This window comes from Pantoea sp. 22096 (genome assembly GCF_052045955.1).
GTDB lineage: Bacteria > Pseudomonadota > Gammaproteobacteria > Enterobacterales > Enterobacteriaceae > Pantoea > Pantoea alfalfae.
This window is the reverse complement of record NZ_JBQEPW010000001.1, coordinates 1482315-1713000: the sequence shown is the minus strand read 5'-3', so window position 1 is coordinate 1713000 and position 230686 is coordinate 1482315. Positions and strand designations below refer to the sequence as shown.

The 230686-nt window shown below is 54.5% G+C and carries 217 protein-coding genes, 6 tRNA genes and 2 pseudogenes (1 of these 225 running past the window's edge); 129 read left to right on the top strand and 96 right to left on the bottom strand.

Annotated features, from left to right (window positions below; translation table 11 throughout):
• Positions 1 to 9: the beginning of a lipoprotein gene (locus ACTJKZ_RS08000; RefSeq protein WP_135909545.1), read on the bottom strand. Its footprint begins 531 nt before the window's first position; the window shows 9 of its 540 coding nt (coding positions 1–9); its start codon is at positions 7 to 9; its stop codon lies beyond the left edge, outside the window.
• 106 nt (positions 10 to 115) lie between these two features.
• Here ACTJKZ_RS08000 and ACTJKZ_RS07995 point away from each other — a divergent pair, with 106 nt between their 5' ends.
• Both ACTJKZ_RS07995 and ACTJKZ_RS07990 read left to right on the top strand, forming a co-directional pair.
• Positions 116 to 436: a heavy metal-binding domain-containing protein gene (locus ACTJKZ_RS07995; protein WP_161734254.1), complete on the top strand. Its 321-nt coding sequence runs from the start codon at positions 116 to 118 to the stop codon at positions 434 to 436.
• A complete protein-coding gene (locus tag ACTJKZ_RS07990) occupies positions 433 to 1257 on the top strand; it encodes an N-acetylmuramoyl-L-alanine amidase (RefSeq protein ID WP_222924277.1) in 825 nt (274 codons plus the stop codon). Before ACTJKZ_RS07995 ends, ACTJKZ_RS07990 begins: the two co-directional genes overlap by 4 nt.
• Positions 1258 to 1261: 4 nt before the next feature.
• Here the strand turns inward: ACTJKZ_RS07990 and ltaE are convergent, their stop codons facing one another.
• The 3 genes from ltaE to ACTJKZ_RS07975 form a co-directional block, all read right to left on the bottom strand.
• On the bottom strand, positions 1262 to 2263 hold the full coding sequence (gene ltaE, locus ACTJKZ_RS07985) for a low-specificity L-threonine aldolase (RefSeq protein ID WP_161734250.1): 1002 nt from the start codon (positions 2261 to 2263) through the stop codon (positions 1262 to 1264).
• Between the two features lie 71 nt (positions 2264 to 2334).
• Entirely contained in the window at positions 2335 to 4056 is a 1722-nt protein-coding gene (gene poxB, locus ACTJKZ_RS07980) for a ubiquinone-dependent pyruvate dehydrogenase (RefSeq protein ID WP_253421452.1), read from the bottom strand.
• A gap of 130 nt (positions 4057 to 4186) precedes the next feature.
• A complete protein-coding gene (locus ACTJKZ_RS07975; protein WP_285085991.1) occupies positions 4187 to 5086 on the bottom strand; it encodes a lysine exporter LysO family protein in 900 nt (299 codons plus the stop codon).
• Positions 5087 to 5211: 125 nt separating this feature from the next.
• Here ACTJKZ_RS07975 and ACTJKZ_RS07970 point away from each other — a divergent pair, with 125 nt between their 5' ends.
• On the top strand, positions 5212 to 6849 hold the full coding sequence (locus ACTJKZ_RS07970; protein WP_440829436.1) for a DUF2813 domain-containing protein: 1638 nt from the start codon (positions 5212 to 5214) through the stop codon (positions 6847 to 6849).
• A gap of 74 nt (positions 6850 to 6923) precedes the next feature.
• Here ACTJKZ_RS07970 and cspD read toward each other — a convergent pair whose 3' ends face one another.
• Positions 6924 to 7145 (bottom strand): cold shock-like protein CspD, encoded by a 222-nt coding sequence (gene cspD / locus ACTJKZ_RS07965; protein WP_098051073.1) that lies wholly within the window; start codon positions 7143 to 7145, stop codon positions 6924 to 6926.
• Between the two features lie 315 nt (positions 7146 to 7460).
• Here cspD and clpS point away from each other — a divergent pair, with 315 nt between their 5' ends.
• Together clpS and clpA are read left to right on the top strand one after the other, a co-directional pair.
• The gene (gene clpS, locus ACTJKZ_RS07960; RefSeq protein WP_003849318.1) at positions 7461 to 7781 is read left to right on the top strand and encodes an ATP-dependent Clp protease adapter ClpS; all 321 of its coding nucleotides are present in this window, start codon (positions 7461 to 7463) and stop codon (positions 7779 to 7781) included.
• A gap of 52 nt (positions 7782 to 7833) precedes the next feature.
• Positions 7834 to 10110, top strand: a complete 2277-nt coding sequence (clpA, locus tag ACTJKZ_RS07955; protein ID WP_161734242.1) for an ATP-dependent Clp protease ATP-binding subunit ClpA — start codon at positions 7834 to 7836, stop codon at positions 10108 to 10110.
• Between the two features lie 86 nt (positions 10111 to 10196).
• Here clpA and infA read toward each other — a convergent pair whose 3' ends face one another.
• The 5 genes from infA to trxB all read right to left on the bottom strand — a co-directional run bounded on the left by infA (position 10197) and on the right by trxB (position 16098).
• Positions 10197 to 10415 (bottom strand): translation initiation factor IF-1, encoded by a 219-nt coding sequence (infA, locus tag ACTJKZ_RS07950; protein ID WP_002211347.1) that lies wholly within the window; start codon positions 10413 to 10415, stop codon positions 10197 to 10199.
• Positions 10416 to 10760: 345 nt separating this feature from the next.
• Positions 10761 to 11453 carry a leucyl/phenylalanyl-tRNA--protein transferase gene (gene aat / locus ACTJKZ_RS07945; RefSeq protein ID WP_161734240.1) on the bottom strand — a complete coding sequence of 231 codons (693 nt, stop codon included), beginning with the start codon at positions 11451 to 11453 and terminating at the stop codon, positions 10761 to 10763.
• Positions 11454 to 11486: 33 nt separating this feature from the next.
• Complete coding sequence (gene cydC, locus ACTJKZ_RS07940; RefSeq protein ID WP_440829435.1) at positions 11487 to 13217, bottom strand: heme ABC transporter ATP-binding protein/permease CydC; 1731 nt, start codon at positions 13215 to 13217, stop codon at positions 11487 to 11489.
• Entirely contained in the window at positions 13217 to 14986 is a 1770-nt protein-coding gene (gene cydD, locus ACTJKZ_RS07935; protein WP_440829434.1) for a heme ABC transporter permease/ATP-binding protein CydD, read from the bottom strand. The genes cydC and cydD overlap by 1 nt, the downstream gene beginning before the upstream one ends.
• 143 nt (positions 14987 to 15129) lie before the next feature.
• Entirely contained in the window at positions 15130 to 16098 is a 969-nt protein-coding gene (gene trxB, locus ACTJKZ_RS07930) for a thioredoxin-disulfide reductase (protein ID WP_013357303.1), read from the bottom strand.
• A 520-nt stretch (positions 16099 to 16618) separates the two neighbouring features.
• Between trxB and lrp the strand changes: the two genes are divergently transcribed.
• The 6 genes from lrp (at position 16619) to ACTJKZ_RS07900 (ending at position 25900) form a co-directional block, all read left to right on the top strand.
• Positions 16619 to 17113, top strand: a complete 495-nt coding sequence (gene lrp / locus ACTJKZ_RS07925) for a leucine-responsive transcriptional regulator Lrp (RefSeq protein WP_006118610.1) — start codon at positions 16619 to 16621, stop codon at positions 17111 to 17113.
• A gap of 118 nt (positions 17114 to 17231) precedes the next feature.
• Positions 17232 to 20903, top strand: coding sequence for a DNA translocase FtsK 4TM domain-containing protein (locus ACTJKZ_RS07920; protein ID WP_440829433.1), 3672 nt, complete (start codon positions 17232 to 17234; stop codon positions 20901 to 20903).
• 177 nt (positions 20904 to 21080) lie between these two features.
• Positions 21081 to 21692: an outer membrane lipoprotein chaperone LolA gene (gene lolA, locus ACTJKZ_RS07915; RefSeq protein ID WP_003849334.1), complete on the top strand. Its 612-nt coding sequence runs from the start codon at positions 21081 to 21083 to the stop codon at positions 21690 to 21692.
• A 7-nt stretch (positions 21693 to 21699) separates the two neighbouring features.
• Complete coding sequence (locus tag ACTJKZ_RS07910; protein WP_440829432.1) at positions 21700 to 23043, top strand: replication-associated recombination protein A; 1344 nt, start codon at positions 21700 to 21702, stop codon at positions 23041 to 23043.
• A gap of 92 nt (positions 23044 to 23135) precedes the next feature.
• Positions 23136 to 24428, top strand: a complete 1293-nt coding sequence (serS, locus tag ACTJKZ_RS07905; protein WP_033732108.1) for a serine--tRNA ligase — start codon at positions 23136 to 23138, stop codon at positions 24426 to 24428.
• A 320-nt stretch (positions 24429 to 24748) separates the two neighbouring features.
• Complete coding sequence (locus ACTJKZ_RS07900; protein WP_260057770.1) at positions 24749 to 25900, top strand: MFS transporter; 1152 nt, start codon at positions 24749 to 24751, stop codon at positions 25898 to 25900.
• A 52-nt stretch (positions 25901 to 25952) separates the two neighbouring features.
• Here the strand turns inward: ACTJKZ_RS07900 and pflA are convergent, their stop codons facing one another.
• The 4 genes from pflA to ycaO form a co-directional block, all read right to left on the bottom strand.
• Positions 25953 to 26693: a pyruvate formate lyase 1-activating protein gene (gene pflA, locus ACTJKZ_RS07895; RefSeq protein ID WP_161734226.1), complete on the bottom strand. Its 741-nt coding sequence runs from the start codon at positions 26691 to 26693 to the stop codon at positions 25953 to 25955.
• A 162-nt stretch (positions 26694 to 26855) separates the two neighbouring features.
• The gene (gene pflB / locus ACTJKZ_RS07890; RefSeq protein WP_285085978.1) at positions 26856 to 29138 is read right to left on the bottom strand and encodes a formate C-acetyltransferase; all 2283 of its coding nucleotides are present in this window, start codon (positions 29136 to 29138) and stop codon (positions 26856 to 26858) included.
• 71 nt (positions 29139 to 29209) lie between these two features.
• A complete protein-coding gene (gene focA, locus ACTJKZ_RS07885) occupies positions 29210 to 30070 on the bottom strand; it encodes a formate transporter FocA (RefSeq protein WP_161734222.1) in 861 nt (286 codons plus the stop codon).
• A gap of 373 nt (positions 30071 to 30443) precedes the next feature.
• Positions 30444 to 32207: a 30S ribosomal protein S12 methylthiotransferase accessory factor YcaO gene (gene ycaO, locus ACTJKZ_RS07880; protein ID WP_161736097.1), complete on the bottom strand. Its 1764-nt coding sequence runs from the start codon at positions 32205 to 32207 to the stop codon at positions 30444 to 30446.
• A gap of 326 nt (positions 32208 to 32533) precedes the next feature.
• Here ycaO and serC point away from each other — a divergent pair, with 326 nt between their 5' ends.
• The 12 genes from serC (at position 32534) to ACTJKZ_RS07820 (ending at position 46542) form a co-directional block, all read left to right on the top strand.
• Positions 32534 to 33619 carry a 3-phosphoserine/phosphohydroxythreonine transaminase gene (serC, locus tag ACTJKZ_RS07875; protein ID WP_161736096.1) on the top strand — a complete coding sequence of 362 codons (1086 nt, stop codon included), beginning with the start codon at positions 32534 to 32536 and terminating at the stop codon, positions 33617 to 33619.
• Between the two features lie 82 nt (positions 33620 to 33701).
• Positions 33702 to 34988: a 3-phosphoshikimate 1-carboxyvinyltransferase gene (gene aroA / locus ACTJKZ_RS07870; protein WP_161736095.1), complete on the top strand. Its 1287-nt coding sequence runs from the start codon at positions 33702 to 33704 to the stop codon at positions 34986 to 34988.
• 199 nt (positions 34989 to 35187) lie between these two features.
• Positions 35188 to 35874 (top strand): (d)CMP kinase, encoded by a 687-nt coding sequence (gene cmk / locus ACTJKZ_RS07865; RefSeq protein WP_440829431.1) that lies wholly within the window; start codon positions 35188 to 35190, stop codon positions 35872 to 35874.
• Positions 35875 to 35982: 108 nt separating this feature from the next.
• Positions 35983 to 37656 carry a 30S ribosomal protein S1 gene (gene rpsA, locus ACTJKZ_RS07860; RefSeq protein WP_003849352.1) on the top strand — a complete coding sequence of 558 codons (1674 nt, stop codon included), beginning with the start codon at positions 35983 to 35985 and terminating at the stop codon, positions 37654 to 37656.
• A gap of 82 nt (positions 37657 to 37738) precedes the next feature.
• Positions 37739 to 38023, top strand: a complete 285-nt coding sequence (ihfB, locus tag ACTJKZ_RS07855) for an integration host factor subunit beta (protein ID WP_003849360.1) — start codon at positions 37739 to 37741, stop codon at positions 38021 to 38023.
• A 204-nt stretch (positions 38024 to 38227) separates the two neighbouring features.
• Positions 38228 to 40483: a DNA internalization-related competence protein ComEC/Rec2 gene (locus tag ACTJKZ_RS07850; protein WP_285085971.1), complete on the top strand. Its 2256-nt coding sequence runs from the start codon at positions 38228 to 38230 to the stop codon at positions 40481 to 40483.
• A gap of 34 nt (positions 40484 to 40517) precedes the next feature.
• Positions 40518 to 42266 (top strand): lipid A ABC transporter ATP-binding protein/permease MsbA, encoded by a 1749-nt coding sequence (gene msbA / locus ACTJKZ_RS07845; RefSeq protein ID WP_285085969.1) that lies wholly within the window; start codon positions 40518 to 40520, stop codon positions 42264 to 42266.
• Complete coding sequence (lpxK, locus tag ACTJKZ_RS07840) at positions 42263 to 43249, top strand: tetraacyldisaccharide 4'-kinase (RefSeq protein ID WP_161736093.1); 987 nt, start codon at positions 42263 to 42265, stop codon at positions 43247 to 43249. Before msbA ends, lpxK begins: the two co-directional genes overlap by 4 nt.
• 39 nt (positions 43250 to 43288) lie before the next feature.
• On the top strand, positions 43289 to 44503 hold the full coding sequence (locus ACTJKZ_RS07835; RefSeq protein ID WP_222924266.1) for a winged helix-turn-helix domain-containing protein: 1215 nt from the start codon (positions 43289 to 43291) through the stop codon (positions 44501 to 44503).
• A gap of 105 nt (positions 44504 to 44608) precedes the next feature.
• Positions 44609 to 44791, top strand: coding sequence for a Trm112 family protein (locus ACTJKZ_RS07830; protein WP_003849374.1), 183 nt, complete (start codon positions 44609 to 44611; stop codon positions 44789 to 44791).
• Positions 44788 to 45537, top strand: coding sequence for a 3-deoxy-manno-octulosonate cytidylyltransferase (gene kdsB, locus ACTJKZ_RS07825; protein ID WP_161736091.1), 750 nt, complete (start codon positions 44788 to 44790; stop codon positions 45535 to 45537). The genes ACTJKZ_RS07830 and kdsB overlap by 4 nt, the downstream gene beginning before the upstream one ends.
• Before the next feature lie 111 nt (positions 45538 to 45648).
• Positions 45649 to 46542 carry a phosphotransferase gene (locus ACTJKZ_RS07820; RefSeq protein ID WP_285085963.1) on the top strand — a complete coding sequence of 298 codons (894 nt, stop codon included), beginning with the start codon at positions 45649 to 45651 and terminating at the stop codon, positions 46540 to 46542.
• Here ACTJKZ_RS07820 and elyC read toward each other — a convergent pair.
• Entirely contained in the window at positions 46522 to 47307 is a 786-nt protein-coding gene (elyC, locus tag ACTJKZ_RS07815; protein ID WP_161736089.1) for an envelope biogenesis factor ElyC, read from the bottom strand. The two genes, ACTJKZ_RS07820 and elyC, sit on opposite strands and share 21 nt — an antisense overlap.
• 125 nt (positions 47308 to 47432) lie before the next feature.
• Here elyC and cmoM point away from each other — a divergent pair, with 125 nt between their 5' ends.
• The 7 genes from cmoM (at position 47433) to ACTJKZ_RS07780 (ending at position 58086) form a co-directional block, all read left to right on the top strand.
• Positions 47433 to 48218, top strand: a complete 786-nt coding sequence (cmoM, locus tag ACTJKZ_RS07810) for a tRNA uridine 5-oxyacetic acid(34) methyltransferase CmoM (RefSeq protein ID WP_013357324.1) — start codon at positions 47433 to 47435, stop codon at positions 48216 to 48218.
• The gene (gene mukF, locus ACTJKZ_RS07805; protein WP_013357325.1) at positions 48215 to 49537 is read left to right on the top strand and encodes a chromosome partition protein MukF; all 1323 of its coding nucleotides are present in this window, start codon (positions 48215 to 48217) and stop codon (positions 49535 to 49537) included. The genes cmoM and mukF overlap by 4 nt, the downstream gene beginning before the upstream one ends.
• Complete coding sequence (mukE, locus tag ACTJKZ_RS07800; protein ID WP_147788446.1) at positions 49518 to 50240, top strand: chromosome partition protein MukE; 723 nt, start codon at positions 49518 to 49520, stop codon at positions 50238 to 50240. Before mukF ends, mukE begins: the two co-directional genes overlap by 20 nt.
• A complete protein-coding gene (gene mukB, locus ACTJKZ_RS07795) occupies positions 50237 to 54724 on the top strand; it encodes a chromosome partition protein MukB (RefSeq protein WP_440829430.1) in 4488 nt (1495 codons plus the stop codon). Before mukE ends, mukB begins: the two co-directional genes overlap by 4 nt.
• A 147-nt stretch (positions 54725 to 54871) precedes the next feature.
• The gene (gene ldtD / locus ACTJKZ_RS07790; protein WP_222924263.1) at positions 54872 to 56683 is read left to right on the top strand and encodes a L,D-transpeptidase; all 1812 of its coding nucleotides are present in this window, start codon (positions 54872 to 54874) and stop codon (positions 56681 to 56683) included.
• A 185-nt stretch (positions 56684 to 56868) separates the two neighbouring features.
• On the top strand, positions 56869 to 57417 hold the full coding sequence (locus ACTJKZ_RS07785) for a YcbK family protein (RefSeq protein ID WP_010254972.1): 549 nt from the start codon (positions 56869 to 56871) through the stop codon (positions 57415 to 57417).
• A gap of 39 nt (positions 57418 to 57456) precedes the next feature.
• Positions 57457 to 58086, top strand: coding sequence for an MBL fold metallo-hydrolase (locus ACTJKZ_RS07780; RefSeq protein WP_440829429.1), 630 nt, complete (start codon positions 57457 to 57459; stop codon positions 58084 to 58086).
• 40 nt (positions 58087 to 58126) lie between these two features.
• Here ACTJKZ_RS07780 and ACTJKZ_RS07775 read toward each other — a convergent pair whose 3' ends face one another.
• The 4 genes from ACTJKZ_RS07775 to pncB form a co-directional block, all read right to left on the bottom strand.
• Complete coding sequence (locus ACTJKZ_RS07775) at positions 58127 to 59317, bottom strand: amino acid aminotransferase (protein WP_161736084.1); 1191 nt, start codon at positions 59315 to 59317, stop codon at positions 58127 to 58129.
• A gap of 232 nt (positions 59318 to 59549) precedes the next feature.
• Entirely contained in the window at positions 59550 to 60653 is a 1104-nt protein-coding gene (gene ompF / locus ACTJKZ_RS07770; RefSeq protein WP_304621843.1) for a porin OmpF, read from the bottom strand.
• Between the two features lie 300 nt (positions 60654 to 60953).
• Positions 60954 to 62354 carry an asparagine--tRNA ligase gene (gene asnS / locus ACTJKZ_RS07765; protein ID WP_222924261.1) on the bottom strand — a complete coding sequence of 467 codons (1401 nt, stop codon included), beginning with the start codon at positions 62352 to 62354 and terminating at the stop codon, positions 60954 to 60956.
• 156 nt (positions 62355 to 62510) lie between these two features.
• A complete protein-coding gene (gene pncB / locus ACTJKZ_RS07760; RefSeq protein WP_222924260.1) occupies positions 62511 to 63716 on the bottom strand; it encodes a nicotinate phosphoribosyltransferase in 1206 nt (401 codons plus the stop codon).
• A 243-nt stretch (positions 63717 to 63959) separates the two neighbouring features.
• On the opposite strand from pncB, the gene pepN reads away from it, so the two are divergent.
• Entirely contained in the window at positions 63960 to 66575 is a 2616-nt protein-coding gene (gene pepN / locus ACTJKZ_RS07755; RefSeq protein ID WP_161735683.1) for an aminopeptidase N, read from the top strand.
• A gap of 35 nt (positions 66576 to 66610) precedes the next feature.
• Here the strand turns inward: pepN and ssuB are convergent, their stop codons facing one another.
• The 5 genes from ssuB to ssuE are packed head-to-tail and all read right to left on the bottom strand — an operon-like array spanning position 66611 to position 70872.
• Positions 66611 to 67399, bottom strand: coding sequence for an aliphatic sulfonates ABC transporter ATP-binding protein (ssuB, locus tag ACTJKZ_RS07750; protein WP_440829428.1), 789 nt, complete (start codon positions 67397 to 67399; stop codon positions 66611 to 66613).
• Positions 67396 to 68187 (bottom strand): aliphatic sulfonate ABC transporter permease SsuC, encoded by a 792-nt coding sequence (gene ssuC / locus ACTJKZ_RS07745; RefSeq protein WP_440829519.1) that lies wholly within the window; start codon positions 68185 to 68187, stop codon positions 67396 to 67398. The genes ssuB and ssuC overlap by 4 nt, the downstream gene beginning before the upstream one ends.
• Before the next feature lie 10 nt (positions 68188 to 68197).
• The gene (gene ssuD, locus ACTJKZ_RS07740; RefSeq protein WP_222924258.1) at positions 68198 to 69346 is read right to left on the bottom strand and encodes an FMNH2-dependent alkanesulfonate monooxygenase; all 1149 of its coding nucleotides are present in this window, start codon (positions 69344 to 69346) and stop codon (positions 68198 to 68200) included.
• 9 nt (positions 69347 to 69355) lie between these two features.
• Positions 69356 to 70309 carry a sulfonate ABC transporter substrate-binding protein gene (locus tag ACTJKZ_RS07735; protein ID WP_161735677.1) on the bottom strand — a complete coding sequence of 318 codons (954 nt, stop codon included), beginning with the start codon at positions 70307 to 70309 and terminating at the stop codon, positions 69356 to 69358.
• A gap of 11 nt (positions 70310 to 70320) precedes the next feature.
• Positions 70321 to 70872 carry an NADPH-dependent FMN reductase gene (ssuE, locus tag ACTJKZ_RS07730; RefSeq protein ID WP_013357340.1) on the bottom strand — a complete coding sequence of 184 codons (552 nt, stop codon included), beginning with the start codon at positions 70870 to 70872 and terminating at the stop codon, positions 70321 to 70323.
• Between the two features lie 748 nt (positions 70873 to 71620).
• On the opposite strand from ssuE, the gene ACTJKZ_RS07725 reads away from it, so the two are divergent.
• The 4 genes from ACTJKZ_RS07725 to ACTJKZ_RS07710 all read left to right on the top strand — a co-directional run bounded on the left by ACTJKZ_RS07725 (position 71621) and on the right by ACTJKZ_RS07710 (position 75842).
• Positions 71621 to 72601, top strand: a complete 981-nt coding sequence (locus ACTJKZ_RS07725; RefSeq protein WP_222924257.1) for a glycosyltransferase family 2 protein — start codon at positions 71621 to 71623, stop codon at positions 72599 to 72601.
• Between the two features lie 101 nt (positions 72602 to 72702).
• On the top strand, positions 72703 to 74004 hold the full coding sequence (locus tag ACTJKZ_RS07720; protein WP_013357342.1) for a flippase: 1302 nt from the start codon (positions 72703 to 72705) through the stop codon (positions 74002 to 74004).
• Positions 74005 to 74138: 134 nt separating this feature from the next.
• The gene (gene pyrD, locus ACTJKZ_RS07715; RefSeq protein ID WP_161735674.1) at positions 74139 to 75149 is read left to right on the top strand and encodes a quinone-dependent dihydroorotate dehydrogenase; all 1011 of its coding nucleotides are present in this window, start codon (positions 74139 to 74141) and stop codon (positions 75147 to 75149) included.
• 153 nt (positions 75150 to 75302) lie between these two features.
• The gene (locus ACTJKZ_RS07710) at positions 75303 to 75842 is read left to right on the top strand and encodes a cell division protein ZapC (RefSeq protein WP_150009867.1); all 540 of its coding nucleotides are present in this window, start codon (positions 75303 to 75305) and stop codon (positions 75840 to 75842) included.
• Here the strand turns inward: ACTJKZ_RS07710 and ACTJKZ_RS07705 are convergent, their stop codons facing one another.
• Positions 75843 to 76952, bottom strand: coding sequence for a YcbX family protein (locus ACTJKZ_RS07705; RefSeq protein WP_440829427.1), 1110 nt, complete (start codon positions 76950 to 76952; stop codon positions 75843 to 75845).
• Positions 76953 to 77062: 110 nt separating this feature from the next.
• Here ACTJKZ_RS07705 and rlmKL point away from each other — a divergent pair, with 110 nt between their 5' ends.
• The 6 genes from rlmKL to rmf all read left to right on the top strand — a co-directional run bounded on the left by rlmKL (position 77063) and on the right by rmf (position 85027).
• On the top strand, positions 77063 to 79177 hold the full coding sequence (gene rlmKL, locus ACTJKZ_RS07700; protein WP_440829426.1) for a bifunctional 23S rRNA (guanine(2069)-N(7))-methyltransferase RlmK/23S rRNA (guanine(2445)-N(2))-methyltransferase RlmL: 2115 nt from the start codon (positions 77063 to 77065) through the stop codon (positions 79175 to 79177).
• 6 nt (positions 79178 to 79183) lie between these two features.
• Positions 79184 to 81100 (top strand): ABC transporter ATP-binding protein, encoded by a 1917-nt coding sequence (locus ACTJKZ_RS07695; protein WP_161735668.1) that lies wholly within the window; start codon positions 79184 to 79186, stop codon positions 81098 to 81100.
• A gap of 14 nt (positions 81101 to 81114) precedes the next feature.
• Positions 81115 to 82383 carry a membrane integrity-associated transporter subunit PqiA gene (pqiA, locus tag ACTJKZ_RS07690; RefSeq protein ID WP_440829425.1) on the top strand — a complete coding sequence of 423 codons (1269 nt, stop codon included), beginning with the start codon at positions 81115 to 81117 and terminating at the stop codon, positions 82381 to 82383.
• On the top strand, positions 82370 to 84013 hold the full coding sequence (gene pqiB, locus ACTJKZ_RS07685; RefSeq protein WP_161735664.1) for an intermembrane transport protein PqiB: 1644 nt from the start codon (positions 82370 to 82372) through the stop codon (positions 84011 to 84013). The genes pqiA and pqiB overlap by 14 nt, the downstream gene beginning before the upstream one ends.
• Positions 84010 to 84579, top strand: coding sequence for a membrane integrity-associated transporter subunit PqiC (gene pqiC, locus ACTJKZ_RS07680; RefSeq protein ID WP_222924253.1), 570 nt, complete (start codon positions 84010 to 84012; stop codon positions 84577 to 84579). The genes pqiB and pqiC overlap by 4 nt, the downstream gene beginning before the upstream one ends.
• A gap of 280 nt (positions 84580 to 84859) precedes the next feature.
• Positions 84860 to 85027 carry a ribosome modulation factor gene (rmf, locus tag ACTJKZ_RS07675; protein ID WP_008925875.1) on the top strand — a complete coding sequence of 56 codons (168 nt, stop codon included), beginning with the start codon at positions 84860 to 84862 and terminating at the stop codon, positions 85025 to 85027.
• A gap of 68 nt (positions 85028 to 85095) precedes the next feature.
• Here the strand turns inward: rmf and fabA are convergent, their stop codons facing one another.
• Both fabA and ACTJKZ_RS07665 read right to left on the bottom strand, forming a co-directional pair.
• The gene (fabA, locus tag ACTJKZ_RS07670) at positions 85096 to 85614 is read right to left on the bottom strand and encodes a bifunctional 3-hydroxydecanoyl-ACP dehydratase/trans-2-decenoyl-ACP isomerase (RefSeq protein WP_008925876.1); all 519 of its coding nucleotides are present in this window, start codon (positions 85612 to 85614) and stop codon (positions 85096 to 85098) included.
• A gap of 68 nt (positions 85615 to 85682) precedes the next feature.
• Positions 85683 to 87551, bottom strand: a complete 1869-nt coding sequence (locus ACTJKZ_RS07665; RefSeq protein WP_161735660.1) for an AAA family ATPase — start codon at positions 87549 to 87551, stop codon at positions 85683 to 85685.
• 53 nt (positions 87552 to 87604) lie between these two features.
• Between ACTJKZ_RS07665 and matP the strand changes: the two genes are divergently transcribed.
• The gene (gene matP, locus ACTJKZ_RS07660) at positions 87605 to 88072 is read left to right on the top strand and encodes a macrodomain Ter protein MatP (RefSeq protein WP_143813132.1); all 468 of its coding nucleotides are present in this window, start codon (positions 87605 to 87607) and stop codon (positions 88070 to 88072) included.
• Between the two features lie 94 nt (positions 88073 to 88166).
• Here matP and ompA read toward each other — a convergent pair whose 3' ends face one another.
• Complete coding sequence (gene ompA, locus ACTJKZ_RS07655) at positions 88167 to 89237, bottom strand: porin OmpA (RefSeq protein WP_010255028.1); 1071 nt, start codon at positions 89235 to 89237, stop codon at positions 88167 to 88169.
• A 350-nt stretch (positions 89238 to 89587) separates the two neighbouring features.
• Complete coding sequence (sulA, locus tag ACTJKZ_RS07650) at positions 89588 to 90079, bottom strand: SOS-induced cell division inhibitor SulA (RefSeq protein ID WP_161735658.1); 492 nt, start codon at positions 90077 to 90079, stop codon at positions 89588 to 89590.
• Between the two features lie 210 nt (positions 90080 to 90289).
• Here sulA and ACTJKZ_RS07645 point away from each other — a divergent pair, with 210 nt between their 5' ends.
• Positions 90290 to 90919: a TfoX/Sxy family DNA transformation protein gene (locus ACTJKZ_RS07645; RefSeq protein ID WP_161735656.1), complete on the top strand. Its 630-nt coding sequence runs from the start codon at positions 90290 to 90292 to the stop codon at positions 90917 to 90919.
• Here the strand turns inward: ACTJKZ_RS07645 and yccS are convergent.
• The gene (yccS, locus tag ACTJKZ_RS07640) at positions 90916 to 93075 is read right to left on the bottom strand and encodes a YccS family putative transporter (protein WP_253422138.1); all 2160 of its coding nucleotides are present in this window, start codon (positions 93073 to 93075) and stop codon (positions 90916 to 90918) included. The two genes, ACTJKZ_RS07645 and yccS, sit on opposite strands and share 4 nt — an antisense overlap.
• Positions 93059 to 93499 carry a YccF domain-containing protein gene (locus ACTJKZ_RS07635; protein WP_161735652.1) on the bottom strand — a complete coding sequence of 147 codons (441 nt, stop codon included), beginning with the start codon at positions 93497 to 93499 and terminating at the stop codon, positions 93059 to 93061. Before ACTJKZ_RS07635 ends, yccS begins: the two co-directional genes overlap by 17 nt.
• Before the next feature lie 123 nt (positions 93500 to 93622).
• On the opposite strand from ACTJKZ_RS07635, the gene helD reads away from it, so the two are divergent.
• Positions 93623 to 95677, top strand: a complete 2055-nt coding sequence (helD, locus tag ACTJKZ_RS07630; RefSeq protein ID WP_440829424.1) for a DNA helicase IV — start codon at positions 93623 to 93625, stop codon at positions 95675 to 95677.
• A 1-nt stretch (position 95678) separates the two neighbouring features.
• On the opposite strand, the gene mgsA is transcribed toward helD, so the two are convergent.
• Both mgsA and ACTJKZ_RS07620 read right to left on the bottom strand, forming a co-directional pair.
• The gene (gene mgsA / locus ACTJKZ_RS07625) at positions 95679 to 96137 is read right to left on the bottom strand and encodes a methylglyoxal synthase (protein ID WP_161736446.1); all 459 of its coding nucleotides are present in this window, start codon (positions 96135 to 96137) and stop codon (positions 95679 to 95681) included.
• A gap of 69 nt (positions 96138 to 96206) precedes the next feature.
• The gene (locus ACTJKZ_RS07620; protein ID WP_440829423.1) at positions 96207 to 96848 is read right to left on the bottom strand and encodes a YccT family protein; all 642 of its coding nucleotides are present in this window, start codon (positions 96846 to 96848) and stop codon (positions 96207 to 96209) included.
• Positions 96849 to 97024: 176 nt separating this feature from the next.
• Here ACTJKZ_RS07620 and ACTJKZ_RS07615 point away from each other — a divergent pair, with 176 nt between their 5' ends.
• Entirely contained in the window at positions 97025 to 97438 is a 414-nt protein-coding gene (locus ACTJKZ_RS07615) for a CoA-binding protein (protein WP_150009839.1), read from the top strand.
• Between the two features lie 35 nt (positions 97439 to 97473).
• Here the strand turns inward: ACTJKZ_RS07615 and hspQ are convergent, their stop codons facing one another.
• On the bottom strand, positions 97474 to 97791 hold the full coding sequence (gene hspQ, locus ACTJKZ_RS07610; protein WP_161736444.1) for a heat shock protein HspQ: 318 nt from the start codon (positions 97789 to 97791) through the stop codon (positions 97474 to 97476).
• Positions 97792 to 97850: 59 nt separating this feature from the next.
• Positions 97851 to 99041, bottom strand: a complete 1191-nt coding sequence (gene rlmI, locus ACTJKZ_RS07605; RefSeq protein ID WP_440829422.1) for a 23S rRNA (cytosine(1962)-C(5))-methyltransferase RlmI — start codon at positions 99039 to 99041, stop codon at positions 97851 to 97853.
• A gap of 85 nt (positions 99042 to 99126) precedes the next feature.
• Here rlmI and yccX point away from each other — a divergent pair, with 85 nt between their 5' ends.
• A complete protein-coding gene (gene yccX, locus ACTJKZ_RS07600) occupies positions 99127 to 99405 on the top strand; it encodes an acylphosphatase (protein ID WP_161736442.1) in 279 nt (92 codons plus the stop codon).
• On the opposite strand, the gene tusE is transcribed toward yccX, so the two are convergent.
• Positions 99406 to 99732, bottom strand: coding sequence for a sulfurtransferase TusE (gene tusE, locus ACTJKZ_RS07595; RefSeq protein WP_161736441.1), 327 nt, complete (start codon positions 99730 to 99732; stop codon positions 99406 to 99408).
• A gap of 105 nt (positions 99733 to 99837) precedes the next feature.
• Positions 99838 to 100491: an FtsH protease modulator YccA gene (gene yccA, locus ACTJKZ_RS07590; protein WP_090962424.1), complete on the bottom strand. Its 654-nt coding sequence runs from the start codon at positions 100489 to 100491 to the stop codon at positions 99838 to 99840.
• Positions 100492 to 100711: 220 nt separating this feature from the next.
• On the opposite strand from yccA, the gene ACTJKZ_RS07585 reads away from it, so the two are divergent.
• The 3 genes from ACTJKZ_RS07585 (at position 100712) to agp (ending at position 102925) form a co-directional block, all read left to right on the top strand.
• A tRNA-Ser gene (locus ACTJKZ_RS07585) sits at positions 100712 to 100799 on the top strand.
• Between the two features lie 67 nt (positions 100800 to 100866).
• A tRNA-Ser gene (locus ACTJKZ_RS07580) sits at positions 100867 to 100954 on the top strand.
• A 270-nt stretch (positions 100955 to 101224) separates the two neighbouring features.
• Positions 101225 to 102925 (top strand): bifunctional glucose-1-phosphatase/inositol phosphatase, encoded by a 1701-nt coding sequence (agp, locus tag ACTJKZ_RS07575; protein WP_440829421.1) that lies wholly within the window; start codon positions 101225 to 101227, stop codon positions 102923 to 102925.
• A gap of 65 nt (positions 102926 to 102990) precedes the next feature.
• Here the strand turns inward: agp and ACTJKZ_RS07570 are convergent, their stop codons facing one another.
• Genes ACTJKZ_RS07570 through wrbA form a run of 3 tightly spaced genes read right to left on the bottom strand, consistent with a single transcriptional unit; the run spans position 102991 to position 105270 of the window.
• On the bottom strand, positions 102991 to 104364 hold the full coding sequence (locus tag ACTJKZ_RS07570) for an NAD-dependent succinate-semialdehyde dehydrogenase (RefSeq protein ID WP_440829420.1): 1374 nt from the start codon (positions 104362 to 104364) through the stop codon (positions 102991 to 102993).
• A 55-nt stretch (positions 104365 to 104419) separates the two neighbouring features.
• The gene (locus ACTJKZ_RS07565) at positions 104420 to 104650 is read right to left on the bottom strand and encodes a YccJ family protein (RefSeq protein WP_003850006.1); all 231 of its coding nucleotides are present in this window, start codon (positions 104648 to 104650) and stop codon (positions 104420 to 104422) included.
• Between the two features lie 20 nt (positions 104651 to 104670).
• Positions 104671 to 105270 carry an NAD(P)H:quinone oxidoreductase gene (gene wrbA, locus ACTJKZ_RS07560; protein ID WP_161736438.1) on the bottom strand — a complete coding sequence of 200 codons (600 nt, stop codon included), beginning with the start codon at positions 105268 to 105270 and terminating at the stop codon, positions 104671 to 104673.
• Between the two features lie 299 nt (positions 105271 to 105569).
• On the opposite strand from wrbA, the gene ACTJKZ_RS07555 reads away from it, so the two are divergent.
• Positions 105570 to 105743, top strand: coding sequence for a general stress protein (locus ACTJKZ_RS07555; protein WP_161736437.1), 174 nt, complete (start codon positions 105570 to 105572; stop codon positions 105741 to 105743).
• A 96-nt stretch (positions 105744 to 105839) separates the two neighbouring features.
• Positions 105840 to 106754: a DMT family transporter gene (locus ACTJKZ_RS07550; RefSeq protein WP_253421539.1), complete on the top strand. Its 915-nt coding sequence runs from the start codon at positions 105840 to 105842 to the stop codon at positions 106752 to 106754.
• Here ACTJKZ_RS07550 and rutG read toward each other — a convergent pair whose 3' ends face one another.
• Genes rutG through rutA form a run of 6 tightly spaced genes read right to left on the bottom strand, consistent with a single transcriptional unit; the run spans position 106755 to position 111694 of the window.
• Positions 106755 to 108083 (bottom strand): pyrimidine utilization transport protein G, encoded by a 1329-nt coding sequence (rutG, locus tag ACTJKZ_RS07545; protein WP_260057831.1) that lies wholly within the window; start codon positions 108081 to 108083, stop codon positions 106755 to 106757.
• A gap of 49 nt (positions 108084 to 108132) precedes the next feature.
• Positions 108133 to 108645 carry an NADH-dependent FMN reductase RutF gene (gene rutF / locus ACTJKZ_RS07540; RefSeq protein ID WP_253421542.1) on the bottom strand — a complete coding sequence of 171 codons (513 nt, stop codon included), beginning with the start codon at positions 108643 to 108645 and terminating at the stop codon, positions 108133 to 108135.
• 19 nt (positions 108646 to 108664) lie between these two features.
• Complete coding sequence (rutD, locus tag ACTJKZ_RS07535; protein ID WP_161736433.1) at positions 108665 to 109474, bottom strand: pyrimidine utilization protein D; 810 nt, start codon at positions 109472 to 109474, stop codon at positions 108665 to 108667.
• Positions 109474 to 109869 (bottom strand): pyrimidine utilization protein C, encoded by a 396-nt coding sequence (rutC, locus tag ACTJKZ_RS07530; RefSeq protein ID WP_161736432.1) that lies wholly within the window; start codon positions 109867 to 109869, stop codon positions 109474 to 109476. Before rutC ends, rutD begins: the two co-directional genes overlap by 1 nt.
• A gap of 20 nt (positions 109870 to 109889) precedes the next feature.
• Positions 109890 to 110603, bottom strand: coding sequence for a pyrimidine utilization protein B (gene rutB, locus ACTJKZ_RS07525; protein ID WP_161736431.1), 714 nt, complete (start codon positions 110601 to 110603; stop codon positions 109890 to 109892).
• Positions 110603 to 111694: a pyrimidine utilization protein A gene (rutA, locus tag ACTJKZ_RS07520; protein WP_161736430.1), complete on the bottom strand. Its 1092-nt coding sequence runs from the start codon at positions 111692 to 111694 to the stop codon at positions 110603 to 110605. Before rutA ends, rutB begins: the two co-directional genes overlap by 1 nt.
• A gap of 306 nt (positions 111695 to 112000) precedes the next feature.
• On the opposite strand from rutA, the gene rutR reads away from it, so the two are divergent.
• Together rutR and ACTJKZ_RS07510 are read left to right on the top strand one after the other, a co-directional pair.
• On the top strand, positions 112001 to 112636 hold the full coding sequence (gene rutR / locus ACTJKZ_RS07515; RefSeq protein WP_033732203.1) for an HTH-type transcriptional regulator RutR: 636 nt from the start codon (positions 112001 to 112003) through the stop codon (positions 112634 to 112636).
• A 38-nt stretch (positions 112637 to 112674) separates the two neighbouring features.
• Positions 112675 to 113649, top strand: a complete 975-nt coding sequence (locus ACTJKZ_RS07510) for a metal-dependent hydrolase (RefSeq protein ID WP_222924211.1) — start codon at positions 112675 to 112677, stop codon at positions 113647 to 113649.
• Between the two features lie 46 nt (positions 113650 to 113695).
• Here the strand turns inward: ACTJKZ_RS07510 and cycA are convergent, their stop codons facing one another.
• Entirely contained in the window at positions 113696 to 115090 is a 1395-nt protein-coding gene (gene cycA / locus ACTJKZ_RS07505) for a D-serine/D-alanine/glycine transporter (protein WP_440829419.1), read from the bottom strand.
• A gap of 286 nt (positions 115091 to 115376) precedes the next feature.
• Here cycA and ACTJKZ_RS07500 point away from each other — a divergent pair, with 286 nt between their 5' ends.
• The 3 genes from ACTJKZ_RS07500 to ACTJKZ_RS07490 all read left to right on the top strand — a co-directional run bounded on the left by ACTJKZ_RS07500 (position 115377) and on the right by ACTJKZ_RS07490 (position 118700).
• Positions 115377 to 116072 (top strand): extensin-like domain-containing protein, encoded by a 696-nt coding sequence (locus ACTJKZ_RS07500; protein ID WP_440829418.1) that lies wholly within the window; start codon positions 115377 to 115379, stop codon positions 116070 to 116072.
• 1171 nt (positions 116073 to 117243) lie between these two features.
• Positions 117244 to 117966, top strand: coding sequence for a transcriptional regulator SdiA (sdiA, locus tag ACTJKZ_RS07495; RefSeq protein WP_222924209.1), 723 nt, complete (start codon positions 117244 to 117246; stop codon positions 117964 to 117966).
• A 122-nt stretch (positions 117967 to 118088) separates the two neighbouring features.
• Positions 118089 to 118700: an acyl-homoserine-lactone synthase gene (locus ACTJKZ_RS07490; RefSeq protein ID WP_161733856.1), complete on the top strand. Its 612-nt coding sequence runs from the start codon at positions 118089 to 118091 to the stop codon at positions 118698 to 118700.
• Positions 118701 to 118733: 33 nt separating this feature from the next.
• Here ACTJKZ_RS07490 and ACTJKZ_RS07485 read toward each other — a convergent pair whose 3' ends face one another.
• Positions 118734 to 118958 carry a DUF2594 family protein gene (locus ACTJKZ_RS07485; protein WP_003849983.1) on the bottom strand — a complete coding sequence of 75 codons (225 nt, stop codon included), beginning with the start codon at positions 118956 to 118958 and terminating at the stop codon, positions 118734 to 118736.
• 431 nt (positions 118959 to 119389) lie between these two features.
• Here ACTJKZ_RS07485 and uvrY point away from each other — a divergent pair, with 431 nt between their 5' ends.
• From uvrY to ACTJKZ_RS07455, 6 genes are all read left to right on the top strand, one after another.
• Positions 119390 to 120049, top strand: a complete 660-nt coding sequence (uvrY, locus tag ACTJKZ_RS07480) for a UvrY/SirA/GacA family response regulator transcription factor (RefSeq protein WP_440829417.1) — start codon at positions 119390 to 119392, stop codon at positions 120047 to 120049.
• Complete coding sequence (gene uvrC / locus ACTJKZ_RS07475; RefSeq protein WP_161733847.1) at positions 120042 to 121874, top strand: excinuclease ABC subunit UvrC; 1833 nt, start codon at positions 120042 to 120044, stop codon at positions 121872 to 121874. Before uvrY ends, uvrC begins: the two co-directional genes overlap by 8 nt.
• A 69-nt stretch (positions 121875 to 121943) precedes the next feature.
• Positions 121944 to 122492 (top strand): CDP-diacylglycerol--glycerol-3-phosphate 3-phosphatidyltransferase, encoded by a 549-nt coding sequence (gene pgsA / locus ACTJKZ_RS07470; RefSeq protein WP_013357385.1) that lies wholly within the window; start codon positions 121944 to 121946, stop codon positions 122490 to 122492.
• Positions 122493 to 122644: 152 nt separating this feature from the next.
• Positions 122645 to 122720, top strand: a tRNA-Gly gene (locus ACTJKZ_RS07465).
• A gap of 40 nt (positions 122721 to 122760) precedes the next feature.
• A tRNA-Cys gene (locus ACTJKZ_RS07460) sits at positions 122761 to 122834 on the top strand.
• Positions 122835 to 122844: 10 nt separating this feature from the next.
• Positions 122845 to 122931, top strand: a tRNA-Leu gene (locus ACTJKZ_RS07455).
• A 133-nt stretch (positions 122932 to 123064) separates the two neighbouring features.
• On the opposite strand, the gene ACTJKZ_RS07450 is transcribed toward ACTJKZ_RS07455, so the two are convergent.
• On the bottom strand, positions 123065 to 123322 hold the full coding sequence (locus ACTJKZ_RS07450) for a hypothetical protein (RefSeq protein WP_033732209.1): 258 nt from the start codon (positions 123320 to 123322) through the stop codon (positions 123065 to 123067).
• Between the two features lie 209 nt (positions 123323 to 123531).
• On the opposite strand from ACTJKZ_RS07450, the gene ACTJKZ_RS07445 reads away from it, so the two are divergent.
• Positions 123532 to 123607: transfer RNA gene (locus ACTJKZ_RS07445), tRNA-Lys, on the top strand.
• Positions 123608 to 123768: 161 nt separating this feature from the next.
• Positions 123769 to 124614: a substrate-binding domain-containing protein gene (locus ACTJKZ_RS07440; protein WP_161733843.1), complete on the top strand. Its 846-nt coding sequence runs from the start codon at positions 123769 to 123771 to the stop codon at positions 124612 to 124614.
• A gap of 31 nt (positions 124615 to 124645) precedes the next feature.
• On the opposite strand, the gene ACTJKZ_RS07435 is transcribed toward ACTJKZ_RS07440, so the two are convergent.
• Positions 124646 to 124813 carry a hypothetical protein gene (locus ACTJKZ_RS07435; protein ID WP_202604934.1) on the bottom strand — a complete coding sequence of 56 codons (168 nt, stop codon included), beginning with the start codon at positions 124811 to 124813 and terminating at the stop codon, positions 124646 to 124648.
• Between the two features lie 193 nt (positions 124814 to 125006).
• On the opposite strand from ACTJKZ_RS07435, the gene ACTJKZ_RS07430 reads away from it, so the two are divergent.
• On the top strand, positions 125007 to 125207 hold the full coding sequence (locus ACTJKZ_RS07430) for a DUF6404 family protein (protein WP_161733841.1): 201 nt from the start codon (positions 125007 to 125009) through the stop codon (positions 125205 to 125207).
• A gap of 35 nt (positions 125208 to 125242) precedes the next feature.
• On the opposite strand, the gene ACTJKZ_RS07425 is transcribed toward ACTJKZ_RS07430, so the two are convergent.
• The 4 genes from ACTJKZ_RS07425 to ACTJKZ_RS07410 form a co-directional block, all read right to left on the bottom strand.
• The gene (locus ACTJKZ_RS07425) at positions 125243 to 126748 is read right to left on the bottom strand and encodes a SulP family inorganic anion transporter (protein ID WP_440829416.1); all 1506 of its coding nucleotides are present in this window, start codon (positions 126746 to 126748) and stop codon (positions 125243 to 125245) included.
• 137 nt (positions 126749 to 126885) lie between these two features.
• Positions 126886 to 127146: a biofilm/acid-resistance regulator YmgB/AriR gene (locus ACTJKZ_RS07420; RefSeq protein WP_161733837.1), complete on the bottom strand. Its 261-nt coding sequence runs from the start codon at positions 127144 to 127146 to the stop codon at positions 126886 to 126888.
• Between the two features lie 394 nt (positions 127147 to 127540).
• Positions 127541 to 127948 (bottom strand): DUF2000 domain-containing protein, encoded by a 408-nt coding sequence (locus ACTJKZ_RS07415; protein WP_161733835.1) that lies wholly within the window; start codon positions 127946 to 127948, stop codon positions 127541 to 127543.
• A gap of 41 nt (positions 127949 to 127989) precedes the next feature.
• Positions 127990 to 128838, bottom strand: a complete 849-nt coding sequence (locus tag ACTJKZ_RS07410; RefSeq protein ID WP_440829415.1) for an AraC family transcriptional regulator — start codon at positions 128836 to 128838, stop codon at positions 127990 to 127992.
• A 145-nt stretch (positions 128839 to 128983) separates the two neighbouring features.
• On the opposite strand from ACTJKZ_RS07410, the gene ACTJKZ_RS07405 reads away from it, so the two are divergent.
• From ACTJKZ_RS07405 to ACTJKZ_RS07380, 6 genes are all read left to right on the top strand, one after another.
• Positions 128984 to 129415, top strand: coding sequence for a MarR family winged helix-turn-helix transcriptional regulator (locus ACTJKZ_RS07405; RefSeq protein WP_013357394.1), 432 nt, complete (start codon positions 128984 to 128986; stop codon positions 129413 to 129415).
• 2 nt (positions 129416 to 129417) lie between these two features.
• Complete coding sequence (locus ACTJKZ_RS07400) at positions 129418 to 131103, top strand: MFS transporter (RefSeq protein WP_161733831.1); 1686 nt, start codon at positions 129418 to 129420, stop codon at positions 131101 to 131103.
• Positions 131100 to 132194 (top strand): HlyD family secretion protein, encoded by a 1095-nt coding sequence (locus ACTJKZ_RS07395; protein ID WP_161733829.1) that lies wholly within the window; start codon positions 131100 to 131102, stop codon positions 132192 to 132194. The genes ACTJKZ_RS07400 and ACTJKZ_RS07395 overlap by 4 nt, the downstream gene beginning before the upstream one ends.
• Positions 132191 to 133576, top strand: coding sequence for an efflux transporter outer membrane subunit (locus tag ACTJKZ_RS07390; protein ID WP_202604933.1), 1386 nt, complete (start codon positions 132191 to 132193; stop codon positions 133574 to 133576). The genes ACTJKZ_RS07395 and ACTJKZ_RS07390 overlap by 4 nt, the downstream gene beginning before the upstream one ends.
• Before the next feature lie 407 nt (positions 133577 to 133983).
• A complete protein-coding gene (locus tag ACTJKZ_RS07385) occupies positions 133984 to 134127 on the top strand; it encodes a hypothetical protein (RefSeq protein WP_010246429.1) in 144 nt (47 codons plus the stop codon).
• 40 nt (positions 134128 to 134167) lie between these two features.
• Positions 134168 to 134341 carry a hypothetical protein gene (locus ACTJKZ_RS07380; protein ID WP_253421566.1) on the top strand — a complete coding sequence of 58 codons (174 nt, stop codon included), beginning with the start codon at positions 134168 to 134170 and terminating at the stop codon, positions 134339 to 134341.
• Here the strand turns inward: ACTJKZ_RS07380 and ACTJKZ_RS07375 are convergent.
• Complete coding sequence (locus ACTJKZ_RS07375; protein WP_253421569.1) at positions 134308 to 135492, bottom strand: beta-glucosidase; 1185 nt, start codon at positions 135490 to 135492, stop codon at positions 134308 to 134310. The genes ACTJKZ_RS07380 and ACTJKZ_RS07375 overlap by 34 nt on opposite strands.
• A gap of 154 nt (positions 135493 to 135646) precedes the next feature.
• On the opposite strand from ACTJKZ_RS07375, the gene ACTJKZ_RS07370 reads away from it, so the two are divergent.
• On the top strand, positions 135647 to 137107 hold the full coding sequence (locus ACTJKZ_RS07370) for a phospholipase D family protein (protein ID WP_161733825.1): 1461 nt from the start codon (positions 135647 to 135649) through the stop codon (positions 137105 to 137107).
• A gap of 191 nt (positions 137108 to 137298) precedes the next feature.
• Here ACTJKZ_RS07370 and mdoC read toward each other — a convergent pair whose 3' ends face one another.
• Positions 137299 to 138423, bottom strand: a complete 1125-nt coding sequence (gene mdoC, locus ACTJKZ_RS07365; RefSeq protein ID WP_161733823.1) for a glucans biosynthesis protein MdoC — start codon at positions 138421 to 138423, stop codon at positions 137299 to 137301.
• A gap of 268 nt (positions 138424 to 138691) precedes the next feature.
• On the opposite strand from mdoC, the gene ACTJKZ_RS07360 reads away from it, so the two are divergent.
• The 3 genes from ACTJKZ_RS07360 (at position 138692) to ACTJKZ_RS07350 (ending at position 143142) form a co-directional block, all read left to right on the top strand.
• The gene (locus ACTJKZ_RS07360; RefSeq protein WP_190285891.1) at positions 138692 to 140227 is read left to right on the top strand and encodes a glucan biosynthesis protein G; all 1536 of its coding nucleotides are present in this window, start codon (positions 138692 to 138694) and stop codon (positions 140225 to 140227) included.
• Positions 140220 to 142772 (top strand): glucans biosynthesis glucosyltransferase MdoH, encoded by a 2553-nt coding sequence (gene mdoH / locus ACTJKZ_RS07355; protein ID WP_161733821.1) that lies wholly within the window; start codon positions 140220 to 140222, stop codon positions 142770 to 142772. Before ACTJKZ_RS07360 ends, mdoH begins: the two co-directional genes overlap by 8 nt.
• 157 nt (positions 142773 to 142929) lie before the next feature.
• Positions 142930 to 143142, top strand: coding sequence for a YceK/YidQ family lipoprotein (locus ACTJKZ_RS07350; RefSeq protein WP_161733850.1), 213 nt, complete (start codon positions 142930 to 142932; stop codon positions 143140 to 143142).
• Here the strand turns inward: ACTJKZ_RS07350 and ACTJKZ_RS07345 are convergent.
• The 3 genes from ACTJKZ_RS07345 to ACTJKZ_RS07335 form a co-directional block, all read right to left on the bottom strand.
• Complete coding sequence (locus ACTJKZ_RS07345) at positions 143133 to 143534, bottom strand: MysB family protein (protein WP_013357421.1); 402 nt, start codon at positions 143532 to 143534, stop codon at positions 143133 to 143135. The two genes, ACTJKZ_RS07350 and ACTJKZ_RS07345, sit on opposite strands and share 10 nt — an antisense overlap.
• Positions 143535 to 143664: 130 nt before the next feature.
• Positions 143665 to 143931: a hypothetical protein gene (locus ACTJKZ_RS07340; RefSeq protein ID WP_440829414.1), complete on the bottom strand. Its 267-nt coding sequence runs from the start codon at positions 143929 to 143931 to the stop codon at positions 143665 to 143667.
• A gap of 540 nt (positions 143932 to 144471) precedes the next feature.
• On the bottom strand, positions 144472 to 145395 hold the full coding sequence (locus ACTJKZ_RS07335) for a Kdo(2)-lipid IV(A) acyltransferase (RefSeq protein WP_150009773.1): 924 nt from the start codon (positions 145393 to 145395) through the stop codon (positions 144472 to 144474).
• Between the two features lie 253 nt (positions 145396 to 145648).
• Between ACTJKZ_RS07335 and trhO the strand changes: the two genes are divergently transcribed.
• Entirely contained in the window at positions 145649 to 146698 is a 1050-nt protein-coding gene (trhO, locus tag ACTJKZ_RS07330) for an oxygen-dependent tRNA uridine(34) hydroxylase TrhO (RefSeq protein WP_150009771.1), read from the top strand.
• A gap of 39 nt (positions 146699 to 146737) precedes the next feature.
• On the opposite strand, the gene ACTJKZ_RS07325 is transcribed toward trhO, so the two are convergent.
• The 9 genes from ACTJKZ_RS07325 to grxB form a co-directional block, all read right to left on the bottom strand.
• Positions 146738 to 147313, bottom strand: coding sequence for a YceI family protein (locus tag ACTJKZ_RS07325; protein ID WP_161733819.1), 576 nt, complete (start codon positions 147311 to 147313; stop codon positions 146738 to 146740).
• 1 nt (position 147314) lies between these two features.
• Positions 147315 to 147890 carry a cytochrome b gene (locus ACTJKZ_RS07320; protein WP_440829413.1) on the bottom strand — a complete coding sequence of 192 codons (576 nt, stop codon included), beginning with the start codon at positions 147888 to 147890 and terminating at the stop codon, positions 147315 to 147317.
• Positions 147891 to 148185: 295 nt separating this feature from the next.
• Positions 148186 to 149298 (bottom strand): N-methyl-L-tryptophan oxidase, encoded by a 1113-nt coding sequence (gene solA, locus ACTJKZ_RS07315; protein ID WP_161733815.1) that lies wholly within the window; start codon positions 149296 to 149298, stop codon positions 148186 to 148188.
• 94 nt (positions 149299 to 149392) lie between these two features.
• A complete protein-coding gene (bssS, locus tag ACTJKZ_RS07310; RefSeq protein WP_013357427.1) occupies positions 149393 to 149647 on the bottom strand; it encodes a biofilm formation regulator BssS in 255 nt (84 codons plus the stop codon).
• 245 nt (positions 149648 to 149892) lie between these two features.
• Positions 149893 to 150165, bottom strand: a complete 273-nt coding sequence (locus ACTJKZ_RS07305; RefSeq protein ID WP_150009763.1) for a hypothetical protein — start codon at positions 150163 to 150165, stop codon at positions 149893 to 149895.
• A gap of 144 nt (positions 150166 to 150309) precedes the next feature.
• Complete coding sequence (gene dinI, locus ACTJKZ_RS07300) at positions 150310 to 150555, bottom strand: DNA damage-inducible protein I (protein ID WP_003849907.1); 246 nt, start codon at positions 150553 to 150555, stop codon at positions 150310 to 150312.
• 62 nt (positions 150556 to 150617) lie between these two features.
• A complete protein-coding gene (gene pyrC, locus ACTJKZ_RS07295) occupies positions 150618 to 151661 on the bottom strand; it encodes a dihydroorotase (RefSeq protein WP_440829412.1) in 1044 nt (347 codons plus the stop codon).
• 133 nt (positions 151662 to 151794) lie between these two features.
• Positions 151795 to 152358 carry a lipoprotein gene (locus ACTJKZ_RS07290; RefSeq protein ID WP_161733811.1) on the bottom strand — a complete coding sequence of 188 codons (564 nt, stop codon included), beginning with the start codon at positions 152356 to 152358 and terminating at the stop codon, positions 151795 to 151797.
• Positions 152359 to 152474: 116 nt separating this feature from the next.
• The gene (grxB, locus tag ACTJKZ_RS07285) at positions 152475 to 153122 is read right to left on the bottom strand and encodes a glutaredoxin 2 (protein WP_161733809.1); all 648 of its coding nucleotides are present in this window, start codon (positions 153120 to 153122) and stop codon (positions 152475 to 152477) included.
• Between the two features lie 288 nt (positions 153123 to 153410).
• Here grxB and rimJ point away from each other — a divergent pair, with 288 nt between their 5' ends.
• The 4 genes from rimJ to murJ all read left to right on the top strand — a co-directional run bounded on the left by rimJ (position 153411) and on the right by murJ (position 157238).
• Complete coding sequence (gene rimJ, locus ACTJKZ_RS07280) at positions 153411 to 154004, top strand: ribosomal protein S5-alanine N-acetyltransferase (protein WP_150009757.1); 594 nt, start codon at positions 153411 to 153413, stop codon at positions 154002 to 154004.
• Between the two features lie 13 nt (positions 154005 to 154017).
• Positions 154018 to 154656, top strand: a complete 639-nt coding sequence (locus ACTJKZ_RS07275) for a DUF480 domain-containing protein (protein WP_222924199.1) — start codon at positions 154018 to 154020, stop codon at positions 154654 to 154656.
• Position 154657: 1 nt separating this feature from the next.
• On the top strand, positions 154658 to 155578 hold the full coding sequence (locus tag ACTJKZ_RS07270; protein WP_222924198.1) for a Gfo/Idh/MocA family protein: 921 nt from the start codon (positions 154658 to 154660) through the stop codon (positions 155576 to 155578).
• Positions 155579 to 155699: 121 nt separating this feature from the next.
• Complete coding sequence (murJ, locus tag ACTJKZ_RS07265) at positions 155700 to 157238, top strand: murein biosynthesis integral membrane protein MurJ (protein WP_161733801.1); 1539 nt, start codon at positions 155700 to 155702, stop codon at positions 157236 to 157238.
• 304 nt (positions 157239 to 157542) lie between these two features.
• Here murJ and flgN read toward each other — a convergent pair whose 3' ends face one another.
• From flgN to flgA, 3 genes are all read right to left on the bottom strand, one after another.
• Positions 157543 to 157974, bottom strand: coding sequence for a flagellar export chaperone FlgN (gene flgN / locus ACTJKZ_RS07260; RefSeq protein ID WP_161733799.1), 432 nt, complete (start codon positions 157972 to 157974; stop codon positions 157543 to 157545).
• Positions 157975 to 157979: 5 nt separating this feature from the next.
• On the bottom strand, positions 157980 to 158285 hold the full coding sequence (flgM, locus tag ACTJKZ_RS07255) for a flagellar biosynthesis anti-sigma factor FlgM (protein WP_161733797.1): 306 nt from the start codon (positions 158283 to 158285) through the stop codon (positions 157980 to 157982).
• A gap of 104 nt (positions 158286 to 158389) precedes the next feature.
• Entirely contained in the window at positions 158390 to 159049 is a 660-nt protein-coding gene (gene flgA, locus ACTJKZ_RS07250; protein ID WP_253421584.1) for a flagellar basal body P-ring formation chaperone FlgA, read from the bottom strand.
• A 154-nt stretch (positions 159050 to 159203) separates the two neighbouring features.
• On the opposite strand from flgA, the gene flgB reads away from it, so the two are divergent.
• The 11 genes from flgB to flgL all read left to right on the top strand — a co-directional run bounded on the left by flgB (position 159204) and on the right by flgL (position 169159).
• Complete coding sequence (gene flgB, locus ACTJKZ_RS07245; RefSeq protein WP_003849889.1) at positions 159204 to 159617, top strand: flagellar basal body rod protein FlgB; 414 nt, start codon at positions 159204 to 159206, stop codon at positions 159615 to 159617.
• Between the two features lie 2 nt (positions 159618 to 159619).
• A complete protein-coding gene (gene flgC / locus ACTJKZ_RS07240) occupies positions 159620 to 160024 on the top strand; it encodes a flagellar basal body rod protein FlgC (RefSeq protein ID WP_013357440.1) in 405 nt (134 codons plus the stop codon).
• Positions 160025 to 160036: 12 nt separating this feature from the next.
• The gene (flgD, locus tag ACTJKZ_RS07235; RefSeq protein WP_013357441.1) at positions 160037 to 160711 is read left to right on the top strand and encodes a flagellar hook assembly protein FlgD; all 675 of its coding nucleotides are present in this window, start codon (positions 160037 to 160039) and stop codon (positions 160709 to 160711) included.
• 26 nt (positions 160712 to 160737) lie between these two features.
• Positions 160738 to 161979 carry a flagellar hook protein FlgE gene (flgE, locus tag ACTJKZ_RS07230; RefSeq protein ID WP_440829411.1) on the top strand — a complete coding sequence of 414 codons (1242 nt, stop codon included), beginning with the start codon at positions 160738 to 160740 and terminating at the stop codon, positions 161977 to 161979.
• Positions 161980 to 161999: 20 nt separating this feature from the next.
• A complete protein-coding gene (locus tag ACTJKZ_RS07225; protein WP_061062163.1) occupies positions 162000 to 162755 on the top strand; it encodes a flagellar basal body rod protein FlgF in 756 nt (251 codons plus the stop codon).
• Positions 162756 to 162772: 17 nt separating this feature from the next.
• Entirely contained in the window at positions 162773 to 163555 is a 783-nt protein-coding gene (flgG, locus tag ACTJKZ_RS07220) for a flagellar basal-body rod protein FlgG (protein WP_003849881.1), read from the top strand.
• A 60-nt stretch (positions 163556 to 163615) separates the two neighbouring features.
• Positions 163616 to 164326, top strand: a complete 711-nt coding sequence (locus tag ACTJKZ_RS07215) for a flagellar basal body L-ring protein FlgH (RefSeq protein ID WP_033732242.1) — start codon at positions 163616 to 163618, stop codon at positions 164324 to 164326.
• 9 nt (positions 164327 to 164335) lie between these two features.
• Positions 164336 to 165445, top strand: a complete 1110-nt coding sequence (locus ACTJKZ_RS07210) for a flagellar basal body P-ring protein FlgI (RefSeq protein WP_161733791.1) — start codon at positions 164336 to 164338, stop codon at positions 165443 to 165445.
• Complete coding sequence (flgJ, locus tag ACTJKZ_RS07205) at positions 165445 to 166407, top strand: flagellar assembly peptidoglycan hydrolase FlgJ (protein ID WP_150009739.1); 963 nt, start codon at positions 165445 to 165447, stop codon at positions 166405 to 166407. Before ACTJKZ_RS07210 ends, flgJ begins: the two co-directional genes overlap by 1 nt.
• A gap of 122 nt (positions 166408 to 166529) precedes the next feature.
• Positions 166530 to 168179, top strand: coding sequence for a flagellar hook-associated protein FlgK (gene flgK / locus ACTJKZ_RS07200; protein ID WP_440829410.1), 1650 nt, complete (start codon positions 166530 to 166532; stop codon positions 168177 to 168179).
• Between the two features lie 14 nt (positions 168180 to 168193).
• Positions 168194 to 169159: a flagellar hook-associated protein FlgL gene (gene flgL, locus ACTJKZ_RS07195; protein WP_161733784.1), complete on the top strand. Its 966-nt coding sequence runs from the start codon at positions 168194 to 168196 to the stop codon at positions 169157 to 169159.
• Positions 169160 to 169508: 349 nt separating this feature from the next.
• Here the strand turns inward: flgL and rne are convergent, their stop codons facing one another.
• Complete coding sequence (gene rne, locus ACTJKZ_RS07190; RefSeq protein ID WP_440829409.1) at positions 169509 to 172937, bottom strand: ribonuclease E; 3429 nt, start codon at positions 172935 to 172937, stop codon at positions 169509 to 169511.
• Positions 172938 to 173510: 573 nt separating this feature from the next.
• Here rne and rluC point away from each other — a divergent pair.
• Positions 173511 to 174467 (top strand): 23S rRNA pseudouridine(955/2504/2580) synthase RluC, encoded by a 957-nt coding sequence (gene rluC / locus ACTJKZ_RS07185; RefSeq protein WP_161733780.1) that lies wholly within the window; start codon positions 173511 to 173513, stop codon positions 174465 to 174467.
• Between the two features lie 13 nt (positions 174468 to 174480).
• Here the strand turns inward: rluC and ACTJKZ_RS07180 are convergent, their stop codons facing one another.
• Positions 174481 to 175068 carry a Maf family protein gene (locus ACTJKZ_RS07180; protein ID WP_161733778.1) on the bottom strand — a complete coding sequence of 196 codons (588 nt, stop codon included), beginning with the start codon at positions 175066 to 175068 and terminating at the stop codon, positions 174481 to 174483.
• Between the two features lie 140 nt (positions 175069 to 175208).
• Between ACTJKZ_RS07180 and yceD the strand changes: the two genes are divergently transcribed.
• The 14 genes from yceD to ptsG all read left to right on the top strand — a co-directional run bounded on the left by yceD (position 175209) and on the right by ptsG (position 187416).
• On the top strand, positions 175209 to 175730 hold the full coding sequence (gene yceD / locus ACTJKZ_RS07175; RefSeq protein ID WP_008925931.1) for a 23S rRNA accumulation protein YceD: 522 nt from the start codon (positions 175209 to 175211) through the stop codon (positions 175728 to 175730).
• 14 nt (positions 175731 to 175744) lie between these two features.
• Positions 175745 to 175915 carry a 50S ribosomal protein L32 gene (gene rpmF / locus ACTJKZ_RS07170; RefSeq protein WP_003849870.1) on the top strand — a complete coding sequence of 57 codons (171 nt, stop codon included), beginning with the start codon at positions 175745 to 175747 and terminating at the stop codon, positions 175913 to 175915.
• A gap of 25 nt (positions 175916 to 175940) precedes the next feature.
• Positions 175941 to 176981, top strand: coding sequence for a phosphate acyltransferase PlsX (gene plsX, locus ACTJKZ_RS07165; protein WP_161733776.1), 1041 nt, complete (start codon positions 175941 to 175943; stop codon positions 176979 to 176981).
• Positions 176982 to 177935: a beta-ketoacyl-ACP synthase III gene (locus ACTJKZ_RS07160; protein ID WP_161733774.1), complete on the top strand. Its 954-nt coding sequence runs from the start codon at positions 176982 to 176984 to the stop codon at positions 177933 to 177935. It begins immediately after the preceding gene.
• 16 nt (positions 177936 to 177951) lie between these two features.
• Positions 177952 to 178884: an ACP S-malonyltransferase gene (gene fabD / locus ACTJKZ_RS07155; RefSeq protein ID WP_161733772.1), complete on the top strand. Its 933-nt coding sequence runs from the start codon at positions 177952 to 177954 to the stop codon at positions 178882 to 178884.
• A 10-nt stretch (positions 178885 to 178894) separates the two neighbouring features.
• Positions 178895 to 179629, top strand: a complete 735-nt coding sequence (fabG, locus tag ACTJKZ_RS07150; RefSeq protein WP_013357455.1) for a 3-oxoacyl-ACP reductase FabG — start codon at positions 178895 to 178897, stop codon at positions 179627 to 179629.
• 154 nt (positions 179630 to 179783) lie between these two features.
• Positions 179784 to 180020: an acyl carrier protein gene (acpP, locus tag ACTJKZ_RS07145; protein ID WP_003849865.1), complete on the top strand. Its 237-nt coding sequence runs from the start codon at positions 179784 to 179786 to the stop codon at positions 180018 to 180020.
• An 84-nt stretch (positions 180021 to 180104) separates the two neighbouring features.
• Positions 180105 to 181346, top strand: a complete 1242-nt coding sequence (fabF, locus tag ACTJKZ_RS07140; protein ID WP_260057894.1) for a beta-ketoacyl-ACP synthase II — start codon at positions 180105 to 180107, stop codon at positions 181344 to 181346.
• A gap of 91 nt (positions 181347 to 181437) precedes the next feature.
• Positions 181438 to 182253, top strand: a complete 816-nt coding sequence (pabC, locus tag ACTJKZ_RS07135) for an aminodeoxychorismate lyase (protein ID WP_161733768.1) — start codon at positions 181438 to 181440, stop codon at positions 182251 to 182253.
• The gene (gene yceG, locus ACTJKZ_RS07130; RefSeq protein ID WP_440829408.1) at positions 182250 to 183269 is read left to right on the top strand and encodes a cell division protein YceG; all 1020 of its coding nucleotides are present in this window, start codon (positions 182250 to 182252) and stop codon (positions 183267 to 183269) included. The genes pabC and yceG overlap by 4 nt, the downstream gene beginning before the upstream one ends.
• Positions 183259 to 183891 (top strand): dTMP kinase, encoded by a 633-nt coding sequence (gene tmk / locus ACTJKZ_RS07125; protein ID WP_161733763.1) that lies wholly within the window; start codon positions 183259 to 183261, stop codon positions 183889 to 183891. The genes yceG and tmk overlap by 11 nt, the downstream gene beginning before the upstream one ends.
• On the top strand, positions 183891 to 184880 hold the full coding sequence (gene holB, locus ACTJKZ_RS07120; RefSeq protein WP_161733761.1) for a DNA polymerase III subunit delta': 990 nt from the start codon (positions 183891 to 183893) through the stop codon (positions 184878 to 184880). The genes tmk and holB overlap by 1 nt, the downstream gene beginning before the upstream one ends.
• A gap of 18 nt (positions 184881 to 184898) precedes the next feature.
• Positions 184899 to 185690, top strand: a complete 792-nt coding sequence (locus ACTJKZ_RS07115; RefSeq protein ID WP_440829407.1) for a metal-dependent hydrolase — start codon at positions 184899 to 184901, stop codon at positions 185688 to 185690.
• Positions 185691 to 185979: 289 nt separating this feature from the next.
• Positions 185980 to 187416, top strand: a complete 1437-nt coding sequence (gene ptsG, locus ACTJKZ_RS07110; protein WP_161733757.1) for a PTS glucose transporter subunit IIBC — start codon at positions 185980 to 185982, stop codon at positions 187414 to 187416.
• A gap of 52 nt (positions 187417 to 187468) precedes the next feature.
• Here ptsG and bglB read toward each other — a convergent pair whose 3' ends face one another.
• Positions 187469 to 188608, bottom strand: a complete 1140-nt coding sequence (gene bglB, locus ACTJKZ_RS07105) for a beta-galactosidase BglB (protein WP_253421593.1) — start codon at positions 188606 to 188608, stop codon at positions 187469 to 187471.
• Between the two features lie 3 nt (positions 188609 to 188611).
• Positions 188612 to 190210 carry an MFS transporter gene (locus ACTJKZ_RS07100; protein WP_161733753.1) on the bottom strand — a complete coding sequence of 533 codons (1599 nt, stop codon included), beginning with the start codon at positions 190208 to 190210 and terminating at the stop codon, positions 188612 to 188614.
• A 364-nt stretch (positions 190211 to 190574) separates the two neighbouring features.
• Between ACTJKZ_RS07100 and hinT the strand changes: the two genes are divergently transcribed.
• The 7 genes from hinT (at position 190575) to ACTJKZ_RS07065 (ending at position 195898) form a co-directional block, all read left to right on the top strand.
• Positions 190575 to 190925 (top strand): purine nucleoside phosphoramidase, encoded by a 351-nt coding sequence (hinT, locus tag ACTJKZ_RS07095; protein ID WP_013357465.1) that lies wholly within the window; start codon positions 190575 to 190577, stop codon positions 190923 to 190925.
• A 20-nt stretch (positions 190926 to 190945) separates the two neighbouring features.
• On the top strand, positions 190946 to 191314 hold the full coding sequence (locus tag ACTJKZ_RS07090; protein ID WP_033732268.1) for a YcfL family protein: 369 nt from the start codon (positions 190946 to 190948) through the stop codon (positions 191312 to 191314).
• 11 nt (positions 191315 to 191325) lie between these two features.
• Positions 191326 to 191919, top strand: a complete 594-nt coding sequence (gene lpoB / locus ACTJKZ_RS07085; RefSeq protein ID WP_161733749.1) for a penicillin-binding protein activator LpoB — start codon at positions 191326 to 191328, stop codon at positions 191917 to 191919.
• Entirely contained in the window at positions 191906 to 192718 is an 813-nt protein-coding gene (gene thiK, locus ACTJKZ_RS07080) for a thiamine kinase (protein ID WP_440829406.1), read from the top strand. The genes lpoB and thiK overlap by 14 nt, the downstream gene beginning before the upstream one ends.
• Positions 192719 to 192757: 39 nt before the next feature.
• Complete coding sequence (gene nagZ, locus ACTJKZ_RS07075) at positions 192758 to 193798, top strand: beta-N-acetylhexosaminidase (RefSeq protein WP_440829405.1); 1041 nt, start codon at positions 192758 to 192760, stop codon at positions 193796 to 193798.
• Positions 193799 to 193838: 40 nt separating this feature from the next.
• Complete coding sequence (gene ycfP / locus ACTJKZ_RS07070) at positions 193839 to 194381, top strand: alpha/beta hydrolase YcfP (protein ID WP_222924188.1); 543 nt, start codon at positions 193839 to 193841, stop codon at positions 194379 to 194381.
• A gap of 212 nt (positions 194382 to 194593) precedes the next feature.
• Complete coding sequence (locus ACTJKZ_RS07065; protein WP_161733741.1) at positions 194594 to 195898, top strand: NAD(P)/FAD-dependent oxidoreductase; 1305 nt, start codon at positions 194594 to 194596, stop codon at positions 195896 to 195898.
• 170 nt (positions 195899 to 196068) lie between these two features.
• Here the strand turns inward: ACTJKZ_RS07065 and ACTJKZ_RS07060 are convergent, their stop codons facing one another.
• Positions 196069 to 196302, bottom strand: a complete 234-nt coding sequence (locus ACTJKZ_RS07060) for a SymE family type I addiction module toxin (protein ID WP_222924187.1) — start codon at positions 196300 to 196302, stop codon at positions 196069 to 196071.
• An 822-nt stretch (positions 196303 to 197124) separates the two neighbouring features.
• Between ACTJKZ_RS07060 and ACTJKZ_RS07055 the strand changes: the two genes are divergently transcribed.
• From ACTJKZ_RS07055 to ACTJKZ_RS07040, 4 genes and pseudogenes are all read left to right on the top strand, one after another.
• On the top strand, positions 197125 to 197688 hold the full coding sequence (locus tag ACTJKZ_RS07055) for an Ail/Lom family outer membrane beta-barrel protein (protein ID WP_440829404.1): 564 nt from the start codon (positions 197125 to 197127) through the stop codon (positions 197686 to 197688).
• 297 nt (positions 197689 to 197985) lie between these two features.
• Positions 197986 to 198396 (top strand): annotated as a pseudogene (locus ACTJKZ_RS07050) (DUF2569 family protein).
• Positions 198397 to 198514: 118 nt separating this feature from the next.
• Positions 198515 to 199054, top strand: coding sequence for a hypothetical protein (locus ACTJKZ_RS07045; RefSeq protein ID WP_253421604.1), 540 nt, complete (start codon positions 198515 to 198517; stop codon positions 199052 to 199054).
• 405 nt (positions 199055 to 199459) lie between these two features.
• Positions 199460 to 200002 (top strand): glycine zipper 2TM domain-containing protein, encoded by a 543-nt coding sequence (locus tag ACTJKZ_RS07040; protein WP_033732285.1) that lies wholly within the window; start codon positions 199460 to 199462, stop codon positions 200000 to 200002.
• A 132-nt stretch (positions 200003 to 200134) separates the two neighbouring features.
• Here the strand turns inward: ACTJKZ_RS07040 and mfd are convergent, their stop codons facing one another.
• Positions 200135 to 203578: a transcription-repair coupling factor gene (mfd, locus tag ACTJKZ_RS07035; RefSeq protein WP_161736343.1), complete on the bottom strand. Its 3444-nt coding sequence runs from the start codon at positions 203576 to 203578 to the stop codon at positions 200135 to 200137.
• Between the two features lie 227 nt (positions 203579 to 203805).
• On the bottom strand, positions 203806 to 204015 hold the full coding sequence (locus ACTJKZ_RS07030; protein WP_013357479.1) for a hypothetical protein: 210 nt from the start codon (positions 204013 to 204015) through the stop codon (positions 203806 to 203808).
• Positions 204016 to 204262: 247 nt separating this feature from the next.
• Here ACTJKZ_RS07030 and lolC point away from each other — a divergent pair, with 247 nt between their 5' ends.
• The 4 genes from lolC to cobB all read left to right on the top strand — a co-directional run bounded on the left by lolC (position 204263) and on the right by cobB (position 208383).
• Positions 204263 to 205462 (top strand): lipoprotein-releasing ABC transporter permease subunit LolC, encoded by a 1200-nt coding sequence (gene lolC, locus ACTJKZ_RS07025; RefSeq protein ID WP_161736344.1) that lies wholly within the window; start codon positions 204263 to 204265, stop codon positions 205460 to 205462.
• Complete coding sequence (gene lolD, locus ACTJKZ_RS07020; protein ID WP_161736345.1) at positions 205455 to 206159, top strand: lipoprotein-releasing ABC transporter ATP-binding protein LolD; 705 nt, start codon at positions 205455 to 205457, stop codon at positions 206157 to 206159. The genes lolC and lolD overlap by 8 nt, the downstream gene beginning before the upstream one ends.
• A complete protein-coding gene (gene lolE / locus ACTJKZ_RS07015) occupies positions 206159 to 207403 on the top strand; it encodes a lipoprotein-releasing ABC transporter permease subunit LolE (RefSeq protein WP_440829403.1) in 1245 nt (414 codons plus the stop codon). Before lolD ends, lolE begins: the two co-directional genes overlap by 1 nt.
• Before the next feature lie 146 nt (positions 207404 to 207549).
• On the top strand, positions 207550 to 208383 hold the full coding sequence (gene cobB, locus ACTJKZ_RS07010; protein WP_161736347.1) for a Sir2 family NAD+-dependent deacetylase: 834 nt from the start codon (positions 207550 to 207552) through the stop codon (positions 208381 to 208383).
• Positions 208384 to 208415: 32 nt separating this feature from the next.
• Here the strand turns inward: cobB and potD are convergent, their stop codons facing one another.
• The 4 genes from potD to potA are packed head-to-tail and all read right to left on the bottom strand — an operon-like array spanning position 208416 to position 212200.
• Positions 208416 to 209459 (bottom strand): spermidine/putrescine ABC transporter substrate-binding protein PotD, encoded by a 1044-nt coding sequence (potD, locus tag ACTJKZ_RS07005; protein ID WP_161736348.1) that lies wholly within the window; start codon positions 209457 to 209459, stop codon positions 208416 to 208418.
• A gap of 11 nt (positions 209460 to 209470) precedes the next feature.
• Positions 209471 to 210244, bottom strand: coding sequence for a spermidine/putrescine ABC transporter permease PotC (potC, locus tag ACTJKZ_RS07000; RefSeq protein ID WP_161736349.1), 774 nt, complete (start codon positions 210242 to 210244; stop codon positions 209471 to 209473).
• Positions 210241 to 211101: a spermidine/putrescine ABC transporter permease PotB gene (gene potB, locus ACTJKZ_RS06995; protein WP_440829402.1), complete on the bottom strand. Its 861-nt coding sequence runs from the start codon at positions 211099 to 211101 to the stop codon at positions 210241 to 210243. The genes potC and potB overlap by 4 nt, the downstream gene beginning before the upstream one ends.
• Positions 211085 to 212200 carry a spermidine/putrescine ABC transporter ATP-binding protein PotA gene (gene potA, locus ACTJKZ_RS06990; RefSeq protein ID WP_161736351.1) on the bottom strand — a complete coding sequence of 372 codons (1116 nt, stop codon included), beginning with the start codon at positions 212198 to 212200 and terminating at the stop codon, positions 211085 to 211087. Before potA ends, potB begins: the two co-directional genes overlap by 17 nt.
• 312 nt (positions 212201 to 212512) lie before the next feature.
• On the opposite strand from potA, the gene pepT reads away from it, so the two are divergent.
• Entirely contained in the window at positions 212513 to 213742 is a 1230-nt protein-coding gene (gene pepT / locus ACTJKZ_RS06985; RefSeq protein WP_440829401.1) for a peptidase T, read from the top strand.
• Positions 213743 to 213815: 73 nt separating this feature from the next.
• On the opposite strand, the gene ACTJKZ_RS06980 is transcribed toward pepT, so the two are convergent.
• The 8 genes from ACTJKZ_RS06980 to rluE form a co-directional block, all read right to left on the bottom strand.
• Positions 213816 to 214940: a ribosomal protein uL16 3-hydroxylase gene (locus ACTJKZ_RS06980; RefSeq protein WP_161736353.1), complete on the bottom strand. Its 1125-nt coding sequence runs from the start codon at positions 214938 to 214940 to the stop codon at positions 213816 to 213818.
• Positions 214941 to 214997: 57 nt separating this feature from the next.
• Positions 214998 to 216458 carry a two-component system sensor histidine kinase PhoQ gene (gene phoQ / locus ACTJKZ_RS06975; RefSeq protein WP_161736354.1) on the bottom strand — a complete coding sequence of 487 codons (1461 nt, stop codon included), beginning with the start codon at positions 216456 to 216458 and terminating at the stop codon, positions 214998 to 215000.
• A gap of 2 nt (positions 216459 to 216460) precedes the next feature.
• Positions 216461 to 217129 (bottom strand): two-component system response regulator PhoP, encoded by a 669-nt coding sequence (gene phoP, locus ACTJKZ_RS06970; protein ID WP_003849836.1) that lies wholly within the window; start codon positions 217127 to 217129, stop codon positions 216461 to 216463.
• 104 nt (positions 217130 to 217233) lie between these two features.
• Positions 217234 to 218604, bottom strand: a complete 1371-nt coding sequence (purB, locus tag ACTJKZ_RS06965) for an adenylosuccinate lyase (RefSeq protein WP_161736355.1) — start codon at positions 218602 to 218604, stop codon at positions 217234 to 217236.
• 44 nt (positions 218605 to 218648) lie between these two features.
• Positions 218649 to 219290, bottom strand: a complete 642-nt coding sequence (gene hflD, locus ACTJKZ_RS06960; protein WP_033732295.1) for a high frequency lysogenization protein HflD — start codon at positions 219288 to 219290, stop codon at positions 218649 to 218651.
• A 42-nt stretch (positions 219291 to 219332) separates the two neighbouring features.
• A complete protein-coding gene (mnmA, locus tag ACTJKZ_RS06955) occupies positions 219333 to 220445 on the bottom strand; it encodes a tRNA 2-thiouridine(34) synthase MnmA (protein WP_150038179.1) in 1113 nt (370 codons plus the stop codon).
• Positions 220446 to 220487: 42 nt separating this feature from the next.
• On the bottom strand, positions 220488 to 220961 hold the full coding sequence (locus ACTJKZ_RS06950; RefSeq protein ID WP_440829400.1) for an NUDIX domain-containing protein: 474 nt from the start codon (positions 220959 to 220961) through the stop codon (positions 220488 to 220490).
• A 44-nt stretch (positions 220962 to 221005) separates the two neighbouring features.
• The gene (gene rluE, locus ACTJKZ_RS06945) at positions 221006 to 221668 is read right to left on the bottom strand and encodes a 23S rRNA pseudouridine(2457) synthase RluE (RefSeq protein WP_440829399.1); all 663 of its coding nucleotides are present in this window, start codon (positions 221666 to 221668) and stop codon (positions 221006 to 221008) included.
• Positions 221669 to 221772: 104 nt separating this feature from the next.
• On the opposite strand from rluE, the gene icd reads away from it, so the two are divergent.
• Positions 221773 to 223023 carry an NADP-dependent isocitrate dehydrogenase gene (gene icd, locus ACTJKZ_RS06940; RefSeq protein WP_013357495.1) on the top strand — a complete coding sequence of 417 codons (1251 nt, stop codon included), beginning with the start codon at positions 221773 to 221775 and terminating at the stop codon, positions 223021 to 223023.
• A 137-nt stretch (positions 223024 to 223160) separates the two neighbouring features.
• Here the strand turns inward: icd and ACTJKZ_RS06935 are convergent, their stop codons facing one another.
• The 3 genes from ACTJKZ_RS06935 to ACTJKZ_RS06925 all read right to left on the bottom strand — a co-directional run bounded on the left by ACTJKZ_RS06935 (position 223161) and on the right by ACTJKZ_RS06925 (position 225339).
• Positions 223161 to 223322, bottom strand: coding sequence for a hypothetical protein (locus ACTJKZ_RS06935; protein ID WP_202605064.1), 162 nt, complete (start codon positions 223320 to 223322; stop codon positions 223161 to 223163).
• Positions 223323 to 223755: 433 nt separating this feature from the next.
• The gene (locus ACTJKZ_RS06930) at positions 223756 to 224235 is read right to left on the bottom strand and encodes an Hcp family type VI secretion system effector (protein WP_285085877.1); all 480 of its coding nucleotides are present in this window, start codon (positions 224233 to 224235) and stop codon (positions 223756 to 223758) included.
• A 414-nt stretch (positions 224236 to 224649) separates the two neighbouring features.
• On the bottom strand, positions 224650 to 225339 hold the full coding sequence (locus tag ACTJKZ_RS06925) for a hypothetical protein (protein WP_161736977.1): 690 nt from the start codon (positions 225337 to 225339) through the stop codon (positions 224650 to 224652).
• Between the two features lie 229 nt (positions 225340 to 225568).
• Here ACTJKZ_RS06925 and ACTJKZ_RS06920 point away from each other — a divergent pair, with 229 nt between their 5' ends.
• From ACTJKZ_RS06920 to ACTJKZ_RS06895, 6 genes and pseudogenes are all read left to right on the top strand, one after another.
• The gene (locus ACTJKZ_RS06920) at positions 225569 to 225793 is read left to right on the top strand and encodes a hypothetical protein (protein WP_161736978.1); all 225 of its coding nucleotides are present in this window, start codon (positions 225569 to 225571) and stop codon (positions 225791 to 225793) included.
• Between the two features lie 69 nt (positions 225794 to 225862).
• A complete protein-coding gene (locus ACTJKZ_RS06915; protein ID WP_253421619.1) occupies positions 225863 to 226060 on the top strand; it encodes a hypothetical protein in 198 nt (65 codons plus the stop codon).
• Positions 226061 to 226276: 216 nt separating this feature from the next.
• A pseudogene (locus tag ACTJKZ_RS06910) lies at positions 226277 to 226444 on the top strand (isocitrate/isopropylmalate family dehydrogenase); the annotation flags it as partial.
• Between the two features lie 344 nt (positions 226445 to 226788).
• Positions 226789 to 226986, top strand: coding sequence for a hypothetical protein (locus ACTJKZ_RS06905; protein WP_161736980.1), 198 nt, complete (start codon positions 226789 to 226791; stop codon positions 226984 to 226986).
• Between the two features lie 163 nt (positions 226987 to 227149).
• Complete coding sequence (locus ACTJKZ_RS06900; RefSeq protein WP_033732300.1) at positions 227150 to 227347, top strand: hypothetical protein; 198 nt, start codon at positions 227150 to 227152, stop codon at positions 227345 to 227347.
• Positions 227348 to 227646: 299 nt separating this feature from the next.
• Positions 227647 to 228657 (top strand): glycosyltransferase family 9 protein, encoded by a 1011-nt coding sequence (locus ACTJKZ_RS06895; RefSeq protein ID WP_285085875.1) that lies wholly within the window; start codon positions 227647 to 227649, stop codon positions 228655 to 228657.
• On the opposite strand, the gene ACTJKZ_RS06890 is transcribed toward ACTJKZ_RS06895, so the two are convergent.
• The 3 genes from ACTJKZ_RS06890 to ACTJKZ_RS06880 all read right to left on the bottom strand — a co-directional run bounded on the left by ACTJKZ_RS06890 (position 228651) and on the right by ACTJKZ_RS06880 (position 230568).
• The gene (locus ACTJKZ_RS06890; RefSeq protein WP_161736982.1) at positions 228651 to 228980 is read right to left on the bottom strand and encodes a DUF1493 family protein; all 330 of its coding nucleotides are present in this window, start codon (positions 228978 to 228980) and stop codon (positions 228651 to 228653) included. The two genes, ACTJKZ_RS06895 and ACTJKZ_RS06890, sit on opposite strands and share 7 nt — an antisense overlap.
• Positions 228980 to 230041 carry a glycosyltransferase family 9 protein gene (locus tag ACTJKZ_RS06885; RefSeq protein ID WP_440829398.1) on the bottom strand — a complete coding sequence of 354 codons (1062 nt, stop codon included), beginning with the start codon at positions 230039 to 230041 and terminating at the stop codon, positions 228980 to 228982. Before ACTJKZ_RS06885 ends, ACTJKZ_RS06890 begins: the two co-directional genes overlap by 1 nt.
• Positions 230042 to 230397: 356 nt before the next feature.
• Complete coding sequence (locus ACTJKZ_RS06880) at positions 230398 to 230568, bottom strand: hypothetical protein (protein WP_013357533.1); 171 nt, start codon at positions 230566 to 230568, stop codon at positions 230398 to 230400.
• Positions 230569 to 230686 lie beyond the last annotated feature (118 nt).

Sequence of the window (230686 nt, the reverse complement as noted above, 5' to 3'; positions counted from 1 at the left end):
GTTTCTCATCTCGATTTCCTTAGGGTTCTCTGGCAAGGTGCCCTTTTTAGCATAGAGTATAGCCGTGCTTTTTAGTCGAAAGAGCCTTAGCCCGGTTTTCAACAAGGAGAATGCGATGAAATTTTCAACAACCCCAACGCTGGAAGGTCACAGCATCAGTGAATATTGCGGTGTGGTTACCGGAGAAGCGATTCTGGGTGCCAACATCTTCCGTGATTTTTTCGCGGGCATCCGTGATGTGGTCGGTGGTCGTTCCGGCGCGTATGAGAAAGAGCTGCGTAAAGCGCGGGAAATCGCGTTTGAAGAGCTGGAAGCGCAGGCAAAAGCGCTGGGTGCCAACGCAGTGGTCGGTATCGACATTGATTACGAAACGGTCGGAAAAGATGGCAGCATGCTGATGGTCAGCGTCAGCGGTACGGCGGTGATCATTCGTTGAAACGCGGGCTGTTAATGCTGCTGGCACTGCTGCTGGCAGGGTGTCACTCTGGCATGGAATCCCGTGACGGCTACTGGGCCGATCTGCGGCATCCGGCGCAGGGTGCGCGGCCGCGGGTGAAGGTGATTGTGGTCCACTACACCGCCGAAGATTTTTCTTCGTCGCTGGCGACCCTCACCGATCGGGAAGTCAGCGCCCACTATCTGATTCCCCGCCAGCCGCCCCAACGTGCCGGTAAAGGCGTTATCTGGCAGCTGGTGCCGGAGCAGCAACTCGCCTGGCATGCAGGGCCCAGCTTCTGGCGTGGAGCCATCCGCATCAATGACACCTCGATTGGTATTGAGCTGGTAAATAAGGGTTATCGCCGGACGCTGACCGGCCTCGAATGGCAGCCCTTTACCGCCGCGCAGATCACCACGCTGGAGGCGCTGGTGCGGGATATTGCACAGCGTTACGGCATCCCACCAGAAAACATTGTTGGTCACAGTGATATCGCGCCGCAGCGCAAGCAGGATCCCGGTCCACTGTTCCCCTGGCAACAGCTGGCACAGCGGGGACTCGGTGCCTGGCCCGATGCCGGACGGGTGCAATTTTATTTAGCGGGGCAGGATCCGCACGCCCTTGTGCCCGTGCAGCCACTCATGGAAAGCCTGCAACGCTACGGTTATGCGGTGACAGCGGGGATGAGTGTGCGTGAGCAGCAGAAGGTGATTGCCGCGTTTCAGATGCATTTCCGGCCTGCGGATTATCGCGGTCAGCCCGATGCCGAAACCGCCGCGATAGCAGCCGCACTACTGGAGAAGTATGGTGCGGCGGAATAGCGGATTACTGCTGCAGAAACGCTTTCCAGTGGGCGACAACCTGCTCCAGCGCCGCACGATCAGCATCCAGATGGGTGACCAGTCGGGTGCGTGTTCCCACGCTGATTAACACGCCGCGCGCCTTCATCCACTCACCTAATGGTTTGACCTGGGCTTCCGGCACGGACACGAACAGCATGTTGGTCTGCTGATCGATGACGCTGACGCCCAGTTCATGCAGCTGCTGTCCCAGCCAGGCGGCATTGTCATGATCTTCCTGCAGTCGCGCCACGTTGTGTTCTAACGCGTACAGACCCGCCGCCGCCAGAATACCGGTCTGGCGCATACCGCCGCCGGTCATTTTACGCCAGCGACGGGCGCGCTCAATCAGCGCCGTATCGCCACACAGCAGCGAACCGACGGGCGTGCCCAGACCTTTAGAGAGACAGAGGGTGAGGGAGTCGCAGTAGCGGGCAATCGCCGCCAGCGTGATCTTCTGTGCGACCACGGCATTGAAAATACGCGCGCCATCAATATGCAGCGCCAGCTTATGCTCGCGGGTAAAGGTCCACGCCTGTTCCAGATACGCCAGCGGCAAAACTTTACCGTGATGGGTGTTCTCCAGACTCAGCAGGCGGGTGCGGGCAAAGTGAATATCATCCGGCTTAATGGCCGCTGCCACCACATCGAGCGGCAGGGTGCCATCATCGGCGGCCAGCACCGGCTGCGGCTGAATGCTGCCCAGCACCGCCGCACCGCCCGCTTCATATTTGTAGTTGTGTGCCTGCTGACCGACGATATATTCATCGCCGCGCTCGCAGTGGCTGAGCAACGCCACCAGGTTGGCCTGGGTGCCGGTCGGGAAAAACAGCGCCGCGGCTTTGCCGCTCAGCCGTGCAGCTTCCGCCTCCAGCGCATTTACGGTGGGATCGTCACGGTAGACGTCATCACCGGTTTCGGCTGACATCATTGCGCTTAACATGGCGGCGCTGGGCCGGGTCACGGTATCACTGCGTAAATCGATCACCTTATGCTCCTGAATGTGGCGGAAGATAAAAAAAAGGCGGGCATCGCGCCCGCCTGGATGGAATCACTGTTTTACCGCAGCCAGTTGGTTTTCGCCAGTTCTACCACCTCATCACCGCGACCGTTCATGATGGCGCGCAGCATGTAGAGGCTGAAGCCTTTGGCCTGCTCCATTTTGATCTGTGGCGGCATAGCCAGCTCCTCTTTGGCCGTAATAACATCCACCAGTACCGGACCATCATGGGCAAATGCCTGCCCCAGCGCGCCATTCAGTTCTGACGCCTTTTCCACCCGGATACCACGGATGCCGCAGGCCTGGGCGATAGCAGCAAAGTCGGGATTTTCCAGCTCCGTGCCGTCGGTGAGATAGCCCCCGGCCTTCATCTCCATCGCCACAAAGCCCAGCACGCTGTTGTTAAAGATCACCAGTTTTACCGGCATTTTCAGCTGCGCCAGCGAGATAAAATCGCCCATCAGCATGCTGAAGCCGCCGTCGCCGCACAGCGCAACGACCTGACGGTTGCGATCGATCGACTGCGCACCCAGCGCCTGTGGCATTGCGTTCGCCATTGAGCCATGGTTAAACGAACCCAGCAGGCGACGTTTGCCGTTCATCTTCAGGTAGCGCGCCGCCCAGACGGTCGGGGTTCCGACATCGCAGGTAAAAATAGCGTCGTCGCTGGCGTAATGGCTGATCTGCTGTGCCAGATATTGCGGATGAATCGGTTGCTTGTCGTTGGGCTGCGCCAGCTCATCCAGACTTTTGCGTGCCTCGACGTAGTGCTTGACTGCACTGTCGAGGTGGCTGCGATCGCTTTTGTGCGTCAGTTGCGGCAGCAATGCCTGCAGCGTGCTTTTCACATCACCGACATAGGCCTGATCAACGTGACAGTGTGATCCGAGACTACCCGGATTGATATCGATCTGGATGATCTTAGCGTTTTCCGGATAGAAGGCGCGATAGGGGAACTGGGTGCCAAGCAACACCAGCGTCCCGGCATTCATCATGGCGTGGAAACCAGATGAGAACCCGATCAGGCCGGTCATGCCGACATCATAAGGGTTGTCATACTCGATGTGTTCTTTGCCTCGCAACGCATGGACAATTGGCGCTTTCAGCGCTTCGGCCAGCGCCACCACTTCCTGATGTGCACCGGCGCAGCCACTGCCGCACAGCAGCGTAATGTCAGTGGCCTCGTTCAGCGTCTGTGCCAGCCGGGCCAGTTCGGCGGGCTGTGGCAGGACCTGCGGCAACTGCGGCGGATACCACTCAGTGCTGGCGCTTTCCGGTGCCAGTTTCAGTGCCACGTCTCCTGGCAGTACCACAACCGAGACGCCACGATTCAGAATCGCTTTACGCATCGCGATGCCCAGCACCTGCGGTAACTGCTCAGGATTCGAGACCAGCTCACAGTAGTGGCTGCATTCGCGGAACAGCTCCTGCGGATGGGTTTCCTGGAAATAGCCGCTGCCGATTTCGCTCGAGGGGATATGCGCCGCAATCGCCAGAACCGGGACGCGATTGCGATGGCAGTCGAACAAACCGTTGATGAGATGTAAATTGCCGGGTCCACAGGAACCGGCGCAGACCGCCAGTTCGCCGCTGATATGGGCTTCTGCGCCCGCCGCAAAGGCGGCGACTTCTTCGTGTCGTGTCGGCATCCACTCGATGGTGCCCATGCGATTAAGGCTATCGCTCAGGCCGTTAAGGGAGTCCCCGGTGACACCCCAGATGCGTTTGACGCCCGCGCTTTCCAGCGTTTTGGCGACCAGCGCCGCCACGGTTTGTTTCATGCTCTTCTCCTTTGTCGGCCCGCCCTGAGGAGTGACGTGACCAGAACCGAAAAAAGAAGCGTAGACGACACGGCAGAAAAGCAGGCGTGAAAAAATGCGCTGGCAGAGCTCAGCGCATATCAGACCGGGTTCAGGCAGAGAAGAGGGCGATCAGAATCGGGGCCAGCAGGCTCATGACAAAACCGTGCACAATGGCGGCAGGGACAATCTCATTGCCGCCCGCCCGCTGCAGCACCGGCAGGGTAAAGTCCATTGAGGTGGCTCCGCACAGACCCAGTGCACTCGAACGATGGCGACCAATCAGTGCCGGGATCAGCATGATGGCGACCAGCTCACGTACCAGGTCGTTGAAGAAGGCGGCACTGCCGATGACCGGGCCAAAGGCTTCGGTCATCAGAATGCCGGAGAGGGAGTACCAGCCAAAGCCGCTGGCTAGCGCCAGACCGGTCTTTAACGGCATGCCCAGCACCAGCGCGGCAATCATGCCCCCGAGCAGCGCGCTGACCAGCACGACAACGGCCACCAGCATGCCACGACGGTTCAGGATGATCTGACGCAGCGTCATGCCACTGCCGCGCAACTGAATACCCACCAGAAACAGCAGGAAAATCAGCGCATATTCGCTGGCGGTTGAGGCGTGATGCAACAGCGGCCACTGGTTCAGGCCAAGCAGAAAACCAAGGACAACGACGCCGCACAGCTTCAGGGAGTCCAGTGCCATATGCAGCCGCGAGGGCAGTTTCTCCTGCCGGTGTGCATGCTGCCAGGGCGCATACTTTTCCAGTCCGCGCAGCGCCAGCAGGTTGCACAGCAGAATGCAGAACGCCGCTACGAGTGCGGTGTGAAATATCGCCAGCAGGTTACTGCCGAGGTTGTCGAGAAAGGCCAGGCTGATGCCCATAAAGAAGAGAATGACGTAAACCATCCAGCCTAACAGCTGGTTTACCCGACGCAGCAGAGTGGTTTTACGGAACGGCAACAGCCAGCCGGCGATCAGCGGCAGCAGAATAATCAAAAGTCCGGAGTACATATCAATGCCATCCATGGGGGAAGAGGCAACACGCTAGCGAAAAAGCGTATCGGAGTAAACCCCATAGCAGCTTGACCGGTTCGCTGGCGGCAACCATGCTGTTTATAACCTGAGGACGGACGCCTATGATTCTGGAACATATCGATATTCGCGGTTTCCGCGGCATCAACAAGCTCTCACTCCCTTTAACCCGGACTAATCTGCTGATTGGTGAGAATGCCTGGGGCAAATCCAGCCTGCTGGATGCCCTGAGCATGTTACTTTCGCCCAATGAACCAGCTTATGTTTTTACCCAGGCTGATTTCCATTTCACCCCAGGTGATGTGGCCGATCCCATGCGCCGTCTGTCAATCGTATTTCATTTTCGCGATGATGGCAGCGACCCGGATGCTGTGCTCTCGACATTCTGGCAGCGCGATGCTCAGGGCCAGCGTCGGCTTTATTACAGCGTCAGCGCGGCCTGGCGTGACAGCGGCATCGAAACCCGACGGCGTTTCGTTGATGTGAACGCGCAGCTGTTGCCAGAGCAGCACTGCGCGGCGGCCATTGATCTGTTGATGAAACGCTATCCGGTGCTGCGGCTGCGCGATGCGCGCTTTAGTAAGCGGACGCGTAACAGTGCGCCTGTGGCTACTCCACATCCTGAGGTGCTGGCGGGCATGGCGTCGCTGGCGCGCGATCTGGAGCACCATCCCCAGCAGCTCAGTGATGAGGTGCTGCGACAGGGGCTGAAGACCATGCAGCAACTGATGCAGCACTACTTTCTGGTGCAGTTGCCCGATGCGGGCAATGAACTCAGGTCACGGGATCCGCAGACACGCGACGGGGAAAAGGGATGGCGGGCGCTGGATCATCTCAATCAGCTGATAGCCGGAACCGACTCCCGCAGCCGTCAGCTGATTCTGCTGCAGATGTTTACCCTGTTGATTGAGGCGCGAGGCGACATTCCGCTGGCCGCTGATGCCCGTCCGCTGCTGCTGATTGAAGATCCGGAAACCCGGCTGCATCCGATTATGCTGTCGGTGGCGTGGAACCTGCTAAGGCTGTTGCCGCTGCAAAAAATCGCCACTACCAATTCTGCTGAGCTTCTGTCTCAGGTGCCGGTAGAGAACGTCTGTCGTCTGGTACGCGGCCCCTCGCGCGTGGCCGCCTGGCGCATCGGGCCAGAAGGGCTGAGTGCCGAAGAGAGCCGGCGCATTGGCTTCCATATTCGTGTCAACCGGCCTGCGGCGCTGTTTGCCCGTTGCTGGCTGCTGGTGGAGGGGGAAACCGAAGTCTGGATTATGAATGAGCTGGCACAGCAGTGCGGTTACAACTTTGCGGCTGAAGGGGTGAAGGTAATTGAGTTTGCTCAGTCGGGCTTAAAGCCGCTGCTGAAGTTTGCCCGTCGCATGGGCATCGCCTGGCATGTGCTGACAGACGGCGATCAGGCGGGTAACAAATATGCCAGCACGGCACGCACGCAGTTACAGCCCGGCGATCCTGAGCTGCGTTTTCTGACGCAGTTACCGGCACTGGATATGGAGAATTTTCTCTATCACCAGGGTTTTCAGGATGTCTATCATCAGATGGCGCACCTGCCGTTAAACGTTCCGATGAGTTCCAGGCGTATTATTACCAAAGCGATTCACCAGAGCTCCAAGCCAGAACTGGCGATCGCTGTGGCGACATCGGCGGCGGAACGCGGGCCGGAAGCCATCCCGCCGTTAATACGGGAGATGTTTGCCCGGGTGATTGGGCTGGCGCAGGGCCAGGCAGATTAAGTCTGCTTCAGACAGGAAAATGCCAGCGGCACTGGCTGGCATTTTTGGGTCACTGTTCAGAGATGGGGTAAGTATCAGGCCACGGCCTGTATCTCAACCGGCACGATGAGGCTGGCGTGATTACCTTTCGGGCCTTCATGCACGTCGAACTGAACCTGCTGGCCTGCCTTTAGCGTGCGGTAGCCTTCCATCTGAATGGTGGAGTAGTGTGCAAAAATATCTTCGCCACCGCCAACCGGACAGATAAAGCCAAAGCCTTTGGAATTATTGAACCATTTAACTGTGCCCGTCTCCATGCTTTTACTTCCCTCGCAAGACATTTTATAAGTAGGTGAGGTCTTACAGGCTGTGAGTCTGATTTGATTAAAACTCAATCAGCCTGTGCAGGTAGAATGTAGAGAAAGCGCCGCCGGCGTCAAGCAAACCACCGGGCCAGGTGGGGTAAAAATCATCAAAATTTGAGGTGGTTAACGCTATTGGAAATTTTGTGATGCAGGTCGCGCAAGGGAATTTCTGAATAAAATTTCAGCAGCGACCAGGAGCTTGACAGGCATGTTAAACTCTCAACATGTAGTCATTAAAAGGCTAAAGCACAATCTCAACGGAACACTATGGCAAACACAAACGACTGGCTTAACTTTGAACATCTGGCCGAAGACAAAGTACGCGAAGGGTTAAAGCCGCCTTCTATGTATAAAGTCATTCTGAATAATGACGATTATACACCTATGGAATTTGTTATTGACGTCGTACAAAAGTTCTTTTCTTATGATGTTGAACGTGCAACGCAGCTGATGTTGAAAGTTCACTATCACGGCAAGGCGATCTGTGGTGTATTTACTGCAGAAGTCGCCGAAACAAAAGCGGCCCAGGTGAACAACTATGCGCGGGAAAATCATCATCCGTTGCTGTGTACGCTGGAAAAAGCCTGAACCCGTCTCCATATAGGAAACTGGTAAGGGCGATAATTGGGGGAGGTGCCTAATGCTCAATCAAGAACTGGAACTCAGTTTAAATATGGCTTTCGCCAGAGCGCGTGAGCACCGTCATGAGTTTATGACCGTCGAGCATCTGTTACTGGCGTTGCTCAGTAACCCGTCGGCCAGAGAGGCATTGGAAGCCTGTACGGTGGATATTGTGGCTCTGCGGCAGGAACTCGAAGCCTTCATCGAACAAACCACACCGGTGCTGCCCGCCAGCGAAGAGGAGCGTGACACTCAACCGACGCTCAGCTTCCAGCGCGTCCTGCAGCGTGCGGTTTTCCATGTCCAGTCATCCGGTCGCAGCGAAGTCACCGGGGCAAATGTGCTGGTCGCCATCTTCAGCGAGCAGGAGTCGCAAGCGGCCTATCTGTTACGCAAACATGAAGTCAGCCGCCTTGATGTGGTGAATTTCATCTCTCACGGTACGCGCAAAGACGAACCGGGCCAGGCGCCAGGCGCTGAAAATCCGGTTAACGAAGAGCAAGCAGGCGGGGAGGATCGTATGGAAAACTTCACCACCAATCTTAATCAGCTTGCTCGCGTCGGTGGTATCGATCCACTGATTGGTCGCGATAAAGAGCTGGAACGTACCATTCAGGTGCTGTGCCGTCGTCGTAAAAACAACCCGCTGCTGGTGGGTGAATCGGGTGTGGGTAAAACCGCTATTGCAGAAGGCCTCGCCTGGCGTATCGAGCAGGGCGATGTACCGGAAGTGATGAAAGACTGCACCATCTACTCGCTGGATATCGGTTCATTGCTGGCGGGCACCAAATACCGTGGTGACTTTGAAAAACGTTTCAAAGCGCTGCTGAAGCAGCTGGAGCAGGACGAACACAGCATTCTGTTTATCGATGAAATCCATACCATCATTGGTGCGGGTGCCGCGTCCGGCGGCCAGGTCGATGCGGCGAACCTGATCAAACCTCTTCTTTCCTCTGGCAAGATTCGGGTGATGGGTTCCACCACCTATCAGGAATTCAGCAACATCTTTGAAAAAGACCGTGCCTTGGCGCGTCGCTTCCAGAAGATCGATATCACGGAGCCTTCACCTGAAGAGACCGTGCAGATCCTGAATGGCCTGAAGACCAAGTACGAAGCGCATCACGATGTGCGCTATACCGCGAAAGCGGTGCGCGCAGCGGTGGAACTGGCGGTGAAATATATCAACGACCGTCATCTGCCTGACAAGGCGATTGATGTGATTGATGAAGCGGGTGCGCGTGCGCGCCTGATGCCAGCCAGTAAGCGCAAGAAAACCATCAACGTCTCTGACATTGAAACTGTGGTGGCCCGTATTGCCCGTATTCCTGAGCAAAGCGTGTCAGCAAGCGACCGCGATACGCTGAAAAATCTGGGCGATCGCCTGAAGATGCTGGTGTTTGGTCAGGACAACGCCATTGAGGCGCTGACGGAAGCGATCAAAATGAGCCGTGCAGGTCTGGGTCAGGATCGTAAGCCGGTCGGTTCCTTCCTGTTTGCCGGGCCTACTGGGGTCGGTAAAACGGAAGTCACCGTGCAGCTGGCGAAAGCGCTGGGTATTGAGCTGCTGCGCTTTGATATGTCCGAGTATATGGAGCGTCACACCGTCAGCCGTTTGATTGGTGCGCCTCCGGGTTATGTCGGCTTTGATCAGGGCGGCCTGCTGACGGATGCCGTGATTAAGCATCCTCATGCGGTGGTGTTACTGGATGAGATTGAGAAAGCACACCCGGATGTCTTCAACCTGCTACTGCAGGTAATGGATAACGGTATGCTGACCGACAACAATGGTCGCAAAGCGGACTTCCGCAACGTGGTGCTGGTCATGACCACCAACGCCGGTGTACGTGAGACTGAACGTAAGTCGATTGGCCTGATTCATCAGGACAACAGCACCGATGCGATGGAGGAGATCAAAAAGATCTTTACGCCAGAGTTTCGTAACCGTCTCGACAACATTATCTGGTTCAGTCACCTGTCCCCAGCGGTGATCCATCAGGTGGTCGACAAGTTTATTGTCGAGTTGCAGGCGCAGCTGGATGCGAAAGGCGTATCGCTGGAAGTCAGTGATGAAGCGCGTGACTGGCTGGCTGAGAAGGGCTATGACAAAGCGATGGGCGCACGTCCGATGGCGCGCACCGTACAGGACAGCCTGAAGAAACCGTTAGCTAATGAACTGCTGTTTGGTTCGCTGGTGGATGGCGGCTCAGTATCAGTCGCGCTGGATCGTGAGAAAGGTGAACTGACCTATCACTTCCTGAGTGCTGAAAAACGCAAAACCGAAGGCACTGTGCATTAATCACCTGCTACAGATGTGAAAAAGGCCGGATTAAAATCCGGCCTTTTTTTTCGCTGCAATATGCAGAGCGATGAGATTACTGCAAATTAGCGACTACGGAAGACAATGCGGCCTTTGCTCAGGTCGTACGGGGTCAACTCAACGGTCACTTTGTCACCCGTCAGGATACGGATGTAGTTTTTGCGCATTTTACCGGAGATATGAGCAGTGACCACGTGTCCGTTTTCAAGTTCTACGCGGAACATGGTGTTAGGTAACGTATCCAGTACGGTACCTTGCATTTCAATATTGTCTTCTTTGGCCATCGAATCCTCTGGGTGTACTACCTTTCAGTTGAACCGGCAAGATAATGCCCAATTCAACGATTTATGTAAAGAACCGTCGGCGATTTTGCCAACGCTTTGCCGGGGTGCACGTAAGTTGCGCGCATCCGGTAAAATTAGGGTGTTTAAGGTGACGTCTGCAGGGGATTAGCGGGCTAAGAATCTGAATCAACCGGTTACATGCGCACGATTGAAAACAGTTCCGAGAGTGCGTTGAGATTCCCAGCCTGGCAATTCCGGCTCGATATTGCGAAGCGCGGACGACATACCAAACCCGACTAATATACCACTTATGCGCCTTTATGTGTGCAAAACATCTCTGCAGGGCTAAAAAAGCGTTTGTGTCTGCCAGCAGCCATCGCTGACCGGCTGGTAAGCAAGGCTTTGCACATATTGCAGATAATCCGCGCGCGGGATCTCCTGCGCACCCAGCGAGGCGGTATGAGGATTAAGTACCTGACAATCCACCAGTCGGCCCTGATGTCGGACGAAATGCTGACAAAAGACCCAAAGTGCTGTTTTTGATGCATTCTGCTGACGGCTGAACATCGATTCACCGCAGAAGATTTGCCCCATCGCCAGCCCGTACATGCCACCCACCAGCTGATGTTCATCCCACACCTCGATCGAGTGCGCGTGGCCCAGTTCATACAGTCGTAACCAGGCTCGCTTCATCTCAAAGGTAATCCAGGTGCCTTCCTCGCGACCGCTTGCGCAGCCCTCAAGGACCTCGGCAAAGGACTCGTTCATTGTTACCCGATAAGGTGAACGACTGTGAAAACGCTTCATGCTACGACTGAGATGAAACTGCTCAGGCAGCAGGACGGCCCGGGGATCGGGCGACCACCAGAGAATGGGATCGCCGGGCGAAAACCACGGAAAGATACCGTGCTGATAAGCGTTAAGTAATCGGGCAGGGGAGAGATCACCGCCCATGGCCAGCAGGCCATTTGGCTCACGCAGCGCCATCTCCGGCGGGGGAAAGATCAGAGATTCCCGTGACAGTTGTACCAGTCTCATCGCGTTATGTTACTCATCGGCATTTCGCTAAGACTATAACGCAATACGCTGCCGGAAACGCCAGTAGCGCCCTGCTTTTGAGATTAATTCCGCATGACTGCCCTGCTCAACAATCGCGCCATTATCCATCACGCAGATGCGATCCATCTGTTCCAGGCCACTCAGCCGGTGAGTGACCATAAGCATGGTTTTTCCGGCAGTCAGCCGTTGCAGCAGGGCAAGAATATGTTGCTCGGTGGTGGCATCCAGCCCTTCGGTGGGCTCATCCAGCAGCCAGAGATCGCCGTCGTGCAGTAACGCACGCGCCAGCGCCAGCCGACGCAGTTCGCCGCCGGAAAGCGGGCGACCCCCTTCGCCCATCCAGGCGTTTAATCCTTCCTGATTCTCAAGCAGGCGTTGCAGGCCAACGTCGTTCAGAACGCGGCATAGCTGCTCATCAGTGGCATCGGGGCAGGCCAGCAGCAGATTAGCGCGCAGGCTCTGGCTGAAGAGGTGAACCCGCTGCGTCACCACGCTGATACGCTGGCGCAACGCGGACTCTGACCAGGCGGTAATCGGCAGATCATTCAGGCTGATGACACCGTGCTGGCTCTCACGAGCGCGGGTCAGCAGCGCCAGTAGCGTCGATTTTCCGCAGCCGGTCGGTCCCAGTAGCGCAATATGTTCACCCGCGGCCACCTGCAGGGTACAGCTGTTGAGTACCTTATCCGGACGGTCGGGGTAGCTAAAGTCGAGCCGATCAATATTGATGCAGAGCGGTCCTGACCGGGCGTCTGACCTTGCCGGGAAGGTGATAGCGGGTGACTGATCGATAATGTCATTAACCCGATGCGCGGCAGTTTTCACCTGCGACATAGGCAGAAAAGCCCCTGCAACCGGTGCCAGCGCCTCAAAGGCGGCAAGAGCGCAGAACACGACCAGCGCAATCAGCGAGCCGGGTAACTGCTGTTCTCTGATTGTCGCAGCACCAAGCCAGAGCAGCAGGGTTACGGTTATGCCGCTGATCAGCAGCAGCAGGCTCTGGGCGGCGGCCTGTAAACGCTGTTGCTGGCTCTGTGCCTGCTGCCAGCGCCGTTCATCTTCGTCAAGTTGCTGACGCCAGCCCTGCGAGGCCCCATATAACGTAAGTTCAGCCTGCGCCGCCAGCCACTGCATCAGCTGCAAGCGCCAGCGGGCGCGTCCGTGGGCAATCGCGATGCCTGCCGGTGAGCCCAGACGATAAAATAGCGACGGCATCAGAATCAGCGTACTCAGCATGATACCGCCCAGCGTCAGTGCCAGCGGAATATTAATAAAACTCATCCCGACGGTGACTACCACTATCACCAAAAATGCGCCAAGCAGCGGCGAAATGACGCGCAGATAGAGATGATCCAGCGTATCAACATCGGCCACAAAACGGTTGAGCAGGTCCGCCTGGCGGAACTGCAACAGCTGCTCTGGCGAAAGCGCCATAAGGCGGCTGAAGGTGTGGACACGCAGATGCTGAAGCACTCTGAATGTCGCATCATGGCTGACCAGACGTTCAGCATAGCGTGCGGCAGTGCGGATGATCGCTGCACCACGGACGCCTGCCGCGGGCAGCATATAATTGAAGGTATAGAGGCCTGCTACGCCTGCCACTGACGATGCGGCAAGAAACCAGCCTGACAGGGTCAGCAGGCTGATGCTGGCCAGCAGGGTAACAATCGCCAGCACAATGCCCAGCGCAAGACGGAAAGGGTGGCGCAGCCAGAGACGAAGAAAAGGACGCAAGGCTGACATCAGCGAATCTCCTGTTGACGATGCTTCAGCATCTCACTGAAGGGACCAGGCTGTTGCGACAGCTGCTGCCAGTTACCCTGTTGCACCAGCTTACCCGCCTCCATCACCCAGAGGGTCTGCCAGCGACTCAGCGTATCAATCTGATGAGTAATCATCAGCGTGGTCTGGCGGGCAGCCGCCTGGTTCAGGGCCACCATGACATGACGTTCGCTGAGTGCATCCAGGCTGGCTGCCGGTTCATCAAGCAGCAATAAATGTGAGGATTTATAGAGCGCGCGTGCGACCGCCACTCGCTGTGCCTGACCCACCGACAGCTGATGACCACCATCGCCGGGCTGGGTTTCAATGCCCCTGGGCAGACGAGGCAGGAACTCATTAATGCCGCACGATTCCAGCAGCGTTGCAAAGCGCTCGCCGTCCCAGGCAGCATTCATTACGATATTGTCGCGCAAGGTGCTTGCCGGTAACTGCGGGTTCTGTCCTACCCAGCTAAGCTGCTGATGCCAGTCACTCCGTCGTATATCACGCAGTTCAACGCCATTCGCCTTCAGCGAGCCCTGATAAGGCAGGAAACCGAGCAGGGCGTTCATCAGGGCCGTTTTACCGGCCCCGCTTTGACCGACCAGCGCAATCTGCTCACCCGCAGCGATGGTAAAGGTGAGCGGGCCGCACAGCACCTGGCCATCGGGCGCGCAGACTCGCAGATCATCGGCGACAAGTGAGATTGCGCGCTCGGCAGTGAAAGGCTGCGGGCCATCCTGCCGGATAACGTCGGGCGTCGCCTGCATAAAGGCTTCAAGTGCATCGGCACCGCCGACCGCCTGGGCTTTGGCATGATAGAACGCGCCGAGATCGCGCAGTGGCTGGAAAAATTCCGGGGCGAGGATCAAAACCAGGAACCCGGCAAACAGCGTCACGCCGTGGCCATAATCACCGAAATGCAATTTGCCCAGATAGGAGAAGCCAAAATAGACGGCTACCACAGCAATGGCTAACGAGGCAAAAAACTCCAGCACGGCGGAGGAGAGAAACGCTAAACGCAGCACATCCATGGTGCGCTGGCGAAAATCGGTGGTGGCGTCGGCAACCGCCTGCTGCTCTGCTTCACCACGATGAAACAGCCGCAGCGTTTCTCTGCCGCGCAGACGGTCGAGAAAGTTACCGCTCAGGCGGGCCAGCACCAGGAAGTTGCGGCGATTGGCCTCGGCCGCACCCATGCCGACCAGCGCCATAAACAGCGGAATCAACGGCGCAGTGGCAAACAGGATTAGACCCGCGGTCCAGTTCAGCGGAAAAACAGTCAGCAGAATGCAGCAGGGGATGAGCACCGCCAGCGTCATCTGCGGCAGATAGCGGGCGTAATACTCCTGCATCTCTTCGATCTGCTCCAGCAGCAGAGTCGCCCAGCTCCCGGCTGGTTTCCCCTGTATCCACGCCGGGCCCAGCGCAGACAACCGGTCTAAGACCTGCTGACGTAACGCCTGACGGATAGCCTGCCCGGCACGATAGCCGGTCAGTTCACGGGCATAGTTAATCAGGGCGCGCAGTACGAAGCAAAGCAGTAACAGCAGGATACTGACCGTCAGTGCTTCACGCGGTTGCTGGTCAACGATCAGCGCCTGCAGCAGCGAGGCCAGTAAACCAGACTGGGCAATGATCAGCAGGGCACTTACCATGCCCAGCAGCGTGTTGAGCCGCAACCAGCGACCGGCGAAACGACGTTGCTGACGAAGCCAGCGGGTAAGATGCTGCTGCCGCGATTTGTCCATGCGAGACCATACTAAATGTCGGTGACAGGGGAAAATGGAAAGACATTTCCATCTCTTCAGGCGCCAGAATCTAGCATGAGAGCTATAAAAAAGGCGACGGAAAAACCGTCGCCTGGAATATTTGAGATCAGAGGGTTAACAACTTACCGATCGTTTTTAACCAGCCCGTCAAGAAAACGCTCAGCATCTAACGCGGCCATGCAGCCGGTGCCCGCAGAGGTAATCGCCTGACGATAGATATGGTCCATCACATCCCCTGCCGCAAAGACGCCAGGAATGCTGGTCTGAGTGGCGTTACCGTGCAGACCCGACTGAACTTTGATGTAACCGTTCTCCAGCGCCAGCTGACCTTCGAAGATAGCCGTATTCGGACTGTGTCCGATAGCAACAAACAGACCCGCGACTTCCAGCGCTTCTGTTTCATCACTGTTCTGGGTAGAACGCAGTGTCAGACCGGTCACACCCATCTGATCGCCTGTGACTTCTTCCAGCGTACGATGGGTGTGCAGCACGATATTACCATTGCGCACTTTTTCCATTAGCCGGTCGATCAGGATCTTCTCTGCGCGGAAACTGTCACGACGGTGGATCAGATGCACTTCAGCCGCGATGTTCGCCAGATAGAGCGCCTCTTCAACGGCCGTGTTACCCCCGCCAATCACTGCGACTTTCTGGTTGCGATAGAAGAAACCGTCACAGGTTGCACAGGCAGAGACACCTTTGCCCTTGAACGCCTCTTCAGACGGCAGACCCAGGTAGCGCGCTGACGCACCGGTGGCGATGATCAGGGCATCTGCTGTGTATACGCCGCTGTCGCCAGTGAGGGTGAACGGGCGGTTCTGCAGATCAACGGTGTGGATGTGATCGAAAATGATCTCAGTATTAAATTTTTCGGCATGCTCGTGCATGCGCTCCATCAGCGATGGACCTGTCAGATCGTGCGGGTCGCCCGGCCAGTTCTCCACTTCAGTGGTGGTGGTCAGCTGTCCGCCCTTTTCCAGACCGGTGATCAGCACCGGATTCAGGTTGGCGCGTGCAGCATAAACGGCTGCGGTATAACCCGCTGGGCCGGAGCCCAGAATGAGTAACTTACTGTGTTTGGCCGTACTCATGCGTTCCTCAGTTTCATTCGGCTGACATAGCCTGCGATTGTAGGGAATATCCGGCGACAATAACAAGACTTAGCCAATTTTGTTAACGATAGCTGCAAGTGGCGTAGACGATGAGCGGCGGTTTTGCCTGGTCAATGCGCCAGAATGGGGCAAAAATCGGCTTTGAGAGGTGCAAAAGTGGAAAAATACTCATTTAAAAACAGATACCCAGCGGTCTGTCTGGCATCTTGTCCTGAATTTGGTGATTTTACTTTGACAATCGCCTGCGCTTTTGCGAAAACATTATCAGAAGCGAATAACATTTATCGGAACAAAACAGGTTTTCGTCGCCTGTTTTGCGTGTAACGCCGAATAAAAGCAGCCTGATATGGATAATGACGCATGATGTGGACAGACAACATGCGTCATATCGATAGGTGTCAGATCACAGGCTCTGTTAGCTCACTTCAGAAATGCCCCGAACATTGAGCGTTTTCAGGGCGTGGCAGGTAAAGGGAAGGAATTAAGAGAGACAATAATAATGGTAGACAATAAGAAACGCCCCGGGAAAGACCTCGACAGAATTGACAGGAACATTCTGAATGAACTTCAGAAAGATGGTCGCATTTCAAACGTAGAGCTTTCCAAACGCGTAGGCTTATCGCCTACGCCATGTCTTGAGCGTGTACGCCGTCTCGAACGCCAGGGATTTATTCTTGGTTACACCGCGCAGTTAAACCCGCACTATCTGGATGCCTCTCTGCTGGTATTCGTTGAGATTACTCTGAATCGTGGTGCGCCGGATGTGTTTGAGCAATTTAACGCCGCTGTGCAAAAACTTGAGGAAACTCAAGAGTGTCACCTCGTTTCTGGCGATTTCGACTACCTGCTGAAAACGCGCGTACCTGATATGTCTGCCTATCGTAAGCTGCTGGGTGAAACCCTGTTGCGCCTGCCGGGCGTAAACGACACGCGAACTTATGTGGTGATGGAAGAGGTCAAACAGAGCAATCGACTGGTGATCAAAACTCGCTGATGCGGGGCAGGTGCAAAACCTGTGAGATTTCGGTACACTCCTGTGCATTCATACAGGATCAGCGTCGGGCTTGCCCGACGCTGTTGCTTCTTACTTTACAGGCACCTGGAGAGTCCTCTTGAGCCAGGAATATACAGAAGATAAAGACGTTTCGTTACAATCGCTGAGCAGTGGACGTCGTCTGCTGGAAGCGTTGCTGATTCTGGTGGCGCTGTTTGCTATCTACCTGATGGTTTCACTGGTCAGTTTTAACCCTTCCGATCCGAGCTGGTCGCAAACGGCCTGGCATGAACCTATCCATAATATCGGCGGCAGCGTCGGTGCCTGGCTGGCTGACACCTTACTCTTCATCTTTGGTGTGATGGCGTACGCCATTCCGCCCGTCATCCTGGGTCTGTGCTGGATTGCTTTCCGTCAGCGCGACAGCCAGGACTACTTTGACTACTTTGCCGTCGGGTTACGCTTAATTGGCGTCCTCGCGCTGGTGGTGACGACCTGTGGTATGGCGGCGCTGAACGCCGATGATATCTGGTACTTTGCCTCGGGCGGCGTGATTGGCAGCCTGGTCAGTAATGCTATTGCCCCCTGGTTCAGTCCGGCTGGCGGCACGCTGATGCTGCTCTGCGTCTGGGCAGCGGGGATAACCCTGTATACCGGCTGGTCATGGCTCACCATTGCAGAAAGAATTGGCGGCGTCGTCATGGGCGTGCTGACGTTTGCCAGCAACCGCTCACGTCACGATGAGCCCTGGCAGGAAGAGGATGACGAGCGGGACGCGCAAGATTATGCGGATGTCCCTGCATTGCATGTCGCCGACCAGGATGATGACGTGCTGCTGTCTGCGCCGCGTGCTGCCGATCAGAAAGATGATGTGCTGCTTTCCGCGCCACGCGCTGCCCCTCAGCCTGTGCCGACACAGCCGGATCCGCTACTGGCGAAAGCGGCAGCCGCAACCAGTGCGGCAGTAGCCGCCACTGCGGAAGCTGCAGAAGTGACCATCGCTCCCGCAGCGCCGGTTAACGCGGCACCTGCTGCAGCGGCCTTTACTGCATCGGCGCCTGCCGCATCAGCAGCAATGCCCGCATCGCCAACGGCACAACCTGCTCCAGCATCTGCACAGAGCACCCCTGCATCCTATGGTACAACGATGGCCCCGTCTCCGGCGCAGAATGCTCCTGCACCCGCGGCCTCACCACCGCTTTACCACTTTGAAATGCCAGACGAAGCCCCGGCTGCGCCGTCGTTCAATGCTTACGACGATGACGAACCTAAAATGGGTAACTGGCGTGACACATCAGCGATCCCTGCGGCCGCTACAGCCGCCACTGCCACTGCCGCTGCCGCAACGGCGGCCACACGTACTGCACCTGTTTTTGACCTGGCACCTGAAACCAATCTGAATCCGCAGGTTAAGCAGGGTATCGGACCGGCGCTGCCGCGTCCTAATCCGGTAAAACTGCCTACACGTCGTGAACTGGCCTCTTATGGCATTAAGTTACCTTCTCAGCGCATGGCTGAAGAGAAAGCCAAAGCGGAAGAGAGCGAAACGGCCCCGGTTACGTCGGTTTCCACTGCATCTGATGCAGAAGAGGCACTGCAGCAGGCTGAACTGCGTCAGGCCTTCCAGTCTGAGCAGCAGCAACGTTACGGCACCAGCTGGCAGCAGGACGAACAAGATGAGCAGGATGCGCAGCAGCAGGATGCACTGGCACGTCAGTTCGCCGAGCAGCAACAGCAGCGCTATGAACCTGAAGTGAGAAAAGAGCCGGTATTAAATATTGATACTGCCTCAGCGTTCGATTTTTCACCGATGAAAGATCTGGTGGATGACGGCCCGTCTGAACCGCTGTTTACGATTGCCGCGACGCCGGAGCCGGAAGCACCTGCGGCTTCACACGAACCGTGGCAGCAGGTGAGTGAGGTCTCAAGCCCTCAGGCACCGGCTCAGGTGCCTGCACCTGCCCGTTTTGCACCGGCAGAACCTGCCTATAGTGCGCCAGCGACGCCTGCGGTACCCGCAGAGCCTGTTTATCATGCACCAGAGGCAGCTCAGGTCCCGGCTTATTCTGCACCTGCTTATGGTACGCCAGCAGAGCCTGAAGCGGATTATGCCGCTCCGTCTGCGCCTGTGTATGCTGCACCAACGGCGCCTCAGGCCCCGGCTTATGGCGCGCCGTCTTATAGCGCGCCGTCTTATAGCGCGCCAGCCGCTGAGCCGGTTCAGCCAGTTGAAGAAGCGAAACCTTCACTGCATGACAGCCTGATCCATCCGTTCCTGATGCGCCATGAGCAGCCGCTGGAGAAACCGTCCACGCCACTGCCTTCGCTGGATCTCCTGACGGCGCCACCTGAAGAGGAAGAGCCGGTTGATATGTTCTCGCTGGAGCAGACTGCCCGTCTGGTGGAGTCACGCTTAGGCGATTACCGCGTCAAAGCCGAAGTAGTTGGCATCTCGCCTGGCCCGGTTATCACCCGTTTCGAGCTTGACCTGGCACCGGGTGTGAAGGCCGCACGTATTTCTAACCTGTCGCGCGACCTGGCACGATCACTCTCGACTGTCGCAGTTCGCGTGGTGGAAGTGATCCCTGGCAAACCTTATGTGGGCCTGGAACTGCCAAACAAACATCGTCAGACCGTCTATCTGCGTGAAGTACTGGATTGCCCTAAATTCCGCGACAATCCGTCGCCACTGGCCGTCGTGTTGGGTAAGGACATTGCCGGTCAGCCGGTCGTGGCCGACCTGGCGAAAATGCCACACTTGCTGGTTGCCGGTACTACCGGTTCCGGTAAGTCTGTGGGCGTGAACGCCATGATCATCAGCATGCTCTACAAGGCGACACCGGAAGAAGTTCGCTTCATTATGATCGACCCGAAAATGCTGGAGTTGTCGGTCTACGAAGGCATTCCGCATCTGCTGACCGAAGTTGTCACCGACATGAAGGATGCCGCGAATGCGCTGCGCTGGAGCGTCGGTGAAATGGAGCGACGTTACAAGCTGATGTCGGCGCTGGGCGTTCGTAACCTGGCGGGTTACAACGAAAAAGTGGAGCAAGCCGAAGCGATGGGCCGTCCGATTCCTGATCCGTTCTGGAAACCGGGCGACAGCATGGATATGACCCCGCCGGTTCTGGAGAAACTGCCTTATATCGTGGTGATGGTCGATGAGTTTGCTGACCTGATCATGGCGGTGGGGAAAAAGGTTGAAGAGCTGATTGCGCGCCTGGCACAAAAAGCCCGTGCTGCGGGTATCCATCTGGTGCTGGCAACACAGCGTCCATCCGTAGATGTCATTACTGGCCTGATCAAAGCGAATATCCCGACACGTATCGCCTTTACCGTTTCAAGCAAGATAGACTCACGTACGATTCTCGATCAGGGCGGCGCGGAGTCACTGCTGGGTATGGGTGACATGCTTTACATGCCGCCAAACTCCTCACTGCCAGTTCGTGTTCACGGTGCCTTTGTGCGTGATCAGGAAGTGCATGCGGTGGTTCAGGACTGGAAAGCACGTGGTCGTCCGCAATATATCGACAGTATTACGGCAGGCGAAGAGAGCGAAAGTGCTGGTGGCATCGATAGCGATGAAGAACTCGATCCACTCTTCGATCAGGCTGTCGGCTTTGTGGTCGATAAGCGCCGAGCCTCGATTTCAGGCGTTCAGCGTCAGTTCCGCATCGGCTATAACCGTGCTGCACGTATTATTGAGCAGATGGAAGCGCAGGGTATCGTCTCTGCACCAGGCCACAATGGTAACCGTGAAGTGCTGTCGCCACCGCCTCACGATATGTAGCGGTTAAATGTTTTGAAACACTACTTAATGAGCCAGTTTCGACTGGCTCATTGTTTTTATACGGTTAACCCCCATATCTGGATCAGCTTTCGGCTTTTTCCTCTGTTCTGATGGCGGAACGGCGACCAGGCTTAATGCAGTTATCGATGGGAACGTTTAAATAAGGAATTGAAGCAGATGAAATTACGCGTAATCGCTCTTGGCCTGTTGGCCACTTTTTCTTCAGCCAGCGTTCTGGCTGATGCTTCCAGTGATCTGCAACAGCGCCTGAACAAGGTCAGCAGCTTCCACGCCAGCTTCACGCAAAAAGTGACCGACAGCAGCGGTGCCAATGTGCAGGATGGTGAAGGCGAATTGTGGGTTAAACGTCCCAGCCTGTTTAACTGGCACATGACCGCGCCGGACGAAAGCATCATTATCTCTGACGGTAAATCGCTGTGGTTCTACAATCCATTTGTTGAGCAGGCGACTGTAAGTCTGCTGCAGAATGCGACCAGCAATACGCCGTTTATGCTGATTGCCCGCAACCAGTCGAACGACTGGAAGCAGTACAACATCAAACAGCAGGGTGACAATTTCGAGCTGACACCGAAAAACAGTGATGGCAACCTGAAACAGTTCACCATTCAGGTGACCTCCAGCGGCACCATTAACCGCTTCAGCGCTATCGAACAGGATGGCCAGCGCAGTGATTACCAGCTGAAAAGCCAGCAGAATGGCGCTATCAGCCCGGATAAATTCACGTTCACACCGCCTAAAGGCGTGACGGTGGACGACCAACGTCAGTGAGGTCACGGTGAGTAACCTGTCTCTGGATTTTTCCACCGAAAATTTCAAACCTCTGGCCGCGCGTATGCGGCCAGAAACATTGAAACAGTACATTGGTCAGCAACATCTGCTGGGTGCGGGCAAACCACTGCCGCGCGCGATTGAAGCAGGGCACCTGCACTCGATGATCCTGTGGGGACCACCCGGGACCGGCAAGACGACACTCGCTGAAATCATTGCGCATTATGGTAACGCCGATGTGGAGCGTATCTCAGCTGTCACTTCGGGTGTGAAAGAGATTCGTGAGGCAATTGAGCGTGCCCGCCAGAATAAACATGCCGGGCGGCGCACCATCCTGTTTGTGGATGAGGTCCATCGGTTCAACAAGAGCCAGCAGGATGCTTTTTTGCCGCATATCGAAGATGGCACGATTACCTTTATTGGCGCGACCACCGAAAACCCCTCTTTTGAACTTAACTCCGCGTTGCTCTCCCGCGCCCGCGTCTATCTGCTGAAATCGCTGACTCTGAAAGATATTGAGCAGGTGCTGGATCAGGCGATGCAGGACAAAACACGCGGGTATGGCGACAGTGATATTGTGCTGCCGGACAACACGCGCAGGATGATTGCTGAGCTGGTTAATGGCGATGCACGCCGGGCGCTGAACACGCTGGAGATGATGGCGGATATGGCCGAAATCACCGCCTCGGGTCAGCGTGAACTGACGCCGCAGTTGCTCAACGAAGTCTCGGGTGAGCGATCCGCGCGTTTTGATAACAAAGGCGACCGCTTTTACGATCTGATTTCGGCTCTGCACAAATCTGTGCGCGGTTCGGCACCCGATGCGGCGCTTTACTGGTATGCACGCATTATTACCGCAGGTGGCGATGCGCTCTATGTGGCACGCCGGTTGCTGGCTATCGCCTCAGAAGATGTCGGCAATGCCGACCCACGCGGTATGCAGGTGGCAATTGCGGCCTGGGATTGCTTTACGCGTGTCGGGCCGGCAGAAGGGGAGCGTGCTATTGCGCAGGCAATTGTCTATCTGGCCTGCGCGCCTAAAAGTAATGCGGTCTATAACGCGTTTAAGGCTGCAATGCGTGATGCGCGCGACCATCCCGATTACGATGTACCTGAGCATCTGCGCAATGCGCCGACTAAGCTGATGAAAGAGATGGGCCTGGGCAAAGAGTATCGTTATGCCCATGACGAAACCAACGCTTATGCCGCCGGTGAAGTCTATTTTCCGCAGGAACTGGCCAGCGCACGCTATTACACTCCAACCCAGCGCGGGCTTGAGGGTAAGATTGGTGAAAAGCTAAGCTGGCTCGCTGAGCAGGATCAAAATAGCCCGACAAAACGCTACCGCTGAAACAGACGTTACGGTAATGTGGGCAATGTTTTCAACGCATTCCGCAGGAATGCGTCCCTTCTTTCAACCAACTTTTTATACACAGGATAAGCATGCTCGATCCCAATCTGCTGCGTAACGAGCCAGACGCAGTCGCAGAAAAACTGGCACGCCGGGGATACAAACTGGATGTGGAAACGCTGCGTTCGCTTGAAGAGCGTCGCAAAGTACTGCAGGTGGAAACTGAAAATCTGCAGGCAGAGCGTAATTCCCGATCCAAATCCATCGGTCAGGCCAAAGCACGTGGGGAAGACATCGAGCCGCTGCGTCAGGAAGTGAACGCGCTGGGCGAACGCCTGGATGCCGCAAAAGCAGAACTGGATGAACTGCAGAATCAAATCCGTGACTTTGCGCTGGCGCTGCCGAACATTCCGGCAGATGAAGTGCCGCTGGGCAAAGATGACAGCGAAAACCAGGAAGTGAGCCGCTGGGGTACACCGCGCGAATTCAGCTTCCAGGTTAAAGATCACGTTGAGCTGGGTGAAGCGGCGAAAGGTCTGGATTTTGCGGCTGCCGTGAAACTGACCGGTTCGCGCTTTGTGGTCATGCAGGGGCAGATTGCCCGCCTGCACCGTGCACTGAGTCAGTTTATGATTGACCTGCACACTGAGCAGCATGGCTACCTTGAAACCTACGTGCCTTACCTCGTTAACCACGAAACGCTTTATGGTACCGGACAGCTGCCTAAGTTTGGCGAAGACCTGTTCCATACCCGTCCGCTGGAAGAGCAGTCAGACAGCAGCAACTATGCGTTGATTCCTACCGCGGAAGTGCCGCTGACCAACCTGATGCGCGACGAGATCGTGGAAGAGGATAGCCTGCCGGTTAAACTGACCGCGCATACGCCATGCTTCCGTTCTGAAGCGGGTTCTTACGGTCGTGACACGCGCGGCCTGATCCGTATGCACCAGTTCGACAAAGTTGAAATGGTGCAGATTGTCACTCCGGAACAGTCCATGGATGCGCTGGAAGAGCTGACTGGTCATGCAGAGAAAGTGCTGCAGCTGCTGAATCTGCCGTATCGTAAGGTTTTACTCTGTACCGGCGATATGGGCTTTGGATCGACCAAAACCTACGATCTGGAAGTCTGGCTGCCAGCGCAGAATACCTATCGTGAGATTTCATCCTGTTCCAACATGGGTGATTTCCAGGCGCGTCGTATGCAGGCGCGTTATCGCAACAAACAGGAAAAGAAACCGCGTCTGGTTCATACCCTGAATGGCTCAGGTCTGGCCGTAGGCCGTACTTTGGTCGCGGTGCTGGAGAACTATCAGCAGGAAGATGGCCGCATCACCGTACCTGAAGTTTTACGCCCCTACATGAATGGCGTTGATATCATCGGCTAAGCGATTCACAATCTCTTAAACCCGGCTATGGCCGGGTTTTTTTATGCCTGATTTTTGAAAAAAAGGATTTATTGAGACGGAATTTATTCACAAATAAACGTTATCGATACCAGGTGCGCCGGAACGCTTAAAAAGCTAATTTTTCATAAAGATAGCGTTCAGCAGCGTGCCGCATAATACAATTGTAACCCACTGAAGATTAGTAAATTAAATTGTCCCGCAGCAAAATGTGCTGCTGTCAAATTCGGCCCATTGACTTTAAAAAAGCCAGTGGCAAACTGCGCGCAATTTCCTTCATTTTGCTCTGGTTTTTATCCCCTATGTCAACCTGGTCACGCCCCGTGATATTGCTGCTTTGCGGCCTGATGTTAATGACTGTCGCCATTGCCGTGCTGAATACGCTTGTTCCGCTGTGGCTGACGCATGACTTACTGACAACCTGGCAGGTGGGTATCGTAAGTTCCTCTTATTACACCGGCAATCTGGCAGGTACATTGCTGGCAGGCTGGTTAATCAGGCATTACGGGTTTAATCGCAGTTATTATCTGGCAACAGGACTCTTTGCCGTGGCAACGATTTGCCTGGTAACGATGGAAGGTTTCTGGGCATGGAGTTCGCTTCGTTTTGTCGCGGGCGTAGGCTGTGCACTGATGTGGGTCGTGGTTGAAAGCGCACTTCTCTGTAGCGGAACCGTCCGCAATCGTGGACAGCTACTGGCTGCCTATATGATCGTTTATTATCTCGGCACTGTAACCGGTCAGTTACTGGTCAGCACACTCTCAACAGAATTACTGAGCGTAGTACCCTGGGTCACTTCGCTGGTGTTCTGCGCGGTACTGCCGCTGGTCTTCACACGGGTATCAGCCACCGGTGAAGCGGCTGAAGCGGCACCGGCTCGCATCTGGCCGATGCTTCGTCGCCGCAGTTCACGTCTCGGCATCAATGGGTGCATTATCTCCGGTATCGTTTTAGGCTCGCTTTATGGCCTGATGCCGCTTTACCTGTCGCATCAGGGAATGAGTGATGCCAATGTCGGCTACTGGATGGCGTTACTGGTTAGCGCAGGAATTGTCGGGCAGTGGCCAGTTGGTCGTCTTGCCGATCGTTTCGGCCGCTTGCTGGTGCTGCGGGTGCAGGTCTTTGTCGTTATCCTGGGGGCGATGGCCATGTTAACCAATGCCGCAATGGCGCCAGCGCTGTTTGTTCTGGGACTGGCAGGCTTCACACTCTATCCGGTGGCGATGTCCTGGGCTTGCGAGACAGTCGCACATCATGAACTGGTTGCGATGAATCAGGCGCTGCTGATGAGTTATACCGTTGGCAGTCTGGCTGGACCCGCAATGACCTCTGTTCTGATGCAGAATTATTCTGACCGGCTGCTGTTTGTGATGATCGCCGCAGTGGCGCTGATCTATCTGCTGATGCTGCTGCGTAAAGTGGATCAGCAGGCGACGCCAGTGGCACATGCCTGATCGCTGAACAGTAAAAAGGGAGCGTTAAGCTCCCTTTTTTATGACCGATTATTCAGTACATCACTTCGTGACCGTAGCTGGCGAGAATGTTTTTAACGCGTTCCATCGTCTCTTTCCCCGGTGGTTTCACCCCATCCAGCTTGTACTCTTCACCCATCGCAATCCATTTATGCTTACCCAGCTCGTGATAGGGCAGTAATTCAATCTTCTCGACGTTCTTCATGTCACGTGTGAATTCACCCAGCCGATGCGCGGTGTCATCATCGTCAGAATAGCCAGGTACCACGACAAATCGGATCCAGGTCCGCTTGCCTTTTTTCTGCAGATAGCGGGCAAAATCCAGCGTACGATGATTGGATACACCCACCAGAATCTGATGCACGTCATCATTCATCTGTTTGAGATCGAGCATCACTAAGTCAGTCACGTCGAGCAGTTCGTCGATCACTGGATCGTAGCGGCGTACGAAACCGTTGGTGTCGAGACAGGTATGGATGCCTTCGGCCTTGCAGGCGCGGAACCAGTCACGCACAAATTCAGCCTGAAGAATCGCTTCACCCCCTGACGCAGTAACACCGCCACCAGACGCATTCATAAAGTGGCGATAGGAGAGCACATCCGCCATCAGCGCCTCGACGCTGATCTCTTTTCCGCCGTGAGTATCCCAGGTGTCACGGTTGTGACAGTAGAGACAGCGCATCAGGCAGCCCTGGAAGAAGGTGATGAAACGGATGCCGGGACCGTCGACGGTCCCGCAGGATTCAAATGAGTGGATACGACCGTTAACTGACATTGCGATGTTTCTCCAGTGAGTCTGCCGGGACAGACGGCGCAATCTCTGTTGCGCTCAGGGCAGGAAATCGATTCTGAGAGGAACCTTGATGAAGATGACCATCAGAACAGACTTTTAAGGAAAAGGCTCCGCGAGGAGCCTTTTTATCGGGTTTAGCCGTGATTACAGTGACTGTGTGAAGGTACGGGTAATCACATCCTGCTGCTGCTCTTTAGTCAATGAGTTAAAGCGTACAGCGTAACCAGAAACGCGAATTGTCAGCTGCGGATACTTCTCCGGATGCTCCATCGCGTCCAGCAGCATTTCACGGTTCATGACGTTGACGTTAAGGTGCTGGCCGCCTTCGATGCTGGCTTCGTGATGGAAGTAACCATCCATCAGACCGGCAAGGTTGGTTTTGCGCACATTATCATCTTTACCCAACGCGTTTGGCACGATTGAGAAGGTATAGGAGATACCATCTTTCGCATAGGCAAACGGCAGTTTAGCGACAGAAGTCAGTGAAGCCACAGCACCTTTCTGGTCACGACCATGCATCGGGTTAGCACCGGGTCCAAACGGTGCGCCAGCGCGACGTCCATCCGGCGTGTTACCGGTTTTCTTACCATACACCACGTTCGAAGTGATAGTCAGGACAGACTGCGTCGGCACGGCATTGCGATAGGTAGTCAGCTGTTGAATTTTCTTCATGAAGCGTTCAACCAGATCGCAGGCCAGGTCATCAACGCGGGCATCGTTGTTACCGAACTGTGGATATTCACCTTCGATATCGAAGTCGATCGCCAGACCATCTTCGTCACGAATTGGTTTCACTTTGGCGTATTTAATTGCTGAAAGTGAATCCGCAGCAACAGAAAGACCGGCGATACCACAGGCCATGGTGCGATAGACATCCCGGTCATGCAGGGCCATCAGTGCCGCTTCATAGCTGTACTTATCATGCATGTAATGGATGATGTTCAGCGAAGTCACATACTGCTTCGCCAGCCAGTCCATGAAGTGATCCATACGCTCCATGACGGTGTCGAAATCCAGCACGTCGTCGCTGATTTTGTCGCCTTTCGGTCCAACCTGCATTTTCAGTTTTTCATCCACGCCGCCGTTGATTGCGTAAAGCAGCGTTTTCGCCAGGTTGGCACGTGCGCCAAAGAACTGCATTTGTTTGCCGACAATCATCGGGCTCACGCAGCAGGCGATGGCATAGTCGTCATTGTTGAAATCAGGACGCATGAGGTCATCGTTCTCATACTGCAAAGATGAGGTATCGATAGAGACTTTAGCGGCGTATTTCTTGAAATTAATGGGCAGTTTTTCTGACCACAGAATGGTCATGTTTGGCTCAGGTGAAGGACCCATGGTGTAAAGGGTATTCAGGAAGCGGAAAGTGCTTTTGGATACCAGTGTACGACCATCAACGCCCATACCTGCCAGTGATTCGGTTGCCCAGATTGGGTCACCAGAGAACAGCTCATCATATTCTGGGGTACGCAGGAAGCGAACCATGCGCAGTTTCATGACCAGATGGTCAATCAGTTCCTGAGCCTGTTCTTCCGTCAGCTTACCGGCTTTAAGATCACGCTCAATGTAAACATCCAGGAAGGTTGAGACGCGGCCAAAGGACATGGCAGCACCGTTTTGTGATTTAACGGCAGCCAGGTAACCATAGTAAGTCCACTGCACAGCTTCCATCGCGTTGGTGGCCGGACCGGAAATGTCATGACCATATTTTGCGGCCATCTCTTTGATCTGGGCCAGCGCATGATGCTGATCGGAGATCTCTTCACGCAGACGAATGGTCGCCTCGAGATTCACACCGTTCTCTAAATCTTCCTGCAGTGATGCGAACTGAGAGAATTTATCCGCCATCAGGAAATCGATGCCGTACAACGCCACACGACGATAGTCACCGATAATACGACCACGACCATAAGCATCAGGAAGACCGGTCAGAATACCTGATTTGCGGCAGCGCAGAATGTCCGGGGTATAAACATCGAAGACACCCTGGTTGTGTGTTTTGCGGTATTCGGTGAAGATTTTTTTCAGAGAAGGGTCGAGTTCACGGCCATACACTTTGCATGAACCTTCGACCATTTTGATGCCGCCATAAGGAATGATGGCGCGTTTTAATGGTGCTTCAGTCTGCAGACCAACAATTTTTTCCAGAGACTTATTAATGTAGCCCGCGTCGTGCGAGGTAATTGTGGAGGCGAGATCGGTGTCGAAGTCGACTGGCGCGTGGGTGCGGTTCTCAATTTTGATGCCTTCCAGCACGCTTTCCCACAGCCTGGTGGTTGCTTCAGTGGCGCCCGCCAGGAATGACTCATCACCTTCATAGGGGGTGTAGTTTTTCTGAATGAAGTCGCGCACATTGACGCTGTTCTGCCATTCGCCTTCAGCAAATCCTTCCCATGCTGAAGCCAGTTTTGCATTAAGTTCGGTCATAATATACCTGCCTTATATGAAGAGACTTTACGGTCGGGCACAGTCAACGTCCTGTGCCGTCAAAAATGCGTTTAATGTACCTGGTCACCTTTGCGGAGATAGATAACCCAGTAAGTCAGCCCAACCAAAACGCCACCGCCGATGATGTTACCGATCGTTACGGGAATCAGATTATGGAGAATAAAGTTACTGACGGTCAGCGAATGAAACTGTGCAGCCGTGGTGCCAGCAGCCTGCCAGAACTCAGGTGTTGCGAAGTCGCGGATAGTAATGGCATAGGGAATGAGAAACATGTTAGCGATGCTGTGTTCGAAACCGCTGGCGACAAACATCCCAACAGGCAGAATCATCACGACCAGCTTATCGGTCAGGCTGCGACCGGAATAGCTCATCCAGACGGCGAGGCAGACCAGCAGATTAGCTAATGTACCCAGACAGACTGCTTCTATAAAGGTGTGATGCATCTTGTGATCGGCGGTTTCCAGGACATTCAACCCCCATGCACCATTCGCAACCATATGCTGTCCGGCAAACCACATCAGGGCGACAAAGAAGAGTGCACCGGCCAGGTTACCGGCGTAGACGTTAATCCAGTTGCGGGCCAGCTGACCCCAGCTGATGCGACCACTGGCTTTAGCCACGACGATTAGTACCGTCGAGGTAAAAAGGTCGGCACCACACACCACGACCAGCATCAAACCGAGAGAGAAGCAGATACCGCCAATCAGTTTGGCTATACCATAAGGCATCGCGCCACTGCCGGTAGTCGCTGTAATATAAAAAACGAATGCGATTGAGATGAATACGCCAGCGTTTATGGCCAGAAAGAAGGTAGTAAAGGGATGTTTGGTTGCTTTATAGATACCGGCGTCTTCGGCCACTTTCGCCATTGCGGCGGGTAATAAAAGATTAAAAGGGTTGTCAGTTTTCACACTAACTTACTCCTGAAGTTGTCTGAAAAAATACTAACAAAGGAGTATAGGTCAGTAATTGATGTGGATCATGTTTGACGAAATGGTAGCCAGGCTATCGTGTTTAAATGGAAAAATAATTGCGTAACTTACTGAAAATAAAGTATTAAATAAATTTTAAAAATACAAATATATTTTAATGACAGGCGATTGCGCGCGTTTTTAATTCAAGCGGTGTTATAAATTAATATCTTATATGTTAAGTAAAATAATGGAATGTGGCGGAAGGTATTTTTATTACAGCTAATGTTTCATTGAGATAGAGGAAAATTATGGCACCAGATAAATCCAGTGCCATGTTGAGCTATCTGTTTCCAGCGTCAGGCGTTATGCCTTACGCTTTTTTCCAGTAATGACGTTTGGCAGCTTGCAGTTTTTCGTATGCAGCAAGCAGGGATTGATGAGCCGGAAATGCCTGCAACTCTTCATCCACAGCCTGAAGCCCATTAAACGGATTCTCACCACTGATAGCGGCGGAAGCCGCTTCCATTGCGTTCTCACCATACATACGCAGGAAGGCGTGATGATATTGCAGCGGATCGCGCTCATCTTCCATTGCCAGTAACAGCAGGGTCTGCAGGCAACGATAGTAATTAGCCCGCTCTGGCGTAAAGATTGAGCTGTTAAACTCCATTGTCCATTCTGTCCAGATCAATGCCTGATCCAGATCGCCGCCCGCCAGCGCCAGCATCGCTTTTAGTTCGCCAATACGCAGCGTGTACCAGCCGTTGTCTTTACCGGTTGCCAGACCCAGCAGCTCGCGAACACGGGTGAAGTCGTCAAAACCTTCATCATCCAGCTGTCCAATCAGATCCAGATACTCTTCCGGATTCCAGTTGCTGTCAGGCAGGGCAAGCAGGGTTGCACGGATGCCAGCACCCATGCTGTTATTCGCCAGGAACAAATCTTCCGCCGGGTAGATATCAGACATGCCAGGTACGATAATGCGGCAGGCATAAACACCCAGGTGCTCGTAGTCAGCGATATAGACTTCCTGATCTTCTGAAGCGAAGATCGCCATCAGCGTAGCAAATTCCTGCTCGGTGCTGCCTGCGAAAGACCAGTCGACAAAGGGATAATCCGCCGTCTCTTTAAACAGATCCCAGGAGATAAGACCGCTTGAATCGATGAAGTGTGTTTCGAGGTTGGCATGTTCAGCCACTTCTTCGTCATCAAAGGTCGGTGGTGTAAACACATCCAGATCTTTGAGGCTGCGACCCTGCAGCAACTCGGTGACGGTACGCTCCAGCGCCACACCGAAATCAGGATGCGCACCAAATGAGGCAAAGCAGGTGCCGTTGGTCGGGTTAAACAGTACCACACAAATAACCGGATATTTGCCACCCAGCGAGGCGTCATAAGCGAAAATCGGGAAGCCTTCTGCTTCAAGGCGCGCAATCGCTTCAATGACGTCAGGATAGCGCTGCATCACCTCATCAGGAATCGCTGGCAGGCTGATTGCTTCCGCAATAATGCGGTTTTTAATGTAGCGCTCAAACACTTCTGAAAGCCCCTGAACACGGGCTTCATTTGCGGTGTTACCTGCAGACATGCCATTTGAAACATAGAGGTTGCCGATAATGTTCATCGGAATATAGACAGTGTGCTGATCGGACTGGCGGGTAAAGGGCAGAGCGCATATACCACGCTCAGCATTGCCGGATTGCAAATCAATGAGGCCGGAAGCCGTCAGAGCATTGTCGGCATCGTAAAACGCGTGCAGGCGCGCATCCAGAATGCCTTCAGGTAAGGAATCATCCTCTGGTAACGCAAACCATTTTTCATTGGGATAGTGAACAAAATCACCGTCAGCGATCTTTTTCCCCAGCCAGAAGTCAGCAAAAAAATAGTTAGTAGAGAGACGCTCGAAATACTCACCCAGTGCAGAGGCCAGTGCCGCTTTTTTACTGGCGCCTTTACCATTGGTAAAACAGAGCGGGCAATCGCGGTCGCGGATATGTACTGACCAGACGTGGGGGACAGGATTCAGCCAGGAGGCTTCTTCAATGTTAAAGCCAAGATCCTGCAGCTTGTTCTGGAAACGCGCGATGGAGTCTTCCAGTGCGGCATCTTTGCCCGGGATAAATGTTTGCGTCATAGTGCCGCTCTCTCTGTTGTCATAGGGTGCGTAAAGCGCGCCATGATACGGATTTTGCTAACTGACCGCTATCAGGGCGGGACATTTTTACTGGCTTAGTTTACCGACGTAGTTTTCATCACAGCGGCACTCTGGCCAAACGCAAATTGATGGCGCTGGATAAAGCCTCACAAAATTCCGTTGAGATTTACATTGGTAACATAACCTCCGGCGAGCCGGATTCAGAAAATGTGACCGCACCCTGATTTATGATTGCAGCTATCAGAATGCAGTGATAAAACCGGATGGTTATTCATAACCGTTCGATATGACAGTGGTGAGGGGAAATGACGCAAGTTTATAATTTTAGCTCTGGCCCGGCGATGCTACCGGTTGAAGTCCTTCGTCGTGCAGAACAGGAGCTGACGAACTGGCGCGGTCTGGGTACCTCTGTAATGGAGATCAGTCACCGCAGTAAAGAGTTTATTCAGGTGGCTGAGGAAGCGGAGCAGGACTTCCGTGATCTGCTAAAAATACCGGCTAATTACAAAGTTTTATTCTGTCATGGCGGCGCGCGTGCGCAGTTCGCTGCAGTACCGGGTAATCTGCTCGGGCAAGCGACCAGCGCCGACTATGTCGATGGCGGCTACTGGGCACACAGTGCAATTAAAGAAGCGGAAAAGTATTGTTCTCCGCGTACGCTGGATGTGAAAACCACTCGCGATGGTAAACGTGCCATTCTGCCGATGAGCGAATGGCAGGTGAGTGAATCGTCTGCTTATCTGCATTTCTGCCCGAATGAAACTATCGATGGCATCGCCATTGATGAACAGCCCGATTTCGGCAATAAAACTGTTGTCGCTGACTTCTCATCTACCATTTTGTCACGTCCGATCGATGTGAGCCGCTATGGCGTGATTTATGCGGGTGCGCAAAAAAATGTCGGTCCGGCCGGGTTAACGCTGGTTATCGTTCGCGACGATCTGCTGGGTCAGGCGCACGCCTCTGTACCTTCAATTCTTGATTACAAAGTGCTGGCCGATAATGATTCGATGTTTAATACCCCGCCAACATTTGCATGGTATCTCTCAGGCCTGGTGTTTAAATGGCTGAAAGAGAAGGGCGGTGTGGCCGAAATTGATCGTATCAATCAGGCAAAATCTGACCTGCTTTATGGCGTTATCGATCACAGTGGCTTCTACCGTAACGATGTGGCTAAAGAAAATCGCTCGCGCATGAATATTCCTTTCCAGCTGGCGGATGCGTCGCTCGATGCACTGTTCCTGGAAGAGTCATTTAAGGCAGGATTGCATGCGCTTAAAGGCCATCGTGTAGTAGGCGGTATGCGCGCCTCTATTTATAATGCGATGCCGCTGGAAGGTGTGAAGGCGCTGACCGATTTCATGGTCGACTTTGAACGCCGTCACGGCTGATTATTAAGATATCAGCGTTGATGCTGATGCCAGACCTCGTCATAGGGCGAGGTCTCTGTATTTTTTGAGGATTTCGTTTCACATGCAGGACTCCCTGACTCTCCAACCGATCGCGCGCGTCGATGGCACCGTAAATCTGCCCGGCTCAAAAAGCGTTTCCAATCGCGCATTGCTGCTGGCTGCGCTGGCTGAAGGTACCACCCGTCTCACCAACCTGCTCGACAGCGATGATGTTAAGCATATGCTGAATGCGCTGACCGCGCTGGGCGTAAGCTATACGCTCTCCAGCGATCGCACCGTGTGTGAAGTGACGGGAAATGCCGGGCCACTGCACTCCTCTCAACCGTTGTCGCTGTTTCTGGGCAATGCCGGAACCGCAATGCGTCCTCTGGCCGCTGCACTCTGTTTGGGCGAGCACGATATTGAGCTGACCGGCGAACCCCGCATGAAAGAGCGTCCAATCGGGCATCTGGTTGATGCACTTCGTCAGGGTGGAGCAAGTATTGAGTACCTGGAAAACGAAAACTATCCGCCGCTGCGTTTACGCGGTGGTTTCACCGGGGGGGAAGTCAGTGTAGATGGCAGCGTCTCCAGTCAGTTCCTGACAGCACTGCTGATGACCGCGCCGCTGGCACAGCAGGATACCTGCATCACTATCAAAGGCGATTTGGTTTCCAAACCTTATATTGATATCACACTCAATCTGATGCAGTGCTTTGGCGTCGGGGTTGAGAATCAGAACTATCAACGCTTTCTGATTAAGGGACAGCAACAGTATCAGTCACCGGGCGATTACCTGGTTGAAGGCGATGCCTCTTCCGCCTCCTATTTCCTGGCTGCCGGCGCAATAAAAGGTGGCACGGTTCGCGTCACCGGTATCGGACGCCAGAGTGTGCAGGGCGATATCCGTTTCGCTGATGTGCTGGAAAGGATGGGTGCGGTGATTGAGTGGGGTGATGATTTCATTGCCTGCACGGCCGGAAAACTGCAGGCCATTGATATGGACATGAACCATATCCCGGATGCTGCCATGACCATCGCGACCACCGCGCTGTTTGCCGACGGCACGACCCAGTTACGTAATATTTATAACTGGCGGGTAAAAGAGACTGATCGACTGAGCGCAATGGCTACAGAGCTGCGTAAAGTGGGGGCGGAAGTTGAAGAGGGTCATGACTATATCCGTATTACACCGCCAGCATCGCTGATTCATGCTGATATTGGTACCTACAACGATCACCGCATGGCAATGTGTTTTTCGCTGGTTGCCCTTTCCGATACACCAGTAACTATTCTCGATCCTGGCTGTACAGCGAAAACCTTCCCGGACTATTTTGTTCAGCTGGCTAAAATCAGCCAGCACGCCTGATATCGCCTTTCCGGTGCGGTTCCGCACCGGGTCTCCCCCTGATTTAATCTGGCTGTAACCTGACCGATATCCTCTGAATTGACTAACGTTTCGAACCCGGTCAGTGCGAAAGGGTAACCAAGCCTTGCTATGCAGCGTATAATGCTAAGCATTAAGGGTGACCTGAAGGTCATAATGCACGCAGCAACAGGAGGGAATAATGACAGTAACTGCCCCGGTCATAACTATTGATGGGCCAAGTGGAGCGGGAAAGGGAACCCTGTGCAAAGCGATGGCAGAATCGCTGCAGTGGCATCTGCTGGACTCCGGTGCTATTTATCGCGTGCTGGCGTTAGCGGCATTGCATCATCAAGTGGACATTGAATCTGAAGAAGCGCTGGTGCCGATTGCTGCACATCTTGATGTGCGCTTTTTGTCACAAAATGGTGAAATGCAGGTCATACTTGAAGGTGAAGATGTTACCGGTGAAATCCGCACTCAGGAGGTCAGCAACACCGCCTCACGTGTCGCTGCCTTTCCGCGGGTGCGCGAAGCGTTATTGCGCCGTCAGCGCGGTTTCCGTGAGATGCCGGGCCTGATCGCTGATGGCCGCGATATGGGCACCGTGGTTTTCCCGGATGCGCCAGTAAAGATTTTCCTTGATGCCAGCCCGGAAGAGCGTGCTCAGCGACGTATGCTACAGTTGCAGGGAAATGGCTTTAATGTTAACTTTGACCGCCTTTTAGCCGAGATAAAAGAACGCGACGACCGCGATCGTAACCGCGCAATTGCGCCTTTAGTCGCTGCTGCCGATGCACTGGTTCTGGACTCTACAGAGATGTCTATCGACCAGGTCATTGAAAAAGCGCTACACTATGCCCGCAAGAAGCTGGGCATTCCGGCTTAACTGAATTTATCACCCTGTACCACGGATCCGGTGCCGGGCATGTGAAACAACCCCATCCGACATGAAGTCAGATGGACGTTAAATTGAAGAATCCTGAAGATTATCAATATGACTGAATCTTTTGCTCAACTATTTGAAGAATCCTTAAAAACAATCGAAACCCGCCCGGGTTCTATCGTTCGTGGCATCGTCGTTTCTATCGACAAAGATGTCGTTCTGGTTGATGCGGGTCTGAAATCTGAATCTGCAATTCCTGCAGAGCAGTTCAAGAACGCAGCCGGCGAACTGGAAATCCAGGTAGGCGACGAAGTTGATGTTGCTCTGGATGCAGTGGAAGACGGCTTCGGTGAAACCCTGCTGTCCCGTGAGAAAGCTAAGCGCCATGAAGCATGGATCACGCTGGAAAAAGCTTACGAAGACGCTGAAACTGTTACCGGTGTTATCAACGGCAAAGTTAAAGGCGGCTTCACAGTTGAGCTCAACGGTATCCGTGCGTTCCTGCCAGGTTCACTGGTAGATGTGCGTCCGGTGCGCGATACGCTGCACCTGGAAGGCAAAGAGCTTGAGTTCAAAGTCATCAAGCTGGATCAGAAACGCAATAACGTCGTGGTTTCACGTCGTGCGGTTATCGAATCCGAAAACAGCGCAGAGCGCGATCAGCTGCTGGAAAACCTGCAGGAAGGCATGGAAGTTAAAGGTATCGTTAAGAACCTCACTGACTACGGTGCATTCGTTGATCTGGGCGGCGTTGATGGCCTGCTGCACATCACTGATATGGCATGGAAACGCGTTAAGCATCCAAGCGAAATCGTTAACGTTGGCGACGAAATCACCGTTAAGGTGCTGAAGTTCGACCGCGAGCGTACCCGTGTTTCTCTGGGTCTGAAGCAGCTGGGCGAAGATCCATGGGTTGCTATCGCTAAACGCTATCCGGAAGGCACTCGCCTGACCGGTCGTGTTACCAACCTGACTGATTATGGCTGCTTCGTGGAAATCGAAGAAGGCGTTGAAGGTCTGGTACACGTGTCTGAAATGGACTGGACCAACAAAAACATCCATCCGTCTAAAGTTGTTAACGTAGGCGATGTTGTTGAAGTTATGGTTCTGGACATTGACGAAGAGCGTCGTCGTATCTCCCTGGGTCTGAAACAGTGTAAATCTAACCCATGGCAGCTGTTCGCTGAGACGCACAACAAAGGCGATCGTGTTGAAGGTAAAATCAAGTCAATCACTGACTTCGGTATCTTCATCGGCCTGGACGGCGGCATCGACGGTCTGGTTCACCTGTCTGACATCTCCTGGAACGCGACCGGCGAAGAAGCCGTTCGTGAGTACAAAAAAGGCGATGAAATCGCTGCCGTTGTACTGCAGGTTGATGCAGAGCGCGAGCGTATCTCTCTGGGCGTTAAACAGCTGGCAGAAGATCCGTTCAACAACTACATCACTCTGAACAAGAAAGGTGCCATCGTCACCGGTAAAGTGACTGCAGTTGATGCTAAAGGTGCTACAGTTGAATTAGCAGACGGCGTTGAGGGTTACCTGCGCGCTTCTGAAGCTTCACTGGACCGCATTGAAGATGCAACTCTGGTTCTGAACGTTGGCGACGACGTTGAAGCTAAGTTCACCGGCGTTGATCGTAAAAACCGTGTCGTAAGCCTGTCTGTCCGTGCGAAAGACCAGGCTGATGAGAAAGAAGCTATCAATACTGTTAACACCAAACAGGAAGAAGGCAATTTCTCTAGCGCTATGGCTGAAGCGTTCAAAGCGGCTAAAGGCGAGTAATCGACCTGAAGCACCGGGTGGGCAACCACCCGGTTTCGGTAAAAGCTGTCATACATTCCTACAGGGATAAACCGGAGGTTACATGACCAAGTCAGAACTGATCGAAAGACTGGCGGGACAGCATACTCACATACCGGCGAAAGTCGTTGAGGATGCAGTAAAAGAGATGCTTGAGCATATGGCCACTACGCTGGCACAAGGCGAACGCATCGAAATCCGGGGATTCGGCAGCTTTTCTTTGCACTATCGCGCTCCGCGTACTGGACGTAACCCGAAAACGGGTGACAAAGTGGATCTGGAAGGTAAATACGTTCCCCACTTTAAGCCAGGCAAAGAACTGCGCGATCGCGCAAATATCTACGGCTAAGCCGATACCGAACCAGATAAACGACATCTCCGGATGTCGTTTTTTTTTGCCTGCTATCCAGGTTGAGACCTGACATCCAGATTACGGTCATCCACACTGCAATGCCGCGCTCTCCTTGCGAAACGGCTCCAGCCTCACTCATTGTCCACTGTTAATTTCTCCCCAATTGCCCAGAATAATCGAACTGAATCAATGGATATGATTATGCTGACATGGACCATTCTGGCGCGACTGGCGATCGTTGCAACGTTACCGCTACTGCTGATGGCGCGGCTGCCTTCCGGTGAGGTGATGTGGGGCTTCCTCCTCACAGGACTGGCTCTGCTGCATTGCCCTTACCAACCTGTCCGTCTGGCCGGTCTTACTCTGCTGTTTCTGGCATGGGCCTGTAACGACGCCCGTCTGATGGTGCGGGATATCGAAAAGTTCTCGGCGCGTCCTGCCACCTACACCCTTCAGATCAGTGAACTGCGAAAAGAGCGGAAGCAAATCCGGGTTCGTCTGCTTGAAGAACAGGGCAGGATGATATTTCCGCCTCGCTTTGCCTGGCTCTTTTTCGATACTGATCCAGAGATTTACTGTCCGGGCCAGCGCTGGACCATGCACCTCCGTCTGCGACCGGTCCATGCCCGCCTTAATGAAGGCGACTTTGATGCACAGCGTTTTGCACTCGCGAATAATACGCCGCTTCAGGGGCGGATCCTTAAACAGGATGCTATCAGCGATCGCTGTGATGGCCGCTGGCGATTTATTGTAGGGCACCGTGACAGGACCCGTGAAATGCCTTCGCGTGGCACGCTGGAGGCGCTGGCATTTGGTATCCGGGAAGAAATGAGCCCACAGACGCGCCAGCTACTGCGTGATACCGGCACGGCGCACCTGATGGCGATATCGGGCATGCATATTGCCCTGGCAGCCAGCACTGGCTGGGTGCTTGCGCGAGGCGTGCAGTTTATATTGCCAGCCCGCTTTATCGGCTATCTTTTTCCCCTCATCGTGAGCTGGCTGTTTGCAGCAATCTATACCTGGCTTTCAGGGGCGCAGCCTCCTGCAGCCCGTTCTCTGCTCGCCCTGACGCTATGGACGATAACACGGCTTGCGGGTGTTCAGCTGAACAGCTGGCAGATCTGGACGTTCTGTATTGCGTTGCTGCTGGTGATGGATCCACTGACCGTGCTGTCTGACAGCTTCTGGCTTTCGGTACTGGCTGTCGGCATGTTGCTGGTCTGGTATCACTGGTTCCCGCTGCCTGCAAAGTTCCGCCATCAATGGCGCTGGATTCCGGTACAGCTACTGCATTTGCAGGCGGGCATGATGATTTTAATGGTGCCGTTGCAGGTGGCGATTTTCAACGGCATCAGCCTGACTGCGCTGGTGGCGAATGTTGTCGCGATTCCGGTCGTCTCGTTTATTACCATGCCTCTGGTGACGCTCGCCCTGCTGCTACCGGTGGCGCATTTATCTGGCTTCTTCTGGGGAGCGGCCGATCTCTCTTTACGCGCACTGTTTCATTGCCTGACGTTGCTGCCACCAGGCTGGTGGCCGCTGAGTGGCACAACCTGGTTTACGGTCATGGTATGGGGTGGCCTGATTCTCTGGCGTGCGCAGCTCTTCTTCTCTCTGCCACTAAGCAGCTGCGCGTTAGCGCTGGCGATGATACTGAGTCGCCAGCCAAATCAGGAGCAGGGCTGGCGCATCGATATGCTGGATATCGGGCACGGTCTGAGTCTGGTGATCAGCCAGGGCGACGAGGCCGTAATGTATGACACCGGCCCGCGCTGGCAGAACGATAATGCGGGGAGTCGGGTGATCATTCCGTGGCTGGAGCGCAGGCAGTTACGGTTAAAACAGGTCATCCTGAGTCATAAACATCTGGATCATACTGGCGGGCTGGAGGCGATTACGCAACGCTGGCCAGCGGTTGACGTCAGAAGTGCGCTGGCTGATGAGGCACACTTACCCTGCGTACGGGGCACGCAGTGGCGCTGGCGTCAGCTCCACTTTCGGGTGGTCTGGCCGCTGACGGCCCCCCTGCCGGGCGGAAATAATGACTCCTGTGTGGTGATCGTCGATGATGGTCAGGTTCGTCTGATGTTAACCGGTGACATTGAAGCGAAAGCGGAACGCCAACTGGTGGCGCTGGAGAAGCAGGGGCTGAAGGTCGATATTCTGCAGGTCCCGCACCACGGCAGCCGTACTTCGTCGACCTCATTGCTGCTGCGTAAAGCCGCAGGCCACACCGCTATCGCCTCGCTGGCACGCTACAATGCATGGCGTATGCCCGCGAAAAATGTGCTGGAAAACTATCGAACGGCCGGTTTTCAGTGGCTGGATACGGGCCAGTCAGGACAAATCAGTATCAGGATAGCGCAGGGCAGAGCGCAGGTTTCGACCTTGCGGGATCAATTAATGCCCCGTTGGTATCATCAGTGGTTTGGCGTCAAACGCGAATCCAGGTAGAATGGCCGGCTATTTCCAACAGCGTGAATAAATAATGCATCAAGATAAAGATCTCTCTACGTGGCAGACGTTTCGCCGACTCTGGCCGATGATCGCGCCTAATAAAGCGGGATTAATTGCGGCCTCAGTCGCCCTGATTATTAATGCTGCGGGCGACGCCTTAATGCTCTCACTGTTGAAACCGTTACTGGATGATGGTTTTGGTAAAGCTGACAGATCGGTGATGCTGTGGCTGCCGTTAGTGGTTATTGGCCTGATGCTGGTACGCGGAGTCACCAGTTATGTCTCCAGCTACTGCATCTCCTGGGTCTCTGGCAACGTCGTGATGAACATCCGCCGTCGTCTGTTCAGCCATATGATGGGCATGCCGGTTTCGTTTTTCGACCAGCAGTCAACCGGCACCCTGTTGTCACGCATTACTTACGATTCTGAGCAGGTCGCCTCCTCTTCTTCGGGCGCGCTGGTCACCGTAGTGCGTGAAGGGGCTTCCATTATTGGCCTGTTTATCATGATGTTCTACTACAGCTGGCAACTGTCGCTGATCCTGATTGTACTGGCACCTATCGTCTCCTTTGCTATCCGCACCGTCTCTAAGCGCTTCCGCACCATCAGCAAAAGTATGCAGAACACTATGGGGCAGGTGACAACCAGCGCCGAGCAGATGCTGAAAGGGCACAAAGAAGTGCTGATTTTTGGCGGACAGGACATTGAATCGGAGCGCTTTTCCCGCGTCAGTAACCGGATGCGTCAGCAGGGAATGAAACTCGTTTCAGCCTCCTCCATTTCCGATCCGATTATTCAGCTGATCGCGTCGCTGGCACTGGCTTTTGTGCTCTATGCTGCCAGCTTCCCCAGCGTCATGGATACCCTGACAGCCGGTACCATCACCGTGGTTTTCTCCTCGATGATTGCCCTGATGCGCCCGCTTAAGTCTCTGACCAACGTCAACGCCCAGTTCCAGCGTGGGATGGCGGCCTGTCAGACACTGTTCTCTATTCTGGATAGTGAGCAGGAAGTGGATAACGGTACGCGCGAAATCACCCGTGCTAAAGGGGATATTGAATTCCGTGATGTGACCTTTACCTACCCTGGTCGTGAAATTCCGGCCCTGCGCAATATCAATCTGTCGCTGCCGGCAGGAAAAACGGTGGCGCTGGTGGGCCGTTCCGGTTCCGGTAAGTCTACGATGGCGAGTCTGCTGACCCGCTTTTATGACATCCAGCAGGGCGAAATCCTGCTGGACGGTCATGATCTGCGTGAGTACAGCCTGCGCTCATTGCGTAATCAGGTGGCGCTGGTGTCACAGAATGTGCACCTCTTCAACGACACGATTGCCAATAACATCGCGTATGCCCGCAGTGAGCAATACAGTCGTGAAGAGATCGAGCAGGCGGCCACCATGGCGCATGCCATGGACTTTATCAATAAAATGGATAAGGGTTTGGATACGATGATTGGCGAGAATGGCGTGCTGTTATCTGGCGGTCAGCGTCAGCGTATCGCCATTGCCCGTGCGTTGCTGCGTGATTGTCCGATCCTGATCCTCGATGAAGCGACCTCTGCACTGGATACCGAGTCAGAACGCGCGATTCAGTCTGCACTGGATGAGTTGCAGAAGAACCGTACCTCGCTGGTAATTGCGCACCGCCTTTCTACCATTGAGAAAGCGGATGAAATCGTGGTGATCGAAGATGGTCAGATTGTTGAACGCGGAACGCATCAGGTGCTGTTAGCAGAACGCGGCGCCTATGCACAGCTGCATAAAATGCAGTTCGGCCAATGATTGAACGTATCTGGAGTGGTCGCTCACCGCTATGGCTACTGCTATGGCCATTCAGCCTGCTGTATGGCGCGATCACGGCCCTGATACGCTTCAGTTACAGGCGCGGCTGGCGTAAAAGCTGGCGTGCGCCTCTGCCGGTCGTGGTGGTGGGTAACCTGACTGCCGGCGGGAATGGAAAGACGCCGGTGGTCATCTGGCTGGTCGAGGCGTTACAGCAACGTGGCCTGCGCGCTGGCGTCGTCTCCAGAGGGTATGGCGGCAAGGCGGACCACTATCCTTTGCTGGTCACGGCGCAGACCCCCACGCAACAGGCCGGTGATGAACCGGTACTGATCGCCCAGCGCACCGGAGCGCCGGTTGCGGTTGCTCCCAAAAGGCGACAGGCGATTGAAGCGTTACTGAAGCAGGGGCCGCTGGATGTGATCATCACGGATGATGGCCTGCAACATTACGCCCTGCAGCGCGATCGCGAAATCGTGGTGGTTGATGGGGTCCGTCGCTTTGGTAATGGCTGGTGGTTGCCTGCCGGTCCGATGCGTGAACGTGCCGATCGTCTGCGGCAGGTGGATGCCGTCATCATTAATGGCGGTAAGGCCCTGGGTGACGAGATTGCGATGCAACTTCAGCCCGGACTCGCCACCAATCTGCTGACCGGGGAAACCCGCGCACCTGAGCAACTGGGCGCAGTGGTTGCCATGGCCGGTATTGGTCATCCTCCGCGCTTTTTCACCACGCTGAAACAGCAGGGTATTACGCCGGTTGCAGAGATCGCCTTTGCCGATCATCACGCCTACAGTGAAGATGAGCTGACACGATTATTACAGCCGGGTCAGCAGCTATTAATGACTGAAAAGGACGCAGTGAAATGCCGTCACTTTGCGCAGCCTGACTGGTGGTATCTGCCGGTGGACGCCCATTTAACCGGTAAAGCCGTAACGCCGTTACTGGACGATATTGAACAACGCTGCCGTCGCCGGCTCTGATAGCCGCACCCATTCAGGTGAAGCCTGATAAGGAAGAGGATGAACACCCCGCATTCACTTTCGTTACAGCAAGCACGTCATCTTCATCTCGCCGCGCAGGGCCTGCTGCGCCCTCCGGCAAAACGCGCGGTTTATCAGGATCTGATTAGCTGCATCTCCCGCATGTCACTGCTGCAAATTGATACCATTCATGTGGTGGCACGCAGTCCTTATCTGGTGCTGTTCAGTCGCCTGGGGAACTATCCTCAGGCATGGCTGGAACAGGCGCTGGCCCAGGGCGAACTCTTCGAGTACTGGGCGCACGAAGCCTGCTTTATTCCCCGCGCCGATTACAGACTGCTTCGTCATCGCATGCTCTCTCCTGAACGTCTGGGCTGGAAATACAATGCGCAATGGGTTGCTGACCACCAGCAGGCGATTACCGAATTACTGCAGCTGATTCAGCAAAACGGCCCGGTGCGCGCCGCCGATTTCACCCATGCCGATAACCCGAAGTCGGGCTGGTGGGCATGGAAACCACACAAACGCCATCTGGAAAATCTGTTTAGCGCCGGTGAGCTGATGGTCGCGGAACGCCGTAACTTTCAGCGTGTCTATGATCTGCGCAGCCGCGTCATGCCCGACTGGCAGGATGCGGTGCATGGCATCAGCGAAGCCGAGGCCACCCGACAGATGCTGATGAACAGCGCCCGTAGCTTAGGGATTTTCCGCGCGGCCTGGCTGCCGGACTACTATCGCCTTAAACGAGCACCCCTGAACGACTTTATCGCTGATGCCCAGGCCGCGGGCGATCTGGTCGCCGTCGATACAGAGGGGCTGGGTGAGATGTGGCTGCATCGTGACTACCTGCCATTACTGGAGACACCGCTGCAGGCGACGCACAGCGCGCTGCTGTCCCCGTTTGATCCGGTAGTCTGGGATCGCAAGCGTGCGCGGGAGCTGTTCAGTTTTGACTATCGTATCGAGTGTTACACCCCCGAGGAGAAGCGTAAATTTGGCTATTTCGTTTTGCCCATCCTTCATCGTGGTCAGATAAAAGGACGGCTCGATGCCCGTATGCTGCGTCAGGCAAAACAGCTGGAGATTAAAAAACTCTGGCTGGAAGAGACGACCCGCATCACGGCGCGCTTTGTGGTGGATATCCGGCGTGCAATTGAGCGCTTCGCGGTCTGGCAGGGAGCAGAAAGCGTCGCTATTCTGCAGGCACCCGATGCACTCAACGATCACTGGCCAGCCCAGTGGCGGCTGGATTAATCAATTTTGCGGCAGCCGCTGCGGGAAGGCGTTTTACCCCATCCCGCCTGCGCTGCGCTATGGTATGCTTGATGCCTTAAGCATTCGGTTCCTGATGGAGGACATATGGATCATCGTTTACTCGAAATCGTTGCCTGCCCGGTGTGCAATGGCAAACTTTACTTCAACAATGCTCAGCAGGAGCTGATCTGCAAGCCTGATGGCCTGGCCTTCCCGGTTCGGGATGGTATTCCGGTGCTGCTGGAAACCGAAGCCCGTACTCTGTCAGTTGAAGAGATTCATCCATGAGTTTCACTGCCATCATTCCTGCGCGCTATGCGTCAACCCGGTTACCCGGCAAGCCGCTGCTCGATATTCACGGTAAACCGATGGTGGTGCATGTGATGGAACGCGCCCGTGAATCGGGTGCCAGTCGGGTCATTGTTGCTACCGATCATCCTGACGTCGCCAGAGCAGTGGAGGCGGCAGGCGGTGAAGTCTGCATGACCCGCGTCGATCACCAGTCCGGCACGGAGCGGCTGGCGGAAGTGATCGAAAAATATCAGTTTGCAGATGACGAAATCATCGTCAATGTGCAGGGTGATGAGCCGATGATCCCGGCAGAGATTGTGCGCCAGGTGGCGACCAATCTGGCGGGCTCAGCGGCCGGGATGGCAACGCTGGCGGTGCCAATAACCGATGTGGAAGAAGCCTTTAATCCGAACGCGGTGAAGGTGGTCATGGATGCGAATGGCTATGCGCTCTATTTCTCACGGGCCACCATTCCCTGGGATCGGGAACGCTATGCTGCCTCACGCGAGCAGATTGGCGATACGCTACTTCGTCACATTGGTATCTATGCCTACCGTGCCGGTTTTATTCGCCGCTATGTTGCCTGGGCACCTTGTCCTCTTGAACAGATTGAGCTGCTCGAGCAACTGCGTGTTTTATGGTACGGCGAAAAAATTCATGTCGCCGTAGCAAAAACCATTCCCAGCGTGGGTGTGGATACGCCAGATGATTTGCAACGCGTCCGCAATGCCATGCAGGCCTGATATACGGGGAGTCAGTCTCCCCGTTTCAGCGCAACGTTATTGATCCGCCGCTAAACTTATCGCCAGTACTTCCTTCAGGATATTATGATACTCATCTGAGGAGGATGCCGCATGGAACAGCTTAAATCAGAACTCACGCTGGCGCTGGGTGAAAGCATCAGCCGCCTCGAATTAATCAGTGAACATCCGCCCACCCGACTCTATGCCCTGTACGATAGGCAGGGGCACCCCATGCCGATGGTGGCAAAATATTTTCGTCATCAGGGGCGGGCAGCGCTGGAAGCCAGAAAGCTGGCATTACTGGGGCAGGCCGGATTGATCCCTGTGCCAGCGGTCTATGGTCTGGTGCTGAGCCAGCAGCCGCCGGTGCATGAAACGCTTCTGATGGCGAGACTGAATGGCGTGACGGCGGAGGCGCCTGCGCGGGATGCTCAGCGATGGCAACAGTTTTGCGAGCAGGCAGTCGAGGGTCTGCTGGCCTGGCACCGGCTCGACAGCCACGGTCTGGTCGGAACGGTAGACAGCACGCAGCAGAATTGCTGGCCGGCCTGGTATGCACAACGGGTTGAGGTATTGTGGTCGACACTCAGCTATCTGCGCCCACCCGGCTTCACGCTGGAAGATCGCCAGATTCTGTTCCGCTGCCGGTCACGTCTGGCGCATCTTTTCCGCGACTTCGATGATCCCTGCGTGATGGTTCACGGCAACGTGCGGCTGCAGAGCATGCTGAAAAACAGCCGCAGTGACCAGTTAGTCGCGATGACACAGCCGGGCACGATTCTCTGGGCGCCCCGTGAATATGACCTGATCCATCTGGATACCTCACCTGCTGAGACAGCGCTGCTGCACGACTACCTGCAACGGGCACCCGTCTCTGAAGGCTTTGTCTGGCGCCGGTGGGTTTATCAGCTGTGGGACTGCATCGAACATCTCGTGCAGACCGGCACGTTCAACCGCCCGCGTTTTGACCATGCCCGTGCGCAACTACTTCCCTGGCTCGGCTGAGTCGGGTTTCTCACCTTTAAGCCGCTGCAGTAACGTGCCCAGCGTTTCATACACTGCCCGTTCGCTGTGGCTCAGCCAGATCGATGAAGGTATCGCGCGTTCCCAGCCATTCAGCGGCGAGGTAATCGCCAGCTGATTGGCAGGGGCAGCAATCGGCTTCAGACCGACCGCGTGGAAAAAGCGTATCGCCCGCGGCATATGATTCGCTGAGGTGACCAGCAGCAACGTGCGATCGCCTACTACCGTTTTGACCGCCTGCGCTTCATCCGCGGTATCACGAGGCTGGTCAAGAATCTGAATGTGTTCGCGCGGTACGCCCAGACTTTCTGCCACCTGAGCGGCTACCCAGGCGCTGCTCTTCGGATTGGTGCCACCGGCAGCGCCGGTAAAAATCAGGGTCGACTGCGGATTGCGTTGCCATTGACGAATACCTTCCGCCACGCGTGGCAGACTGTTATTCAGCAGGTTTGAGCTGGGTGCCCATGCCGGGTTGAAGGTATAGCCTCCGCCCAGCACCACAATGTAGTCCACCTTCTCTGCACCGTTCCAGGTCGGATAGCGGTTATCCAGCGGCAAAAGCAGCCGATCCGCCAGCGGTTGCAGGCTCAGCAGCAGCAATAACAGCCAGCTGACAGAGATCACGGTTTTGCCGCTTTTTTGCCAGTCAGTAAACCAAAGCAGTAAAATGCCCAGCGCCATCAGCAAAAGCAGAAACGGCAAGGGTAAAAGCAGCCCGCCAATCACTTTTTTCAGGGTAAATAACATCGAAAACGCGTCCTGTTGTCCGAAAATAGAGCACCCGGAAGGGAAGATGGGGATGAAAGGTTCATTCTTCTGATGCCTGTGACAAAATAGCACAAGTCTCACCGCAGCATACCGGAGCGCATGCCATGCAGGATCGTAACTTTGACGATCTCGCGGATAAATTTTCGCAAAATATTTACGGCACCACCAAAGGGAAGATACGCCAGGCCATCCTCCGGGATGAGCTGGAGAAGATAGTGCCCGGCCTGTCACCGCACCCGCTATCGGTGCTGGATGCTGGTGGCGGTGTCGGCCAGGTCTCCAGCGGGCTGGCTGCACAGGGCCATCAGGTTCTGCTGTGCGACCTCTCTGCTGAGATGCTGCGCCGGGCCGCCGAAAATGCGGCGGCACAGGGTGTGAGCCACAACATGCAATTCAGACAAATTAGCGCGCAGCAGGTGGGCGAACATTTGGATAAGCCGGTGGATCTGGTATTGTTCCACGCTGTGCTTGAGTGGGTCGCTGAACCGGAGAAGGTGCTCAAAGCGCTGTTCGATCTGCTGCGTCCGGGGGGCGTCATGTCGCTGATGTTTTACAATCTGCACGGCCTGACATTGCGCACCTTAACGCTGGGTAACTTCGGCTATCTGCGCACCAACCTGACTAAACGCAAAAAGCGAACCCTGTCGCCTGACTATCCGCGCGACCCAGAGCAGGTCTATCGCTGGCTGGAGGCGTGTGGCTTTGTGATTGAGCAGCGTGCCGGGATCCGGGTATTCAGTGACTACATGAAACCGCCGAAAGGCGAGCCAAAAAGCGACGACGAAATTATTGAGATGGAGCGGCGTTACTGCCGTCAGGAACCCTTTTTAAGCTTAGGGCGCTACATCCATGTGACCGCGCGTAAACCGGGGCAGAAGGACGAATTATGAGTGAATTTTCCCAGACGGTACCTGAACTGGTCTCCTGGGCGCGCAAAAATGACTTTTCCCTTGCGCTGCCAGTGGAACGTCTGGCCTTTTTGCTGGCTATCGCCACCCTCAACGGTGAGCGGATGGATGGCGAAATGAGCGAAGGCGATCTGATTGACGCTTTCCGTCATGTCAGTAAAGCTTTTGAACAAACCCATGAAACCGTGTTGGTTCGTGCCAACAACGCCATCAACGACATGGTGCGTCAGCGTCTGCTCAACCGCTTTACCAGTGAACTCACCGAAGGCAACGCTATCTATCGCCTGACGCCGCTGGCGATCGGCATCACCGACTACTACATCCGTCAGCGTGAGTTTTCAACGCTGCGCCTGTCGATGCAGCTGTCAATTGTGGCCAGCGAGCTCAAGCGGGCAGCCGATGCCGCGCAGGAAAACGGTGATGAGTTTCACTGGCATCGCAATGTTTTCGCGCCGCTGAAATATTCGGTGGCGGAGATCTTCGACAGCATCGATATGACCCAGCGTCTGATGGATGAACAGCAGCAGGCGGTGAAAAACGATATCGCTGAACTGCTGAATAAAGACTGGCGCGCGGCGATCTCCAGCTGTGAAATGTTGCTCTCTGAAACCTCCGGGACACTGCGTGAACTGCAGGATACGCTGGAAGCGGCGGGCGACAAACTTCAGGAAAACCTGCTGCGTATTCAGGATGCCACGCTGGACAGCCCAGACCTGGGCTTCGTCGATAAACTGGTGTTTGACCTGCAAAGCAAGCTCGACCGTATTACCAGCTGGGGTCAGCAGGCGATTGACCTGTGGATCGGCTATGACCGGCACGTTCATAAATTTATTCGTACCGCCATCGACATGGATAAAAATCGCGTCTTTGCCCAGCGCCTGCGGGTATCGGTACAGAACTACTTCGACGCGCCCTGGGCGCTGACCTACGCCAATGCCGACCGCCTGTATGACATGCGCGATGAGGCGCTGACGCTGCGGAATGACGAAGTGATGGGCGAACTGCCGCCAGAGATGGAATACGAAGAGATTAATGAAATTCGCGAACAGCTGGCAGCGATGATTGAAGAAGCGCTGCAGGTCTACAAATCGCAACAAAAACCGCTCAACCTCGCGTCAGTGATGCGTGACTACCTGGCCCAGTATCCACGTGCCCGCCATTTCGACCTGGCGCGCATTGTGGTGGACCAGGCGGTACGCCTTGGCGTAGCGGAAGCTGATTTAGCCGGTTTGCCTGTGGAATGGCAAGCCATCAATGATTACGGAGCCAAGGTGCAGGCACATGTCATCGACAAATATTGAACAAGTGATGCCGGTTAAGCTGGCACAGGCACTGGCCAACCCGATTTTTCCCGCGCTGGACAGCCAGTTACGCGCCGGACGCCATATCGGAATTGAAGAGCTGGATAACCACGCTTTTCTGATGGACTACCAGTCATTTCTCGAAGAGTTTTACACCCGCTATAACGTTGAGTTAATTCGTGCGCCGGAAGGCTTTTTCTATCTGCGTCCGCGTTCAACCACGCTGATTCCGCGTTCTGTGCTCTCTGAGCTGGACATGATGGTTGGGAAAATTCTCTGCTACCTCTATCTCAGCCCGGAACGCCTGGCTAATGAGGGAATCTTCACCCAGCAGGAGCTGTATGACGAACTGCTCTCGCTGGCCGACGAGAACCGTCTGCTGAAGCTGGTTAATCAGCGTTCAACCGGTTCGGATCTGGATCGCACCAAGCTGCAGGAGAAAGTGCGCGCCTCTCTGAGCCGCCTGCGCCGTCTTGGGATGGTGTGGTTCTTCGGCAATGACAGCAGCAAATTCCGTATCACGGAATCGGTGTTCCGCTTTGGTGCCGACGTGCGTGGCGGTGATGATGCCCGTGAAGCGCAGCTTCGCCTGATTCGTGATGGCGAAGCCATGCTACTGGAAAATGCGACTGCACCGATCGACACAGATGAAAGTGAAGGGCAGGAAGGCGACAGTGAGAACGCAGAGGAAGAACAGGCATGATTGAGCGCGGAAAGTTTCGTTCGCTTACGCTGATCAACTGGAACGGTTTTTTTGCCCGTACCTTTGATCTTGATGAACTAGTGACCACACTGTCAGGCGGTAACGGTGCGGGTAAGTCCACCACCATGGCGGCATTTGTCACCGCACTGATCCCCGATTTAACACTGCTGCACTTCCGTAACACCACAGAAGCGGGCGCGACGTCGGGATCCCGTGATAAGGGTCTGCACGGTAAATTGCGGGCCGGCGTCTGCTACTCAATGCTGGACGTAGTGAACTCACGCCATCAGCGTGTGGTGGTCGGTGTCCGTCTGCAACAGGTGGCCGGACGCGACAAAAAAGTCGATATCAAGCCGTTCAGTATCCACGGTCTGCCAACCGACACTAATCCGACCGATATGCTGACGGAAGTGCTTAACAGCCGTCAGGCACGCGTCTTACCGCTGAATGAGGTAAAAGAACGGGTTGAGGCACAGGAAGGCGTGCAGTTCCGCGCTTATAACTCGGTGACGGATTATCACGCTATGCTGTTTGATCTGGGCGTGGTGCCGCGTCGTCTGCGCTCTGCCAGCGATCGCAGCAAGTTCTATCGCCTGATTGAAGCCTCGCTCTATGGCGGTATCTCCAGCGCCATCACCCGATCGCTGCGTGATTACCTGCTGCCTGAAAACAGCGGCGTGCGTAAAGCGTTCCAGGATATGGAAGCTGCGCTGCGCGAGAACCGCATGACGCTGGAGGCAATCCGCGTTACCCAGTCCGACCGCGACCTCTTTAAGCATCTCATCTCCGAGGCGACCAGCTACGTGTCGGCTGACTATATGCGTCACGCCAATGAGCGCTGTGGACATCTCGACAGCGCATTACAGCTGCGCAATGAGCTGTTCAGCAGTCGTAAGCAACTCGCCACCGAGCAGTATCGTCACGTGGAGATGGCGCGCGAGCTGTCAGAGCACAGTGGTGCAGAAAACGATCTTGAAGTCGATTATCAGGCCGCCAGCGATCACCTGAACCTGGTGCAGACGGCGATGCGGCAGCAGGAGAAGATTGAGCGCTACGATGCGGATATCGAAGATCTGACGCTGCGGCTGGAAGAGCAGACCGAAGTGGTTGCCGAAGCGCGCGAAATTCAGGAAGAGAATGAAGCGCGTGCTGAAGCGGCTGAGCTGGAAGTGGATGAACTGAAAAGTCAGCTGGCCGATTTCCAGCAGGCACTCGACGTTCAGCAAACGCGCGCCATCCAGTATCAGCAGGCCTTGCAGGCGCTGGAACGCGCCCGCACGCTGTGCCAGCTGCCCGATCTGACTATCGATAACGCGGCAGAATGGCAGGAGAGCTTCCAGGCTAAAGAGGAAGAAGCGACAGAACGCCTGCTGCGCCTGGAGCAGAAGCTGAGCGTGGCCGAAGCCGCGCACAGCCAGTTTGAACAGGCGCTGGCGCTGGTGACCAGCATTGCCGGTGATGTGACCCGTCAGGATGCCTGGCAGACCGGCCGCGAACTGTTGCGTGATGCCAGCAATCAGCGTCATCACGCCGAACAGCTCTCGTCGCTGCGTCTGCGGCTCAATGAGCTGGAACAGCGTCTGCGTGAGCAGCATGAGGCGGAGCGACTGCTGGCCGAATTCTGCAAGCGTCAGGGACAGCATTACGAAGCCGATGCGCTGGCTGGCCTGCAGCAGGAGCTTGAAGCGCAGATCGAACAGCTGAACAGCAGCGTCTCGGACGCCGGTGAGCAGCGCATGATGATGCGTCAGGAGCTGGAACAGCTGCGCGAACGCATCACCAGCCTGACAGCCCGTGCGCCACACTGGCTGGCGGCACAGGAGATCCTGACGCAGCTCAGTGAACAGACCGGTCAGGCGCTGAACAGCAGCCAGGACGTTACCGAATTTATGCAGCAACTGCTGGAGCGCGAGCGTGAAACCACCGTCGAGCGCGACGAAGTGGCGGCACGCAAACGTGATATCGAGCAGCAGATTGAGCGGCTCAGTCAGCCGGGCGGGGCGGAAGATGCGCGCCTGACCCAGCTGGCGGAACGCTTTGGCGGCGTATTACTCTCTGAGATTTATGATGATGTGACCCTGGATGATGCGCCGTACTTCTCGGCGCTCTATGGTCCGTCACGTCATGCAATCGTGGTGCCGGATCTCTCCCGCGTGCGTGAGATGCTGGATGGTCTGGAGGAGTGCCCGGAAGATCTCTACCTGATCGAGGGTGACCCGCAGTCATTCGATGACAGTGTCTTCAGCGTTGATGAGCTGCAGAATGCCGTTGTGGTGAAAGTGGCAGAGCGTCAGTGGCGCTACTCCCGCTTCCCGAAAATCCCGCTGTTTGGCCGCGCAGCGCGCGAAAATCAGCTGGAGCTGCTGCACCTTGAGCGCGACAAACTGGCTGAGCGTTACGCCACGTTGTCGTTCGATGTGCAGAAAACGCAGCGTCTGCATCAGTCATTCAGCCGCTTTATCGGCACGCATCTGGCCGTTGCCTTTGACGCCGACCCGGAAGCGCAGATCCGTCAGCTGGGCGCGCGTCGGGGTGAACTGGAGCGGGCGCTGAATCAGCATGAGAGCAATAATCAGCAGCAGCGTCAGCAGTATGAGCTGGCGAAAGAGGGCGTATCGCAGTTAAACCGACTGCTGCCACGCGTCAACCTGCTGCTGGATGACACGCTGGGCGATCGCTGCGAAGAGATCCGTGAGCAGGTCGATGCGGCTCAGGACGCGGCGCGCTTCCTGCATCAGCATGGCGCGAAGCTGGCGAAACTGGAACCGATCCTCGCCGTATTGCAGAGCGATCCGGAACAGCACGAGCAGTTACAGGCAGATTATCAGCAGGCGCAGCAGCAGCAGCGCAACGCGCGTCAGCAGGCCTTTGCGCTGACAGAGGTGGTGCAGCGTCGCGCCCACTTCAGTTATGACGACTCCGCCAGCATGCTCAACGGCAACAATGACCTTAGCGATAAGCTGCGTCAGCGTCTTGAGCAGGCTGAGGGTGAACGCAGCCGCAGCCGCGATCGCCTGCGTGAACATCAGGCGCAACTGACGCAATATGCGCAGGTGCTGGCTTCGCTGAAAAGCGCTTATGACGCCAAGCGCGACATGCTGAAAGAGTTGCAGCAGGAGATGCAGGACATTGGCGTCCAGGCTGACAGCAGCGCAGAAGAACGCGCGCGCGTTCGCCGCGATGAGCTCTACACGGCACTGAGCCACAATCGCGCCCGCCGCAATCAGCTGGAGAAACAGCTTACCTTCTGTGAAGCGGAGATGGATAATCTGCAGAAGCGCCTGCGTCAGCTGGAGCGTCAGTATCATCAGGTGCGTGAGCAGGTGGTCAGTGCAAAAGCGGGCTGGTGTACCGTCCTGCGTCTGGTGAAAGAGAATGGCGTTGAGCGTCGCCTGCATCGTCGTGAACTGGCTTACCTGAGCGGCGATGAGCTGCGCTCGATGTCGGATAAAGCGCTGGGTGCATTGCGTCTGGCGGTGTCGGACAACGAACATCTGCGCGACGTACTGCGGCTGTCGGAAGATCCAAAACGTCCTGAGCGTAAGATTCAGTTCTTTATTGCGGTCTATCAGCATCTGCGCGAGCGTATCCGTCAGGATATTATTCGTACCGACGATCCGGTCGAAGCGATTGAGCAGATGGAAATCGAACTGAACCGTCTGACCGAAGAGCTGACCGCGCGTGAGCAGATGCTGGCGATCAGTTCACGCAGTGCGGCGAACATCATCCGCAAGACGATCCAGCGTGAACAGAACCGCATCCGCCAGCTCAACCAGGGTTTGCAGACTGTCAGCTTTGGTCAGGTCCGCAGCGTGCGGCTTAACGTGAACGTCCGTGAAACCCACGCTATGCTGCTGGATACGCTGTCAGAAGAGCATGAGCAGCATCAGGATCTGTTCAACAGCAACCGCCTGACCTTCTCTGAGGCACTGGCGAAGCTCTATCAGCGACTTAACCCGCATATCGACATGGGTCAGCGGACGCCGCAGACCATCGGTGAGGAGCTGCTCGACTACCGCAACTATCTGGAGATGGAAGTGGAAGTGAACCGGGGTTCCGATGGCTGGCTGCGTGCAGAAAGCGGTGCGCTCTCAACGGGTGAGGCGATCGGTACCGGTATGTCCATTCTGGTGATGGTGGTACAGAGCTGGGAAGAGGAGTCCCGTCGTCTGCGCGGCAAAGATATTTCGCCATGCCGACTGCTGTTCCTTGATGAAGCAGCACGTCTGGATGCACGCTCCATCGCCACACTGTTTGAACTCTGTGAGCGACTGGAGATGCAGTTAGTGATTGCCGCGCCGGAGAATATCAGCCCGGAGAAAGGCACGACCTACAAACTGGTACGTAAGGTGTTTAATAACACCGAGCATGTGCATGTGGTCGGTCTGCGGGGTTTTGCTGCCGATCCTTCGCCGGTGCGTGCGGGAAGTGACGCAGATGCGCTGCCCGATTTAACCGCTGAAAATTCGCAGGCGGAAACGTAGTCAAAAACTGAACCATTCGTTAATCTGGTTACGGCATTTGTCGCATGAGGCAAATGCCGTTTTTGTTTGTATACTCACATGATGAGTCACGGCGCGGTCGCAGTGGATACAGGGAACACTGCGAAGTTGAAAAACAAGGGGGCAGGGATGTTGCTGGTAAAAAAATTAAATCATCATCGCGTTCTATCATTGTTAGCGCTGGCGCTAACCGTTGTTCCATTTACGCTACCGCAGGCCGCTGTCATCGCCGCTTTGCCCGGGACAACGCAGGCGGCTATCTCCGTTTCCGAAAGTCAGCAACGCATCCGGCAGGCGTTTTCCAGCGCCGATCAGCCGTTTTATCTGGCACCGCTGGCGACGCTCTATGCATCCCGCCATATGCAGCCGCTCTGGCAGGATGCTCAGGCGGTGCAAAAATTTCAGCAGCAGCTGGCTGAAGTGGCGCTTTCAGGTGTTCAGCCACAGTTCACGCGCTGGATTGAGCGTCTGACGAATCCGGCTATTACCGGCTTTGCCCGCGATGTCGCGCTCTCCGATGCAATGCTGGGTTATCTGCAGTTTGTTTCAAATGTGCCGACACAGGGTGAAACGTGGCTCTACAGCAACGTTCCTTACAGGCTGACACAGCCGTCGATCGCGGTCGTGAATCAGTGGCAGAACGCGGTCAATGCGGGTTCTGATAACACGTTTATTGCCTCATTACAGCCGCAGCACCCACAGTATCAGCCTATGCACGCCGCGCTGAAAACGTTGCTCAGCGATAAGCAGCCCTGGCCACAACTGAAAAGCAGTGAAACCCTGCGTCCCGGCCAGGTCAGTGATGACGTTCCAGCCCTGCGTGAAATTTTGCAGCGCAGCGGCATGTTAACGGCACAGGTTAACGCGCCCGCACCGGATGACGATGCGGTGCCTGTCGCGCCGTCGCCGGTGACGCACAGCGACCAGCCTGTCGCGGTGAGTCCTTCCGCTACGCCAGTCACTAATCTGCTTACGCCATCACCGCAGTCACCGGGTAATGTCCAGGGTCAGACGCTGGAAGGGAATACCGCCAATGTCTATGACGAGACGCTGGTGGCCGGTGTGAAGCGTTTCCAGCATTGGCAGGGACTGGATGGCGATGGCGCTATCGGTGCCAGAACACGGCAGTGGCTTAACGTCTCTCCGCAGATGCGTGCTTCTCTGCTGGCGCTGAATATTCAGCGCCTGCGTCTGCTGCCGGACGATATGCACAACGGCATCATGGTGAACATCGCCAACTATTCGCTGATCTATTACAACAACGGCAACAAAATTCTTTCATCGCGCGTTATCGTCGGTCGTCCCGATCGTAAAACGCCACTTATGCGCAGTGCGCTGAATAATGTCGTGCTTAACCCGCCGTGGAATGTGCCGACAACCCTGGTGCGTAAAGACATCATTCCAAAGGTGAAGCAGGATCCAACCTATCTTTATAAGCATGGGTATACCCTGCTGTCAGGCTGGAGCGCAGATGCTGAAGTAATTGATCCCAGCATGATCGACTGGCGCATGGTCACCGCCTCATCGTTCCCTTACCGATTGATTCAGGCCCCGGGCGTGGCGAATGCGCTGGGCCGGTATAAATTTAATATGCCGAGTTCAGATGCGATCTACCTGCATGACACGCCAAATCATAACCTGTTCCAGCGTGATATCCGTGCGCTCAGTTCAGGTTGTGTGCGGGTGAACAAAGCGTCTGAGCTGGCAGGCTTATTGCTGCAGGATGCGGGCTGGAACGACTCCCGAATTTCCAGTACGTTGAAAGAGGGTGACACCCGCTATGTGCCGATTCGCCACCGCATTCCGGTCAATCTCTATTATCTGACGGCGTGGGTCGCTGATGATGGCAAACCGCAGTTCCGCACAGATATTTACAATTATGATGACACCGCCCGTTCGGGCAGTCAGGCTCTGAGTCGGGCCGAGCAATTACTGCTCTAGTAATTGATTTTAAATCGTTCCCCGCAAATCCTTATTAAAGAAAAATCTTATCAAATGGCGATCCCTCAGAGGATCGCCTCGCAAACTCATGGCAGATGGGTTGACGCTTCTCTGAGAGAAAGTTATGGTTCGGCCTGTGCGCTTTTTGCACATTTCTATGGCTCCACTCTCAGGTAAACCGTTACATGTCTACTATTGATTCTTTTCGTCGCAAACTACTGCTGTGCGGTAGTGCCGCCGCCGGACTGGCATTATTGCCAGCTTCTGCAAGGGCCTCGCTTTCAACGTCTCGCCCGCGTGTATTGATGCTTAATAATCTTCACACCGGTGAAACCCTTAAAACTGAGTTTTTTAATGGTAAGAGTTACGACAAGGATGAGCTGTCACGATTAAATCATTTTTTCCGTGACTATCGCGCCAACAAAGTGAAAAGCATCGATCCACATCTGTTTGACCAGATTTTTCGCCTGCAGGCGCTGCTGGGTATGCGTAAACCGATACAGCTGGTTTCTGGCTATCGTTCACTGGCAACGAACAACATGTTACGTGAGAGCGGTCCGGGAGTCGCGAAACACAGCTATCACACCAAAGGCCAGGCGATGGATTTTCATATTGAAGGCGTTTCGCTGGCGAATGTACGCAAAGCGGCGTTATCTCTGCGTGCGGGTGGTGTAGGATATTATCCCCGCAGTAACTTTGTACATATTGATACCGGTCCGATCAGGCACTGGTAATGACACCGGCAACGCTGCGTGAGCCGGTCATGGAGCGTTATGAATTACCACATTATTCCTGTTACCGCTTTTGCCCAGAACTGCTCAGTTATCTGGTGCGACACGACTCGCGAAGCCGCACTGGTCGACCCAGGCGGCGATGCCGGACTGATCAAACAAACGCTGGAACAGCTTAAACTTAAACCCGCTCAGATTCTGCTGACACATGGACACCTTGATCATGTCGGGGCCGCTGTTGAACTGGCAGCATTTTATCAGATTCCGATTGTCGGACCGCAAAAGCGCGATGCCTTCTGGCTTGAAGCGCTGCCAACTCAGAGCCGGATGTTCGGACTTGACGAGTGCGCGCCGTTTACCCCCGATCGCTGGCTGGAAGAGGGAGAGAGCGTGCAGGTCGGGCTGATCACGCTGGACGTTCTGCACTGCCCGGGACATTCACCTGGCCATGTCGTGTTCTTTGACCGGTCAGGACGATTACTGATTTCAGGCGACGTGATTTTTAATGGTGGTGTTGGGCGTACTGACTTCCCACAGGGCGATCATCAGCAGCTCATCGAGGCTATCCGCACAAAATTACTGCCGCTGGGCGATGATGTGACTTTTCTTCCCGGTCACGGCCCGATTTCTACGCTGGGGCATGAACGCATCAGTAATCCTTTCCTGCAATAAAAAATGGGCCAGCAGGCCCATTTTTGTTTCGTCGACAGCGTTACAGCACCGCGACAATCGCTTCGCACAGCGCCGACATATTGTCTGGCGTCATGCCCGCCACATTCACCCGCCCTGAGTTCACCGCGTAGACGCCAAACTCTTCACGCAGGCGAATCACCTGGTCTTTGGTCAGGCCACTGAAGGAGAACATACCGTTCTGCTTAATAATAAAGCTGAAGTCGCGCTGTGCGCCTTTTTCCGCCAGAGTATTTACGAAGAGCTGACGCATGCGCTGAATGCGCTGACGCATGTCCGACAGCTCCTGCTCCCAGATGGTACGCAGGGTATCATTGCCCAGAATGGTGGCGACGATGGCGGCACCATGTGCAGGCGGATTGGAGTAGTTCGCGCGAATGGTGTACTTCACCTGACTGAACGCGGTATCTGCCACGCTCGCATCGGCGGCAACCAGCGTGATGGCACCAACACGTTCGTTATACAGACCGAAGTTCTTGGAGTAAGAGCTGGCGACGATCAGTTCCTGATGCGAGGCGGCAAATATGCGCAGGCCTTCTGCATCTTCATCCAGACCACGGGCAAAGCCCTGGTAAGCGAAGTCGAACAACGGCAGCCAGCCATTGGCCTGTGACAGCTGCGCCAGCTGTTGCCACTGCCCGGCGGTCGGGTCGATACCGGTCGGGTTATGGCAGCAGCCGTGGAACAGCACCACGTCGCCTGGCTGAACCTGTTTCAGTGACGCCAGCATGCCATCGAAATCCAGCGTATGGTTTGCCGGGTCGTAATAGTGGTATTCACAGACCTCAAGACCGGCAGCCTTAAACACGTTGTTGTGATTTGGCCAGCTTGGATTGCTTATCCAGACCCGCTTCACCGATGTTTGCGTGGCGAGGAAATCGGCTGCAACGCGTAGCGCACCTGTACCACCCGGTGTCTGAGCCGTGCGGGCGCGGCCAGCGGTGATTAGCGGACTCTGGTTGCCGAACAGCAGGGCCTGCGTGCAGCGGGCAAAATCCGCCAGCCCATCAATGCTGAGATAGTTTTTGGTGGTTTCATTTTCCAGCAGGTATTGCTCAGCTTTTTTAACACTGGTCAGTACCGGGGTCTTGCCGGTTTCGTCTTTATAAACGCCGATACCCAGATTGATTTTTTCAGGGCGGTCATCAGCACGAAACAGATCGGCCAGTCCAAGAATAGGATCGGCGGGTGCAGCAGAGATCGATTCAAACATGTGTCAGGTCCATTAGCGTGAACTTTAGCAAGAGGGCTCTCAGGTTAGCGTCCGGCCAGACAAATGCCAACCGTTTGCGAGACAAATTCATACATTTTGCAGTGTGGATTGCGCGACGGAGAAAGGTAGTGATTAAAGCGGGGTAACGGCTCGGGGCAAAACGCACCTGTTGGGAATAGCAGTCATAAAAAACGGGGCCGTAGCCCCGTTTTTCAACATGTTTAAAGCGGAATTAGAACTGGTAAACCAGGCCAACACCAACCACGTCGTCTGTGTTCAGACCCAGACGGTTGTTGTCATCCAGCTGGTTGATCTGATAGTCCACATAGGTAGACATGTTTTTGTTGAAGTAGTAAGTCGCGCCAACGTCGATGTATTTAACCAGGTCAGCATCGCCCACGCCTTCAATGTCCTTGCCTTTAGACTGCACGTAAGCAACGGAAGGACGCAGGCCGAAGTCGAACTGGTACTGTGCAACCAATTCAATGTTCTGAGCCTTGTTAGCGAATGCAGTGGTGGTGGTGCCAGGAGCAATTGTTAAGTCAAATGGCGTTGAGTTACGGGTTTCACCGTAGTAAGCAGCCAGGTAAACATTGTTCGCATCATATTTCAGACCAGTTGCCCAGTTTTCAGCGCGTTTGCCCTGACCAACAACTGTACCGTTAGCAGCAACACCGGCTGCCTGTGCATCAGTACGATCGCTGCTGCTATAAGCACCAACAACACCTACGCCGATTGGTGAAACGTAAGAGGTTGAGAGACCCCAGCCGTCGCCGTTAGCACGACGAATGTCACTACGCTCGTTTTTGCCCTGATACTGAACTGCGAAGTCCCAGCCATCTACCAGACCAAAGAAGTTGGTGTTGCGGTAGGTCAGCAGGCCGGTGCTACGACCGTTCATGAAGTTATCTGAGTATCCTGAGTCGCCACCGAACTCTGGCAGCATATCGGTCCAGCCGATTGCATCGTAAACCACACCGTAGTTACGGCCGTAGTCGATTGAGCCAGCATCACCGAATTTCAGACCCGCAAAGCCCAGACGGGTTTTGTTGTTATTCTGTGCGTCGGAACCTTCAGAGTTGTTAGCCTGAATGTTGTATTCCCACTGGCCGTAACCGGTCAGTTGGTCATTAATCTGAGTTTCACCTTTGAAGCCGAAACGAACGTATGACTTGTCGCCATCGCTGCCATCGTTATCAGAGAAGTAGTGCAGGCCGACTGCTTTACCGTACAGGTCCAGTTTGTTGCCGTCTTTGTTATAGATTTCTGCAGCGTTTGCTGCGCCGGCGGCTAACAGAGCAGGGATAACCACTGCAAGAATATTGCGCTTCATCATTATTCATTACCCTCATTGGAGTTATTTGTACACCTGCCACTGCCGTCAGGAAATCTTTACAGAACCCTGAGCGAAGTTTGGTGTCTTCCTGTGTCTGCACGCATCTTTCCATCCCACCCGCCGTAATTCTAGCGCTTAAATGCTACTAAACTCGTAATCTTGTTTCAGTAAGAAAATATGTATTACAAAATGTAAAAAATACGGAACTTTGTGAGAGAACTCAAAATTTACAAAAATAAAAAAAGGCCGGCAGTGCCGACCTCTTTATATATATGAATTTCTTATATTTAATGCTGAATTTTAGAAACTTGCATTGCGTGGCGTGCGCGGGAAGGGGATAACGTCCCTGACATTTTGCACGCCAGTCACATAGGCGATTAAACGTTCAAAGCCCAGTCCGAAACCTGAATGTGGCACAGTACCGTAGCGACGCAGGTCACGATACCACCAGTAATCTTCTTTATTCAGACCCATCTCTTCCAGACGCGCATCCAGGACATCCAGACGCTCTTCACGCTGTGAACCGCCGATGATCTCACCAATGCCTGGCGCCAGAACATCCATCGCCGCCACGGTTTTGCCATCCTCGTTCAGGCGCATATAGAACGCTTTAATGTCTTTCGGATAGTTTTTCACCACCACCGGCGCTTTAAAGTGTTTCTCGGCCAGGTAACGCTCATGCTCTGAGGAGAGATCGATACCCCAGGAAACCGGGTTTTCGAAGGTCTGACCGCAGTTCATCAGGATCTCAACCGCGTCGGTGTAGTCGACCTGGGCAAAATCGGTGGTAATGAAACGCTGAAGACGCTCAACGGCATCTTTATCCACGCGCTCAGCGAAGAACGCCATGTCATCGGCACGCTCTTCCAGCACCGCGTTGAAGACATACTTCAGCATTGCTTCGGCCAGTGCAGCCGCATCATCCAGTGAGGCAAAGGCGATTTCCGGCTCCAGCATCCAGAATTCCGCCAGATGGCGGCTGGTGTTGGAATTCTCTGCGCGGAACGTCGGGCCGAAGGTGTAGATCTTCGACAGGGCGCTGGCATAGGTTTCGCCGTTCAGCTGACCGGAAACAGTCAGGAAGGCTTCTTTGCCAAAGAAATCTTCGCTGAAGTCGACTTTGCCCTGATCATTACGCGGCAGGTTTTCCATATCCAGCGTCGAGACACGGAACATTTCGCCAGCACCTTCGGTATCGGATGCAGTGATCAGCGGAGTGGAAACCCAGAAATAGCCATTTTCATGGAAGAAGCGATGCAGCGCCTGCGCCAGAGTATGGCGAACGCGGGCGACCGCGCCAATCAGGTTAGTGCGTGGACGCAGGTGTGCCACTTCGCGCAGATACTCGATGCTGTGACGCTTCGCCGCCATCGGGTAGCTGTCCGGATCTTCTACCCAGCCGACGACTTCCAGGCTGGTCGCCTGAATTTCAAACGCCTGGCCCTGACCCGGCGACGCCACCACTTTACCGGTCACGATGACGGAACAGCCCGTGGTCAGACGCAGCACTTCATCCTGATAATTATTCAGAGAATTATTGACGACAGCCTGAACGGGATTAAAGCAGGAGCCGTCATAGACAGCGATGAAGGAAAGACCGGCTTTGGAATCTCTTCGGGTACGCACCCAACCACGTACGGTGACTTCACTGTCAACCGCGACGCGACCGTGCAGTACGTCCGCTACAGGCACTACGCTCATAAATATCTCTCTATATAGAAGAAGTGAGTTAAAAGTTGCCCCATCCGGGGTTTTGCTATGTTACTTGTGAGTCTTCAGGAAACAAGCAAAATTCAGGGGGAAAGCGGATTTATTACAGCAGAGGCGGGGCGCATCAACGCCCCGATAAGAAGAGGTTTAACTCGCTTTTTTCACCAGCGGCAGATCAAAGGCTTTTCGCAGCGCTTTGACAAAAGCCTTATCCTGGCAGATGGTTTTGCCCGGGCTGTCTGAAAGTTTCGCTACTGGCTTGCCGTTGCACTGCACCAGCTTGATAACGATGTTCAGTGGCGTTACGCCCGGAATATCGCAGGTCAGGCGGGTACCGATGCCGAACACGACATTCGTCCGCTGACCAAAGTGGCGATAAAGCGCCAGCGCTTTGTCGAGATTTAAGTTGTCAGAAAAGACCAGATGTTTACTTTGCGGATCGATACCCAGCTTCTGATAATGAGCCAGTGCTTTCTCGCCCCATTCAACCGGATCGCCGGAGTCGTGACGCAGCCCCTGGTAGCGGCGGGCAAACATCGGACCGAAATCGCGCAGGAACGCATCCATCGCGATGCAATCGGTCAGCGCGATACCCAGCTGATCGTCATACTCGTCCAGCCAGGCCTGCAGCGCAGCACGCTGACTGTTGGCGAGAACCGGGCTGATTTGCTGGAAGGCCTGGAACCACTCATGCGCCTGAGTACCGACCGGCGTCAGAGACAGACGGCGCGCCAGATCATAATTACTGGTGCCAATCAGCCACGGAAAATCCTGTTTCAGTGTGGAGACAATCGCCTGCTGCACATCCTGCGAATAGCGGCGACGGGTGCCGAAATCCATCAGGCGGAAGCGCGACATATCCAGATCCGCTACCTGCGTCTTAAAGTCGCCGAGTTTCTGATGCAAATGGTCGATCGCCTGCTGAGTGGTGACCTGCGGCGTGCGATGTCGATGCACAATCTCACTGATCAGCGCCAGTAGCGGCACCTCCCACATGATCACCTCCCGCCACGGCCCCTGGATACGAAGTTCCAGTTTGCCATGGTGATTGCGCACCTCAACCTGCTCCGGGTTATAGCGGAACTGGCGCAACCAGCTGAGATAATCCTGCCGGAAGAAGGGCAGGCGGGATAACCAGGTCGCTTCATCATCAGTCAGCGCCAGGTGTTGCATGGCAGTAATCGCGTCACGAATTTCGTCAGCGTAGAGACCCAGTAGTTCGTCGCCGCGGCAGCGAAACTCCGCCGCCACCGTTACGTCATGATAGCGGTGGAAAACGGCCTGCTGCATATGGAGTTTATAGGCGTCCGTATCCAGCAGGGAGGTCAGTATCGGGGAAGCATGTCCTGTCATGGCGCGTTTCAGCATCCTGTTCGGTGGCGCAGTGCCCGGTGTTGTACACAGTCATAAAGACGCAAAAGTATAATTCACTATCTGAAGCCGATCACAGCATATTTCAGTCGGGCGGGTCGAGGCCAATCTGTGCCTTTGTTAACAAAGTGTAGCCATTTCACCCTTTAGGTGCATTGTGCGTGGCAAGCTTGTAGTAACAAGCTTAGACTTTGCCGGTAAACTTATAACAACGCGAGACGCAATATGACGCAACAGCCCCAAATCAAGTATCGCCACGACTACCGTGCACCCGATTACACCATCACCGATATCGATTTAACTTTTGAACTGGATGCGTCGACGACCCGTGTAACGGCCATCAGCCAGGTTAAACGCGTGGGCGACAGCCAGGCTGAGCTGCGACTGGACGGCGAAGCGTTAACGCTGATTGCGCTGGAGGTCGACGGGCAAGCCTGGACGGCCTTCCGTGAAGAAGAGGGCGCACTGGTCATCAGCCAGCTGCCGGACAGCTTCACCCTGAAAATCATCAATGATATTCATCCGGATCAGAACACCGCGCTGGAAGGGCTGTACAAATCGGGCGAGGCGCTCTGCACCCAATGTGAGGCTGAAGGCTTCCGTCATATTACCTGGTATCTCGATCGCCCTGATGTGCTGGCACGTTTTACCACCACCATTTATGCCAATGGTGAGCGTTATCCATTCCTGCTCTCCAACGGTAACCGGATTGACAGCGGCCGGGATGAGCAGGGTCGCAGCTGGGTGAAGTGGCAGGATCCGTTCCCGAAACCGTGCTACCTGTTTGCGCTGGTGGCGGGCGATTTCGACGTGCTGCGCGACAGCTTCACCACCCGTTCAGGCCGTGATGTGGCGCTGGAGATCTTCGTCGATCGCGGTAACCTCGATCGTGCCGACTGGGCGATGACCTCGCTGAAAAATAGTATGAAGTGGGATGAAGAGCGTTTCGGCCTGGAGTATGACCTCGACATCTTTATGATTGTCGCAGTGGACTTCTTCAACATGGGCGCCATGGAGAACAAAGGCCTTAACGTCTTCAACGCCAAATATGTGCTGGCGAAAGCGGAAACGGCGACGGACAAAGATTACCTCGGCATTGAGGCGGTTATCGGTCACGAATATTTCCACAACTGGACCGGTAACCGCGTGACCTGCCGCGACTGGTTCCAGCTCAGCCTGAAAGAGGGGCTGACCGTCTTCCGCGATCAGGAGTTCAGCTCCGATCTGGGTTCACGTGCGGTGAACCGCATCGATAACGTGCGTATCGTACGCGGCGCGCAGTTCGCCGAAGATGCCAGCCCGATGGCACACCCGATCCGTCCGGATCAGGTCATTGAGATGAACAACTTCTATACCCTGACGGTGTATGAAAAAGGGTCAGAGGTCATCCGTATGATGCACACCCTGCTGGGTGAAGAGAATTTCCAGAAGGGCATGAAGCTCTATTTTGATCGCCATGACGGCAGCGCCGCCACCTGTGATGACTTTGTTCAGGCGATGGAAGATGCCTCAAATATCGATCTGTCGCAGTTCCGCCGCTGGTACAGCCAGTCCGGTACGCCGGTATTGACGGTGCGCGATGATTACAACCCGGAGCTGGAGCAGTATACGCTGCACGTCACGCAGCACACCCCTGCAACTGCCGATCAGAAAGAGAAGCTGCCGCTGCATATCCCGCTGGATATCGAGCTATATGACGGTGAAGGCAAGGTGATCCCGCTGCAGAATAACGGCCATCCGGTGCATCATGTGCTCAATGTCACCGAAGAGTTCCAGACCTTTATTTTCGATAATGTCTACTTCCAGCCGGTGCCGTCGCTACTGCGTGAATTCTCCGCCCCGGTGAAGCTCGATTACAAATGGAGTGATGCTCAGCTCACCTTCCTGATGCGTCATGCACGCAATGACTTCTCCCGCTGGGATGCGGCTCAGAGCCTGCTGGCGACCTATATCCGTCTGAATGTCGCCCGCTATCAGCAGGGCCAGCATCTGTCGCTGCCGCTGCATGTTGCCGATGCTTTCCGCGCGGTGCTGCTCGATACCGACTGTGACCCGGCCCTGACCGCGCTGATCCTGACGCTGCCGTCAGAAAATGAGATTGCCGAGCTGTTTGACACTATCGATCCGCAGGCGATTGCGCTGGTGCGTGATGCCCTGCAACGCACACTGGCACGCGAACTGGCCGATGAGTTCTTTGCGATCTACAACGCCAATCAGCAGCCTGAATATCGCGTGGAGCATGACGCGATTGGTCAGCGCAGCCTGAAAAATATCTGCCTGACCTATCTTGCCTTCAGCGATGCGCAGCTGGCGGATAAACTGGTGCAGACGCAGTATCACCAGGCGACCAACATGACCGATGCGCTGGCGGCGCTTTCCGCTGCTGTTGCGGCACAGTTACCGTGCCGTGATGCGCTGCTGGCAGCTTACGATGAGCGCTGGCATCAGGACGGTCTGGTGATGGATAAATGGTTTGTGCTGCAGGCGACCAGCCCGGCTGCCAACGTGATGCGCAACGTGCGTCAGCTGCTGAATCATCGCTCTTTCACCATGAGTAATCCAAACCGCGTTCGCTCGCTGGTGGGGGCTTTTGCCTCGGCTAACCCGGCCGCATTCCATGCTAAAGATGGCAGCGGTTATAAGTTCCTGGTGGAGATGCTCACCGATCTGAACACCCGCAATCCGCAGGTTGCGGCACGAATGGTGGAGCCGCTGATTCGTCTGAAACGTTATGACGAAGGCCGTCAGGCGATGATGCGTCAGGCGCTGGAGCAACTGCTGGAACTGGATAAACTCTCTGGCGATCTCTACGAAAAAATTACCCGGGCACTGAACGCCTGATAATAAAAAAGGGAGCGTCTGAGACGCTCCCTTTTTCAGCGCTGCTGCGCGTAACGTACCGGCTGCGGTCGTTCCGTACGCTGCATCACCCGATCCAGTACCTCTGCTTCCAGCTCGGCCAGCCGCGCAGACCCACGACGCCGTGGTCGCGGCAAATCTACCAGCAGATCCAGACCGATTTCTCCCTCTTCGATCAACAACACACGATCCGCCATCGCGACCGCTTCACTGACATCATGCGTGACCAGCAGCACGGTAAAATGATGTTGCTGCCACAGTGACTCAATCAATCCCTGCATTTCAATGCGTGTCAGGGCATCCAGCGCCCCCAGTGGTTCATCCAGCAGCAGTAAGCCGGGCCGATGAATCAGCGCTCGGGCCAGCGCCACGCGTTGTTTCTGTCCACCAGAGAGTGCAGCCGGCCACTCATTGGCGCGATCGGCCAGTCCCACCGCCGTCAGGGCATCCATCGCTGCGCTGCGCCATTCGCGGCCGCGCAGGCCCAGCCCGACGTTATCAATGACTTTTTTCCACGGCAGCAGTCGCGCATCCTGAAACATCAGGCGGGTATCGTCGCGTGCTGACTGCAGCGGCGTATTCCCTGCCAGCAGTTCACCGCTGGAGCTGTGTTCAAGTCCGGCCAGCAGGCGCAACAGGGTGCTTTTGCCGCAGCCGCTGCGACCCACTACCGCCACAAACTGACCCGAAGGAATATGCAGGTCGATCTTATTGAGAATGGTACGACTGCCATACTGTTTGCTGACGCCGTTAACGCCAACCGGCGTGCCAGTGTCAAGGCGGGCTGGTGAGAGAGTCTGGCTCATGCGTTCTCCTCCTTCAGTTGGTAAGCGGGGTGCCAGCGCAGCCAGACGCGTTCCAGTAACAACGCGGCGACATCCGCCAGTTTGCCGAGCAGGGCATAGAGAATGATGGCGACCACCACCACATCGGTCTGCAGGAATTCACGTGCGTTCATTGCCAGATAGCCGATGCCCGCGTTGGCGGAGATGGTTTCAGCGACAATCAGCGTCAGCCACATCAGACCCAGCGCAAAACGCACGCCGACCATAATATTCGGCAGTGCGCCGGGCAGGATCACCTGGATAAACAGGCTCCAGCCGGAGAGGCCATAGCTGCGTGCCATCTCAACCAGTCCGCGATCGATATTGCGGATGCCGTGATAGGTATTCAGGTAGATCGGGAACAGCGTGCCCAGCGCCACCAGAAAGATTTTGGCGGACTCGTCGATACCGAACCAGAGGATCACCAACGGGATCAGCGCCAGATGTGGCACATTGCGCAGCATCTGCACCGACGTATCCAGCAGCCGTTCACCGGTTTTTGAGGTGCCGGTGATCAGCCCAAGTATCAGGCCGATCGAACCGCCAATGCCGAAACCGATCAGTGCCCGCCAGCTGCTTAATGCCAGATGCTGCCAGAGTTCACCGCTGACAGTCAGCTGCCAGAAGGTGGTCACAATTTTCTCCGGCGCGGGCAGAATACGGTTCGATAACCAGCCGGTTTGCGAAGCAATTTGCCACACCACGACAAGCAGTGTCGGCAATAGCCACGGCACCAGCGTATCAGCAAGGCGTTTTCGGGTTCTGGCCATCATGCTCTCCTCAGCCCCGGGCGGCTTTTTTCTCAGGGGTAAAATCGTTGGCTACCGCTTCACCGTGCGCCTGAACGACGCGCGGCTGAGGCACGAGTGGAACCTGCAGATCAAGATGCGGGAACAGCAGTTCGCCGACGCGATAAGCCTCTTCCAGATGCGGATAACCTGACAGGATAAAGGTCTCAATGCCCAGTGCTTCATACTCTTTGATGCGTGCGGCAACGGTTGGGCCATCACCGACCAGCGCTGTACCGGCTCCACTGCGTACCAGACCCACACCTGCCCACAGATTCGGGCTGATTTCGAGTTTGTCGCGGCGACCACCGTGCAGCGCGGCCATCCGGCGCTGCCCTACAGAATCGGCCCGCTGGAACGCTGCCTGTGCCTTCGCAATAGTGGCGTCATCGACATTGGCAATCAGCCGGTCGGCGGCCTGCCAGGCCTCTTCGTTGGTTTCGCGCACAATCACATGCAAACGGATACCAAACCGCACCGTACGTCCCTGCGCGGCCGCTTTCGCGCGCACCTGATCAATCTTCTCTTTAACCTGAGCAGGCGGTTCGCCCCAGGTAAGGTAAACATCGACCTGTTCGGCCGCCAGTTCCTGAGCCGGTTCAGAAGAGCCGCCAAACCACAGCGGTGGGCGAGGCTGCTGCACCGGTTTAAACATCAGACGCGCGCCGCGAACCTTCACGTGCTTGCCTTCGTAATCGACGGTTTCGCCTTCCAGCACCCGGCGCCAGACGCGGGTGAACTCGGCAGATTCTGCGTAACGCTCACGGTGATCCAGGAACACGCCGTCGCCCGCCAGTTCTTCCGGATCGCCGCCGGTCACCAGATTGAACAGCGCACGGCCATTGGAGAGACGATCCAGCGTGGCAGCCTGACGCGCCGCCTGAGTCGGTGAAATGACGCCGGGTCGTAGCGCGACCAGGAAACGCAGGCGCTGCGTCACCGGGATCAGCGAGGCGGCAACCAGCCAGGCATCTTCGCAGGAGCGGCCGGTCGGGATTAATACACCACCAAAGCCGAGACGGTCAGCGGCCTGCGCCACCTGCTGTAAATAGGCGTGATCAACCGGTCGCGCGCCTTCGGCGGTACCAAGGTAGTGGCCGTCGCCATGCGTCGGCAGGAACCAGAATATGGATACGCTCATTATTGCTCCTTACTGCGTTACGGTATGCGGTTGCCAGATGCGATCCTGAATCGTCACTTTGACTGGCAACAGATGATTGGCATAAAACAGATCAGCGGTACGCTGCTGTGCGGCTGCGGTTTCAGCACTGACCGGCGAAATCCGGGTGGGTGGACGATGGCTGAGATAGCTGGCAATAACGGGTTCAGACAGGCCCATCGCCTGGGCAAGAAGCGTGGTGCTCTGCTTAGGCTGGCTGATCGTCAGCGCGTCGGCACTGCTAAAGGTGTCCAGCACCTGCTGGATAAACGCGCCGTGGGCTTCGGCATAGCTGCGCGTCGCCAGATAGAAGGACCCGGTCAGATTCAGTGAGCTGCCATCAATCAGCAGGCGCGAATTACCCTGCAACAGTACTGAAGAGTAGTAGGGATCCCAGATTGCCCAGGCATCCACATCACCCTGCTGGAAGGCAGCGCGCGCATCGGCTGGCGTCAGATAAACCGGCGTGATGTCTTTAAACGTGAGGCCCGCCTGCTGTAATGCGCGCAGCAGTAAATTGTGTGAACTGGAGCCTTTCTGGAAAGCGACTTTTTTGCCTTTCAGATCGGAGACCTGTTTCAGAGCGCTGTTTTTCGGCACCAGAATCACTTCTGATTTCGGTTTTGGCGGCTCCGAGCCGACATAGAGCAGATCTGCGCCTGCGGCCTGGGCAAACAGTGGCGGAAGGTCACCGGTACTGCCGAGATCGATACTGTTAATGTTCAGCGCTTCCAGCATTTGCGGGCCAGCCGGGAACTCGATCCACTTAATCTGAGTATGGGGGAACCGTTTCTCCAGCAACTGATGTGACTTCGCCAGTACCATGCTGACCGAACCTTTCTGATAGCCGATGCGAATCTCAGCCGGATCCGATTCTGCGGCCTGTACCTGAAGGCCAGCCAGTAAGAGTCCCGCCACCAGCCACTTTCCTAATCTCTGCTTCATTGATCGCTTCCTTATACTGCCTGCGCAACGGGATGGTGATGACGGGTCAGCGCCAGCCAGAACGCGGAGACGGCTTCGTCAAGACGCTCTGCCAGTGAATCTTCCAGTACAGGCTGACGATCGTAATGCGTGACCTGGCTGTCTTCGGCGTAGACCCCATGCAGAATTTCCTGTGCTTTCAGCGCGTTGAGAACCGGTTTCAGCGCGTAGTCCAGCGCCAGCATATGGCCGACACTGCCGCCGCTGGCGAGTGGTAACACAACTTTATGCTCCAGTGCGCGCTCAGGCAGCAGATCGAGCAGGGTCTTCAGCGCGCCCGAAAACGACGCTTTATAGATAGGTGTTGCCACAATCAGCCCATCAGCCGAGGCCAGATCGTCACGCAGGGCCAGCAGCGCGGGTGCATCAAAGCGCGCATTAATCAGATCGTCAGGCTGAAAGTTGTGAATATTCCAGGGAATGACTTCAATGCCACGAGCTTCCAGTTTGTGCTGACACAACGTCAGTAATGAAGTTGAGCGGGAGGGAAATCGTGGGCTGCCTGCCAGCGTAATAACTCGCATTATCACTCCTTATAACTAAAAGTTATTGATTATTTAATGTTGAGAACTTATGCCTTCATACTGTCAGAGCAGGGGAGTGGGCTTAAATGATTTATCCGGCAAAGCAAGGATAAAAACTGCAAATAGACGTGCCTGTAGCAGCGAATAAAACTACCGCTTCCGATAATTCTTAAATTAGGCGCTGGCAGCTGAGCAATTCATTAATGGGTATGATATGAGATTGCCATAATGGGGTGATTGATCAGAAAAATTCTCTTTCGTCTGATTGCTTAATCAATCTTCCTGAGAATGACGCGGTGTTAAAGCGAAACGGTTGAAAAAATAGCCTCTGAAGCGGCACGGAATCAGCGTAACTGCGGCCGCATCCGCCAAAGATTAAGATTAATTGCAGAAAGTAAACTGTAATAAAAATGAAGGAATAGTGAAGATATTCATCTTTTCAGATGTTCGCTTACAGATTTCTGAATCTGGTTACGCCTGCTTTGTGGGGGGATTTTAAATCATTCCTCAACGGTTTTAACATTACAGCGGGCTATAGATGCACTTTTTTTAACAGTGAAAATCAGGTGAAACGTTTAGATAATTTTTACAAGTGGTCTTTTTTCGCATAACCGGTTTAAGATAATCAGGCTCAATCAAAGCCATCATAATAGTAGCGTATTACTCTTTTCGACGTTTCGCCTCTGGTCAGGCCCTGCATCTGGCAGGTGACTCGTATTGTCTTTTTTCTAACAGCAGAGAATTGCCTATGTCTGACACTTTATTATCAGTGATTATTCCAACCTACAATGTTGAAAAATATATTGTGGAGTGCGTCGATTCATTATTACGTCAGGTTAAAGCACCCAATGAAATAATCATTGTGAATGATGGCTCCACCGATGGAACATTAGCCTTACTTGAACAGAATTATGCACACCTTGCTCAGGTGAAAATAATGACGACTGAGAATGGTGGTGCCGGTCATGCACGTGATGTGGGTATTGAGCAGGCTAAGGGTCAGTTTCTCTTTTTCTGCGATCCAGACGACGTCGTGGCGGATGGGTTGGTCGCTGAACTGAGCATGGTGGCGGAAAAGCATCCTGAAACGGATCTGTTCTGTTTTAAATCGTGCGTCTATCGCGACGGCCATATTGATATCACCTCGCCAAAAGTCAGACACGAATACTTTGGGCAGCAAAAACCGCAGGACGTCTTATTGGGCCTGCTGCGTAACGGCAGCTATACGTCAGCGGCGTGGAGCTATGTCATCAGCAAACGTGTTATTGAACAGCATAAATTACGCTTTGTTAAACGCGTTCATGAAGACCACAATTTTACGCTCTCCTGCTTTATGAAAAGTCAGCAGGCCTGGGTGAGCCATCAGGTTTATTATAAACAGCGTATTCGTAACGGCTCACTGACGAACAGTACCAAAAGTAATGAGTTTTTCTATCAGCGTTATGATGCCTTTATGCACGCCTACAATACGTTAACCGGCTCTCTGGTTAAATCAGCGTGGCGCGATACGCTTGAAAAAGCCTATTTAATTCACTCGTTTCGTCTGATGATCTACTTATCACTTTATAATCGTACGCCTGTGCCGGAATATGTGCTTAACGCAATTCGCTTTATGGGTCGCAATGTGAAAACAGAAAACGTTAAAGAGTGGCTATTGTTCAATCGGCCTGAACTGTTTATTGCACTTCAGCATTACAAGGTCAAAAAAGAGCTGAAAAACGCCGCCTGATTCTGAAAAGCAGCCTGATTCTGAAAAATGTGAAGCGATATTGTTTATGCCTTTGCGAAATGAGAAGGTGAGACATGCAATGTGTATAAGGTTGTTGCGTCATGGCAAAAGTACTCGATAAAAGTCTGGTTATTAATATTTTCTCGCTGCTGGCCTACCGCGGCGCATCATTTTTGTTTCCGCTGGCCACGCTGCCCTATCTTGCCCGCGTTCTGGGTGTAGAGCAGATGGGGACGCTGGCGCTGGCCATCGCCTGCGTGCTCTATTGCAGTACCATCTCTGACTGGGGATTCAACGTCTTTACTACTAAAGACATTGCTCATCATCGTGATGATAAGGAACGCGTCAGTCAGCTTTTCTGGTCAACGTTTAACGCCAAGCTGATGCTGCTGGTGGTGACCAGTGGCACGTTACTGACGGCGACCTGGTTTAATCCCGCCTGGCATCCGCTGTTTTTTATCATTCTGGCGAACTGCACCACGCTGATAGGCTCGCTGTTTTCATTCGGCTGGCTGATGCAGGGGTTTGAGAAACTGGGTAAAACGGCGATGATCGCCACCTTCGGTAACTTCTGTGCCATTCCACTGACCTTTTTGCTGGTGAAATCCCCGCAGGATACCTGGCTGGCGGCGCTGATCCCTGGCACTGTCTCCATCATCAGTGCAGCGATTACGCTGAAGTTTGTGCTGGAGATGAAGGTCATTGGCCGTTACCGCTTTGAGCCGCGCGAAATCAAACAGCGCATCACCGACAGCATGGATGTGTTTATTGCTATCGCGGGTGCCAATCTGTTTAACAGCGTCAACGTGGTGATCCTGGCCTCCTTTACCTCTACTTATATGGTCGGGATCTACAACGGTGCGGATCGTCTGCGTAAAGCGGCTAACTCCGTACCCGAGCAGATCGGCAGTGCTTTCTTCCCGCGTGTCAGCCATCTGTTTGGTCGGGATAAACGTGCCGCCATTGCGGCAACGCGCAAAAGCCTGCTGCTGTCATTCTCACTGAGTCTGTCGATTGTGATCTTTACCTGGTTCTTTGCTGACCTGGTGGTCTCTATTTTACTGGGTAAAGACTTTATTCCGTCGGCGGATGTGCTGCGCGTCTTCGTGCTCTGCTTCCTGTTCGGCAACATTGCCTATCCGGCTGGATTACAGATTCTCATCCCGCACGGTCTGGCGCGTCAGCGTATGTGGGTCATGATGGCCGCTGGCGTGATAAACGTGCCGCTATGCTGTTTCCTGGCGTGGAAATTTGGTGCTATCGGTGCTGCGTGGTCGATGGTAGGGGCTGAAGCGTTTGTCTGTCTCGGTATCTTTGGCATCATGCAGCGTCACGGCATTCTGCGGGAGTATCTGTTTCCTTCCGAAGTGAAAAACCAGCCCGTAAACGATTCCGCCGTTTAAGATCAAAGCATTTTCATATAGTTTTCTGCATCCCCGCCCTTCGATTTACTTTTGCGCCAGAGCACTTTACCATTCTGGCGCACATTTTCCCGTGCACCGACTTTCACGATTGCTTCCGTCCTTCAGGAGAGTGCATGTTTTATCCTATCGTCCGACCGGCGCTGTTTAAACTCGACCCCGAACGCGCGCACGAACTCACCTTTAAGCAACTGCGTTTTATGAACGGCACGCCGCTGGAGCTGTTTTATCGCCAGAATCTGCCGTCGCGTCCGGTCACCTGCATGGGACTGACCTTTAAGAATGCCCTGGGCCTGGCTGCGGGTCTGGATAAGAACGCCGAGTGCATTGATGCGTTTGCGGCGATGGGCTTTGGTTTTGTTGAAGTCGGCACCGTCACGCCGCGCGCCCAGGCAGGTAATGATAAGCCGCGGATGTTTCGTCTGGTGGAAGCGGGCGGCATTATCAACCGGATGGGATTTAATAATCTGGGCGTTGACCACCTGGTTGAGAATGTGAAAAAAGCGCGTTTTAACGGCGTGCTTGGGATCAATATCGGTAAAAATAAAGATACGCCGGTTGAGCAGGGCAAAGAGGATTATCTGATCTGCATGGAAAAGGTCTATGCCCATGCCGGTTATATCGCCATCAATATTTCCTCGCCTAACACGCCAGGTTTGCGTTCACTGCAATATGGTGAGGCGCTGGATGATTTGCTCTCTTCCATTAAACAGAAACAAAAAGAGCTTGAAAAGCGCCATCTGAAATATGTTCCGCTGGCCGTAAAAATTGCGCCCGATCTCTCTGAAGAGGAGTTAATTCAGGTCGCGGACAGTTTGATTCGTCATCAGATTGATGGCGTCATTGCCAGCAATACCACGCTCGATCGTTCGCTGGTAAGCGGTCTTAAGCATGCTGAAGAAGCGGGTGGATTAAGTGGACGGCCAGTGCAGTCGCGCAGTACGGCAGTGATCCAGCGCCTCTCTCAGGAGCTGCAGGGGCGTCTTCCCATTATCGGCGTTGGCGGCATTGATTCTCTGACCGCTGCGCGTGAAAAAATCGCCGCTGGCGCAACGCTGGTTCAGATTTATTCAGGCTTTATTTATCAGGGGCCAGGATTAATTAAAGATATCGTTACGCATCTCTAAGACAATTCTCACAATGATTGGCCGGGGGGTTTATTTATCCCCTCGGCTCGTTTATATTTTGTCCTGTTGCACGCTTTTTCAGCTTTTCCTTATGTTTCTTTTTTCGCTGAATTCTGCGCGATTTTTGGCGCAGCGGTAAATACAGGGCACACGATGAAAATTAAACCCGATGATAACTGGCGCTGGTATTTTGATAGCAGCCACGACCGAATGATGCTCGACCTGGCTGACGGGATGCTTTTTCGTTCCCGCTTTTCCCGCAAAATGCTCACGCCGGATGCGTTCTCTGAGTCGGGTTTCTGTGTCGATGACGCCGCTCTGTATTACACCTTTGAAGAGACCTGTCGTCAGTGCAAACTCAGTGGCAGCCATTGCGCTGAACTGGTGCTGAATGCGCTGGTCGCCGCGCGTTTCCTCAAACCACTGATGCCAAAAAGCTGGCATTTCGCCGCTTATGCCCCTGCAATGCAGCCCCGTCCCGGTGAAATGGTGCAGGTTACGCTGGCAGAAGAGGGCACACAGGCACGTCTGCTGGTGGTTGAGAGTGGTGATAATGCGGCGCTCTGCCTGCTGGCGCAGCCTGGATTAACCCTGGCCGGTAAAAATATGGTGCTCGGCGATGCCATCAAGGTCATGAACGACCGGCTGCAACCCTGGTACCAGGATGTCGCGCACTACGCCCGCGCTGTCTGATTACTTCACTTCTATATCACCTGCCGGAATACAGCTGCAGCTTAAGAGGGTGCCGTCCTGACGCAGGGCACTCTGTTTAAGCGCTTTTACTTCACCGGCTACCAGACTCAGCTTGCAGCTACCACACAGACCTGCCCGACAGGAGTAAGGGATGCGAAAGCCCTGCATCTCCAGCTGATCCAGTAATACCTGCTGATTATCCCCGGTGAAGGTCTGACCCTGAAACGTGATGGTCACGGCATCCGGCGTCTGCTGCTGTGGTTTCAGCGTTTCGACCACTTCGCCGGCACCATAGATGCGGGGCGCATGACGTTTCAGGACGATCATTTCATCACCCGTACGCACCACACCACTGTTCCGCGCCACTAAGTTCAGACCGAAATCGATGTCGCCACTGCCATCCTGAGCGGTGCGGAAAGTCTGCAGTGTCGCCAGCGGATGACCGGTGGGATGCTTAAGTCCGGTCTCGGTGCTGACCGTAGTAAGTACACAGCGACTGCAGGGCTTGGGAGCCTCAAAGATGACGTCGCCAATCTGAATCTCTGCCCAGCTATCCTCATCCCAGGCGGCCGCACCGCTGACGATCAGATTCGGGCGAAACTGTTCGGCACGCACGCTGGCCGGGCAGCGCTGTTGCAGATCGTGCAGCGAAGCATTGTTGATCAGCAAAAACGGAAAGCCATCGGCAAAGCTCAGCGGAATATGATCAAACTTTTTGACCCGGCGAGTCGGTTGCGGCCCGACCCAGCGCAGTTGAACGTCACGCGGGAAGAACTGGCTCAGCCACTGATTAACTGCTTCGGGCGCAATGCGCGCAGTGAAGTGGTTGCCCCAGACTTCGGTGGGATGATCCTGCTCACTAAAATCGCTGAAGCGGATCAGGGTCTGGCTGCCATCCGGCGCAGCCAGCAGCAGGCCATCCGGCAGGAGTGCCGGTGTAAAGCGCACCATCTCCGGGTGCTGGCGTGCAGTAATAAAGGTGCCATCAGGTTCGGTCACCATAAACAGACGATCAAACGCCAGTCCGCTGTCAGTGACCAGCGCATGTGACAACGCTAATCCCCGCATTGACTTCACAGGATGAATAAATAAGCGGGAAAGCGTGATCATGGTGTTCTCCTTGAACCCGACGCGCGACACAAAAGAAGCTAACTTTATGACATAGGTCTCCGATTCGCTATAATGCGCGACAATTTTCTCAAGAGTTAAAAAGTGACAATATGAATTCTCTGTTTGCCAGCACGGCGCGTGGGCTCGAAGAGCTGTTAAAAAGTGAGCTGGACGCGCTGGGTGCGCAGGATTTGCAAGTGGTGCAGGGAGGCGTTCACTACGAAGCCGACGATCGCGCCATGTACCAAAGCCTGATGTGGAGTCGTTTAGCATCACGCATCCTGTTGCCGCTGGGAGAGTTCGGCGTCTACAGCGATCTCGATCTCTATCTGGGTGTACAGAGCGTGGACTGGCCGTCGATGTTCGGCAGCGACAAAACCTTTGTTGTGCATTTCAGCGGCACCAACGACGCGATTCGTAACAGCCAGTTCGGTGCGCTAAAAGTTAAAGATGCCATCGTAGACAGCTTTACCCGTCAGAATCTCGAGCGGCCTGATGTCGATCGTGAGCAGGCGGATATTCGTGTCAACGTCTGGCTGAATGACGACCGCGCCAGCATTGCGCTGGATCTCAGCGGCACCTCGCTGCATCAGCGCGGTTATCGCCAGCAGACCGGTCAGGCACCGTTAAAAGAGACGCTGGCGGCGGCTATCGTGCTGCGTTCAGGCTGGAAGCCGACCACGCCGCTGATCGATCCGATGTGCGGTTCGGGTACGCTGCTGATTGAAGCGGCGCTGATCGCCAGCGATCGGGCTCCGGGCCTGCTACGTAAGCACTGGGGCTTCACTGCCTGGAACAAATTTGATGCTGCGCTGTGGCAGGACGTGAAAACCGAGGCGCAGAACCGTGCCCGCGCGGGCACAGCCGCGACTCAGGCGCGCTTCTTTGGCTACGATAACAATGGCCGGGTGCTGGAGTGGGCGCAGGCGAATGCCCGTCGTGCTGGCGTCTTTGAACTCTTTACATTTGCGCAGCAGGACCTGCTGCAACTGACCAATCCGCTCGAACCGGCGGTTCACGGTACGGTGCTGAGTAACCCGCCGTACGGTGAACGTCTGGAGAGCGAACCGGCGCTGATTGCGCTGCACAGCCAGCTCGGACGTCTGATGAAGCAGCATTTTGGCGGCTGGAACCTGTCGCTGTTCAGCGCCTCGCCTGAACTGCTGAGCTGCCTGCAACTGCGAGCCGATCGCCAGTTCAAAGCGAAGAACGGTCCGCTGGATTGCGTGCAGAAAAACTATCAGCTGGCGGTTAACAGCCATGAAAGCGCCGGGCAGATTGCGGAAGATTACGCAAACCGTCTGCGTAAAAATGTGAAGAAGCTGGAGAAGTGGGCGCGTCAGGAAGGCATTGAATGCTACCGCATTTATGACGCCGATCTGCCAGACTACAACGTTGCTGTCGATCGCTATGGCGACTGGGTCATTATTCAGGAATACGCGCCACCGAAAACCATCGATCCGAATAAAGCGCGTCAGCGCCTGTTCGATGTCATCAGCGCGACACTGAGCGTACTGCAGCTACCTGCTGACCGTCTGATTATGAAAACGCGTGAGCGCCAGAAAGGTAAAGCGCAGTATCAGAAGCTCAGCGAGAAAGGCGACTATTTCGACGTTAAAGAGTTTAATGCGCGTTTCTGGGTGAACCTGACCGACTATCTCGATACCGGCCTGTTCCTCGATCACCGCATTGCCCGTAAAATGCTCGGCCAGATGAGTCAGGGTAAAGATTTCCTGAACCTGTTTGCCTACACCGGCACCGCCAGTGTGCATGCCGGCCTGGGTGGGGCGCGTTCAACTACCACGGTAGATATGTCGCGTACCTATCTGGAGTGGGCGGAGCGCAACCTGCGTCTTAACGGACTAACCGGACGTCAGCACCGCCTGATGCAGGCAGATTGCCTGAGCTGGCTGAATGAGAGTGACGAGAATTTTGACCTGATCTTTATCGATCCGCCAACCTTCTCTAACTCAAAACGTATGGAAGAGAGCTTCGACGTTCAGCGCGATCATATGATGCTGATGCGTAACCTGAAACGCCTGCTGCGTCGCGGTGGCACCATCATGTTCTCCAATAACAAACGTGGTTTCAAAATGGACATGGATGGTCTGAAAGCACTGGGCCTGCAGGCGCAGGATATTACCCAGAAAACGCAGTCGCAGGACTTCGCGCGTAACCGTCAGATTCACAACTGCTGGCTGATCACTCATGCCGGTAAGGAATAAGATTACATGTCATTAATCAGTATCCACGGCGCTTATCTCTCCTTCAGCGATGCGCCGCTGTTAGACAATACCGAGCTGCACATCGAAGAGAACGAACGCGTCTGTCTGGTGGGCCGTAACGGTGCGGGTAAATCCACGCTGATGAAAATCATCAATGGCGAACAGCCACTGGATGATGGCCGCATTATTTATGAAACCGATCTGGTGGTGGCGCGTCTGCAACAGGATCCGCCGCGCAATATTACCGGTTCGGTCTACGACTTCGTAGCTGAGGGCGTTGAAGAGCAGGCTGAGCATCTCAAAGCCTATCACGCCATTTCCCATGTGGTGATGGAAGATCCCAGCGATAAAAACCTCAATGAGATGGCGCGACTGCAGAGCATTCTCGACCATCAGAATTTGTGGCAGCTGGAGAGCCGCATCCATGACGTACTGGAACAGATTGGTCTGCAGCCCGATACCGAGTTGTCGTCGCTCTCTGGCGGCTGGCTGCGTAAAGCCGCGCTGGGTCGTGCGCTGGTGAGTAACCCGCGCGTCCTGATGCTGGATGAGCCAACCAACCACCTTGATATTGAAACCATCGACTGGCTGGAAACCTTCCTGAAGAACTTCAGCGGCAGCATCGTCTTTATCTCGCATGACCGTTCGTTTATCCGCAATATGGCGACGCGCATTGTCGATCTTGACCGTGGCAAGCTGGTCTCCTGGCCGGGCAACTACGATCTCTATCTGGAAGGCAAAGAGGAGGCGCTGCGCGTTGAAGAGATGCAGAACGCGGAATTTGACCGCAAGCTGGCGCAGGAAGAGGTGTGGATCCGTCAGGGCATCAAAGCCCGTCGTACACGTAACGAAGGCCGTGTACGTGCGCTGAAAGCGCTGCGTCGCGAACATTCAGAACGTCGCGAAGTGATGGGCAAAGCCAACATGCAGGTCGGTGAAGCCTCCCGTTCCGGCAAGATTGTATTTGAGCTGGAAAATGTCGACTACGCAGTGGGCGGCAAAACGCTGGTGAAGGATTTCTCTACCCAGGTTCAGCGTGGCGATAAAATTGCGCTGATCGGGCCGAACGGCTGCGGTAAAACGACCTTACTGCGTCTGATGCTGCAGCAGCTGAAAGCCGATCATGGCCGCGTCCATTCCGGCACCAAGCTGGAAGTGGCCTACTTCGACCAGCATCGCGCTGAACTGGATCCGGATCGCACCGTGATGGACAACCTGGCCGAAGGCAAGCAGGAAGTGCTGGTTAACGGCAAACCGCGCCACGTGCTGGGCTATCTGCAGGACTTCCTGTTCCATCCAAAACGTGCCATGACGCCGGTGCGTGCACTCTCAGGGGGTGAACGTAACCGTCTGCTGCTGGCGCGCCTGTTCCTGCGTCCCAGCAACCTGATGATTCTGGATGAACCGACCAACGACCTCGACGTCGAAACGCTGGAGCTGCTGGAAGAGCTGATTGATGGTTATCAGGGCACCGTCTTACTGGTGAGTCACGATCGTCAGTTCGTCGACAATACGGTCACCGAGTGCTGGATTTTTGAAGGCAACGGCGAAATCGGTACCTTTGTGGGCGGTTATCACGATGCACAGCAGCAGCGTGCCGCTTACCGGCAGCACAGGTCTGCTTCACCGGCAAAAGCGACAGCGAATACCGCTAAGCCAGCCGCCGAAAAGAGTGAAGCGAAGCGTAGCGTAAATAAGCTCAGCTACAATCTGGCGCGTGAGCTGGAACAGCTGCCGCAAAAACTGGAGCAGCTGGAAGCGCGCATCGGTGAACTGCAGGCGAAGATGAGTCACCCGGACTTCTTCAGTCAGGCACACGATCAGACGCAACCGGTGCTGGATAATCTCGCTCAGGCTGAGCAGGAGCTGGAAACCGCTTTTGCGCGCTGGGAAGAGCTAGAGTCACTGAAAAACGGCGCGTAGGGCAGGGCTAACGGATGTGTTTAGCAGTGAAAAGTAACGCGTGGATGCTCTGTCCACAATGCGATTTAATGATTAAGCTGCCGGACATTCCCGTTGGCAGCCGTGCGTCATGCCCGCGCTGCGATACCTCTCTGACGGCCAACTGGCACGAACCCCGTAAACGGCCAACGGGCTATGCGCTGGCGGCACTCTTTATGCTGCTGCTGGCGAATCTGTTTCCTTTTGTCTCCATGAAAGTGGCGGGGCTGACCAGCCAGATTACGCTGTCGCAGATCCCACAAGTGATGGTGGCGGAAGATTACAGCAGCCTGGCGACACTGTTTCTGCTGTTTGTGCAGGCGGTTCCGGCCTTTTGCATGATCACCATTATTCTGCTGGTCAATCCGGTCCCTCTGCCCGTCCGTCTCAAAACTGGTCTGGCGCGTATTCTGTTTCAGCTGCGTAACTGGGGCATGGCCGAAATCTTTATGGCGGGTGTACTGGTCAGCTTTGTCAAACTGATGGCCTATGGGGATATCGGACTGGAAACCAGCTTCTGGCCGTGGGTGATGTTCTGCCTGTTACAGTTGCGGGCCTTTCAGTGCGTTGACCGGCGGGGCTTGTGGGACAGTCTTTCCCCGCGACCTGCGATCCCTCATTCACCCGAAGTGGGCATCAGTGGTTTAGAGCAGGGCCTGCGCTCCTGTCCCTGCTGTACCGCCATTCTGCCGGAAGCTGAGCACACCTGTCCACGCTGTGGCGTTACCGCACAGGCGCGGCGTAAGCACAGCCTGCAATGGACGCTGGCGCTACTGTTCACCTCAATACTGATTTACATCCCGGCCAATCTGTTGCCGATCATGGTGACGGAAACCCTCGGTACGGCTTATCCCTCCAATATCATGGCAGGGGTCATTGTGCTGTGGGGCGATGGTTCCTATCCGGTGGCGCTGGTAATCTTTATCGCCAGTATCATGGTGCCGACGCTGAAGATGCTGGCCATCGGCTGGCTCTGCTGGGATGCCAGCGGACGCGGGCGGCGTGACAGTCATAAGATGCATAAAATTTATGAAGTGGTCGAGTTTGTTGGCCGCTGGTCAATGATCGACGTGTTTGTGATTGCCGTGCTCTCTGCGCTGGTGCGTATGGGACAATTAATGAATGTTTATCCCGCGTGGGGGGCAGTATTGTTTGCGATGGTGGTGATTATTACCATGATCGCTGCCATGACCTTTGACCCGCGATTAACCTGGGATCGTGTACGCGAAAACAATATGAAGGAGTCGCGCCTTGACGGAAACTAACCACGGCCATGCAAAGGTGGAACAGATTAAGCGCTGGTCGCCGGTCTGGATTGTCCCCATCGTTACGCTGTTAATCGGTGGCTGGATCCTCTTTTATCACTTCAGCCATCAGGGGCCGGAAGTCACCTTAATCACCGAAAATGCCGAAGGCATTGTTGCCGGTAAAACCACGATTAAAAGTCGCAGCGTCGATGTCGGCGTGGTGGAGAGCGCGGTATTAAGCGACGATCTTCACCATGTGGAAATCAAAGCGCGTCTGAATGCGGGCATGGAAAAGCTGCTCCACAGCGACAGTGTTTTCTGGGTAGTGAAACCGCAGGTGGGGCGTGAAGGGATCAGCGGGCTTGGCACGCTGCTGTCAGGTGCTTATATCGAACTGCAGCCCGGCACCAAAAAACAGCCACCCGAGCAATTTAAGCTGCTGGATGCGCCGCCGTTAGCGCCACCGGATGCCAAAGGTATTCGTATCGTGCTGGACAGCAAAAAGGCAGGCCAGCTTAATCCGGGTGATCCGGTGCTGTTCCGTGGCTACCGTGTCGGTACGGTTGAGACCAGCGTTTTTGATACTGACAAACGTATGATGACCTATCAGCTGTTTGTCGCTGCACCCTACGATCGCCTGATTACCACCAATGTCCGCTTCTGGAAGGACAGCGGCATTGCCGTGGATATGTCCGCCTCAGGAATGCGGGTGGAAATGGGATCGCTCACCACGCTCTTCAGCGGCGGTGTCAGTTTTGACGTGCCGGATGGCTGGGCGCTGGGCGAGCCCGCGCAGAACAAGTCTGACTACCATCTGTTTGATGATCAGCGCAGTATTCAGGACTCGCTCTACACCAATCATATCGACTACGTGATGTTCTTCTCTGACTCGATTCGTGGGCTGCAGGCGGGCGCGCCGGTTGAGTTCCGTGGCATTCGTCTGGGTACTGTCTCCGAAGCGCCACTGATGAAAGCGGGCCTGGTCCAGGCACTGAATAACGATTACCGGGTGCCGGTGCTGATCCGCATTGAGCCGGATCGTTTTGTCAGCCGATTGGGTGAGAACTTCGATCTGGAGCAGCATCTGCAGGATGGTAAAAAACGTGGCCTGCGTGCGACGCTGAAAACCGGTAGCCTGCTGTCGGGTGCGCTCTATGTCGATCTCGACTTCTATGACAATGCACCGCCTTATAAAGGCCCGCAGAAAGTTTCTGGTTATGAAGTCATCCCAACGGTCAGCGGCGGCCTGAGCCAGATTCAGCAGAAGCTGATGGCGGCGCTGGATAAGATCAATAGTCTGCCACTGAACGGTATGGTCAATGAAGCGACAGGTACGCTCAAAGAGAGCCAGAAAACGATGCGTGATCTGCAGCGCACCATCGACAACATCAATAAAGTCACCGGCAGTCCGGCCATGAAAACGCTGCCAGAAGATTTGCAGCAGACGTTACGCGAGCTTAACCGCAGCATGAAAGGCCTGCAGCCAGGTTCGCCTGCCTACAGCAAGCTGGTCGGCGATATGCAGCGGCTGGATCAGGTTCTGCGTGAACTCCAGCCGGTGTTAAGAACGCTTAACACCAAGAGCAATGCGCTGGTATTTGAGGCGAAACCGGGACAGGATCCCCAGCCGAAGAGGGCGAAACAGTGAAAAAAGGATTGATACTTTGTGCCGCGCTGGTGTTGAGTGCGTGCAGCAGCAGCGTTGACAATACCTGGTATCAGCTGCCATCCGGGGCGGCTTCCATGAAGGTCAGCAGCAGCCAGCTGAATGAAGCGCAACCGATGTTATGGGTGCAGCAGGTGACGGTGCCGGATTATCTGGCAGGCAACGGACTGGTTTATCAGACCAGCGATGTCAAATATGTTATCGCCGCGAATAATCTCTGGGCCAGCCCGCTTGATCAGCAGTTGCAGCAGACATTGATCACTAACCTGAGCAAGGCGCTGCCAGGCCGGCTGGTAGCCGGGTCACCGTTAGGCGCCCAGCACGACACGCTGAATGTAACCATTACAGGCTTCCAGGGACGCTACGATGGCAAAGCGATTGTCAGTGGCGAATGGACGCTGGAACATCAGGGCCGTGTGACCAAACAGGCATTTAACCTCGTGCTGCCGCAGACTGAAGATGGCTACGATGCGATGGTCAGAACGCTGGCGGCGGGTTGGCAGCAGACCGCACAGACGATTGCTAATAATGTGGTTGCGTTAAATTAAGATTAATGTGAATAAATAAGCTAAGCCCCTGAACGATTGTCGTGTTTTATCGGCGTCATTCAGGGGCTTTTTTATTAGCTTATTCAGAAAGATAGTGTTGGCGTATGCATCACAAAACGTCCTTAATTTTACCGATTAAGGTCACATTTATGACACTGGCATGAAGATTGGGCATTGATCTTTGGGTGCGCAGGAGGTAGAACATTAGGGTGGTTGAACATTAATTCACCACTTTTTCTTTCCACCAGATTCCACAGACCTTACATGAGGGACACGGAGTATGAAGAGACAGAAACGAGACCGCCTCGAACGCGCCCATTCACGTGGTTATCAGGCAGGCATTACTGGACGCTCAAAAGAGATGTGTCCGTATCAGTTGATTGACGCTAAGTCTCACTGGTTGGGAGGTTGGCGACAAGCCATGGAGGACAGGTCGGTAGCTGCATAACCGGATGTCACTGAAAAGGGAATATAACCTCCGCCATGCGCGGAGGTTTTTGTTTCCAGGGGAAACGCTTAAAAAGCGGCAGTATCTTTAAACAGGCCGACTTTCAGATCGCTGGCGGTATAAATAAGGTTGCCGTCAACCAGCACTTCACCATCTGCCACGCCCATCACCAGTTTACGGTTAATCACACGTTTGAAGTGAATGCGGTAGGTGACTTTCTTCGCTTCAGGCAGGACCTGTCCGGTGAATTTCACTTCACCCACGCCCAGCGCACGACCTTTACCTTCGCCGCCCAGCCAGCCCAGATAGAAACCGACCAGCTGCCACATGGCATCCAGGCCCAGACAGCCCGGCATCACCGGATCGCCAATAAAGTGACAGCCGAAGAACCAGAGATCAGGATTGATATCCAGCTCCGCTTCAACAAAGCCTTTGTCATATTTGCCGCCGTCTTCGGTCATTTTGACCACGCGGTCCATCATCAGCATGTTGCCAGATGGAAGCGGCGGACCATTTTCGCCAAACAGTTCACCACGACCTGACAGAATCAGATCTTCTTTGGTATAGGATTCGCGTTTATCTACCATGTTTTCAATAAGCCTTGTTTTAGTGAATCACGAATATTAGCGAACAGTTGTACGCTGAGCAAATCGGATTAACGGTGGTTGAACCAGTTAAGCCAGCGGAGCGCCCAGGGACGTTGCGGCACGTCCGGCTGGTTAAACAGGCTAATGCGTTCCTGGATGGTGTTCAGCAGGCAGTCACCCTGACCATCTTCAGTACTCCAGATTTTACCGGTCAGGAGCGGCAGCGCTTCATCAGCACGGTCGATCGCCCAGATGTGGAAGCGACCCTGTTCAACCGCTGTCACAACGGCCTGGTTAAGACTGAGATGACGAACGTTGCAGGCAGGAATAATCACACCCTGCTGACCCGTTAGTTCACGCTGATGACAGATATCAAAGAAGCCTTCGATCTTCTCATTCAGTCCGCCTACCGGTTGTACGTTGCCAAACTGATCGACTGAACCAGTCACGGCGATTTGCTGATTGATCGGCTGATTCGCCAATGCGCTGATTAAGGCACAGAGTTCAGCCAGCGAAGCGCTGTCACCGTCCACCTCGGAATAGGATTGCTCAAAGACCATTGAGGCTGAGAAGGGCAGTTGCTGATCGAGCTCCAGCTCGGCAATCAAAAATGCCTGCATGATCATCATGCCTTTAGCATGAATGTTACCGCCCAGCTCCGCCTTACGCTCAATATCCATGAACTCGCCATCGCCGGGATGAACCACGCAGGTAATACGAGAGGGGTCGCCCCAGGCACGGGGATGACCAGGATATTCCACCACCGACAGGCCGTTAATCTGACCGACTACTTCGCCTTCGGTTTCAATCAGAATCTGTCGCAGCAGAATCTCATCACGCATCCGTTCATTGAGATAATTCTCGCGCCACAAGCGCGCTTCAAGCGCATCACGCAATGCTTCAGCATTGAGTACGTCGCCCATCAGAGCCGACTCGCGCATCTGACGCTGCAGCCAGCGCGGGCAGAGGGGTAGCGTATCCTGATCGCCGCTGTAACGGACACCTTCTTTGATCAGCTCTGGCCAGAAGTCCGCTTCCGGCACGGGCAGGCCCGCCTGTTGCGCCAGTTCAGTACTCCAGCGACACCAGGCCAGCATGTCATCTTCATCAAGAACCTGAATGTTCTCTTCAAATTCAGTATAGATGGCCATTTCATGCGCTTCAGGGTCGAGCTCCTGAAAATCCGCAAGCGCTTCGCGGTCGCCGCACAGGACCAGGTTAAGACTGAGCGGTAATGAAGGAATCGAGACAGGTAGCGGGCGGCGTTCATCCTGAGAGGTCCACTCAACATAGCCTTGCTCAATACACTTTTTCAGGCGCAGCCATAGAATTGGCTGCGTCAGCAGGCTACGCAGTGACAGTACCAGCGTGCCGCCATTGGCGCGATGGATCAGCCCTGGCTCAAGCTGGATGCGATCTTTATACTGCCGCACGCAGCCAAACAACTGCTCCATCTCAATCCACTCAGCAAAGTGAATACCACCCTGACTGGTGAATGGGCGTTGCGGATCGGATGGGGGCTGAAGCGTGACGTTGTCAGCCATGATATGGTAATCACCGCCGGACAGAGTGGTACTGTCAGCCATGACCCGCTGCGCGGCCTGAACGATGAATGTCAGATAATCGCGATTCTCCTGGCTTCTAACCAGCAGTAACGGGAATCCCTGCGACTGGTGATGTAAATGCGCCAGCGCATTCAGCAACCGGGGCTGTACCGTTGCCAGAGCATCAGTTTCTTCATCAGCAATTCGGGAGAAAACGGATTGGTATTGCGCGCTATCCGGCTGTAAGGTCTGCCACGTAAGTTGAGTGCTGGTCAAAATAATCGCATTTATCTGTTTTAAGAAAAGCGAGATTATACAGGATTCACCCTTGTTAAGCACTGCAGACTTCCTGTTGAAGATGTGATGATGGCAGCATGTTTTTCGTTGCTGCATCCGGGAAAAAAGCTGTTATTCTTAGCCCGTTACGTGATCACGATGAGATTCCGATGAAATACCAGCAACTCGAAAATCTTGAATGTGGATGGAAGTGGAAATACCTGGTGAAAAAACATCGGGAAGGTGAACTGATCACGCGTCACCTTGAGTTAAGCGCGGCACAGGCGGCAGTGGATAAACTGCTGGCGATGGAAAATAATCCGGTGACGGTGAACGAGTGGATTGCAGAACATATTCATTCTGATCTTGATAACCGGCTGAAGCAGACCATCCGGGCCAGGCGCAAACGCCATTTCAACGCTGAACATCAGCATACCCGAAAAAAATCGATAGACCTGGAGTATCTGGTCTGGCAGCGGCTGGCAGGCCTCGCTCAGCGGCGTGGCTGCACGCTTTCTGAAACGATTGTTCAGCTGATAGAAGATGCGGAACGCAAAGAGAAATATGCCACTCAGATGTCGAGTCTTAAGCAGGATTTGCAGGCGATTCTGGGTAAATCGGGTTCAGAGAGCGAGTAAGCGGGCAGGGAATTCAGAGTATAGGCGCTAAAGACCGATTGATTACCGTCACAAAAAAACCCCGCTAAGGCGGGGTTTTTTATGACGTGTAAACTTAAGCCTGTGGCTGAGTTACAACGTCTTTGATACCTTTAACGTCGATTTCTACACGACGGTCCGGCGCCAGGCAGTCGATCAGGGCATTACGGCCTTTCACGCTGTCACAGGTGTTGCCGGTAACTGGGTTAGATTCACCCATGCCACGTGCAGAGATCTTGTTAGAAGGAATACCTTTAGATACCAGGTAATCTACGACTGACTGAGCACGTTTCTCAGACAGTTTCTGGTTGTACTGCTCTGAACCGATGCGATCGGTGAAGCCCAGTACGACAACGGAACCATCTTTAGGATCCATTGAGCTCAGCTGGCTGTACAGCTGATCCAGAGCCTGCTGGCCTTCTGGCTTCAGGGTAGATTTGTTGAAGGTGAACAGAACGTCAGACTTCAGAGTGAAACGCTTGGTTTCAACAACTGGAGCTGGTGCTGGAGCCGGAGCTGGCGCCGGAGCAGCGACGTCATCCTGACCGAAGCGGTATGAAACGCCTACGCTCAGCATGCCGTTGTCTGGACGCGTACCAACGGTCTGTGCATCACCGATGTTGTTAACCCACTGGTAGTCCAGACGGGTAGCCCAGTTTTTGGTCAGCGCATATTCAACACCAACAGCAGCCAGCGGAGATACGCCGGTGTCGTGGTCGCTGATGCGGCCAGTAGTTGGGTTAGTCTGCGTTGAATCTGCACGCCATACCATGCCGCCCAGACGAGTATACACGTCCAGATCGTCATAGATTGGGTAGCTCAGTTTAGCAGCCAGCTGAACGCCCTGTGCTTTGAATGCGCCGTTAGTCACGTTGCCTTTGTTAGGCATGCGACCCAGCCAGTCATAGCCCAGCTCGAAGCCCAGGTATGGATTTGCCTGGTAACCAACGAATGCACCTGCACCCAGCTGGCTTTCATGAGTTGGACCGTCATTGTTTTCGTAACCGTTACCGTAGTAACCAGTGTCGTGATACTGAGACCAGCCCAGTTTAGCACCGGTGTACCAGGTGTCATCTTTTGGAGCGGCCTGCGCTACGGTAGCGAAGCCAGCCAGTGCCACTGCAATTGCGATAGCTGTCTTTTTCATTTTGCGCCTCGTTATCATCCAAATAGGCAATGAGCAAAAAGGTTGCTCTTGGTTTAAATCCTTCGCCGGGTCAAAACGCTCGCTTATGACTCTACCGCAAAAAACGGAGGTTATTGAGCACCCTGGCGAGATAAAGTCTACAACGAGATTGGAAACTTACAAGTATGATGTGAGGCGCTTCTGTAAAAAAACAGCGATTTATACACAATTTCTAACAATTAGCCTGGTAGTATTGTCGCGGCAAAAAGCCTTAAAAACCTGCTAAACCATTGTCACAGCTCGAACTAACAGAATCAGTGGTTTAGCGACGACAGATAAGAAAAATAGCTTGGGAAACTTCTGATTTTTACTTAATGAAACAAATCCGACTGAATTTTTATCGCACTTTGCGGTCTGAGAGGCGCTTCCGATGTCCCGCTTGCCCGCAAAATCAAACCCAGCGCGTCACCCTCTGCCGCCGCATTTTCAAGTTGACGGCGCTCATCTTCGCCAAGGTCATAAGGAATCCATGCCAGAACGACACTGTAATTTCCTGTACGTAATGCCTTGACCATCGCTTCCACCGCATTCAGACGTTCAGAATCGGCGATATGCATACTTTTATCCAGCGGTAATCCCGACTCCTGCATCCAGGTGCGATTCAGTTTATGTGCCGGTGTTAACCACAACTGCCAGCGTGATTGCTGACTCAGCTGCTGTAATAATGGCAACAGCAGCATCTGCATCATACCGGGCTGCTCGCTGCAGCGTAACTCAGTAATTCCACCGCCCTGAGAGGCCGGAACGGAAGAGGACGCGTAATGATGAGCATAGCGTGCATTATCAGGATGTTGTGTTCGCATAAGTTAATCACCAGCAGTTGACTGTATGAATATACAGTACTGTCATCCTGGATAAAGATCAACCCAAATTTCTGAAAACGCCTCGCAAAAACGCGACAAGATTAGTTGAAGCGTTATTTATTCATTGAACCGGCTGACACTTTTTTCTATCTTCTAATTGCCTGATACCCAAGGCAATTTAAGAAGTATTTCTGACATGGAGGTGGTGCAATGAAAAAGGTGAATCCGGTCGTAGAGCGCTCCAGAGCGCGCCTGGCCCCATTGGGACCAATAGAGTCCCGCACCCAGTTTGGGGGGTATGCTCTGGCTGTCGAAAGTGTGGTTTTTGCCTTAATTAATCAAGACGAACTCTATCTGCGGGCCAGTGAACCGCTGCGCGAATACATTACCGATCGCCCGCTGCAACCGTTGATTTTTCGCAAGCGGGGAAAACTGGTCAGCCTCAATTACTTTCGGGTTGATGAGGCCTTATGGCGCGATTCTGACCATCTGCTGGCGCTCTCTGCTGCCTCATTAGAGACGGCGCAGCTGGAGTTGCAGGACAGGCAAGCGTCTCCGCGGCTGAAAGATTTGCCTAATCTCAGTGTACGCATGGAGATGATGCTCTTTGAGGCGGGCGTAATGAGCGTCAATCATCTCTACCAGATAGGGGCCAAGCAGTGCTGGCTGAAGCTGAAAGCGATCAACCAGCACGTGGGATTTCAGACATTACTGGCGCTGCAAGGGGCTATTACGGGCCGCCATGCGGCTGCGCTGCCGCAGGCAACCCGGGCGGAGTTGAATGCATGGTTCCAGCGCACGCTTTTATCACACCCGGACTTCAGAAGTAGTGAAAGCTAGTCAGTAATGAGCGTGCGGCGCAGGCGAGCCACATCCGGCATTAATGCCACCAACAGACCGAGTTGCTGGAGCACCAGCGGCGCACGCGTATCTGCATCTGCAGCCAGCTGGCTGATTCGCTGAGCCAGTTGCTGGCGCATCAGTTCAACATGTTTATCGCTGACCACGTCCGTCTGAAGCACATCCTCGACATAGCAAACCGTATCATCCAGTAAGGCGAGCAGGTCCGGCGCTGTAATTTTATCGCGGTGAGCGCCCAGCGCGGAAATGTAGCTCAGAAATGAGTGATTGGAGCAGAGCAATTGAAAAGCTGAATCACGCAGTTTCTGGCTGGTACGACTTTCACTGCTCATGTTTGAGACGACAGACGCCAGTTCAGCATCCGCATTATGCGCATCACGGCGGGCAATACGATAGGCAAGCCGGTTATCTTTACCCTGGTGATATTGCTCCATGATGGCATCCAGATAACGACAGTTCGCTTTCAGCGTTCGCTCTGCCACAGCTGGCAGCTGACGAAAGCGCCAGTCAGGCCAGATAAAGGCGACAGCCAGCCAGGCCAGACCACAACCGAGTAAGGTATCCACGACACGGGGCAGCGCGACTTCAAACCCTTCACCTAACAGGTTAAAGCAAAGCAGCACCAGCAGAGTGATAAACAGCGTAGCCTGCGCATACTGCACCTGCCTGAAAGCGAAGAACAGCACGCCGGTAATCACTATCAGGATTAACTGCCCTTCAATGGAGGGTACCAGCCATAAAACGGGTAAACCAATCGCAATCCCCGCCAGCGTTCCGCCGATGCGCAAGGCAAGGCGTCGCTGCGTGGCGTTATAGTTGGGCTGGCACACAAACAGGCTGGTCAGCAAAATCCAGTATCCCCGCTCCAGTCCGGTTATCTGAATGAAGCCGTATCCAATACAGAGCACCACTGACATGCGAACCGCATGCCTGAACAGTGCCGACGCGGGAGAGAGATGGCGGCTGAAGCGCAGCCGGATATCACTCCAGCCACTCAACCCTTCACGTGACAGCAGATTGTCACTGTGCTGCGGATCTTCACCGGCCAGCGTCTGCTCTGACTCAATGGATGCGAGCTGTGCGTCAATGGCACGCAGGTTACGTAGCAGCCAGAACAGCGCGCGGGTATGTGGCGCCTCAGGCTCATGTTGCTCAAGTCGTTCAATCGCTTTCTGCAATCGTTCAAACGCACGTTCAAAGCGGCTGTCATGCACCCATCTTTCACGCATCAGGATGCAGTGTGCCAGCTGGCGACAGGCTTGCGCCTGCATATTCAGCAGACGCTGAAAGCGAAACAGAATTTCATTATAGCGCCAGTCGCCGCGCAGCAGGTGATATTGCAGATGAGAGGAGCTGGCGCGTTCATGAATATCCTGCGCCACAAAGTAGTAGTGCAGACTGCGACGGGTGCCGCGCGATCCGCGATCGCCGCGCAGACGGCTCTGCAGCGTGGTTTTGGTCAGATTGAGCTGCGCCACTAACTGGCTGTTGACCATTGCCGCATCAATAAACGCAGCATCATCCTGCTCGCCCGCATCAGGATCGAACAGATTCGCCTTTGCATCAAGGTAGCGGGCCAGTTGTGAAAAGCTTCCCGCCAGCTGTTCCTGTACCGGTCGGACCGGGAACATCAGATGACCCAGCAGGGTCAGAAGGTTATACCAGAGAGCGCCGACCAGCAGCAGCATTGGCTGCATGTACCACTGGCTGAACAGCCCGATGCCGAGCATGGTATAGACCGCAATCAGCAGCGCACCAAAAGCGATAGTGGCGTAGCGCTGCCCCAGAGCACCCAGCAGAATAAAGCCCCAGGTCGAAATCGCCAGCCCGACCATAAAGGCGAACGGCCAGGGAAACAGCAGCTCTACGGAAACCGAGGCGATGCAGAAGCAGAGCAGGGTAATCAGCAGATTCTTCAGACGTCCGGCCAGACGATCATCAAGATCGGCCAGCGCAGCCGCGACCACCCCCAGCGTCAGAGGAATCGTCCACTCAATCTGATGCAGCCACCAGGGGATGGCAGCGCAGCCACTCAGGGCAAACAGGATCCGCAGCAGATAGCGCCACGTACTGTTAAACAGATATTTTCGCCAGCCAGGCACTGCATCAGACATCATATTAATAGCGGCGGGCATTGGCGTCGCGCGCAGCACGCGCCTCTTCTACTGACACCACCCGGCGTCCAACCGGCCAGAGCGCAATAGCGGCGATCTTAAAGTTTGCAATCCCTGTCGGAATACCGATGATGCTGATGCACTGCACAATGCCCACGGAAATATGCGAAAGGCAGAGCCACCAGCCGAAGAAAATCAGCCAGAAGATGTTCAGAAAGGTGCCGCCGGTATTCAGAATATGACTCTTACTTTCAGGACGCAGCACATCGACATGCACCGCCTCGTTGCCAAACGGCAGCAGCGAGAGTTTAGTGATTTCCCAGCAGGAGCGGGTCAGCGGCAGGGTAAAAACCAGCACGACGCTGATCAATGTGGCAAACAGCCAGCTCAGGGTGGTGAAAAAGCCGCCCAGAACAAAATTCAGAATATTTAAAACGGTGCGCATGATCTTCTTTTCCTTTTGCATTCCGCAAGATGTGACGCCAAGTTTAGCCTGTTTTAAGGCTGGAGCGCCAAGGGTCTGACAGGTAAACTCCCCCTAATCCTCTTATCTGACGTTGGTGTCGGCGTGGAACTGAAAGCAACTTCAATGGGCAAACGGCTTGCTCAGCATCCTTATAACCGTGTTCGTCTGCTGGCAGCGGGTGTCGAAGTCAGTGGCGATAAGCATGAGTATCTGATCCCCTTTAACCAGTTACTTAATATCGCCTGCAAGCGTGGGCTGGTATGGGGCGAGCTGGAATTTTTGCTGGACGATGAAAAAGTGGTCCGGCTGCACGGAACGGAATGGCAGGAGACGCAGCGCTTTCACCACTATCTGATGCAGGCCTGGCAGAACTGGAGTCTGGAGATGAGCACGGTGTGCCGCGAGGTACTCCAGTCACTGCGCGACGAAATCGGGACGTTTGGCGCGCAGGATCGCTGGCTGAATCGCCACGAGCTGCAGGCGCTGAAGATAAAAATTCTCAAACAGTTCGACGCGTTACCGATGCCGCTCACCCGCTTAAACGATTTTCCTGACTGCCGTGATAGCCTGGCATTTTGCCAGCACTGGCTGGATCAGGGTGAGTTGGCTCTGCGGCAGCGAAACCGTGACTGGACTAACGCTATGCTGACCCGCTATCAGTCGTTCTTTGCCAGCGTCGAGAGCACGCCACTCAATCAATCGCAGTGTGAGGCGGTGGTTAATGGCGAGGATTCTCTGCAGGTACTGGCTGGTGCGGGCAGCGGTAAAACCTCGGTGCTGGTGGCCCGTGCAGGCTGGTTAATGGAGCGCAGACTGGCCAGCGCCGATCAAATTCTGTTGCTGGCATTTGGCCGCCAGGCTGCTGAAGAGATGAACGCACGTATTCAGTCCCGGCTCTCTGCGGGTGACATCCAGGCAAAGACTTTCCATTCTCTGGCTCTGCATATTATTCGTGAAGGGAGCAATAAGCAGCCGGTTATCAGCAAGCTGGAGAGCGATGCGGATGCACGTCGCACGCTGCTACTCAGGGAGTGGCGGCAGCAGTGCCACGAGAAAAAGGCGATGGCAAACGGCTGGCGTCAGTGGCTCCGTGACGAACTGGCGTGGGAGTTACCGGAAGGGCCATTCTGGGAGGACGAGAGGCTGGCAAACCGGCTGGCGTCACGTCTGGAGCGCTGGCTCGGTCTGATGCGCATGCATGGCGGTGCGCAGGCAGCGATGATCGCCGACGTGCCGGAAGAGATTCGGGATCGCTTCAGTAAACGCATCAAACTGATGGCACCCCTGCTGAAAGCGTGGAAAAGCGCGCTGAAAGAAGAGGGCGCGGTCGATTTCTCGGGACTCATTCACCAGGCGATTGCCATTCTGGAAAAAGGACGCTTTATCAGTCCGTGGAAACACATTCTGGTGGATGAATTCCAGGATATCTCGCCTCAGCGTGCCGCATTGCTCAGCGCACTACGCCAGCAGAATAAGCGCACCGCGCTGTTTGCTGTCGGCGATGACTGGCAGGCTATCTACCGCTTCAGCGGCGCAGAGATGACGCTGACCACCGCATTTCATCACTACTTCGGTGAGGGCGATCGGTGCGTGCTGGACACCACCTACCGCTTTAATGATCGCATCGGTGACATTGCGAACCGGTTTATCCAGCAGAATCCGCAGCAGCTGGCAAAACCGCTGAACAGCGTCACCAAAGGCAATAAAAAGTCGATTTCGCTGCTGGCGGAGGATCAGCTGGAAGCCCTGCTGAACAAACTCAGCGGTTATGCGAAGCCTGAAGAGCGGATTCTGCTACTGGCGCGCTATCACTATCTGCGACCGGAACTGCTCGATAAAGCCAGAACCCGCTGGCCGAAACTTAATCTGGAATTTATGACAATCCATGCCAGCAAAGGTCAGCAGGCGGATTACGTTATTTTGCTGGGATTGCAGCAGGGCAAAGAGGGTTTCCCGGCGGAAGTACGTGAGTCGATTATCGAACAGGGCCTGTTACCGCAGCCCGAAGCGTTTCCGGATGCCGAAGAGCGCCGTCTGGCCTATGTGGCGCTGACGCGAGCGCGCCAGCAGGTTTTTCTGATGTTTGATAAGGCCGCGCCGTCACCGTTTGTTGATCACTTCCGCGAACTGGGCGTTCCTGTGCTGCGTAAAGCCTGAGTTATTTCAGACGATCGGCCAGATAGCGCTGATAGTCAGGAATCATAATCTCAACGTTTTGGGCAAACAGTGGCGACTGAATAATAAAATCCGCTGTGGAGCGGTTCGTGGCGACCGGGATATTCCAGACGGTCGCCAGACGCAGCAGGGCTTTTACATCCGGATCGTGCGGCACGGCGTTGAGTGGATCCCAGAAAAAAATCAGCGCATCAATTTTACCTTCCGAGATCAGCGCACCTACCTGCTGATCGCCGCCCATGGGGCCGCTCAGCATAGCTGTCACATTCAGACCGGTATTACGATTGATCAGGTTTCCGGTGGTGCCGGTCGCATAGAGGATGTGTGGTTCAAGTGCGGGCTGGTTTTGTTTAATCCATTCAAGCAGAGCGGCTTTACAGTGGTCATGGGCGACCAGCGCGATATGTTTTGTGGTGCCAAGGGTACGAAAAGTCTGTTCCATAAAGGCGTCCTGATAAGGCTCATGCGCAAGAAGAGAGAGCACGAGTGTACCTCTGGCCCTTCAACGCTATCAACTCGTACGTAACATTTTGACCAGGGTCAGTAATTGCTGACGCGTGGCTTCGTCGAAGCGGTGAAACCAGCGATGCAGCGAGGGCAGTTCGGCCTGCGTTGTCCAGTCCAGATCGGCGGTGAGGCGGGAAGAAGAGGGCGTAGCAGAAGCGGAATTTGCAAACCGGGGTACAGAGGCAATCTGATGGGTGCGATTGTAATTCAGCATCGCTTTTTCCATATCAGCTGTCGCGGTGGCTGGCAGGTGGTCACGCACGCTGGTTATCTCATTGCCTTTCTCATCCACCAACTGAAAATTCAGATTGCGGTCAAAATGATAACGCTCACGTTTTGTCTCCAGCGCCGGCAACCGGATAGTGATGGTTTTGGCCACGGCAGTAAAGGTAACGATCATCGGTGCAGACTGATAAGCGATCACACTCTCTTTCTGCCCTTCACGCTGCTGCTCTACCCGAAACAGAAACTGATGCTGACCGCTATCCAGCTCTAAGCTGTCTGCTCCTTTGAGGAACGAGCCTGAAATTTTTCGGCCATCCAGCACCAGCATATCGATTTGGGGATCGAGCTTTAATGTGATGGCAGAACAGGACGCCGAAACAAGGAGTGTAAGTAACCCCGTTAAGGCCAGCGACAGCTTCATTTCAACTCCGGTAAGTGGTGACGCAAAGGATGGCGTGTAGCAAATTCTTACATTATGGCAGCTAATTTACATTTAAACATATTTATTCGTGCGCAGGTTCAATTAATTTCGTCAGGGACTTAACTGTTAAAGCATGCGTCAAACTACACTCAACACTGACCTGAAAGGAGATAAAGATGAACGACCAGACAATTCGCGATGTGCTGACGCGTACCCAACGTATCGCCTTAGTAGGGGCAAGCGATCGTCCCGACCGTCCCAGTTATGGTGTGATGAAATATCTGCTCGATCAGGGCTATGACGTGATCCCGGTCAGCCCGAAACTGGCCGGTAAAACCCTGCTGGGGCAGCAGGCTTATGGCAGCCTGGCGGATGTACCGGGCGAGATTGATATGGTAGATGTCTTCCGCAATTCAGAAGCCGCATGGGGCGTAGCGCAGGAAGCCATTGCTGCAGGTGCAAAAACATTATGGCTGCAGCTGGGTGTGATTAATGAGCAGGCGGCGGTACTGGCACAGGATGCGGGTATGACGGTGATTATGGATCGCTGCCCGAAGATTGAAATTCCGCGTCTGGGGATAACGCGTTAAAAAATTAGCGTGGCGGCAGAGCGTGCCGCCACAGATTAATGCCGCAGATGAGGTGCCTGTAATTGCTGACGTACTGACGCCGCCAGCTCATCCATTGATGGCTGCTCAGGATGCTCAATGCTGGTTTCACCGGACAGCTGAATTTCGGCAACATAGGTATGAACCTGATCGCCTTCCTCATCTTCCATCACCACATGATACCAGGGTGCGGTGCGCATTTTCTCTTCCGCGCCAACATCTTCAATTTTAGGTGCATCTAACGAGTATTCAGGATCGACATCGACGATAACGCCCAGTACGCCGGACAGACGATGACGAACCTGCTGACCAATACCAAATTTACTGGCAATCATAGTGACCTCCGAAAAAAAAGCTCTCTTTCCAATATGGGGGCAGGAGCTGATTTTTCAAGTCACATCACGCGGCAGGCGAAACCTTTCAGATAGAGACCTTCCGGATAGCTGGCGATAACCGGATGATCCGATGCCTGCCGGAACTGCTCAATAAACTGCACTTCGCGACCAGCATCCAGTGCGGCATCGGCAATGATCTTCTGGAACAGATCGGTAGCCATCAGACCGGAACAGGAGAACGTCAGCAGCACGCCGCCCGGGTTAAGTAGCTGAATGGCGAGCATATTAATATCTTTATAGCCGCGGCAGGCACCCATTAACTGGCTTTTGTTTTCGACAAACTTTGGCGGATCCATGATGATCAGATCAAATTTTTCCCCGCTGTCACGATAACGGCGCAGCAATTTGAATACATCATCACGTTCAAAGTGCGCGCGGGAAAGATCCAGCTCATTCAGTTCAACGTTCTGACGGGCAACGTCCAGCGCTTCCTGTGAGGTATCCACGCTGATCACTTCTTTACAGCCGCCCATCAATGCAGAAACCGCGAAGCCGCCAGTATAAGAGAAGCAGTTAAGCACGCGGGCATCCTGGGCGTAACGACGCGTGGCAAGACGGCTGTCACGCTGATCAAGGTAATAGCCGGTTTTATGACCGCCCTGAATATCAACCAGCAGCTTCATGCCATGCTCGGTAATCGGCAGCAGAGGCGGGGGAAGTTCACCGGTGACGGTGCCCTGCGTCAGTTCCAGGCCCTCTTTCTTACGAACAGCGACGTCAGAGCGGTCATAGATGGCACAGCCAGGGAAGCACTGTTGCAGGGCAGTGATGATCGCCGCGCGCTGATATTCCGCGCCTGCTGAAAGCAGCTGAAGTACTAAAAAGTTGCCAAAGCGATCAATGGTAACGCCCGGTAAACCATCTGATTCACCGGCGATCAGGCGATAGCTATCCAGACCATCGCGGGCCGCCAGCCATTTGCGCCACTGCTGCGCCTGTTCAAAACGGCGGACAAAGAAGGCGATATCGATGGATTCATCGGCCTGCCAGCTCCAGACGCGGGCGCGGATCTGCGACTCGGGTGAATAAGCGGCACGCGCCAGCCATTTACCGTTGCTGTCACACACGTCAATGGTTTCACCCAGTTGCGCTTTACCTTCCAGACGTGCAACGGCTCCTGAAAAGACCCATGGATGGCGACGGAGCAGGGACTTTTCACGTCCCTTTGCGAGAATCAATCTGACTGTCATAGTTTGCTATGCTTACCTGAAAAAATGAGGCGCCATTGTCCGGTGGATAACGGGAAATTGCAACGAACAGCAGCAGGAGAGAATCATGTCAGCAGCCTGTTTTAAAGCATGGGTTCATGGCCGCGTCCAGGGCGTTGGGTTTCGCTACAGTACGCAGGCTGAAGCCAGAACCCTGGGCGTACTGGGGTACGCGCGAAATCTGGATGACGGCAGCGTCGAGGTGCTGGCCTGGGGCGAGGCGGATCAGGTTGAAGCGCTGATTGCCTGGATTAAAGCGGGCGGACCTCGCAGTGCGCGCGTGGATAAGGTGCTGGTGGAGCCACATCAGCCCGCAGAACCGCCCCGCGATTTCAAAACCGGTTAATTACAGACATTTCGCCGGTTTAGGCAGACCGGCGATTTTCGTCGCCTGTTTAGCGGGTCCTTCCGGGAAGAGGCGAAACAGGTAGCGGCTGTTGCCTTTCTCTTCCCCATACTTCTGCGCCATTGCCTTTACCAGCATTCGCACGGCGGGTGAGGTGTTAAATTCCAGATAAAACGCGCGCACAAAATGGACCACCTCCCAGTGCGCTTCAGTCATAGTAAGCCCTTCCTGTTCCGCGATGTGCGCCGCCAGCGCCTCACTCCAGTCGGCAGTATGCTTCAGATAGCCTTCGGCATCGACGGCGATTTCGTTACCGTTAAAATTCACGTGATGTCCTCTCTGTAAATGACGGCGCAGTTTAGCAAACCTGGCGGGCAGTAAAAGCAAAAACCCCGCCGAAGCGGGGTTTCAAAGGGTGACTGTCACTGCCGGTTAGTTGCTGCGGGCAAAACCCAGCAGGCTCAGCAGACTGACGAAGATGTTATAGAGCGAAACATAGAGGCTGACCGTCGCCCGGATGTAGTTGGTTTCGCCACCCTGGATGATGTTGCTGGTCTCCCACAAAATGGCACCAGCGGAGAACAGGATGAACAGGGCGCTGATAGCCAGATGCAACGCAGGCAGCTGCAGGAAGATATTCGCGACCACCGCCACCAGCAGCACCACAAAACCAGCCATCATCATGCCGCCCAGGAAAGACATATCACGACGGGTAGTCAGCACGTAGGCAGAACAGCAGAAGAACACCAGCGCCGTACCACCCAGTGCCAGCGCGATCACGTCGCCCATGCCTGCGGTCAGGAACGAACTCAGGATAGGACCCAGGCAATATCCCAGGAAGCCGGTGAAAGCAAACGCGGCCAGAATCCCCATCGGGCTGTTTGCCAGACGGTAGGTTAAAAACATCAGGCCATAGAAGCCGACCAGCATCAGGATCAGACCAGGCGCAGGCAGGGCCAGCAGGGTGCTGGCTGTCGCCGTCACCGCGGAAAAGGCCAGGGTCAGCCCCAGCAGAAAATAGGTATTGCGCAGAACTCTGTGCGTTGACAGCAGTGAAGACTGCGATGAGGTGACAATTCTTTCCATGTTGCGCTCCTTTAAGCAGAACACTAAATATGTGCCGAGAATACGCAGGCCATTAAAGAGGGAAAAGGCGTTTTACCCTTCTTTACGCGCTATTCTGCTAATTGTTTGAGCAGAGTGGCGATTTTCACAGCGAAAAATCACAATCTGGCTGTTTTTCAGGCGAATAGACAGATAGACGCTTTACATCGCTAAACGGGATGTTTATAGTGCGCGTCATTGCGGAGGGGTGGCCGAGCGGCTTAAGGCAGCGGTCTTGAAAACCGCCGATGGGAAACCATCCGAGAGTTCGAATCTCTCCTCCTCCGCCACTTTATCTGCCACGGGCAATAAAGCGGTAAAATCAATAAGTTTACCGAAGCAGTACAGTTTCAAAACGGAGGGGTGGCCGAGCGGCTTAAGGCAGCGGTCTTGAAAACCGCCGATGGGAAACCATCCGAGAGTTCGAATCTCTCCTCCTCCGCCACATTTTACAGGCCAGCACATAGTGCTGGCCTGTTTCGTTTCTGCCACTCCTGTTTCTTCCTCCAGTCTGAAAAATTACGCCTCTTCTGATGACGTGCGGCTGCACATTCATCTGCCCTATGCATCTCTGCTATAGTCCACTCACTGTTTTTGCAAACATCTGGCGCTTTTCTGAGGCGAGCTGAGTTACACTGTTAAATACATCGCTCTGAGGCGAGCTAATCGGTTGATAGCCTGAGTGTTTCTTTACTGAATGAATGGAATAGGCACAATGATCAAGAAACTGAGTCTTTGCGCATTGTCAGTGCTCGCTGCATTGCCGGTCGGAACGGCAGCATTTGCTGCTGATGGCGATATGCAGCTGCAACAGGTGCTGATGGTAAGCCGTCACAATCTGCGCGCGCCGCTGGCGGATAATGGCAGCGTGCTGGAGCAGTCGACCAAAAAGAGCTGGCCGCAGTGGGATGTTCCCGGCGGACAGCTGACCACGAAAGGTGGCGTGCTGGAAGTTTACATGGGTAACTACACCCGTCAGTGGCTGGCACAGCAGGGCCTGGTAAAGAACGGCAGCTGTCCTGACAGCAATAATGTCTTTGTTTACGCGAACAGCCTGCAGCGCACTGTCGCTACCGCGCAGTTCTTTGTCAATGGTGCCTTCCCAGGCTGTGACGTTGCCGTCACGCATCAGGATGAAATGGGCTCCATGGATCCTGTCTTCAATCCGGTCATCACCGATGACAGCGAAGCCTTCAATAAAAAAGCGTTAGCCGCCATGGCCGCCGCCAATGAAAAACTGCCGCTAAAACCCGCCTTCCAGCGTCTGGAAAAGATTGTCGACTACAAAAATTCGCCTGCCTGTAACAATAAAAAGCAGTGCGACCTCAGCAGTGGTCAGAACACCTTCAGCGCTGAAAATGGTAAAGAGCCTGGTGTCAGCGGTCCACTGAAAGTGGGTAATTCGCTGATGGATGCTTTCACGCTGCAATATTATGAAGGCTTCCCGCTGGAGCAGGTTGCCTGGGGGCAGATCAAAACGCCTGAACAGTGGAAAGAGCTGTCAGCCATTAAAAATGGTTATCAGGATGCGCTATTCACCAGCCCGGATGTTTCCCGTGAAGTGGCTGCACCGCTCGTGGATTACATTCGCAGTCAGTTAGTGGATCAGGACAAAGCTAACGCGCCGAAAATTATGCTGATGGTCGGCCATGACTCGAACATCGCCTCGCTGCTGAGTGCGTTACAGGTCAAGCCTTATGACCTGCCTGACACCTTCGAAAAAACGCCGATTGGCGGTCAGGTTGTTTTCGAACGCTGGCATGATGCGAAAAACGATAAAGACCTGCTCAAGGTGGAGTATGTCTATCAGACCGCCGATCAGCTGCGCAATGCGGATGTACTGAGCCTGAAAAACCCGCCGAAGCGCGTGACGCTGCAACTGGCGGGTTGTGAGGCCGATGCGAACGGCTATTGCAGCTGGGATCAGTTCTCTCAGGTGCTGAATGCTGCGCTGCAGGGCACGCCAATGCAGCCAGCGGCGGCACCACAACCGGCAGCCCAGTCTGACGACGACAGTGCGAAAGCCGCAGCGACGAATGACGCTGCTGCTGATAAGGCTGAAGCGGATAAAGCGACCGCAGCCAAAGAGAAGGCTGACGCCGATAAAGCTGCCGCTGAGAAGTCTGAAGCGGATAAAGCTGCCGCAGAAAAGGCAAAAGCGGATAAGGCTGCAGCCGAGAAAGCTGCAGCAGAAAAGGCAAAAGCGGATAAGGCTGCAGCCGAGAAAGCTGCGGCTGAAAAGGCAAAAGCTGACAAAGCAGCAGCAGAAAAAGCCGCTGCTGAGAAAGCGAAAGCTGACAATGCAGCAGAATCAGCCAGTGATAATAAAGCCACGACTGACAAAGCTGACGCCGCAAACGCGCCTGCAACCGCGAAAGATGACCATTCAACGTCAGCGGCTGTGGCCACACAGTAACTGCGCTTTACGGCCAATACGAAAAAACCCCGTCGAGACGGGGTTTTTTTATGGCTGCAGGACGATTATCCCGCTACGACAACCAGTTTCTGATTAGCAAACTCTTTAATGCCCAGATCAGAAAGCTCACGACCATAGCCTGAACGTTTCACACCACCAAACGGCAGCTCAGCAGAGGTATCGCTCTGGGAGTTGATAAACACCATACCGGTTTCAATGGCAGAAGCCAGTTTACGACCACGTGCAATGTCACGGGTCCAGACTGAGCCACCCAGACCGTAGTGCGAGTCATTTGCCAGCGCCACAGCTGCGTTATCATCACCCACAACGTAGATCTGCGCGACAGGACCAAAGAACTCCTCATAATAGGCGGGGTTGTCCGGGGTAATGCCAGTCAGAATGGTTGGCTGATAAAAGCAGCCCGTTCCTTCAACAGCTTTGCCGCCCGTCACCAGTTTTGCGCCACTCGCTACGGCTTCGTCTACCTGCTTCACCAGGCGGTCGCGCGCGTCAGCAGAAGAGAGTGGGCCAAGGGTGGTCTTCTCATCCAGTGGATCGCCCAGTGTGGCAGAACTCAGCGCGGCGCTGAACTGGCTGATAAAGCGGTCGGCAATCTTCTCATGCAGAATGAAACGTTTTGCGGCGGTACAGACCTGGCCGCAGTTACTGAGACGCGCCTGCACGCCCTGACGGACGGCTTCATCAAGATCGGCGTCATCCAGCACCACAAACACGTCATTGCCGCCCAGTTCAAGCGTCGATTTCTTCAGATGCTTACCGGCCTGCTCAGCCACGGCACTGCCCGCGCGCTCGGAACCGGTCAGGGCAACACCCTGAACCCGATCATCAGCAATCAGATCGGCGACCTGATCTGTAGAGATGAACAGGTTAGTCCAGGCGCCTTCTGGCGCACCTGCTTCACGCACCAGCTTTTCAAAGACATCGGCACAGTGCGGCACAATGTTAGCGTGTTTCGCCAGTACCGGATTACCCAGCGCCAGGTTAGGAGCCAGTACGCGCATCAGCTGATAGTAAGGAAAGTTCCACGGCTCGACAGCGACTAACACGCCAATCGGGTGATACTCAATCCAGGCTTCGCCCAGATCGCTGGGATAGGACTGCGGCTGCAGAATACGTTCCGCATTCTCTGCGTAGTAGCGGGCAATCTGCGAACAGATTTTCACTTCGCCACGGCTCTGACCAATCAGTTTCCCCATCTCTTTACTGGCGATGGTGGCCAGTTCTTCCGCGCGGCTATCAATCAGGTCAGCCAGTTTTTTCAGCACCTGCAGACGCGGCTGAATGTCACCTTTGCTCCATGAGGAGTGGAAAAGATGATCGGCCACATCCAGGGCATGGCTGACGGCGGCCTCATCATGTGACGGCCAGCTTTTCAGCAACTGGTTGTTCGCGGGATTAATGCTTTGATAGGAAGACATAGCGTACTCCTTGGTGAGGTAAAAAAATTGAGGGCGGGAAAGTCCCGCCCCTGAATCAGACGTTCTTACGTTCTACGGGCTTGTCATCCCAGGTCAGGAGATCTTTATCGGTTTTTTCAAAGGCACGAATCAGCACGTCATCGCTGCCTTGCTGACGCCAGATCTCTTCTGCCAGTCTCTCATCGTAATTCGCCACTTCGAAAATGGCCTCGGCAATTTCAGGGGAGGTATGACGCAGACTGGCCCATTCGCCAACGTGATGTGCTTTCGATTGTTCAGTAGACATACTTTTCTCCTTTGTTTAAATCAGTCCTGCAGTTTCACTGTCAGTCCGGCAACATGTTCACCCTGGAAACGGGCAATATTCAGTTCCGCTTCAGTCGGCTGACGCGAACCATCGCCGCCCGCCAGCGTGGTCGCACCATATGGCGTGCCACCGCGAACCTGTGAGATATCGAACAACTCTTTGGTGCCGTAGCCGATAGGCACAATGACCATGCCGTGATGCGCCAGTGTGGTCCAGACCGAGGTAATGGTCTGTTCCTGACCGCCACCGGTACCGGTTGAGGTAAAGACGCTGGCAACCTTGCCAAACAGCGCGCCTGACGCCCAGAGACCACCAGTGCGATCCCAGAACGTCCGCATCTGTCCGGACATGTTGCCAAAGCGGGTCGGAGTACCGACGATAATCGCGTCATACTGCGGCAGTACCTCAGGCGTCGCTTCTGCTGCCTGTTGATGGGTTTTGCCGCCCACCTGTGCAAAGCGATCGGCCTCCATCGTTTCAGGAACCCGCAGGATATCCACTTCCGCGCCGGGAACCCGACGAGCGCCTTCTGCAACAGCGTTCGCCATCGTTTCGATATGTCCGTACATCGAGTAGTAGAGCACCAGAATCCTGGCCATAGGTCTCTCCAGATGGTTTTGACGTCCAGAAAAGTATAGAAGAGCTTTCGCTTTACGCAGGCGATGCTTACTCCGCAGTGGATGAGTCGGGCAAGAAATCTGCAGCTAATCGGTTATATGTCGGCAGAATGTTCGTTCTTTAATCAAATTGCTGATGATTACTCTGTTGCTAAATGTGACTGTCGCGGGAGTTAAAGAAGAATCTGGCTATTATTTAACCATGAGTTGAATTCGGCTTCGGACCGTCAGCTCTCTGCTATTTCATTCTTATTTATCGCACTATGCGACAGGAGCAAATCATGGCAACACATCGTGGAGGTTCAGGGAATTTTGCTGAGAACCGTGAACGTGCCGCAGAAGCGGGACGTAAAGGGGGCAAAAACAGCGGTGGGAATTTCAAAAACGATCCGCAGCGCGCCGCGCGTGCCGGTGAGAAGGGCGGGCGCAGCAGTCCTAAAAAAACGGACGCATAATCCCACTCTGCCGCCGGTCAAGGCCGGCGGTTAACGTCGTTGCTTTTCCCCCTCGCTCTCCCCACAATATCGTCCGGACACATCATCAGGTGAATTATGTCGGACACATCCCGCAGTTTAACCCTGCGCCTGACGCGGCAGGAGCTGGTATTACTTTTTATCACCATGATCTGGGGCGGCACCTTTCTGGTGGTGCATCGGGCGATGCAGCACTCAGGCCCGTTCTTCTTTGTCGGCCTTCGTTTTGCCACCGCCGCACTGCTGCTGGCGCTCTTTTTTCGCCGCTATCTGGCCGACATGACCTGGCTGGAAGTGAAAGCGGGCGCACTGATTGGTCTGTCTATCGCCGGAGGTTATGGTCTTCAGACCTGGGGCATGCAGACTATCTCCAGCAGTCAGTCCGCCTTTCTTACTGCGCTTTATGTTCCGGTGGTGCCATTGCTGCAGTGGCTGTTTTTACGCCGTCCGCCGGGGTTAATGTCGTGGCTGGGGATTGTGCTGGCATTTGCCGGCTTGTTGCTGGTGGCCGGGCCGCAGGATGGCCGTATCAGCCTGAATGCAGGTGAAATCGCGACGCTGCTCAGCACCCTGGCGATTGCCGCCGAAATTATCTTGATCAGCCGCTATGCCGGTCAGGTTGATGTACGCCGCGTGACGCTAATCCAGCTGGCGGTGGCGTCGCTGTGTGCCTTTGCTTTGATGATCCCCAATGGCGAAACAGTGCCCGCAATTTCAACGCCGCTGCTGCTCAGCGCGCTGGGGCTGGGCGCGGCCAGCGCCCTGATTCAGGTCACCATGAACTGGGCGCAGCGCAGCGTTTCGCCAACCCGCGCCACGGTAATCTATGCCGGGGAACCGGTCTGGGCGGGCGTGGTAGGGCGAATTGCCGGTGAGCGACTGCCTGCGCTGGCGTTGCTGGGTGGGGCGCTGATCGTCTGCGGGGTTATCGTCAGTGAACTGCGGCTGAAACGGAAAAAAGCGGTGCAGCCTGCTGCGACACCGCTGGAGTAGTTAACCCTGCTGTCGCACCAGCGGTTTATCCTGCTGTGTCGCACTGCGTCGGCGCAGAATGGCATTGAGGATAATCGCGCCAAAGGTAGCAGTGCCGATCCCGCCAAGCGTGAAAGAGCCAATTTTCAGCGAGAAATCCCCTGCGCCAAGCACCAGCGTAGTGGCGACCATAATCAGGTTGCTGTTCTGACCTAAATCGACATGGTTCTGCACCCAGATGCGTGCGCCCGCCACCGCAATCAGCCCGAACACCACAATGGATGCACCGCCAATCACCGGGGCCGGAATGGTGTGGATCAGCGCACCAAACTTCGGTGAGAAACCGGCGAGGATGGCGATAATAGCTGCGGCGACAAACGCCAGCGTGGAGTAGACCTTAGTTACGGCCATCACCCCGATGTTCTCAGCATAGGTGGTTACGCCACTGCCGCCCATCGAGCCGGAAAGCATCGTAGCCAGTCCATCGCCCACAAAGGCTCGTCCCATGTAAGGGTCGAGGTTACGGCCGGTCATCCCCGCCACGGCTTTCAGATGTCCCAGGTTTTCCGCCACCAGAATGATCGCGACCGGGGCGATCAGCACCATCGCCTGCAGATCAAAGGTCGGTGCGGTGGTATGTGGCAGGCCAAACCAGGCTGCCTGTGACAGCAGCTTAAAATCGACCGGCTTGCCCAGCCCCAGAACGTTAGTCAGCAGCGCATAGATCGCCCAGGCCAGAATCAGTCCGACCAGAATCAGCAGACGCTGTACCATCCCGCGGGTAAACACTGCGACCAGACCGATACAGAGCACGGTCATCACCGCAACCCAGCTGTCGAATGAAGAGGCGGAGACGCTATGCACCGCGATGGGAGCCAGATTCAGCCCGATTGCCATCACCACCGCGCCGGTCACCACTGGCGGCATCAGATTTTCAATCCAGCGCGTGCCTGACTTCATGACCACCAGCCCAATCAGTGTGTAGAGCAGGCCGCAGGCGATCACGCCGCCCAGCGCCACGCTGAGGTTGGGATTCAGTCCCTGACCGCTGAAGCCGGTCACCGCAATCACCACGCCAACAAAGGCAGCGCTCGACCCGAGATAGCTGGGCACGCGACCACCGGTTATAAAGAAGAACAGCAGGGTGCCAATACCCGAGACCAGAATCGCCAGATTGGGATCCAGCCCCATCAGCAGCGGCATCAGCACCGTTGCGCCAAACATCGCTACCGCATGCTGCAAACCCAGCACCAGCGTCTGCCCCAGCGGCAGTGTTTCATCCGGGGCGATAATACCGTTTTCGGTCAGTGCCGACTTCTTTTGCCATTGCGGAAACCAGGATCGTGCCATCGTTTACTCCAGAGCGTGATGAATGCCGGTAAGGTTCAGGGAAGAGTTATCAGGCTTCCTGCCGCATCAGGGGATGATAGCCCCGGTCAAACCACATGAGGCCATGGGTATCATCATTTCGCACTATGCCCACGACTTCGCAGAACAGCGTGTCATGTGTACCGACGCTGACAATCTGCGTAATGCGACAGTCAAAGGAGGCAACTGCGCCGCTCAGTACCGGCGAGCCGGTCACGGCCGTCGACCACTCAGCGGCAATAAAACGGTCAGCCATCGGCGTTTTTCCGCCGAACAGACTGGAGAGCGCTTCGTGTCCCGCCGCCAGCGTATTGACGCAGAGCTGCATGTTTTCGTGGAACACCGGATATACCGAGGCTGAGCGGTTCAGGCAGACCAGCAGCGTTGGCGGCGAATCGGTGACGCTGCACACCGCTGAGGCGGTAAAGCCTGCGCGTCCGGCCGGGCCTTCCGTCGTGATGATGTTGACCGCAGCGCCGAGCCGCGACATCGCATGACGAAACTCAGTTTTCTCAACGGCGGGGGTAAGGGTATCCAGGCTCATAGTCTTCTCCGCGAAAGGGTTATCCTGCGACGCGCTGCAGCGGCTGCACGTCATCAGTCTGATCCAGCCACTGCAGCAGCAGGGCATTAAATTTTTCGGGGTCGGTAACGCTCATGGCGTGGCCGCCCCAGGCCATCATCTGTTCAGTCGCGTTCGGCAGCGCCGCGGCCAGTTCGGTTGAACAGCTCCACGGCACCAGCAGATCGTCCTGGCTGGCAATTACCAGCATCGGTTGCGGAATGGCGGCAGCCCGGGCGCTGAAGTCGGCGCTCATCAGGGCATGCAGCCGTCGCATCAGATTTTCCATCCCCTGAAAATGCGTGACGTGATGGCTGTCTTCCTGCTCCAGACGCGTCTGATGCCCGGCCATCCACTCAGCAGGATAGAGAAACAACGGCTGAGCGCGGACGAAAGCCTCGACGCCGACATTGAGCAGCAGATCCTGCCGCACCTGGAAGCAGCGGCGGGTATGCGGATGCAGCGTCAGCCAGCCGTTGATCACCACGATCCGTTCGATCCGATCCGGATAATCCAGCGCCAGCTGCATTCCCACCAGACCGCCCAGCGCGTGTCCAATCAGGCTGAATCGCAGGATGCCATGCTGCGCCAGCGCGTCGGCCAGCTCCGCCGCCATCATCGTCATGCTGTAGCCTTCCGGTAAGCTGTCCGCGCTGCGACCGGTGCCGCGCTGGTCATAGAGCACGACCCGATAGCGTGCTGTCAGCGCCGCCAGTTGCGGCTGCCAGAAACCCGCCACGCCGCCCAGACCGGAAGAGAGCACCAGCGTCGGTGCTTCGGGATTTTGCAGGCCCAGAATATCCAGCTGCATCAGACCTCCGGCTTGCCGATGTGCGCCACGCTGGCGATCTCAATCAGCGCGTCAGGCTTGACCAGCCCACACTGAATGCAGAAACGGGCAGGCTTATCACCGGGGAAGTATTCGGCGTAAACCTGATTTACCGCGGCATAATTCGACCAGTCGGTGATAAAGATCGAGTTAAATGTCACATCGGCCATGTTGCCACCAGCGGTCTCAATCACCTTTTTAATGGTTTCCAGCACGTGACGGGTCTGCGCGGCAGCATCACCCACATGGACCACGTTGTTGTCACCATCAAATGGCAGCGTGCCGGAAACATAGATCACGCCGTCCGCCAGCGTGCCAGGGACAAACGGGGCGATGGGTGTGGTGGTGCCTGGTGGCACAATAATACTTTTCGGCATAGCGACGTCCTCTTAGTGGATTAGCGGGCATTCAGGCTTTCGCAGAAGGTATCGACATCCGATACCCAGCCAAAAAAGGTTTCGATATTGAACAGCGCTGCCTGCTGAGCAAAGGGCGGGCCAGCCTGATACGTGGCGTCTTCCAGCACCACACCGAAATACTCCAGAAAGAAGCCGTCGCGCAAGGTCGACTCCACACAGACGTTGGTGGCGATGCCGGTGAAAATCAGATGGCGGATCCCGCGACTGCGCAGCATGCTGTCGAGTGGGGTGTTATAGAAGCCGCTGTAGCGCGATTTTGGCAGCACGATGTCACCGGCTTGTGGCATCAGCTCATCGACCAGCGCGTAATCCCAGCCGCCTTTTGACAGCAGTGAACCCTGCAGTTCTGGCCGTTTACGCATGGTTTTCAGCGCATTCGATTTGTGAAAGTTAGGGGAACCGGCGTCACCGGCTTCAACATAGTCGCTGTCCCAGCCGTTCTGGAACCAGATGATCTGAACGCCGGCCGCACGGGCCGCCGTCACCGCCTGATGGATCTTCGCAATCACCGGCTTCGTCGCGGAAACATCAAAGCCCGCCAGGTCGAGGTAGCCACCTTCGGTGGCGTAGGCGTTCTGCATATCCACAACAATCAGTGCCGTCTGGCCAGGCGGAAAGGCGATCGGCTCAGGACGAGCAGGCAGTTCAACCTGGGGAACATCCGGCGTGTGGGCGCAATAAACGGTATTCATTATGCCACCTCCTGCTGTGCGTCGAGCAGGGCGCTGCGACAGGCCATCAGCGGCTGAATGTGCTGGCCGAAGTTCTCAATACCTTCCAGGAAATCATCAAAGGTCAGCAGCACGCCGTGCGTGCCTTCTACCTGCGCCACTTCATCCAGCATCCGCGCGACACTGGCGTATGAACCCACCAGGGTGCCCATATTGATATTGACGGCTGAGGTCGGGTCCGCCATCTGGCGCACATTGGTGTCGCTGCCTGATTTGGTATCCTGCTGACTCTGGGTGGTGAGCCAGGAGAGCGCCTCTTCATCTGCACCAGCTTTGTAGTGTTCCCACTTAGCCCGCGCCTCTTCATCTGTTTCGGCGGCAATAATCATAAACAGCACGTAGGAGCCAACATCGCGGCCCGCTTTTTCGGCGGCCTGCTTCATGCGAATCGAAGTTGAACTGAAAGCAGCAGGTGTGTTAACCCCTTTGCCGAAGCAGAAGTTGTAATCGGCGTGCTGAGCAGAGAAGGCCATACCGGCATCGCTCTGTCCGGCGCAGATCACCTTCATCGGACGCTGCGGCTGTGGACTGACGCGGCAGTCATTCATAGTGAAGAACTCACCTTTGAAGTCCGATTTTCCGGTGCCCCACAGGTCGCGCAGCACGGTAACGTACTCGGTCAGATAAGAATAACGGCTGCCGAAGTACTCATCGCCTGGCCACATTCCCATCTGCTCATATTCAGGTTTCTGCCAGCCGGTCACCAGATTAACGCCGAAACGACCGCCTGAAATGGAATCGATAGTGGACGCCATGCGCGCCACAATCGCCGGTGGCAGCGTCAGGGTGGCCGCGGTAGCGTAGATTTCGATGCGAGAGGTAACGGCCGCCAGGCCCGCCATCAGGGTGAATGACTCCAGGTTATGATCCCAGAATTCTGTTTTTCCGCCGAAGCCGCGCAGTTTGATCATCGAGAGTGCAAAGTCGAAGTGGTAATGCTCTGCTTTCAGCACGATGGCTTTGTTCAGTTCAAAGGTCGGCATGTACTGCGGCGCGTTGGACGAAATCAGCCAGCCATTGTTACCAATCGGAATAAAGACGCCTATCTTCATGTGAAACCTCGTTGCGATGGGGGAAAGGTGTTTCACGCGCTGCACTGCATCCTGCTACGTCCGTATAAGCCGCGCTCAGTCACAATTCTGCAAATCGTGTGCCACATTTTTTATTCTTATAAATAACAAACAGTTAAAATTAACCCGAAAGAGGTAAGTGGAGTAACTGGTCCATTTCGGACCATCTGGTCAAAATTCACTGCACGTTTTGCATGCAGGCTGAGCAAAAAAGGTGCAGGGCGCGGATTGGGCAGCGACTCATCCCTTTGCTATGATGCGCTGACACCAGAAGGATGAGGTAAACGTGTGAATAGCGATGAAAAAAAGCCAACGCGTCGTTCGCGTGCGGTGGCAGCGAAGCGGGCTGCCATACTGGAAGCGGCCTTAACCTTCTTCTCACAGTTTGGCATTCACGGCACCAGCCTCGATAAAGTGGCCGAACGGGCCGATGTCTCTAAAACGAATCTGCTCTACTATTTTCCCTCTAAAGAAGTGCTCTATGTGGCCGTGCTGAAACAAATTCTGGATGTCTGGCTGGCCCCGTTGCGCGCGCTGGCGCATGACCAGGATCCGCTGGTCGCCATCCGGCGTTATATCCGGCTAAAGCTGGAAGTGTCGCGCGATCATCCTCAGGCTTCTCGTCTGTTCTGCCTGGAGATGCTTCAGGGCGCACCCTTGCTGAAAGGGGAACTGGCGGGCGACCTCAAGCAACTGGTGGATGACAAAGCAGCCATTATTGAACGCTGGATTGATGAGGGACGGCTGGCGGGCGTACAGCCACAGCACCTGATCTTCATGCTGTGGGCCACCACGCAACATTACGCCGACTTTGCCACCCAGGTTGAGGCCGTGACCGGTCAGACGCTCAGCGATCCGGCGTTTTTCGATCAGACCGTCGAAAACGTCCAGCGCATGATCATTGAAGGGATTCGCGTACGCTAATTCAGGACACATTTACAATTCGGTGACGGAGTGAATCAATGGATTCTGTTTCGCAGTTGGTGTTGGGTGCTTCAGTCAGTGTTGCGGTGATGGGACGTCGGGTGCCGATCTGGCAGGCCGCGCTGGTGGGCGGCGTCTGCGGCACCTTACCCGATCTGGATGTGTTTATTGACCATGGCGATGCGATACGCAACATGACCCTGCACCGTACGGAAACACATGCGCTGCTCTGGCTTACATTGATCTCACCTCTGATGGCGTGGGGAGTGTCGGCAATGTTCAGGCAGCGGGTGAAGTGGTCGCACTGGTGGCCCGCCGTCTGGCTGGCGCTGATTACCCATCCGCTGCTTGATTTAATGACGGTGTACGGCACCCAGCTTGGCCTGCCGATCACCGATTATCCCTATGCCATCGGCAGTATTTATATCGTCGATCCACTCTATACGTTGCCACTGCTGATAGGGCTGAGTGTCGCGCTGTGGCGTCGTGGTGACAAAGGCATGCGTGGGAACCGGATCGGCCTGGCGCTGAGTACGCTTTATCTGGTCTGGAGTGTGGCCATTCAGGGTGTCGCAGGCTGGCAGATCAGCGCATCGCTGGCGGAGCAGGGTATTCCGGACAATAAAGTGCTGGTGACGCCGACGGCCTTTAATACGCTGGTCTGGCGCAGCGTGATTATGACGCCGGATCGCTATGGCGAAGTTTACTGGTCGCTGTTGTCGCCCTCACGGCCACTGCAGGTGGCTTGGTACCCGCGTCATCCTGAACTGTTCGACGCCTTCCGGGGTAGCTGGTATGCAGAACGTGTTGCCTGGTTCAGCCACGGCTTCTACGCGCTGCGTGAGCAGGACGGGCAGACGACGATTGCCGACCTGCGCATGGGCGAAGGCGATAACTATACCTTCACCTTTGGTCTGGGCACGCCTCAGCAGCCCGATCCCCGGCCGCAGCGCTTACCTAATGAACGTCCCACGTTGTCCGCCATTTTCTCTGCGCTCAGTGAACGCCTGTAAAAAAAAGCCCGGTCAGGTGACCGGGCTTTTTTCATGCTGTCAGCGATTAGCGGCTGCGACGCGTACGCAGCATCCAGCCCACACCCAGCAGCGCAAACCAGAGTGGCGTCACCATCAGGGCCTGGCGTGTATCTTCCTGCAACGTCAGCAGCACCAGCACAAACGCAAAGAAGGCCATGCAGACCCAGCACATGAATTTGCCTAGTGGCATCTTAAAGGCCGATCTGGCATGGCGCTCAGGATGCTTTTTACGGTAAGCCAGATAGCTGCACAGAATGATGGTCCAGACGAACATAAACAGAATGGCTGAAACGGTGGTGACCAGCGTAAAGACCTTCATCACATCCGGGATCAGGTAGATCAACGCCACGCCGAGTAACAGACACAGACAGGAGAAGAACAGGCCGGTAGTCGGGACCGAACGGGCAGAGAGACGGCCAAACGCGCGGCTCGCGACGCCCTGCTGCGACAGGCCATAGAGCATACGGCTGGTGGAGAAGATGCCGCTGTTGGCTGAAGAGGCGGCAGAGGTCAGCACAACAAAGTTAACGATACTCGCCGCAGCAGGCAGGCCAATCAGCACGAACATCTCAACAAACGGACTGCGGTCAGCCATAACCTGGGTCCAGGGCGTTACCGCCATGATCACCATCAGCGCCAGCACGTAAAACATAATGACCCGCAACGGAATTGCATTAATCGCGCGTGGTAAGACTTTATGTGGGTCGTGGGTTTCAGCGGCTGCCGTTCCAACCAGTTCAATGCCGACAAAGGCAAACACCGCAATCTGGAATCCGGCAAAGAAGCCGCTGAGGCCTTTCGGGAACATCCCGCCGTGATCCCAGATGTTGCTCAGCGCCGCGGTGCCGCCACCGGGTGAAGGGTAGTGAATCGATACCAGCACAATCCCGGTGACGATCAGCGCAACAATGGCGACGATTTTGATTATCGCGAACCAGAACTCCATCTCACCAAACAGCTTAACCGTGGCGATGTTCAGCGCCAGAAAAACCACCACGCAGAGCAGGGCGCTCATCCAGATCGAGAAGCCCGGAAACCAGAGCTGGAAATAGGCGCTGATGGCCACGACGTCGGCGATGCCGGTTACTACCCAGCAGAACCAGTAAGTCCAGCCGGTAAAATAGCCCGCCCACGGTCCAAGCAAATCCGCGGCAAAATCGCTGAAAGACTTGTACTCAAGGTTGGAAAGCAGCAGCTCTCCCATGGCGCGCATCACGAAGAACAGCATAAAGCCGATGATCATATAGACGAAAATGATCGAGGGACCAGCCAGACTAATGGTTTTACCGGAACCCATAAAGAGGCCGGTACCGATAGCACCCCCTATGGCGATCAGCTGAATATGGCGATTATGCAGGTTGCGCTGTAGCTTGTCGGGCGCGTCGTGCGCGCGTGCGGTTTCTTTAGATTGGTCAACCATAGAATTGTCTTTCCTGTCTTGATGTTGTGTCAGCTCTGCTGGCTGTTAGTAAACGAGTCTGCCCGAGGGGCAAGTGGGCATAAGATAGAGGAAGAGGGCCGGAATCGGGTAACGCTTTTTTATCAATTGTGAAGCCTGACGCCCCGCAAGCCGTAATAACGGGCAGTTTCGTTCAATCCTGCGTCAGTATGGGTAATTATTCATCACGTTATGTCAGGCAGACTGCGTGAAGCGGAATGTGCTTCTACACTTTTTAGTTATTAATCATTATGCTGCAAAGGGAATTATGCGCACGCTTATCCTGTTTCTGCTGTTAATTGCGCTGGGATGGGTCAGCTTACCCTGGCTTAAGCAGCATCTCCCGCCGCAGTTCAATCCCTTTACACCGCTCTCCGTCACCGATCCTCCAGGCTGGATGACGCAGATAAAGATGAAAAGGCTGGCCCAGAATCCTGACGAATGTCTGGCGGTGATGCGTCATGCCCAACAGGCAGGCTGGGTCAGTTTCAGCGAGCGTCCTGCTGTCACGGGCAACTGTCCGATCAGCCATCCACTGCGAATTCAGAAATTTGGCCCGGTCAGCCTCAGCAGCAGCTTTCTCGCCAGCTGTCCAATGGCCGTCGCCAGCACCATGTATGCCCTCCGCAGCCGGGAACAGATTGCCCGGGATATGCACAGTCCACTGGTACGAATTACCCATGTCGGCAGCTATGCCTGTCGTAATATTTATCATCGCGCAAAGGGGCGGCTCAGTGAGCATGCCACCGCAGAGGCCTGGGATGTGACCGGCTTCCAGCTGGCTGATGACCAGCGGCTTGAGGTCAGTCGTCACTGGCAACAGCCAAAAGAGAAAGCGGCCATGCTGCACACGCTGTGGCGTGGCGGCTGTGACGTATTCGGCAATGTGCTGGGACCGGACTACAACGCCGCGCACGCCTCACATTTTCATCTGGGTATGCGTGGCGCGGGCTACTGCCGATAAATCATCAGGCAGGATTAATACCGTGTTTGATTAAGAATCAAACTGCCGGTAAGGGAAAAACCAAACCAGTTATCATTGCCAGCGCGGACATACCTGACAATGAGTAGCAACAAATCAGGCGGCTGATCAGGCAGCCTTTTTCAGGGCCGCAAGTGACAACAGAAAAGTGCCCATAAATGCAATCAGCCGTAAAGTTTCGCCGCCTCATCTGGACAGTGCGAGCAACGTCAGGATGAAATTAATTCACGATGCTGCAAAGTGAATTAAGGGAAATTAACTGCATCGATAAAGTGTGCAGAATTAAATAACGATCGGGGATTATACCTTGGATTTTTTTAGTGATTTTGTTGCGTGACTATCGTTATCGTGATTTTCGTGACTAAAAGAGAGCCAGCGTTGAGCGTACTGCTGCCATAACATACTGTCAGCATAAATAGTGATCTGTACCACGCATTATGTGCAGGCAGGAGATAAATAAAGCTGATTTTCTTTAATACGTTGCTTTCGGTTCAGATTATTCTCAGTGAAAAATTGTTTAAGGGTTGAGCGGGGCAATTTGTCCGGTAGTGATTGCTGTCGGGCAGAATATTCTAATTAAACAACTCTTCGCTACGCCTGTCGGATAGCTAAGGCAAAGGGAGCTGAATCAGCATTGAGAGGCGGCAGATGTAGTCTGCGCACCTGTTAGCTTTTCCGGTCAGAGAGGCGCGTGCTTCCGTGTAGAGAGACTGTGCACAGGAATGCGGTATCGCCTGAACAGCAGAGCTTATTTCCTGATAAAAAATATGCCAGCAATTTTCGGCTGCCGCTTCGCTTATTAGGACGCAATTAACGCATTGTTTACACATTATTTACTCGACATCCCGTAGACCGATTCAATATTCCCGGCAGCTTTTCAACATCTGAGATGAAATTGATTCATTGGCAGGGATTGAATTTCTATCAGAAAAATCTTATTCTCCTGAGGTGATTGAAATTGCTGTGGCTGGCCTCACATTACAGGGGCAGGGGCATTTTTTCACTCTGCCATAACGTTGAATGGCATTATGCGCTGTTTAGGGTGAAGGATTCACCTCAACGATAAATTAATTTTCTAAGATTAATTAAATTTATCCGATGAATCCGAATGAATAATACCGGAAGGGCGAGTGAAAATTAACGCTGAGGCAATATGAGTACTGAAAACTATTTCGCCTGGCGAAATGAGGTGAAAGAAAAATTTCAGGCGTTAACGGCTTCTTCTGAATTGAAGACGTTATTGCAACAGTTTACTGAATCATTAGGCTTCGATTATTTTGCCTTTTTGATTCAGCATCCGGTGCCATTTACCCGGCCGCGTTTTCATTTACATAGCACCTATCCCAAATTATGGGTTAAACGTTATGAGAAGCAGAATTATTACGCTGTCGATCCGGTGCTCACATTGTGTCAGCGACCGGGCAGAGGGATGGCCTGGATAGAGGAACAGTTCGCTGACGCCGGCAATCTTTGGCAGGAGGCGAGAGAGTATGGGCTCCAGAGCGGATTTTCTTGCTCCGCAATGGCACCAAATCGCGTCATTGGTATATTATCTATATCGTCGCAACAGCCCATTTCTGTCCAGCTCCGCCATGCTGAGCTGGAGGTGAAACTACACCTTTTAGCGGAACTAAGCCTGGATACGCTGGAACGCTTTAACGATGATGCAATGATGGTACTAAGAAAAACGTTTAGTCAGCGCGAGTTGGAAATTCTGAAATGGACAGCCGAAGGAAAAACGGCGGTCGAAATTTCACTTATTTTATCCATCTCTGAACATACCGTTAACTTTCACCAGAAAAATATGCAAAAGCGTTTCAATGTTTCCAATAAAACGCAGATTGCCTGCTATGCAGCGGCAATCGGACTGATTTGAACATAATACAACTGCTACATTTGGCAGTTCCTTTGTACAGGTCTGTTGTCTACCCTGCGCCGGGGCTTTGCCGGGCTGGCGCAAAGAAATCATTGCAAATATGGGGATGTCAGAGGCGCATGATGAAAATAGTGCAAACGCAATTAAAGGATATGCCATCCTCTTTGCTTGCCGAACTCGGCAGCTACCGTTATAGCGTTTTTGCGCGCGGCGAAGGGTGGTCAATACCCCCACGCCTGAGCACGCCAGGGCAGGAATATGATCGCTACGATCGTTCAGATGTCACCTGGCTAATCGCATGGAATGCGCGCGAGGGCATCAGTGGCTGCGCGCGTCTGATGCCCTGGTTCGAACCTGAGCAGAGTGAGGGCATTGTGCTGCCTTTCAGCCATGAGAAAGTGTGGGAGATGTCGCGCTTCTCGGCACGGCTGGAAGTTGACGCTGAACTGCCGCTGAACATTCTCTGGCACGCGGTACAGCTGGCAGAGCTGAACGGCATGGAGTACATCATCAGTTCGGCAACGCCGATGCTGGAGACGATGTTTGAGGAGCACGGCGTGGTGTATGAGCCGCTTACGCCGGGGCTCATTCTGTCAGAAGATAATCTGTTTGCGATCCGTATTCCGGTTGTTCAGCCCACTCTGGCAGAAAAATATCGGGGAACACGTCGTTTCAGCCCGGAAGAGGTACTGCCAACGCTGGGCGTTTCAGTTAACTGGCAGGCGCACAGTTAGCGTATTTGCCCCCGCTACCGGGGGCAAAAAAGCTTACTGACGGTAGGCTGTTTTGATCTGTTTGATGGTATTGCTGAACACTTCCGCCTGAGGCTTGTCGCCCAGCGTCTGCACATAGCGTTCCATGTTAATAATCACTTTTCCGGCATCAGCCTGTCCCATACCTTTGAGAATCAGGGTAATCATCATCTTCAGGCCCGCGATTTCATCCGCTAATTTCCGGGCTTCCTGGGAAGTTGCAAAATCTTCATCGCTCATGCGTTTCTCCTTGGTGAATGACAACGTGTCGGCAATCTGTCCGAACAGCAGTGCGTGAGTATATCACAGGGGCGGTAAGTTGCTGAGACGGCCGCTCCGCTTCGCCCTGAAAGACGGGTTTGTCCAGTACAACTAATCAATCGCTGAAAGTAATCACAGGCTTCATCGGCTCAGCAGCCGCGAGGATGCACGGCACTGAACCCTGAAGCGATACGGTCTTAATACACTGAAAAAACTATCATTTAACGGTTATTTCGCCATCTGGACACAATGCATAACCGTCCCTGAATCTCTTCAGGATGGACCTAGCAGCAATCATGTAATGCTTACACTGTTTTGCTTTGTTGATGTGCTTTTGAGGTAAAAGCGGGTATGATTGACGCCTGAAATCGTGAATTACTTCTTCTTTTTTAGCCTCTGGAGTTTCCCCGTTGATCAGTGTGCTTCTTGTTGATGACCATGAACTTGTCCGCGCGGGTATCCGTCGCATCCTGGAGGATGTGAAAGGTCTGGCCGTGGTCGGAGAGGTCAACTGTGGTGAGGATGCCGCCAGATGGTGCCGTGCCAGTCAGGTTGATGTGATCCTCATGGACATGAACATGCCGGGGATCGGCGGACTGGAGGCGACGCGCAAAATCGTGCGTTATAATCCCGATATCAAAATTATCATGCTGACCATCCACACGGAAAATCCGCTGCCTGCTAAAGTGATGCAGGCGGGTGCAGCAGGCTACCTCAGTAAAGGTGCTGCGCCACAGGAAGTGATTAATGCGATTCGCTCGGTGAATGCTGGTCAGCGTTACATCGCGTCAGACATTGCTCAGCAGATGGCGCTGAGCCAGATTGAGCCGCAAAAAGCGGAATCGCCCTTTAGCTGTTTGTCGGAAAGGGAATTGCAGATTATGCTGATGATCACCCGAGGACAAAAGGTGACGGAAATTTCCGAGCAGTTAAATCTCAGTCCTAAAACCGTTAACAGCTACCGCTACCGAATGTTCAGTAAGCTGAATATCAGTGGCGACGTAGAGTTAACGCATCTGGCCATTCGACATGGCCTCTATAATGCGGAGCCGTTAATCAGTAGTGAATGACGTTTTTGATTCCAAAGCCTTTCTGAGTACGGTAACCAGCAAACCCGGTGTTTACCGCATGTATGACGCCTCAGGCACCGTCATCTATGTGGGCAAAGCCAAAGACCTGAAGAAGCGTCTCACCAGCTACTTCCGCACCCAGGTCGGCAGCCGCAAAACCGAAGCGCTGGTCAGCAATATCCAGCACATCGATGTCACCGTTACCCACACCGAAACCGAAGCGCTGCTGCTTGAGCATAACTACATCAAGCTCTATCAGCCGCGCTACAACGTACTGCTGCGCGATGATAAATCGTATCCCTACATTTTTCTTAGCAGTGATACCCATCCGCGGCTGGCGATGCACCGTGGCGCAAAGCATGCCAAAGGCGAATACTTTGGCCCGTTCCCCAACGGCTATGCGGTGCGTGAAACGCTGGGCCTGCTGCAAAAAGTTTTTCCTATTCGCCAGTGTGAAAACAGCGTCTACCGCAATCGCTCCCGGCCCTGTCTGCAATATCAGATTGGTCGCTGTCTTGGTCCCTGTGTCGCGGGTCTGGTCAGTGAAGAGGAGTATGCGCAGCAGACTGATTACGTACGCCTGTTTTTAGCCGGTAAAGACGATCAGGTTCTCAATCAGCTGGTCAAACGCATGGAAGAGGCGAGCATTGGCCTGCGCTTCGAAGAGGCGGCACGACTGCGCGATCAGATTCAGGCCGTGCGCCGCATCACCGAAAAGCAGTTTGTCTCCAATCAGGGGGATGACCTGGATGTGATGGGTGTAGCTTATGAAGCGGGTATGGCCTGTCTTCACGTGCTGTTTATCCGTCAGGGCAAAGTGTTGGGCAGCCGTAGCTACTTCCCGAAAGTGCCGGTGGATACCGATCTTGCCGAGGTGGTTCAGACTTTTGTCGGGCAGTTCTATCTGCAGGGCAGCGAGGCACGGACGCTGCCGGGTGATATTCTGCTGGACTTTACCTTGCCGGAGCGCGAATTGCTGGCGGAGTCGCTCAGTGCACTGGCGGGACGCCGCGTGAATATCCAGAGCAAGCCGCGTGGCGATCGCGCCCGTTATCTTAAGCTGGCGCGCACCAACGCCGCGACGGCATTAACCACGCGTCTGTCGCAGCACTCCACGATTCATCAGCGGTTGATGGCACTGGCAGAGTTTCTTGAGCTCGACCGGATCACGCGCATGGAGTGTTTCGATATCAGCCACACCATGGGTGAGCAGACCATCGCCTCCTGTGTGGTGTTTGACCAGAACGGTCCGCTCCGTGCTGACTATCGTCGCTATAACATTACCGGCATTACGCCGGGCGATGATTACGCTGCCATGAATCAGGTGTTACGACGCCGGTATGGTAAGGCGATTGAAGAAGATAAAATCCCGGATGTGATTCTGATCGATGGCGGTAAAGGCCAGCTCTCTCAGGCAAAGCAGGTTTTCGCGGAGCTGGATGTGCCCTGGGACAAAAACCGGCCCATTTTACTCGGCGTTGCGAAAGGCAGCGACCGTAAAGCCGGACTGGAAACGCTGTTCTTTGAAGCGGAAGGTGAGGGCGTTTCGCTGCCACCGGATGCGCCAGCACTGCATGTGATTCAGCACATTCGTGATGACGCTCACAATCATGCCATTTCAGGTCATCGTAAAAAACGAGCCAAAGTAAAGAACACCAGCGCACTGGAAAGCATTGAAGGGGTAGGGCCTAAACGGCGTCAGCAACTGCTTAAGTACATGGGGGGCCTGCAACCGCTGATGAATGCGTCGGTAGAGGAGATCGCCAATGTACCCGGTATCTCCCACGCGCTGGCAGAAAAAATATACTACTCGTTGAAACACTAGCATTGAAACGGGGGGGGCAATGTAGGAACATAGGCTAAATTTTACCTATATCCAGACAGTTACCGGCATATGCAATTAAACATCCCGACGTGTCTCACCCTGTTTCGAGTCGTGCTCATCCCGTTCTTTGTGCTGGCTTTCTATCTGCCGTTCACCTGGGCACCGCTGGCTACCGCACTGATTTTCGTTTTTGCTGCCATCACCGACTGGTTTGATGGTTTTCTGGCGCGCCGCTGGAAACAGACGACGCGCTTTGGTGCCTTTCTCGATCCGGTAGCGGATAAAGTGATGGTGGCGATTGCGCTGGTACTGGTGGCGGAATATTTCCACGCGTGGTGGATCACGCTGCCTGCAGCCACCATGATTGCCCGCGAAATCATTATCTCTGCGCTGCGTGAATGGATGGCGGAGATTGGCAAACGCAGCAGCGTGTCGGTTTCCTGGATTGGTAAAGTGAAAACCACCGCACAAATGTTCTCTCTGTTTGCCTTGTTGTGGCGTCCTGATGCCACCGTTGTCGCGGTGGGCGTAGTCGCGTTATACATTGCTGCCGTGCTGACTTTCTGGTCTATGTTCCAGTATTTAAGCGCCGCGCGCGGCGATCTGCTCGAACCGTGATCGATACGATTTAAAAAGCAGCAAACGGACACGCTGTAAGGATAATTTTATTGACTCATTGCGTCATCTAAGTAGAATGCAACGCATCGAGCGGCAGCCAGGCTGCCAGAAGATAAATGAAATCAGCAGGTTCGACGAAATTGCTGAAAATTGCGGGAATAGCTCAGTTGGTAGAGCACGACCTTGCCAAGGTCGGGGTCGCGAGTTCGAGTCTCGTTTCCCGCTCCAGATTCGCAGGTCAGGTTAACCTGACGGCACATCAGTTTAAGGCGCGTTGGCAGAGTGGCTATGCAGCGGATTGCAAATCCGTGTACCTCGGTTCGACTCCGGGACGCGCCTCCAGTTACACCCTGCCCGGGTGGTGAAATCGGTAGACACAAGGGATTTAAAATCCCTCGGCTGTAAGGCTGTGCGGGTTCAAGTCCCGCCCCGGGCACCATATTTCTGGCGCAGAAAAACGAATAAAACAAAGTAATATGCAGTAATGTCGTAACCGCCCAAGGGCGGTTTTTTTGTGCCTGTTATCTGGCATGACGGCGACGAAACCATCCGACTGGCGGTATTAACCGCCGTCAGCCGCGGGAGCTGAACACCAGTTCATCATCCGTATCACTTACCAGCACCATTCGTTGCGCCTCTCCACTGGATGAAACAAAGGTCACTTCATGCCCGATGCTGATTGCATCGAATGCATCTGTTGGCTGTGACTGCTTCTGGATCTCCAGAACCATTCGCGAGGCAAAGGGTTTATCATTGACCCTATCCAGACGATAGTTGGCGGTAAAGCTCAGTTCGGGCTGATCAACCACGTAGAATTGTCCTGAAGGCATAGTCTTGACCTCTGTGTTGTGTTGGCCATATGTCCCGGCCGGGACAGGCTGCCTGAAATTTAAGGTTAGCGGAATAATCAATGTCTGCAGGTGCCCGTGCCTTGTTTATGGGATTATGCCGCGATTGCTGAATATACACGCCGCTTGCGCTTGTCAGTTCTGAAAGGAGTACTAACCTTGTTTACACAGTGCGCTTTCCTGGCAAACTTTCGGGCATGGTATAAAGGTATTACTGCAACTCTTAATGGGTTGACGATGCGGGTTCAATTCCTGCTGCCCGGTCCATCTCTCGCCTCTTCTTAACCCCCGCTGCTCTGCCTCCGCAAACCCAGTTACATCTGATTTCACTCATTTTTGCGGCCTGCATCGAACTATGTAACCTGTTGTAACACCCTTGCTTACCGTAAAGTGGGGGATTGTTTGTCGTCTCAGAGAAGTTAACGCCAATGAGTTCACCTTCTATTCCTGTTTTAACGGAACCGGCTTTACCCCCGATTATCGGCGTTGTCGCCAGCCAGCTGCTCAACCCCTGCCAACAAAAAATGCTGGATGAGGTAACGCGCCAGCTCAATGCGCGCGGGGTTATCACCGTGCTGCTGAATGCCGAAACCGACGTGGCACTGACCGCACTCATCCAGCAGGCGACACCCCTTGCGCTGCGGGGGTTGCTGCTGTTGCCCGGAAACAAGGCTATCAGTGCCTGCAATCTGCCGGTGCTGGAGATTGACGCAGAACCTGAATGGCAGGCGGATGCGCTACGGGCGGGCGAAGTAACCGCAGCGTTACTGCTCGCGCAGGGGCATCAGCGGTTTGGCTTTTTGCAGAGTCAGCCCGGTGACATGGCGCAGAAGCAGAGCTACTGCACCACATTACAGGCGGCGGGCATGACGCTGGATGCAGAACTGACTGCTGGCGCTGACGACCGTGACGGCGCTTATCAGGCGATGATGCAGTATCTGAAAAAAACCCGTGCCGCTGAGCGCATTCAGGCACTTTTCTGTGAAAGCGATCTGCTGGCGTTTGGTGCGATACAGGCAGTACGCGATTTTGGTCAGGGTACGCATCTGGCGGTGGCTGGATTCGGCGACAGTGAGGAAGCCCGCAGTCCGACCTGGCATCTGACCAGCTGGTCACCTGACATCAGACAGCTCATTGGCCGGGCGTTAGATCGCTGGCTGGGGCAGCAGGCAGAAAACAGCGGTGAAGAGGGGCAATTACAGCAGCGTCATTCTCATTCTGGCAAAGTCATTCCGGGTGAGATGTCAGCCTGCGGCTGCGCCTTCCGGCACTAGCCAGCCTGCGAGGCAGGCTGGCTAAAGAGCATTACGCCTGCGGCTGTCCTGCCGGGCCGACACCGCCCGGTGCACCCACTGGCTGCTGTCCGCCTGGCGGTGGGGGTGGTGGGGCATCTCTGCCCGGCGGTGGCGGTGCACAGGCGGTGAGAGTAGCAAGAATAGCCAGCGTCGATAACAGATAAGCCGTACGTTTCATCGTAATTCCCTGATCAGGTAAGCGGAACGTAAAGTATAGAGAATCGCCAAAAAATCGCGCAGTCAGCGTTGAGCGCCCACAACGTTGCGTAAATTAAGGGTGATTATTTGAAACGCCTCTCAACTCCTGCAAGCCGGAAATGCATTACGGGCAGGAGCACGCTAAGGTAGCGCTTTATTTAAGAGGAGTCGTTATGAATGGCATTATGAAGTTCGTCCGCGGCTGGCTGGTGTTCTCTGTACTGTGGGGCGTATTCATGTGGTTTATGTCATGGCAGCAGCAGGGCAAGGAGCCTGGTCTGGCGATTCTGACAAGTCTCTACGCCGGTTTAATCTATCAGGCGTTGATTACGATGGTGGGCCGTTATCGGGCGCGCCGACAACAGGCTGAGTAAATTCTGCTGCCTGAGAGGCAGCAGAACACACCCTCTTATCCGAAATTACCGGTCAGGCGCTGATGGAAATCAGTACTGCGTGGATCCAGCCCCTCAATGGTCACCTCTGCACCATAACGCTGATAGCGATACTCAATGCCATCCAGTGCCGCAACGCTGGATGCATCCCAGATTTGTGCGTGGGTTAAATCGATCGTCACCTTTTTCGGGTCATGTGCATAATCGAAATGCTCAAACAGATCGTTGCTGCTGGCAAAGAACAGTGGACCACGCACCACATAGCGCACTGACCTGCCATCGTCGCTCAGCTGGCGTTCCGCATGAATAACGTGGGCAATACGGCGGGCAAAGAGCAGCATCGCGAGGAGCACCCCAGCCAGCACGCCCAGCGCCAGATTCCCTGTCCAGACCGTCACTGCCACCGTCAGCACCATAATCAGCGTCTCTGACCACGGCATACGTTTCAGGGTAGCGGGCTGCAGGCTATGCCAGTTAACGGTTTTCACCGCCACCACCATCATGATCCCAGCCAGCACCACCATCGGGATTTGCGCCATAATCCGGCTGAGGCCGGTCACCAGTAACAGCAGCACCAGACCGGCGGCTACGGTGGAGACACGGCTACGCGCCCGGCCCAGCTCAACGTTAACAATCGTCTGCCCTATCATCGCGCACCCGGCAATGCCGCCATAAAAACCGGCAAAGATATTTGCTACCCCAAGGCCCCAGGCTTCACGTCGCTTACTGGAGGGGGTATCGGTCAGATCATCGACCAGTTTGGCGGTCAGCAGTGATTCCATCAGTCCGACAAAGGCGATGCTCAGTGCGGTGGGCCAGATAATCTGCAGGGTCTGCAGGTTGAGCGGCACCAGCAGACTGTTAAAACCGGGCAGGCCGGGGCTCATTGGCCCTTCGTCGCCCACGTTCGGCATGCGATAGCCCATTAACAGTGCGACCGCAGTCACCACAACAATGGCGACCAGAGGAGAAGGAATACTCTTTAACAGGTGCGGTAACAGCAGCACGATAGCCAGGGTGACGGCAAAGAAGATCCACACCAGTGATGACTGCCCCCAGACGTGCGGCACCTGAGCAAAGAAAATCAGCACGCCGAGCGCATTCACAAATCCCAGCATGACCGAGCGGGGGATATAGCGCATCATGCGCGCCAGACCGACGACGCCAAACAGAATCTGAATGACACCGCCCATCACCACTGCCGGCAAAATATATTCAACACCGTGCAGATGGACCATCGGCCCGATAACCAGCGCCACAGAACCTGCCGCTGCCGTGACCATTGCCGGGCGTCCGCCCAGTATCGACAGCGTCAGGCAGAGCACCACCGAGGCGACCAGGCTGACTTTAGGGTCAACGCCAGCAATAACGGAAAAGGAGATCACTTCAGGGATCAGTGCCAGCGCGGTAATCACACCGGCCAGGCATTCGCGGGTCAGCAGCGCAGGCGAACGCAGAACGCGCCCCACACTGACATCGCCCGCCACAACGTTGGTCGCGGCAACATCATTGGTTTGGGTCATAAAGTTTTGCAGGCTCTTTAGTTGTTTTGCTCCCGCACGAGGGGCGGGAAGATTTGGATAATGGTAAGGGCAGATAGTACCGGGCGACTGGCGAAGATGCCAGAAAAAGGGGTATGACTCCCTCCATGGAGTCGCGATTACAGTGAAAAATCGTCCGGGGTTTTATGGACTACCAGGTCAAGCAGCTGCCGGTAGATGTCCAGCATCTCCCTGTCGCTTTCCAGTTCCAGCCGGTGAATAAGCTTTGAGATAATGGCTTTATTACTCACTGGCATGCCTGACTGCAAAATTTCTGCAACAAGGATACCCAGCATTTCCATCTCGCTGGCTGGCTTATTGGCAGCAGGATTAAAGTAATCAGCAATTTCCTGATTGGTCCGGGGAAGAATAGTTTGCATGTGTAAGCCCTTCAGAACAGCCCGATTCCGGTTCGGATGTCAGGACAAAATCGATCAAAAAAACCATCACATGGACAGATGCGATGGTGCCAGCTGCAAAGACTGAACAGATAAAAAATAACCTCTGAAGGTGGAAATCCACTGACACCTTCAGAGGCGACGCAAGTGCATCATTCGTTACAGAGTCGCATGACAACTCATGGCAGTAAACTTATACAATGAAGGGTAATTTGTACAATCAGAACCTTTGATAAAAAGTGCTATTATTCACTTATCAGTCGCTTATAAGGATTAATCCGAATCAAAATCTGTACAAATAACCTATACAAACGACGGGGCCGGCTGATGGAATGGGAGAGTCAAGGGAAACAGCAGTCTGCTTCCTGTTGAAAAACTAACTGAAAAGCGCCAGTTTTGCCGTCAGCTTTCGCAGCGCTTTCTTATCGCCAACGATAGCAAGTCCAGACAGACGCCAATGCTGACGCAGTTGTTGCCGTAGTACGTCACCCAGCGCCTGATAATCGGTGGTGCTCTGACCCGCTTCGGGAAACAGCACCAGATCGTACTCCGCCTGTTCGCACTGTTCCCGCAAAACACTGAGCTGTTCGTCGGTGGCGGCCAGGACCGGAATGCCGGTAGTAATCAAACCGGGAGAAGGGCGCATCTCTGCGTCCGTCAGCGCGTTGCCAACCAGCATCGGATGACGCTGTCCCAGGGTTAAGGCGATTACGGCGGCGGCGTTGGTTGCTTTGCCTGGCGGCAGAGCGGCATTGAGTATCATTACACATCGTTTGTCCTGCATAGCGCTTCTCCTGTCTGAAAAAACGCATTGTGGCAAGTGGCTTAACCCAGGTCTGGAAGATTTGTGCAGGCGTGCTGATAACGGGCGGGGGAGAGCTGGCAGGCGCGCTTAAACCAGCGGCCCAGATGACTCTGATCGGCGAAACCCAGCGCAGCGGCTACATCGGCGACAGGCTGGCCCTGCGCCAGCTGGCGTCGTGCCTGGCTCAGTCGCCACTGCACCAGCCAGGCGTGGGGCGGCAAACCCCAGTGCGTCTGAAACAGGCGCGACAGCCGGAAGCGATCTGTCTGAAGATGCTGTGCCATCTGCGCTACCCCGGGATTATCCGCATGATGGGCAATCAGCCAGTCACGCGCCTGCAGCGCCAGCCGGGCATCTTTGTCTATGGGCTGTGCGGGCAGTGACCAATGCCGGTGCGGGGTGAGCTGACCAAACATCCGGTCCATCGCTGCCTCTTTGATGATGGCAGGATGGTTGTGCCACAGCGCATCAAATGCGTGCCAGACGGCATACGCCAGCGGGCGGTCATCGCGCAGCGTGGCGGCAAACCGCAGCTCACGCGGTGAGGGGGCATCAGCCTGATCAGGGGCGAGGTGGCGGGCAATCTGCTGTGGAGAAAGATAGAGCATCCGGTAGGTGAAACCGCTGTCATTGATGGCATCCCCATCATGCAGCTCCTCCGGCTCCAGCATAAAGACCGTTCCGGGACGACTCTGATGCTGTTTGCGTCGCGAATGAAACTGCTGTACACCTTGCTCGGTCACGCCAATCAGATAACTGTCGTGCCAGTGCGGATCATAGGCGTGACCGGTAAAATGGGCGCGCAGAGCCTCGATACCACTGACGGCGTCGCGATGCAGATCGATCCAGTTTGCTGATGCCTGTTGCATGTTGTCTGGCTCCCGGTTGCGGCCTCTGGACATTCTGCCGCGATCCACTAATTTTTAACAGGCCGGACGCTTTTCAATCGTGTTTCGCTTTGCGTATAATAACGCTTCCACTCAATTAGAACTCTTACTATTAGGCTGCTAACATTTGTCTCAGCACACGCGTACCTTTACCCATTTACTGCATCTGACCGCTCATGCCTGGCGGCTGGCGGTGGATCGTCACCTCAAAGATAGCGGCTTAAGCATGAGCAGCTGGATGGCTATCGGGCTGATTGCCAGCGAACCGCAACGCATGACCCAGACCGAACTGGCTCAGTTGCTGGGGCTGGAAGATGCCAGCATGGTGCCGCTGGTGGATCGGCTGGTCAAACAGTCACTGCTGACGCGGGTACAACCGCCGGAAGATCGTCGTAAACGCCACCTGGTGCTGACCGAAAAGGGCAACGAAGCGTTTGCTAAAGTGAAAACCGAAGCTGATGCACTCCGTACTGAAATGCTGGCCGATATTGATCCGCAGGATCTGGCCGTCACCGAACGTGTACTGCAACAACTGCTGAGCCGTATGGGAAGTATGTAGCAGTGGCAAAGCGAAATCCCTACGCTGTCCGCGAGTGGTTGCCGCATGAAAAACCGATGCTGCCGGGTTCGCCCTCGACCCCGCTGCATCCGATGCCAAAACGTCTGGCGTTTGGTCTGATCGGCTTACTGATCTCGTTGACTGGTGCGCTAAGTAACGCGCTGGTCACGGCAAATCTGGTTAATCTGCAGGGCACCTTTGGGGCCTGGTCGAATGAGATTGCCTGGCTGCCTGCGGTCTACGTAATGGGTAATATCTCGATCAACCTGCTGCTGGTGAAGTTCCGTCAGCAGTTTGGCCTGCGTGTCTTTACCGAAGCGTTTCTGGTGCTCTATGTGCTGGTGGCGTTCTTTCATCTGTTCGCCAACGACCTCAGCTCGGCGATCGTTGTGCGCACGGCCCATGGTATGGTGGCTGCGGCGCTCAGCTCGCTGGGTATTTACTACCAGGTACAGGCCTGGCCCGCGAAACACAGGCTGAAAGCGCTGGTGATAGGCCTGACGGTCTCGCAGCTGGCTATCCCGCTGGCCCGCTTATTCTCGTCGGAACTACTGCAGCTCAACGAGTGGCGCGGTCTCTATCTGTTTGAACTCGGTCTGGCGCTGATTGCGCTCGGTGGGGTCCTGCTGGTGAAACTGCCTCCGGGCGATCGCATTAAAACTTTTGAGAAGATGGACTTCGTCACCTTTATCCTGCTGGCGCCCGGCATGGCGCTGTTGTGCGGTGTATTGACGCTGGGGCGTATTGAGTGGTGGTTTACCACGCCCTGGCTCGGTATCTGTACCGCGATTGCCCTGACGCTAATTGTCGCGGCGATCGTCATTGAGCATAACCGGCGCAACCCGCTGATTAATACCCGCTGGCTCAGCAGCGGCATGATGGTGCGGCTGGGCATTGTGATGATCATGATCCGTATTGTGCTGGCGGAACAGAACACCGGTGCGGTCGGCTTTTTGCAGCAAATCGGCCTGCAGAACGATCAGATGCGCGGTCTGGCATTGGCAATCATGGCCGGGGTTATCGCGGGCATTGCTGCCAGTGCGCTGACCATCAAGCCTGCACATCTTAACTGGCCAATTGTCACCTCGCTGCTGGTGATGATTATCGCCTCACTGATGGATGCGCAATCCAGTCCGCTGACCCGTGGCCCCGAGATGTATTTCAGCCAGTTTCTGCTGGGTTTCAGCAGCGCTTTTTTCATGGCACCCGCCATGCTGATGGGCATTGGCAGCGTGGTTACGCAGCCGAAAAATCTGGTGAGCTTTGTGGTGCTGTTTGGCATGAGTCAGAACCTGGGCGGGCTGATCGGCTCGGCGATTCTGGGCACGTTTCAGGTCTGGCGGGAAAAATATCACTCCAGCCTGCTGGGCGATCAGCTCTCATTGCTCGATCCCAATGTTACCGAGCGACTCAGCCAGTACAATGCGCTGTTTAATTCGCTGGTGGGTGACGACGTTCTGCGCAGTGCGCAGAGCACCAGCCAGTTACAGACGGTTGCCACGCTGCAGGCCAATGTGCTCGCCTGGAACGACACTTATTTGTTAACCGCGGCACTGGCGTTGATTACGCTGATGTGGGTGATCTGGCGTTTAACCCGACGTCGCTATCTTGACTGGCGTCAGGCGCAATTTAACCTGCGTGAGCAGCAACAGCTGGCCGCGTTACAGGAATCAACGGAGAAACAATGAGTCAGCAGGATGAGCTTCAGGCGGCGGAACGCGAGCGCGCGAATCGCCGCCGTATTCTTTCTATTGCCGCAGGCAGCGGCATTGTGGTGATTGGCGTACTGGTTATTCTCTACGCCTGGCAACTCTGGCCCTTCACCAGCGCTATACAAAGTACCGAAAACGCCTATGTGCGCGGTCAGGTCACCTTTATCAGCCCGCAGGTTAATGGCTATCTCACTTCGGTAGAAGTGATTGACCTGCAGCCGGTGAAAAAAGGGCAGCTGCTGATGACGATTGACGACCGTATCTATCGCCAGCGGGTGCATCAGGCGCAGGCGCAGCTGGCGATGAAGCAGGCGGCACTCAACAATAATCTGCAGCAGCGGCGCAGTGCCGAAGCTACTATCCAGAGCAACAAAGCGGCGCTGGAGAATGCTAAAGCCCAGGCGCTGAAAAGCGGCTTTGACCTGAAGCGCGTTGAAAATCTTACGGCAGATGGATCGCTGTCAGTGCGTGAGCGCGACGCCGCCCGAGCCGCAGACGCCCAGGCGCAGGCGCAGGTACGTCAGGCTGCGGCGCAGATCGCCGTCGCCCAGCAGAATCTGCAAACCGTCATCGTTAACCGTGATGCGCTGGAAGGCGATGTCGACAGCGCACGCGCTGCGCTGGAGCTGGCGGAGATCGATCTGGCAAATACCCGCATTACCGCGCCCGATGATGGCCAGCTCGGTCAGCTGTCGGTTCGCACCGGTGCCTATGTCACGGCAGGTACGCGCCTGACCTCGGTGGTCCCGAATCACAAATGGATTATCGCGAATCTGAAAGAGACCCAGCTGGCCCATATTCGTCCCGGCCTGCCGGTGACAATTCGGGTCGATGCACTGGATGGCAAACGCTTTAACGGGCAGGTGGAATTTATCTCACCGGCCGCCGGTTCGGAGTTCAGCGCCATTTCGCCCGACAACGCTACCGGCAACTTCGTTAAAATCGCACAGCGTATTCCGGTTCGCATCCGCATCCACGATCAGGATATGCATCAGTTGCGTCCGGGGATGTCGGTCGAAGTTAACATCGACACCGCTGCTCAGCCCACTGCTGAGGCCGCGCCATGATACGACGCGGCTTACTGGTCAGCGCGCTGACGCTGGCACTGACAGGCTGCGCCACGCAGGTTGAAAAGGCACCGGCCTCTCTGCCGATCCCCGAAGCCTGGCGCAACAGTGTCGGGCCAGCGGCTGCGCCGGAAGCAGAGTGGTGGCGCGCGTTTCATGATGAATACCTCAACCGGCTGGTGACGCAGGCGTTGCGCAATAATCCCGATATTCTCACAGCGCGATCCCGCGTTGATCAGTATCGTGCTCAGCTACGCGCCACGCAGGGCGATAACTTTCCGACTCTGAGCGCCGGGGTTGCTGCGACCCGCGAACGTACGCTCTCATCAGTGACGGGCCAGCCGTATGAAACTGATGTTTTTCAGGGCTTATTACAGGCGAACTATGAGGTCGATCTCTGGGGAGCGCGCAGCAGTAGCATTTCGGCCGCACAGGCGACTTTAGCGGCGCAGCAGGCCGCCGCATCTGCGGCCGAGCTGACCATCGCCAGTTCGGTGGCGTCAGGATATCTTAACCTCTGTGCGCTGGATGAGCAGTTGCGGGTGACGGAGGCGACGCTGGCGACCCGCAACAATTCGCTGAAGCTGGCACAGCGTCAGTTTGAAACCGGCTATACCTCCAGACTGGAGTGGATGCAGGCCGCCTCGGAATATCAGTCAGCCAGAGCGCAGATGCCGCAGCTGCAGCATCAGATCACCCAGCAGGAGAATGCGCTAAGCATTCTGGTGGGCATGAATCCGCGCAGCATCGCCCGTCGTCAGCAGTTCGACCAGATCTTACCGCAGCAGATGCCGTCACTGCTGCCCTCAGAGCTGCTCAATCGCCGTCCGGACATTGTGCAGGCACAGCGTCAGTTACTGGCCGCAGATGGGAGCCTGGCATCGTCGCGGGCGAAGCTGTTGCCTGGTCTGAACCTCACCGCCACCGGCACCCTGCAGAGTTCGGTGCTACATCAGCTGGCGGATGACCCGTTCCGGTTGTGGAGCGTGGGGGGCAGCATCCTCGCACCGCTGCTGAACCGTGAAGCGCTGACGGCGCAGGTGGATGTCTCCATGGCGACACGCAATCAGGCACTTTATGGCTATGAAAAAGTGGTGCGCAACGCCTTCTCGGAAGTTAACGATGCGATAGACGCTATCAGGCAGCGTGAGGCACAACTTCAGGAGCTGCAAAAGCAGGAGGCCTATGTAACGGAGGCGCTGCGCATTGCCCGCAATCGCTATCAGAACGGGTACGCCTCTTATCTTGATGAACTGGATGCCCAGCGAACTCTGTTTTCAACCCAGCTCAATCGGGTGACGGTTAAAAATAATCTGCTGCTGGCGCAGATCGACCTCTACCGCGCGCTGGGCGGTGGCTGGACTCCCGCTGCCACACCGTAATTGCCCTGGCCGCTCAGTAATGTGCGCGCGGTTGCCATGATCTGTCGGCAGACGTTTTGAGTATAAAGATTGCCAGCAAATTGCCGACAAATCAGATGACCCGCTATTGCTGAACCGCAGAATAAACTTCTACTGTGAAAGCCTGATGCGGCGCTTATAAAGGCTTTCAGGCACGCACTCTTTAACACCAGCGGGAGCAACCCAACGAACGCCGGCTTCACACCGATAACGAAAAGAGTGCAGGGATGAAACTCGCTTACTCACAGGTCGACTGACAGGCTCGGGTTCCATGATTTCACGAGCCGGTTTATTTTCCGGACGAAAGAACCGGACGATAATCCGCCTTTCATTTACACTGTCACCTGCCGCATCACGTCCGGCGCCCCCCTATTTTTTACAGGATAGTTATGTCTTTGCCCTTGCCGCCCGACGATCACGATGAGCCAATTCGCCAGTCACTTGACGATGCGCACTTTGCGATAGTGGTGCTTGCGGTGACCTCGGTAACGCTTATAATCTTTGTGCTGATGATTACGCTCTGGATGAGCTGACGCACACAGGGGCTCCAACGGACTGAATAAGGAGAAGGCGATGGACTCCGGAGATGATAAATTAATCGCAATTATCGGTTTACTGGCTGCCTGCCTGATCGGAGTGACGTTCCTGTTTACGATGGTCTGGCTGACCGACGTTCGTCATCCTGCCGACCCCACGCTCGACGTTCAGTCGTGTCACCCCAAAAAGCTACCGTCTGAGCATGTCTGATTACGCGTCGCAAACTTAATCTGCTGACTGCGCAACACCAGCGCTAACGCCTCATGCAGGTTTCGGTTGCCATTAGGATCGGCGAGTCCCAGCAGCGGACCTGGCGACCGCCGGTCATCGGCCCAGGCGGGATATTCCACCACCGGATAGAGCGAAATACCCTCCACCGCAATGCCCTGATCCAGCGCCACCGCCACATTTTCACTGATTTCCTGCAGCCAGGGCGCACGTGCGTCACCTTCTGCGCCGGTTTCGGCAATCAGCATCGGCCGCTGGTAGCGCTGCCAGCACTGCGCCAGCATAATATGCAGCGGCTCGCGCACCGGATCATCCTGTGACATCGGTTGATCGGGGAAAAACCAGTGGTTGTCGGGATAGTAGTTCAGGCCGAGAATATCCAGGCAATCTTCACTGCCGCCTAACTCCTTATCAACGCGACCGGCCAGCATATCCCAGGCTTCGAACTGCGCCTGATGCTGTGCATCGGCATAGGGTTTGCTGTCCGGGTTATCGGGATGATGGGCAATCTGAACCAGCGGGTCGGTCAGGACAAAACGTGCCTCCGGATAGATGTCGCGAATGGCATGAATGGCTGCCAGCGAGGCGCGGACCAACTGGCGCTTCAGCTCTTTACCACGCTGCGCCGCATGAGGATTAAACCAGGCGACATCTGCACCAGCCCATGACCAGAATGATATTTGATTCACCGGCGTAAAGAAGGGGCGTTCAATGCCCTGGTCGCACATCAGTTGCGCCATTGCGCGGGCGAACCGGCTAAAGTGATCAACAAATTCGGCTTTCCAGATATTAAGATGATCGGGATAACCGAAGTGCGCCAGCTCCCAGATGATCTCCATCTGCTGACGTCGTGCGGCGTCAATCATGGGCAGAAAGCTCTGCCAGTCATACTGACCTGGAATCTTTTCAATCAGATGCCAGCGCGCACCGTCACGGGCGGTATGCAGATGCTGCTCAGCCAGTGCGGCATAATCTTTTTCCAGCAGCATATCGTGTCCGCTGCTGATCACCATATCCAGCCGTTTCCCTGGCGTACGGCAGGCAGTGGAGCAGGGAAAACTGCCCTGGAAAAAGCTGCGGAACAGGCTGGGATGGTAGCGCTGGCGGGCATCTGTAAGGGATTGATGGGACATATTCCTCTCCTGCCGGACAAATGCCGGTCACAGATCGTCCGGTTAAGTCTAGACTAAAAAACGCCCGTGACCGCTCATTCAATCGGGCAGAGGTATGGCGTCAGACGCCGGGCCGGGGAATAATAAAAATAACTGCATTTTACAGGGAATTTTCATGACCGAAGCGTTTGAGCTCTCGCAGCGATCAGAACAGACCAGCTGGCTGGAAACACGGCTGGAGCCTCAGTGCCAGCGCCACCCAGGGCTGAGCGGTGTCCATCAGTTGAGCGACGGGCTGGATGCCTTTGCTGCCCGTTATCTGCTGATGCAGAAAGCGGAGCGGTCACTCGATATTCAGTATTACATCTGGCAAAACGATCTCTCTGGCCGGCTGCTGTTCAGCGCCGTACTGGAGGCAGCCCGACGCGGCGTAAAGGTACGGCTGTTGCTGGATGATAATAATACGCCGGGCCTGGACGAGACGCTGGCCCAGCTTAATCGCCATCCCAATATTGAGGTCCGGCTGTTTAACCCATTCTCGTTTCGCACCCTGCGAGCGCTGGGCTATCTCACCGATTTTGCCCGTCTGAACCGCCGCATGCACAACAAGAGCTTTACGGTGGATGGCGTGACGACCGTGGTTGGCGGGCGCAATGTCGGCGACGAATATTTCGGCACCGGTAATGAACCGCTGTTTGCCGATCTCGACGTGATGGCGATTGGCCCGGTGGTGAAAGAGGTGGCAGAGGATTTTGAGCGCTACTGGCACAGTAAGCCGGTGTCCCCGCTGCAGAAGGTGCTGGATGATGAGGCGCCGGATGAGGACAGTGTGAGTCTGCCAGCAGAATGGCGTCACAGTGAGCCGGTTCAGCGCTATCTGAAGCGACTGGAAAATTCATCCCTGCTGCAGGAGCTGGAAGAGGGGACGCTGGCGCTGACCTGGGCAAAAGCACGCCTGCTGAGTGACGATCCGCGTAAAGGGCTGGGTAAAGCGCGCGCCAGAAGCCTGCTGCCGCAGCGGATGCTGGAGGTCATTGGCACGCCGCAGGAGCAGTTCGATATCATCTCTGCCTACTTTGTGCCAACCCGTGCAGGCGTCGCCCAGTTGCTGGCGCTGAAGCGCAAAGGGGTGAAAATTGCCATTCTGACCAACTCGCTGGCGGCCAACGATGTGTCGATTGTTCATGCCGGTTACGCCAAATGGCGCAAGAAATTGCTGCGCCATGGCATTGCGCTCTATGAGCTAAAACCACAGGCGAACGTCCCTGAAGCCCCGCACGATCGGGGATTAACCGGTAACTCTGGCTCCAGCCTGCATGCCAAAACCTTTTCGGTGGATCAACAGACGCTGTTTATCGGCTCGTTTAACTTCGATCCCCGTTCAGCGGTGCTGAATACGGAAATGGGACTGGTGATTGAGAGTGCGGCGCTGGCCGGAGAAACGCATCAGCGCTTCAGTCAGTCGATGCGCGATCGGGCATGGACGCTGCGGCTGGATAAGTGGGGACGGGTAAACTGGCTGGAGTATCCGGATGAGCCGCAGCAGATCGTGCATAAACACGAGCCGGGCTGCTCCTGGTGGCAACGGCTGCAGGTGCGGTTAGTGTGGCGACTGCCGATTGAATGGCTGCTGTAAGCTGTAACTTACCTGGGTACAGGCTCTGGCTCAGAAAGCATACGCCTTCCGCAAAGACGCAAAACCCGCCATCCCTGGCGGGCTCAGCGCGGGCCGTACCTGGCCCGCTATGCTTTGCTGCGGGCGTATGCGCCCATCGCTGTTGAACTCTTTAGCTGTCTGCGGCTAAAACCATAAATGGCTGAACCATCTTATTTACGCTCAAACTTCCCCGAGAACAGGAACCGCAGCAGCGGGATGCGCAGGTGAATCTCATACAGCAGAAATGCGATGCCAAACACCATCAACAGGCCAACGAAGAAGCCCAGCGTGTTGTTTTCGATGCGCGGCGTGACATAAATGCCATACAGCAGCGTCAGCGGATGGTGCACCAGATAGATAAACAGTGATGCATTGACCAGATACATGATGCGCGGTGAATGCGCGTTAAGCAGTTTGTGACCAAAGCAGAAGCAGACGTTCAGCATGCAAAGTCCCATTAGCGTCGTGATGATTGCATCCAGCTCATATAACCAGCCATCGCCGCTGCTCAGACGCTGATTGGTACAGTAGGCGACAAACATCAACACCGCGCCAATCCACATCACGGGATTAAACCGCACAAACAGCTGCTTCAGTGGTGGATGCTTCCACGCCAGCGCCCCAAGCATAAAGAACGGCAGATAGAAAAGTGTCTGCATCACGATGATATTGAACAAACCATCCATCAGCCAGGCGGGCTGGAACAGAAACACCAGACGGCGAAACACGCACCAGACCAGCGCCCACGCCAGTACGCCAGCGGTCAGTGCACCCCAGCCAACCCGCGTGTAATCAATGGTGCGATGCTGATCGCGCAACCAGCGGAACGTCACCATGCCCAGCGTGGTCAGCATCACCAGTACTACCAGGAACCACAGGTGTGAAATCAGTTCCCACATCAGGTTATTAAATTTCTCATACGGCGTGAAACGAGGCCAGTCAGCCAGCTTATCTGTCCACGCTTTCAGCATGAAAAATTGCGGCAGCGTGAGCAGTGGAACGGCGGTGAGAAGCGGTATCCCCACGCGTTCCAGACGCACCTTCAGGAAACGTCGTGGCTGATAGCGCAGATACAGCATGTAGGAGAAGTAGCCCGAGATGACAAAAAAGACCTGCATACGAAACGCATGAATAAAATCATTCAGCAGCGTCAGCCATAATGAGGCCTCCTGGCTGTTTACTGCCCATTTCTGTGCTGAGTAGATGAGGGAAACGTGAAACGGCACCCCCAGTAACATCAGATACGCGCGGATGGAGTCGAGGAAGTATTCACGTTCAGGTTTTACAGTACTCATAAAGTTCCAGTTCGTTAGTACGTTTGGCCAGTTTCACCCTGAAACCGGATTATGCTCGGGCAAAATTCTACCTGGGATAAACCGGGTATACTATCAGTGGAATCCGTAGTGTCTAATTGTCCTAAAAGTAGCGTTAAGCCTGACGAAATGCGGGAACAATGTTGCGCATAAGCTGTCGGAAAACCGAATAATCCTTTAAGATAAACGGGTTTGATTTAAGCACACGAAAGGGGGGGATGTGCTGACTAAAGAAAAAAATAAAGCCGGACTGATGAAGGTACGCTGGATTGGTACTGCAGTTCTGCTGGCGTTGTACGCTAATAACAGTTGGGCGTTTAATATCGATGATGTTGCAAAACAAGCCAAAGCGTTGGCAGGGAAAAGCTTCGAAGCGCCTAAAAGCAATTTACCCTCTCAATTTCGTGAAATGAAATTTGCTGATTATCAGCAGATCCAGTTTAACCACGATAAAGCGTATTGGGGCAAACTGCGCACGCCATTCAAGCTGGAGTTCTATCATCAGGGCATGTACTTCGATACCCCGGTGCAGATTAACGAAGTGACCGCCAGCGCGGTGCGCGAGATTAAATACAACCCCGATTATTTTAATTTCGGTAATGTAAAACATGACGCGGATGCGGTGAAAAACCTCGGTTTTGCCGGTTTCAAAGTCCTTTATCCACTGAACAACAAGGGTAAAAACGATGAAATCGCCAGCTTCCTGGGTGCCAGCTACTTCCGGGTGATCGGTGCCGGTCAGGTTTATGGCCTGTCGGCGCGTGGACTGGCCATTGATACGGCGCTGCCGTCCGGTGAAGAGTTCCCGCGTTTCAAAGAGTTCTGGATTCAGCGTCCTAAACCACAGGACAAACAGCTGGTGATCTATGCACTGCTCGATTCGCCGCGCGCGGCGGGTGCGTATCGCTTTGTGCTGCATCCGGGTGAGGCGTCAACCGTTGATGTGCAGTCAAAAGTTTACCTGCGTGATAACGTTGGCAAACTGGGTATTGCGCCGCTGACCAGTATGTTCCTGTTCGGGCAGAACCAGCCATCTACGGTGAACAACTTCCGTCCGGCTCTGCACGACTCTGACGGTCTCTCCATCCACAATGGCAACGGGGAGTGGATTTGGCGTCCGCTGAATAACCCGCGTCATCTGGCGGTGAGCACCTATACTATCGAGAATCCAAAAGGCTTTGGTCTGCTGCAGCGCGGGCGTGACTTTAACAACTATCAGGATCTTGATGACCGCTATGATCTGCGTCCAAGCGGCTGGGTTGAGCCAATCGGCGACTGGGGTAAAGGCCGGGTCGAACTGGTTGAAATCCCGACGGCCGACGAAACCAACGACAACATCGTTGCGTTCTGGACGCCAGAGACGCTGCCAGAGCCTGGCAAAGAGATGAACTTCAAATATCGTCTGCACTTCTCACGCGATGAAAACCAGCTGCACTCCGACGATACGGCCTGGGTCAAAAACACCCTCCGTTCAGCGGGTGACGTGAAGCAGTCTAATCTCGTGCGTCAGCCGGATGGCACCGTGGCTTTCACCATCGACTTCGTGGGTAAAGACATGAGTAAGATGGCGGAAAACAGCCAGGTGGCACCGCAGGTCAGCGTCGGCAAAAATGCTGATGTGGTCGAGCAGAGCGTACGTTATAACCCGGTCACCAAAGGCTGGCGTCTGGTGTTGCGTCTGCGTGTAAAAGATGCCAAACAGTCCACCGAAATGCGTGCGGCCCTGGTCAGCGGCGACAAGACATTGACGGAAACCTGGAGCTATCAGTTACCTGCCAATGAATAAATCCACTTTTACACCTCAACGTTATGTGGAATCTCTGCCGCTGGATGCGGCAGGGAAGGCCCGCCTGAGCGTCTCATTGCAGAATGCCAGCGAGTTCCACTTCATCCATGATGCGCTGGGCAGGGATGTCGCAGCCAGTGATCGTCCCGACGATGCGCCGTTAAAATCGGTCTCATCGCGGGTCGAAATGGCCTGGCCCGATTCGCTGGCCGACGGCCAGCAGTTGGGTAAAGATTATCTCGACCGTACCACGCTGAAAGCGATGCCGAAGGTTAAACGCTCACTGATGTTCCCGGAAGCCTGGCGTACCAACCCGGTTGCCCGTGCCTGGGACTCACTGCGTGGTCACAAATCGGTGCCGCGTTATGCCAATGCGGAAGAGCAGCGTGCCGAAGAGAAGTGGCGTCATGTCGGTTCGATTCGCCGCTATATCCTGCTGATCCTGACCATTTTCCAGACCGTGGTCGCCACCTGGTACATGAAAAGTATTCTGCCCTATCAGGGCTGGACGCTGCTGGACCCGATGGAGATGATCAATCAGAACTGGCAGCAGTCAGTGATGCAGATCCTGCCCTATGTGTTGCAGACCGGCATCCTGTTCCTGTTCGCTATCCTGTTCTGCTGGGTTTCAGCCGGTTTCTGGACCGCCCTGATGGGCTTCCTGCAACTCTTGATTGGCCGTGACAAATACAGTATTTCGTACTCAACGGTCGGAGATGAGCCGCTTAATCCGGAACATCGTACCGCGCTGATTATGCCGATCTGTAATGAAGACGTTGAGCGTGTCTATGCGGGTCTGCGTGCAACCTGGGAGTCTGTGGTTCGCACCGGTAACGCTGAACATTTCGATGTCTACATCCTCAGTGACAGCTACGATGCGGATATCGCCATTGCCGAGCAGAAAGCCTGGATGGAACTGGTGCGGGATGTTGGCGGGGCGGGCAAGATCTTCTATCGCCGTCGTCGTCGTCGTGTGAAGCGTAAAAGCGGTAACATCGATGACTTCTGCCGTCGCTGGGGCAGCAACTACAGCTACATGGTCGTACTGGATGCCGATAGCGTCATGAGCGGTGAGTGTCTGACCGGTCTGGTGCGCATGATGGATGCGAATCCGAATGCCGGTATCATCCAGTCGTCGCCGAAAGCCTCGGGTATGGATACGCTCTATGCGCGCTGTCAGCAGTTCGCAACCCGCGTCTACGGTCCGTTGTTTACTGCCGGTCTGCACTTCTGGCAGTTGGGCGAGTCTCACTACTGGGGTCACAACGCCATTATCCGCGTGAAACCCTTTATTGAGCACTGTGCGCTGGCCCCGTTACCGGGTGAAGGCTCTTTTGCCGGTTCAATCATGTCACATGACTTCGTTGAAGCCGCGCTGATGCGTCGTGCCGGCTGGGGCGTCTGGATTGCCTATGACCTGCCGGGTTCCTATGAAGAGCTGCCACCGAACCTGCTGGATGAGCTGAAGCGTGACCGTCGATGGTGTCACGGCAACCTGATGAACTTCCGCCTGTTCCTGGTAAAAGGGATGCACCCGGTTCACCGTGCGGTGTTCCTGACCGGCGTCATGTCTTACCTGTCGGCTCCGCTGTGGTTTATGTTCCTGGCGCTCTCCACTGCCTTACAGGTGGTGCATACGTTGATGGAACCGACCTACTTCCTGCAACCGCGGCAGCTGTTCCCGGTCTGGCCGCAGTGGCGTCCTGAGCTGGCGATAGCGCTCTTCTCGACCACGATGGTGCTGCTATTCCTGCCAAAGATGCTGAGTGTGGTGTTGATCTGGTTTAAAGGATCGAAAGCCTACGGTGGGCCGCTGCGCCTGCTGGCATCACTGGTGCTGGAAACGCTGTTCTCGGTGCTGCTGGCACCGGTGCGCATGCTGTTCCATACGGTGTTTGTGGTCAGTGCCTTCCTGGGCTGGGAAGTGGTCTGGAACTCACCGCAGCGTGATGACGATGCCACGCCGTGGAGCGAGGCGTTTAAACGTCACGGTTCGCAGATGGCATTGGGTCTGGTATGGGCAATTGGTATGGGACTGCTGGATCTCAACTTCCTGTGGTGGCTGGCTCCTATTGTTTTCTCACTGATCCTGTCGCCGTTTGTTTCGGTGATGTCGAGCCGCGCAACATTGGGCCTTAAGAGCAAGAAAGCCAAACTGTTTCTGATCCCGGAAGAGTACTCGCCGCCGCAGGAGCTGGTCGATACCGATCGCTATGTGCTGCTGAACCGCGAACGTGCGCTGGAAAATGGCTTTATGCATGCCCTGTTCCATCCCGCCTTTAACGCGCTGGCAACGGCACTGGCGACATCACGTCATAAGCAGAGTCAGTTACTGGACTATGCCCGTGATCGACGTGTAGATCAGGCGCTGAGCGATGCTCCGGACAAACTGGGTCGCGAGCAGCGTTTGCAGTTGATCAGCGATCCGGTGGTGCTGGCCCGTGTTCATACCCGACTGTGGGAAAATGCGGACAAGTATCATCAGTGGGTAGAGAGTTATCAGAAACTCACGCTTAACCCTCACGCGCTGGCAAAAAACGCGTAATCTGAAAAAGCGGCAGCGATGCCGCTTTTTTTATCGGATTAAAACAGCATCAGGATGATAAATTGAGTGCTGGCCGTCACCGCAGGCAGCGTGTGACGATTTCAAAGGCTGTTCAGGGCGGATATCAGTGGTGAAAGGGTTATTTAAGACAGGCGTTATCGTTGCGGCTGTGCTCTGTTTAAGCGGATGCGGCAGTATTATCAGCCGTACCGTGCCCGGACAGGGGCACGGTAATCAGTATTATCCCGGCGTGCAGTGGGACGTGCGTGACAGCGGGTGGCGGGTACTGACCATCCTTGATCTGCCGCTGTCACTGGTGATGGACACCCTGTTATTACCGGTGGATGCCAGTCACGGTCCTTACGAATAACTGCGATCGGAGTCGCTGTTATCATCCTCCCACTCTTGTGCCGCAGCTTCACCCTCTTCGGTGTCAAGCGGCGGCTCCAGCTGGAATTCGCCATCATCCCACTCATGCAGCGTATTTTCCGCTAACCACTCCTGACGCAGCTCCACTTCATCAAAGTCAGCATCAAAAATAGCCTGCGCACCTTCGCCACTGCGGAAAGGCAGACATTCACCCGCATCACCTTCATCTGCCAGGAACTCAGCCTGCCACATGATATCGCCATCCTGCATCACATATTTTTGCAGACCAAACTGACCGATTGAAGCTTCTTCTTCATCCACTTCAGGGTTGTTAGCGAGGAACTCCTCACGTGCAGCATCAATCGCTTCCTCTAACGTACTGTACATGCTCATCGCTCTTCTCCTTACGGGTTCATTAACTACGGATTGTTTTGATTTCAGTGAAGGATAGACGAAATCTGAGGGAGGGAAAGGGCAGGGCGGTGCAACTGGCGGGAAATAAGCCATTTTCCGCCAGCCAGGATCAGATCATCTTTTGCGGAAAGTGCAGGACGGGTTGAACAGACTCATGAATCACCGGTGATGAGTAGCGGATACAACATTTTATACAGGGCTTCACTTTCTTAAAATTAATTCTGGCGATCGAAAGTGCCTGACTCAGATTATATAATGTGCCGATAAATATCAGCTCGTCTTTATCAGGCAAGCGTTTGCACCCCTTTCGATGGAGAAAATGATAATTGTCCTGATCGGTGCCGATAGTAACGTAATAGTAGAGACCTTTGTTCATATAATCTGTCCCGTTAGAGGTTGCTGTGTATTGTCTTTTTTATAGTTTTGGCCAGGTCTGTTAAAGGTCTGACTGTTACAAATGAAATTACCGATAATCACAAACGACTTCAAATTCCATAACGATCTATCAGTATGTTAAAAAAATAAAAAATGGAATATAAGCCAGATTTACTGAGTAATCGATTGTAAAATCAGTTAATTTTTATCGATTCATAAGCGCAGAGATATCATTAAGGCCGGCTAAATAGGATTAGGCCTGGCATGCGGAATAAATAGCGCCAAATAAAACTAAACAGAGATCGTTGCAATATTAATTAATAAAAAGCTAAAGTGAGCGTTCAGCGGTCTGCGGTGAATTAATTGGTTAGCGATTTTAACGGTAAACAGAAATAAATTATATTCCGGTTATAGTCCCATACTCCTCGCTGGCCCTGAAATATGACTGAAAGGATTCTTCTGTGCTGAGTGACTGATTTATTTAGCAGGATGTCGGGTCAGAAACGCGCTAAATGTCAGGTGAACATTTAGCGCGAACTGATTAATAACGTGAAGGCTCGCCTTCAGGGCGTGTTTTAAAGCGGCGGTGGAGCCACATGTACTGTTCGGGAGCCAGCAGGACGCCCTCTTCGACCACTTTATTCATCCTGGCGGCGGTCACTTCATCGCTTTCCAGCGTAAATTCGGCGCTGATGTCAGGCAGTATCATCAGTTCATAACCACGGCCGTCGGGCAGACGACGCGGCACAAAGGGGATAACTGCCGGTTTACCGGTGCGGATCAGCAGATGCGTGCCCACTGTCGTGGCTGCTTTTTCTACAGCGAAAAAGGGCACAAAGACGCTGCTACGCGGGCCATAATCATGATCGGGTGCGTACCAGATGATGTCACCGTGCTTCAGTGCGCGGATCATGCCTTTGAGATCTTTACGATCGATCATGCTTTTATTTGACCGCATCCGGCCTTTTACCTGCAGCCAGTCGATCAGTTTATTGTCATTGGGGCGATAGACACCAATGCCAGGATTATGGATGCCAAACATGCGTGCACCAATCTCCAGCGTCAGAAAGTGCATGCCGATGAGCAGCACGCCACGCTGACTATCTCGCGCCTGCTGGATATGCTCCAGACCCGAAGGCTTATGCCATTTGTTGATGCGCCAGTCTGGCCAGAACCACGCCATACCGGTCTCAATCAATCCCATACCGACTGATTCAAAATTGTGCTTAACCATCGCTTCGCGTTCGTTAACCGGCATATCAGGAAATGTTAATTCCAGATTACGTCGGGCGATACTGACGCGTCGCGTCATAAAACGCATCCCAATACGACCAATATTGCAGCCGAGCACATAAAGCAGGGGATAAGGAAGTAGCACCAAAAGATAAAGAGAAGCGACACCCAGCCAGGTCAGCCAATAGCGCGGGTGAAGCAGTTCTCGTGAAAACTGAGGCAACTGAGTCATGTGAAGATTAATTTTCCTGCGTCGCGCACCATGCAGTGCTGATATCTCATTGATTTACGCTATTGTGCCAGTTTTTATCGTGCGTATAAATATCACTGACAGAACGGACGACTGCAGGCTGCTGTTAAATAGCCAGATAGTGCCGGAAAAAACAGCAACCCGCGCCTGATTCCGAGACTGGTCTTTGCATCCCGGTGAAATCAGGTATCATGTGCCCGCTAAATTTCTCCTATTGATAACAGGAAAGAACACCATGCCAGTGTTACATAACCTCGTTTCCAATAAAGAGCTGAAGGCGCGCATGCTGGCTGAAACTGAGCCGCGCACCACAGTCTCTTTTTATAAATATTTCCAGATTGCCGACCCTAAAGCTTTCCGCGACGCGCTCTACCTTGGCCTGACGTCACTCAAGGTCTTTGGCCGCGTCTATGTCGCGCACGAAGGTATTAATGCACAGATCAGCGTGCCCGCCAGCCAGTATGAAAAGATGAAAGAGTGGCTGTATGGCTTTGATCCGGCGCTGAACAACCTGCGAATGAATATTGCGCTGGATGATGATGGAAAATCATTCTGGGTATTGCGCCTTAAAGTGCGCGATCGCATTGTTGCGGACGGTATCGATGACGCCAGTTTTGATGCCAGCGACGTAGGTCAGTATCTGAAAGCGGCCGAGGTTAACGCCATGCTGGACGATCCTGATGCCCTGTTCGTTGATATGCGTAACCACTATGAATATGAAGTGGGCCGCTTCGATAATGCGCTGGAAGTGCCTGCTGACACCTTCCGCGATCAGCTGCCGATGGCGGTTGATATGCTGCAGGATCAGAAAGACAAAAAGATCGTAATGTACTGCACCGGCGGGATCCGCTGTGAAAAGGCGAGCGCCTGGATGCGGCATAACGGCTTCGAGGATGTTTACCACATTGAAGGCGGTATCATCGAGTATGCCCGGCGCGCCCGTGAACAGGGATTACCGGTTCGCTTCAAAGGCAAAAATTTTGTGTTTGATGAGCGGATGGGTGAACGGATCTCTGACGACGTGCTATCGAACTGTCATCAGTGCGGCGAGCCCTGTGATACCCATGTCAATTGCGTCAATGACGGCTGTCATCTGCTGTTTATCCAGTGCAAAAGCTGCGCAGAGAAATTTGAGAACTGCTGTAGCCCGATCTGTCAGGAAGAGGCGAAACTCTCACCGGAGGAGCAGCGCGCTCGTCGGGCTGGACGCGAGAATGGCAACAAGATCTTTAACAAGTCGCGTGGCCTGTTAAACATGACCATTCCGTCACCAGTGAAGAAATAATCGTGGCCGCCTGAAGTCAGCTTCAGGCGGCTTGCTGTGTTACTGGCGCACACCTTCAACCGAGATCATCAGCTCCACTTTCTGCGAAGCTGGCCCCAGATCTTTGGTAATGTTAAAATCTTTCAGTGTAATTTCGCCTTCGGCTTCAAAGCCAGCGCGGTAGCCGCCCCACGGGTCTTTGCCTTCACCCAGCATTTTTGCCTCCAGCGTCACCGGCTTAGTCACGCCATTCAGCGTGAGATCGCCGGTAATCATCAGCTCATCACCCTCTTTCTTTACTGCTGTGGATTTGAAGGTGGCCTGCGGGTTTTTGCTGCTGTTCAGGAAGTCAGCGCTACGCAGATGCTTGTCACGTTCCGCGTGATTGGTATCGACGCTGCTGGTGTTAATGGTCACGTCAACTTTATCTGCTGCCGGGTTCTTCTCATCGAAGGTGAAGCTGCCGTCAAAATCTTTGAAGGTGCCGTAGAGCCAGCTGTAACCCAGGTGCTGAATGCGGAACTGGATAAAGGCGTGCTGGCCCTCTTTATCAATCTTATAGTCTGCGGCACCCGCAGTCATTGAGCCGAGCAGCAGGCTGGCACCGGTCATCGCCAGCAGGGTCTTCTTAAACATATTATTTATCCTTTTCAAAGGGGAAGGGGAGACGTAAACCTGACATCCGTTTTAGGGTGATATCGCGATCGATAACGTGATGCTTTAGCGCAGCCAGACCATGCAGTACCGACAGGACCACAACCGTCCAGGCCAGCCAGAGATGAATGTCGCCTGCCAGGTCTGCCTGTTCGCCTGCGCCGCTGAACAGCGCGGGCAGCGTGAACCAGTTAAATACGGAGATGGGCTTGCCATCGGCGGTGGAGATCAGATAGCCACTGATCAGAATGGCCAGCAGCAGGGTATAAAGGAGCAGGTGCGCCACTACTGAACTGATGCGCACCAGCGGGGAATAGCTGCTCAGCGGCTTTGGCGGTGGGGAAATAACGCGCCATAGCAGGCGAATGATCAGCGTCAGCAACAGAATGACGCCAATACTTTTATGGATTTCCGGCGCGTCGTGATACCAGCTATCGTAATAGCCAAGACCAACCATCCAGAGTCCTAGCGCAAACATGGCATAAATCGCCAGCGCCATTGACCAGTGCAGTAGCACAGTAACCAATCCAAACTGATGGGGTGTATTACGTAATAACATAATGTGGGTTTCATAAAGAAATAATCTGAAATAAGCATCCACATTATGAAATATAAAAGCAATCGTCCTTACGCTTCTATAAATTTTAATTTCCAGGATGAAAAGGTTGAATAAAACTGCAGCGAGATGAGCAATATTACTGAATGAGATATTTCTGGCGGGAGAGTCGTCAACGTTAAATGGCGGCAATTAACCATATGGGCGAAATAAACACTATCATTATGTCAGGAAAATTCAGTTTTCGTCAGATTATGTCAGCCGGGTGGCATCAGACTGATGCCACCCGTTATCAGAGTCAGAAACGCGAGAGGCGGAAGCGGGACAAATCAAAGGAGAACGGTTTTTGCTGTGCGAATTCCGCAGCAAGCTCGCCTAAAACGCTGGCAAATTTAAACCCATGTCCGCTGAGTCCGGTGATGACCATGCGGTCGGGTTCACCCGGCAGGGTATCGATAATAAAGTCTTCGTCCGGACTGAAATCGTAGCTGCAGGCTTCGCCATGCAGACAGACGCCGACACCAGGTAAAAACTGACGGAGAAAACCAAAGGCCTCACTGCCGTCCGCCGCTACCGTGCCAAAAGGTTTACGATCTTCAGGCTGCTGCATCAGCTGACCGCCATCATGGCGACCTACCTTCAGTGCGTTGTTGTCCGCCGGGAAGCCGTAAAACTGGCTGCCATCTGCCATCTCAACCGTAAAGCCGGGGAACTGATTATTCTCGCTGTAGCGGCCATCTGCCTGATACCAGGCAAATACCTTGCGGGTAGGGGCGACCGGCAGGCCAGGAATTAATTTGCCGACCCAGGTTCCAGCGCTTATCAGCATTTTGCGTCCCCGATAGATACCATCCAGGGTGGTGACCTGCTGCAGGTCGCCATCACGACCAATCTCAGAGACCGGGCAGTTAAACAGCTGCGCACAGCCCGCCTGTTCCGCCAGCTGGATCCAGCTGCGAACCGCCTGTTCACATTTCAGAAAGCCGGACTGCGGCTCAAATATGCCCAGATAACCCTCTGGCACGTTGATTTGCGGCCAGCGCTTTCGCACTTCATCAGGCTGCATCACCTCGATATTGAGCTGCCAGCGGGTCGCACTGTCGATAACGTTCCGGATAAAGGGGGAGTGGTCAGGAGCAAGGTTAAGTACGCCGCTGCGATGCATGATGCGCTCACCGGCGCGCTGTTCCAGCTCATCCCACAGCGTCTGCGCCCGCAGAACCAGCGGAACATAATGTTCGCCTTCACCATAGGCGTGACGAATCAGCCGGCTCTCACCATGATGCGTTCCCTGATTGTGAGGAGGATGGGCGCTGTCAATCATTAATACCGATAAACCTGCCTGGGTAGCATAGTAGCCAGCCGCCGCGCCCACTGAACCACTGCCGACGACGATAAGATCATAAATCATGATAACGACACTCTAAGAGTCAGATAATCAAAAGCATACCAGAAACAGAAACGAAAAAGGCACCCCTGAGGGCGCCTCTTTGATGCGGCAGAAATTAATGCTTATTAAGAAGTCGTTCTGGTTGCTCAGCTGATTCTATCTTGGCGATGCCCGCTTCGAGGATCGAGATAAACTGCCTTGCCACATCCGTTGTCAGCCAGTAGGTCGGGCCAACATCCGCTTCTTCTTCTTTTTGATCCTGCGACGACAGCGAGTGCAGGCGGATCATCATGGCATCATAGCTATCAACGGTACTGATGTCCCAGCCCACCAGAGGATGGGTCTGGATAACGTCTTTTCTTCTGTCCATTATAACCTCCTTATTACTCGTTAAACGAAGTGCATGATGAGGTTCAATGCGGCTTTTTTATTGCGATAGCGGAACAATTATAACAGTAAACCTGGGTATCACTGTTTAAAAAATGCCGTGAACCAGCTTCTCATAGAATATTTGCGTTTGAAAGGAGGGCGTTGAAAAATAAAATGCCTGACGGGCAGGCATTTTTTATCACTGTTCAATGGGCATGTAAAAGCGGGTTAGCCACGTGAGCGGGCTTAAAGTGTCGGGGTTTCCGGCACGATGCCACCGCCACGTTTTTGCAGTGTTTCTGCAAGACGGGCAAAGTGCTGCTGGAGCTGCTCATCATGGTTTTGATTTTGGGCTTCCAGCGACAGATTGTGCACCAGCAACTGACTGGCACGATCGTCAAGACAGAAAATCAGACTGGAAAAGGCATTTTCCAGCACCGTTAAACGACGCTTCTGATCACCAATCAGTGCTAACAACTCACCAAAGGTCATCGCCTCTTCCGGTTTATCAGTAGTCATGGTGTCGCACCTCCTGTTATGCGTGACGAGCGCAAGGATAGGGCATTGATCATTAAGAGTCTAGATGCAGAGAGGGGGAAGTGCGAGAGGGGAGAAAAGATAAAAAAACCGGGTGGCGACACCCGGAAAAAAGCACAGTGGCGGTTAATCAGTAATGAACCAGTCGTCAGCGCTTTCCCACGTCTGCTGCAGGATTTCGCTGATCTGGTCGCGCGTCTCTTTTCCACCGCCCAGCACGCTGAGATTGTTGGCACTGGCGTAACGTACCTTGACGTGATTGGTCGAGTCAGGGAACTGTTCGTCGATGCGGCGCGATAATTCATCGCTTAACGCTTCAATCGCGCCAGCAGGAAGAGGTCGGGTATTGGATACGGTAATTTCAACGCGCATAATAGCCTCCGGTTAAGATGCTGTATATATTTACAGTATCAATGAGCCGGAGGCAAGCAAAATTATGCGATGCGCCAGTTCAGCGTTTCACCGGCCAGGAACGGCACCAGTGAGTGGCTGCCAAGCGCAATTGACTCTGGTACCTGCCACGGCTCACGCACTAGCGTGATCGTCCCCTCATTCAGTGGCAGACCGTAAAAACGCGGGCCATTTTCAGAACAGAACGCTTCAAAATGTTCCAGCGCGTTCAGCTCTTCAAAAACGGTGGCGTAGGCGGGCAACGACGTCGGCGCATTAAATACGCCCGCACACCCGCAGCTGGCCTCTTTGAGATGACGCAGATGCGGTGCTGTGTCGGTGCCGAGGAAGACGCGCGGATGACCACTCGCCACTAATTTGCGCAATGCTTCCTGATGCACGTTGCGTTTAAGAATCGGCAGGCAATAGAGGTGCGGACGAATACCGCCCACCAGCATGTGATTGCGGTTAAACATCAAATGCTGCGGGGTAATGGTCGCGCCCAGCGTCTCATCGGCGGCGGCAACATACTCTGCGGCGTCCTGAGTGGTAATGTGCTCCATCACCACTTTCAGTGCCGGAAACTGGCTGCGCAGCGGCACCATAACCGTTTCGATAAACCGGGCTTCGCGGTCAAAAATGTCGACATGCGCATCGGTGACTTCACCATGGATCAGCAGTGGCATACCGAGCGTCTGCATCCGATCCAGCACGCAGGTAATGGACGCGATGTTGGTCACGCCATGACTGGAGTTGGTGGTAGCGTGCGCCGGATAGAGCTTCGCCGCAGTGAACAGACCGGCGGTGAAACCGCGCTCAAGCTCATCAGGATCCAGCGAGTCGGTCAGGTAGCAGGTCATCAGCGGCGTAAAGGCGTGATCGGCGGGCAGCGCCGCCAGGATGCGATCGCGGTACGCTTCACCTGCTGCCACGCTGGTCACCGGCGGCACCAGGTTAGGCATCACAATGGCACGACCATTCACCGCGCTGGTATAGGGCAGGACCGTGTTGAGCATCTCATCGTCGCGCAGATGAATATGCCAGTCGTCAGGGCGACGCAGGGTAAGTTGCTGAGGTTGTGCTGTCATCAGTGAAGCTCCGGCAGAAGGGAAACAAAAGGCGTGTTTTGGCCGGGGTCTAAGCATAAGGATTCAGGCAACCGTTTGCACCTGCTTTTTATGCCGCCAGAGAAAATCCGCGCCAGGGGCGCGGAAATCGGGATTACTGCGTAAAGGGAATAACCAGTTCGCCAGGCTTCACTTCCAGTCCTTTGGCAAATTTCTTCGCCAGCGACTCGCCTTTGCTGCGGTCTGCGCTGAGCACATAGGCGGGTTTTTGATCAAAGTAGCTTTTCAGCGACTGATTCAGATAAGGTGTCAGCGTCTTCATGATTGAGGCCATTTTTTCCGGGGCCACCTGGGCGTCAACAATCTCCAGATCGCGCAGATAAATTGCGCCCTGCTGCTGATCATAAACCGGCTGAGCACGCATTTTCAGTTGCATATCGGCCTGCTGCGGGCCAAACAGTGAGGTGACGTTGATTTTTGCGTTACCGGAGAGCGTCACTTTACCTGGTTCTTCGCGACCAATCTGACTGGTCAGATTGTTCAGCACGATGTGTGCGTTAACCAGGCCGGAAACGCCAATATCTTTCTCGTAGTTGTTGTGTTTCTGCAGCGCCTGGTTTACTTCCTGTTCGCTGATGGTGTATTGCGTCAGTTGATTACAGCCGCTGATTAGCAGCGCCATCAACAGGGCAGTCAGCCCGAAAAAAACCTTTTTCATCGATCTTTATCCTGAATATCAGAGCCAGTAAACAGGCCATAGCCTGCCTGAATGCGTGGCGGGTGTCATCAGGAAAGGGATGAGAAACGCCGCAGCGTCTCTCATCGGAGGCGGGACTAATGCGCTATCGAAGAGAGCAGATTTACCTGAGTCTGTTTGGCCATGTTATCGCGGTAGTCCGCGACCCGGCTCGGCCAGTCGATACCGGCGACCAGCGTCAGAGAGCGGAGTAGCGGGAAGAGATTAAAATCATCTTCCGATAGCTCGCCGTTTACCGCATTGGGCTGAACGATTAATTTGTCCAGTTTGCGCAGATCTTCACTCACATTCTTAATCAGCCCGGCCGAGTGGCTTTTCAGCGTTTCAAAATCACCGAGGCTCGCCTGTTTTTTGCTGCGGAAATAGTCACGCGCCTCAGGCGTAGCGAACTCGGCAAACGCCGCTTCGGCAATGCGCGGCAGCAGCAGTTTATTGACATAGCTGTTCATGTGACGCAGCCAGTCGCCAATTGCCGGGTTCAGCGCGCCGGTGATCAGCGGTGCGCCATCCTGCTGATCGACGTACTGCACGATCTCCATGCTCTCAGGCATTGCGCTGCCATCCTGCTTTTGCAGAATCGGTGCCATTTTCTGCCCGATCAGTCGTTTTGGCGTCTCTTCATCGTCGTTGAGCATCACCACCAGCTCAACCGGCTTATTTTTCAGACCAAAAATCATTCGCGCTTTAACGCAGAAAGGACAATGGTCATAGATATAGAGTTTCATCCTGATCTCCCGGATTTTTACAGGTTTAGTGTTTAACAGAGTGAATCAATTCATCCTGTTTTCGGGCGCGTAAAAAGTATGGAAGAGATTACCCTGCAGGGCAAACCTGCCAGCCAGCATGTGGGACTTTAGCCGGGCGAACCGACGGGTCATCGCTGTGATAACAGAGTAAAATCAACCTCTTTAAAGCTAAACCACTGTAACGTTTTACCGCAGCCCAGGCGGCGGTTATAGTGAACGCCGGGTAATGACGGCTTTCACTCACAGCCATTGATTTCAGGAGTCAGGATGTTTGGCTATCGTTCTGCCGCGCCCAGGGTGCGATTAACCACCGATCGTCTGGTGGTCCGTCTGGTTCACGAACGTGATGCCTGGCGAATGGCAGATTACTATTCGGAAAACCGCCTGTTTTTAAAACCATGGGAGCCGGTGCGCGACGATAGCCACTGCTACCCTTCGGGCTGGCAGGCGCGCCTCGGGCTGATTTCCGACATGCATAAGCAGGGAACGGCCTTCTATTTTATTCTCATGGACAGCGATGAAACCGAAGTGCGGGGCGTGGCGAACTTCAGTAACGTGCTGCGCGGTTCCTTTCACGCCTGTTATCTCGGCTATTCACTGGGTGAAAAGTGGCAGGGGCAGGGGCTGATGTTCGAAGCCTTGCAGTCGGCTATCCGCTATATGCAGCGCCAGCAGCATATTCATCGCATTATGGCGAACTACATGCCGCACAACCAGCGCAGCGGCGATCTGCTGGCGCGACTTGGTTTTGAGAAAGAGGGTTACGCGAAAGATTATCTGCTGATCGACGGACGCTGGCAGGATCACGTGCTGACAGCCTTAACTCTGCGGGAATGGACGCCTGACCGGCGTGGACAATAATGAGGACGCGAGCATGAAGATGGCTTTATCAGCGCAGGCGTTGCGCGTGCTGGGCTGCCTGCTGGAGAAGCAGGTCACCACGCCAGAGCAGTATCCGCTGTCACTGAATGGCGTGGTAGTGGCCTGTAATCAGAAATCGAATCGCGAGCCGGTGATGGAGCTGAGTGAAAGCGAGGTACAGAATCAGCTCGATCAGCTGGAAAAGCGTCATCTGATCACCGCCAGCAGCGCCGCCGGACAGCGGGTGGTAAAATATGAGCAGCGTTTCTGTAATTCTGCGTTTGGCACACTGAAACTCAACAGTGCGGAAGTGGCTCTTCTCACCCTGCTGCTGCTGCGCGGGCCGCAGACGCCAGGCGAACTGCGAACCCGCAGCGGTCGTCTGCATGAGTTCAGCGATGTCGGCGACGTGGAACAGACGCTGGAAGGCTTGATGCAGCGTGACGACAGTGCACAGGTCATCCGCCTGGCGCGTGAGCCAGGCAAGCGCGAAAGCCGCTTTATGCATCTGCTGGGCGATGAAGATGATGCACATCAGGCTGCCGACGCGCCGGACGAGCAGGGCGATCTGGCGGCGCGTGTTACTACGCTGGAACAGCAGGTCGCAGCACTTCAGGCGCAACTTACCCAATTGCTGCAAACGGAGAGCTGAGATGACATTACGTATAGGCGTGGTGGGATTGGGTGGTATTGCGCAGAAAGCCTGGCTGCCGGTGCTGTCTGCGGCGACGGACTGGACGCTGGTGGGGGCGTTTTCCCCGAATCAGGCCAAAGCCCGCCCAATCTGTGACAGCTATCGCATGCAGTGCTTTGGCTCACTGAATGAAGTAGCCGCAGCCTGCGACGCGGTGTTTGTCCACAGCAGCACCGACACCCACTATGAGGTGGTCAGGGCTCTGCTGCTGGCAGGAAAAGATGTCTGCGTCGACAAGCCGCTGGCTGAAACACTGGAGCAGGCTGAAGCGCTGGTGGCGCTGGCGGAAAAACGCCAGCGTAAACTGATGGTGGCATTTAACCGCCGCTTTGCCCCGCGCTATCAGCAGCTGCAGGCGGAGATGGCTGGGGCGGCTTCTCTGCGGATTGAAAAGCACCGCAGCGACAGCGTCGGGCCACGGGATCTTCGTTTTACCCTGCTTGATGACTACCTGCATGTGGTGGACACCGCGCTCTGGCTGGGCGGCAAGCCTGTTCGCCAGGTTCACGGACGCATTGATACCAACGAGCAGGGGCAGATGCTCTATGCCGAACACCATTTCGCTGTTGAAGGCCTGGCGATCACCACCAGTATGCACCGGCGCGCAGGCAGTCAGCGCGAGCGGATCAGCGCAGTGTGTGACGGTAAGTGCATCGACATCAGCGAGATGCGCGACTGGCAGGAAGAGCGCAGTGATGGCCTGCTAATCACTCCGCCGCCTGCCTGGCAGAGCCATCTGACGCAGCGCGGCTTCAGCGGTGCAGCACGCCATTTTATTGACTGCGTACAAAATCAGACGAAGCCTGAAACCAGCGGTGAGCAGGCGCTGATGGCGCAGCGTGTGGTGGAAAAACTGTGGCGTGAGGCGACGCAGGAATAACGCCTTGTAACACTCCGTGCTGGTCATTTCCCTCCGTGGCAGTAGACTGTCGCCGGGCATCCTCGGGTGCCCGCGCTAATTCTCCTTTTTTGCCGATTCTTTTCAGGATGCGCCGTCAATTATGAATTTGTTGAAATCGCTGGCAGCGGTCAGTTCTATGACCCTGTTTTCCCGCGTACTGGGCTTTGCCCGTGATGCCATCGTGGCGCGGGTGTTTGGTGCCGGAATGGCGACCGATGCCTTCTTTGTTGCGTTTAAACTGCCCAATCTGCTGCGCCGTATTTTCGCTGAAGGCGCATTTTCTCAGGCGTTCGTGCCGATTCTGGCTGAATATAAAAGCAAGCAGGGTGAAGAGGCGACAAAACTGTTCCTGGCGTACGTCTCAGGCCTGCTGACGCTGGCACTGGCGCTGGTCACGATGGCGGGGATGATCGCTGCGCCCTGGGTCATCATGGTCACGGCGCCCGGCTTTGCCGACAGTGCCGATAAGTTTGCACTGACCAGCTCGCTGCTGCGGGTGACGTTCCCCTACATTATGCTGATTTCGCTGGCCTCGCTGGCGGGGGCGGTGCTGAACACCTGGAACCGCTTCTCGGTGCCGGCGTTTGCGCCGACCCTTCTGAATGTCAGCATGATTGGTTTTGCGCTGTTTGCTGCGCCGCATTTTCATCCACCAGTGATGGCGCTGGCCTGGGCCGTGGTCGCGGGCGGTGTGCTGCAACTCGGCTATCAGCTTCCTCACCTGAAGAAGCTGGGAATGCTGGTGCTGCCGCGCCTGAATCTGCGTGACGCGGGCGTATGGCGGGTGATGCGTCAGATGGGACCGGCCATTCTGGGCGTTTCCGTCAGTCAGATCTCACTGATCATCAACACCATCTTCGCCTCGTTTCTGGTTTCGGGTTCGGTCTCCTGGATGTACTACGCCGATCGGCTGATGGAGTTTCCTTCGGGTGTGCTGGGCGTGGCGCTGGGCACCATTCTGTTGCCGTCGCTGGCTAAAAGTTTTGCCAGCGGCAACCATGATGAATATTCCCGACTGATGGACTGGGGGCTGCGCCTCTGCTTCCTGCTGGCGCTGCCGAGTGCCGTGGCGCTGGGCATGCTCTCCGGTCCGCTGACCGTGGCGCTGTTCCAGTACGGTAAATTCACCGCCTTTGATGCATTGATGACGCAGCGTGCGCTGATCGCCTACTCCGTGGGACTGATGGGCCTGATTGTGGTTAAGGTGCTGGCACCGGGCTTCTATTCCCGTCAGGACATCAAAACGCCGGTGAAAATCGCGATTATCACGCTGATCATGACGCAGCTCATGAACCTGGCGTTTATTGGTCCGCTGAAACATGCCGGTCTGTCACTGTCGATTGGTCTGGCGGCCTGTCTGAATGCGTCGCTGCTCTACTGGCAGCTGCGTAAGAAGAATATCTTTATGCCGCAGCCGGGCTGGAGCAGCTTCCTGCTCCGCCTGCTGATTGCCGTGGTGGTGATGGCCGGCGCGCTGTTTGCCATGCTGCAGTGGATGCCGGCATGGGAACAGGGCTCCATGCTGTGGCGACTGCTGCGTCTGGCGGCGGTTTGTGCAGTGGGTGGCGGGGCTTATTTCCTGGCGCTGGGGCTGCTGGGCTTCCGGTTGCGTGACTATGCGCGGCGCACCGCTGTGTAAAGCTTGCAGCAATAAATAAATTCAACGCGCAGGGAACAGGGGCAGAGGAGGAAAGCGTCCCGCGCCATGGACAAAAACGCCGGGAGCGTTTTTGAACAACGCAACGCGTTGGCCCGGCAACGGGCGCACCTCAGGGATGAGGTGCGTAAACGCGCGGGCCGAGCGGCCAGGGATTGGCTTTAGCGTCTTTCCGATCTGCCCCTGTTCCCTGTGCAGGCTCAATTTTAAAGCTCATCATGGTGAAGGAAAAACGCACCAATAAAAAATCCCGCACCAGGCGGGATTTTTTTCGCTACTTTCCGGTTCAGGCTTTGCGACTTAACGTCGCCTGGCCTTTACCCATCCCATCCGGGCCGTAAAAGGCCTGGGTCTGATGCGGCTTCAGCACTTCAAGTGCATTTTCCGTGTAGCGGATCTGGTGTTGCAGCAGCAGGCCATTATGAACATTGGCGTCCTGCAGACGACGGGTATGCTGCTGAATGCTGTCCCAGCGGCGCGCCATGTCGTTCTGACCACGATAAGGTGCTGCTGTCGCCTGACTCTGTTCAGCGGTGCGGCGCATCTCATCCAGATAGTTCAGCGTACTGAGCAGTGCACTTTTATCTTCGGTGATGCGCTGCAACAGGTTGCTGTTAATGCTGCCCGCTGCCAGTTGCTGCTGCTCTTCTTCCAGCACCGCTGAAAGCGACGCCAGCACGTCCTGCATCTTATCTAATGTGGTCTGCAAATTACTCATGGCAATTAATTACCCTCTAAATACGCCTTAGTGTCGGCAATCAGCGCATCGGCGATTTTGCCGGTATCCATCTTCAGTTCGCCATTACGAATGGCCGTTTTCAGTTGTTCAACGCGCTCGACGTTAATATCTTTGCTGCTCGGCTGCATCAGCTGCGACTGCGCGCTGCTCAGGCTGACCTGGGCTGCAGCGGGGGTCGTGGCTGCTACCGGGCTGGCACTCTGACGCACTTTGCTGCTGCCAGTCTCGCTGCTGTCGCGGCTCTGGACGGTGCTGGCGGGTTTCAGAGGTTGCGTTCTGTCAATGCTCATATTCGGGCTCCTGTACGGTCAGGGGAAGTCTGCCACCTGAATCATAATAGCGTTATCGCTTTGTTGATTCTTCTATCGGCAGCACTACGGGCTTCTTTAACACTTTACAGCGTTATAAGAATATTCCCATCCTCGCGAACTTTACCGCTGACAATCTGGCCATTTCCCATCCTTACCCGAACCAATTGCGAGCGGGCGGCATTGTTCAGCGCCTTGCCCTCACCGCTGGCGTCAAAGCCGTCACCGCTGGCAATCACCATCACATTCTGACCCGCCTTAACACGCCATGGCTGACGCAGCGTGGAAGGATTAATCGGCTGTCCTGGCTGGATATCACGCAGCACTACGGCGTCTGCAACTGCGTCCGCATTCAGCAGGGCGCGGGCAGGCAGGGTATCAAGGCGGCCGGTCTGCAGCGTGAAATCACTTTCGCTGACGCTGCTGCCCTGGCTTAGCAGCCGGGTCGCCACCAGATAGGAACCGGTGACCTGAACCTGTACCTGGATATAACGGCGATTCTCATCGCAGTTTGCCGCCACGCTCATGTTGCCCCATAACCGGCTATTGCCTGGCAGGGTGAACTTTGGCATGTCACAGGCTGGCCATTGCTCTTTCGGCGTGCGCACCACGACAACCATGCCTTCAGCATGCTGAGCGTCACGCGCTTTAAAAAATTGATTCAGTTGTGCATTGAGATCCCCGGCAGAAGCCGGCAGGGCGATCATGACCAGCAGGCTGGTCAGCAGAGTCAGATATCGACGCATTGTGCAGTTCCTCACTGATGATGGCGACGAGTGTACCCGTTAAGAAAAATCCTCAATTGTCAAAATAGCGGTCATTTAAGGCGTTATTCAGACGATGACGGCTTGCTTTTTCAAATTAAGCTGCGAACTCGAAATTCTCATACGCGGAGGAAACATGCTCGACAAACTGGATGCGGCGCTGAAATTTGGAACGGAGGCCCTCAACCTGCGTGCTCAACGTCAGGAGATCCTGGCGTCAAATATTGCCAACGCCGATACCCCTGGTTATCAGGCCCGGGATATCGACTTTGCCAGCGAGCTGAGTCGGGTGATGTCCAATGGTCGTGCGGAAGGCAGCAGCATGGCGTTAAAAGTCACGTCAGCTCGCCACATTGAAGCACAGACAAACGGGGCGCCATCAATGGATATGCTTTATCGCATTCCTGACCAGCCTTCTGCCGACGGCAACACCGTAGATATGGACCGTGAGCGTACGCAGTTCGCGGATAACAGCCTGAAATATCAAACCGACCTCACCCTCATCAGTAGCCAGATCAAAGGCATGATGAGCGTGTTACAAGGGCAATAATTATGGCCTTGCTGAATATTTTTGACATTGCCGGCTCAGCGATGACCGCGCAATCACAGCGATTAAACGTCAGTGCCAGTAACCTGGCAAACGCCGACAGCGTCACCGGCCCCGATGGCAAGCCTTACGTGGCAAAGCAGGTGGTCTTCCAGACCGATGCGGCCCCGGGTTCAGCGACCGGCGGTGTGAAAGTGGCACGCGTCGTGGACGATCCGACACCTGCGAAGCTGGTCTATGACCCGGGCAACCCGATGGCCGATGCCAAAGGCTACGTGAAGATGCCGAACGTGGATGTGGTTTCTGAAAGCGTCAACACCATGTCGGCGTCACGCAGCTACCAGGCCAACGTCGAGGTGCTCAACACCGTGAAGTCGATGATGATGAAAACCCTGACGATCGGGCAATAACGGAGAAAAATGATGGCTATCGCGGTAGGCGTTAATGAAAAGCTGGACCCCACGGTCCTTAGCTCATCCAGCACCAGTGGCACCGGCAACAACGCGCAGGATCTGCAGAATCAGTTCCTGACCATGCTGGTGACGCAGTTAAAGAACCAGGATCCAACCAATCCAATGGATAACAGCCAGCTCACCACGCAGCTGGCACAGATCAATACCCTGAGCGGCATTGAAAAACTGAATACCACACTGGGATCGATCTCCGGACAGATCAGCACCAGCCAGTCGCTGCAGAGCTCCACGCTGATTGGGCATGGCGTGATGGTTAATGGCGGACAGATTCTGGTAGGCAACGGCACCACCACGCCATTTGGCGTGGAGCTGGCTTCCGCCTCTACCGGCGCATCCGCCACCATTAAAGATGCCAATGGCACGGTGATCGACACCGTCGATCTGGGCGCGCTGAGTGCTGGCGTCCACACCTTCTCGTGGGATGGCAAGCTGACTGATGGCTCTGTCGCGCCGGATGGTAAATACAGCGTTGCGATTGCCGCAAGCAATGGCAACACACAACTGGTGGCACAACCGCTTAACTACGCCTACGTCAATGGGGTGAGTACTGCGAACAACACCACAAAACTGGATCTCGGCACCATGGGCTCCGCCACCCTTGACGACGTACGTCAGATTCTCTGATTAACCTGTAGACAGGAAACAAACACATGTCATTTTCCCAAGCGGTCAGCGGCCTTGGTGCTGCTTCAAGTAACCTTGATGTCATCGGTAACAACATTGCTAACTCCGCGACAGCGGGCTTTAAATCCAGCACCATCGCGTTTGCCGATATGTTTGCCGGTTCTAACGTCGGTCTCGGTACCAAAGTCGCTGCGGTGATCCAGAACTTTAACGATGGCGCGACCACCACCACCAGCCGTGGCCTGGACGTTGCGCTGAGCGGCAACGGTTTCTTCCGTATGACCGACAGCAGCGGCGGCGTTTTCTATTCACGTAACGGCCAGTTAACGCTGGATGCCAACCGTAACCTGGTAAACACCCAGGGCCTGAACGTCACCGGCTATCCGGCAAGCGGTTCACCGGCCACTATCCAGTCGGGTGCCAACCCAGTGGCGCTGCGAATTCCTACTGAGCAGATGCCAGCCCGCGCCACTACCACCGCCGGTCTGGTTGCCAACCTGAACTCAACGGATACCACGCCAACGGTGACCACCTTCTCGACGGCGAATGCAGACAGCTACAACAAGAAAACCACCGCCACCGTGTTCGATTCGCAGGGTAATGACCATGCGCTCGACATGTATTTCGTGAAAGACACCACCAGCAACAGCTGGACCGTCCACACCATTGATGGCAACACCGGCACCTCAGCGGGTGACTTCAGAATGGCGTTTGATACCAGCGGTAAGCTGACCAGCGTCTCTAAGCTGGCTGCAAACGGTACGGTAGCGAGCACCACCACGGATGGCACTGTTGGCCTGACGCTGAACGTAGGTGGCGCCAATCAGCCAATCAACCTGAGCATGCTGGGCAGCCTGCAGCAGAACACCGGCGCGACCACCTTTGGCAGCCCGACGCAGGATGGCTATGCGCCAGGCGATCTGACCAGCTACGCGATCAATGATGACGGCACCATTACCGGTAGCTACTCAAACAAGAAAACCCAGCTGCTGGGTCAGATTGTCCTGGCGAGCTTCTCTAACCCGGAAGGTCTGCAGTCACAGGGCGACAATGTCTGGCAGGCTTCGAGCGCATCCGGTCAGGCAGCCATTGGTCTGGCCAACACCGGCACCTTCGGTTCACTGACGTCGGGCGCACTGGAATCGTCCAACGTCGACATGAGTAAAGAGCTGGTGAACATGATCGTCGCGCAGCGTAACTATCAGGCGAATGCGCAGACCATCAAAACTCAGGACCAGATTCTCAACACGCTGGTTAACTTACGTTAATTCGCTAACAGGATTGCCATATGGATCACGCGATATATACCGCGATGGGCGCGGCCAGCCAGACGCTGGATCAGCAGGCGGTGACCGCCAGCAACCTCGCCAACGCCTCAACACCGGGTTTTCGTGCACAGCTGAATGCGCTGCGCGCGGTGCCGGTGAGTGGCTGGTCGCTGCCGACCCGTACGCTGGTCGCCGCCTCTACACCCGGCGCCGACATGAGTCAGGGCGCGATGGATTACACCGAGCGTCCGCTCGATGTGGCGGTGCAGCAGGATGGCTGGCTGGCGGTGCGTACCGCTGACGGCAGCGAAGCCTATACCCGCAACGGCAATATGCAAATCAGTCCGACCGGTACGCTGACGGTTCAGGGCAATCCTGTGATGGGCGATGGCGGTCCGATTGTGATCCCGCAGGGTACGGAAATCACCATTGCGGCAGACGGCTCCATCACCGGACTGAACGCCGGTGATTCGCCGAATGCCACGGTTCAGCTGGGCAAGCTGAAGCTGGTCAGGGCAACCGGGCAGGAGCTGCAGCGCAGTGATGACGGCATGTTTCGTCCTACCGCAGCGACGCAGGCGACCCGTGGTGCTGCACTGCAGGCTGACGCCACTATGCAGGTGATGCCTGGCGTGCTGGAAGGCAGTAACGTCAAACCAGTGGAAACCATGGTCGATATGATCGCCAACGCCCGACGTTTTGAGATGCAGATGAAAGTCATCACCAACGTCGACGAAAATGAACAAAAAGCCAATCAGCTCCTGAACATGAGCTAAGGCGCGAGGATAACAACATGATTCGTTCTTTATGGATCGCTAAGACCGGTCTTGATGCGCAGCAGATGAACATGGACGTCATTGCCAACAACCTGGCAAACGTCAGCACTAACGGCTTTAAACGTTCACGTGCCGTGTTCGAAGATCTGATGTACCAGACTATGCGCCAGCCGGGCACGCAGTCGTCAGAACAGACAACGCTGCCATCGGGCCTGCAGATCGGTACCGGTGTGCGTCCGGTGACCACTGAGCGTCTGCATACTCAGGGCAACCTGTCGCAGACCAGTAACTCAAAAGATATTGCTATTAACGGTCAGGGTTATTTTCAGATTCAGATGCCGGACGGCACCTCTGCTTATACCCGTGATGGCGCGTTTCAGGTTGATCAGAACGGACAGCTGGTGACCAACTCCGGTTTCCCGGTACAGCCAGGCATTACCATTCCGGCCAACGCCACCAGCATTACGGTGTCGCGTGACGGTGTGGTCAGCGTGACGCAGCAGGGTCAGGCTCAGGCCGCACAGGTCGGTCAGTTAACGCTGAGCACCTTTATGAACGACGCCGGTCTCGATAGCGTGGGTGAAAACCTTTACAAGGAAACCCAGGCATCGGGCGCACCGACCGACAGCACGCCAGGTCAGAACGGCGCGGGTCTGCTCTATCAGGGCTATACCGAAACCTCGAACGTTAACGTAGCGGAAGAGCTGGTCACCATGATCCAGACGCAGCGCGCTTATGAAATCAACAGCAAGGCGATCAGCACCTCTGATCAGATGCTGGCGAAATTAACCCAGCTTTAATCCCGAACAGGGCCAGCCCGTGCTGGCCTGAGATACAGACATTAATAAGGTCGTGACACCGTGGCGAAGCAACAGATTCTCAAGCCTGGACATTGGTTAGTCGCCTCGTTGCTGCTAACTCTTAACGGATGTGCCCTGGTCCCGCGTACTCCGCTGGTCGAGGGGGCAACCACGGCGCAGCCGATGCCGTCCGCGCCACCGGTGGTAAACGGCTCTATATTCCAGGGCGTCGCGCCACTTAACTACGGCTATCAGCCGCTGTTTGAAGATCGCCGTCCACGCAACATCGGCGATACCCTGACCATCACGCTGCAGGAAAACGTCAGCGCCAGCAAAAGCTCCTCAGCCAGTGCCAGCCGCGACGGCAGCAACAGCTTTGGTGTGAGCGGCGTGCCGACGGGTCTGGCAGGCCTGGTGGGTGCAGGTGGCGAAAAAGCCAATCTCAGCGCCGAAGGCAAAAACGACTTCGCAGGTAAAGGCGGCGCATCCGCCAATAACACCTTTACCGGCACCATTACCGTCACCGTGGATCAGGTGTTGTCAAACGGCAACCTGCACGTAGTCGGTGAAAAACAGATCGCCATTAATCAGGGCACGGAGTTCATTCGCTTCTCGGGCGTGGTCAACCCACGCACCATCAGCGCCAGTAACGCCGTGTTATCTACCGCTGTCGCCGATGCACGTATTGAGTACGTCGGAAATGGTTACATCAATGAGGCGCAGACCATGGGCTGGTTCCAGCGTTTCTTCCTGAACATCTCGCCGATGTAAGAGGTTTCAATGAAAAAGTTAACGCTGTTACGCGCCGGGCTGGCGCTGCTGCTGGGCGTCAGCCTGCTGGCCAAAGCCGATTTGATTCGTGATTTAACCACGGTACAGGGCGTACGTGATAACCAGCTGCTGGGCTACGGCCTGGTCGTGGGTCTGGATGGCACCGGTGACCAGACCACGCAGACGCCCTTTACTACCCAGACGGTGAGCAACATGCTGTCGCAGCTTGGCATCACCGTGCCTGCGGGCACCAATATGCAGCTGAAAAACGTGGCAGCCGTTATGGTGACCGCTAAGCTGCCGTCGTTTGCCCGTCAGGGACAGAACCTGGATGTGGTGGTCTCATCGCTGGGTAATGCTAAAAGCCTGCGCGGCGGCACGCTGTTAATGACGCCGATGAAAGGGGTTGATAACCAGGTCTATGCGCTGGCTCAGGGTAACATCCTGGTCGGTGGTGCAGGTGCCTCTGCGGGCGGCAGCAGTGTTCAGGTCAACCAGCTGAACGGTGGCCGCATCACTGGCGGTGCAACGGTTGAACGTGAACTGCAGAGCAACTTTGGCTCGCAGAACACCCTTAACCTGCAGCTTAACAATGAAGATTTCTCGATGGCGCAGCGTATTGCGGACGCGATCAACGCCCGTGGCGGTTATGGCGCAGCGCAGCCGCTGGATGCCCGTACCGTGCAGATCCGCGTGTCACCGAATAATGGTGCGCAGGTGCGTCTGCTGGCTGAGATCCAGAACATTGATGTTTCGATTCCGGTTGAAGATGCCAAAGTGATCATCAACTCCCGTACCGGCTCGGTAGTCATGAACCGCGAAGTCACGCTGAATCAGTGTGCAGTGGCGCAGGGCAACCTGTCAGTGACGGTTAACCAGCAGCAGAACGTCAGTCAGCCTGATACACCGCTGGCCGGTGGTCAGACCGTGGCAACGACGCAGACCCAGATCGATCTCCGCCAGACCGGCGGTGCGCTGCAGCGCGTCAATGCCAGCGCTAATCTGAATAACGTAGTCCGTGCGCTGAATGCGCTGGGTGCATCACCTATCGAGCTGATGTCGATTCTGCAGTCGATGCAGAGTGCTGGCTGTCTGCGTGCCAAACTGGAAATTATCTGATGGCTGATATGCAATCTGTCACGAGTCCGGCTTTCGACAGCCGCTCCCTGAATGATCTTAAACGCCAGGCGAGCAACGATCCGAAAGGACATGCGTTGCAGGTTGCACGTCAGGTCGAAGGGATGTTTGTACAGATGATGCTGAAGAGTATGCGCGATGCGTTGCCGCAGGACGGCATTATGGGCAACGAGCAGACCAAACTTTTTACCTCTATGTATGACCAGCAGATTGCACAGGAGATGGGCAAGCGTGGCCTCGGTCTGGCGGAAACCATCGTCAAACAGATGCAGCCCGCCACCGCGCCGGATGAAAAAGCCGGTACGGTGCCGATGAAGCTGGATAACAGTTTTATTCTCAGCACCAGCGGAGCCACACCACTGCCCGCCCAGCAGCTGGAGCAGATGGTGCGGAAGGCGATGCCACGACTGCCGCCGGTCGCGTCACCCACGGGGCTGCCGAGCGACAGCCGTGAGTTTATCGCTCAGCTGACGCAGCCAGCGCAGGCGGCCAGTCAGCAGAGTGGTATTCCACATCACCTGATTCTGGCGCAGGCTGCGCTGGAGTCGGGCTGGGGCCAGCGACAGATCCTGACCCGCGACGGCAAGCCGAGCTATAACGTGTTCGGGATTAAAGCCAGCGGAGACTGGAAAGGTGACACCACCGATATCATGACCACCGAATATGAGCAGGGTGCAGCGAAGAAAGTCCGTGCCAGCTTCAGGGTGTACAACTCCTATTTCGAGGCGCTGACCGACTACGTCAAACTGTTGACCAAAAACCCTCGCTATGCGGCAGTGACCAACGCCTCAAGCGCAGAGCAGGGCGCGCAGGCGTTACAGGCGGCAGGCTATGCCACCGACCCGAAATATGCGCAAAAGCTGGTGGGAATGATTCAGCAATTCAAAAGCATGGGCGATAAAGTCGTCAAAGCATACAGCCAGGATATTGGCGACCTGTTCTGATCATTTCGCCTCAAGTTTCACTTAAGCAAGCCGATAACATCCCTATAGCCAGAAGCGTTTCGCCTGCTGGCGCCCACTTTGATGTCTGCCAGCCCGGTTGACGGGGAACGTAAGGAACCGAGATGTCCAGCATAATTAACTCCGCGATGAGCGGATTGAGTGCCGCGCAGGCCGCTCTGAGCACCACCAGTAACAACATTTCTAACTACACCGTGGCGGGCTATTCACGTCAGACCACGGTACTGGCGCAGGCGAACAGTACCCTTCAGGGTAATAGCTATTATGGTAACGGCGTGAACATTACCGGTGTACAACGTGAATATGATTCATTTATTGCCACACAGCTGCGGGGTGCCAGCGCGAGTTACAGTGCAGTCGACACTCAGCATACGCAGATTTCTAACATTGACGATCTGCTGTCGACCGCGACGACCAGCCTGTCGACCTCGCTGCAGGGCTTCTTTACCAACCTGCAGAACGTCGTCAGTAACGCCAACGATCCGTCAGCGCGTCAGTCGATGCTCAGCAATGCACAGGGTCTGGTGAACCAGTTCCAGACCTCAGCGCAATACCTGAACAATATGCAGAACAGCGTCAATGCTGATGTCAGCTCCAGTGTTAAACAGGTCAACACCCTCACCAGCCAGATTGCCGATCTTAACCAGCAGATTGGCAAGTTGACTAATGGCAACGGTGCGGCGCCTAACGATCTGCTTGATAAGCGTGATCAGCTGGTCAATGACCTGAATAAAGTCGTTGGCGTGACGGTATCGCAGCAGGATGGCAATTACACAGTATCAATGGCCAACGGCCTGACGCTGGTTAACGGCAACAAATCTCACGAGCTGGTGGCGATGAGCGCCAGCAGCGATCCGACGCGTACCACGATTGGCTATGTCGACAGGCAGGCGGGCAACGTTGAGATTCCGGAAAAACTGATCACCACCGGCTCGCTTGGCGGTCTGCTGGCGTTCCGCACTCAGGATCTGGATCTGGCACAGAACCAGCTGGGTCAGTTAGCGGCGGCGTTTACCACCAGCTTCAACGACGTCCATAAGCAGGGCTTTGACAGCCACGGCGACCAGGGCGTCGACTTCTTTAATATCGGCAGTCCAGCCGTGGTGAGCAACAGTAAAAACAGTACCGCCGCCTCCGTGACCGCTGAATGGACCGACACCAGCGCGCTGAAAGCCACTAACTACACCGTGAGTTATGACGGCAATAAATGGACCGCAACGCGTGCGTCAGACAGCACCGCAGCCGCCATCACCCAGAGTACCGATGCCAGTGGCAATACCACGCTGAGTTTTGATGGCCTGAAACTGACTGTGGGTGCCTCGCCTGCACCTGCCGCCAAAGACAGCTTCCTGGTGAAGCCGGTCCAGAATGTGATTAACGACATGTCCGTGGCAATCACCAGTGAATCTCAGGTGGCTGCTGCGAGCGCGGTTGGCGGTGAAAGTGATAACCGCAATGCGCAGAAACTGCTGAATCTGCAGGATGTAAAGCTGGTCGGCGGCAACGCCACGCTGTCGCAGGCCTATGCGGCTATCGTCAGCACCGTGGGTAACAAAACCAGCTCGCTGGAAACCACCAGCACGACGCAGAAAAGTGTGGTCAGTCAGCTGACCGAACGCCAGCAGTCAGTCTCTGGCGTCAACCTCGATGAGGAGTACGCCAATCTGACCAAATACCAGCAATATTACATGGCCAATGCGCAGGTGCTCCAGACTGCCAGCACCGTGTTTAACGCATTGATTAATATTCGCTAAGGGCAGGAGATAACATGCGAATCAGTACAAATATGATTTTTGAACAGCAGGTGCGCGGCATTACTGACTCGCAAGCCTCCTGGCTGAAAGTGGGTGAGCAGCTCTCCAGCGGTCGCCGTGTAACGAATCCCTCCGATGACCCGATTGCCGCGTCACGTGCTGTTGTGCTGACTCAGACTCAGCAGCAGGGTGAACAGTATGCGCTGGCGCGTACCTTTGCTGAGCAGGGCCTGTCACTGGAAGACAATACGCTGAAGGGCGTTACCAATGGCATCATTGCGGCGCAGACGCTGATCGTCAATGGCTCAACCGGTACGCTGAGTGACGATGACCGTGGCTCGATTGCCACTCAGCTGGAGGGGATCCGCTCACAGCTGCTTAACCTGGCCAACAGCAAAGATGCCAATGGCCGCTATATTTTTGCCGGCTATAAAACTGACAGCGCGCCGTTTGTTGATACGGCAGGCACGGGCGTCAGTTATGCTGGCGGCACCGAAGCGATCACCCAGAAGGTTGATACCAGCCGTACCATGACCGTGGCGCATACCGGTGACAGCATCTTCATGTCAATCACCGGCAATGCCACCAAAGAGCCGGATGGCAGCGCCAGCGAAACCAATGTGTTTAAGATGCTGGATAGCGCTATTGCGGCATTAAAAGTCCCGCAGGATGATGCGGACGCCACGACTAAACAGACCTTCCAGGCCGCAATGGATAAAACCAACCGCGGGCTGGGTAATGCGCTGAATAATGTCTCAACCGTGGTTTCTGAGATTGGTACTCAGCTTGGTGAAATCGATACGCTGAATGCGCAGGGTGATGACCGTAAAGTGATTTACAGCTCGCAGATGAGTGACCTGGTTAACGTGGATTTAACTGAAGCGGCTTCCAGCTACACCATGCAGCAGACAGCACTTCAGGCTTCTTATAAGACCTTTACTGATATGTCTAAGATGTCACTGTTCCAGATGAATTCGTAGTCTGACCTGAAATTTTGAGCGTACTTTAACCGGATGCGCTTACTTTTTCCCACCCTCCTGCTAAAGGAAGGTGGGATTTTTTTGCCTGTGATTCAGCCGGTGGCAGGGCGATTGGTCATAAAGCCTGCCTGTCTGGTTTTTTTGCTTCCTCACTTCACGCTATCCCGCCGCATGCCTGCCTGATGCTTTCCCGCACTTTATTACGGCCAGCGTGCCTGACGCCCTCTTTACTGATGGCTGACGAATTAAACGGGTTGGTTATTTCCCCTTTGACGGCCTGATGACTGAATCGACGCCATAAAAAAACCCCGGCTTTCAGGCCGGGGTTCAGTTTACAACAGCTTATGCGTTACGGCTTTGTCGCCGGGGCAGTGGCCTGATGTGTGGCGCTATGACCACCCGCAGAACCGCGACCATCGAACTCATAAGGTGCCCGTACCCAGTCACTGTGCGGAGCAGGCTCTGACTGCCAGACCGGCGCAGGCGCTTTGGTCATCGGTGCAGAGGCATAGTGCTTCCAGCGCGTACCGTCATTTGGCACCGCTTCAGCAGCAGGCGCTGATGCACCAGGCTCGACCGCCGTTACCGGTGCTGCAGGCGCGATATCGCGAGCGGCAACCGGGGCATGAGGTTCACTGACTGGCGCGCTTTCAGCGTTAGCAGCAACCGGCGCGTTCAGCACTTCTTCCACCTCTGCGGCGATCTCTTCACTGATATCAGTAGCTGACTGCTCTGCAACGTCTGCAGGCTGTGAAACTTCAGCGGCTGGCGTTACCACCGCTGTTTCGGTGACCAGGTCAGCAGGCTGTGACACTGGCGTTTCAGCGACGGGCTCAGCAGGCACAGCTTCAGCCGCTACCGCTTCCGCTTTGGCTTCATCAGCAGCCGGAACAACAGAAGGCTGCTCGTCAACCGGGGCGTCGATAGCACGGGTATCGTCAGTGTTGACGATCGCTACTGGCGTTTCTGCCTGCGGCTCGGCCTGTTGCACTGGCGCGTCCTGAGCAACCGATTCAACGGCGGCAGCAACCGGCAGCGCATGGGTCACGTCTGCAGTCTCTTCGCTGTTATAAGCTGGCGTCTCGTGCATTACATTCTGAACCTGCTCTTCGCTGGCCTGGCTTACCGGATAGCGAATCCAGACTTTACCGGATGCCATTTCAGGTGAAGCAGCGGCAGCAGCCAGCGGCATTGCTGACTGCGTCGGGTAACGCTCATCACGGTAACGACGACGACGCTGTCCGCTGACGCGCAGATGACGTGGCGAACGACGTGAACGACGCGGCATATTGGCGTTATCACGGTTATCGTTATCATCCTGCTCGTCACTCTGCGAAGCCTGGAAATCAGGCTGTGTCTGAGCAACGTCAGCTGGCTGTGCCTGACGCCCTTCAGCAGGCGGAGCGATGTCGCTGGCTTCGGCTGGCAGAGGCTGACGGTTATCATCAACACGCACCTTCTGGTTCAGCTGACGCGGCTTACGACGCGGCATAACCTGAACGCGTTCATCATCCTGCGCCTCAGTGACGCTCAGGGCTTCAGCAACGACTGCTGGCTGCTCAGCCGCTTTGGCCGCTTCTTCACCGGCACGTTTCTCTTCCTGACGACGACGCTGACGTTCAGCACGCTGTTCACGGCGCTGTTGCTGCTGCTCGTCACGCTGCTGGCGCGCTTCTTCGCTCAGTGCCGGACGCTCTTCGCGTACTTCACCCGTCTGAGACTGACGCTTGTTGCGACGGTTATCGTTGCCATCGCGCGGCTCGCGGCTTTCACGTGGCTCACGACTTTCGCGCGGTTCACGGCTTTCACGCGGCTCGCGACTTTCGCGTGGTTCACGGCCTTCACGAGACTGTGCATTATCACCGTTACGCGGCGTACGCTCACGACGATTGTTGTTACGACGGTTGTTATTGTTGCTGCGGCGCTCGCCACGGCCACTGTTGCTTTCCTGCTCTTCAGTTGCTTTCTGCGTTTCAGCAACCTCAGTGGCCACTGGCGCAGCAGCAGGCGCTTCTTCGCCAGCGAACATTTTTTTCAGGCCGCCAAGCAGACGCCCGAAGAAACCGGTGCTGACGGTCGCGGGTGCAGCGACAGCCGGGGCTGATTTTGCTGCTGGCTGAGCTTCAGCGCGCTTCACTTCTGGCTCAACTTCTACCGGCGCAGGAGGCGCATCAGGCATCACAAAGGCGGCCAGAGCAGGCTGCTCAGGACGACGGCGCTCAGCATGTTCCTCTTCCGACGGCATGGCCATTTCGGCTTCATGCAGCTTCGGCAGATGATAACTCAGGGTCTGCGTCTCTTCGCCTTTACGTACGCGCAGCACGGAGTAGTGCGGGGTCTGCATCTTGTCATCAGGAACAATGATTGCCCGCACGCCGCCCTGGCGTTTTTCAATCGCGTTGACCGCTTCACGTTTTTCATTCAGCAGGTAAGACGCAACCTGAACCGGAACAATGGCATGAACTTCTTTGGTGTTGTCTTTCAGCGCTTCTTCTTCGATCAGACGCAGAATGGACAGCGCCAGTGACTCGTTATCACGGATAGTGCCGGTACCGCTACAGCGTGGGCAGACATGATGACTGGATTCACCTAATGACGGGCTCAGACGCTGACGGGACATCTCCAGCAGGCCGAAACGTGAAATGTGGCTGATCTGAATGCGGGCGCGGTCCTGGCGGACAGCTTCACGCAGACGGTTTTCAACAGCGCGCTGATGGCGTACCGGCGTCATATCGATATAATCGATAACGATCAGGCCGCCCAGGTCACGCAGGCGCAGCTGACGGGCAATCTCATCGGCCGCTTCAAGGTTGGTGTTGAACGCAGTCTCTTCAATGTCACCGCCGCGCGTGGCGCGTGCTGAGTTGATATCGATAGCGGTCAGTGCTTCGGTACTGTCGATCACAATCGATCCACCGGAAGGCAGGCGGACTTCACGCTGGAAAGCGGATTCGATTTGCGATTCGATCTGGTAGTGGCTGAACAGCGGGATTTCACCGGTGTAGAGCTTAATTTTGCTGCTGAAGTCCGGACGACCCAGCGCCGCGATATGCTGACGCGCCAGTTCCAGCACTTTCGGATTATCGATAAGGATTTCACCGATGTCCTGACGCAGATAGTCGCGGAAGGCACGCACAATCACGTTGCTCTCCTGATGGATCAGGAACGGAGCAGGGCGATTTTCAGCAGCTTTCTTAATCGCTTCCCAGTGCTTGAGACGGAAGCTTAAGTCCCACTGCAGCGACTCGGCAGATTTACCGACGCCGGCAGTACGCACAATCAGGCCCATGCCTTCCGGCAGATCCAGCGCCGACAGCGCTTCTTTCAGTTCGGTACGATCGTCACCTTCGATGCGGCGAGAGATACCGCCTGCACGTGGGTTATTCGGCATCAGTACCAGGTAGCTGCCCGCCAGAGAGATAAAGGTCGTCAGTGCAGCGCCTTTATTGCCGCGTTCTTCTTTATCGATCTGAACAATGACTTCCTGGCCTTCACGCAGCACGTCTTTAATATTCGGACGACCATGTGCGTTGTAGCTGGAGGGGAAATATTCGCGGGAAATTTCTTTTAACGGGAGGAAACCGTGACGCTCTGCGCCATAATCGACAAACGCAGCTTCAAGGCTGGGTTCAATGCGAGTGATTTTACCTTTGTAGATGTTGGCTTTTTTCTGTTCGTGTCCAGGACTTTCGATATCCAGATCGTACAGACGCTGACCGTCAACCAGGGCAACGCGCAACTCCTCCTGCTGAGTTGCGTTTATTAACATTCTTTTCATCGTGACTTACTCGTTATTCTTTCATGAGTGATTACAGCTGCGGGCATAGTTACCCTGGACGAGTATCAACCGATGGCCCCGTGACTTAGTGCAATGTCGTCAACCTCACGGCTGTCGACCGCGCGAGGGGCGCAAATAACGTCGGTGGCCTGTTTTTCATAAGGAAAAACAGCACCAGATAGTGGAAATGCCTGAGAGAATAAAGAAAACCCGTGCATCCCATACTGTTGTCCAGGCCGCAACCCGCAGCCCGCTAAGTGCCTGATTTCGCATTACGTCTTACGCCATTGCTGCGTGTCTGCTCAATCCGGCAAAATGACAATTTCGCTCGGTTTCTGCACTGAAATGCTTCAGTTAAGAAACTCAGGCATTATTCCATTGCTAACCTTCATATAGCAAGGCGACTTTAGCCAGCTTGTGAAGTTTCTTTACATTTAACTTGCTAATGTGTCGGACAAAGCAGCGGTTTGCTGAAAAAGCCAGCAGAGAAGCGACCTGCCATCACATTAACCCCAGAGTTAAGCACAGAAAAAGGGGTGGCGCTATCAGGGGACACTATTTAGAATCGCCGCCATGAAAACAGAGAATCCCGGCGTACATTTTGTCGCCATCACGGCTGAAAATGCCGGACAACGTATTGATAACTTTTTGCGCACCCAGCTCAAGGGTGTGCCAAAGAGCATGATTTATCGCATCGTACGCAAGGGCGAGGTACGGGTGAATAAAAAGCGCGTCAAGCCTGAGTACAAGCTGGAGGAGGGTGATGAGGTACGCATTCCGCCGGTCCGGGTAGCGGAACGCGATGAAGATGCCGTATCACCTAAGCTGGCAAAGGTCGCTTCGCTGGCGGACGCTATCCTCTTTGAGGATGAGTCGCTGCTGGTGATGAACAAGCCCTCTGGCACTGCCGTGCATGGCGGCAGCGGACTCAGTTTTGGGGTGATTGAAGGGCTACGCGCGCTGCGCCCGGAAGCGCGCTTCCTGGAACTGGTGCATCGCCTGGATCGTGACACCTCGGGCATTCTGCTGGTCGCAAAAAAACGCTCGGCGCTGCGTTCCCTGCACGAGCAACTGCGTGAAAAGGGGATGCAGAAAGATTATCTGGCCCTGGTGCGCGGCAACTGGCCGTCACATCTTAAGGTCGTTCAGGCTCCCCTGCTGAAAAATATTCTCCAGAGCGGTGAGCGTGTCGTGCGTGTCAGCAGCGAAGGTAAAGCCTCTGAAACCCGTTTTAAAGTGGAAGAGCGGTTTGAGTTTGCCACGCTGGTGAAAGCAAGTCCGGTCACCGGACGCACCCACCAGATTCGTGTCCATACGCTGCACGCCGGGCATCCCATCGCCTTCGACGATCGCTATGGCGAACGTGACTTTGACAGTCAGCTGGCGTCAACAGGTCTGAAACGCCTGTTCCTGCACGCGGCGGCACTGACCTTTACTCATCCCGGCACTGGCGAAGTCATGCGTGTTGAAGCGCCACTGGATGATGGCCTGAAGCAGTGCCTGAATAAGCTGCGTCAGCTGAAAGTGTAATCGTTCTCCGGCATCAGTCCGTTAAAGGGTTGATGCCGGCCTGCTGCAACATTCCGTTGAGTGCAATCAGCGGCAGCCCGACCAGCGTATTAGGATCGCGCCCCTCCAGCCGATCAAACAGACAAATTCCCAGACCTTCACTTTTAAAACTACCTGCACATTGCAGCGGCTGCTCCTTTTCCACATACCCGGCGATTTCAGCGTCCGTTAAGGAGCGGAAATGCACCACGAAGGGTTCGCAACACTGCAGCAGCCTGCCGCTGGCCGGATGAAAAAGAGCCAGCCCGGTGTAAAAGGTAATCGCCTGACCGCTGGCGACACGCAGTTGCGCCCGCGCATTCTCTGCCGTATGAGGCTTACCGGCGATCGCGCCATCCAGCACGCAGACCTGATCTGAGCCGATTATCCAGTGATCAGGCCAGGCTTTTGCCAGCGCCTGCGCTTTCGCTACAGCAAGACGGGTGACCAGCGCTTCGGCATTTTCACCGGGCTGCGGTGACTCATCCACCTCAGGCGCAGCGGTAATAAAAGGCAGGCCCAGCTTGCGCAGTAATGCCTGCCGAAAGGGCGAGGTTGAAGCTAAAAGAATTGATGGCGTCATTTTTTTTCAATAGTGATAGCGAATTGGTGACAGTCATTTTAAACTGTGCGCCGCACTGGATGCGAATAGTGGTTGAAAGATGCTGTTTAACGGCCTTTTTCTTTGACTCTATGACATTACAAAGTTAATATGCGCGCCCTATGCAAAAGGTAAAATTACCCCTAACGCTGGACCCTGTCCGCACCGCTCAGAAGCGCCTTGATTATCAGGGTGTCTACACATCTGTTCAGGTGGAGCGTGTGGCCGAGTCGGTCGTTAGTGTGGACAGTGATGTGGATTGTGCCATGTCGTTTGCGGTTGATAACCAACGTCTGGCGGTACTGACGGGTACTGCTGAAGTTCAGGTGACGTTACGTTGTCAGCGCTGCAACCAGACCTTTCCCCATCACGTAAAAGTGAGTTATTGCTTCAGCCCTGTCTCTTCTGAAGAGCAGGCCGAGGCACTACCGGAAGCGTACGAGCCGGTCGATGTCAACGAGTTTGGTGAGATCGATCTGCTGGCGGTTGTCGAGGATGAACTGATTCTCGCGCTGCCGGTCGTTCCGGTGCACGATTCTGAACACTGTGAAGTGTCCGAGGCGGACATGGTCTTTGGCAAACTGCCTGCAGAGGCGGAGAAACCAAATCCATTTGCCGTATTAGCCAGTTTAAAGCGTAAGTAATAGGAGTAAGGTCCATGGCCGTACAACAGAATAAACCCACCCGTTCTAAGCGTGGTATGCGTCGTTCACACGATGCGCTGACCACTGCTGCTCTGTCAGTAGATAAAGTTTCTGGCGAAACTCATCTGCGTCACCATATCACTGCGGACGGTTACTACCGCGGTCGCAAGGTTATCGTTAAGTAAGTTTCTTGCTTAGCAAGGCGATACCTTGACACGTTTGACCCTGGCGATTGATGCCATGGGCGGGGACTTCGGTCCCTGCGTGACAGTGCCTGCAGCATTGCAGGCACTGGCCTCTCATACGGAACTATTCCTTCTTCTGGTCGGACATCCCGACACCCTCACGCCATTGCTTGCCAAAGCGGATTCCTCCCTGATGGGGCGTTTGCAGGTTATCCCTGCCGAATCGGTTATTGCAAGTGATGCGCGGCCCGCTCAGGCCATCCGGAACAGTCGCGGCAGTTCAATGCGCGTGGCACTGGAGATGGTTAAAGAGGGACGTGCACAGGCCTGCATCAGCGCTGGTAATACCGGTGCGCTGATGGGGCTGTCGACACTCTTATTAAAACCGCTGGATGGGATTAAGCGTCCTGCGCTGATGTCCGTTTTACCGCATCAGCAACAGGGTAAAACCGTGGTGCTGGATCTGGGTGCGAATGTGGGCTCAGACAGTGCGATGCTGGTGCAGTTTGCTGTGATGGGGTCGGTGATGGCTGAGCATGTGCTTGGTATTCCACGGCCCCGCGTCGCGTTGCTTAATATTGGTCACGAAGAGACCAAGGGGCTGGAAACCATCCGCGACGCCGCAGTAGTGCTGCGAGAATCACCGCAAATCAACTATATTGGTTACCTTGAAGGTAACGAACTGCTTACCGGTAAAACAGATGTGATGGTCTGTGACGGTTTTGTCGGAAACGTCACGCTGAAGACGATGGAAGGCGTGGTAAGAATGTTTCTTTCTCTGCTGAAGTCATCAGGGGAAAGTAAAAAACGGTCATGGTGGCTTCAGTTGCTGGGGCGCTTAATCCAGAAACGTCTGGCGAAGCGCTTCGGACAACTCAACCCTGACCAGTACAATGGCGCTTGTCTGTTAGGATTGCGCGGAACAGTGATCAAGAGTCACGGCGCAGCAAATCAACACGCCTTCGCCGTGGCGATAGAACAGGCAGAGCAGGCGGTGAGGCAGCAAATTCCCGAGCGAATTGCTGCGCGCCTTGATGCTGTATTAGCCAGGAGTGACAAAGCCTAGATGTATACCAAAATTATCGGTACGGGCAGTTATCTGCCCAGCCAGGTTCGCACCAATGCCGATCTGGAAAAAATGGTGGAGACGTCGGACGAGTGGATTGTTACCCGTACCGGCATCCGTGAGCGTCGCATTGCTGCGCCTGACGAAACCGTCGCCACCATGGGATTCAGCGCGGCGCAACGCGCGCTTGAAATGGCAGGCATTGACGCGAACGATGTTGGGCTGATTATTGTCGCCACAACGTCGTCCAGCCATGCTTTCCCCAGCTCCGCCTGCATGATCCAGCAAATGCTGGAAATCAAAGATTGCGCGGCCTTTGACCTTGCTGCCGCCTGTGCAGGTTTCACCTATGCACTGAGCGTAGCTGATCAATACATCAAAAATGGCGCGGTTAAGCATGCTCTGGTCATCGGCGCTGATGTCCTGGCACGCGCGCTGGATCCGGACGATCGCGGCACCATCATTCTGTTTGGTGATGGCGCGGGTGCGGTCGTGCTGGGCCAGAGCGAAGAGCAGGGAATTATCTCTACCCATCTTCATGCCGATGGTCGCTATGCACAGCTTCTGACGCTGCCTTATCAGGATCGTGCCCATCAGGATCAGCCTGCCTATGTCACTATGGCAGGTAACGAAGTCTTCAAGGTTGCCGTCACCGAACTGGCCCACATCGTTGATGAAACGCTGCAGGCCAATAATCTCGATCGTGAAATGCTGGACTGGCTGGTACCGCATCAGGCTAACCTGCGCATTATCAGCGCTACCGCGAAAAAACTCGGTATGACCATGGATAAAGTGGTCGTCACACTGGATCGCCATGGCAATACCTCTGCTGCATCGGTGCCCAGCGCACTGGATGAAGCGGTGCGTGATGGCCGCATCAAACCCGGACACCTTATTCTGCTGGAAGCCTTTGGTGGTGGATTCACCTGGGGTTCTGCGCTGGTTCGCTTTTGATTGACAGGAACAGAAGATGACGCAATTTGCATTTGTTTTTCCGGGTCAGGGTTCACAGACTGTGGGCATGCTGACTGAATTAGCGGCGACGTATCCGCTGGTAGAAGGGACCTTCCGTGAAGCCTCTGACGCGCTGGGCTATGACTTGTGGCAGTTAGTGAGTCAGGGGCCGGCTGAAGAGCTGAACAAAACCTGGCAGACTCAGCCTGCACTGTTAGCCGCCTCTGTAGCAATCTACCGTGTCTGGCAGCAGCAGGGCGGTGAACAGCCTGTCCTGATGGCCGGTCATAGCCTGGGCGAATATTCGGCGCTGGTTTGTGCGGGTGTGCTTAACTTTGCGGATGCGGTGAAGCTGGTTGAACTGCGCGGCAAACTGATGCAGGAAGCGGTGCCAGAAGGCACCGGCGCAATGCAGGCAATTATTGGCCTGGATGACGCGGCTATCCGTAAAGCGTGTGAAGAAAGCGCGCAGGGCCAGGTCGTTTCACCGGTTAACTTCAACTCGCCGGGCCAGGTGGTTATTGCGGGTAACAAAGAAGCCGTTGAACGTGCGGGTGCTGCCTGTAAAGCTGCGGGCGCTAAGCGTGCTCTTCCGCTGCCGGTCAGCGTGCCTTCTCACTGCGCACTGATGAAGCCCGCTGCCGATAAACTGGCCGTTGCCCTGGAAAGCATTACCTTTAATGCCCCTGCAGTACCGGTGATCAATAACGTCGATGTGAAAGCGGAAACTGACGCTGCGGCCATCCGTCATGCGCTGGTTCGTCAGCTCTACAGCCCGGTTCGCTGGACCGAGAGCGTGGAAGCGATGGCGGCACAGGGCGTGACACAACTACTGGAGATGGGGCCAGGTAAAGTCCTGACCGGTCTGACTAAACGTATTGTCGATACCCTGACAGCGGCTGCCGTTAACGATACGACATCCCTGACGGCTGCACTCGGTAAGGAATAAGAGGAAAATCATGAGCTTTGAAGGTAAAGTTGCGCTGGTTACCGGCGCGAGTCGCGGCATTGGTCGTGCGATTGCAGAAACACTGGCGGCACGTGGTGCCAAAGTGGTAGGAACTGCAACCAGCCAGAGTGGCGCCGATGCCATCAGTGCTTACCTTGGCGACAAGGGTAAAGGCCTGTTACTGAACGTAACTGACGCTGATTCAATTAACAGCGTTTTAGAGAATATTCGCGCTGAATTTGGCGAAGTGGATATTTTAGTCAATAATGCAGGCATTACGCGTGATAATCTTCTCATGCGCATGAAGGACGATGAGTGGCAGGATATCCTGGATACTAACCTCACATCGGTATTCCGCCTTTCTAAGGCGGTCCTGCGTGCCATGATGAAAAAGCGCGTGGGCCGTATCATCACCATTGGTTCCGTTGTTGGCACCATGGGTAACGCGGGCCAGGCAAACTACGCAGCAGCAAAGGCGGGTTTGATTGGCTTTAGCAAATCACTGGCGCGCGAAATCGCGTCACGTGGCATTACCGTCAACGTCGTGGCTCCAGGCTTTATTGAGACTGACATGACGCGGGCACTGAACGAAGATCAACGTTCCGGTATTTTGGCGGAAGTCCCTGCGGGTCGCTTAGGCGATGCACAGGAAATCGCCAATGCTGTGGCATTTTTAGCCTCTGACGAAGCAGCCTACATCACAGGTGAAACGCTGCACGTCAATGGCGGAATGTACATGGTCTGATAAATCACGAAATCATTTGCTTTATTTGCGGTTAAAACCGCAAAATAACGCAAAATCGTGGTTCGACCAGCCGGGATTTTGTTGCATCTTTTTCACCATTTTATACACTACGAAAACCATCGCGTAAGCGAGTTTTGATAGGAAATTAAATAGTATGAGCGATATCGAACAACGCGTTAAGAAAATCATCAGTGAGCAGCTGGGTGTGAAAGAGGAAGAAGTCACCAACTCTGCATCTTTCGTAGAAGACCTGGGTGCCGATTCTCTTGATACCGTTGAGCTGGTGATGGCTCTGGAAGAAGAGTTTGATACTGAGATTCCAGACGAAGAAGCTGAGAAAATCACTACCGTTCAGGCAGCGATCGACTACATCAATAGCCATAAAGGCTAATGAATATCTTCAGGCGGTCGCTCGACCGCCTGATTTTTTGTTTGTCCCACATAGTTCCCTATTTCCCCTCCCTGGAGGACGAACGTGTCTAAGCGTCGTGTAGTTGTGACTGGTCTTGGCATGTTGTCTCCTGTCGGCAATACCGTAGAGTCTACCTGGAGTGCTCTCCTTGCCGGTCAGAGCGGCATTACCCTGATCGACCATTTTGATACCAGTGCTTATGCAACCCGTTTTGCAGGTCTGGTAAGAGATTTTAATTGTGATGACTACATCTCGCGCAAAGATCAGCGCAAGATGGATGCCTTCATCCAGTACGGCATTGTGGCCGGTATGCAGGCCATGCAGGACAGCGGTCTGGTTATTACCGATGAAAATGCAAGCCGTATGGGCGCAGCAATTGGCTCCGGTATCGGTGGCTTAGGTCTGATTGAAGAGAATCATACCTCACTGGTCAACGGCGGCCCGCGTAAAATCAGCCCATTCTTTGTGCCTTCAACCATCGTTAACATGGTGGCGGGTCATCTCAGCATCATGTATGGCCTGAAAGGTCCAAGCATCTCTATCGCGACAGCCTGTACCTCTGGTGTGCATAACATCGGTCATGCCGCACGTATCATCGCCTATAACGATGCTGACGTGATGCTGGCGGGTGGCACAGAGAAGGCCAGCACGCCATTAGGCGTCGGTGGATTTGGTGCAGCACGCGCCCTCTCAACCCGTAACGATAACCCGCAAGCGGCCAGCCGCCCGTGGGATAAAGATCGTGACGGTTTTGTGCTGGGTGACGGCGCTGGCATTGTGGTGCTCGAAGAGTACGAACATGCGAAGAAACGTGGTGCGAAAATCTACGCAGAAATCGTAGGTTTTGGTATGAGTAGCGATGCCTACCACATGACTTCACCACCAGAAGATGGCTCAGGTGCAGCGGCGGCCATGACCAATGCGCTGCGTGATGCTCAGCTTACGCCAGAGCAGATTGGCTACGTCAACGCGCACGGTACCTCCACGCCAGCCGGTGATAAAGCGGAAGCGCAGGCGGTGAAATCGGTCTTTGGGGCAGCAGCCAGCAGTGTCATGGTCAGCTCAACCAAATCAATGACCGGACACTTACTGGGTGCCGCAGGCGCTGTTGAATCAATTTACTCGATTCTGGCACTGCGCGACCAGGCCATCCCACCGACCATTAACCTGGACAATCCGGATGAAGGCTGCGATCTCGACTTCGTGCCTCACACCGCGCGTCAGGTTCCCGGTCTGGAGTACACCCTGTGTAACTCCTTTGGTTTCGGTGGAACCAACGGTTCGTTGATCTTCCGTAAAGTGTAATCGTTGCAGATTGTTAAAAAGGCCCGCGATGCGGGCCTTTTTTTATCCTGCAGAATGCGCTGAAATCACGGGTCACGCTCAGGAGAGAACCATGTGGATTAACGGATTCAAACAATCGACGCTGGCCGCCAGCGACCGCGGCCTGCAGTTTGGGGATGGCTGTTTTACTACCGCTGCTGTGCGCGAGGGGAAAATCGTGCTGCTGGAAAGCCACATCCAGCGCCTCAAAGCGGGCTGCGAGCGGTTATGGATTGGCGGCGTCGACTGGGATCAGCTTGAGGCTGAGATGAGTCAGGCCGCGCATGAGCAGGCGCAGGCGGTGCTGAAAGTGATTATCAGCGCGGGCAGCGGCGGACGGGGTTACAGCCGGCGCGGCTGTGGTGAACCCACCCGGGTCGTTTTGCTGGCGCCCTGGCCGCTACACTACGCCGATTTACGGCAGCGGGGAGCTTTACTCCGGCTGAGTCCGATTCGTCTGGCGCGAAACCCGCAGTTTGCCGGTATCAAGCACCTTAACCGGCTGGAACAGGTGATGATTCGGGCTCATCTTGACCAGACAGACGCTGACGAGGCGCTGGTGCTTGACACTGAAGGTTGGGTGGTGGAATGCTGTGCGGCCAATTTATTCTGGCGGCAGGGCGGGCAAATTTTTACGCCTGATATCTCCGCGTCAGGCGTGGATGGCATTATGCGGCGAAGTCTGATGGCGCAACTTGCAGCAGCAGGTCAGGCTTGTCAGGTGATAAAAAGCGAACCGGCACAGCTGCTGGCCGCTGATGAAGTGGTGATATGTAACGCGCTGATGCCGGTTCTGCCGGTCCGACAGATAGAAGCCGTACAGTTTACTGAGCGCTCGCTGTTTAATCAGTTGCACGCAGGCTGTAAAAAGATAATGGATGCATCATGATTCGAAGCAAAAAAATTCTCGTCAGCCTGCTGGCGATTGTGGGTCTCGCGGCTGCGCTGAGTTACTGGCAGGTTAAGCAGTTTGCGGCTACTCCGTTGACCATTAAGCAGGAAACAATCTACACATTGCCAGCCGGTACGGGCCGGGTCGCGCTCCAGGCACAGCTGGAAGAGAAAAACATCATTCCACACAGTATCTGGTTTGGCGCGCTGCTGCGTCTGGAGCCGGAGCTGGCGACCTTTAAAGCGGGCACCTATCGCCTTGAACCGGCCATGACCGTGCGCTCGCTGTTACAGCTGCTGGCCAGTGGTAAAGAGGCGCAGTTCCCTTTACGGTTTGTGGAGGGGCAGCGGCTGAAAGAGTGGCTCAATGAGCTGCGTAAAGCGCCCTATATCCGTCACACTCTGAAAGATGATCAGTTCGCCACGCTTGCCAGCGCACTCAACGTGGAGCCTGAGCAACTGGAGGGCAACTTCTTCCCGGACACGTATCTCTACACCGCCAACACGACCGATATGGCGCTGCTGCAACGCGCGCATGAGCGGATGAAGAAAACCATCGATGAGGTCTGGCAGGGACGGGCGGATAATCTGCCGTACAAAACGCCACAGGATCTGGTGACCCTGGCCTCGATCATTGAGAAAGAGACCGGCGTCAGCGAAGAGCGGGCGCGCGTGGCCTCGGTGTTTATCAATCGCCTGCGCACAGGTATGCGTTTACAGACCGATCCCACGGTGATCTACGGCATGGGTGACAGCTATAACGGTACGCTGACCCGCAAAGATCTTGAGACGGCGAGCGCGTACAATACCTATATCATTAATGGTCTGCCGCCGGGACCGATCGCGATGCCGGGCAAAGCCTCACTGCAGGCAGCGGCCCATCCCGAGAAAACGAACTATCTCTACTTTGTTGCAGACGGCAAGGGCGGACATACGTTTACCACCAACCTCGCCAGCCATAATAAGGCGGTGCAGGTCTACCGGCAGACGCTAAAGGAAAAAAATGAACAGTAAGTTTATCGTCATCGAAGGCCTGGAAGGCGCCGGAAAAACCACCGCACGCGACGCCATTGTCGCTACGCTGCGCGCTCGTGGCATTAGTGATCTGGTTTTTACCCGTGAGCCTGGCGGTACGCCGCTGGCAGAACAGCTCAGGGTGTTAGTCAAGCAGGGCATTGAGGGTGAGCAGGTGACGGATAAAGCCGAACTGCTGATGCTCTATGCGGCGCGGGTTCAGCTGGTGGAGACCGTAATCAAACCGGCACTGGCTCGCGGTGCATGGGTAATTGGCGATCGTCACGATCTCTCCTCTCAGGCTTATCAGGGTGGTGGCCGTGGTCTGGACAGCGAACTGATGCAGACGCTGCGAGATGCAGTCCTGGGCGATTTCCGTCCCGATCTGACGCTCTATCTTGATGTCACGCCTGAGATCGGCCTGCAGCGCGCCCGTGCGCGCGGTGAGCTGGATCGCATCGAGCAGGAGTCGCTGCGCTTCTTTGAACGTACCCGTACACGCTATCTGGCGCTGGCCGCAGACGATCCCACTATCCTGACTATCGATGCAACTCAGTCACTGACCGAGGTGACAGCGTCACTTCAGATGGCGCTGGACAGCTGGCTGGCGGAGCAGATGTGATGAACTGGTATCCGTGGCTGAATCAGCCTTATCGCCAGGTGATTGGCCAGCATCAGGAGAATCGCGCGCATCATGCGCTATTGATCCAGGCGATGGCTGGGATGGGCGATGACGCGCTGGTCTGGGGGATGAGCCGCTGGCTGATGTGCCAGCAGCCGGATGGACTGAAAAGTTGTGGAGCGTGCCACGGTTGCCAGCTGATGCAGGCTAACACGCATCCTGACTGGTATCGGTTAGAGGCGGAGAAGGGCAAAAGTACCCTGGGCATCGACGCGGTGCGGCAGGTGACAGAAAAAATGTATCACTTTGGTCAGCAGGGCGGCGCGAAAGTAGTCTGGCTGCCGGATGCCGCGCAGCTTTCGGAAGCGGCGGCCAACGCCCTGCTGAAAACGCTGGAAGAGCCGCCAGCCAACAGTTGGTTCTTCCTCAGCAGTCGCGATCCGTCACGTCTGCTGGCCACGCTGCGCAGTCGCTGTATGACGCTGCATCTGACGCCGCCCGATGAAGGACAAAGTCTGCTCTGGCTGAAAAAGCAGTCCTCGCACGATGAAAAGATGCTGCTGGCGGCGCTACGCCTCAGCGCAGGTGCGCCGGGCGCGGCGCTCAGCCTGCTGGAAAACGGGCCGTGGCAGGCGCGGCAAAAGCTTTGCGATGCGCTGCCCGCGGCATTGCAGCAGGACATCCTGCAACTGCTGCCTGCGCTGAATGCTGACGATGCGGCAGCACGTATCGGCTGGCTGCTCTCTTTACTGCTGGATGCGATGAAATGGCAGCAAAATGCAGGTCAGTGGCTGAGTAATATTGACCGTCAGGATGTGGTGCAGTTGCTGGCCGGATACTTTTCAGCCAGCGCGCTCAACAGCAGTACCCTGGCCTGGATGCGCTGTCGCGAGCAGTTACTGCATATAGCGTCAGTGAATCGCGAATTATTGCTGACCGATCAGCTTCTGAGCTGGGCGGACAAACAGAAGCCCGCGCAGGTGTGCTAAACCTATCTGAGAGTAATTATGTTTATTGTGGATTCCCATTGCCATCTTGATGGCCTGGACTATGAAAAGAACCATCGTGACCTGGATGATGTGATCGCCAAAGCGGCGGCACGTGATGTGAAATTTATGCTGGCCATCGCCACCACGCTGCCGGGTTTCCATACCCTGAAGAGCCTGGTCGGCGATCGGAAAAATATTGCGCTCTCCTGCGGCGTGCATCCGCTGAATCAGGAAGAGGCCTATGACGTTGAGGCGTTTCGCCAGCTCTCTGCCGATCCTCGGGTCGTCGCGCTCGGTGAAACCGGGCTGGATTATCATTATCAGCCTGAGACAAAAGATCAGCAGCAGCGCTCGTTCCGGGAACATATCCGTACCGGGATTGCACTGAATAAACCGATCATTGTCCACACGCGTGATGCGCGCGAAGATACGCTGGCGATTCTGCGCGAAGAGCAGGTGGAACGCTGTGGCGGTGTGCTGCACTGTTTCACTGAGGATCAGCCCACCGCAGCTAAGCTGCTCGATATGGGCTTTTATATCTCCTTTTCCGGTATCGTCACGTTCCGTAATGCAGAACAGTTACGCGAAGCGGCGCGTTATGTGCCGCTGGACCGGATGCTGGTCGAAACGGATTCACCTTATCTGGCGCCAGTGCCGTATCGTGGTAAAGAGAATCAGCCTGCTTACACACGCGATGTTGCCGATTACCTGGCAGTACTGAAAGGGATCGATGTGGAAACGCTGGCCGCCGCTACCACGCAAAACTTCTCAACGCTGTTCCATATCCCGATGAGCCAGCTTGGCGCGTGATCGGCTTTTATTTCAGCCTCTGTAATTAATCTGTAACCTGCCTGCATGACCCTGTTTTTTCAGACAGGGTCAGCTTTTTATCGTCAATTACCGATGCGCTTCAGTGAGAAATTTCGTAAAGTGCGCCTCTGTAATTGTCGAAACGTGATAGCCATCAAAGTAACAAAACGGGATTTATTTTACCCTTCGTAATAAATCAAAAGGCGGTCACCGCCAGCCCGGCAAAGAATCCTCCCTCTTTGCCACGCGCACTGCGCAAATATGCACTCATACTCAGGAGCTTCACGCTATGTTCAAAAATGCTTTTGCCAACCTTCAAAAGGTCGGTAAATCGCTGATGCTGCCGGTATCGGTTCTGCCGATTGCCGGTATTTTGTTAGGGGTCGGTTCAGCCAATTTCAGCTGGTTACCTGCAGTGGTTTCGCATGTAATGGCAGAAGCGGGTGGATCGGTGTTCGCCAACATGCCGCTGATTTTTGCTATCGGTGTGGCGCTGGGCTTTACCAATAACGATGGCGTTTCGGCGCTGGCAGCAGTGGTTGCCTATGGCATCATGGTGAAAACCCTGGCGGTGGTTGCGCCGCTGGTACTGCATATGCCTGCGGCAGAGATTGAGGCTAAACACCTCGCCGACACCGGGGTTCTGGGCGGCATTATCGCGGGCTCCATCGCCGCTTACATGTTTAACCGCTTTTATCGCATTAAGCTGCCGGAATATCTGGGCTTCTTTGCAGGTAAACGCTTTGTGCCGATTATTTCCGGTCTGGCAGCTATCATTCTCGGCGTGCTGCTCTCCTTTATCTGGCCACCGATAGGTTCTGCGATTCAGGAGTTCTCACAGTGGGCTGCCTATCAGAACCCGGTTGTCGCCTTTGGTATTTATGGCGTAATCGAACGTGCGTTAGTGCCGTTTGGTCTGCATCACATCTGGAACGTTCCTTTCCAGATGCAGATTGGTGAATACACCAATGCGGCAGGTCAGGTGTTCCACGGTGATATCCCACGCTATATGGCGGGTGACCCGACCGCAGGTAAACTTTCTGGCGGCTTCCTGTTCAAAATGTACGGTCTGCCAGCGGCAGCGATTGCTATCTGGCATTCAGCGAAGCCTGAAAATCGCGCTAAAGTGGGCGGTATAATGATCTCCGCCGCACTGACCGCATTCCTGACCGGTATCACCGAACCGATTGAATTCTCATTCATGTTCGTGGCACCGATCCTGTATGTGATCCATGCGCTGCTGGCGGGTCTGGCATTCCCAATCTGTATCCTGCTTGGGATGCGTGATGGCACCAGCTTCTCACACGGTCTGATCGACTTTATCGTACTGAGCGGCAACAGCAGCAAAATCTGGCTGTTCCCGATTGTTGGTATCATCTATGGTCTGGTTTACTACACCGTGTTCCGTGTACTGATCGCGAAGCTGGATCTGAAAACGCCTGGCCGTGAAGAGAGCAGCAGCAGTGAGCAATCTACCGCGACCGGTACCGAGATGGCGGGCAAGCTGGTGGCGGCGTTTGGTGGTAAAGAGAACATCACTAACCTGGATGCCTGTATCACTCGTTTACGCGTCAGCGTCGCCGATGTGGCGAAAGTGGATCAGACTGAACTTAAAAACCTCGGCGCCCGTGGCGTAGTGGTTGCCGGTTCCGGCGTTCAGGCAATTTTCGGGACTAAATCCGATAACCTGAAAACCGATATGGATGATTACATCCGCAGCATGTAATGATTCAGCGATATGAAAAAGCCCCGCTTAGCGGGGCTTTTTTTGGCATGTGTTACAGGTAAACGCGCAGATACTCAGTCAGGCAGAGCAGGGCCATTGCCTGACCATAGGGCATCGAGGTGAGAGGAACCGTGCGGTAGTAGTCCAGATCACTGCCCATCGCGGTACCAAAGGAAACCTGTTTCAGCTCGCCATCGTCATCGATATTCGCAATCACGCCGCGCAACGCTTTTTCCGCTACCTCACGGTACTCAGCAGGGAGATAGCGCTTGCGAACCCCTTTCAGAATGCCATAGGCAAATCCTGCCGTGGCGGAGGCTTCCGGGTAGCTGTCGGGATCATCGAGCAGGGTATGCCACAAGCCGCTGCTGTGCTGACAGGCCTTTAACGCTTTGACCTGTGTCTCCAGCACCTGCTGCAGGAAGCGGCGGGTAGCGTGATGCTCAGGCCAGTTCATCATCTCCAGGAAGTCAGGAATCACAATCGTTACCCAGCTGTTGCCACGAGCCCAGCGTGCATCAGCAAAGTTATGGCGGCCATCGAAGTTCCAGCCGTGGAACCATAAGCCGGTTTCGCGATCCATCAGATACTGGGTGTGCAGCAGGAACTGATAGCTCGCTTCTTCCACCCACTCGTCGCGTTTCAGCAACTGGCCGATTTTGGCCAGCGCCATTACGCTCATCATCAGCGTATCGTCCCAGAGCTGCTGTGTGTTTTCATTGTTATAGACGATGTGCTGCAGGCCGCCCTGTTCGGTGCGCGGCATTTCATACATGACCCACTCAGCCCAGCGCTCAAGCACCGGCACCCAGGCCGGGTTACCGGTCTCTTCATAACGGTAAGCCAGCGTCAGAAAAGGACAAACGGTATTCACATTTTTGGTCGGCGTTCCTTCCGCCAGACGCTCAGTGAACCACTCATCAATGATCGCCAGCGTCTGCTGATCGCCGGTTTGCTGATAGTAGTGCAACATGCCATACAGACCGATGCCATGTGTCCATTCCCAACCCGCCCAGCCTTTGGTATCAATCACCCGGCCATCGTCCAGCCGTAATAAAAATTCGCCTGTCTCATCGGTGATGTTAACCAGATTTTGTGTCAGCTTTTGAATCAGCTGTACCAGTTCGCTGCGTGGCAGCAGATGCTCAGGTTGGCACAATAATTTGCTGTGTTTAACGGGAAATACAGTCATGGTTTATTCCTGTCGTTTTAAGGTCGGGTTTATAGAAGGGTGTAAAGAGGGGTGCGCGGACAATTTTTCCGGCGCTGGCTTATTACGGTTAAGAAAGCCAATGTTATTGTTGCCCCACAGATTTTCGTAAGGCATGCCTGCCAGCGTTTCAACTACCCCACGTGCTTCCGGGGTGATGCTTTCCGGCACGATGCGGTCCGCTTCGCGCATTTTCAGCGTCTCCTGGCGCAGGACAGTATGGGTCTGTAGATTAAGTTTAAAGCGCAGCGACACAATAAAGCCGCAGGCCAGAACGGCCACTGTACCGATACTCAGGATCGCCAGGATAGTGTGGCTGACGCCGGGTAGCTGGGTCGCCTGGCCAGAGACAAAACCAGAGAGCTGCAGCACGATACCGACCAGCATGACGGCACCAGCCTGCGACGCTTTACGTGTCAGGGTCATAATGCCGGCAAAAATGCCTTCACGGCGCTGACCGGTGATGGCCTCATCGACATCTGCGATATAGGTATAAGTGTTCCATGGCACATAATTAATGCCGCCACGTCCCAGGCCTGCCAGGGCAGAGATCGCTAACAGCAGGGACATGTTGTCGTTCATGCCGGCATACCACAATCCGGCATAGGAGAGCGACGCCAGGCCAAACAGGATAGCCACCAGACGGTAGGCAGGTGCAGGCCCCATGCGGATACAGAGCGGGATCATCGCCATCACGGCAATAAACTGCAGCACTGCCATGGTGCCCATCAGACTGGAGGCAACCTGGGCACTCTGCATCAGCACAAAGACCACATACCAGGTAAAGACGGCATTAAAAACATCCTGGGCAATGTAGCCGCCGAGGTACATGCCAAGGTGCTGGCGGAAGATGCGGATACGTAAAGTTGAGGCCAGCTCAACGTACAGCCGTTTAAGATTCTGCATCAGCGTCAGCTGCTGTTTTTCCTGTTCAGCACGCCGCGACTCGGCAGAGAAATCATCCGGGTGACGCTCCCAGGTAAAGCACCACACCAGCGTCAGCACCAGCGCGCAGATTACCGAGAACACCAGGCTGGCGTAGAAGAAGGAGAGAGGATTATCTTTGCCCAGCATACCCAGCAAAATACCGGGTAAAAAGGCGGCCAGAATGGCCGATAGCTGAGCCAGGCCGATGCGGGCACCGGAGAAGCGGGTTTTTTGTTTGAAATCGTCGGTCATTTCCGGCACCAGCGTTTCATACGGCACCAGGATCATGGTGTAGACGATATCAAACAGCAGGTAAGTGCAGAGATACCACCAGAAACTCATGTCGCTGACCCACATCAGGCTATAACTGAATACACAGGGTATGCCGAGCAGGATAAAGAATTTGCGGCGGCCAAAGCGCTTGCCCAGCCAGGTCGAACCGAAGTTATCGGTCAGAAAGCCCATCAGCGGACTGACTATCGCATCCAGCACGCGGGCAGCGGCAAAGATCAGCGTAGCCTGAATCGGGGTTAACCCACAAAAGGTGGTGTAAAAATAGAGCAACCAGGCGGCGGTCAGCGCCGTGGTACCTGCTCCAAGAAAATCTCCGGAACCGTAGGCCAGATAGTGGCCAAGACCAATTTTACGTGAGCGCATGTCTGATGCTCCTTGATGTTTATGGCGGTTTATCCCTGGTGACGCCGGTCATCTCACCCGGACTGGTTAGCAAAGTAGAACTGACGGGGCGGCTAAACCTTCGCAATTTGGCAAGTGCTGGCGCTGAAGTGGCAGTCATACAAAGAAAAGGGTGGCGAAATTCTAATTTATAAAACAGCGTTTCATTTTATGGTGTGGCAGCGGCGTTGCCGGCATTCTGAACAGGGTGCGGGTCACGGAGAGAGGGTGCTGCTGCAAAGGCAGGCGAACAATGCAAGAAAAGTGGTCCTGAGGTTGAAAGAAAACAAATTTCTCCCGCATACTGATTGATTAAGACTCAGGCTAAAGCTAAAGGAATTGCACCATGGCAGAAGAAACCATTTTTAGTAAAATTATCCGCCGCGAAATCCCCGCTGATGTGGTTTATCAGGATGAGCTGGTCACTGCCTTTCGCGACATTTCGCCCAAAGCCCCGACCCATATTTTAATCGTGCCGAATGTGCTGATCCCAACGGTCAACGAGGCGGAAGCGGCGCATGAGCATGCGCTGGGACGTATGTTTACTACCGCGGCGAAAATCGCGCGTCAGGAAGGTATCGATCAAAATGGTTATCGGCTGATTGTGAACTGCAATCAACATGGTGGTCAGGAGGTCTATCACATCCATATGCATCTGCTGGGCGGCGAACCGCTAGGCCCGATGCTCTCTGACTGACCTGATAACGGAAAAATGCTATGCGATCCTGGCTGACTGGCCTGCCGATCCTGCTCTGCCTGACGGCCTGCAGCAGTGAAAAACCGATGATCAATACGTCACAGTCGCTGGTGATGGAGTCCTCTGTGTTGTCGGCAGGGATCATTACCGATGAACCGACGCTGGATGAGAACGATGGACTGAAGCGTGCCACCAGCGTGCTCTATAATCAGCGCGAAACACCGGTTGTTGTGCACTATCGTTACTACTGGTATGACGACAAAGGGCTGGAAATCACCCCGCAGGAACCGGCGCAGACCGTTACCGTTCCGGCGCAGGGCAGCATTGTCGCCACCTCGCAGCTGGGTAACCTGACTGCCAGCAAGGTTCGTCTTTATCTCTATCTTTAAGGATTTTCTACGTGATACGCAGTGTTAATCGTACCGGAGCGCTCCTGATGGCGCTCATTCTGACCGGCTGTGTGGTGAAACAGCAGCAGCCTGCCCCGGTTGAACCGACTCAACCTGTGGAGCCGGTGCAGCCCGTTCCACAACCTGAACCGGTGCCGCAACCACAGCCAGTGCCGCAACCACCGAAACTGGTCACTATCAACTGGGATGCCAGCGTTCAGCCGCTGGTGGCGCAGATGTTACAGGCCGCCAGCGCCGAGCCGGGCAGCGTGTTGCTGGTAGACCGCATCAAAAACAGTACCAATGGCGCGCTGCAAAGCGAAAAAGCGACAGCGGCTATCCAGAATGCGCTGAACAACAACGGCAAATTCACGCTGGTTTCTGCCGATCAACTGGCGCAGGCTAAGCAGACGCTGGGATTATCGCCGGATGACAGCCTGAACTCGCGCAGTAAAGCGATTGGCCTGGCGCGTAACGTTAATGCTCAGTATGTGCTTTACAGCAACGCGCGAGGCGATGTCAAAGCGCCGACGCTGCAGATGCAGCTGATGCTGGTTCAGACAGGCGAGATCATCTGGTCCGGCAACGGCATTGCACAGAATTAATTCCGCCTTTCAGCGGGTAATTCAGCAGGTTACCGGCGAGCCAGATAAGGTATCCACTATCCCGCTGGCCGGTCTGACCGGGCACAGCCAGAAGATTGTCAGCCCGCGCGGAACCTTTATCGCGCGGGCGGCACCGCAACCGGCTATTCCGTTTGTGGATCGGCAGCGCGAATTCCGTCTGTTACGCAAATTGCAAGACAGCGGACTGGCACCGCAGCCCGTGGCAGGGCATCGTCAGGGGATTATCCTGACCTGGTGCGCAGGCGAAGCGCTGGATGAACACTGCTTCAGCCAGCAGCGTCCACAGATCGTGGCACTCCTGCGGCAGCTACATCAGCAGCCGCTGACCGGCTATCGTCTGCAGTTGTTGCCGCTGTTATGGCGCTACTGGCAGCTCACGCCACAGCGGCATCACCGCTGGTTGCGGGCGCTCAGGCGTCTGACGCAGCAGGGTGAACCCCAGCCGCTGAGGCTGGCTCCGCTGCACATGGATCTGCATGCCGGCAATGTCATACAAGGTCCCGAAGGTCTGCGTCTGATCGACTGGGAATATGCCGCCGATGGCGACGTGGCGCTGGAGCTGGCGGCTGTCTGTGCCAGCGATCCGCAGCACCATGCTGACTGGCTGGCAGAGTACGCCGCAGCGATGCAACTGCCTCTTCCCGCGCTGGTGCAGCAGGTCAGACGCTGGCAACCCTGGCTGCGTCTGCTGATGGCCAGCTGGTATCAGCTGCGTGCCGGTCAGGGTGACGACGAAACATTACACCAGCTGGCCCGACAGAGCTGGGAACAGATTTAATCGCGTTACGCAGGTGCGTTTCGCTACAGGATTCAGGTTATGAGATCAGATTTACCCGGCCCTCTGATGCTCGACGTCGAGGGTTATGAACTGGATGGCGAAGAACGCGACATCCTGCAGCATCCGCTGGTGGGCGGCTTAATTTTATTTGCCCGAAACTATCACGACCCGGCTCAGCTGGCAGAGCTGGTGCGACAGATCCGCGCCGCCTCTCACACCCGGCTGGTGGTGGCGGTGGATCAGGAGGGCGGTCGCGTGCAGCGTTTCCGTGACGGCTTTACCCAACTGCCTGCCATGCAATCCTTTGCGGCACTTCACGATGCAGAAACCGCTGGCGAAATGGCGCAGCAGGCGGGCTGGCAGATGGCGGCCGAGATGATTGCCATGGATATCGACATCAGCTTCGCGCCGGTACTCGATATTGGTCATATCAGCGCCGCGATTGGCGATCGTTCTTTCCATGCCGATCCGGCGATTGCTCTGGCTGTTGCCCGCCGCTTTATTGCGGGGATGCACGAGGCGGGCATGAAGACGACCGGCAAACATTTCCCGGGACATGGCGCGGTCAGCGCTGATTCGCATAAAGAGACGCCACGCGATCCACGCGATGAAAAAACGCTGCGTGAGCACGACATGGCGATTTTCAGCAGGCTGATTACCGAGCAGGCACTGGATGCGATTATGCCTGCACATGTCATCTACACCGACGTTGATTCGCTGCCCGCCAGTGGTTCGCCCTACTGGCTTAAAACTGTGCTGCGCGAGCAGTTGGGTTTCGACGGCGTGATTTTCTCCGACGATCTCTCAATGGAGGGCGCCGCTGTAATGGGCAGCTATCCTGAGCGCGCGCAGCAATCCCTTTCTGCCGGTTGTGACATGATTCTGGTCTGCAATCAGCGGCAGGGTGCTATCAGTGTGCTGGATAACCTGATCCTGGTCGGGTCAGAGCGGATTACGCAGCTGTATCATCAGGGCAGGTTTACCCGCGATGAACTGCAGGCTACACATCGCTGGAAAAATAATGCCCAGCAACTGAGTGCACTTCAGGAACGCTGGCTGGCTCACAAAGCGTCGTGGTAGGCAGTGACTGCCCGGCGCTATCACTAACCTGAGGATTATCATGATCATCTATCTGCACGGTTTTGATTCCAGTAGTCCGGGCAATCACGAAAAGGTGCTGCAACTGCAATTTATCGATCCAGACGTCAGGTTGATCAGTTACAGCACCCGTCATCCTAAACATGACATGCAATTTCTGCTGAAAGAGACCGATAAAATGCTGACGCTGTCCGACGACGACCGCCCGCTGATTTGTGGCGTCGGGCTGGGCGGTTTCTGGTCAGAGCGCATCGGTTTTCTGTGCGGTATCCGGCAGGCGATCTTCAATCCCAACCTCTTTCCGCAGGAGAATATGGAGGGGAAGATCGACCGGCCAGAAGAGTACCAGGACATCGCCACGAAATGCGTCAGCGATTTTCGCGAACGCAATCGTGACCGCTGTCTGACTTTTCTCTCCCGTCAGGATGAGGCACTGGACAGCCAGCGCACCGCCGACCAGCTGCATCCCTTCTATGAAATCGTCTGGGACGAGACTGAGGGGCATAAGTTCAAAAATATATCCCCACATCTTCAGCGGATAAAAGCTTTCAAAACATCAGGTTAAGCCGAACAGGCACCGCAAGGTGCCTGTTTTTATTACGTAATTATCCGAGTTTTATTTCCCCGCTTTGATGTATATCAATATTCTTATGTTCTCCTCTTCCCGCCATGTTATTCTGCCAGCAGATTGCGATTTTAACTTCGCCAACCCTATGTTTCTTAAGGTTTAATTTAACCTTTGGTTAACTTTTGGTTCACAATTTGAGGGGGTCTTTGTTGACTACGTCTGTTAAGAGAATTGTTATTGTTGGAGGGGGAGCGGGCGGCCTGGAAATGGCAACGCAGCTGGGCCATAAACTGGGTCGTAAAAAGAAGGCCGAGATTATCCTGGTGGACCGTAACCACAGCCATCTGTGGAAACCGCTGCTGCACGAAGTCGCTACCGGTTCGATGGATGAAGGGATTGATGCGCTGAGCTATCTTGCTCATGCCCGCAATCACGGTTTTGAGTTCCAGCTCGGTTCGCTCACCGACATCGATCGCAGCCGCAAAGTAATCCGTCTGGCAGAAGTGCTGAATGCGCAGGGTGAAGTGCTGGTGCCACAGCGTGAAGTGGCCTACGACCAGCTGGTAATGGCGCTGGGCAGCACCTCAAACGATTTCGGCACGCCGGGCGTCAAAGATCACTGTATCTTCCTGGATAACCCGCATCAGGCGCGTCGTTTCCATAATGAGATGCTTAACCTGTTCCTGAAATTCTCCGCCAGCGAAGGCAGGGTCGAAAAAGTCAACATCGCCATCGTGGGTGGCGGCGCAACGGGCGTTGAGCTGTCAGCGGAGCTGCATAATGCGGTCAAACAGCTGCACAGCTACGGATTTAAAGGTTTGGGACGCGAAGCGCTGAACGTGACGCTGGTCGAAGCGGGCGAACGTATTCTGCCTGCACTGCCACCGCGCATCTCAGCTGCGGCGCATCAGGAGCTGACCAAACTGGGCGTGCGCGTTCTGACGCAGACCATGGTTACCAGCGCTGAGCAGAATGGCCTGAATACCAAAGGCGGTGAGTTTATTGAAGCCGATCTGATGGTCTGGGCGGCGGGCATTAAAGCGCCGGACTTCCTGAAAGAGATTGGCGGACTGGAAACCAACCGCATCAATCAGCTGGTGGTAAAGGAGACGCTGCAGACCACGCTGGATGATGACATCTACGCGATTGGCGACTGCGCCTCCTGTGCCTTGCCGGGCGGCGGATTTGTACCACCGCGCGCCCAGTCAGCGCACCAGATGGCCTCACGCGCCATGGACAATATCCTTGCTCAGCGCCAGGGCAAACCGCTGAAGGCTTATGTCTACAAAGATCATGGCTCGCTGGTGTCGCTCTCCCGCTTCAGTACGGTCGGCAGCCTGATGGGCAACCTGATGCGCGGTTCAATGATGGTAGAAGGGCGCATAGCGCGCTTTGTCTACATCTCTCTCTATCGTATGCACCAGATAGCACTCCATGGCTATTTTAAAACCGGCCTGATGATGCTGGTCGGCAGTATTAACCGGGTTATTCGTCCCCGGCTGAAGCTGCACTAAGCAACAGCAATAACGCTGGCTAATTAATGCTAAGCCTCCTCGATTCTGAGGGGGCTTTTTTATTCCCTTGAGGGGCACACATTAAGACAAATTAAACTTCAGTTTCCTGTATGATGATTAATAAGAAATCCCGGCCTTAATGCCGGGATTTTTCTTTACAGGTCAGTCAATTATCCTTCATTCGCCAGCCGGATGATCAACTGTCCCGGCCCGGTGATCACCTCGATCTTCTGCCCGGTCGTAAATCCCAGCGCTTCCAGCCAGCGGCCTTTAATGGTGAGCTGCGGCAGTGGGTTCGGCTGGCCCCTATTAGGCCGGTATCCCACTCTGTAATAATGTGCTCGCGATTCACCAGCGGCGGTTGTGGACGTGCGGGTCCCTGACTTATGATGCGTGTCAGCCATAATTAACTCCCAATCAGTTAGTTGTGGTCAGCGGGCTGTTGGTGTTCCACCACCTTCAGCCCGCGCTAAAAAATCTCTCGTTATGTGCTTCCTGTTCCGTTTTTACCTGTTTAAATATACACCTCCTGCCACGTAAACTCGCTGAAAGCTGAGTAATAAATTGCGAGCTATCTCTGAAAACCAGATAGTTTTTCTCCGGTCTGGCTTTCGTTCATTTTTTCTTCGCAGTCAGCTTGAGGGTGACGCTTTTTGGGAAAATACAGGTATTATTTTTCCGAATGCTTTCATTTATTCAGAGGGGTTTAAATAGAACTGTAACTTAGTCTTTTAATGGGTTGTGGGTATATAGGTCAGTTAATAATCTGCGTTAATGGATTGTATAAGGCAGGATAATTTTCTGGATGTATGTGCCGAAATGGTTTCCAGGGATTTTTGCTTTTTTATGGCAACTCGGTCTTGATACCTCTAATTCTTTTTGGTCTAATAATGCCATTAAGGATTGATTGGTAATTAACCGCGAGAATGATTCCTGTGGTTAAATTCTTTACTTAACCTAAATTAAATGGCCGAAGTTCCATTTAATAAGGCTGGCGTTTAAGTTTCACATTGACTCAGGCCAGCCTGATTTAAAAAATCCGGGTATGAATAGATGCTCTCCGACCGATCTGAACATCAGGCGCGGAGCGCTACATGAAATTCCTGTCCGATACAGATGGATTGATAAAAACTCTATCCTGTCCGTCGGGTATGGGTGATTCAGGGAATGAAGTCCTGCGATTAGCGCAGGGAAATAATGTTAGATTATGAAAAGGAATTAATTACATGACCTCTAAAATGACGATGCTGGCATTACTGTGTGGCGGTCTGCTCGTGGGCAGCAATGCGCTGGCTGATAATCACACTGTCTCGATCGGCTATGCTCAAAGCAAAGTTGATGACTTCAAAAACATTCGTGGTGTCAATGTTCAGTATCGCTATGAGTGGGACTCTCCTCTCAGCGTTATTGGTTCGTTCAGCTATCTAAAAGGCGATCAAAGTTTTTCTGAGCGAGAAGATTTTTATGGCGATGTCAGCGGATATGATGGAAAAACCAAAGTGAAATATTACTCACTGATGGCAGGTCCTGCATATCGCATCAATGACTACATCAGCTTCTATGGATTAATTGGTGTTGCCCATACCAAAGTGGATGAGAACGTGACTTATCCCGGAGTCTACTCCGAAGAATATAGCGAAAATAAAACCTCTTTTGCCTATGGCGCTGGCGTTGTCGTGAATCCTATCAGCAACCTCTCTGTGAGTGTTGGCTATGAAGGTACTCGCGTAAAATATAACGAAGATGTTGCCATCAATGGTTTTAACATCGGCATCGGATACCGTTTCTGATTCAACGCTAAAAACCGCAACCCTGGTCATCTGGTCAGGGTTGTTTTTTTGCACTCTGGAAAGGACCGTTTTTTATAAAGGTCGAATCAGGCAGTTCTTCGATACATTTAAAATAGTACCTGATCCTGTCTGACCAAAGACGTCGATCTTCTGAATTAACCGGTTTGAATTTTGTTAAAACAAAGAAAAACAATTACAGCTTCAGGGGGCGAGAATGTTATGCATTAAATGTCAGGAAGCAGAAGAGAATAAATAATCAGGCTTTTGTGATAATTGTGAAAAAAAGAAGAGGGCAGGATTAATGGCTTATTATATCTGCCAGCTTTAGGCTTGATTATTGGTTTTTTTACGATGCTGTATAATGATTTTTGTATTGTTTCGTTGATTGCCAACACTTATCAGAAACAAGGTGTGGTTAATAGTTTTAGTGTTTTATTATTAGCGCTGTCCATTATTAATGCTCCCGTAACAGTGCTGGCTTGCTGGTTCTTCTTTAGGAAGAAAGTAAAAACCAGATACGTGATGATAACGTAATATTTATACGGTCTTATCTTTGCGAGTTTTTGCACGCTTTATCCTGCTTTGGTTTTTCACGTAAACCTTACGCAGCCTGCTATCAATATGCTGGCTCGGGCCTTAATCAGTTGTCTGATATGGGTACCATACTTTATTTTTTCCAGCAGGATTAATAAAGTCTTTGTGCATTAATACGGTCAATATTTTTTTGTCACAAAATAAACGATGTGTAACGCAACACCCGCCTCGTTATAGTACCAATAAAATAACCAGTTCCAGTCTGTGTCAGTTAAATTAAGGATAATAAAGAATGGCTGCAAAAATTTTGATCACCGGATTGATAGCACTATTATTGAGTGGCTGCACGGCAGGTTTCAGACCTTCACTGGATGATTATAAAGGACAGGATGCGGCCCGGATCCGCGTCGCTTCAGAGGGCAATACGGCTCTCCAGTTCTTTGAAAAGCAGAGTTCAGGTTGCTATAAAAAAGTACTGGAACGCCGTATCACTTCTGGCTTTGCCATTCTGGGCATTCCTGTCACTGGCAATAAACGAATAGGTATGCCAGCGTCATCCGAGAACAATGGCGCTTTCATTAATGAATTTACCCTGAAGCCAGGACAAATGATTCGTGTCATCCATTACTGGACTCAAGCTGGGTACCATCAGAACACTCAAAAATCTGCCACTGTTGAATTTATTCCTCAGGCTAACGATGATTACGATATCGTGGTCAGAGGCTCTGAATATTCAGGCGATAGCGTTTCAATCAAAAATCTCACCCCAAACGGCATCGTTGTGGGCTGGGGCGAGGTGAAGGAATGCCCGTCAGAGAGTATTTTTGATTAGTCTCCTTTTTCTTCCTTCCTGAAGCCTGGGTGCTTCAGGAAGGAATATGCCCGATGACGGCATCCAGTGAACATGCTTACAGGTAGCGCTGAAAAGGCCGCTGCCAGAACAGACAGTCAGCGTCTGCATAACGCTTGAGATAAATTTATCCAGTTGATTTAATTAGTTAAATTTTTTTATTAAATCGACACCAGCAACAACTCCCTTCACCTCAGAACTCTCCTAAAAACTGGTCCTGATAGCAAAGTGACCAATTTCCTCCATTTATCTGATGTTGCATTTTCGGTCCATCTGTAAAACTTCATCTCAACAAACACGGCGCGTCGCGCACGCCGGTTATACCTCAGTCAATGAGGATGCTTTAACAGCAGGATTGCGCGGTAACACTTTCAGGAGGAACTTCCTGTGAATAAATCAATGTTAGCGGGTATCGGTATTGGTGTGGCAGCAGCGCTGGGTGTTGCCGCCGTAGCAGGCATGAACGTGTTTGATCGCGGTCCTCAATACGCTCAGGTACTGGCTGCAACGCCAATCAAAGAGAGCATCAGACAGCCACGTCAGGAGTGCCGTAATGTCACACTGACTCACCGTCGGGCCGTACAGGATGAGAACCGTCTTGCTGGCTCTGTATTAGGTGCAGTGGCAGGTGGAGTTCTCGGTCACCAGTTCGGTGGCGGTCGCGGTAAGGATGTCGCGACAGTAGCAGGTGCGTTGGCAGGCGGTTATGCGGGTAATCAGGTCCAGGGCGGACTGCAGGATCGTGATACCTACACCACAACCGAACAGCGCTGTAAAACAGTGTACGACAAACAAGAGAAAAAACTGGGATATGACGTGACCTATAAAATAGGCGATCAGCAGGGTAAAATCCGTATGGAGAACGACCCCGGCACGCGTATTCCACTGGATCGCAATGGTCAGCTGATTCTCAACGGTGACCAGGCGTAATTGGGCAAAGCTTTGCCGCACTGGCGGCCACACAGCACAACGTAATGAAAAAGGCGCATCTCAAAGATGCGCCTTTTTTATCGCCATTTTCCCGCACTTTACCGATTAGCTCAGCAAAGCGCGGGCAGAGGGTTACGCCTGATGCTCAGCCAGTTGTGAAACGAAGCCCTGCACCCAATCCATACGGATTTTTCTTTCCGACAGCTCGCGGGTAAACCGCAGGCGTGTTGGCCCATCCAGTTTCCACTGCTGTGGCTCTTTCTGCAGCAAACTAATCAGCCATGCCGGATCGACCTTGTTCTGCGGCGCAAAATCGAAATAGCCGCCTTTGTCGCTGGCTTCGATCTTACGCAGACCGACCGCGCGGGCTTTCAGACGGATAATCGCCACGTCCAGCAGATTACGCGCAGGGTCAGGGAGCAGGCCGAAGCGGTCGATCATCTCAACCTTCAGCTCCTGCAACTCCTCTTCAGCCTCCGCGCTGGCGATGCGCTTATAAAGTGAAAGACGGGTGCTGACATCCGGGATGAAGCTCTCGGGCAACAGCGCCGGCATGCGAAGTTCCACCTCAGTCTGGTTGCTGGTGAGATCTTCCAGTGACGGCTCGCGACCCGCTTTCAGCGCATCGACGGCATTCTCCAGCAGCTCCATATAGAGCGTGAAGCCCAGCGTCTCCATCTGTCCGCTCTGCTCATCACCCAGCAGCTCGCCAGCCCCGCGAATCTCCAGGTCGTGGGTTGCCAGCGCAAAACCGGCGCCCAGATCTTCGAGTGAGGCGATCGCTTCCAGGCGTTTATGTGCGTCCGCGGTCATCGACTTCGGATGCGGCGTCAACAGCCAGGCATACGCCTGATGATGCGAACGACCGACGCGACCACGCAGCTGATGCAGCTGCGCCAGGCCAAAGTGGTCGGCCCGTTCGATGATGATGGTGTTCGCGGTCGGAATGTCGATCCCGGTTTCGATAATGGTGGTACAGACCAGCACGTTGAAACGCTGATGATGGAAATCGTTCATCACCCGCTCCAGCTCACGCTCGCGCATCTGTCCATGACCAATCGCCACCCGCGCTTCCGGCACCAGATCGCTGAGACGCTGCGCCGCTTTATCTATATTTTCAACGTCATTGTAGAGATAGTAGACCTGTCCGCCACGCAGAACTTCACGCAGAATCGCTTCGCGGATCACCACGTCGTCGTATTCACGGACAAAGGTTTTTACCGCTAAACGGCGGGCAGGCGGGGTAGCGATAATGGAAAGATCGCGCATGCCACTCATGGCCATATTCAGGGTGCGCGGGATCGGCGTGGCGGTCAGGGTCAGGATGTCCACATCAGCACGCATCGCCTTGATGCGCTCTTTGTGACGCACCCCAAACCGGTGCTCTTCATCGACAATTAGCAGGCCGAGATCGTGCCACTTGAGGTCACTCATCAATAGTTTGTGGGTGCCGATCAAAATGTCGATTTTACCCTCGCTGGCCTGTTCCAGCACCTGTGCCTGCTCTTTGGCGGTACGGAAGCGGGAAAGCATCTCAATGCGAACCGGCCAGTTGGCGAAGCGGTCACGGAAGTTGTCGTAGTGCTGCTGTGCCAGCAGGGTAGTCGGCACCAGTACGGCCACCTGTTTGTGGTTCTCGATGGCCAGAAACGCCGCGCGCATCGCTACTTCCGTTTTACCAAAGCCCACGTCACCGCACACCAGACGATCCATCGCCAGCGGTTCGCACATATCGCTCAGCACGGCGTTGATCGCCTGTGCCTGATCGGGTGTGGTTTCAAACGGGAAGCTTTCGCAGAACAGCTGATACTGCTCACGGTCATGCTTAAAGGCAAAACCGGTTTTGGCGGCGCGCTGGGCATAGATATCGAGCAGTTCGGCCGCCACATCGCGTACTTTCTCCGCCGCTTTCTGCCGCGCGCGCGACCAGGCATCACTGCCCAGCTTATGCAGTGGCGCATTATCGTCAGCTCCGCCCGCATAGCGGCTGATCAGGTGCAGCGATGAAACCGGCACATAGAGTTTGGCGTCATTGGCGTAGGAGAGCATCAGGTATTCCGCCTCAATGCCGCCTGCTTCCAGCGTAGTCAGGCCGATATAGCGGCCCACGCCGTGCTCCAGATGCACTACTGGCTGACCGGGATGCAACTCCGCCAGGTTACGGATCAGAATGTCGGGATTGATGGTACGACGGGTATCCTGACGGCGACGGCTGACGCGTTCGCCCAGCAGATCGCTTTCGCAAATCAGCGCCCGGTTACCCTGGGTATCGATGAAACCACGCTCGCTGGCCCCGATCATCAGCGTGAAACGATCGTCGACGGTTTCATCAAAACGGTGCACTGACTGAGGACGCAGTTTAATCCGGGCCAGCAGCTCCTGCAGGCTCTCGCGGCGGCCTTCACTTTCGACCGAGAAGACCACGGCGCCGCTGAAAGTCTCAATAAACTGCCGCAGATGGTCGAGCGGCGCTTTCGCCTGCGCCTGAACGGCGAGATCTGGCAGCGGGATGTAACCGAGATTGGTATTCGCGGCTTTGGCGGGCAGCACCTCGTTGGTCATCTGGATGCGCGGCCAGGCTTTCAGTTCGCCCATTAACGCGTCGGGACGCAGCCACAAGGTGACCGGTTCCAGCAGCGGACGCATCGGGTCCACGCGACGGTTCTCATAGCGCGCCTCAGCATCCTGCCAGAAGCGGCTGGCGCTGCCTTCAAGGTCGCCGCAGTTCACAATCAGGGTGTTGTCAGGCAGATAGCTGAACAGGCTGGGTAACGGCTGCTCGAAGAACAGCGGCTGCCAGTATTCGATGCCCGCGGGCAGCGTGCCTTTGCTGACCTGCTGATAGACGTGCTCCGACTCGCGGCGCACATCAAAAATTTCGCGCCAGCGGCTGCGGAACAGCTCAATGGCGGCTTTGTCGCTGGGAAATTCATGTGCGGGCAGCAGATTGATTTCCGGCACCGCTTCCAGCGTACGCTGATTATCGACGTCGAACAGGCGCAGGCTGTCGATCTCATCATCGAAAAAGTCGATGCGGTAGGGCTGATCGCTGCCCATCGGAAACAGATCGAGCAGGGCGCCGCGCGTGGCGTATTCACCGTGCTCCATCACCTGATCGACATGGCGGTAACCGGCCTGCTCAAGCTGATCGCGCAGCCGGTCGCGTGACAGCTTTTGTCCCTGCTTCATTACCAGCGCATGGCCGTGCAGGAAACTGTGCGGACAGACGCGCTGCATCAGGGTATTGACCGGCATGATCAGCAGACCGCGCTGCATCACCGGCAGCTGGTAGAGGGTCGACAGTCGCGCAGAGATAATATCCTGATGCGGCGAAAAGCTGTCATACGGCAGCGTCTCCCAGTCGGCAAGGTGCGACACCGGCAGATCGGTAAACTGGCGGATTTCATCCAGCAGACGCAGAGCGGTTTGGGTATCGGGTGTAATCATTAACACCGGACCAGCATGTCGTTCGGTAATACTGGCACACTCAACCGCATGCGCAGCGCCGATAAGCTGGCCGAGCTGGCGATGATCGCCGGATTTAACGGGCAGGGTATAACGAGTCTGTTCGGGCATGGGATCTCGGGGTTGCTCCATTTTTCCAGGACGTAATCATTCCATATTATGTCAGGGGGATCACCTCTGCGGCACAATTTTCCTGCCGCGCCGCGCTGAACCCGGGGATCGGTCAGCCATTACCGGGCGTCGGCGGTAATACAGCGGATAGAGAGAGGATAGACGAGTCTGGAGCGGGATCAGAAAAAACCGCCGTCGCTGTGCAGCGACGGGGTTAAACGGGCATTCTATTTTATGGATTGCTGTGTGTAATACATGCGTGGGCGGTCGATATTTGCCCAGGATAACTCCTGCTCAGGATGATAGCTGAGGTTGCCGTCGTCCCACTTTACGTAGTAGCCGGCTGGTGCGCTTCCCTGCTCAAAGACGTTGATGATTTCGCCTCTGATTTCCCCGGATTGATGTTTAACGATGCTGCCTTTGGGAAATTTCAACATGGTCGCTGCCTCTATCGCTGTGCGATAAATTACCTCTTATCCTGTTACAGATTATAGTCTACGCGCCAGGGCGCTGGATAATCAGCCAATAAGCGATGGCTTTATCGTCTATTCTGCGGCTTTAGTCGTAAATGTGACGTATTCTGACGCAACTTTGCTGCCGACTCAGAGGGTTAGAGGTTTCATAAAACGAGCCGCTCCTTTATCATCCCCCTACCTATTTTCAGGCAACGGCTTACTGGATTCCATGTATCAACCTGTCGCGCTATTTATCGGTCTGCGTTACATGCGCGGACGAGCATCGGATCGCTTCGGTCGCTTTGTCTCCTGGCTCTCAACGATTGGCATCACGCTCGGCGTGCTGGCGATGGTCACTGTCTTATCGGTGATGAACGGTTTTGAGCGTGAACTTGAAGGCAATATTCTTGGCCTGATGCCTCAGGCGCTGATCACCAGCGACAAAGGCAGTCTCAATCCACAGCAGCAACCCGCCACTTCGCTGAATCTGCAGGGTGTCAGCCGTATCGCGCCGCTGACCACCGCCAGTGTGGTGCTGCAAAGCCCGCACAGCGTCTCCGTTGGTGTGATGCTGGGGATTGAGCCGGAAGAAAAAGATCCGCTGACGCCGTTCCTGGTCAACACCCAGCAGAGCGTGCTGCAGGCCGGACAGTACAATGTGATCCTCGGTGAACAGCTGGCGTCACAGCTTGGCGTTAAACGTGGCGATCAGCTGCGTCTGATGGTGCCGTCGGTCAGCCAGTTTACCCCGATGGGACGCGTACCGAGCCAGCGTCTGTTTACCGTGGCAGGCACCTATGCCGCCAATAGCGAAGTCGATGGTTATCAGATTCTGGTCAATCTTCAGGATGCGTCGCGCGTGATGCGCTATCCGGCCGGTAACATTACCGGCTGGCGACTCTGGCTGGATAAACCGCTGTCGGTCGACAGTCTGAGTCAGCAGACACTGCCTGCGGGCCTGGTCTGGAAAGACTGGCGCGAGCGCAAAGGCGATCTCTTCCAGGCAGTACGCATGGAGAAGAACATGATGGGTCTGCTGCTGAGCCTGATTATCGCCGTGGCCGCCTTTAACATCATTACATCATTAGGCCTGCTGATCATGGAGAAGCAGGGCGAAGTGGCGATTCTCCAGACCCAGGGCCTGACGCGTCGGCAAATAGTGGCGGTGTTTATGGTGCAGGGTGCCAGCGCCGGGATTATCGGCACGCTGCTCGGCACGCTGCTCGGTGTACTGCTGGCCAGCCAGCTTAATAACTTAATGCCGGTGATTGGCCTGTTCCTCGATGGCGCCGCGTTGCCGGTTGATATCAATGTGTGGCAGGTGGTCACCATCGCCCTCAGCGCGATGATTGTGGCGCTGTTGTCTACGCTCTATCCTTCGTGGCGCGCTGCCGCCGTTCAACCTGCTGAGGCTTTACGTTATGAGTAACACTCCTTTGTTGCAGTGCCGCGACCTGTGCAAACGCTATCAGGAAGGCAGCGTGCAGACCGATGTGCTGCGCAATGTGGCTTTCAGCCTCCAGCCCGGTGAACTGACGGCGATTGTCGGCAGCTCCGGTTCCGGTAAAAGTACGCTGCTGCATCTGCTGGGCGGTCTGGATGCGCCGACGTCGGGCGATGTGGTGTTTGATGGTCAGTCGCTGAACGCCATGTCCTCGTCGGCCAAAGCAGAGCTGCGTAACCGCGAGCTGGGCTTTATTTATCAGTTCCACCATCTGTTGCCGGACTTCAGTGCGCTGGAGAACGTGGCGATGCCGCTGCTGATTGGCAAAATCGCGAAAGCGGAAGCGCAGGATCGCGCCCGCGAGATGCTGGCTGCAGTCGGGCTGGACCATCGTGCCGCGCACCGGCCGTCTGAACTGTCCGGCGGCGAGCGTCAGCGCGTAGCGATCGCCCGTGCGCTGGTCAACCGTCCACGGCTGGTAATGGCAGATGAGCCCACCGGCAACCTGGATGCGCGTAACGCCGACGCTATTTTTGAGTTGCTGGGCGAGCTGAACGTCCGTCAGGGCACCGCCTTTCTGGTGGTGACGCACGATCTGATGCTGGCAAAACGCATGACGCGTCAGATGGAGATGCGTGATGGTCAGTTAAGCGATCAGCTCACTCTGGCAGGAGCGCTGTAATGGGTTCATCGTTATCCCTGTTGCTGGGCCTGCGCTTCAGCCGTGGACGCCGTCGTGGCGGGATGGTTTCGCTGATTTCGGTGATCTCCACCATCGGGATTGCGCTGGGCGTGGCGGTGCTGATTATCGGCCTCAGCGCCATGAACGGTTTTGAGCGTGAGCTGAATAACCGCATTCTGGCGGTGGTGCCGCACGGTGAAATCGAGGCAGTTAATCAGCCGTTCCAGCACTGGCAGTCGATGATTGCCCCGATTGAGAAGGTGCCCGGCATTGCGGCGGCTGCGCCTTACGTTAACTTCACCGGCCTGATTGAGAGCGGTGCCCGGCTGGAAGCGCTGCAGGTGAAAGGTGTCGATCCGGCCCAGGAACCGCGCCTCAGCGCGCTGCCACAGTTTGTGGCCGATAACGCCTGGTCCTCTTTTGCCGCGGGTAAGCAGCAGATCATACTGGGCGGCGGCATTGCCAAATCGCTGAAGGTGAAGCAGGGCGACTGGATCACCATCATGATCCCCAACAATGAGGGTGATAACAAATTGCTGCAGCCAAAACGCATCCGGCTGCAGGTCAGCGGTATCCTGCAACTCAGCGGCATGCTCGATCACAGTCTGGCACTGGTGCCGCTGGCCGATGCGCAGCACTATCTGGAGATGGGTGACAGCGTGTCCGGTATTGCGCTGAAGATGACAGACCCGTTCCAGGCCGTGAAACTGGTGCGCGATGCCGGTGAAGCGACCCGCTCCTATGTCTACATCAAGAGCTGGATTGGCACCTACGGCTATATGTACCGCGACATTCAGATGATCCGCGCCATCATGTATCTGGCGATGGTGCTGGTGATCGGCGTCGCCTGCTTTAACATCGTTTCCACGCTGGTGATGGCGGTGAAGGATAAGAGCAGTGACATTGCGGTACTCCGTACCCTCGGCGCGAAAGATCGGCTGATCCGCGCCATCTTTATCTGGTACGGTTTGCTGGCGGGTCTGCTGGGCAGCGTCAGCGGCGTGGTGGCTGGCGTACTGGTGGCGCTGAATCTGACCTCACTGGTGCGTGGGCTGGAATCGATTACCGGTCATCATCTGCTGGCAGGAGATATCTACTTTATTGATTTCCTGCCCTCGGAACTGCACTGGATTGACGTGTTCTCAGTACTGATTACCGCCATTCTGCTGAGCCTGCTGGCGAGCTGGTATCCCGCCAGACGCGCCAGCCGCATTGACCCGGCTCGGGTATTAAGCGGTCAGTGATAAAAATGCGGCGCGAGTGATTTCGCGCCGCATCTGTTTAAGACCTTTGCTGTTGGGTCATGCCCTCAGCAACCGTTACTATCGGGTGATGTTAACCCGGAATCTGTTTAGAGCGGCTCGCCGCAGCTGCTACGCCAGGAGATTTTATGCGTACACCACGTCGCCGCATACGACTTGCCCGCCTGAAGAAAACCCGGAGAAAAGTGCATCAGCGCTTTCGCCAGCGCATATTTGAGCGCGATCGTCAGGCCGAACTGGCCGCCCACCCTCAGCCGCATGTTGTGGTGCTGACCGGCGCAGGCATCTCAGCGGAGTCCGGCATCCGGACCTTCCGCGCGGCTGACGGCCTGTGGGAAGAGCACCACGTTGAAGACGTTGCTACGCCCGAAGGCTTTCAGCGCGATTCCGCGCTGGTGCAGCGTTTCTACAATGCGCGCCGCCAGCAGCTACAGGAAGCCGACATCCAGCCTAATGCTGCCCATCTGGCGCTGGCTGAGCTGGAGCAGGTGTTGGGCGATAACTTCCTGCTGGTCACGCAAAACATCGACAATTTGCATGAGCGTGCCGGTAACAGCCGGGTGCTGCATATGCACGGTGAACTGCTAAAAGTGCGCTGCGTCACCAGCGGTCAGGTGATTGAGTGGACCGGCGATATCACGCCGGACGATCGCTGCACCTGCTGCCAGTTCCCCTCTGTGCTGCGGCCGCACGTGGTCTGGTTTGGCGAGATGCCGCTGGGTATGGAGCAGATTTATCAGGCGCTGGAACAGGCCGATTACTTTATCGCTATCGGTACTTCAGGCCATGTTTATCCGGCCGCAGGCTTTGTGCATGAGGCCAAACTGCAGGGTGCGCACACCGTTGAGCTGAACCTGGAGCCGAGCCAGGTGGGTAACGAGTTTGCCGAACGGCATTACGGCCTGGCGAGCGAAGTGGTGCCGGAATTTGTTCATACCCTGCTGCGCGGACTGTATAAGTAGGCGGGCGGCTGATAGCCGCCTCTTTAACTCTTCTAACGGCCCGCTTTAAGCTGCTGGAACAGAGTTTCGTACTGAAGGCTGGCGTCGCCAACATCATCCTGCCATTCACCGTGCTTAATCACGTCAGCAGGTGGATAGAGTGACGGATCGTTCGCCACGGCGGGTGGCAGCAACGCCTTCGCTGCGAGGTTCGGTGTAGGATAGCCGATGGTTTCCGCCACTTTCGCCGCGACGTCAGGACGCAGCAGGAAGTTGATCAGCTTCAGCGCGCCTGCCTTGTTCTTCGCGTTAGCCGGGATCGCCAGGTTATCCATCCAGAAAATGCCGCCCTCTTCAGGCCAGACGATCGCTAACGGCGTGCCCGCCTGACGTGCGACATACGCCGAACCATTCCATAGCATGCCCAGATTCACTTCGCCTTCCATATAGGGATTACCCGGATTATCAGAGTTGAAGGCCAGCACATTGGGCATCAGCTTTTTCAGCTCAGAATAAGCGGCTTTGATCTGCTCAGGATCGCGGGTATTGCCGGAGTATCCCAGCTTGCGCAGCGCCATCTGAAACACTTCGCGCGCGTCGTCGGTCAGCAGCAGGCTTTGCTTATATTCCGGCTTCCACAGATCGGCCCAGCGGGTCACGCTTTTCACGTCGATCTCATCGGTGTTGACACCGATTGCCGTCGCGCCCCAGATATAGGGAATCGAGTAGTTATTGTCAGGATCGAAGGGTTTATTCAGCAGGTCGGGATCGAGGTTGCTGAAGTTGCTGAGCTGGTTTTTGTCGATTTTCTGCAGCATCCCTTCGTTTCGCATTTTTGCCACGAAGTAAGTTGACGGCACGACCAGATCGTAAGCGCCATCTTTCCAGGTTTTCAGTTTGGCGTACATGCTCTCATTGGATTCATAGGTCGAATAGATCACTTTAATGCCGGTCTCTTTCGTGAACTGCTCCAGCAGCCCCGGCGGCACATATTCGGTCCAGTTGTAGAAATAGAGGGTATTACTGTTGTCTGCCTGCGCCACGTTCATACCCAGCAACAGTGCACCTGCCGCCAGCCAGTGAGATCTCTTTTTCATCTTCAATCCTCTTATTTATTTCTGTCACGCAGCAGCCACTGACTGGCCGCGACCAGCAGCAATGACAGCAGCATTAAAATGGTGGCCAGCGCATTCACTTCCGGTGAGACGCCTACTTTTACCATCGAGTAGATCTTCAGCGGTAAAATCTCAAACGTCGGACCGGTGACAAAGGAAGAGACCACCACATCATCCATTGACAGGGTAAAGCTCAGTAACCATCCAGCGGCGACGGCTGGCATCGCCAGCGGCAGAATGATTTTGCGCAGGATGATGGTTTCGCTGGCACCCAGATCTTTGGCTGCCTCCAGCATGCGCACATCAAAGCCCTTCAGACGTGAGTAGACAGTAATCACCACAAACGGCAGGCAAAATGTAATGTGGGAAAAGAGCAGTGACCAGAAGCCCAGCGAAATGCCCAGCAGCATAAACAGCACCAGCAGGGAGATAGCCATCACAATGTCCGGCGACATCATCACCACGAATAGCATGCCACTGACAAAGGGCTTGCCCCGAAAACGGTAGCGAAAGAGTGCGACAGCGGTGAGTGCGCCGATCAGTGTGGCACAGCTGGCTGAGAGCACGCCCATGATCAGCGAGTGCTGCGCCGCCTGAATCAGACTGTCATTGTTCAGCAGCAGGCTGTACCAACGGGTCGTGAAACCCTGCCAGTTAATGCCAAAGCGGGAGGCGTTAAATGAATTCACGATCAGAATAACAATCGGTATGTAGAACCAGGCGTAAATAATCGCCATAAAACTGCCGCGTAACAGGCGTGCCATCATCCTAAATCCACCTGGTTATTCAGCAGTCGCGCCGCGCGCCAGTAAATCAGCAACAGCAATCCCATCAACAGCGTCATCACAATGCTGGTGGCCGCGCCAAACGGCCAGTCGCGGATGTTGAGGAACTGACTTTTGATGACGTTGCCGATCAGCAGATTCTTTGCGCCGCCCATCAGGTCGGCGACGTAGAACAGCCCCATCGCCGGGATCAACACCAGCAGACAGCCCGCAATGATGCCCGGCATGGTCAGCGGCAGAATAATACGGAAAAAGGTCTGCAGCTTACCGGCACCCAGGTCGCGCGCCGCTTCCAGCAGCGGTTTATCAAGCTTCTCCAGACTGGAGTAGAGCGGCAGCACCATAAACGGCAGCAGAATGTAGGTCAGCCCGAGGATCACCGCTTCCGGGGTATACATGATGCGAAACGGTTTATCGATCAGCCCCAGCGACAGCAGGAAATCATTCAGCCAGCCCCGGGTGCTGAGGAAAATTTTCAGGCCGTAGATACGGATCAGCGAATTGGTCCAGAAAGGTACAATCAACAGAAACAGCATCAGCGGACGCAGGCGCGGCGTGAGTTTTGTCAGACACCATGCAAAGGGATAGCCGAGCAGCAGACAGCCGATCGTGGCAATCAGCGCCATGTTCAGCGAGTGCAGCAGCACCTGCGCATAGAGCGGGTCGAGCAGCCGGGTGTAATTCCTGAAGGTCAACATCGCGCTGACGACGTGCGCATCATCGCGCGTCAGAAAACTGGTAACAAAAATCATCAGATTGGGCACAAAAACGAACAGCGCCAGCCAGCCGACGATCAGTACGATGACCCCCTTCTGAAAACCATTACGCATCAGCTTCATAGGGCAGTACCACCTCCCATCCCGGCACCCAGCTCACGGCCATCTTCTGATTAAGCGAGTGATCAACGTCCGGGTCATCCTCATTAAAGAACTCGCTGACCGTAACCAGCTTACCGTTCTCCAGCTCTACCGCAGACTCCAGCGTCATACCTTTATAGTTACGTTCGCGCACATAGCCAATCAGGCCATCTGATGCGCTGTCATCATGGATCTCCTGCACCCGCAGATCTTCCGGACGCAGCAGCACATGAAGCCGGTCACCCACGCTAACCGGGAAAGTACAGTGGATCTCGCACTCGCGTCCCTCTACCCGGGCCCGCACGTCTGGCGCGCTGTCGCTGGCGAGCACTTCAGCGTCAAAGACATTAATTTCGCCGATAAAGCGGGCAACAAACAGGTTTTTGGGCTCTTCATAGATTTCGCGTGGTGTACCATCCTGCACTACCTTGCCGTCGCGCATGACCACGATGCGATCGGACATGGTCAGCGCCTCTTCCTGATCGTGGGTGACAAAGACAAAGGTAATGCCGAGCTTACGCTGCAGGGCTTTCAGCTCGTTCTGCATCTGACGGCGCAGCTTATAGTCCAGCGCCGAGAGGGATTCGTCCAGCAGCAGCACTTCAGGGCGATTGACTACCGCGCGGGCAATGGCCACACGCTGTTGCTGGCCACCGGAAAGCTGATGCGGACGGCGATCGGCAAAGTGCTCCAGCTGCACCATTGCCAGCGCATCCTTTACCCGGCTCTCAATTTCTGCCGACGGGGTTTTCTGCATCCGCAGGCCAAAAGCAACGTTTTCAGACACGGTCATATGAGGAAACAGCGCGTAGCTCTGAAACACGGTATTGACGTGACGGTGTTCGGCCGGCGTATCAGTAATGTCCTGGTCATCGAGCGAGATACGGCCGCGATCAGCCGCTTCCAGCCCGGCAATCAGGCGCAGAATGGTGGTTTTGCCACAGCCCGACGGGCCGAGCAGGGTGATGAACTCACCGTGATGGATGGTCAGGTTAAAATCATCAATGATGGTCTTTCCATCAAAAGCTTTACTGATGCCAGAAAGCGTAACCAGCGCCTGCTGTGCGCGTGTTTGCGTCATTTTAGTCTCAGTCTGTCTAAGGTCGAACAGTTACAGCATAGCCGCTCAGTGCAGCCAGCCAGCAAAGAGGGGCGGATGATACCTGAAAAATAAGGCATTGCCATGTTTTGCCCGCCTGGCCGCGGCAATTCGCCCGGCTGTTAACAACATTGCGAGGTTTGCCGCAACAATCACGTAATCAGGCGTTTTTTTCGGGCTTATTACTTTCCCAAAGGTCACCGACAGCGCTAACCTGTCTGCGAATGATTTTACGCAACGTTGTGACCGGCGGGTCTGTGAATAATACCGGACGGCACTTTTAAAGGATGGGATATGGAACAGTTACTTGAGCGCTTTTTAAGTTATGTGGCAGTTGAGACACAGGCTAAGCCGCAGGCGCGCCAGGTGCCCAGCAGTGAAGGGCAGTGGACGCTGGCGCGTCAGCTGCAGGAGGAGCTGCTGGCCCTGGGTTTTGTTGATGTCACCCTGAGCGATCACTGTTGCGTCATGGGCACGCTGCCCGCCAATGTTGACTGGCCGACGCCAGTTATCGGTTTCATCTCCCACATGGATACCTCGCCTGATTTCACAGCGAAACATGTGAACCCGCAGATCATCGAAGATTATCGCGGTGGCGACATTGCGCTGGGTAATGGCAACGAGGTCCTGTCACCGGTCATGTTCCCTGTGCTGCACAAGCTGATTGGACATACGCTGATTACCACCGATGGCAAAACCCTGCTGGGCGCGGATGATAAAGCGGGTATCGCCGAGATCATGACGGCGATGGCGCAGCTGGCTAACAGCGATACGCCCCACGGCGCGATCCGCGTCGCCTTTACCCCTGATGAAGAGATCGGTCGCGGCACCTCATATTTTGATGTGGAGGCGTTCGCCGCCGACTGGGCCTACACCATTGATGGCAGCGATCTGGGTGAGTTTGAGTATGAGAACTTCAATGCCGCCTCGGCTACGGTCAAAATCGTCGGTAACAACGTACATCCAGGCTCCGCGAAAGGCGTGATGGTCAATGCACTGGAGCTGGCTAACCAGTTTCATGCGGCCGTACCGGCCGGCGAAAAACCGCAGTACACCGACGGCTATGAGGGCTTCTACCATCTGCATCAGATCAAAGGCAGCGTCGAGCACGCCGAGATGCTCTACATCATTCGTGACTTTGAAACAGAGAGTTTTGAACAGCGTAAACAGACGCTGCTGCAGATCGCTGCGGAGATCAACAAAACCCTGCACCCTGACTGCTCGGTCACTGTTGAGATCACCAATAGCTATCGCAACATGCGTGAAAAGGTCGAGCCGTTCCCGCATATCATTGATCTGGCTTTGCAGGCGATGCGTGACTGCGGCATTGAACCCGTGGTGAAACCGATTCGCGGCGGCACCGATGGGTCATCGCTGTCGTGGAAAGGATTACCTTGCCCAAACATCTTTACCGGAGGCTATAACTATCACGGCAAGCATGAGTTTGCGTCGCTGAATATCATGGCGAAGTCAGTGGAAGTGATTGTGCGTCTGTCAGAACTGGCCGCGCAGAAGAAGGATTAAATTAAAAAAGGCTCTCCTGCCATGACGGCAGGAGAGCCTGATTCAGCCGCAGCGCACTGTTACGCGCTGCGGGTTATTCCTCGCCGAAGTACCAGTAACCGGCATTCACCAGACCGGCGATCTGCGCCAGTACGGCCGGATCATCCAGCGCATCACCCAGATCCTCCAGTGTGATGCGATAGTGATTCGCCAGAACTGCCATCACATCCGGGCGTGAACACTCAACCCGCTCACCATTGATATAAACAGCCTCACCAATCGTCAGGACACGCAGGCCACCCAACCGGCTCAGCGCATCCCCCTGTTGCAGCGCATCATAAATTTCATCAGGCTGATAAGGCGGTTCCGGCGGCGCGACGTCGAGTTCGTGGCGTGACTGCGAAATGAATTCGCCGAACCACTGCTCAAACTGCGCTGGCTGATTAACTACATCCAGCATCAGCTGGCGCACGCCTTCAATCTCCTGCGGCAGGATCTGCGACGGGCAATCACGTGCAGGCACATCCGGATCGCTGAAGCGCAGGCTGCCCAGCTCATTGGCCAGGGCATAGTCCGCAAAGCCGCTGATTAACTCGCGACCGCTGGGGGCGCGGAAACCCACAGAGTAGTTCAGTGCGTTTTCCAGCGAGTAGCCTTCGTGCGGGAATCCCGGCGGAATGTAGAGAATATCGCCCGGCTCCAGCTCTTCATCGATGATGGCATCGAACGGTTCAACCTGCAGCAGATCCGGGTGCGGGCAGTGCTGCTTCAGCGCCACTTTTTCACCGACGCGCCAGCGACGGCGGCCAGTACCCTGAATAATAAAGACATCATACTGATCAAAATGGGGGCCGACGCCTCCGCCAGGCACGGCAAACGATACCATCAGGTCATCAACACGCCAGTCAGGCAGAAAGCGGAAAGGGCGCATCAGCGCGGCTGAGGGTTCATGCCAGTGATTGACCGCCTGGACCAGCAGTGACCAGTTGTTCTCTCCCAGATGATCATAGCTCTCAAACGGGCCGTGGCTGACCTGCCATTTGCCGTCCTGATGGCTGACCAGGCGGCTGTCCACCTCGTTTTCCATTGCCAGTCCGGCGAGTTCATCCGGTGAAAGGGGATCGACAAAGTTTTTAAAACCACGCTTCAGCACGACCGGGCGTTTCTGCCAGTAGCGCTGAATAAAATCGGGCCAGTTAATATCGAGCTGATAGTCCATACAAGGGTTCCGCTTAGGGCTGTAAATGCCAGCAAGTATAACAGTCCTGAGGGTTTTCTACTCGCGGTGATGTTCGACTTCCTGGCGCTGAAAAACTACTTCCATACGTGTTCCGCCAAGCGCACTGCTAGTGGCGATGACATTTCCATCATACTGTTCCAGTATATCGCGTACCACTGCCAGACCTAAGCCCTGGCCTGGCCGCAGCGTATCGGCACGCTGACCCCGGACAAACACTAAATCGCGCTTGCTCTCGGGAATGCCCGGGCCATCGTCGTCAATATAGAGATGCAGTGCATTTTCGCTTTGAAAAGCGCTGACTTCGATAAACTCCAGACAGTACTTGCAGGCATTATCCAGTACGTTGCCCAGCACTTCCATAAAGTCATTCTGGTCGCCAATGAAGGACAGCTCCGGAGAGATATCCAGCGTAATCGCCACGCCTTTGCGCTGATAGACTTTATTCAGTGCTGAACAGAGCTTGTCGAGCAGACCGGAAACGGAATGGATATCGCGCTGCAGCGGATTGTGATCGGCCTGCATACTGGCGCGGTGCAGGTAATATCCCACCTGCTGTGAAATACGACTAATCTGCTCCAGCATGACCGGCTCCGCCTGTTCTACTGTCAGCTCTTTGCCGTTGCGCAGCGATCGCAGGGTGCTCTGCAACACGGCCAGCGGCGTTTTCAGGCTATGGGTCAGATCAGAAAGGGTGGTGCGATAACGTGTATAGCGCTGCCGCTCATTGGTCAGCAGCAGATTGAGGTTGCGCACCAGACTGCGCAACTCCTGCGGTGGATTATCCGCCAGATTTTCGCGCTGACTGGTTTCCAGTTCGCGCACCTGCTGTGTCAGCGTACCAATTGGCCGCAGACTCCAGTGCGCCGCCAGCCACAGCAGCGGAATAATGAGAATCAGGTTAGCCGCCAGCACATAGCTGAACCACGACCAGACCACATCAGAGTGCTGCAACTCCTGCGGAATAGAGTCGACCACCACAATGGTGAGCGCGGGCAGATTCGTCGTGGCATCGTAACGGTTAACCGCAACCGAATGGGTAAAGGTATCGTTGCTGTCAGTGTCCCAGTCATTAAGCCGTTGCTTAGCATTGAGATTATTGCCCATCGCGACCATGCTGGTGCGGTTGCTGGTATCGATCTCGTAGAAATCAGGCTTCAGCAGCCATTCGCGGCGGATCTTTTTGCGAATATCCGGCACGTCGCGTTGCTGCCACAGCAGCTTGCCATGCTCATCGTAGATGAAGACCAGGGTAGGAAAATTCAGCGTCATTCGTTCCGGCTGCGCGATGGTGAGCTTGTTGTCATGCCATTGCGCCAGCGTAAAGAACAGATTGCTCTCGCCGCGCATCACCCGGTAGGTATTTTTATCGAAACTCACCACATAGCCAATCACCGCGACCATGCCGTAAGAGAGTGAGAGGAACAGAACTATCGCTGCGGAGGCCAGCAGAAAGCGGGCGCGCAGCGAAATAGGGCGGTAACGATTAAACCAGGACATGGTCAGAGATCAAAGCGGTAACCCTGGCCACGCACGGTGGCAATGACATCAGTGGGGTGCAACGCCAGAATCTTTTTGCGCAGACGACCCATCAGGACGTCGATGGTGTGGCTTTCGCGCAGTTCAGCGTCAGGATAGAGCTGCAGCATCAGTGAGTCTTTGCTCACCACTTTGCCGGCGTTACGGATTAGCGTCTCGACAATGGTGTACTCAAAGGCGGTGAGTTTTACTGGCTCTTCATTCACCGTCAGCTCACGGCGTGAGAGATCCACCTGAAACGGGGCCATATCGATGATTTGCGACGCATGACCGCTGTTGCGGCGCATCAGCGCCTGCAGGCGTGCCGCGACTTCTTCAATGTGAAATGGCTTGGTCACGTAGTCATCCGCACCGGCTTCCAGCGCTTCGACTTTCGCCTGCCAGCCCTCACGGGCAGTCAGGACCAGAATTGGCTGACGCACGGCATCACTGCGCCAGCGACGAATCAGCGACATGCCATCTTCATCCGGCAGGCCGAGATCCACCAGCGCGATATCGGGCAGATGTTCGCGAAGAAAATAGTCAGCTTCTTTGGCGTCTTCGGCGGCATCGACCTGATGGCCCATGTCACGTAACTGGACGGCGAGATGATGGCGCAGCAGGGCATTGTCTTCAACAACCAGAACACGCATAGAAATTCCTTACACTCTGTTTGAGTCAACCTGCAGAAAGTATACGCGAAATGTATTAAACAAGATGTTAACGCAGACCGGACTGAGCCGGTCTGCGGCGGGCATTATTTCAGATCGTCAACCATCTGGATAGCGCGACCAATATAGTTTGCAGGCGTCATCTGCTTCAGACGCACTTTTTCCTCTTCCGGCAACGCCAGGCTGTCGATAAAGGCCTGCATACCGGCAGCGTCCACGCGTTTGCCGCGCGTCAGCTCTTTCAGCTTCTCATAGGGCTTTTCAATGCCGTAACGACGCATCACCGTCTGGATCGGCTCTGCCAGCACTTCCCAGTTGTGATCCAGCTCGTCCAGCAGGCGGTCACGGTTCACTTCCAGCTTAGAGATGCCTTTCAGCGTCGCCTGATAGGCGATCAGCGCATAGCCCACGCCCACCCCGAGGTTACGCAGCACGGTGGAGTCGGTCAGGTCACGCTGCCAGCGTGAGACCGGCAACTTGCTGGCCAGATGCTGCATGACAGCATTCGCCAGACCCAGATTGCCTTCGGAGTTTTCGAAGTCGATCGGGTTCACCTTGTGCGGCATGGTTGAGGAGCCAATTTCACCCGCAATAGTTTTCTGTTTGAAATGGTTCAGCGCCACATAACCCCAGATATCACGATCGAAATCGATCAGGATGGTGTTAAAGCGGGCGATACAGTCGAACATCTCAGCGATATAGTCGTGCGGCTCAATCTGCGTGGTGTACGGGTTCCAGGTGATCCCCAGTGAGGTCACGAAGTTCTCGCTCAGCGCGTGCCAGTCCACTTCGGGATAGGCAGCAATGTGAGCATTGTAGTTACCGACCGCGCCATTGATTTTACCCAACACTTCAATCTGCTTCAGCTGACGTAACTGACGCTCCAGACGATAGGCGACGTTGGCCATCTCTTTACCCATGGTCGACGGCGTCGCCGGCTGGCCGTGGGTGCGGGAGAGCAGCGGAATGTCACGGTATTCGCTGGCAAGACCTTTCACGGCGGTAATTAGCTGGTCCCAGTAAGGCAAAATCACGTCACGGCGGGCCGTTTCCAGCATCAGGGCATGCGACAGGTTATTGATATCTTCAGAGGTGCAGGCAAAGTGAATAAATTCAGAGACGGCATGCAGGGCAGGGATATCAGCCACTTTCTCTTTCAGGAAATACTCAACCGCTTTTACATCGTGGTTGGTGGTGCGCTCAATGGTTTTGATGCGGGCGGCATCGTCTTCTGAAAAACCGGCGACAATTGCATCAAGGAAAGCGTTTGCGTCGGCATCAAATGCAGGAACTTCCTTGATCTCTGCGGTCGCGGCCAGTTTTTGTAACCAGCGAACTTCAACCTCAACGCGGAATTTCAGCAGACCGAACTCGCTGAAAATCGCACGCAGCGGGCTGACTTTATCGCCGTAACGACCATCGACAGGTGAGACGGCGGTCAGAGAGGATAATTCCATCAGTGCAACTCCTGAATCATTTAGCAGTGTTTTGCCGCACCGACTTAGTAAGTCAGTGGCAGCCGGGATAAGAGGGTTTTCGCTTCACGCAGCAAACGCTGACGCGAGAACATCAGTTGCAGTCGGCCACCGCCGACCTGCTGCCACAACACGGCAGCGCGGATACCGGCTAACAGGGTGGCGCGCACTTTGCTCTGCACCTGCGTATTCTGCAGCACCGCAGGCGAACCGGTAACCTGAATACGCGGGCCAAGCGGGCTGATCACATCCACATAGATGCCAGCCATCGCGCTGAGGATGGTGTCTGACTCCAGTTCATAATGTGCCAGCTGGCGATCCAGCTGCGTGATGCGCTGTGCCAGCGTCGCCATGGCGGATTTACTGGCGCTGAGCTTGCGCTCCAGCACCATCATGCTGAGCGTGTAACGTGTCAGTTCTGCGCCGGCACCCTGGCGACTGCTGCTGTTCAGCACCGCCATCAGGGTTTCAAGTCCGAGGCGCAGGTTGGCTTCATTATTGCCGAACACCGCCAGCGTGGAGCCAGGATTAAGATCCAGCACGCTGCGCAGCGACACGGTCAGCGCCTCGGGCTGGCAGTGACCCTGCTGAGCCAGCTGCTGCACGAGATGGGCGGACTGACAGATGCCCGCCAGCGCCAGCGTGATTTCCTGATAATTTTTCGCCACGGTTACTCCTGTTTACGCGTCATCAACGCGGGCTGAGCCCGCTTACTCCGCCACTAACGGCAGACGCTGTTCGATAATACCGCCACCGAGGCAGACGTCGCCAAGATAAAACACCGCAGACTGACCTGGCGTGACTGCAGCAACCGGCTCGTCGAAACGCACCGCAATCCGGTCGTCGCCCTGTGGAATAATCTCACAGGGAATGTCGGTCTGACGATAGCGGGTTTTCACGGTGCAGCGCAGCGGAGCGGTGATTGGCTGACGATCAACCCAGTGCAACTGCTGCGCAATCAGGCCAACGGACATCAGACGCGGATGATCGCCGCCCTGGGCAACAATCAGACGGTTACGCGCCACATCTTTGTCGACCACATACCAGGGATCATCTTTGCTCTCTTTCAGGCCACCGATACCGAGACCCTTACGCTGTCCAAGCGTATGGTACATCAGCCCCTGATGTTCACCGACGATCTGACCTTCCGTAGTTTCTATTTCGCCAGGCTGAGCCGGGAGATAGCGCGCCAAAAAGTCGCGGAATTTGCGCTCGCCGATAAAGCAGATGCCGGTCGAGTCTTTTTTCTTCGCGGTGATCAGGTCCAGCTGTTCCGCGATGCGGCGCACTTCCGGTTTTTCCAGCTCGCCGACCGGAAACAGACTTTGGGCAATCTGCTCGTGGCTCAGAGTATAGAGGAAGTAGCTCTGGTCTTTGTTACCGTCCAGTCCGCGTAACAGCTGGCTCTGACCATCGACGTCCTTGCGGCGCACGTAGTGACCTGTAGCGATAAAATCTGCGCCCAGGTCTTCCGCCGCGAACTCCAGGAACGCTTTGAATTTGATCTCTTTGTTGCAGAGGATATCGGGGTTAGGCGTGCGGCCCGCTTTGTACTCTTCGAGGAAATGCTCAAAGACGTTATCCCAATACTCTGCGGCAAAGTTAACTTTATGCAGCTTCATACCGAGCTTGTCGCACACCGCTTGCGCATCCGCCAGATCGTCCGCGGCGGTACAATACTCCTCGCCATCGTCCTCCTCCCAATTCTTCATGAACAGGCCTTCAACCTGGTAGCCCTGCTGCTGCAGTAACCAGGCGGAAACGGAAGAATCGACGCCGCCGGACATACCGACGATCACTTTTTTCTGGCTGTTGTCAGACATGACACGCTCGCATTACGATAAAAAAACAGGCGGCGCATTCTATCATGCAGAAGGCAGACGCGCACCCTCGTGAAACGGCCACTGGAACGGGCTGACCAGATGTAACGGGTAGCGCGCGCCCTGTTGCCACAGGCGTACGCTTTCAGCGACCAGTGGCGAACGCAGGTTAGACGCAGTGAGAATCTGCGCTGGCGGCAGCCACCAGCAGCGATCGATGTCGCTGTCCTGCGGCTGAGTTGGCGCTTTTTCCGCCAGATCGACGCCAAACAGAAAACGCACAAAAGGCGTACTGTCGGGCGCGATCCACTGGTTTATCCCGATGAAATAGTGCATCGATGCCGCAATACCCGTCTCTTCATAGAGTTCACGTTCGGCGGCTTCCAGCAGGGTTTCATCCGCTTCGAGATGTCCGGCAGGCTGGTTCCAGGTAGGACGACCGTTGATCGTCTCTTCCACTACCAGCAGTTCACCCTCTGCCTGAACCAGACAGGCGACAGTCACATGAGGTTTAAACATTACTTCTCCGTAATTGTTAACCTGAGGTTATAAAAAATAGATTTTCAGGCAGGGCTCTCGCTGATTTCACGCCACGTACCCGGCGCCAGATCGTCGAGCGAATAGTTTCCCATGGCGTACCGAATTAACCGTAAGGTGGGAAAGCCGATATGGGCTGTCATCCGGCGCACCTGACGATTACGGCCTTCATACAGGGTGACTTTCAGCCACTGCGTCGGGATATTTTTGCGCTCGCGGATTGGCGGCTGACGCGGCCAGAGCCACGCCGGCTCAGCCACTTTTTCCACACCAGCGGGCAACGTCATGCCATCTTTCAGATTAACCCCTCCCCGGAGAGGCTGAAGATCCGCCTCCTGTGGCTCGCCTTCCACCTGCACATAATAGACCTTACCCGTGCGTTTGCCGGGCTGCGTCAGCGCGGCCTGCAGGGCACCGTCGTTGGTCAGTACCATCAGGCCTTCGCTATCACGGTCAAGGCGACCTGCGGCATAAACGTCTGCGACGCTGACAAAATCTTTCAGGGTGCGGCGGCCCGCTTCATCGGTGAATTGCGGCAAAACGTCGAACGGTTTGTTAAACAGAATGACACGTCGTGGAGCAGCAGGGCGGGCAGGCGCACGTCGCACATCACGCGTCGGGCGGCTGAATCGTTTATCCTGGTGAATTCGTTGAGTTGTTATTCGCATGGGCTTTGCAGTCAGAAACATTCGGCGCATTATAACGTGAAATTGCGGTGATTGGCGTGACGGAAATATTCAAGTAGTATTGACGCGCATCTTACAAATCATTAACAAACGCCCAGGAGAGGTTAATGGAAAGCAAAGTAGTAGTTCCGGCGGAAGGTCAGAAAATCACCCTGAATCAGGGCAAGCTTACAGTGCCAAACAATCCGGTCATTCCTTACATTGAGGGTGACGGTATCGGTGTTGATGTTTCCCCGGTGATGCTGAAAGTCGTGGACGCGGCGGTGAAGAAGGCCTACAACGGCGAGCGTAAAATCTCCTGGATGGAGATTTACACGGGTGAGAAGTCAGTTGAACTCTACGGTCAGGATGTCTGGCTGCCACAGGAAACGCTCGACTTAATCAAAGAATATCGCGTGGCCATTAAAGGCCCACTGACCACCCCGGTCGGCGGCGGTATTCGTTCACTGAACGTAGCACTGCGTCAGGAGCTTGACCTCTACGTCTGCCTGCGTCCGGTACGTTACTACAAAGGCACGCCAAGCCCGGTTAAACGCCCTGAAGAGACCGACATGGTGATCTTCCGTGAAAACTCCGAAGATATCTATGCGGGTATTGAGTGGAAAGCGGGCTCTGCCGAAGCGGACAAAGTGATCAAGTTCCTGCGCGAAGAGATGGGCGTGAAGAAAATTCGCTTCCCTGAGCAGTGCGGTATCGGCGTTAAGCCGTGTTCAGAAGCGGGTACCAAACGTCTGGTCCGCGCGGCAGTGGAATACACCATCACCAACGATCGTGATTCACTGACCCTGGTTCACAAAGGTAACATCATGAAGTTCACCGAAGGCTCTTTCAAAGACTGGGGATACCAGTTAGTGAAAGACGAGTTCGGCGGCGAACTGATCGACGGCGGCCCGTGGATGAAGTTCAAAAACCCGAACACCGGCAAAGAGATCATCGTGAAAGATGTGATTGCTGATGCGTTCCTGCAACAAATCCTGCTGCGTCCGGCAGAATATGACGTTATCGCCTGTATGAACCTGAACGGTGATTACATCTCTGACGCCCTGGCGGCGCAGGTTGGCGGTATCGGTATCGCACCAGGCGCTAACATCGGTGACGAGTGCGCGCTGTTTGAAGCAACCCACGGTACAGCACCTAAGTATGCCGGTCAGGATAAAGTGAACCCAGGTTCAGTGATCCTGTCTGCAGAAATGATGCTGCGTCATCTGGAGTGGTTCGAAGCGGCTGACCTGATTGTTAAAGGTGTTGAAGGTGCTATCGCTAACAAGACTGTGACTTACGATTTCGAACGCCTGATGGATGGCGCTAAGCTGCTGAAATGTTCAGAGTTTGGTGACGCGATCATCGAAAATATGTAATCCGCATTACTTAACATACAGCCAACACGAATGTAAAAATCGTGTTGGCTTTTTTTTGACTTTTTCCTGCAAAACGCCAGCAAAATCCTTCTGCTAAACTGAACGTAAATCGTACTGTTTTATACCGCCACCACCAGTCAATCTTTGCCCCTGTCATCGTCGTATTTATCGGTCTGCGTCTGGTTTTTTATGACCAGGTAGTGCTGTATGTCCATGCCCTGTTCACGATATAACCGCTCAGCCAGTGAGCGCTGCTCGTAGAATGTTGGTGGGGTGTCATTCTCTGTCAGGCTTGTCATTTTACGTGCTTTGATTAAGCCGGTAGTGATGGAGCTGATAGTTAGCGCTTCGCCACGTTCTGCCTGTGATGTTGTGTGATGATGGTGAATCACAAGTACGAAAGCTCTGATACTGAGGTTGAGGGTTAACCAAAAAAATAGTTGCTATGAATTAGCTAATAAACCTTTTTTACAGGGCCTTATGTCAGTCGACTTGTTTAACCGATCAATTCTGGAAAATTGATCGGTTAAACAAGTCGGAGCCAAATTAAAGATGAGTATATTTTGAACATGGTTAGAGAGAGCCTGATATATGAATAGGAAAACAACGTGAAGTTAATATTATTTGGGTGTGTGATAGGGTGGATAATAATATTTTTAATAATGAGCTTTTATAGAGTTTTCTTAATTTTATCTGCCAACACCAGCCCGGCTATTGCCGGGCTTTTTTTGTTCAATATGTTGCTCGTTGATTCCATGTGTCGCGGTAAATTACATTACCCTCCGTATACTTCCATGTAATCGCCTCATAATGTAATTCGAGCGTTTCGAGATGAGTACTACTCATACCGTTAGGGGCCAGATACGGCGCAACCGTTGTAAATTTTACGTTTTCCAGAATGATATTGAAATATTCTGCTTCGATGCCAGATTCCAGAATACGATACATTCGGATTATCGCTTTCTTCATGGTCCGGCCTTCGCAGACAGCGCGGTATAGGAGTGGCGTTGTTTGATCAAACTCTTTAACTATTGTAATGGGGCTGTGTACACGCGTACCTGTTAATTTTCCCCAGCTGGGATCTACAGGGATAGTTACGCCGTGTGAGAATGATTTTAATTCAATTGAGCCTAACCTTAATGGCATCTGGCAACTACCAACAATTGGTGATCCGTTTTCATCTTCAAGCCATAAATGAGCTGGTGTAGACATGTTATTTCCTTATAAAATCTTATGTTATTGCTTTCGTTTGAGCTTTAAGACTTCATATATTGATAAACTAACCATCAAAAATACAAAGAATAGAGGGATTAGCTATATAGGACTATCCGGGAAAAACATACCCTGAATCAGAGCGAACAATATGGTTAATGCTGTCGGTCCGTAATCCGAGATTAAAGATCTGGAAATTCGGCTTAAAAAATTTTAATTATAATTACCATTTCACATATCGACTAAATATATATATAACTGCTATGGCGAAAACCGGCACAAGCCAAAGCGGGGCGGCAGGAAAATAATTTATCTGAATCATTGCATAGGTTATTATTAATGCCTGTGGAGCGTATAACCCTACTAGAGATGTGAAAACTCGCCTCAGTAATCGTTTAATAATATTCAAAAGCATTATCCTATCATCCTGGTGATAATGTTTGCTATATTTTTATCCGATAGGGGTTGCTGGAAAGCACCAGCGCGTTTAAATAATGGCTCTATTAAGAAATACATCATTTCAAGTTCTTGTGTATAAAGAGCATTGTGATAAGTAGGGGACTGAATACTTAATCGATGAGCACTGTCAGCAGCGTTTTGTACGACGCCGTAAAGACCTGATAGCAATATAATACCACCTGTAAATCGCCCTGTAAGTGCGGCCATGTCTAGATTAAAATGCAATCCGAGAGAAACGGCGGCTGCCGTCGCCAACACAAATCCGTGATTAGTCAGGGAGCTAGCGGCGATATGAATATTCACCCCCATCAACAAACGTTTGATGTATTCTAACTGTTCAGATGTTTTATGGCGAAATACCTCATTAAAGTAGATTGTGAGCATTTCATAAACAATGTCTTCATGTCGCAAAATATGGTAAATACCTTTTACGAATCGAGTATCCTCAGTCTTTTGTTGCTGGCAAACATCGTTATAGGCATCGGTAAAGCAGGAAGTGTAATAGAGCGCGCGTCTGGCACCTGCACCTATAGTATCAATCTGGTTTGAGACTGCTTCTTTGACGCCTAAAAGAGCGTTGTCGAGATTTTTAGCTAAAATGTCATTTCCTTGTAAAAATCCTATTACCTGGTTGCTGTATTGCACTAGCCATTTCCTATGATCAATCCATGATTAGTGTTTTCAAATTATTAAAAAAATCTTTATATGTAAATACGTTAATCGTTTCAGTGGTGCGTTTGATCAATATAATTTGGAAGAGATGCTACAATTTTGTGATAAGTTTAACACAACGTTTAAATGGTTTTCTTTGAACAGGAGTCGGAATATGAAAAATGGATTTGAAGAAGCTATTTATAAGGCAGCATAGCCTGACATGACTATGGGCGAGGCTGTCTGGCAGCTGGTGGCCAGAGATGAAACGGTGACGCTGGAGACAATCGCCAGCGTGGTTGTGGCGCTATCAGAGCGGCGCGATAATCTGGCTGCCAGTATTGCACTGTCAGTCCTGCAGCAAGAATGGAAAACTCATCCACCGGCCTGTAAATTCAATAACTTTAATTGTTATTCAACTTTATTGCTTTGTGGCTTCTTTGCTTAAAAAACGCACTGTCAGATGAGGTCGAATCTGCTTCTTCGTATTGTGGCATCGCTTACGGGAGGAGGTGTTATGGAAGATAAATATACAACAGATGCAATCCACATCTGTCGGTTGATGTTTGGTCAAGCGGTGCTGGAATTGCTCAGCGATGATCAACTGGTAACCAAGGTTGCCCTGGAAGATAAAGTGAAGAAAATGCTTCCCGACTGCAAGCCCGAACTGGTTTACGATGTGGCTATTATGTTGCTCAAGCATAACATTCACTAAAATGTGAGGCTGGTTAAAAATCCCGGCAGCGTCAACTGCCGGGCTGACCACAAATAACCCGCTCAGTGGCGGGCTAGATTATCAGTGAATTTTTCTGCAAAACCCTAATCAATTCACCGATCTATATAGCTTAATCCCTCACATAAAAAACAGTTTGAACTACCCCAGTTAAGTTTTTATCGCACTAAATCAATAGATTAACCTCCTGATATTAGGGTAATGCTGCGTCACCTGGAGTGGTTCGAAGCGGCTGACCTGATTGTTAAAGGTGTTGAAGGCGCTATCGCTAACAAGACCGTGACTTACGATTTCGAACGCCTGATGGATGGTGCTAAACTGCTGAAATGTTCAGAGTTTGGTGACGCGATCATCGAAAATATGTAACGTCTGCTTAAGCCCACATCGCGCTAAACGCGATGTGGGCTTTTTTGTATCCGCTTTTCACACTTTTCCATTCTCTTCTCCTCCGCCTCTTCAGCCATGACGTGGTCAGCATTGATGCTCTGCTGACTCAGTAAAATAACGGGCGATTAGCGTCCCCTTCAACGTATGACTGAATTACTTTTCATTATCAACATCCTGAAAAATTCTTACCTGCGACTGAATATTTTAATATTTCTGCAAAATGCATTATCTGATGCCACTACAAAAGAAACCGTGAACGCAAAACTGGCATCTGTTTGTGACTGAATATCGTTACTGTAATAGCTCACTCATAAGGAGGATTTATGGACGCTAATTATACAAAAGACGCGATTTATATCTGTCGCCTGATGTTTGGGCAGGCTGTGCTGGAATTATTAGCAGATAATCAGCCAGTAACTAACCGCGCACTGGAAGCAAAGATAAAGGTAATGTTACCTGATGCGCAGCCTGCAATGATTTATAATGTTGCTCTTGATCTGTTGAACGACACTCTTTGTTAATAACCCCTGCTTCAGGTCAGTGCCCGGCATTAACGGTTACGCGCCAGGCTCTCCGCGCGTTTCACAGGATTCATTTTTGTAATCTGTGCCGCAAAATAAACAGTTCAGCATGATCCTGCTGCCGCAGGAGTGTACTCTTCTGCCGATACACAGGGAGAATATTATGGATGATGAGGCTGTAAGTGATGCCATTGCGGCATGTCGACTGCTGTTTGGTCAGGCTGTGATGGAAATTGTGGCTGAAGATAAGCCGGTAACCCGCGAGGCCATTACTGAAAAAATTCACCGCATGTTTACCGGCATTGAACCTGAACCCGTTATGAGGCTGGCCATCAGCCTGCTGAAAAATAGCGCCAGCTAATATAACGGTAATGTAACCACCACGTCAGGCCGCCATTCGCGGCCTTTCCTCCTTCTTTACGCTGACGCCTTAGCATGGGTGTTGTTAAATCAATCATCCGGCGGATGCGTGAGGCATTTCACTTGCCTGAAAAGCACCCATCGGCTTTCCACAATACGGCGACCATGGAACCAACCTCAATCTGCGCTGACTAATTTGCTGACTTATGCCGTTACGTTAGCGCTTCAGAGACGTTAATTGTGCGAGTCTCACTTTTATTCAGCCAGAACGGCGTAGCCTGTGCGCAGAGGATGTCAGACATGCGGGTTTTAATTATTTGTCGGGATAATATTGGCGATACCTTGCTGACCACGCCGCTCATCAGTGCGCTGGCGCAGTCGGGCCAGTATGAGGTCGATGTACTGACCAACAACTACGCTGCGCCCGTGTTACAGCATAATCCCGATATCCGGCAGCTCTTCTATTACACCAAGTTGCATCACCGTGAGGCAGGGCAGGGACGACTGGCCTGTGTGTTACAGCGACTGAAGCTGATGCTGAATCTGAAAAAGCAACGTTACGACATAGTGATTCTGGCCAAAAGCCGCTGGGATCAGCATGGCCTGAAGTGGGTTAAAATCGTACGTCCCGCCAGAGTGATCGCGCTGGGGAAGCAGCCGCATCCGCTGATCAGCGATTTACTGCCGCCGCCCAGCCAGTCACCCTGTCATATCAGCGAAACCCTGTTTAGCCTGGGGAGGGATTTGCGTCTCAGCGCCACTGCGCCAGGTAAACTGACCCTGCGGCCGGATGCGGCTATTGCGGCCGGCCTGCGAGACACCTGTGCGATTGATTCTGCTCTTCCGATCTATGCACTCCAGATCAGCGCCCGTAAGCCAAGTCAGCAGTGGGAAGCCACGCGGTTTGCCGGGCTGGCGGAGAAGATCGCGGCGCATCATCCCTGCCAGATCATGCTGCTCTGGTCACCTGGCAGCCGCGATAATCCGCGTCATCCGGGGGATGATGAAAAAGCGCGTGAAATCATGGCGCTCTGTCCGCACCTGCCGATAAAGGCGGTAGCAACTACCAGCCTGCCACAGCTGATTGCGGCTATGTCGTTATGTCAGGGGCTGGTGAGCAGTGATGGCGGAGCAATGCACATCGGTGCCGCACTGGGCCTGCCGGTGGTGGCGCTGTTTGGTGACAGCGATCCGGCGTGCTGGCATCCGTGGAAGGTCAACTATCAGGTGCTGCAACCGGCGTCACGTGAGGTCAACGCGTTGAGCAGCCGCGAGGTCTATGATGCCTTCGTCCATATGATTATTCAGTAATCTGCTTCAGGCCAGCGTCCACGGCTGGCCGCTTCACATAACATCGCGACCGTTACGGGACAATATCCGCCAGATTTAAACCACTTCATTGGTGTCATTCGCCGCAGGTGCGCCGCCGGAAAATAGCGGGCATCATCATAATGCTCAGAGCAGACGTTGAACGTGGCAAAAAAATCATTCATCAGAATCGCAAACTCCACTTCATTCAGTGGCAGCTGCTGCAGATGAAAACCCGCCCGATCCACTTTCCGGAACCCGCCCAGGGCGGTTGGCTGATTGTGGTATTCAATCAGCGCCATAATGGCGTGAGAAAGCTCGTTCATTATCCCACCAGTTTCGCCACGGCCTGCTCGACTTCTTCAGCCTTGATCGACGCCATCGGATGCTGTGTCGCCGTTTTATCCGGGCGATGAATAACAATATGGCGATCGCTGTCCTGGCAGGGGCCGGTATAGCGTGGATTGGCGGTAGAGAACAGGCTGACCGTTGGCGTCTGTGCCGCCACGGCGATGTGCAGTGGGCCGGTATCGCCGGTGACCAGCACGTTCAGCGTGCGGATCAGCGTAATCAGGCCGCTGAGATTCGTTTTGCCCGCCATTGGCGTCACACGCTTACGGCAGTGCAGCGGCAGGCTTTCGATAAATTGTTTCACAAGAGGCTGCTCAGCAGCCGTACCGGTGACAATGATTTCAGCGTCAGGCCAGCGTTCGAGCAACGCGGTCGCCAGCTGGCTGAATGAAGCCAGCGGCCAGCGGCGAATATCTTTTGATGCGCCTAACTGAAAACCGATACGGCGATGGCTGGCCGTTGCAGCCGAGCTGCTCGTTACCTCGGGAAGATGCATCCGGGTCTGCTCTGTCTCTGCACCCAGCGCTTCAATCAGTTTCAGCTTACGCTTAATGGTGTGGTCGTCGAAATAACCTGAATAGTGATCAAGATATTTATTCAGTACAGGGGATTCGCTGCCGTAATGATCGCGCACAATTGCTTTACTGCCGGTCAGCACCGAACTCATAATATCGTAAGGGAAATGGGCGTGTAATATCACTGACAGATCAGGTTTCTGGCGACGCAGTTTGAAAAATAGCGGCAGGAAATTCGCCACTTTGTTATCCCAGATATAGATCTTATCGAACCAGTTATAACGACTGACCAGATCCTTATTTTTCTTGCTGGAAACCAGAATAAATTTGCTGGTGGGAAAGCGATTTTTCAGGCTCCAGATAGCCGGCGTATTCATCAGAAAATCGCCCAGTGCCGTGGTGGAGTAAATCACGACTGTGCCGGGTGTCAGGGCCTGCAGGGCCTGCAGTTTTGTTCTGCCTGAAAATCGAGAATAAAGCGTTAAAAGTCGGTCTATCAGATAAATCTTTCTTTTCTTCACGGCTGAATTCTCTTTAATGCATCAATAATATTAAACAAAAGGTGTTGTGCATTATTAGAGAATATTCTTACGTCTAAAGTTCAGTAGGGAGAAATATTTTTTATTCTCCGTAGAATATTTGTTTAAACTGTTTCCACATTTTTAGTGTTGTTTATTCAGGGTATATATACAAAATTGTGTAAAAGAGGTAGGAAATTAGCGAAAAGAATTGGGACAATTCTTATAATAATGATATTCCATATTTTTAATCCCGCACTTAATTACTAGCAGGTTAACTATCAGAGGATTTATTTTACGGGTGCTATTCAATATAAAAAAAGAGAAACAAACCCCGGCACGCGTGCCGGGGCAGGGTATTACGACTGAGGCTGACCCACCGGGCCTGAACCCAGGGTGCCGCCCGGTGATGACTGGCCACTTGGCGCATGGGGACGGCCATCTTCTTTAATCGCGTCGCTTTTATGTGAGCAGCCCGCCAGAGAGGTTAAGGTCGCTGCCACCAGCAGCAAAGCAGGTATCGTTTTCATAAGGTCACCTTGATGTTGTCAGAAAGAGAACGTAATTAAGACTGAAGACTCACCGTGAGCTGGCCTGTGAAGGCTTATCTTTCAGATGTTTCTCAGCATGCAGTCAGCTAAAGCCAAA

Coding starts and splice junctions, on each gene's coding strand:
- kdsB (WP_161736091.1), top strand. CDS start 44,788: ATGAGTTTCACTGCCATCATTCCTGCGCGCTATGCGTCAACCCGGTTA.
- ACTJKZ_RS06890 (WP_161736982.1), bottom strand. CDS start 228,980: ATGAACGAGCTTTCTCACGCCATTATGGCGCTGATTGAATACCACAAT.
- ACTJKZ_RS07335 (WP_150009773.1), bottom strand. CDS start 145,395: ATGACTCAGTTGCCTCAGTTTTCACGAGAACTGCTTCACCCGCGCTAT.
- ACTJKZ_RS07385 (WP_010246429.1), top strand. CDS start 133,984: ATGTCTTTGCCCTTGCCGCCCGACGATCACGATGAGCCAATTCGCCAG.
- cmoM (WP_013357324.1), top strand. CDS start 47,433: ATGCAGGATCGTAACTTTGACGATCTCGCGGATAAATTTTCGCAAAAT.
- ACTJKZ_RS06950 (WP_440829400.1), bottom strand. CDS start 220,961: ATGTTTAAACCTCATGTGACTGTCGCCTGTCTGGTTCAGGCAGAGGGT.
- mgsA (WP_161736446.1), bottom strand. CDS start 96,137: ATGGAACAGACTTTTCGTACCCTTGGCACCACAAAACATATCGCGCTG.
- ACTJKZ_RS07380 (WP_253421566.1), top strand. CDS start 134,168: ATGGACTCCGGAGATGATAAATTAATCGCAATTATCGGTTTACTGGCT.
- ACTJKZ_RS07055 (WP_440829404.1), top strand. CDS start 197,125: ATGACCTCTAAAATGACGATGCTGGCATTACTGTGTGGCGGTCTGCTC.
- ACTJKZ_RS07830 (WP_003849374.1), top strand. CDS start 44,609: ATGGATCATCGTTTACTCGAAATCGTTGCCTGCCCGGTGTGCAATGGC.
- rluE (WP_440829399.1), bottom strand. CDS start 221,668: ATGTTTCTGACTGCAAAGCCCATGCGAATAACAACTCAACGAATTCAC.
- flgG (WP_003849881.1), top strand. CDS start 162,773: ATGATTCGTTCTTTATGGATCGCTAAGACCGGTCTTGATGCGCAGCAG.
- ACTJKZ_RS07835 (WP_222924266.1), top strand. CDS start 43,289: ATGAACACCCCGCATTCACTTTCGTTACAGCAAGCACGTCATCTTCAT.
- ACTJKZ_RS07305 (WP_150009763.1), bottom strand. CDS start 150,165: ATGACTACTGATAAACCGGAAGAGGCGATGACCTTTGGTGAGTTGTTA.
- wrbA (WP_161736438.1), bottom strand. CDS start 105,270: ATGGCCAGGATTCTGGTGCTCTACTACTCGATGTACGGACATATCGAA.
- ACTJKZ_RS07500 (WP_440829418.1), top strand. CDS start 115,377: ATGCGCACGCTTATCCTGTTTCTGCTGTTAATTGCGCTGGGATGGGTC.
- pyrC (WP_440829412.1), bottom strand. CDS start 151,661: ATGACAGCACAACCTCAGCAACTTACCCTGCGTCGCCCTGACGACTGG.
- cspD (WP_098051073.1), bottom strand. CDS start 7,145: ATGGAGACGGGCACAGTTAAATGGTTCAATAATTCCAAAGGCTTTGGC.
- ACTJKZ_RS07450 (WP_033732209.1), bottom strand. CDS start 123,322: ATGCCTTCAGGACAATTCTACGTGGTTGATCAGCCCGAACTGAGCTTT.
- bglB (WP_253421593.1), bottom strand. CDS start 188,608: ATGACTGTATTTCCCGTTAAACACAGCAAATTATTGTGCCAACCTGAG.
- rutB (WP_161736431.1), bottom strand. CDS start 110,603: ATGAATACCGTTTATTGCGCCCACACGCCGGATGTTCCCCAGGTTGAA.
- purB (WP_161736355.1), bottom strand. CDS start 218,604: ATGGAATTATCCTCTCTGACCGCCGTCTCACCTGTCGATGGTCGTTAC.
- lrp (WP_006118610.1), top strand. CDS start 16,619: ATGGTAGACAATAAGAAACGCCCCGGGAAAGACCTCGACAGAATTGAC.
- bssS (WP_013357427.1), bottom strand. CDS start 149,647: ATGGACAGAAGAAAAGACGTTATCCAGACCCATCCTCTGGTGGGCTGG.
- flgB (WP_003849889.1), top strand. CDS start 159,204: ATGCTCGACAAACTGGATGCGGCGCTGAAATTTGGAACGGAGGCCCTC.
- ACTJKZ_RS07370 (WP_161733825.1), top strand. CDS start 135,647: ATGACCGAAGCGTTTGAGCTCTCGCAGCGATCAGAACAGACCAGCTGG.
- yceD (WP_008925931.1), top strand. CDS start 175,209: ATGCAAAAGGTAAAATTACCCCTAACGCTGGACCCTGTCCGCACCGCT.
- icd (WP_013357495.1), top strand. CDS start 221,773: ATGGAAAGCAAAGTAGTAGTTCCGGCGGAAGGTCAGAAAATCACCCTG.
- ACTJKZ_RS07665 (WP_161735660.1), bottom strand. CDS start 87,551: ATGCAGCAACGAAAAACATGCTGCCATCATCACATCTTCAACAGGAAG.
- lolC (WP_161736344.1), top strand. CDS start 204,263: ATGTATCAACCTGTCGCGCTATTTATCGGTCTGCGTTACATGCGCGGA.
- potD (WP_161736348.1), bottom strand. CDS start 209,459: ATGAAAAAGAGATCTCACTGGCTGGCGGCAGGTGCACTGTTGCTGGGT.
- ACTJKZ_RS07900 (WP_260057770.1), top strand. CDS start 24,749: ATGTCAACCTGGTCACGCCCCGTGATATTGCTGCTTTGCGGCCTGATG.
- mukF (WP_013357325.1), top strand. CDS start 48,215: ATGAGTGAATTTTCCCAGACGGTACCTGAACTGGTCTCCTGGGCGCGC.
- ACTJKZ_RS07160 (WP_161733774.1), top strand. CDS start 176,982: ATGTATACCAAAATTATCGGTACGGGCAGTTATCTGCCCAGCCAGGTT.
- rluC (WP_161733780.1), top strand. CDS start 173,511: ATGAAAACAGAGAATCCCGGCGTACATTTTGTCGCCATCACGGCTGAA.
- ACTJKZ_RS07290 (WP_161733811.1), bottom strand. CDS start 152,358: ATGAAAAAGGTTTTTTTCGGGCTGACTGCCCTGTTGATGGCGCTGCTA.
- flgA (WP_253421584.1), bottom strand. CDS start 159,049: ATGCGTCGATATCTGACTCTGCTGACCAGCCTGCTGGTCATGATCGCC.
- agp (WP_440829421.1), top strand. CDS start 101,225: ATGATCAAGAAACTGAGTCTTTGCGCATTGTCAGTGCTCGCTGCATTG.
- ACTJKZ_RS07115 (WP_440829407.1), top strand. CDS start 184,899: ATGTTTATTGTGGATTCCCATTGCCATCTTGATGGCCTGGACTATGAA.
- pabC (WP_161733768.1), top strand. CDS start 181,438: ATGTGGATTAACGGATTCAAACAATCGACGCTGGCCGCCAGCGACCGC.
- ACTJKZ_RS06880 (WP_013357533.1), bottom strand. CDS start 230,568: ATGAAAACGATACCTGCTTTGCTGCTGGTGGCAGCGACCTTAACCTCT.
- pepN (WP_161735683.1), top strand. CDS start 63,960: ATGACGCAACAGCCCCAAATCAAGTATCGCCACGACTACCGTGCACCC.
- ACTJKZ_RS07030 (WP_013357479.1), bottom strand. CDS start 204,015: ATGTTGAAATTTCCCAAAGGCAGCATCGTTAAACATCAATCCGGGGAA.
- cydD (WP_440829434.1), bottom strand. CDS start 14,986: ATGGACAAATCGCGGCAGCAGCATCTTACCCGCTGGCTTCGTCAGCAA.
- ACTJKZ_RS07995 (WP_161734254.1), top strand. CDS start 116: ATGAAATTTTCAACAACCCCAACGCTGGAAGGTCACAGCATCAGTGAA.
- fabD (WP_161733772.1), top strand. CDS start 177,952: ATGACGCAATTTGCATTTGTTTTTCCGGGTCAGGGTTCACAGACTGTG.
- acpP (WP_003849865.1), top strand. CDS start 179,784: ATGAGCGATATCGAACAACGCGTTAAGAAAATCATCAGTGAGCAGCTG.
- serS (WP_033732108.1), top strand. CDS start 23,136: ATGCTCGATCCCAATCTGCTGCGTAACGAGCCAGACGCAGTCGCAGAA.
- rne (WP_440829409.1), bottom strand. CDS start 172,937: ATGAAAAGAATGTTAATAAACGCAACTCAGCAGGAGGAGTTGCGCGTT.
- ACTJKZ_RS07490 (WP_161733856.1), top strand. CDS start 118,089: ATGAAAATAGTGCAAACGCAATTAAAGGATATGCCATCCTCTTTGCTT.
- ACTJKZ_RS07735 (WP_161735677.1), bottom strand. CDS start 70,309: ATGAAGCAGAGATTAGGAAAGTGGCTGGTGGCGGGACTCTTACTGGCT.
- ACTJKZ_RS07635 (WP_161735652.1), bottom strand. CDS start 93,499: ATGCGCACCGTTTTAAATATTCTGAATTTTGTTCTGGGCGGCTTTTTC.
- dinI (WP_003849907.1), bottom strand. CDS start 150,555: ATGCGCGTTGAAATTACCGTATCCAATACCCGACCTCTTCCTGCTGGC.
- rpmF (WP_003849870.1), top strand. CDS start 175,745: ATGGCCGTACAACAGAATAAACCCACCCGTTCTAAGCGTGGTATGCGT.
- flgJ (WP_150009739.1), top strand. CDS start 165,445: ATGGCTGATATGCAATCTGTCACGAGTCCGGCTTTCGACAGCCGCTCC.
- clpA (WP_161734242.1), top strand. CDS start 7,834: ATGCTCAATCAAGAACTGGAACTCAGTTTAAATATGGCTTTCGCCAGA.
- ACTJKZ_RS07570 (WP_440829420.1), bottom strand. CDS start 104,364: ATGTCTTCCTATCAAAGCATTAATCCCGCGAACAACCAGTTGCTGAAA.
- ACTJKZ_RS07710 (WP_150009867.1), top strand. CDS start 75,303: ATGAAAATTAAACCCGATGATAACTGGCGCTGGTATTTTGATAGCAGC.
- ACTJKZ_RS07225 (WP_061062163.1), top strand. CDS start 162,000: ATGGATCACGCGATATATACCGCGATGGGCGCGGCCAGCCAGACGCTG.
- rlmKL (WP_440829426.1), top strand. CDS start 77,063: ATGAATTCTCTGTTTGCCAGCACGGCGCGTGGGCTCGAAGAGCTGTTA.
- ACTJKZ_RS07375 (WP_253421569.1), bottom strand. CDS start 135,492: ATGTCCCATCAATCCCTTACAGATGCCCGCCAGCGCTACCATCCCAGC.
- flgD (WP_013357441.1), top strand. CDS start 160,037: ATGGCTATCGCGGTAGGCGTTAATGAAAAGCTGGACCCCACGGTCCTT.
- ACTJKZ_RS07435 (WP_202604934.1), bottom strand. CDS start 124,813: ATGAAACGTACGGCTTATCTGTTATCGACGCTGGCTATTCTTGCTACT.
- ssuB (WP_440829428.1), bottom strand. CDS start 67,399: ATGAGCCAGACTCTCTCACCAGCCCGCCTTGACACTGGCACGCCGGTT.
- mdoC (WP_161733823.1), bottom strand. CDS start 138,423: ATGAGTACTGTAAAACCTGAACGTGAATACTTCCTCGACTCCATCCGC.
- ACTJKZ_RS07410 (WP_440829415.1), bottom strand. CDS start 128,838: ATGCAACAGGCATCAGCAAACTGGATCGATCTGCATCGCGACGCCGTC.
- ACTJKZ_RS07425 (WP_440829416.1), bottom strand. CDS start 126,748: ATGACCCAAACCAATGATGTTGCCGCGACCAACGTTGTGGCGGGCGAT.
- rutA (WP_161736430.1), bottom strand. CDS start 111,694: ATGAAGATAGGCGTCTTTATTCCGATTGGTAACAATGGCTGGCTGATT.
- ACTJKZ_RS06980 (WP_161736353.1), bottom strand. CDS start 214,940: ATGGACTATCAGCTCGATATTAACTGGCCCGATTTTATTCAGCGCTAC.
- mukB (WP_440829430.1), top strand. CDS start 50,237: ATGATTGAGCGCGGAAAGTTTCGTTCGCTTACGCTGATCAACTGGAAC.
- ACTJKZ_RS06930 (WP_285085877.1), bottom strand. CDS start 224,235: ATGTCTACACCAGCTCATTTATGGCTTGAAGATGAAAACGGATCACCA.
- serC (WP_161736096.1), top strand. CDS start 32,534: ATGACGCAAGTTTATAATTTTAGCTCTGGCCCGGCGATGCTACCGGTT.
- yceG (WP_440829408.1), top strand. CDS start 182,250: ATGATTCGAAGCAAAAAAATTCTCGTCAGCCTGCTGGCGATTGTGGGT.
- ACTJKZ_RS07325 (WP_161733819.1), bottom strand. CDS start 147,313: ATGTTTAAGAAGACCCTGCTGGCGATGACCGGTGCCAGCCTGCTGCTC.
- lolE (WP_440829403.1), top strand. CDS start 206,159: ATGGGTTCATCGTTATCCCTGTTGCTGGGCCTGCGCTTCAGCCGTGGA.
- ACTJKZ_RS07970 (WP_440829436.1), top strand. CDS start 5,212: ATGATTCTGGAACATATCGATATTCGCGGTTTCCGCGGCATCAACAAG.
- ACTJKZ_RS06935 (WP_202605064.1), bottom strand. CDS start 223,322: ATGACAAGCCTGACAGAGAATGACACCCCACCAACATTCTACGAGCAG.
- cmk (WP_440829431.1), top strand. CDS start 35,188: ATGACAGTAACTGCCCCGGTCATAACTATTGATGGGCCAAGTGGAGCG.
- ACTJKZ_RS07705 (WP_440829427.1), bottom strand. CDS start 76,952: ATGATCACGCTTTCCCGCTTATTTATTCATCCTGTGAAGTCAATGCGG.
- ACTJKZ_RS07850 (WP_285085971.1), top strand. CDS start 38,228: ATGCTGACATGGACCATTCTGGCGCGACTGGCGATCGTTGCAACGTTA.
- tmk (WP_161733763.1), top strand. CDS start 183,259: ATGAACAGTAAGTTTATCGTCATCGAAGGCCTGGAAGGCGCCGGAAAA.
- ACTJKZ_RS07430 (WP_161733841.1), top strand. CDS start 125,007: ATGAATGGCATTATGAAGTTCGTCCGCGGCTGGCTGGTGTTCTCTGTA.
- mfd (WP_161736343.1), bottom strand. CDS start 203,578: ATGCCCGAACAGACTCGTTATACCCTGCCCGTTAAATCCGGCGATCAT.
- pqiA (WP_440829425.1), top strand. CDS start 81,115: ATGTGTTTAGCAGTGAAAAGTAACGCGTGGATGCTCTGTCCACAATGC.
- ycfP (WP_222924188.1), top strand. CDS start 193,839: ATGATCATCTATCTGCACGGTTTTGATTCCAGTAGTCCGGGCAATCAC.
- elyC (WP_161736089.1), bottom strand. CDS start 47,307: ATGTTATTTACCCTGAAAAAAGTGATTGGCGGGCTGCTTTTACCCTTG.
- ACTJKZ_RS07785 (WP_010254972.1), top strand. CDS start 56,869: ATGTCTACTATTGATTCTTTTCGTCGCAAACTACTGCTGTGCGGTAGT.
- hinT (WP_013357465.1), top strand. CDS start 190,575: ATGGCAGAAGAAACCATTTTTAGTAAAATTATCCGCCGCGAAATCCCC.
- ACTJKZ_RS07555 (WP_161736437.1), top strand. CDS start 105,570: ATGGCAACACATCGTGGAGGTTCAGGGAATTTTGCTGAGAACCGTGAA.
- holB (WP_161733761.1), top strand. CDS start 183,891: ATGAACTGGTATCCGTGGCTGAATCAGCCTTATCGCCAGGTGATTGGC.
- ACTJKZ_RS07275 (WP_222924199.1), top strand. CDS start 154,018: ATGAAGATGGCTTTATCAGCGCAGGCGTTGCGCGTGCTGGGCTGCCTG.
- flgC (WP_013357440.1), top strand. CDS start 159,620: ATGGCCTTGCTGAATATTTTTGACATTGCCGGCTCAGCGATGACCGCG.
- ACTJKZ_RS06895 (WP_285085875.1), top strand. CDS start 227,647: ATGCGGGTTTTAATTATTTGTCGGGATAATATTGGCGATACCTTGCTG.
- ACTJKZ_RS07725 (WP_222924257.1), top strand. CDS start 71,621: ATGTCTGACACTTTATTATCAGTGATTATTCCAACCTACAATGTTGAA.
- clpS (WP_003849318.1), top strand. CDS start 7,461: ATGGCAAACACAAACGACTGGCTTAACTTTGAACATCTGGCCGAAGAC.
- potB (WP_440829402.1), bottom strand. CDS start 211,101: ATGAAGCTGATGCGTAATGGTTTTCAGAAGGGGGTCATCGTACTGATC.
- hspQ (WP_161736444.1), bottom strand. CDS start 97,791: ATGATTGCCAGTAAATTTGGTATTGGTCAGCAGGTTCGTCATCGTCTG.
- flgN (WP_161733799.1), bottom strand. CDS start 157,974: ATGAGTAATTTGCAGACCACATTAGATAAGATGCAGGACGTGCTGGCG.
- mukE (WP_147788446.1), top strand. CDS start 49,518: ATGTCATCGACAAATATTGAACAAGTGATGCCGGTTAAGCTGGCACAG.
- ACTJKZ_RS07645 (WP_161735656.1), top strand. CDS start 90,290: ATGAAAAAGGTGAATCCGGTCGTAGAGCGCTCCAGAGCGCGCCTGGCC.
- ACTJKZ_RS06920 (WP_161736978.1), top strand. CDS start 225,569: ATGACTATGGGCGAGGCTGTCTGGCAGCTGGTGGCCAGAGATGAAACG.
- rutC (WP_161736432.1), bottom strand. CDS start 109,869: ATGCCGAAAAGTATTATTGTGCCACCAGGCACCACCACACCCATCGCC.
- ssuD (WP_222924258.1), bottom strand. CDS start 69,346: ATGAGCGTATCCATATTCTGGTTCCTGCCGACGCATGGCGACGGCCAC.
- ACTJKZ_RS07620 (WP_440829423.1), bottom strand. CDS start 96,848: ATGAAGCTGTCGCTGGCCTTAACGGGGTTACTTACACTCCTTGTTTCG.
- flgE (WP_440829411.1), top strand. CDS start 160,738: ATGTCATTTTCCCAAGCGGTCAGCGGCCTTGGTGCTGCTTCAAGTAAC.
- pflA (WP_161734226.1), bottom strand. CDS start 26,693: ATGTCAGTTAACGGTCGTATCCACTCATTTGAATCCTGCGGGACCGTC.
- ACTJKZ_RS07820 (WP_285085963.1), top strand. CDS start 45,649: ATGGAACAGCTTAAATCAGAACTCACGCTGGCGCTGGGTGAAAGCATC.
- ACTJKZ_RS06915 (WP_253421619.1), top strand. CDS start 225,863: ATGGAAGATAAATATACAACAGATGCAATCCACATCTGTCGGTTGATG.
- lolA (WP_003849334.1), top strand. CDS start 21,081: ATGAAATTACGCGTAATCGCTCTTGGCCTGTTGGCCACTTTTTCTTCA.
- mdoH (WP_161733821.1), top strand. CDS start 140,220: ATGAATAAATCCACTTTTACACCTCAACGTTATGTGGAATCTCTGCCG.
- cobB (WP_161736347.1), top strand. CDS start 207,550: ATGCGTACACCACGTCGCCGCATACGACTTGCCCGCCTGAAGAAAACC.
- matP (WP_143813132.1), top strand. CDS start 87,605: ATGAAATACCAGCAACTCGAAAATCTTGAATGTGGATGGAAGTGGAAA.
- grxB (WP_161733809.1), bottom strand. CDS start 153,122: ATGAAACTCTATATCTATGACCATTGTCCTTTCTGCGTTAAAGCGCGA.
- ACTJKZ_RS07045 (WP_253421604.1), top strand. CDS start 198,515: ATGGCTGCAAAAATTTTGATCACCGGATTGATAGCACTATTATTGAGT.
- ssuC (WP_440829519.1), bottom strand. CDS start 68,187: ATGGCCAGAACCCGAAAACGCCTTGCTGATACGCTGGTGCCGTGGCTA.
- ACTJKZ_RS07100 (WP_161733753.1), bottom strand. CDS start 190,210: ATGCGCTCACGTAAAATTGGTCTTGGCCACTATCTGGCCTACGGTTCC.
- ompF (WP_304621843.1), bottom strand. CDS start 60,653: ATGATGAAGCGCAATATTCTTGCAGTGGTTATCCCTGCTCTGTTAGCC.
- ACTJKZ_RS07615 (WP_150009839.1), top strand. CDS start 97,025: ATGAACGACCAGACAATTCGCGATGTGCTGACGCGTACCCAACGTATC.
- ompA (WP_010255028.1), bottom strand. CDS start 89,237: ATGAAAAAGACAGCTATCGCAATTGCAGTGGCACTGGCTGGCTTCGCT.
- ldtD (WP_222924263.1), top strand. CDS start 54,872: ATGTTGCTGGTAAAAAAATTAAATCATCATCGCGTTCTATCATTGTTA.
- ACTJKZ_RS06905 (WP_161736980.1), top strand. CDS start 226,789: ATGGACGCTAATTATACAAAAGACGCGATTTATATCTGTCGCCTGATG.
- ACTJKZ_RS07550 (WP_253421539.1), top strand. CDS start 105,840: ATGTCGGACACATCCCGCAGTTTAACCCTGCGCCTGACGCGGCAGGAG.
- ptsG (WP_161733757.1), top strand. CDS start 185,980: ATGTTCAAAAATGCTTTTGCCAACCTTCAAAAGGTCGGTAAATCGCTG.
- yccA (WP_090962424.1), bottom strand. CDS start 100,491: ATGGAAAGAATTGTCACCTCATCGCAGTCTTCACTGCTGTCAACGCAC.
- rmf (WP_008925875.1), top strand. CDS start 84,860: ATGAAGAGACAGAAACGAGACCGCCTCGAACGCGCCCATTCACGTGGT.
- ACTJKZ_RS07210 (WP_161733791.1), top strand. CDS start 164,336: ATGAAAAAGTTAACGCTGTTACGCGCCGGGCTGGCGCTGCTGCTGGGC.
- potC (WP_161736349.1), bottom strand. CDS start 210,244: ATGATGGCACGCCTGTTACGCGGCAGTTTTATGGCGATTATTTACGCC.
- ACTJKZ_RS07320 (WP_440829413.1), bottom strand. CDS start 147,890: ATGTTATTACGTAATACACCCCATCAGTTTGGATTGGTTACTGTGCTA.
- cycA (WP_440829419.1), bottom strand. CDS start 115,090: ATGGTTGACCAATCTAAAGAAACCGCACGCGCGCACGACGCGCCCGAC.
- rutG (WP_260057831.1), bottom strand. CDS start 108,083: ATGGCACGATCCTGGTTTCCGCAATGGCAAAAGAAGTCGGCACTGACC.
- sdiA (WP_222924209.1), top strand. CDS start 117,244: ATGAGTACTGAAAACTATTTCGCCTGGCGAAATGAGGTGAAAGAAAAA.
- nagZ (WP_440829405.1), top strand. CDS start 192,758: ATGAGATCAGATTTACCCGGCCCTCTGATGCTCGACGTCGAGGGTTAT.
- ACTJKZ_RS07775 (WP_161736084.1), bottom strand. CDS start 59,317: ATGTTTGAATCGATCTCTGCTGCACCCGCCGATCCTATTCTTGGACTG.
- ACTJKZ_RS07440 (WP_161733843.1), top strand. CDS start 123,769: ATGAGTTCACCTTCTATTCCTGTTTTAACGGAACCGGCTTTACCCCCG.
- infA (WP_002211347.1), bottom strand. CDS start 10,415: ATGGCCAAAGAAGACAATATTGAAATGCAAGGTACCGTACTGGATACG.
- ACTJKZ_RS07695 (WP_161735668.1), top strand. CDS start 79,184: ATGTCATTAATCAGTATCCACGGCGCTTATCTCTCCTTCAGCGATGCG.
- pepT (WP_440829401.1), top strand. CDS start 212,513: ATGGAACAGTTACTTGAGCGCTTTTTAAGTTATGTGGCAGTTGAGACA.
- ihfB (WP_003849360.1), top strand. CDS start 37,739: ATGACCAAGTCAGAACTGATCGAAAGACTGGCGGGACAGCATACTCAC.
- trhO (WP_150009771.1), top strand. CDS start 145,649: ATGCCAGTGTTACATAACCTCGTTTCCAATAAAGAGCTGAAGGCGCGC.
- flgK (WP_440829410.1), top strand. CDS start 166,530: ATGTCCAGCATAATTAACTCCGCGATGAGCGGATTGAGTGCCGCGCAG.
- ACTJKZ_RS07345 (WP_013357421.1), bottom strand. CDS start 143,534: ATGAGCATGTACAGTACGTTAGAGGAAGCGATTGATGCTGCACGTGAG.
- sulA (WP_161735658.1), bottom strand. CDS start 90,079: ATGCGAACACAACATCCTGATAATGCACGCTATGCTCATCATTACGCG.
- pgsA (WP_013357385.1), top strand. CDS start 121,944: ATGCAATTAAACATCCCGACGTGTCTCACCCTGTTTCGAGTCGTGCTC.
- ACTJKZ_RS07340 (WP_440829414.1), bottom strand. CDS start 143,931: ATGAACAAAGGTCTCTACTATTACGTTACTATCGGCACCGATCAGGAC.
- lpxK (WP_161736093.1), top strand. CDS start 42,263: ATGATTGAACGTATCTGGAGTGGTCGCTCACCGCTATGGCTACTGCTA.
- aat (WP_161734240.1), bottom strand. CDS start 11,453: ATGAGACTGGTACAACTGTCACGGGAATCTCTGATCTTTCCCCCGCCG.
- ACTJKZ_RS06900 (WP_033732300.1), top strand. CDS start 227,150: ATGGATGATGAGGCTGTAAGTGATGCCATTGCGGCATGTCGACTGCTG.
- ACTJKZ_RS07780 (WP_440829429.1), top strand. CDS start 57,457: ATGAATTACCACATTATTCCTGTTACCGCTTTTGCCCAGAACTGCTCA.
- pncB (WP_222924260.1), bottom strand. CDS start 63,716: ATGACAGGACATGCTTCCCCGATACTGACCTCCCTGCTGGATACGGAC.
- ssuE (WP_013357340.1), bottom strand. CDS start 70,872: ATGCGAGTTATTACGCTGGCAGGCAGCCCACGATTTCCCTCCCGCTCA.
- solA (WP_161733815.1), bottom strand. CDS start 149,298: ATGATTTATGATCTTATCGTCGTCGGCAGTGGTTCAGTGGGCGCGGCG.
- ACTJKZ_RS07565 (WP_003850006.1), bottom strand. CDS start 104,650: ATGTCTACTGAACAATCGAAAGCACATCACGTTGGCGAATGGGCCAGT.
- rimJ (WP_150009757.1), top strand. CDS start 153,411: ATGTTTGGCTATCGTTCTGCCGCGCCCAGGGTGCGATTAACCACCGAT.
- poxB (WP_253421452.1), bottom strand. CDS start 4,056: ATGAAACAAACCGTGGCGGCGCTGGTCGCCAAAACGCTGGAAAGCGCG.
- ACTJKZ_RS07390 (WP_202604933.1), top strand. CDS start 132,191: ATGATACGACGCGGCTTACTGGTCAGCGCGCTGACGCTGGCACTGACA.
- murJ (WP_161733801.1), top strand. CDS start 155,700: ATGAATTTGTTGAAATCGCTGGCAGCGGTCAGTTCTATGACCCTGTTT.
- trxB (WP_013357303.1), bottom strand. CDS start 16,098: ATGAGTACGGCCAAACACAGTAAGTTACTCATTCTGGGCTCCGGCCCA.
- fabA (WP_008925876.1), bottom strand. CDS start 85,614: ATGGTAGATAAACGCGAATCCTATACCAAAGAAGATCTGATTCTGTCA.
- ACTJKZ_RS07415 (WP_161733835.1), bottom strand. CDS start 127,948: ATGCAGGACAAACGATGTGTAATGATACTCAATGCCGCTCTGCCGCCA.
- ACTJKZ_RS07060 (WP_222924187.1), bottom strand. CDS start 196,302: ATGGCTGACACGCATCATAAGTCAGGGACCCGCACGTCCACAACCGCC.
- ACTJKZ_RS07270 (WP_222924198.1), top strand. CDS start 154,658: ATGACATTACGTATAGGCGTGGTGGGATTGGGTGGTATTGCGCAGAAA.
- ACTJKZ_RS07975 (WP_285085991.1), bottom strand. CDS start 5,086: ATGTACTCCGGACTTTTGATTATTCTGCTGCCGCTGATCGCCGGCTGG.
- cydC (WP_440829435.1), bottom strand. CDS start 13,217: ATGTCAGCCTTGCGTCCTTTTCTTCGTCTCTGGCTGCGCCACCCTTTC.
- rlmI (WP_440829422.1), bottom strand. CDS start 99,041: ATGACAGTCAGATTGATTCTCGCAAAGGGACGTGAAAAGTCCCTGCTC.
- yccS (WP_253422138.1), bottom strand. CDS start 93,075: ATGCCCGCCGCTATTAATATGATGTCTGATGCAGTGCCTGGCTGGCGA.
- ACTJKZ_RS07180 (WP_161733778.1), bottom strand. CDS start 175,068: ATGACGCCATCAATTCTTTTAGCTTCAACCTCGCCCTTTCGGCAGGCA.
- lolD (WP_161736345.1), top strand. CDS start 205,455: ATGAGTAACACTCCTTTGTTGCAGTGCCGCGACCTGTGCAAACGCTAT.
- ycaO (WP_161736097.1), bottom strand. CDS start 32,207: ATGACGCAAACATTTATCCCGGGCAAAGATGCCGCACTGGAAGACTCC.
- fabG (WP_013357455.1), top strand. CDS start 178,895: ATGAGCTTTGAAGGTAAAGTTGCGCTGGTTACCGGCGCGAGTCGCGGC.
- flgL (WP_161733784.1), top strand. CDS start 168,194: ATGCGAATCAGTACAAATATGATTTTTGAACAGCAGGTGCGCGGCATT.
- yccX (WP_161736442.1), top strand. CDS start 99,127: ATGTCAGCAGCCTGTTTTAAAGCATGGGTTCATGGCCGCGTCCAGGGC.
- mnmA (WP_150038179.1), bottom strand. CDS start 220,445: ATGTCTGACAACAGCCAGAAAAAAGTGATCGTCGGTATGTCCGGCGGC.
- pyrD (WP_161735674.1), top strand. CDS start 74,139: ATGTTTTATCCTATCGTCCGACCGGCGCTGTTTAAACTCGACCCCGAA.
- ACTJKZ_RS07420 (WP_161733837.1), bottom strand. CDS start 127,146: ATGCAAACTATTCTTCCCCGGACCAATCAGGAAATTGCTGATTACTTT.
- ACTJKZ_RS07395 (WP_161733829.1), top strand. CDS start 131,100: ATGAGTCAGCAGGATGAGCTTCAGGCGGCGGAACGCGAGCGCGCGAAT.
- potA (WP_161736351.1), bottom strand. CDS start 212,200: ATGACGCAAACACGCGCACAGCAGGCGCTGGTTACGCTTTCTGGCATC.
- aroA (WP_161736095.1), top strand. CDS start 33,702: ATGCAGGACTCCCTGACTCTCCAACCGATCGCGCGCGTCGATGGCACC.
- msbA (WP_285085969.1), top strand. CDS start 40,518: ATGCATCAAGATAAAGATCTCTCTACGTGGCAGACGTTTCGCCGACTC.
- ACTJKZ_RS07510 (WP_222924211.1), top strand. CDS start 112,675: ATGGATTCTGTTTCGCAGTTGGTGTTGGGTGCTTCAGTCAGTGTTGCG.
- flgM (WP_161733797.1), bottom strand. CDS start 158,285: ATGAGCATTGACAGAACGCAACCTCTGAAACCCGCCAGCACCGTCCAG.
- rpsA (WP_003849352.1), top strand. CDS start 35,983: ATGACTGAATCTTTTGCTCAACTATTTGAAGAATCCTTAAAAACAATC.
- ACTJKZ_RS07485 (WP_003849983.1), bottom strand. CDS start 118,958: ATGAGCGATGAAGATTTTGCAACTTCCCAGGAAGCCCGGAAATTAGCG.
- rutF (WP_253421542.1), bottom strand. CDS start 108,645: ATGAGCCTGGATACCCTTACCCCCGCCGTTGAGAAAACTGAGTTTCGT.
- ACTJKZ_RS07720 (WP_013357342.1), top strand. CDS start 72,703: ATGGCAAAAGTACTCGATAAAAGTCTGGTTATTAATATTTTCTCGCTG.
- pflB (WP_285085978.1), bottom strand. CDS start 29,138: ATGACCGAACTTAATGCAAAACTGGCTTCAGCATGGGAAGGATTTGCT.
- rutD (WP_161736433.1), bottom strand. CDS start 109,474: ATGCAGCTGGATATTCTGGGCCTGCAAAATCCCGAAGCACCGACGCTG.
- asnS (WP_222924261.1), bottom strand. CDS start 62,354: ATGAGCGTAGTGCCTGTAGCGGACGTACTGCACGGTCGCGTCGCGGTT.
- phoP (WP_003849836.1), bottom strand. CDS start 217,129: ATGCGTGTTCTGGTTGTTGAAGACAATGCCCTGCTGCGCCATCATCTC.
- ACTJKZ_RS07090 (WP_033732268.1), top strand. CDS start 190,946: ATGCGATCCTGGCTGACTGGCCTGCCGATCCTGCTCTGCCTGACGGCC.
- phoQ (WP_161736354.1), bottom strand. CDS start 216,458: ATGTCCTGGTTTAATCGTTACCGCCCTATTTCGCTGCGCGCCCGCTTT.